This is a genomic window from Dokdonia sp. Asnod3-C12, assembly GCF_045063975.1.
Taxonomy (GTDB): domain Bacteria; phylum Bacteroidota; class Bacteroidia; order Flavobacteriales; family Flavobacteriaceae; genus Dokdonia.
On the sequence record NZ_JBEFNY010000003.1, the window covers coordinates 1,746,914 to 1,977,599 of the forward strand.

Annotated in this window: 188 protein-coding genes and 2 tRNA genes (2 of these 190 cut by a window edge); 112 read left to right on the plus strand and 78 right to left on the minus strand. The window is 37.7% G+C overall.

All coding sequences use genetic code 11. The features are described 5' to 3' along the window. The 3 genes from ACJJVW_RS08060 to ACJJVW_RS08070 form a co-directional block, all read right to left on the minus strand. Window positions 1–979 carry the 5' portion of a lysophospholipid acyltransferase family protein gene (locus tag ACJJVW_RS08060; RefSeq protein ID WP_339845736.1) on the minus strand. 836 nt of this gene lie to the left of the window's left edge, so the window shows 979 of its 1,815 coding nt (coding positions 1–979); its start codon is at window positions 977–979; its stop codon lies beyond the left edge, outside the window. Window positions 980–1,064: 85 nt separating this feature from the next. Continuing rightward, window positions 1,065–2,315: an aspartate kinase gene (locus tag ACJJVW_RS08065; protein ID WP_405251281.1), complete on the minus strand. Its 1,251-nt coding sequence runs from the start codon at window positions 2,313–2,315 to the stop codon at window positions 1,065–1,067. A 137-nt stretch (window positions 2,316–2,452) separates the two neighbouring features. After that, complete coding sequence (locus ACJJVW_RS08070) at window positions 2,453–2,938, minus strand: GNAT family N-acetyltransferase (protein ID WP_405251283.1); 486 nt, start codon at window positions 2,936–2,938, stop codon at window positions 2,453–2,455. A gap of 123 nt (window positions 2,939–3,061) precedes the next feature. Here ACJJVW_RS08070 and fbp point away from each other — a divergent pair, with 123 nt between their 5' ends. The 5 genes from fbp to ACJJVW_RS08095 all read left to right on the plus strand — a co-directional run bounded on the left by fbp (window position 3,062) and on the right by ACJJVW_RS08095 (window position 7,368). After that, a complete protein-coding gene (gene fbp, locus ACJJVW_RS08075) occupies window positions 3,062–4,066 on the plus strand; it encodes a class 1 fructose-bisphosphatase (RefSeq protein WP_298322898.1) in 1,005 nt (334 codons plus the stop codon). 84 nt (window positions 4,067–4,150) lie between these two features. Then, complete coding sequence (locus ACJJVW_RS08080; RefSeq protein WP_405251284.1) at window positions 4,151–4,501, plus strand: fructose 1,6-bisphosphatase; 351 nt, start codon at window positions 4,151–4,153, stop codon at window positions 4,499–4,501. 21 nt (window positions 4,502–4,522) lie between these two features. Beyond that, the gene (locus ACJJVW_RS08085; RefSeq protein WP_298322895.1) at window positions 4,523–5,323 is read left to right on the plus strand and encodes a cell envelope biogenesis protein OmpA; all 801 of its coding nucleotides are present in this window, start codon (window positions 4,523–4,525) and stop codon (window positions 5,321–5,323) included. Next, window positions 5,310–5,804 carry a Rab family GTPase gene (locus ACJJVW_RS08090; protein ID WP_298322892.1) on the plus strand — a complete coding sequence of 165 codons (495 nt, stop codon included), beginning with the start codon at window positions 5,310–5,312 and terminating at the stop codon, window positions 5,802–5,804. Before ACJJVW_RS08085 ends, ACJJVW_RS08090 begins: the two co-directional genes overlap by 14 nt. Continuing rightward, window positions 5,797–7,368 carry an ATP-binding protein gene (locus tag ACJJVW_RS08095; protein ID WP_405251285.1) on the plus strand — a complete coding sequence of 524 codons (1,572 nt, stop codon included), beginning with the start codon at window positions 5,797–5,799 and terminating at the stop codon, window positions 7,366–7,368. Before ACJJVW_RS08090 ends, ACJJVW_RS08095 begins: the two co-directional genes overlap by 8 nt. A gap of 79 nt (window positions 7,369–7,447) precedes the next feature. On the opposite strand, the gene ACJJVW_RS08100 is transcribed toward ACJJVW_RS08095, so the two are convergent. After that, on the minus strand, window positions 7,448–7,876 hold the full coding sequence (locus ACJJVW_RS08100) for a fructose 1,6-bisphosphatase (protein WP_041295807.1): 429 nt from the start codon (window positions 7,874–7,876) through the stop codon (window positions 7,448–7,450). An 87-nt stretch (window positions 7,877–7,963) separates the two neighbouring features. Here ACJJVW_RS08100 and ACJJVW_RS08105 point away from each other — a divergent pair, with 87 nt between their 5' ends. The 4 genes from ACJJVW_RS08105 (at window position 7,964) to ACJJVW_RS08120 (ending at window position 10,975) form a co-directional block, all read left to right on the plus strand. Beyond that, complete coding sequence (locus ACJJVW_RS08105; RefSeq protein ID WP_298322882.1) at window positions 7,964–8,557, plus strand: HupE/UreJ family protein; 594 nt, start codon at window positions 7,964–7,966, stop codon at window positions 8,555–8,557. A 102-nt stretch (window positions 8,558–8,659) separates the two neighbouring features. Next, complete coding sequence (locus ACJJVW_RS08110; RefSeq protein ID WP_035334863.1) at window positions 8,660–9,088, plus strand: dCMP deaminase family protein; 429 nt, start codon at window positions 8,660–8,662, stop codon at window positions 9,086–9,088. After that, a complete protein-coding gene (locus ACJJVW_RS08115) occupies window positions 9,089–10,678 on the plus strand; it encodes a S41 family peptidase (protein WP_405251286.1) in 1,590 nt (529 codons plus the stop codon). Between the two features lie 9 nt (window positions 10,679–10,687). Continuing rightward, window positions 10,688–10,975: a hypothetical protein gene (locus ACJJVW_RS08120; RefSeq protein WP_405251287.1), complete on the plus strand. Its 288-nt coding sequence runs from the start codon at window positions 10,688–10,690 to the stop codon at window positions 10,973–10,975. A 7-nt stretch (window positions 10,976–10,982) separates the two neighbouring features. Here ACJJVW_RS08120 and ACJJVW_RS08125 read toward each other — a convergent pair whose 3' ends face one another. Together ACJJVW_RS08125 and ACJJVW_RS08130 are read right to left on the minus strand one after the other, a co-directional pair. Further along, window positions 10,983–11,177: a hypothetical protein gene (locus ACJJVW_RS08125; RefSeq protein ID WP_108877650.1), complete on the minus strand. Its 195-nt coding sequence runs from the start codon at window positions 11,175–11,177 to the stop codon at window positions 10,983–10,985. A 4-nt stretch (window positions 11,178–11,181) separates the two neighbouring features. Further along, window positions 11,182–11,766: a MarC family protein gene (locus ACJJVW_RS08130; RefSeq protein ID WP_108877651.1), complete on the minus strand. Its 585-nt coding sequence runs from the start codon at window positions 11,764–11,766 to the stop codon at window positions 11,182–11,184. Window positions 11,767–12,031: 265 nt separating this feature from the next. On the opposite strand from ACJJVW_RS08130, the gene katG reads away from it, so the two are divergent. Beyond that, window positions 12,032–14,248, plus strand: coding sequence for a catalase/peroxidase HPI (gene katG / locus ACJJVW_RS08135; RefSeq protein ID WP_339845708.1), 2,217 nt, complete (start codon window positions 12,032–12,034; stop codon window positions 14,246–14,248). A gap of 143 nt (window positions 14,249–14,391) precedes the next feature. On the opposite strand, the gene ACJJVW_RS08140 is transcribed toward katG, so the two are convergent. Continuing rightward, entirely contained in the window at window positions 14,392–15,891 is a 1,500-nt protein-coding gene (locus tag ACJJVW_RS08140; protein WP_405251288.1) for a M20/M25/M40 family metallo-hydrolase, read from the minus strand. A gap of 210 nt (window positions 15,892–16,101) precedes the next feature. Between ACJJVW_RS08140 and ACJJVW_RS08145 the strand changes: the two genes are divergently transcribed. From ACJJVW_RS08145 to ACJJVW_RS08155, 3 genes are all read left to right on the plus strand, one after another. Continuing rightward, window positions 16,102–17,898: an AMP-dependent synthetase/ligase gene (locus tag ACJJVW_RS08145; protein ID WP_405251289.1), complete on the plus strand. Its 1,797-nt coding sequence runs from the start codon at window positions 16,102–16,104 to the stop codon at window positions 17,896–17,898. A gap of 107 nt (window positions 17,899–18,005) precedes the next feature. Beyond that, the gene (locus ACJJVW_RS08150; protein WP_013750447.1) at window positions 18,006–18,572 is read left to right on the plus strand and encodes a DUF3109 family protein; all 567 of its coding nucleotides are present in this window, start codon (window positions 18,006–18,008) and stop codon (window positions 18,570–18,572) included. Window positions 18,573–18,663: 91 nt separating this feature from the next. Beyond that, the gene (locus ACJJVW_RS08155; protein ID WP_405251291.1) at window positions 18,664–19,806 is read left to right on the plus strand and encodes a methionine aminotransferase; all 1,143 of its coding nucleotides are present in this window, start codon (window positions 18,664–18,666) and stop codon (window positions 19,804–19,806) included. On the opposite strand, the gene ACJJVW_RS08160 is transcribed toward ACJJVW_RS08155, so the two are convergent. Continuing rightward, window positions 19,803–20,315 carry a DUF1440 domain-containing protein gene (locus ACJJVW_RS08160; RefSeq protein WP_035334846.1) on the minus strand — a complete coding sequence of 171 codons (513 nt, stop codon included), beginning with the start codon at window positions 20,313–20,315 and terminating at the stop codon, window positions 19,803–19,805. The genes ACJJVW_RS08155 and ACJJVW_RS08160 overlap by 4 nt on opposite strands. Before the next feature lie 218 nt (window positions 20,316–20,533). Between ACJJVW_RS08160 and ACJJVW_RS08165 the strand changes: the two genes are divergently transcribed. Next, complete coding sequence (locus ACJJVW_RS08165) at window positions 20,534–21,004, plus strand: ankyrin repeat domain-containing protein (RefSeq protein WP_298322851.1); 471 nt, start codon at window positions 20,534–20,536, stop codon at window positions 21,002–21,004. A gap of 76 nt (window positions 21,005–21,080) precedes the next feature. On the opposite strand, the gene ACJJVW_RS08170 is transcribed toward ACJJVW_RS08165, so the two are convergent. The 3 genes from ACJJVW_RS08170 to ACJJVW_RS08180 are packed head-to-tail and all read right to left on the minus strand — an operon-like array spanning window position 21,081 to window position 24,353. Next, window positions 21,081–21,743, minus strand: a complete 663-nt coding sequence (locus ACJJVW_RS08170) for an HAD family hydrolase (protein ID WP_339845693.1) — start codon at window positions 21,741–21,743, stop codon at window positions 21,081–21,083. Further along, the gene (locus ACJJVW_RS08175) at window positions 21,744–22,442 is read right to left on the minus strand and encodes a PolC-type DNA polymerase III (protein WP_298322846.1); all 699 of its coding nucleotides are present in this window, start codon (window positions 22,440–22,442) and stop codon (window positions 21,744–21,746) included. Further along, on the minus strand, window positions 22,443–24,353 hold the full coding sequence (locus tag ACJJVW_RS08180; protein WP_405251292.1) for a DUF294 nucleotidyltransferase-like domain-containing protein: 1,911 nt from the start codon (window positions 24,351–24,353) through the stop codon (window positions 22,443–22,445). A gap of 67 nt (window positions 24,354–24,420) precedes the next feature. Here ACJJVW_RS08180 and ACJJVW_RS08185 point away from each other — a divergent pair, with 67 nt between their 5' ends. Continuing rightward, entirely contained in the window at window positions 24,421–25,200 is a 780-nt protein-coding gene (locus ACJJVW_RS08185; protein WP_405251293.1) for an amidohydrolase, read from the plus strand. Here ACJJVW_RS08185 and ACJJVW_RS08190 read toward each other — a convergent pair. Together ACJJVW_RS08190 and ACJJVW_RS08195 are read right to left on the minus strand one after the other, a co-directional pair. Beyond that, window positions 25,187–26,851 carry an Ig-like domain-containing protein gene (locus tag ACJJVW_RS08190; protein ID WP_405251294.1) on the minus strand — a complete coding sequence of 555 codons (1,665 nt, stop codon included), beginning with the start codon at window positions 26,849–26,851 and terminating at the stop codon, window positions 25,187–25,189. The two genes, ACJJVW_RS08185 and ACJJVW_RS08190, sit on opposite strands and share 14 nt — an antisense overlap. Before the next feature lie 41 nt (window positions 26,852–26,892). Further along, window positions 26,893–27,573 (minus strand): ComF family protein, encoded by a 681-nt coding sequence (locus ACJJVW_RS08195; RefSeq protein ID WP_405251295.1) that lies wholly within the window; start codon window positions 27,571–27,573, stop codon window positions 26,893–26,895. A 37-nt stretch (window positions 27,574–27,610) separates the two neighbouring features. On the opposite strand from ACJJVW_RS08195, the gene ACJJVW_RS08200 reads away from it, so the two are divergent. The 3 genes from ACJJVW_RS08200 to ACJJVW_RS08210 all read left to right on the plus strand — a co-directional run bounded on the left by ACJJVW_RS08200 (window position 27,611) and on the right by ACJJVW_RS08210 (window position 33,263). Continuing rightward, window positions 27,611–28,510 carry a hypothetical protein gene (locus ACJJVW_RS08200; RefSeq protein ID WP_405221224.1) on the plus strand — a complete coding sequence of 300 codons (900 nt, stop codon included), beginning with the start codon at window positions 27,611–27,613 and terminating at the stop codon, window positions 28,508–28,510. Between the two features lie 166 nt (window positions 28,511–28,676). Then, window positions 28,677–30,212: a glycine--tRNA ligase gene (locus ACJJVW_RS08205; protein ID WP_405221221.1), complete on the plus strand. Its 1,536-nt coding sequence runs from the start codon at window positions 28,677–28,679 to the stop codon at window positions 30,210–30,212. A 117-nt stretch (window positions 30,213–30,329) separates the two neighbouring features. Next, window positions 30,330–33,263 carry a proprotein convertase P-domain-containing protein gene (locus tag ACJJVW_RS08210; RefSeq protein WP_405251296.1) on the plus strand — a complete coding sequence of 978 codons (2,934 nt, stop codon included), beginning with the start codon at window positions 30,330–30,332 and terminating at the stop codon, window positions 33,261–33,263. 77 nt (window positions 33,264–33,340) lie between these two features. Here ACJJVW_RS08210 and ACJJVW_RS08215 read toward each other — a convergent pair whose 3' ends face one another. Both ACJJVW_RS08215 and ACJJVW_RS08220 read right to left on the minus strand, forming a co-directional pair. Continuing rightward, window positions 33,341–33,682, minus strand: coding sequence for a hypothetical protein (locus ACJJVW_RS08215; protein ID WP_405251297.1), 342 nt, complete (start codon window positions 33,680–33,682; stop codon window positions 33,341–33,343). A 38-nt stretch (window positions 33,683–33,720) separates the two neighbouring features. After that, window positions 33,721–37,146, minus strand: a complete 3,426-nt coding sequence (locus ACJJVW_RS08220; RefSeq protein WP_405251298.1) for a hypothetical protein — start codon at window positions 37,144–37,146, stop codon at window positions 33,721–33,723. 118 nt (window positions 37,147–37,264) lie between these two features. On the opposite strand from ACJJVW_RS08220, the gene ACJJVW_RS08225 reads away from it, so the two are divergent. The 3 genes from ACJJVW_RS08225 to ACJJVW_RS08235 are packed head-to-tail and all read left to right on the plus strand — an operon-like array spanning window position 37,265 to window position 40,122. Beyond that, complete coding sequence (locus ACJJVW_RS08225) at window positions 37,265–38,029, plus strand: exodeoxyribonuclease III (protein WP_405251299.1); 765 nt, start codon at window positions 37,265–37,267, stop codon at window positions 38,027–38,029. 14 nt (window positions 38,030–38,043) lie between these two features. Continuing rightward, on the plus strand, window positions 38,044–39,027 hold the full coding sequence (locus ACJJVW_RS08230; protein WP_405251300.1) for an OmpA family protein: 984 nt from the start codon (window positions 38,044–38,046) through the stop codon (window positions 39,025–39,027). A 60-nt stretch (window positions 39,028–39,087) separates the two neighbouring features. Beyond that, window positions 39,088–40,122 (plus strand): aldo/keto reductase, encoded by a 1,035-nt coding sequence (locus ACJJVW_RS08235; RefSeq protein WP_405251301.1) that lies wholly within the window; start codon window positions 39,088–39,090, stop codon window positions 40,120–40,122. Between the two features lie 92 nt (window positions 40,123–40,214). Here ACJJVW_RS08235 and ACJJVW_RS08240 read toward each other — a convergent pair whose 3' ends face one another. From ACJJVW_RS08240 to panC, 6 genes are all read right to left on the minus strand, one after another. Then, window positions 40,215–41,354: a peptidoglycan DD-metalloendopeptidase family protein gene (locus tag ACJJVW_RS08240; protein WP_405251302.1), complete on the minus strand. Its 1,140-nt coding sequence runs from the start codon at window positions 41,352–41,354 to the stop codon at window positions 40,215–40,217. 121 nt (window positions 41,355–41,475) lie between these two features. After that, window positions 41,476–42,846, minus strand: a complete 1,371-nt coding sequence (gene radA / locus ACJJVW_RS08245) for a DNA repair protein RadA (protein ID WP_108877672.1) — start codon at window positions 42,844–42,846, stop codon at window positions 41,476–41,478. 120 nt (window positions 42,847–42,966) lie between these two features. Beyond that, window positions 42,967–44,112 carry an alpha/beta hydrolase gene (locus ACJJVW_RS08250; protein WP_405251303.1) on the minus strand — a complete coding sequence of 382 codons (1,146 nt, stop codon included), beginning with the start codon at window positions 44,110–44,112 and terminating at the stop codon, window positions 42,967–42,969. Between the two features lie 47 nt (window positions 44,113–44,159). Further along, complete coding sequence (locus ACJJVW_RS08255; protein ID WP_405251304.1) at window positions 44,160–45,065, minus strand: lysylphosphatidylglycerol synthase transmembrane domain-containing protein; 906 nt, start codon at window positions 45,063–45,065, stop codon at window positions 44,160–44,162. Between the two features lie 53 nt (window positions 45,066–45,118). Next, complete coding sequence (gene panD / locus ACJJVW_RS08260; protein WP_013750424.1) at window positions 45,119–45,469, minus strand: aspartate 1-decarboxylase; 351 nt, start codon at window positions 45,467–45,469, stop codon at window positions 45,119–45,121. Between the two features lie 21 nt (window positions 45,470–45,490). After that, window positions 45,491–46,339, minus strand: coding sequence for a pantoate--beta-alanine ligase (panC, locus tag ACJJVW_RS08265; protein ID WP_405251305.1), 849 nt, complete (start codon window positions 46,337–46,339; stop codon window positions 45,491–45,493). Between the two features lie 110 nt (window positions 46,340–46,449). Between panC and ACJJVW_RS08270 the strand changes: the two genes are divergently transcribed. The 6 genes from ACJJVW_RS08270 (at window position 46,450) to ACJJVW_RS08295 (ending at window position 53,577) form a co-directional block, all read left to right on the plus strand. Further along, entirely contained in the window at window positions 46,450–47,262 is an 813-nt protein-coding gene (locus tag ACJJVW_RS08270) for a glycogen/starch synthase (RefSeq protein ID WP_298322777.1), read from the plus strand. A 7-nt stretch (window positions 47,263–47,269) separates the two neighbouring features. After that, the gene (locus tag ACJJVW_RS08275) at window positions 47,270–49,027 is read left to right on the plus strand and encodes a DUF4270 domain-containing protein (RefSeq protein WP_298322774.1); all 1,758 of its coding nucleotides are present in this window, start codon (window positions 47,270–47,272) and stop codon (window positions 49,025–49,027) included. A gap of 12 nt (window positions 49,028–49,039) precedes the next feature. After that, window positions 49,040–50,887: a glutamine--fructose-6-phosphate transaminase (isomerizing) gene (gene glmS / locus ACJJVW_RS08280; RefSeq protein WP_298322771.1), complete on the plus strand. Its 1,848-nt coding sequence runs from the start codon at window positions 49,040–49,042 to the stop codon at window positions 50,885–50,887. Between the two features lie 307 nt (window positions 50,888–51,194). Further along, the gene (atpD, locus tag ACJJVW_RS08285) at window positions 51,195–52,703 is read left to right on the plus strand and encodes a F0F1 ATP synthase subunit beta (RefSeq protein WP_108877678.1); all 1,509 of its coding nucleotides are present in this window, start codon (window positions 51,195–51,197) and stop codon (window positions 52,701–52,703) included. Window positions 52,704–52,751: 48 nt separating this feature from the next. Continuing rightward, window positions 52,752–53,030, plus strand: coding sequence for a F0F1 ATP synthase subunit epsilon (locus ACJJVW_RS08290; protein WP_405251306.1), 279 nt, complete (start codon window positions 52,752–52,754; stop codon window positions 53,028–53,030). A 70-nt stretch (window positions 53,031–53,100) separates the two neighbouring features. After that, a complete protein-coding gene (locus tag ACJJVW_RS08295; RefSeq protein WP_405251307.1) occupies window positions 53,101–53,577 on the plus strand; it encodes a hypothetical protein in 477 nt (158 codons plus the stop codon). Window positions 53,578–53,587: 10 nt separating this feature from the next. Here ACJJVW_RS08295 and ACJJVW_RS08300 read toward each other — a convergent pair whose 3' ends face one another. From ACJJVW_RS08300 to ACJJVW_RS08315, 4 genes are all read right to left on the minus strand, one after another. Then, a complete protein-coding gene (locus ACJJVW_RS08300) occupies window positions 53,588–53,797 on the minus strand; it encodes a helix-turn-helix domain-containing protein (RefSeq protein WP_405251308.1) in 210 nt (69 codons plus the stop codon). Between the two features lie 3 nt (window positions 53,798–53,800). Further along, entirely contained in the window at window positions 53,801–54,277 is a 477-nt protein-coding gene (locus tag ACJJVW_RS08305) for a hypothetical protein (protein WP_405251310.1), read from the minus strand. 9 nt (window positions 54,278–54,286) lie between these two features. Beyond that, entirely contained in the window at window positions 54,287–54,760 is a 474-nt protein-coding gene (locus tag ACJJVW_RS08310; protein WP_405251312.1) for a hypothetical protein, read from the minus strand. A gap of 152 nt (window positions 54,761–54,912) precedes the next feature. Further along, window positions 54,913–56,685 carry a M61 family metallopeptidase gene (locus ACJJVW_RS08315; RefSeq protein WP_405251313.1) on the minus strand — a complete coding sequence of 591 codons (1,773 nt, stop codon included), beginning with the start codon at window positions 56,683–56,685 and terminating at the stop codon, window positions 54,913–54,915. A gap of 85 nt (window positions 56,686–56,770) precedes the next feature. Between ACJJVW_RS08315 and ACJJVW_RS08320 the strand changes: the two genes are divergently transcribed. The 4 genes from ACJJVW_RS08320 (at window position 56,771) to bioA (ending at window position 60,355) form a co-directional block, all read left to right on the plus strand. Beyond that, window positions 56,771–57,955, plus strand: coding sequence for an aminotransferase class I/II-fold pyridoxal phosphate-dependent enzyme (locus ACJJVW_RS08320; protein WP_405253081.1), 1,185 nt, complete (start codon window positions 56,771–56,773; stop codon window positions 57,953–57,955). Window positions 57,956–57,991: 36 nt separating this feature from the next. Then, entirely contained in the window at window positions 57,992–58,408 is a 417-nt protein-coding gene (locus ACJJVW_RS08325; RefSeq protein WP_298322749.1) for a DUF2007 domain-containing protein, read from the plus strand. Next, on the plus strand, window positions 58,395–59,024 hold the full coding sequence (gene bioD / locus ACJJVW_RS08330) for a dethiobiotin synthase (RefSeq protein ID WP_405251314.1): 630 nt from the start codon (window positions 58,395–58,397) through the stop codon (window positions 59,022–59,024). Before ACJJVW_RS08325 ends, bioD begins: the two co-directional genes overlap by 14 nt. 65 nt (window positions 59,025–59,089) lie before the next feature. Next, the gene (gene bioA, locus ACJJVW_RS08335) at window positions 59,090–60,355 is read left to right on the plus strand and encodes an adenosylmethionine--8-amino-7-oxononanoate transaminase (protein WP_405251315.1); all 1,266 of its coding nucleotides are present in this window, start codon (window positions 59,090–59,092) and stop codon (window positions 60,353–60,355) included. A 3-nt stretch (window positions 60,356–60,358) separates the two neighbouring features. On the opposite strand, the gene ACJJVW_RS08340 is transcribed toward bioA, so the two are convergent. Further along, a complete protein-coding gene (locus tag ACJJVW_RS08340; RefSeq protein ID WP_405251317.1) occupies window positions 60,359–60,796 on the minus strand; it encodes a cytochrome c oxidase assembly factor Coa1 family protein in 438 nt (145 codons plus the stop codon). 133 nt (window positions 60,797–60,929) lie between these two features. Between ACJJVW_RS08340 and ACJJVW_RS08345 the strand changes: the two genes are divergently transcribed. The 9 genes from ACJJVW_RS08345 (at window position 60,930) to ACJJVW_RS08385 (ending at window position 71,067) form a co-directional block, all read left to right on the plus strand. Next, window positions 60,930–62,084: a beta-ketoacyl synthase N-terminal-like domain-containing protein gene (locus tag ACJJVW_RS08345; RefSeq protein ID WP_298322738.1), complete on the plus strand. Its 1,155-nt coding sequence runs from the start codon at window positions 60,930–60,932 to the stop codon at window positions 62,082–62,084. A 139-nt stretch (window positions 62,085–62,223) separates the two neighbouring features. After that, complete coding sequence (gene bioB, locus ACJJVW_RS08350) at window positions 62,224–63,318, plus strand: biotin synthase BioB (RefSeq protein ID WP_298322735.1); 1,095 nt, start codon at window positions 62,224–62,226, stop codon at window positions 63,316–63,318. Between the two features lie 123 nt (window positions 63,319–63,441). Further along, window positions 63,442–64,278: a cupin-like domain-containing protein gene (locus ACJJVW_RS08355; protein ID WP_405251318.1), complete on the plus strand. Its 837-nt coding sequence runs from the start codon at window positions 63,442–63,444 to the stop codon at window positions 64,276–64,278. Window positions 64,279–64,472: 194 nt separating this feature from the next. Beyond that, window positions 64,473–64,904, plus strand: a complete 432-nt coding sequence (locus ACJJVW_RS08360) for a response regulator (RefSeq protein ID WP_298322729.1) — start codon at window positions 64,473–64,475, stop codon at window positions 64,902–64,904. Further along, complete coding sequence (locus tag ACJJVW_RS08365; RefSeq protein WP_405251319.1) at window positions 64,901–65,293, plus strand: response regulator; 393 nt, start codon at window positions 64,901–64,903, stop codon at window positions 65,291–65,293. The genes ACJJVW_RS08360 and ACJJVW_RS08365 overlap by 4 nt, the downstream gene beginning before the upstream one ends. A 14-nt stretch (window positions 65,294–65,307) precedes the next feature. Further along, window positions 65,308–68,010 (plus strand): TonB-dependent receptor domain-containing protein, encoded by a 2,703-nt coding sequence (locus ACJJVW_RS08370; RefSeq protein WP_405251320.1) that lies wholly within the window; start codon window positions 65,308–65,310, stop codon window positions 68,008–68,010. A gap of 16 nt (window positions 68,011–68,026) precedes the next feature. Beyond that, the gene (locus tag ACJJVW_RS08375) at window positions 68,027–69,826 is read left to right on the plus strand and encodes a YfiR/HmsC family protein (protein ID WP_405251321.1); all 1,800 of its coding nucleotides are present in this window, start codon (window positions 68,027–68,029) and stop codon (window positions 69,824–69,826) included. 122 nt (window positions 69,827–69,948) lie between these two features. After that, window positions 69,949–70,533, plus strand: a complete 585-nt coding sequence (locus tag ACJJVW_RS08380) for a methyltransferase domain-containing protein (RefSeq protein ID WP_379952896.1) — start codon at window positions 69,949–69,951, stop codon at window positions 70,531–70,533. 21 nt (window positions 70,534–70,554) lie between these two features. Then, the gene (locus ACJJVW_RS08385; protein WP_405251322.1) at window positions 70,555–71,067 is read left to right on the plus strand and encodes a GTP cyclohydrolase; all 513 of its coding nucleotides are present in this window, start codon (window positions 70,555–70,557) and stop codon (window positions 71,065–71,067) included. An 87-nt stretch (window positions 71,068–71,154) separates the two neighbouring features. Here ACJJVW_RS08385 and ACJJVW_RS08390 read toward each other — a convergent pair whose 3' ends face one another. The 8 genes from ACJJVW_RS08390 to ACJJVW_RS08425 all read right to left on the minus strand — a co-directional run bounded on the left by ACJJVW_RS08390 (window position 71,155) and on the right by ACJJVW_RS08425 (window position 82,684). Next, entirely contained in the window at window positions 71,155–72,264 is a 1,110-nt protein-coding gene (locus ACJJVW_RS08390) for a T9SS type A sorting domain-containing protein (RefSeq protein ID WP_298322714.1), read from the minus strand. Window positions 72,265–72,305: 41 nt separating this feature from the next. Then, window positions 72,306–73,748: an SLC13 family permease gene (locus ACJJVW_RS08395; protein WP_405251323.1), complete on the minus strand. Its 1,443-nt coding sequence runs from the start codon at window positions 73,746–73,748 to the stop codon at window positions 72,306–72,308. A gap of 27 nt (window positions 73,749–73,775) precedes the next feature. Next, complete coding sequence (gene recQ / locus ACJJVW_RS08400) at window positions 73,776–75,866, minus strand: DNA helicase RecQ (RefSeq protein ID WP_405251324.1); 2,091 nt, start codon at window positions 75,864–75,866, stop codon at window positions 73,776–73,778. A 91-nt stretch (window positions 75,867–75,957) separates the two neighbouring features. Continuing rightward, complete coding sequence (locus ACJJVW_RS08405) at window positions 75,958–77,499, minus strand: acyl-CoA carboxylase subunit beta (RefSeq protein WP_298322705.1); 1,542 nt, start codon at window positions 77,497–77,499, stop codon at window positions 75,958–75,960. A gap of 3 nt (window positions 77,500–77,502) precedes the next feature. Further along, window positions 77,503–78,954 carry an acetyl-CoA carboxylase biotin carboxylase subunit gene (gene accC / locus ACJJVW_RS08410; RefSeq protein ID WP_405251326.1) on the minus strand — a complete coding sequence of 484 codons (1,452 nt, stop codon included), beginning with the start codon at window positions 78,952–78,954 and terminating at the stop codon, window positions 77,503–77,505. Beyond that, window positions 78,955–79,449, minus strand: a complete 495-nt coding sequence (locus ACJJVW_RS08415; RefSeq protein WP_379952900.1) for a biotin/lipoyl-containing protein — start codon at window positions 79,447–79,449, stop codon at window positions 78,955–78,957. Window positions 79,450–79,558: 109 nt separating this feature from the next. After that, a complete protein-coding gene (locus ACJJVW_RS08420; RefSeq protein WP_298322701.1) occupies window positions 79,559–79,897 on the minus strand; it encodes a single-stranded DNA-binding protein in 339 nt (112 codons plus the stop codon). A gap of 555 nt (window positions 79,898–80,452) precedes the next feature. Beyond that, on the minus strand, window positions 80,453–82,684 hold the full coding sequence (locus ACJJVW_RS08425) for an ATP-binding protein (protein WP_405251327.1): 2,232 nt from the start codon (window positions 82,682–82,684) through the stop codon (window positions 80,453–80,455). Window positions 82,685–83,058: 374 nt separating this feature from the next. Between ACJJVW_RS08425 and acs the strand changes: the two genes are divergently transcribed. Continuing rightward, window positions 83,059–84,972: an acetate--CoA ligase gene (gene acs, locus ACJJVW_RS08430; RefSeq protein ID WP_405253082.1), complete on the plus strand. Its 1,914-nt coding sequence runs from the start codon at window positions 83,059–83,061 to the stop codon at window positions 84,970–84,972. A 53-nt stretch (window positions 84,973–85,025) separates the two neighbouring features. Here acs and ACJJVW_RS08435 read toward each other — a convergent pair whose 3' ends face one another. Next, window positions 85,026–85,169 (minus strand): hypothetical protein, encoded by a 144-nt coding sequence (locus tag ACJJVW_RS08435; protein WP_013750391.1) that lies wholly within the window; start codon window positions 85,167–85,169, stop codon window positions 85,026–85,028. Between the two features lie 284 nt (window positions 85,170–85,453). Here ACJJVW_RS08435 and trxA point away from each other — a divergent pair, with 284 nt between their 5' ends. From trxA to ACJJVW_RS08480, 9 genes are all read left to right on the plus strand, one after another. Then, window positions 85,454–85,750: a thioredoxin gene (gene trxA, locus ACJJVW_RS08440; RefSeq protein ID WP_405251329.1), complete on the plus strand. Its 297-nt coding sequence runs from the start codon at window positions 85,454–85,456 to the stop codon at window positions 85,748–85,750. Beyond that, window positions 85,751–86,353 (plus strand): thiamine phosphate synthase, encoded by a 603-nt coding sequence (locus ACJJVW_RS08445; protein WP_405251330.1) that lies wholly within the window; start codon window positions 85,751–85,753, stop codon window positions 86,351–86,353. It begins immediately after the preceding gene. 19 nt (window positions 86,354–86,372) lie between these two features. After that, on the plus strand, window positions 86,373–86,537 hold the full coding sequence (locus ACJJVW_RS08450; RefSeq protein ID WP_013750388.1) for a hypothetical protein: 165 nt from the start codon (window positions 86,373–86,375) through the stop codon (window positions 86,535–86,537). 125 nt (window positions 86,538–86,662) lie between these two features. Further along, window positions 86,663–88,174, plus strand: a complete 1,512-nt coding sequence (locus tag ACJJVW_RS08455; RefSeq protein ID WP_405251331.1) for a carboxypeptidase-like regulatory domain-containing protein — start codon at window positions 86,663–86,665, stop codon at window positions 88,172–88,174. Window positions 88,175–88,282: 108 nt separating this feature from the next. Beyond that, on the plus strand, window positions 88,283–88,900 hold the full coding sequence (locus ACJJVW_RS08460; RefSeq protein ID WP_013750386.1) for a DUF4230 domain-containing protein: 618 nt from the start codon (window positions 88,283–88,285) through the stop codon (window positions 88,898–88,900). After that, window positions 88,900–89,388 carry an AAA family ATPase gene (locus ACJJVW_RS08465; protein WP_405251332.1) on the plus strand — a complete coding sequence of 163 codons (489 nt, stop codon included), beginning with the start codon at window positions 88,900–88,902 and terminating at the stop codon, window positions 89,386–89,388. The genes ACJJVW_RS08460 and ACJJVW_RS08465 overlap by 1 nt, the downstream gene beginning before the upstream one ends. After that, complete coding sequence (locus tag ACJJVW_RS08470; protein ID WP_405251333.1) at window positions 89,385–89,741, plus strand: MmcQ/YjbR family DNA-binding protein; 357 nt, start codon at window positions 89,385–89,387, stop codon at window positions 89,739–89,741. Before ACJJVW_RS08465 ends, ACJJVW_RS08470 begins: the two co-directional genes overlap by 4 nt. 1 nt (window position 89,742) lies before the next feature. Continuing rightward, window positions 89,743–91,515: a MutS-related protein gene (locus tag ACJJVW_RS08475; protein ID WP_405251334.1), complete on the plus strand. Its 1,773-nt coding sequence runs from the start codon at window positions 89,743–89,745 to the stop codon at window positions 91,513–91,515. Window positions 91,516–91,534: 19 nt separating this feature from the next. Continuing rightward, the gene (locus ACJJVW_RS08480) at window positions 91,535–92,536 is read left to right on the plus strand and encodes a metal-dependent hydrolase (protein ID WP_405251335.1); all 1,002 of its coding nucleotides are present in this window, start codon (window positions 91,535–91,537) and stop codon (window positions 92,534–92,536) included. Here the strand turns inward: ACJJVW_RS08480 and ACJJVW_RS08485 are convergent. From ACJJVW_RS08485 to ACJJVW_RS08500, 4 genes are all read right to left on the minus strand, one after another. Beyond that, a complete protein-coding gene (locus ACJJVW_RS08485) occupies window positions 92,533–92,952 on the minus strand; it encodes a response regulator (protein WP_298322666.1) in 420 nt (139 codons plus the stop codon). The genes ACJJVW_RS08480 and ACJJVW_RS08485 overlap by 4 nt on opposite strands. A gap of 4 nt (window positions 92,953–92,956) precedes the next feature. Then, entirely contained in the window at window positions 92,957–94,369 is a 1,413-nt protein-coding gene (locus ACJJVW_RS08490; RefSeq protein ID WP_405251336.1) for an ATP-binding protein, read from the minus strand. Between the two features lie 3 nt (window positions 94,370–94,372). Continuing rightward, a complete protein-coding gene (locus ACJJVW_RS08495; RefSeq protein ID WP_013750379.1) occupies window positions 94,373–94,921 on the minus strand; it encodes a response regulator in 549 nt (182 codons plus the stop codon). Between the two features lie 99 nt (window positions 94,922–95,020). After that, a complete protein-coding gene (locus ACJJVW_RS08500; protein WP_405251337.1) occupies window positions 95,021–95,854 on the minus strand; it encodes an AraC family transcriptional regulator in 834 nt (277 codons plus the stop codon). 133 nt (window positions 95,855–95,987) lie between these two features. On the opposite strand from ACJJVW_RS08500, the gene ACJJVW_RS08505 reads away from it, so the two are divergent. The 15 genes from ACJJVW_RS08505 to ACJJVW_RS08575 all read left to right on the plus strand — a co-directional run bounded on the left by ACJJVW_RS08505 (window position 95,988) and on the right by ACJJVW_RS08575 (window position 114,737). Next, window positions 95,988–96,902, plus strand: a complete 915-nt coding sequence (locus ACJJVW_RS08505) for a dihydrodipicolinate synthase family protein (protein WP_298322657.1) — start codon at window positions 95,988–95,990, stop codon at window positions 96,900–96,902. Continuing rightward, the gene (locus ACJJVW_RS08510; protein ID WP_298322654.1) at window positions 96,902–97,168 is read left to right on the plus strand and encodes a DUF1272 domain-containing protein; all 267 of its coding nucleotides are present in this window, start codon (window positions 96,902–96,904) and stop codon (window positions 97,166–97,168) included. The genes ACJJVW_RS08505 and ACJJVW_RS08510 overlap by 1 nt, the downstream gene beginning before the upstream one ends. Next, window positions 97,165–98,661: an aldehyde dehydrogenase (NADP(+)) gene (locus ACJJVW_RS08515; protein WP_298322651.1), complete on the plus strand. Its 1,497-nt coding sequence runs from the start codon at window positions 97,165–97,167 to the stop codon at window positions 98,659–98,661. The genes ACJJVW_RS08510 and ACJJVW_RS08515 overlap by 4 nt, the downstream gene beginning before the upstream one ends. Window positions 98,662–98,667: 6 nt before the next feature. After that, on the plus strand, window positions 98,668–100,380 hold the full coding sequence (locus ACJJVW_RS08520) for a DUF885 family protein (protein ID WP_298322648.1): 1,713 nt from the start codon (window positions 98,668–98,670) through the stop codon (window positions 100,378–100,380). Between the two features lie 12 nt (window positions 100,381–100,392). Then, on the plus strand, window positions 100,393–101,397 hold the full coding sequence (locus tag ACJJVW_RS08525; RefSeq protein WP_298322645.1) for a 4-hydroxyproline epimerase: 1,005 nt from the start codon (window positions 100,393–100,395) through the stop codon (window positions 101,395–101,397). A gap of 21 nt (window positions 101,398–101,418) precedes the next feature. Then, window positions 101,419–102,666, plus strand: coding sequence for an FAD-binding oxidoreductase (locus ACJJVW_RS08530; protein WP_298322642.1), 1,248 nt, complete (start codon window positions 101,419–101,421; stop codon window positions 102,664–102,666). A 163-nt stretch (window positions 102,667–102,829) separates the two neighbouring features. Then, a complete protein-coding gene (locus ACJJVW_RS08535; protein ID WP_298322639.1) occupies window positions 102,830–103,990 on the plus strand; it encodes a homogentisate 1,2-dioxygenase in 1,161 nt (386 codons plus the stop codon). A gap of 8 nt (window positions 103,991–103,998) precedes the next feature. Then, window positions 103,999–104,472, plus strand: coding sequence for a CCC motif membrane protein (locus ACJJVW_RS08540; protein ID WP_405251338.1), 474 nt, complete (start codon window positions 103,999–104,001; stop codon window positions 104,470–104,472). A 119-nt stretch (window positions 104,473–104,591) separates the two neighbouring features. Beyond that, complete coding sequence (hppD, locus tag ACJJVW_RS08545; RefSeq protein WP_298322633.1) at window positions 104,592–105,752, plus strand: 4-hydroxyphenylpyruvate dioxygenase; 1,161 nt, start codon at window positions 104,592–104,594, stop codon at window positions 105,750–105,752. Window positions 105,753–105,912: 160 nt separating this feature from the next. Next, the gene (locus ACJJVW_RS08550) at window positions 105,913–106,731 is read left to right on the plus strand and encodes a DUF3108 domain-containing protein (protein ID WP_298322630.1); all 819 of its coding nucleotides are present in this window, start codon (window positions 105,913–105,915) and stop codon (window positions 106,729–106,731) included. A gap of 103 nt (window positions 106,732–106,834) precedes the next feature. Next, window positions 106,835–107,773 carry a tryptophan 2,3-dioxygenase family protein gene (locus ACJJVW_RS08555; protein WP_298322627.1) on the plus strand — a complete coding sequence of 313 codons (939 nt, stop codon included), beginning with the start codon at window positions 106,835–106,837 and terminating at the stop codon, window positions 107,771–107,773. Beyond that, complete coding sequence (locus ACJJVW_RS08560; RefSeq protein ID WP_405221046.1) at window positions 107,773–109,080, plus strand: peptidoglycan DD-metalloendopeptidase family protein; 1,308 nt, start codon at window positions 107,773–107,775, stop codon at window positions 109,078–109,080. The genes ACJJVW_RS08555 and ACJJVW_RS08560 overlap by 1 nt, the downstream gene beginning before the upstream one ends. Before the next feature lie 18 nt (window positions 109,081–109,098). Next, on the plus strand, window positions 109,099–110,712 hold the full coding sequence (gene pgi / locus ACJJVW_RS08565; protein WP_405251339.1) for a glucose-6-phosphate isomerase: 1,614 nt from the start codon (window positions 109,099–109,101) through the stop codon (window positions 110,710–110,712). 169 nt (window positions 110,713–110,881) lie between these two features. Continuing rightward, a complete protein-coding gene (locus ACJJVW_RS08570; RefSeq protein WP_298322619.1) occupies window positions 110,882–114,190 on the plus strand; it encodes a carboxypeptidase regulatory-like domain-containing protein in 3,309 nt (1,102 codons plus the stop codon). A gap of 112 nt (window positions 114,191–114,302) precedes the next feature. Continuing rightward, window positions 114,303–114,737, plus strand: a complete 435-nt coding sequence (locus tag ACJJVW_RS08575) for a hypothetical protein (protein ID WP_298322615.1) — start codon at window positions 114,303–114,305, stop codon at window positions 114,735–114,737. 113 nt (window positions 114,738–114,850) lie between these two features. On the opposite strand, the gene ACJJVW_RS08580 is transcribed toward ACJJVW_RS08575, so the two are convergent. Beyond that, the gene (locus ACJJVW_RS08580) at window positions 114,851–115,927 is read right to left on the minus strand and encodes an endonuclease/exonuclease/phosphatase family protein (RefSeq protein WP_405251340.1); all 1,077 of its coding nucleotides are present in this window, start codon (window positions 115,925–115,927) and stop codon (window positions 114,851–114,853) included. 122 nt (window positions 115,928–116,049) lie between these two features. Here ACJJVW_RS08580 and ACJJVW_RS08585 point away from each other — a divergent pair, with 122 nt between their 5' ends. After that, window positions 116,050–118,824: a carboxypeptidase-like regulatory domain-containing protein gene (locus ACJJVW_RS08585; protein ID WP_405251341.1), complete on the plus strand. Its 2,775-nt coding sequence runs from the start codon at window positions 116,050–116,052 to the stop codon at window positions 118,822–118,824. A gap of 14 nt (window positions 118,825–118,838) precedes the next feature. Then, window positions 118,839–120,338, plus strand: a complete 1,500-nt coding sequence (locus ACJJVW_RS08590; protein ID WP_405251342.1) for a DUF5689 domain-containing protein — start codon at window positions 118,839–118,841, stop codon at window positions 120,336–120,338. A gap of 8 nt (window positions 120,339–120,346) precedes the next feature. Here the strand turns inward: ACJJVW_RS08590 and ACJJVW_RS08595 are convergent, their stop codons facing one another. Continuing rightward, complete coding sequence (locus ACJJVW_RS08595; protein ID WP_405251343.1) at window positions 120,347–121,330, minus strand: endonuclease; 984 nt, start codon at window positions 121,328–121,330, stop codon at window positions 120,347–120,349. A 69-nt stretch (window positions 121,331–121,399) separates the two neighbouring features. Here ACJJVW_RS08595 and hflX point away from each other — a divergent pair, with 69 nt between their 5' ends. The 7 genes from hflX (at window position 121,400) to ACJJVW_RS08630 (ending at window position 128,107) form a co-directional block, all read left to right on the plus strand. Beyond that, window positions 121,400–122,629, plus strand: a complete 1,230-nt coding sequence (hflX, locus tag ACJJVW_RS08600; protein ID WP_144782857.1) for a GTPase HflX — start codon at window positions 121,400–121,402, stop codon at window positions 122,627–122,629. 169 nt (window positions 122,630–122,798) lie between these two features. Next, on the plus strand, window positions 122,799–123,407 hold the full coding sequence (udk, locus tag ACJJVW_RS08605) for a uridine kinase (RefSeq protein WP_013750357.1): 609 nt from the start codon (window positions 122,799–122,801) through the stop codon (window positions 123,405–123,407). A gap of 21 nt (window positions 123,408–123,428) precedes the next feature. Beyond that, complete coding sequence (locus tag ACJJVW_RS08610) at window positions 123,429–123,761, plus strand: septum formation initiator family protein (RefSeq protein WP_108877738.1); 333 nt, start codon at window positions 123,429–123,431, stop codon at window positions 123,759–123,761. Then, entirely contained in the window at window positions 123,751–125,109 is a 1,359-nt protein-coding gene (locus ACJJVW_RS08615) for a methylmalonyl-CoA mutase subunit beta (protein ID WP_405251344.1), read from the plus strand. The genes ACJJVW_RS08610 and ACJJVW_RS08615 overlap by 11 nt, the downstream gene beginning before the upstream one ends. A gap of 4 nt (window positions 125,110–125,113) precedes the next feature. Beyond that, entirely contained in the window at window positions 125,114–125,698 is a 585-nt protein-coding gene (locus ACJJVW_RS08620; protein WP_405251345.1) for a hypothetical protein, read from the plus strand. Continuing rightward, entirely contained in the window at window positions 125,691–127,817 is a 2,127-nt protein-coding gene (scpA, locus tag ACJJVW_RS08625) for a methylmalonyl-CoA mutase (protein ID WP_405251346.1), read from the plus strand. Before ACJJVW_RS08620 ends, scpA begins: the two co-directional genes overlap by 8 nt. Beyond that, window positions 127,817–128,107 (plus strand): YciI-like protein, encoded by a 291-nt coding sequence (locus ACJJVW_RS08630; protein WP_405251347.1) that lies wholly within the window; start codon window positions 127,817–127,819, stop codon window positions 128,105–128,107. The genes scpA and ACJJVW_RS08630 overlap by 1 nt, the downstream gene beginning before the upstream one ends. Before the next feature lie 7 nt (window positions 128,108–128,114). Here the strand turns inward: ACJJVW_RS08630 and ACJJVW_RS08635 are convergent, their stop codons facing one another. Both ACJJVW_RS08635 and ACJJVW_RS08640 read right to left on the minus strand, forming a co-directional pair. Further along, window positions 128,115–128,966: a hypothetical protein gene (locus tag ACJJVW_RS08635; RefSeq protein ID WP_405251348.1), complete on the minus strand. Its 852-nt coding sequence runs from the start codon at window positions 128,964–128,966 to the stop codon at window positions 128,115–128,117. Window positions 128,967–129,027: 61 nt separating this feature from the next. Then, on the minus strand, window positions 129,028–129,582 hold the full coding sequence (locus ACJJVW_RS08640) for an alpha-ketoglutarate decarboxylase (protein ID WP_298322583.1): 555 nt from the start codon (window positions 129,580–129,582) through the stop codon (window positions 129,028–129,030). A 97-nt stretch (window positions 129,583–129,679) separates the two neighbouring features. On the opposite strand from ACJJVW_RS08640, the gene ACJJVW_RS08645 reads away from it, so the two are divergent. Further along, a complete protein-coding gene (locus tag ACJJVW_RS08645; protein ID WP_405251349.1) occupies window positions 129,680–132,427 on the plus strand; it encodes a 2-oxoglutarate dehydrogenase E1 component in 2,748 nt (915 codons plus the stop codon). A gap of 120 nt (window positions 132,428–132,547) precedes the next feature. Further along, window positions 132,548–133,798: a 2-oxoglutarate dehydrogenase complex dihydrolipoyllysine-residue succinyltransferase gene (odhB, locus tag ACJJVW_RS08650; RefSeq protein WP_339845474.1), complete on the plus strand. Its 1,251-nt coding sequence runs from the start codon at window positions 132,548–132,550 to the stop codon at window positions 133,796–133,798. Between the two features lie 308 nt (window positions 133,799–134,106). Here the strand turns inward: odhB and ACJJVW_RS08655 are convergent, their stop codons facing one another. The 3 genes from ACJJVW_RS08655 to ACJJVW_RS08665 are packed head-to-tail and all read right to left on the minus strand — an operon-like array spanning window position 134,107 to window position 136,898. Further along, window positions 134,107–134,772 carry a DNA-binding response regulator gene (locus tag ACJJVW_RS08655; RefSeq protein WP_298322574.1) on the minus strand — a complete coding sequence of 222 codons (666 nt, stop codon included), beginning with the start codon at window positions 134,770–134,772 and terminating at the stop codon, window positions 134,107–134,109. An 11-nt stretch (window positions 134,773–134,783) separates the two neighbouring features. Next, complete coding sequence (locus ACJJVW_RS08660; protein ID WP_405251350.1) at window positions 134,784–136,694, minus strand: tetratricopeptide repeat protein; 1,911 nt, start codon at window positions 136,692–136,694, stop codon at window positions 134,784–134,786. Window positions 136,695–136,739: 45 nt separating this feature from the next. Continuing rightward, window positions 136,740–136,898, minus strand: a complete 159-nt coding sequence (locus ACJJVW_RS08665) for a hypothetical protein (RefSeq protein WP_298322567.1) — start codon at window positions 136,896–136,898, stop codon at window positions 136,740–136,742. 245 nt (window positions 136,899–137,143) lie between these two features. Between ACJJVW_RS08665 and ACJJVW_RS08670 the strand changes: the two genes are divergently transcribed. Then, on the plus strand, window positions 137,144–137,542 hold the full coding sequence (locus ACJJVW_RS08670) for a hypothetical protein (protein WP_405251351.1): 399 nt from the start codon (window positions 137,144–137,146) through the stop codon (window positions 137,540–137,542). On the opposite strand, the gene dnaE is transcribed toward ACJJVW_RS08670, so the two are convergent. From dnaE to ACJJVW_RS08685, 3 genes are all read right to left on the minus strand, one after another. Beyond that, window positions 137,543–141,934, minus strand: coding sequence for a DNA polymerase III subunit alpha (dnaE, locus tag ACJJVW_RS08675; RefSeq protein ID WP_405251353.1), 4,392 nt, complete (start codon window positions 141,932–141,934; stop codon window positions 137,543–137,545). Between the two features lie 145 nt (window positions 141,935–142,079). Then, window positions 142,080–142,526 (minus strand): PA2169 family four-helix-bundle protein, encoded by a 447-nt coding sequence (locus ACJJVW_RS08680; RefSeq protein ID WP_298322558.1) that lies wholly within the window; start codon window positions 142,524–142,526, stop codon window positions 142,080–142,082. A 337-nt stretch (window positions 142,527–142,863) separates the two neighbouring features. Continuing rightward, window positions 142,864–143,676: a DUF6252 family protein gene (locus tag ACJJVW_RS08685; RefSeq protein ID WP_405251354.1), complete on the minus strand. Its 813-nt coding sequence runs from the start codon at window positions 143,674–143,676 to the stop codon at window positions 142,864–142,866. Between the two features lie 130 nt (window positions 143,677–143,806). Between ACJJVW_RS08685 and ACJJVW_RS08690 the strand changes: the two genes are divergently transcribed. From ACJJVW_RS08690 to ACJJVW_RS08705, 4 genes are all read left to right on the plus strand, one after another. Then, entirely contained in the window at window positions 143,807–144,322 is a 516-nt protein-coding gene (locus ACJJVW_RS08690) for a 30S ribosomal protein S16 (RefSeq protein ID WP_108877753.1), read from the plus strand. Window positions 144,323–144,518: 196 nt separating this feature from the next. Next, window positions 144,519–145,043 carry a ribosome maturation factor RimM gene (rimM, locus tag ACJJVW_RS08695; RefSeq protein WP_013750339.1) on the plus strand — a complete coding sequence of 175 codons (525 nt, stop codon included), beginning with the start codon at window positions 144,519–144,521 and terminating at the stop codon, window positions 145,041–145,043. Next, complete coding sequence (locus ACJJVW_RS08700) at window positions 145,044–145,805, plus strand: tRNA1(Val) (adenine(37)-N6)-methyltransferase (RefSeq protein WP_405251355.1); 762 nt, start codon at window positions 145,044–145,046, stop codon at window positions 145,803–145,805. It abuts the gene before it with no gap. Between the two features lie 58 nt (window positions 145,806–145,863). Then, on the plus strand, window positions 145,864–147,042 hold the full coding sequence (locus ACJJVW_RS08705) for an acyl-CoA dehydrogenase family protein (protein WP_339845453.1): 1,179 nt from the start codon (window positions 145,864–145,866) through the stop codon (window positions 147,040–147,042). A gap of 103 nt (window positions 147,043–147,145) precedes the next feature. Here ACJJVW_RS08705 and ACJJVW_RS08710 read toward each other — a convergent pair whose 3' ends face one another. Further along, window positions 147,146–149,980 carry a M16 family metallopeptidase gene (locus ACJJVW_RS08710; protein ID WP_405251356.1) on the minus strand — a complete coding sequence of 945 codons (2,835 nt, stop codon included), beginning with the start codon at window positions 149,978–149,980 and terminating at the stop codon, window positions 147,146–147,148. Window positions 149,981–150,129: 149 nt separating this feature from the next. Continuing rightward, window positions 150,130–151,032, minus strand: a complete 903-nt coding sequence (locus tag ACJJVW_RS08715) for a NifU family protein (protein ID WP_013750336.1) — start codon at window positions 151,030–151,032, stop codon at window positions 150,130–150,132. A gap of 305 nt (window positions 151,033–151,337) precedes the next feature. Between ACJJVW_RS08715 and ACJJVW_RS08720 the strand changes: the two genes are divergently transcribed. Further along, window positions 151,338–152,339, plus strand: a complete 1,002-nt coding sequence (locus ACJJVW_RS08720) for a type IX secretion system membrane protein PorP/SprF (RefSeq protein ID WP_339845448.1) — start codon at window positions 151,338–151,340, stop codon at window positions 152,337–152,339. A 94-nt stretch (window positions 152,340–152,433) separates the two neighbouring features. Here ACJJVW_RS08720 and ACJJVW_RS08725 read toward each other — a convergent pair whose 3' ends face one another. Together ACJJVW_RS08725 and ACJJVW_RS08730 are read right to left on the minus strand one after the other, a co-directional pair. Further along, window positions 152,434–153,315, minus strand: a complete 882-nt coding sequence (locus ACJJVW_RS08725; protein ID WP_298322531.1) for an OmpA family protein — start codon at window positions 153,313–153,315, stop codon at window positions 152,434–152,436. Window positions 153,316–153,449: 134 nt separating this feature from the next. Next, on the minus strand, window positions 153,450–154,619 hold the full coding sequence (locus ACJJVW_RS08730) for a VWA domain-containing protein (RefSeq protein WP_405251357.1): 1,170 nt from the start codon (window positions 154,617–154,619) through the stop codon (window positions 153,450–153,452). Between the two features lie 208 nt (window positions 154,620–154,827). Here ACJJVW_RS08730 and ACJJVW_RS08735 point away from each other — a divergent pair, with 208 nt between their 5' ends. Then, window positions 154,828–157,026 (plus strand): histidine kinase, encoded by a 2,199-nt coding sequence (locus ACJJVW_RS08735; RefSeq protein WP_405251358.1) that lies wholly within the window; start codon window positions 154,828–154,830, stop codon window positions 157,024–157,026. Between the two features lie 3 nt (window positions 157,027–157,029). Further along, window positions 157,030–157,764 carry a LytTR family DNA-binding domain-containing protein gene (locus ACJJVW_RS08740; protein WP_298322522.1) on the plus strand — a complete coding sequence of 245 codons (735 nt, stop codon included), beginning with the start codon at window positions 157,030–157,032 and terminating at the stop codon, window positions 157,762–157,764. A 9-nt stretch (window positions 157,765–157,773) separates the two neighbouring features. Here ACJJVW_RS08740 and murI read toward each other — a convergent pair whose 3' ends face one another. The 8 genes from murI to ACJJVW_RS08780 all read right to left on the minus strand — a co-directional run bounded on the left by murI (window position 157,774) and on the right by ACJJVW_RS08780 (window position 165,997). Continuing rightward, window positions 157,774–158,580, minus strand: coding sequence for a glutamate racemase (gene murI / locus ACJJVW_RS08745; protein ID WP_298322519.1), 807 nt, complete (start codon window positions 158,578–158,580; stop codon window positions 157,774–157,776). Between the two features lie 80 nt (window positions 158,581–158,660). Then, window positions 158,661–159,173, minus strand: a complete 513-nt coding sequence (locus ACJJVW_RS08750; RefSeq protein WP_298322516.1) for an OmpH family outer membrane protein — start codon at window positions 159,171–159,173, stop codon at window positions 158,661–158,663. A gap of 39 nt (window positions 159,174–159,212) precedes the next feature. Beyond that, window positions 159,213–160,220 carry an OmpH family outer membrane protein gene (locus ACJJVW_RS08755; protein ID WP_298322513.1) on the minus strand — a complete coding sequence of 336 codons (1,008 nt, stop codon included), beginning with the start codon at window positions 160,218–160,220 and terminating at the stop codon, window positions 159,213–159,215. A 37-nt stretch (window positions 160,221–160,257) separates the two neighbouring features. Then, window positions 160,258–162,939, minus strand: a complete 2,682-nt coding sequence (locus ACJJVW_RS08760; RefSeq protein ID WP_298322510.1) for an outer membrane protein assembly factor — start codon at window positions 162,937–162,939, stop codon at window positions 160,258–160,260. After that, a complete protein-coding gene (locus ACJJVW_RS08765; RefSeq protein WP_108877766.1) occupies window positions 162,872–163,612 on the minus strand; it encodes an isoprenyl transferase in 741 nt (246 codons plus the stop codon). Before ACJJVW_RS08765 ends, ACJJVW_RS08760 begins: the two co-directional genes overlap by 68 nt. A 7-nt stretch (window positions 163,613–163,619) precedes the next feature. Next, window positions 163,620–164,294: a DUF6089 family protein gene (locus tag ACJJVW_RS08770; protein WP_405251359.1), complete on the minus strand. Its 675-nt coding sequence runs from the start codon at window positions 164,292–164,294 to the stop codon at window positions 163,620–163,622. Window positions 164,295–164,449: 155 nt separating this feature from the next. Then, window positions 164,450–165,334, minus strand: coding sequence for an NAD kinase (locus ACJJVW_RS08775; RefSeq protein WP_405251360.1), 885 nt, complete (start codon window positions 165,332–165,334; stop codon window positions 164,450–164,452). Window positions 165,335–165,340: 6 nt separating this feature from the next. After that, the gene (locus ACJJVW_RS08780) at window positions 165,341–165,997 is read right to left on the minus strand and encodes a CBS domain-containing protein (protein ID WP_405251361.1); all 657 of its coding nucleotides are present in this window, start codon (window positions 165,995–165,997) and stop codon (window positions 165,341–165,343) included. A 78-nt stretch (window positions 165,998–166,075) separates the two neighbouring features. On the opposite strand from ACJJVW_RS08780, the gene ACJJVW_RS08785 reads away from it, so the two are divergent. From ACJJVW_RS08785 to clpX, 8 genes are all read left to right on the plus strand, one after another. Next, complete coding sequence (locus ACJJVW_RS08785) at window positions 166,076–166,789, plus strand: pyridoxine 5'-phosphate synthase (RefSeq protein WP_298322497.1); 714 nt, start codon at window positions 166,076–166,078, stop codon at window positions 166,787–166,789. Window positions 166,790–166,792: 3 nt separating this feature from the next. Further along, window positions 166,793–167,557, plus strand: a complete 765-nt coding sequence (locus ACJJVW_RS08790) for an alpha/beta fold hydrolase (RefSeq protein WP_405251362.1) — start codon at window positions 166,793–166,795, stop codon at window positions 167,555–167,557. 129 nt (window positions 167,558–167,686) lie between these two features. Then, window positions 167,687–168,958 carry an OmpP1/FadL family transporter gene (locus tag ACJJVW_RS08795; RefSeq protein WP_405251363.1) on the plus strand — a complete coding sequence of 424 codons (1,272 nt, stop codon included), beginning with the start codon at window positions 167,687–167,689 and terminating at the stop codon, window positions 168,956–168,958. Window positions 168,959–168,969: 11 nt separating this feature from the next. Next, window positions 168,970–170,556: a G-D-S-L family lipolytic protein gene (locus ACJJVW_RS08800; RefSeq protein ID WP_405251365.1), complete on the plus strand. Its 1,587-nt coding sequence runs from the start codon at window positions 168,970–168,972 to the stop codon at window positions 170,554–170,556. A gap of 103 nt (window positions 170,557–170,659) precedes the next feature. Next, window positions 170,660–171,010 carry a phage holin family protein gene (locus tag ACJJVW_RS08805; protein ID WP_108877774.1) on the plus strand — a complete coding sequence of 117 codons (351 nt, stop codon included), beginning with the start codon at window positions 170,660–170,662 and terminating at the stop codon, window positions 171,008–171,010. Between the two features lie 71 nt (window positions 171,011–171,081). Further along, entirely contained in the window at window positions 171,082–172,404 is a 1,323-nt protein-coding gene (tig, locus tag ACJJVW_RS08810) for a trigger factor (protein ID WP_298322484.1), read from the plus strand. An 87-nt stretch (window positions 172,405–172,491) separates the two neighbouring features. Further along, entirely contained in the window at window positions 172,492–173,166 is a 675-nt protein-coding gene (clpP, locus tag ACJJVW_RS08815; protein WP_013750316.1) for an ATP-dependent Clp endopeptidase proteolytic subunit ClpP, read from the plus strand. A gap of 51 nt (window positions 173,167–173,217) precedes the next feature. Next, window positions 173,218–174,450: an ATP-dependent Clp protease ATP-binding subunit ClpX gene (gene clpX, locus ACJJVW_RS08820; RefSeq protein WP_013750315.1), complete on the plus strand. Its 1,233-nt coding sequence runs from the start codon at window positions 173,218–173,220 to the stop codon at window positions 174,448–174,450. Window positions 174,451–174,647: 197 nt separating this feature from the next. On the opposite strand, the gene ACJJVW_RS08825 is transcribed toward clpX, so the two are convergent. Then, on the minus strand, window positions 174,648–176,159 hold the full coding sequence (locus ACJJVW_RS08825) for a GH3 auxin-responsive promoter family protein (RefSeq protein ID WP_405251368.1): 1,512 nt from the start codon (window positions 176,157–176,159) through the stop codon (window positions 174,648–174,650). 101 nt (window positions 176,160–176,260) lie between these two features. Between ACJJVW_RS08825 and ACJJVW_RS08830 the strand changes: the two genes are divergently transcribed. After that, window positions 176,261–177,058 carry a DUF2797 domain-containing protein gene (locus ACJJVW_RS08830; RefSeq protein ID WP_405251369.1) on the plus strand — a complete coding sequence of 266 codons (798 nt, stop codon included), beginning with the start codon at window positions 176,261–176,263 and terminating at the stop codon, window positions 177,056–177,058. Here ACJJVW_RS08830 and ACJJVW_RS08835 read toward each other — a convergent pair. Then, a complete protein-coding gene (locus tag ACJJVW_RS08835) occupies window positions 177,055–177,669 on the minus strand; it encodes a LysE family translocator (RefSeq protein WP_405251370.1) in 615 nt (204 codons plus the stop codon). The genes ACJJVW_RS08830 and ACJJVW_RS08835 overlap by 4 nt on opposite strands. A gap of 51 nt (window positions 177,670–177,720) precedes the next feature. Continuing rightward, window positions 177,721–178,350: a LysE family transporter gene (locus ACJJVW_RS08840; RefSeq protein ID WP_405251372.1), complete on the minus strand. Its 630-nt coding sequence runs from the start codon at window positions 178,348–178,350 to the stop codon at window positions 177,721–177,723. A gap of 164 nt (window positions 178,351–178,514) precedes the next feature. On the opposite strand from ACJJVW_RS08840, the gene der reads away from it, so the two are divergent. The 4 genes from der (at window position 178,515) to ACJJVW_RS08860 (ending at window position 186,794) form a co-directional block, all read left to right on the plus strand. Next, a complete protein-coding gene (gene der / locus ACJJVW_RS08845) occupies window positions 178,515–179,822 on the plus strand; it encodes a ribosome biogenesis GTPase Der (RefSeq protein ID WP_298322457.1) in 1,308 nt (435 codons plus the stop codon). A 431-nt stretch (window positions 179,823–180,253) separates the two neighbouring features. Then, window positions 180,254–183,034, plus strand: coding sequence for an outer membrane beta-barrel protein (locus ACJJVW_RS08850; RefSeq protein ID WP_405251373.1), 2,781 nt, complete (start codon window positions 180,254–180,256; stop codon window positions 183,032–183,034). Window positions 183,035–183,116: 82 nt separating this feature from the next. Then, window positions 183,117–184,034 carry a patatin family protein gene (locus ACJJVW_RS08855; protein ID WP_298322451.1) on the plus strand — a complete coding sequence of 306 codons (918 nt, stop codon included), beginning with the start codon at window positions 183,117–183,119 and terminating at the stop codon, window positions 184,032–184,034. A gap of 108 nt (window positions 184,035–184,142) precedes the next feature. Next, entirely contained in the window at window positions 184,143–186,794 is a 2,652-nt protein-coding gene (locus ACJJVW_RS08860) for a DUF3857 domain-containing protein (protein WP_298322448.1), read from the plus strand. Between the two features lie 6 nt (window positions 186,795–186,800). Here the strand turns inward: ACJJVW_RS08860 and ACJJVW_RS08865 are convergent, their stop codons facing one another. Both ACJJVW_RS08865 and ACJJVW_RS08870 read right to left on the minus strand, forming a co-directional pair. Next, window positions 186,801–189,482: an AsmA-like C-terminal region-containing protein gene (locus ACJJVW_RS08865; RefSeq protein WP_298322445.1), complete on the minus strand. Its 2,682-nt coding sequence runs from the start codon at window positions 189,480–189,482 to the stop codon at window positions 186,801–186,803. Window positions 189,483–189,590: 108 nt separating this feature from the next. Further along, a complete protein-coding gene (locus tag ACJJVW_RS08870) occupies window positions 189,591–190,304 on the minus strand; it encodes a queuosine precursor transporter (protein WP_298322442.1) in 714 nt (237 codons plus the stop codon). A gap of 96 nt (window positions 190,305–190,400) precedes the next feature. Between ACJJVW_RS08870 and folK the strand changes: the two genes are divergently transcribed. Beyond that, window positions 190,401–191,537: a 2-amino-4-hydroxy-6-hydroxymethyldihydropteridine diphosphokinase gene (gene folK / locus ACJJVW_RS08875; RefSeq protein WP_405251374.1), complete on the plus strand. Its 1,137-nt coding sequence runs from the start codon at window positions 190,401–190,403 to the stop codon at window positions 191,535–191,537. 1 nt (window position 191,538) lies between these two features. Here the strand turns inward: folK and ACJJVW_RS08880 are convergent, their stop codons facing one another. Further along, on the minus strand, window positions 191,539–192,951 hold the full coding sequence (locus ACJJVW_RS08880; RefSeq protein ID WP_405251375.1) for a CotH kinase family protein: 1,413 nt from the start codon (window positions 192,949–192,951) through the stop codon (window positions 191,539–191,541). A gap of 143 nt (window positions 192,952–193,094) precedes the next feature. Between ACJJVW_RS08880 and ACJJVW_RS08885 the strand changes: the two genes are divergently transcribed. After that, a complete protein-coding gene (locus tag ACJJVW_RS08885) occupies window positions 193,095–193,532 on the plus strand; it encodes a hypothetical protein (protein ID WP_405251376.1) in 438 nt (145 codons plus the stop codon). 12 nt (window positions 193,533–193,544) lie between these two features. On the opposite strand, the gene ACJJVW_RS08890 is transcribed toward ACJJVW_RS08885, so the two are convergent. After that, complete coding sequence (locus ACJJVW_RS08890; protein ID WP_013750301.1) at window positions 193,545–194,519, minus strand: polyprenyl synthetase family protein; 975 nt, start codon at window positions 194,517–194,519, stop codon at window positions 193,545–193,547. 163 nt (window positions 194,520–194,682) lie between these two features. On the opposite strand from ACJJVW_RS08890, the gene ACJJVW_RS08895 reads away from it, so the two are divergent. Genes ACJJVW_RS08895 through ACJJVW_RS08910 form a run of 4 tightly spaced genes read left to right on the plus strand, consistent with a single transcriptional unit; the run spans window position 194,683 to window position 201,394 of the window. Then, entirely contained in the window at window positions 194,683–195,288 is a 606-nt protein-coding gene (locus ACJJVW_RS08895; protein WP_298322424.1) for a TetR/AcrR family transcriptional regulator, read from the plus strand. After that, window positions 195,288–196,628 carry a TolC family protein gene (locus tag ACJJVW_RS08900; protein WP_405251377.1) on the plus strand — a complete coding sequence of 447 codons (1,341 nt, stop codon included), beginning with the start codon at window positions 195,288–195,290 and terminating at the stop codon, window positions 196,626–196,628. Before ACJJVW_RS08895 ends, ACJJVW_RS08900 begins: the two co-directional genes overlap by 1 nt. 50 nt (window positions 196,629–196,678) lie before the next feature. Beyond that, window positions 196,679–197,845 carry an efflux RND transporter periplasmic adaptor subunit gene (locus tag ACJJVW_RS08905; protein WP_405253084.1) on the plus strand — a complete coding sequence of 389 codons (1,167 nt, stop codon included), beginning with the start codon at window positions 196,679–196,681 and terminating at the stop codon, window positions 197,843–197,845. A gap of 3 nt (window positions 197,846–197,848) precedes the next feature. Next, on the plus strand, window positions 197,849–201,394 hold the full coding sequence (locus ACJJVW_RS08910) for an efflux RND transporter permease subunit (RefSeq protein ID WP_405251378.1): 3,546 nt from the start codon (window positions 197,849–197,851) through the stop codon (window positions 201,392–201,394). 259 nt (window positions 201,395–201,653) lie between these two features. Here ACJJVW_RS08910 and ACJJVW_RS08915 read toward each other — a convergent pair whose 3' ends face one another. Further along, complete coding sequence (locus ACJJVW_RS08915; protein ID WP_405251379.1) at window positions 201,654–203,009, minus strand: RagB/SusD family nutrient uptake outer membrane protein; 1,356 nt, start codon at window positions 203,007–203,009, stop codon at window positions 201,654–201,656. A gap of 9 nt (window positions 203,010–203,018) precedes the next feature. Then, a complete protein-coding gene (locus ACJJVW_RS08920) occupies window positions 203,019–205,997 on the minus strand; it encodes a SusC/RagA family TonB-linked outer membrane protein (protein ID WP_405251380.1) in 2,979 nt (992 codons plus the stop codon). Between the two features lie 560 nt (window positions 205,998–206,557). On the opposite strand from ACJJVW_RS08920, the gene mutS reads away from it, so the two are divergent. Continuing rightward, a complete protein-coding gene (gene mutS / locus ACJJVW_RS08925) occupies window positions 206,558–209,149 on the plus strand; it encodes a DNA mismatch repair protein MutS (protein ID WP_405253086.1) in 2,592 nt (863 codons plus the stop codon). Window positions 209,150–209,379: 230 nt separating this feature from the next. On the opposite strand, the gene ACJJVW_RS08930 is transcribed toward mutS, so the two are convergent. The 3 genes from ACJJVW_RS08930 to ACJJVW_RS08940 form a co-directional block, all read right to left on the minus strand. Then, window positions 209,380–209,499, minus strand: a complete 120-nt coding sequence (locus ACJJVW_RS08930) for a GIY-YIG nuclease family protein (RefSeq protein WP_366519227.1) — start codon at window positions 209,497–209,499, stop codon at window positions 209,380–209,382. Between the two features lie 48 nt (window positions 209,500–209,547). Continuing rightward, window positions 209,548–209,631, minus strand: a tRNA-Leu gene (locus ACJJVW_RS08935). 73 nt (window positions 209,632–209,704) lie between these two features. Beyond that, window positions 209,705–209,776 (minus strand) — tRNA-Gly (locus tag ACJJVW_RS08940). A gap of 524 nt (window positions 209,777–210,300) precedes the next feature. On the opposite strand from ACJJVW_RS08940, the gene ACJJVW_RS08945 reads away from it, so the two are divergent. The 3 genes from ACJJVW_RS08945 (at window position 210,301) to ACJJVW_RS08955 (ending at window position 223,152) form a co-directional block, all read left to right on the plus strand. After that, window positions 210,301–220,131, plus strand: a complete 9,831-nt coding sequence (locus tag ACJJVW_RS08945; RefSeq protein WP_405251381.1) for a gliding motility-associated C-terminal domain-containing protein — start codon at window positions 210,301–210,303, stop codon at window positions 220,129–220,131. A gap of 71 nt (window positions 220,132–220,202) precedes the next feature. After that, entirely contained in the window at window positions 220,203–221,165 is a 963-nt protein-coding gene (locus tag ACJJVW_RS08950) for a type IX secretion system membrane protein PorP/SprF (protein WP_405251383.1), read from the plus strand. A gap of 37 nt (window positions 221,166–221,202) precedes the next feature. Next, window positions 221,203–223,152 carry an OmpA family protein gene (locus ACJJVW_RS08955; RefSeq protein ID WP_405251384.1) on the plus strand — a complete coding sequence of 650 codons (1,950 nt, stop codon included), beginning with the start codon at window positions 221,203–221,205 and terminating at the stop codon, window positions 223,150–223,152. A gap of 122 nt (window positions 223,153–223,274) precedes the next feature. Here ACJJVW_RS08955 and ACJJVW_RS08960 read toward each other — a convergent pair whose 3' ends face one another. Beyond that, complete coding sequence (locus ACJJVW_RS08960) at window positions 223,275–224,552, minus strand: amidohydrolase family protein (RefSeq protein WP_405251385.1); 1,278 nt, start codon at window positions 224,550–224,552, stop codon at window positions 223,275–223,277. A 3-nt stretch (window positions 224,553–224,555) separates the two neighbouring features. Then, window positions 224,556–225,689 carry a DegT/DnrJ/EryC1/StrS family aminotransferase gene (locus ACJJVW_RS08965; protein ID WP_379952918.1) on the minus strand — a complete coding sequence of 378 codons (1,134 nt, stop codon included), beginning with the start codon at window positions 225,687–225,689 and terminating at the stop codon, window positions 224,556–224,558. 137 nt (window positions 225,690–225,826) lie between these two features. Between ACJJVW_RS08965 and ACJJVW_RS08970 the strand changes: the two genes are divergently transcribed. Then, the gene (locus ACJJVW_RS08970; RefSeq protein WP_298330342.1) at window positions 225,827–227,074 is read left to right on the plus strand and encodes a 3-deoxy-D-manno-octulosonic acid transferase; all 1,248 of its coding nucleotides are present in this window, start codon (window positions 225,827–225,829) and stop codon (window positions 227,072–227,074) included. 10 nt (window positions 227,075–227,084) lie between these two features. Here ACJJVW_RS08970 and ACJJVW_RS08975 read toward each other — a convergent pair whose 3' ends face one another. Then, complete coding sequence (locus tag ACJJVW_RS08975) at window positions 227,085–227,744, minus strand: DUF2461 domain-containing protein (RefSeq protein ID WP_405251386.1); 660 nt, start codon at window positions 227,742–227,744, stop codon at window positions 227,085–227,087. A gap of 140 nt (window positions 227,745–227,884) precedes the next feature. On the opposite strand from ACJJVW_RS08975, the gene ACJJVW_RS08980 reads away from it, so the two are divergent. From ACJJVW_RS08980 to ACJJVW_RS08990, 3 genes are read left to right on the plus strand one after another with little or no spacing between them, the layout of a single operon-like run. After that, a complete protein-coding gene (locus ACJJVW_RS08980) occupies window positions 227,885–228,106 on the plus strand; it encodes a hypothetical protein (RefSeq protein ID WP_108877803.1) in 222 nt (73 codons plus the stop codon). 50 nt (window positions 228,107–228,156) lie between these two features. Next, window positions 228,157–228,387, plus strand: coding sequence for a hypothetical protein (locus ACJJVW_RS08985; RefSeq protein WP_405251388.1), 231 nt, complete (start codon window positions 228,157–228,159; stop codon window positions 228,385–228,387). Window positions 228,388–228,428: 41 nt separating this feature from the next. Next, window positions 228,429–228,668 (plus strand): hypothetical protein, encoded by a 240-nt coding sequence (locus ACJJVW_RS08990; protein WP_298330332.1) that lies wholly within the window; start codon window positions 228,429–228,431, stop codon window positions 228,666–228,668. A 55-nt stretch (window positions 228,669–228,723) separates the two neighbouring features. Here ACJJVW_RS08990 and ACJJVW_RS08995 read toward each other — a convergent pair whose 3' ends face one another. After that, complete coding sequence (locus ACJJVW_RS08995; protein WP_298330327.1) at window positions 228,724–229,494, minus strand: LexA family transcriptional regulator; 771 nt, start codon at window positions 229,492–229,494, stop codon at window positions 228,724–228,726. Between the two features lie 239 nt (window positions 229,495–229,733). On the opposite strand from ACJJVW_RS08995, the gene ACJJVW_RS09000 reads away from it, so the two are divergent. Beyond that, window positions 229,734–230,126, plus strand: coding sequence for a hypothetical protein (locus ACJJVW_RS09000; RefSeq protein WP_298330325.1), 393 nt, complete (start codon window positions 229,734–229,736; stop codon window positions 230,124–230,126). Between the two features lie 104 nt (window positions 230,127–230,230). On the opposite strand, the gene fabD is transcribed toward ACJJVW_RS09000, so the two are convergent. Then, window positions 230,231–230,686: the 3' portion of an ACP S-malonyltransferase gene (gene fabD / locus ACJJVW_RS09005; protein ID WP_405251390.1), read on the minus strand. Its footprint extends 429 nt past the window's final position; 456 of the gene's 885 nt are visible here — the last part of the coding sequence; its start codon lies off the right edge, out of view; it ends in the stop codon at window positions 230,231–230,233.

Consider the following 230,686-nt stretch of genomic DNA (forward strand, 5'->3'; position numbering starts at 1 on the left):
GATATACTTCATAGTTTTTACTAGTGAGAAGGCGACGATCATTTTCGCGCAAGCGTAAAATTTCGTCTTCTATAAGATCGCTACTCATTTCTGTAACAATCTTTTTAGGTTCCTTTGGAGTTTTTAATTTTTGAGGAATCTCTTTTAAAATACTCTTCTTCTCAAAGGAATTTGCCAGCATGTACGTTTTCTTGCGTAAAAACTCTGTAAAGTCTTCAAGAGACTCGTGTTCCTTTTGAGCTGTGACCTTTATAGGGTTTCCTATGCGTACTTTTATTACTCGATTTTTTTGCGTGAGGAGTTCGCTAGGTAGCTTAGCCGTTCTAAGTGTATCACTTAAGCGTGATAATTGATAAAAGAGCCTACTATTTTTTGCGTGAAAATATATGGGCACAATAGGGACTTCTGCCTTTTTAACCAGCTTCATAGCTGCTTCTTCCCATGGTTTGTCTATAATAAGTTTATCATCTTTATAAGTAGAGACTTCTCCTGCAGGAAAAATACCTAGAGGATGACCGTCTCTAAGGTGAGATATCGCACTTTTAAAACCTGCGATACTTGACTTTACATCCTTCTTGTTTTCAAAAGGGTTTACTGGCATTACATAAGGCTTAAGCGGCTCAATGCGGTGTAGTAAAAAGTTTGCGATGATTTTAAAATCTGGACGTTGCTCAAGCATTAATTTGAGTAGTAATATGCCATCTATACCACCCAGTGGGTGATTTGATATCGTTACATAAGCACCATCCTTAGGTAACCTTTTTAAATCTTCTTCTGGGATTTCAAACTTGATATTAAATTCATCAAGCAATGCATTAAGGAATTCAAGGTCTCCTAAATGTTTATTGCGGTCGTAGACTTTATTGAGAGAAGAGATTTTAAGAATCTTCATTAATGACCACCCAGCAAAGGTGCCTATAAAGCCAAATTTATCGACATTTATAGCTCGTGCAACTTCTTTGGCGGTGACTAGACCCATTATTTTTGTGGTTATTTTAAGTAGGCAAATATAACAAATAGGGTTTGCTATAGTTACATTTTATTAACCTAGAGACCGCATACTTCTAGTTTTGTGTCACAAGTTGCACTGTGTTTTGAGCAACTTGCTTGAGAAGCACGGTTTTATCCTCTTGAAATTTATCAAGAGCTTCTTGTGCAAAATGCCTTATTGTATAAAGAGAAACCCCTGTGGTAACTCTTACTTTAAATTTCCCTTTGAGCTGTTTTGTAAGCTTTTCTAGGCCATTAAATTTGTTATCTACGCATACAGAAAAGCTTATCGCAGAGTTCTGTATAAGGTCAACTTTGAGCTTGTAAGTAGAAAGCAACTGGAAAACCTCGGCAATATTATCTTCTACCATAAAGGAGAAATCTAGTGAAGATAGTGATATGAGTACTTGGTTTTTCTTGACAATATAACACGGAACCATAGGTGCTAGCGTAGATACACTACTTACCATCGTGCCAGCTGCCGTAGGGTTGAGGAAGGATTTTACATAAAGCGGTATTTCTTTACGTTGCAACGGTTGTAACGTTTTAGGATGAATAACAGAAGCTCCATAAAATGCAAGCTCGATTGCTTCTTCGTATGGGATTTCATGTAATAAAACGGTGTTGTTAAAAACTCGAGGATCACCATTTAATACCCCAGGAACATCCTTCCAGATGGTCAGATTTTCTGCATCGAGGCAGTATGCAAATATGCCTCCCGTATAATCAGATCCTTCTCTGCCTAATGTGGTTGTAAAGTTATTACTGTCTGATGCTATAAATCCTTGAGTGATAGTAAGCACTTTTGGGTTTACATGCTCTTTTATCGCTGCTTGCGTTGCCTTCCAGTCTACGCGTCCGTCGCGATAACTGCTATCTGTTTTTATAAGACGTCTCGCATCTAGCCAGGTATTTGCAAGCCCTTGCTTGTTAAGGTATGCACTTATGATGGTTGTAGATATAAGCTCGCCATAACAGACGATTTGATCATAAACAAAATCATATTTTGGCGATTTGTTCCAGGCAAGAAAGCCTTTGAGTTCGGCAAAGAGTTCTTTTATTTTTTCAAGAACTTCATCACCTTTTTCAAAAAGATGATTAGTAATCTCTCTGTGATAAGCTACGGTGTGCTCTATATGTTCTGGAAGACTGCTTTTATCATCAAAGTAAGCTGTAACAATAGCCTCCATGGCATTAGTCATTTTTCCCATTGCAGAGACTATAACGAGCTTTTCTCCACCCCCCATAGTTTGCAGCACAGTTGCTACATTCTTTACGCCATCTGCATCTTTTACAGATGCTCCTCCAAATTTAAATACCTGCATATTGGTAATCTTACTTTTCTAAGTGAGTCGCTCGTTTTAAATGAGCGCTTATTAATAAACAAATGGTGATGTGTTGTTGTTTAGGTTTTAGTTACGCTTTCGCGAAAGCGTATACCTCACAACCGTACCAAGAATTGTTAAGCATTAATTTTTTTAATGTAATCTTGAAGACGTTGCTCATCCATCTGTACAAGATGCCAATCTTTTAAAAACTTTGCATTGCTTTTTTTGTAAAACTCGATAGCGCTAGTGTTCCAGTCTAGCACAACCCATTCTACACGTTTTACACCGCTCTCTGCTCCAAAAATCATAACCTGATCATAGAGCTGTTGCCCTACTCCTTTGCCACGTAAAGATTCCTTTACCACCAGATCTTCTAGGTGTAATGATTTTCCATCCCAAGTAGAAAAGCGGAAGTAGCATAATGCCATACCTACAACTTCGGTTGCTGTTTTGGCTACAAAACAAGTAAAAAGAGGATGCTCACCAAAACCGTTTTCTAGGAGCGTTCTTTCTGTAATCTTTACTGCTTCTGGCTCTTTTTCATAAACTGCTAGCTCGTTTATGAGACCCAGTACAGCGGGCATATCTTCTGGTGTTGCTTTTTGAATAGAGATGTTCATGTATAGGGTTGTTTTTGTCTAAGCGACGCTAAGGTAAATAATTACATTAACTATTCTTAAACGAAAACGTTGTAGTAATTTAAGATTAAAGTTACTTTTGCACTAAATCAAAAAACACGTATCGTGTCAAGAAAAAACCAAACATTAGGAGAGTTTATTATTGAAAATCAAGCTGAGTTCCAGTATTCTTCTGGAGAGCTTTCTCGCTTGATCAACTCTATCCGCCTTGCGGCCAAAGTAGTAAACCACGAAGTGAACAAGGCTGGCCTTGTAGATATCGTGGGCGCAGCTGGCGAGACAAACATCCAAGGTGAAGATCAGCAAAAGCTGGACGTAATGGCAAATGACACCTTTATACGTACACTTACTAACAGAAACATATTATGTGGAATAGCTAGTGAAGAGAATGATGATTTTATCTCTTTAGAAGGTCAAAATGGGGATAATAATAATAAGTACATATTACTTATGGATCCTCTAGACGGCTCTTCTAATATTGATGTAAATGTCTCAGTAGGAACCATCTTTTCTATATATAGACGTGTTACTCCAGCTGGAACTCCAGTAACTATGGAGGACTTTTTACAAAAAGGGCGAGAGCAAGTAGCAGCAGGTTATATCGTTTATGGGACTTCTACTATGCTTGTTTATACTACAGGTCACGGTGTTAATGGTTTTACACTTAATCCAGCGATTGGTACTTTTTACCTTTCTCATCCTAACATGCAGTTTCCAGAAATGGGCAGTATTTATTCTGTAAATGAGGGTAATTATGTTCACTTCCCAGATGGAGTGAAGAGATATATAAAATATTGTCAAGAAGAAAAGGATGACCGTCCTTATACGTCTAGATACATAGGTTCGTTAGTTTCTGATATTCATAGAAATATGATAAAAGGAGGAATCTATATGTATCCAAAAAGCTCAAAAGCAGCCAATGGTAAACTACGCTTACTGTATGAATGCAACCCTATGGCTTTTATAGCAGAGCAAGCAGGAGGTAAAGCAAGTGATGGTTTTGAAGCTATTTTAGACCTACAACCTACAGAGCTGCATGAACGAGTTCCTTTCTTTTGTGGAAGCAAATTAATGGTCGAAAAAGCCGAAAGTTTCATGAAGGAGTCTTAATTGTTGAGTTAAGAGGGATTAAAACTCATAAGGCGGGGGATTTTTTTTATATTTGATTAAACAAATATCAAGGCTACTACTATTATGGCTAAAAAAGACCCTACACAGAATGAGCAACTACCTGATGTTGCAAATTCTAAAATTGAGGCTATCAAGAACCTCATTTTCGGTGAAAATATTCAAGAATATAATCACGAATTTGACACTCTAAAGGCAGATATCACAAAAAAGCGTGAAGAAATGCTCTCTTATGTAGATGATGCTCGTAAAGAGATCATGACGGCTATAGATAATCTAAGTACAGATGTAAATATTCGTATTTCTGATCTTGAACAGGCACTTGATGATAAAACTCAAGACCTTGATAATAGAAAGGTAAGCCGTGATAGCTTAGGTGATATGCTCATACGTCTTGGTGAGAATATAAAAGCTTAGATCAATCTCTGAAAATTTTTAATGACAACTGATGAACGTCTTGAAATTTTAAAAGAGCTTTTACTCACAGATGAGAAAAAGCCTGAGAATGATATATACAGAAAACTCAAAGACCTAGAAGAGAGACAGCAACACTTATCAGATAGAGTGGGTCCCATTCTAGATGAACGTTTGTTGAACTTTGTAAAAGAGATGCCCGAAACTCTAGGGCCAACAATAACCCAAACATTAAAATCTGAAATTAAAAATTCTCAGGATGCTGTGGTAGAAGCATTATACCCTATTATGGGTAAAATGATAAAAAGGTATGTCCAAGCAGAAATAAAAAAGCTTAACGACTCCATAAGTGAGAAAATAGATAATGCATTTTCATTTAGAAGTATGTTTAAGTCTAAGGGTAAGGAAAGACCTACTGCAGCGGCACTGCTTAAAGAAGAATATAAAGCGTATATTGAACAAATACTTGTAATCGAAAAAGGTTCTGGATTGCTTAAAGCAAGCTATTCAAAAACCAAAACGATGGACAAGGATATGATGGCGGGTATGCTCACGGCGATTAAAAGCTTTGCAGAGGACGCTTTTGAGAGAGGGGATATGGAATTAGAGAGGATAGATTATCAACTCTATACTATTCATTTACAAAATTTCTCAGAATATTATATTGCCGTAATTTTGAGCGGTATTTATGATGATGAATATAAAAATAAACTTGATGATGTGTTACTTGACTTTGCTCAGTTTGTGATAAACAAAGATGATTTAAGTGACAATCAAAAATTTACCAAAAAATTAAAAGAGTATTTTACAGATGAGCGTATCTAAAAAAATAGTATTACTAGGACATTTTGGTGTTGGTAAGTCTTCACTGCTTCGCAGGTTTGTTGAGAATAACTTCTCAGATAACTATGTAGTGACTATTGGTGTGCATATAATGAAGAAGGAGGTAACTATTAACTCCGATAAAGTAACGTTAATCATATGGGACGTAGAAGGAACAGATGATTTTACAAAATATAGACCATCATACTTAATGGGAGCTTCTAGCTTTATTTATGTGTTTGATGCATCTAGAGCAGTAACATATGGTGATTTAAAATATAACTTAAGTCACTTAAAAGATAAGTATCCCCAAGTGCCTGTGCACATTATCGGAAATAAAGTAGACTTAGTCGACAAGGATGAAATCATGGCAGCTCTCAAGGCTCAAGATGTTCAACATAGCTATCTTTCCAGTGCAAAGACCGGAGAAAATGTTGAACAGCTGTTTAATGATGTAGCAGCGCAATTGCTTAAAAATGCTTGATAACCTTAGACAGGATTTTTTTAATAAAACCACACAATTACTTATTGTTAATAGAGGACTGAATGTTGTAGACTCAGATCAAAACCTATTTTCTATTAGCAAAAACTCTGATATAACAGAGTTTCACCCATTTTTCTACTCACTGATGAATGTCTTTGAGGAGACAAAAAAAGAACATACTTTCTTTTGTGTTCAAGTAGAGGTGCTAGGAAAACTTTATTTCTTAGATATAAAGACCATATTAAGAGATGACGATACGTTAGTCGTAATTTTAAACGATCTCACAGATCACTACAAAACCGTACATCAGATTAAACAGGTGCGTAATGAGTCTATCATAGGTTTTAATATCACACAAGAACTTAATCAAGAGTTAGAAATACAGCGTAGTTTTAAGAATAAGTTTCTTGCAAACGTAAGCCACGAAATTCGTACTCCGCTCAATAGTATTGTGGGCTTTCTTTCTGTGCTAGAAAATACAGATATCACAAGAGAGCAACTAGACATTCTTAATATTGTAAAAGATTCATCTAAGAACCTAGTGACTATTTTAGATGACTTGATGGATATATCTAAGATTGAAGCAGGCAAGTTAGAAATTAAAAAGAGGCGCTTTGACTTTAAAGAATTCATAGAAGTTTTAGGGAAAACCTATCAACTCAGAGCAGATGAGAAGAGACTTTCTTTTGAGTTTGAGATGGGCTCAAAGATTCCGCGTTTCTTAGTGGGCGATCATCTTAGAATCAATCAGATCCTTGTAAACTTATTAGAGAATGCATTAAAATACACGCATCAAGGAAATATAAAATTCTGTGTAAAAACAGATTCTCAAAATGCGAGAAGAATCCCTGTTACTTTTGAAGTAACAGATACTGGAATAGGAATACCTAAGGAGAAGATAGATAGTATTTTTGATAGCTTTACACAGTTAGAAAAAAGAGGTCTTTTTGGAGGATCTGGATTAGGACTTAGTATCGTAAAACAACTCACACACTTGTTAGAGAGTGATCTTGAGGTAAGCAGTGTAGAGGGCAAAGGATCTACATTTAGTTTTACGGTGTATATGGGGGTTTCTCATAACCAGAAACGAGAGAAGAAAGAAAAGACTAAGAAGACAAAGAATAAAAAAGCTACTGGAAAAAAGCCACGTATTTTATTAGGAGAAGATGTTGAGGTGAATCAGTTGTTAATGCTTCGTCTATTTGTAGACCATGGTGCTTATAGTATAGATATTGCAAAAGATGGTGAGCGTGTTCTAGAATTTTTAGACAGAAACACTTATGATTTAGTGATACTTGATCTTACGATGCCTATAATGGATGGGCTTGATACTGCAGTGCAGATACGAAGTCATTCTAATAGTAAAATAAGTAAACTTCCTATTATAGCGCTTACTGCTAGAACGGCCCAAGAAGAGCAAGATGCTGCAAAGGAAGCAGGTATGAATGCGTACTTAACAAAGCCTATAGATGCAGAGCTTCTTTTTGAAACTATAGAGAGACTCTTAACGCGTTATAAAAGAAAAAGTAAAGAAGTACTTTCTTTAGAAGAGGAGGAAGAGTAAAATCTTCTTAAAAAATAATCAAAAAGGGGAAGATCTCATGAAGATCTTCCCCTTTTTAATTTATGATAAAAGCTACAATCTAGCGGCTCATATTTTTGATTTCATCTTGAAATGTATCAAGATCAGTACCTTCTCTTACAAGAGTAAGTGCTTTATGTGCAACATAAGGTGCATTACTTGTAGCAAAACCTAAACCTATAGAAAGTCTAATCAAAAGAGGTTCTTCTTCCTCAAAATCATGATCAATGTGAATCATACGTGTAAGATCGTATAAACGCTCTAACCTTCTGTCATAAGTAGTAGGAGGGTTAATAGGGTGAGACATGTAGTCTCCTAGAATAATTTCATAATCCTCTGCAGATATAGAAAGGTTACGAGCAAGCCTGTCTAAAAAAGCTTTTTCCTTGTCTGAAATTACACCATCATCCATTGCCACTCTCACAATAGATGCAAAGTGATCTTCGTTTCTCTTGCGGAACCCGCTATCATATAAATCTGAAAAAGACATATTTCTTAATTTAAAGTAAGCATCAAAGATAGCTATTTAATCAAGATTTTTAATTTGTACATTTGATAAAACCCCTAATTTTTTTAGATGGATTCATTCTTATTTTATTTTAAAGAAGGCCTCTTCCACGTACTAGATTGGAACGCCTATGATCACATACTTTTTTTAGTAGTACTCACAGTGCCGTACTTGTTTTCTAACTGGAAAAAACTATTGACATTAGTAACCATTTTCACACTGGGTCATACCTTATCGCTGGCACTATCGGCTTACGGAGTTGTTAGAGTTAATTCATCATTAGTAGAGGTTCTTATACCTATAACAATTTTAATTACTGCTCTATATAATATTTTTACAGCTGGTAAAAAGAATCGCAATCAGAAGATAGGTATTCACCTTTTTGCAGCGCTATTTTTCGGATTAATTCACGGGCTAGGTTTTTCTACATATTTTAAAATGATGACAGCAAGCTCAGAAAGTAAGCTGTTACCATTAATAGAATATACTTTAGGTATTGAAGCAGCACAATTAATCATTGTATTTGTAGTGCTTATTATAAGTTTTGTGGGTCAGGCAATTTTTAGATTTTCACTTAGGGATTGGGTAATGGTTATTTCATCCATAGTGATTGGAGTCGCCATTCCAGTGTTTAAAACAGCACTTTCTAGCATTAATTTTTAATAATTGTTTTGCATGCTTTTAGTAGTGTGTAAATAAGTTATATATTATATTTTTTTTACGCTTTCGCGAAAGCGTACATACATACATACATCACAATAGCTAATGGCTTCAAAACAACATAAATATGACATCGCTTACTTGAGAATGGCTCGAGAGTGGGGAAAACTGTCGTACTGCAACCGTAAGCAAGTGGGAGCAATCATTGTAAAAGACAAGATGATTATCTCTGATGGATATAATGGTACACCTACTGGTTTTGAAAATATTTGTGAAGACGATGAAAATAATACCAAGTGGTATGTATTGCATGCAGAGGCAAACGCAATTTTAAAGGTTGCTAGCTCTACACAATCGTGCCATGGAGCTACGTTATACATCACACTGAGTCCTTGTAAGGACTGCAGTAAATTAGTACATCAAGCAGGTATTAAGCGTGTTGTATATCATAATGCTTATAAAGATCTAACGGGTGTGAAATTTTTAGAAAAAGCAGGCGTTGAGATAGTACATCTTCAAGATATCGATTCATAAATGAAAATACAACGCAAATATATTCCCCTACTCTTTGGCTTGGGCATTGCTTTAGGCATTTTGCTAGGAAGCTTACTAGATTTTGGATATAATGATACCGCGTTGTTTACTTCAAATGCAAAAAAGGATAAACTTAATAAGCTTATCGATTATATAGATTATGAGTATGTAGATGTCATTAATACAGATAGCATTGTAGATGTTACTGTAAATGGTATTTTAGACAATCTAGACCCACATTCTACTTACATACCACCAGACGAGTATAGTGCTATGGAGGAGAATATGAAAGGTGATTTTGTAGGTATAGGGGTGAGTTTTTATCCTTATAATGATTCGCTTGCGGTAATACAGGCTATTAAAGGAGGGCCTAGTGCTCGTGCCGGAATCAAAGGTGGAGACCGCATTGTTTATGCAGATGGCATCAATTTATCTACTAAAGAAATTACAGATGACTCTCTATCTAGTATTTTAAAGGGTAAAGCAAGAACACCTATTGAAATCAAAATAAAAAGACCTGGAGTTAAAGACCTTTTGACGTTTAATTTTAAACGTGATCATGTGCCTATTTTTAGTGTGGTAGGCAGTTATATGCTTACTAATAATCTTGGGTACATCAAGATTAACCGTTTTGCAGAGTCTACTCATGAAGAGTTCAAGAAAGCGCTCATAGATCTTAAAAATAATGGAGCGACTAAAATTGCACTAGATTTAAGGGATAATCCAGGAGGTTATATCTCTAGTGCAGAGGGAGTGGTAGATGAATTTTTAGAAGAAGACAAGCTCATACTTTTTACAAAAAATAAAACAGGAAACATTTCAAATAGCTACACCGATGACGGTGGTATTTTTGAAGAAGGAGAAGTGTTTATACTTATTAATGAGAACTCTGCAAGTGCTAGTGAGATTGTTGCGGGAGCATTACAAGATAACGACAAGGGAGTAATAGTGGGTAGAAGATCCTTTGGTAAAGGACTTGTGCAGCGAGAAATGGATTTAGGTGATGGTAGTGCTGTAAGATTAACTATAGCTCGTTATTACACTCCTACTGGACGTTCTATACAGAAGCCTTATGAGCTAGGAGATAAAGATTATTTTGAAGATTATCTCAATAGATATGAAAATGGCGAGCTACGCAGTGTAGATAGTATCAAAGTGGCAGACTCTCTTAAATTTAGAACTCCTAAAGGTAAAATTGTATACGGCGGAGGCGGAATCATACCAGACATTTTTGTTCCTAAAAATACAGACTATGAGGTTGAGCATCTCAATTACGTGCTACGTTCTGGATATATGCGCTTATTTATATTTGAGCAATTAGAAAAAGACAGAACGTACTTCAACAGCTTGAGTATGGAGCAATTTCAAGAAGAGGTTGTTATATCAGATCAAGTAGTAGAAGATTTTATATCTTTCGCACAGTTTAGACAGATTAATTTGAAAGCAAGTAAGTATAAAGACTTGTATAAGAAATACCTCAAAGCTACAATGGCTAGACAGCTTTTTGATAACAATGCTTTTGAGATGATGGTAAATAAAGAAGACGCCGTAATTCAAAAAGTAATAGAACTTACCCTTGAAAAAGAATAACCTATGTTAATGGTAGTAGCTATATATGTTTATATTATCGCAATCATCTTTAGATTGCTAGATAATAGTGCTGCACTACTTATACGTCACGGTATATCTGTAAGTCCTTTTTATCTAAAGCCGCCTATTATTCTGGCTCAAATAGAAGATCTAGATGATGAGAAACTCATCTGGAAGTTGCGACGTAATCTGTGGTATCAAAAATTGCACATTGGTTTTACAGCACTAGCAATACTCACTTTAATTGTTGGAATTGTTTACGAGATATATAACCCATACATTATATACCTAATGTAGCTGTATGCTATTTATGTTTCTCTGCAATCTTCCGAGAGGTACGTAAAATAAGTAATAACAATATCGCACACGCACACGCAATAACTCCTATTAAAGCAATGCTGCTTTCACCTTCAAGGAGATTAGAAAAGTCTAGTAACGTTACATTATAAATAAGAAGGCCTAGCGCCAGTAAGATTCCAATAGGGATTATAAACTTCATAGTATTACTTAAAGAGTTCTTGAATGTTTGCGGTAAAAAGCTTTACAGCGATTGCTAACAAAATTACACCAAAAACTTTATGTATTACAGCAATACCGTTCTTTCCTAAGAAGCGTTCTATGTGTTTAGAAGTTTTTAACACGATATAGACTAGCAAGATGTTGAGTATGATAGCAATTATAATATTGCTAAGGTCATATTCTGCGCGTAATGCAAGAAGCGAGGTAAGAGTACCTGGTCCTGCTACTAATGGAAAGGCGAGTGGGAACACAGATACGGTCTTTGCACTAATACCATCATCATCTTTAAAAATACTAACTCCTAGAATCATTTCTAGGGCTATAAAGAATAGAATAAAAGAACCTGCTACTGCAAATTCATATACATTAACACCTATGAGTCCTAGTATGCTCTCCCCTACAAATACAAATAGAATCATTACAATAAGTGCTACTAAGGCAGCCTTCTCACTCTGTATATGTCCTGCCTTTTTTCGCAGTTTTAATATAATAGGAATACTCCCTATTATATCAATTACAGCAAATAGCACCATTGCGGCAGTAAGTATTTCTTTAAGATCTATTTTCATTGCATATTCATTTTAAAATGCGCGCAAAGGTAGCCTTAATTAAAGGATACATAATGCATTAGTGAGGAGAATTATAAATACAATACGTAACTTAATGCACTATTAATAAGTTGGTAACATTTTATTTAAAACACATGTAATGTTTAATATAAATTACCGTCATAGTTTTTGGCTATTAAACTTTAATTTATTCTAATGATAAACTATAGTTAGCTAGATGGATAATAAATATTTTTACCATATCAACCTTGTAAAACCTATTGGAATGAAAAATACAGAAACATTTGATCTTAACGACGAATCTCAAGCGGCAAAGTGTCCTTTCATGGGAGGCGCACATAAACAAACATCTGGTGGCGGTACAACTAATCGTGACTGGTGGCCTAATGAACTTCGTTTAAATATACTTAGACAGAATGCTACAAAATCAGATCCACTAGGAGGTGACTTTGATTATGCTGCGGCATTTAATAGTCTTGATTTTAGTGCTCTTAAACAAGACGTACTTGATTTAATGACAGATTCACAAGACTGGTGGCCTGCAGATTATGGTCACTATGGAGGATTTATGATCCGTCTTGCTTGGCACAGTGCGGGAACTTACCGTATAGGTGATGGACGTGGAGGAGCAAGCTCTGGAACACAACGTTTTGCACCACTTAATAGTTGGCCAGATAACGGAAACCTTGATAAGGCTCGTTTATTATTATGGCCTATCAAGAAAAAATATGGAAATAAAATTTCTTGGGCAGATTTAATGGTGCTTGCAGGTAACTGCGCATTAGAATCTATGGGGTTCCCAACTTTTGGTTATGCCGGAGGACGTGAAGATGTATGGGAACCAGAACAAGATATCTACTGGGGAAGCGAGACAGAGTGGGGAGCAAATGATGAGCGTTATGCAGAGGGCGAGTTAGAGGCGCCATTAGGAGCAGTAATGATGGGTTGGATATATGTAAATCCAGAAGGACCTAACGGAGTTCCAGACCCTATGGGTTCTGCAGCAAATGTAAGAGAGACTTTTGGTCGTATGGCAATGAATGATGAGGAGACGGTAGCGCTAGTAGCTGGAGGTCACACCTTCGGTAAAGCGCATGGTGCAGCAGATCCAGACAAGTATGTAGGAACAGAGCCTCATGGAGCTAATATTGAAGAAATGAGTACTGGGTGGAAAAATAGCTTTGGTACAGGAGTACTTGATGATACCATTACTTCTGGTATAGAAGGAGCTTGGACACCTAACCCTACGCAATGGGATGCAGATTATTTTGATGTACTATTAAATTACGACTGGGAGCTTACCAAGAGCCCAGCAGGTGCACACCAGTGGACACCTACAGAAGCATCAAATGCTAAGATGGCACCTATGGCGGGAGATGCATCAAAGAGACAGCGTCTTATGATGACTACAGCAGATATTGCGCTAAAAGTAGATCCAGCATATTTAAAAATCTCACAAAAATTTCACGAAAATCACAAAGCTTTTGAAGATGCATTTGCAAGAGCATGGTATAAGTTAACACATCGTGATATGGGACCTGTAGAGAGATACTTAGGGCCAGAAGTACCTAGTGAAGAGTTATTATGGCAAGATCCAGTACCAAGTAATGCTGGATATTCATTAAGTGATGATCAGATTGCTACTTTAAAAGTAAAAATAGCAGCATCAGGACTTACGGTTTCAGAAATGGTTTCTACAGCGTGGGCATCTGCCTCTACGTTCAGAAATTCTGATAAGCGTGGTGGGGCAAATGGAGGACGCATCCGTCTTGCACCGCAAAACAGATGGGAAGTAAACAACCCAGAGCAGTTATATAAAGTGCTTAATGTTTACGGTACTATCCAGAGTGATTTTGATGGAGATGTATCTATGGCAGACCTTATTGTTCTTGCAGGGTCAGTAGGAGTAGAAAAGGCAGCAAAAGACGCTGGTCATGAAGTTACAGTACCATTTATACCTGGACGCACAGACGCTACACAAGAGCAAACAGATGTAGATAGCTTTGGTTATCTTGAGCCTAAAGCAGATGGTTTTAGAAACTATGTGAGTCATACACAAAAAGCAACAGCTGCCGAAGCAATGCTTATAGATCGCGCACAATTACTAGGACTTTCTATTCCAGAAATGACAGTGCTTGTAGGAGGTTTACGTGTATTAGGTACAAACTATAACGGTACTAAAGTAGGTGTATTTACAGATAGACCTGGACAGTTATCAAACGACTTCTTTACAAACATACTAGACTTTACATATACTTGGAAGGAGCTTTCTTCTGATGAGACATTATTCTCAGGAAGTGACCGTCGCACCGGTGAGATGAAGTTTACAGGATCTCGTGCAGATTTGATTTTTGGATCAAACACAGAGCTTAGAGCAATTGCCGAGGTTTATGGAGCAAATGATGGAGAGCAACGTTTTGTTGCAGATTTTATCAAGGCGTTTACTAAAGTAATGAACGCAGATCGTTTTGATATTAAGTAAATAAATCACGCTTTCGCGAAAGCGTAAGTACACAATAAAAACGTCCAACTTTTTGTAAGTTGGACGTTTTGCTTTTTATGCAATGCTTCTCACCAGTGCGTGTTAGTTCGCTTTCGCGAAAGCGTGACAACACAAAAACCTCCTTAAAAAGCTGTCTCAAGTAAAGCTAGACATACCTTGATGCCTTGTCTAATATTCCCTATGCGTATATTCTCATTAGGGTTGTGCTGATTGTTATCCATGTTAACCAGTGGAAGTATAACCGTAGGGACATCTAGCGCCTTAATCACGGGAACAATAGGCACAGTGCCGCCCATCATTCTAATAGTAATTGGGTCTTCACCAAAAGATTGTGATAGTGCTTCCCTCATTTTTTTGCCAAAAGCATCATCCGGATTTGTTCTAAATGCATTTACAGAAGTCTTCCCTGTAAAAGTTGCTAATTTAGGGTAGATAAGCCTTTCCTCATCTGTGGGTGCTCGGTCTATAAGATAATAACCTTGTTTAATGATATGATTTTTAATCTTTGCTAGTTGTGCGTCACCATCTGTCTCTGGAACAAGGCGTATATCTAGATGTGCAATCGCATACTCTGGAACTACCGTTTTTAAACCTTCGCCAGTCCAAGAGGTGCCTATCTGTCTAATATTTAGAGAAGGATATTGCAGCGCTTCTTGGTATGAACTTCCTACTTTTTCGGCGGTGTGAACACCAAGTTTTTTATTGAATTCAGTTGCCTCAAAAGGTACAGAAGAGAGTACTTGAGCCGTCTCTGGAGTGATGGTAATTCCGTTATAATAATTTTCAATGAGCACCTTGCCATCATCATCTTTCATCGTTGTAAGTAAGTTTGCAAGTCTAAAAACAGGGTTAGGCGCATAGTTGCCATAATGACCGCTATGTTGAGGTAGGCGGGCACCGTAAGTGGTAATTGCTGCAGTAGCAATTCCTCTACATCCAAAAGTGAGTGTAGGCTTATTAGAATCATGAGCAGGACCATCCATTACCACAAAATAATCTGCTGCATATCTATTTTTATAAGTGTCTAGGGTAGAAAGCAAAGCCGTCGAGTTGTATTCTTCTTCTGGGTCAAAAATCACCTTGATATTAAAAGCAGGCTCTTTTTGTTGTTCTTGTAAAAGTTGTAGCGCAGTAATAAACATCATAATAGGTGCCTTATCATCTGCAGCGGCACGGCCATAAATGCGCCAGTCATCATCTATTTTACTATCTAGTTGATCCCAAGAAATAGCTTTGTAGTCATCAGAGCTATTTTTCTCCTTGAGTACAGGTGTAAAAGGATCTTCTTGATCCCAGGTTGCGGGATTTACTGCCTGTCCATCTATATGAACATAAAAGAGCACCGTTTTATAATTTGGGTCATAGACCTTCTCTACAAGAAGAATAGGGAGCGTGCTAGTTTCTAATAAGCTGGTTGTAAAATCTAGCGCCTTGTAGCGCTTTTCTACAAAAGCAATATTTTCTAGCATCAAAGCTGGGTTTGAAGGCAAGTTAGGAATACTCACAAAGGCTTTATGTTCAATTAGAGTTTTCTTGAGATTTTGGTCTATGAGTACATCTGTAGGAGTTTGAGCAGTGCCTATAAGAGCAGTAAAAAAGAGACAGAGAGGCCAGGGTTTCATAGAAGAGAATTTTAAGAATAGTTGCTGTGTTAAGTACAACTGTATGTTAGATAAATATAAGGTTTTCTGCAGGGATGCTTCATTTCTATTAACAGAGGTTAATAAAAGCGTGTTAATACACGCTACTGCGGTTAATAAAAGAAGAAACGGGCTATTAATGTTTAATTTTGGAAAACCTCAATGATTAAATATCGTAATTAATTACAGTTTATGGATTACAAACACCTAGTAGTAAATGTCAAGGAAAATGCGCTACGCTTTGAAAACAAGAATGCGCTTTACGTAAAGAATGAGACACTTAATACTTGGGAAGGTATAAGCTGGAAGAAAATGTATGAGCAAGTAGAAAACCTTGCTAAAGGTTTGCTGCAATTTGGGATTGGAACACAGCATAACGTAGCCATCTTTGCCGAAAATATGCCTAACTGGATTATTGCAGATTTTGCGATAATGAGCATAAGAGCAGTAACAGTACCTATCTATGCAACATGCTCTACAAAGGAAGTAGACTATGTAATTAATGATGCTGAGGTAAGTTTGCTTTTTGTGGGTAATCAGCATGAATACGATCAGGCTTATGGGCTTCTAGAAAGCTCATCCTATTTAAAGCTTATAGTAGCTCTCACAGATACCATAAAGTTAAAGTCATCTGTTTCTTCTATGTATTTAGAAGATTTTGTTGCCGCTAGCCCTACTCAAGAAATTGAAGAGATCTATTTAAAAAGACAGCAAAATCTTGATGTAAAGGATCTAGCGAGTATCATCTATACCTCTGGAACTACAGGAGAACCTAAAGGTGTGATGATAGACCATACTAATATAGGAGCTTCCCTCGCAGCACATAAATATGAATTAGATATATCTGACCAAGATGTGTCGTTAAGCTTTTTACCACTCAGTCATATATTTGAACGTAGTTGGGTGTTTTTCTGTTTGCACATGGGGATTGAAGTTTATTTTAACCAAGATCCAAAGAAAATTGCAGAGGTGCTCAAGGAAGTACGACCAACAGTTATGTGTACGGTGCCTCGTATTTTTGAAAAAATTTATGCTGCGATACAAGCAAAAACAAAAGAAGCTTCCCCTACAAAGCAGAAACTCGCGAGCTGGGCGCTAGGTGTGGGTAATGACTACTACAATAAGCACAAAAGACTAGAGAAAAATGTGCCACTAGCACTAAGTCTCAAATATAAGCTTGCAGATAAGCTTGTGTTAAGCAAACTGCGTGCACTCTTTGGAGGGCGTATTAAATTTATGCCTTGTGGTGGAGCACCTCTTGCGGCAGAGATGGTTTCATTTTTTCACTCCTTTGGTCTTGACGTAAAATGTGGCTATGGTCTTACAGAAACTACCGCAACAGTTTCTTTATTTGGATACACAAATTTTGAATTCAACTCTGCTGGAAAAAGCATAGAAGGTACTGAGATTAAAATAGGAGATAATGATGAAATCCTCGTTAAAGGCCCTGGAGTCATGCAAGGTTATTATAAAAAGCCAGAAGCTACAGCTCAGGTTTTTAAGGACGGATGGTTTTGTACAGGTGATGCAGGAAGACTAGATGAGCATGGGAACCTCTACATCACAGATAGAATCAAGGATTTAATGAAAACATCTGGAGGTAAATACATAGCTCCTCAAAAATTAGAAACAGCACTTATCAGTGATGCTCTCATTGAGCAACTTGCAGTAATAGGAGATCAGCAGAAATATGTGACGGCACTTGCCGTTCCTAATTTTGAGAACTTAAAAAAGTATGCCCTCGAGCACAATATCTCTTTTGATAGTATGGAAGAGCTCATTGAGAATAAGGAGGTTGTAACACTTTTTGAGAAACGTTTTGACGAGCTTCAGCAGGAATTTTCAGCGTTTGAGAAGATAAAGAAGTTTACACTGCTTCCTCGTGAGTTTAGCATAGAAGCAGGAGAAATAACGCCTACACTAAAAATTAAACGCAAAGTAGTTCAAAAAAAATACAAAGCACTTATTGATAAAATGTATGCAGCCTAGGTAGTTTGAAGTGGTACGCTTTCGCGAAAGCGTAAAAATCATAACCATAAATAATCTCGCTACTCACACATTTTTACTTGATACTTTCCCAGTATCTTTGCGCAACTATGTTCCAACTCAAAAAAACCATCGTTTCTGAAGACATTATCGAAAAAGATTTTGTCTGTAATCTCAATGCTTGTAAAGGGGAGTGCTGCATCGCAGGTGAAGCTGGCGCACCACTTGAAGAAGATGAGGTTACCATCATGGCAGATATTTATGATAAGGTAAAACCTTTTTTGCGTCCAGAAGGAATTGCGGCAATTGAGGAGCAGGGAACCAGTATCGTGCGTGACGGTGAACTTGAGACACCGCTAGTAAATGGAGCTGAGTGTGCTTACGTTACTTTTAATGATAAAGGATGGGCAAGCTGTGGTATTGAGGATGCTTACAATGCAGGTGAAGTGTCGTGGCGCAAGCCTATTTCTTGCCATTTGTACCCTATTCGTGTACAAAAATACAGCTCATTTTCGGCAGTAAATTATCATCGCTGGCCTATCTGTAGCGATGCTTGCTCTCTAGGGAAAGAACTATCTGTGCCTGTTTATAAATTTACTAAGGATGCGTTGATACGTAAGTTTGGTGAAGAGTGGTATACAGAACTAGAGAAGACCGCTCAAGAAATGGGTAAATAATGTAGTACTTTATATGGACCTAAAAGTCCTATGCAACAAAGTTTGTATGTAATCTTAAGAGATGCCTTATCTTTAATCACAAAGACGATACATGCATTTTCATTCAAAACTTCCTGACGTTAGTACTACTATTTTTACGGTGATGAGTAAGATGGCACATGAACATCAAGCCATTAATCTCGCGCAAGGATTTCCAGGCTTTGATAGTGATCCAAAACTGCAACAGCTTGTTACAAAGGCAATGAGTGATGGGTACAATCAGTACGCTCCTATGCAAGGTATTTACAGCTTGCGTGAAGAAATTACTCAAAAACTCAACACCCTATATGGAAGTGATTATCATCCAGAAACTGAGGTTACAGTAACTGCTGGAGCAACCCAAGCTATTTACACAATCGTATCTGCATTTATACGTCCAGATGATGAGGTGATTATATTAAAACCTGCTTATGACTGCTATGAGCCTGCTGTGACTGTAAATGGCGGTAAAGTAGTCCCTATTCAACTCAAAGCGCCAGATTATAAAGTGAACTGGAACGCGGTAGAAGATGCGATAACGTCTAAGACTAAAATGCTGTTCATTAATACTCCGCACAATCCTACGGGTACGATTCTGGAGAGAGAGGATATGCTTGAATTAGAGCGTATTCTTGAAGGTACAGATATAATATTACTAAGTGATGAGGTGTATGAGCATATAGTTTTTGATAGTAAGCGTCATGAAAGTGTGGCTCGCTACCCAGCATTAAGAGCACGCAGTTTTATTACGGCATCCTTTGGGAAGACTTTTCATAATACAGGGTGGAAAATGGGATATACAGTTGCTCCAAAAGAGTTGATGGTAGAGTTTCAAAAAGTACATCAATTTAATGTGTTTTCAGTGCATCATCCTTCCCAAAAAGCCTTTGCCCAGTACCTCAAGGAACCTAGTCATTATTTAGAACTGAACGATTTTTATCAGCAGAAAAGAGATTTATTTTTAAACCTAATTGAAGGTTCGCGATTTACAGCAAAACCTGCCGCAGGCACTTACTTTCAGATGCTGGATTATTCTGCAATTACTAGTGAGAGTGACACCGCTTTCGCGAAAGCGTTAACCACAACCCATAAACTAGCGTCTATACCAACGTCGGTATTTAATGTGAATCAAGAAGATTATAAAATGCTGAGATTTTGTGTCGCCAAAGATGACGAGACACTCAAAAAAGCTGCCGAAATCTTAACAAGCATCTAGTCGTCTAGTTTACGTGCCACCCAACCTCGTATGAGCTCTGCTGTTACTCCAAAGGCAACATGAGCTAGAAATTCGTTTGCTTGTAATTTTACAGGGATATCTTTAGGCTCATCTTCTAGGCCCATTAATGGAAGCGAGGTTTCATGCGTTGCGAGATATGCTGTCGTACCAAAGAGCGCTCCCTCTACAAGGTTAGTCTCTGGTCTATCACGTTTTGCATAGCCTAAACTAGCTCCTAATGTTACTCCAATGGGAATATTCACTAATTGCTCTGCGAGATCTCGATTTGATGTGCTCACCGGTTCGCCAGTAAGTTTCTCAGAGATATTATCTACAAGCTTAAGTTGTGCACTGTCGGTGTTTGGCTGTCTTACGGGTAATACTCGTTCTATGGCGCTTTTAACAATGGTACCTGCTAGACCTCCTAATACTCCAGAAATCACTCCTCGTGTAGCGGTAGATGCTAGATTATCTTTTTCAAGCCAGTTAGAAAGCGCAGTATTACTCATAGTTAGTGTGCGTTTTATAACTCTAAAGTACTTTTTAAGATGTTGTAGAGCTCTTAAGGTAATTATAATTAACAATTAATTAAATAACTGCAGTAAAATAATAAGCATCAATTCTCGCAAGAGACGTTAATTTAAATGGAGTATATCATTTTTGTTTTTATCTTTATGTTTTCGGAGTAATCACAAAAAGCAACTCCATGTAGTATAGACTGTAAGTTATGAATGACAAATTATTTGATGCAATACGCAACGGAGATCTAGAGATGGTACATGCAATTATTACTGCGCATCCAGAACTTGTAAATATTAAAGATCAACGTGGTTCTACACCTTTATTACTTGCCACTTACTACGGAAACCAAGACATAAGCGAGGCTATTTTAAAGCATAACCCAGATCTAAACGCTAAAGATAGCTCTGGAAATACAGCGCTTATGGGTGTTTGTTTTAAAGGATATCCAGTAATTGCAAAACTTCTTATCGAGAGCGGGGCAGATGTAAATGCTGTAAATCTTAACCAGGCGACAGCGCTTATTTATGCAGCCACTTTTGCCCAGTCAGAAATTGCGCAAATGCTTATCGAAAATGGAGCCAACTTGTCTCATAAAGATGAGAAAGGTAACACCGCTTTTGATCACGCAAAAATGCAAGGATCTACAAACCTTATGGAAATTTTAGAAGAGAAATAAGTTAGTATGAGTGATTTCGCTTTCGCGAAAATGTGACTCATTAAAAATAGTTCGTAGCTTGACCCATATGCGCTTCTTACTTTAGTGAGTTCAAGTCAAATTTTCTATAATCTTCTATCCAGTTTTTACAGCCATTATCCAGCATTGCTTCACGATTTTTTGTTCCTATTCCTAAAAACGAAATTTCAAGTTCTTGCGCGGCTTTTAAATCCCAAAGTCCGTCACCTACAGCTATGATATTATCAAAGGACGTTCTATTGTAATATTCTTTAGACTTCTCGATGGCTTCTTTTACAAATCCCACTCGAGAAATATTATGTAACGAAGTTGCAAGTACCTCTGGAATAAAAGGAACTTGAGAACCCTCCATTTTTATAGCAGTAGCTTTTGGAAAAGCACCCGTTCCATAAGCAAATGGAATTTGCATTTCTTGTAACTTTAATAACAATGAGCGCGCGCCTGGAATTTCGGTAACGGGACTACATTTAGATAATTCTTCACCCAGTAAGTGGTCTAGCTCATATCTTAAGTTGGCTGGAGCTTTCTTGTTAAAAGTACGCTCGTAATTATACTCTAGCGCATACAGATCTGTGTGGTGTAGATAGTTGTCATAATCGGTGTCTATATCTTGAAGCCCTATATCTGCTAGAACTTTGGTAATAACAGGTAGATACGTTGGAATACTATCTGTAAGTGTCCCATCTATGTCAAAAACGAAAAGTGTGTCTTTTGTAATCATCTAGTTTTTTCTGAATAATTGTTTTACTGTAAGTGAGCCATCGCTGTTCAACCGCTTCACAATTTTTATAAAAGCTATGGCTGTAATAAGCGCATCTCCTGCAGAAGTATGTCTATCGTGTAAAGGAATTTTGAGCGCTTCGGCAAGTTCATCTAGCGTGTACCTTTTTTCTTGTAAAGGTCTGTTTATAGGATGCACAAGTCTTTTGTACAACGTTTCTGTATCGAGTACTCTGTTTTTTAATTTTCCCAGCTGAGCACGTTTGAGGGCTGCATTAATTACTGCAACGTCAAAACCTATGTGGTGCCCTATGAGAATATCTGTTCCTATAAACTCTAAGCATCTTTCTATAGCCTCTTGTTCATTTACTTGCTCATAACTTCCATTGCGGAGGATGCCATGTATTTTTGCACTTTCAGGCTTATATATATCTTGCTTGAGATATAGTTCTAGACTCTGTGCTATAGAAATCTCATTATTAATAACGGTGACCGCTCCTATAGATAGAATACGATCTTCTTTATAATGTAAACCCGTAGTTTCGGTGTCAAATACTACAAAACGAGTGGTGTGAAGCTTTTTTCCATCTAGAGTACTACCTAAAAAGCCTGCCTGACTTTTTTCCTGAGCAAAAGCAGCAAGATACTGTGTCCAGAAGGAAGGATAATCTCTTTGAGGTGATGTAGTAAATAATCCCATCTAGCTCAAATTTTGAGTTTGAAAACGTACACGTAACACTTCTTGTAAATCGCGTAGTGGTTTAAAGCATCGTTTTAGTTTGAGGCGTTCCTCCTTTGATAAATCGGCTAGTTTAATGAAGCGGCCGCTATCATCGTTGCGCAACCCTTGTTTGACTCTAAATTTAAGAAGTGCTTTAAAAGCGTAAGCGCAGCTCTCAAAAAGCTCCTTATTTTGTGGCTCTAGCTCGGCAAGTTTTTCAAAACGTTCTGAGGTGTGATTTATGTTACGTAAATTATGGTAAAGTGAAAGCACTCTGGCGCCACTTATAAGAGGAGCCATAGCTCGATTTTTTATATCAAATTCATCTTTATGTGCTCCATCTGACTCCACTAAGAAGTTGCGAAAGAAACTCACCGGCGGAGGATTTTTAAGTGCATCCTTTGCCATAAATCTAAAAAAGACAGAAGATGTAGATAGTTGGTCATAAATAGAAGCAGTAAGTTCTCCTACTAATTCTTGAGTTCCATAGACCATTCTATAGTCAAAGAATATTCCCGATAGCAACATGCTTTCTGGAGACGGATCTTTAATCCATGTAGAAAACTGCGCTTTCCACTCAGAAAGTGATAAACAGTATAGCGGATTACTTCCCATCATATCTGCAGGGCAGTAATCATAACCTATTTTATGTAGGCGCTTATTCATCCTATTTGCTAGATGCAGAAAGTAATTTTTTGTCGCCTCATTGTTTTCTGGAGACACATCCTCATAAATAAGAGCGTTATCTTGATCTGTATAAAGTAATTGCTCCTCTCGCCCTTGACTACCTAATGCAAGCCATGTAAATGGTACTGGAGGATTATGTGCCATCTTGCTTAATGAGAGCTCCATGGTACGTTGCATGAGAGTGTCTTTAAGCTCAGAAAAAATATTAAGTATATGTGATATAGGTAAGTTTTGGTCTAGGTAGCGCTCAAGAAGAAGCGTTGCTTTTTCCCAAGTAAACCGCAGCATTTTGGTCTTTTTTGCTCGTTTTATTTCCTTTATGAGTTCGGCGGGGCTGTTGCCGTAAGCGACCACAATGTCATGTTTACTTAACACACCTACTACCTTTGTGCTGGCTGTTCCGTCTTCGGTAATTATGAGATGACTTATTCCATTTTTGAGCAGTATAAGTTGTGCTTGAGCTACGGTTACTTTTGGAACGGCACAGACAACCTGAGTAATCATTGCATCGCGTACTACGTGATCACTAGAGATGATATTATTTGCAATAGCATTACGCAATTCTCGATTTGTGAGAACACCTACTGGAATTGCATTGACTGTAATTACTAAACATCCTATGCGATGTTGTTGCATCAATCTCGCTGCTTCTTGTATGGAAGTTTCTGGAGAGCAAGTGATGATAGATGTGCTATATCGTGCTTGTTCTAACCCTAATAAATGTGCGCTACGTTCGGGTTCATAGGTGTTCAGTAAAGAGCCACTTTGCTGTAAGGTATATGGATCTTTTATGTTTGATGCAAAGCTAGCGATGAGGTAGTTTGAAATGGCTTTGTTCGCTTTCGCGAAAGCAGAAAACTCCTCCATTGGTAACGTATAGATTATCGTCTCCTCGTTTGCCGTAGCAGTCGTTCTATAAGTATCTGTAGAGGTCACTTTGAGGCCAAAAAGGTCTCCTTCATCACAAATATCTACTACCTTAATGACATCCTTGGATGGTCTCGTAAGCTTTATAGCCCCTTGCTGAACGATATAAAAACGGTCACTGTAGGCCTGATCACGTTTAAAAATAACTTCATCCTTATCAAGGTAAAGCACAGAAGCTTGGCTACAAATATCCAGCAAATCACTCTCTGCCATAAATTGAAATGGCGGAAACTGTTTTAAAAAATCATAGATTCTTTGAGCAATTGTGTTTTGCATAGCGTGTACGTATTCATTGTAAAGATAGTACAGATGGAAAGTTCTACCGTAAATGTATCTTTATACTATGAAATCAGAAACATTACAAGTAAGCCTCATACAAACTTCGCTTTTTTGGGAAGACGCAAATCGCAATAGAGCGCATCAAGAAACATTGATAGCAAAAGTTCCCAGAGATAGTGATCTTATCGTTCTGCCAGAGATGTTTACCACTGGATTTTCTATGAGTCCGCAATCGCTGGCCGAAACTATGGATGGAGAAACTGTAAAGTGGATGAAGCAACAGGCTCTTAAGTCACAAGCAGCCATCTGCGGAAGTTTAATAATAAGTGAAGAAGGTCTCTATTACAATCGGTTTTTATTTGTCACTCCAGAAGGTGAAATAACGAGCTATAATAAACGCCATACATTTAATATGGCTGGTGAGGGAGAGCAGTATAAAGCGGGTGATAAACAGGTGCTTATTAACTATAAAGGTTGGAAGATTTTTCCGCAGATTTGTTATGACTTGCGTTTTCCGGTGTATGCGCGTAATACATCTGATTATGATCTCATTATCTACGTTGCAAACTGGCCAAAAACTAGAATAGCGGCTTGGGATACGCTCCTTAAAGCTAGAGCTATAGAAAACATGTCTTATTGTGTAGGAGTAAACCGCGTGGGAGTAGATGGTAATAACCTTGAATACATAGGTCACTCTGCTGTGTATGATGTGCTAGGAGATGAGATGGTGACAGCACACACTCAAGAAGGCGTAGTGACCACTATGTTAACCAAAGCGCATGTAAATGAAACCAGATGTAAGTTGCCTTTTCTAGAAGACAAAGACAGATTTACTCTTGAATAGTGTCCTTAACCTTTGTTTTCTTAGGAAGTAGTTCAAAAGTTTCCTTGGCAAACCAACTAGGTCGTACATCAATTTCTCCAGGGAAATTGATAATCACCTCTGGTTGTTTTTTCTGTAAATAATTTCCAGAGTCAAAAAGACGGTTATTATTGGAATCCTCTATAAGGCGTATTTTATACGAGCCTGGTTTGAGGAGCTTAAAGTTAAAAACAGTCTCTTGAAGGGAGTATTGTGTTTGTATGATCTCATCACTTTTATCCATTAACTGGATGATGTACGGGAAGTTCTTTGCGTTTTTGAGGGTGAGTTCTATATCTCCATAATCTGAGAACTCCTTAGTATTTGCTTTGTAGAAAAGAGTATCATTCTGTTGGCCAAAAAAGTCTGTAATCGCATTAGGTAGCGCTTTGATACTATAACTAGCTTTTTCCTCTTTCTCAAAATCGATATCTAAAGAAGTCCTGTTATCTTGTAAAGAATAGGTAAAAGGAATCTCGACAGAGTCTTTTACAACGGTTATTAAAGACTGATTAATGGTGTCTATTGGAATATTGCTGAGTATGCGATACGGTTTATCTAACAACACAGCATTGCGATATTTTGAAGAAAAGGCTAGAGAGTCTAGTTTTGGCTTACGTATTCTAGCTTGCAGGGTGTCACTATAACCCGGTGCAGTAACATTAAAGACGAGCGAGTCAAGTGATACTCGTGGCTTGTACCAGTAATATAAAGTATCCTCTCCTTTTTTTGTGATGGTGGTTTCGTGATTATTTCCCACATCCGTTAAGAGGTTTATAGCGATGCTATCTGTATAACCACTAATACCAAAGGCTATTTTACCCTCGGCAGCATGTTTAGGGCGAGAGGCTTTATAAGCGGGTGTTTCTGAAAATAACTTTAGTGTATAAGACGAGTCAGTTGGGATAGTTACAAAATCTTCTATAAAAGCAACCTTATCTTTTTTAGGTTGAAAAGTATAATTTGCGTCTTCATCTTTTAAAGCTACAAGCGCATACGTTCCAGGTTTTAGATAGTCTAGTTCAAACGTGTTGAGGCTATCTAAAGTGTTTGTAACATATAATGGAGGCTTATTATAAATAGTAGAATCTGTATACGTACTATCTGCTTCATAAAGCATCACGGTTACAAAATTATCAGGCTTGTCTAAGATCGCATCTACAATTGTTCCAGATACAGTAAGGCTATCTATATAGTCTCCTGTAGACATCACATACTTAAACGAAGGAAAAGGATTTCCTTCATTATTATCCACAATACTGAGCCCAAAATTGAAAACATAGGTCGTATTAGGAGCAAGTGTATCTTGGATTTTAATCTCTATGTATTTTGATGCAGACCCCTGTGGAGAGATTACTCTATTGATAATAGGAGGCGAGATAATAAGTTGTTTTCTAAGATCTTTAAGTTTTACATACTCATCAAAATAAATTCGAATTTCGTCTCCTTCAAAGTTTGTAGTAAAGTTAGGAGGTGTAGACTTCACAAAAACTGGAGGTAAACTATCCATAGGTCCTCCGGTAGGAGATCCGCGTTTTGCACAGTTTACGAGAGTAAGTGCCATACTCACCATAACTACTATAAATGTAGCTACGCGTCTTCTATTAAAATGATACCAAGGATTATCTGTCATGCGACTACAAAGAAACAATTATTTTAACCAAAACGAAATACCTATTGTGCTATTGCCATCACGGCAATACTTAATTTAAGATTAGGTATTTTAAGAAGCTGTAACGCACATGATTCTAATGTTGCTCCAGTCGTTAGGATATCATCACATAGTAAGATGTGTCTAGCTTCAAGATTGCTATTCATTACAATTGAAAAAGCATCAAGTACTTCATCACTGCGTGTAAAACGTCCTTTAAATACTTGCGTTTTTGTGTTTTTTGATTTGACAAGCACATCATCTACATAATGAGCATCTAATGCTTTGGCTAGTGATTTACCAAAGCCTTCCACTTGATTGTACCCTCTTTTTCTTTTCTTCTTTGGGTGTATAGGTACTGGAACTACTGCATCTATACGACTATATTCTTCAAGAATTTTAAGATCTTCACCTAGCCATGCTCCTAGAAAGCCGCTTATCTCATGCTGTCCTCGGTATTTGAGATTATGCATGAGTTCTTGCACAGGACCTTTCTTTTCAAAATAAAATAATGCTGTCGCATTTTCTATATTGAGGCGTCCATAAAATACTTTTTTAATTGCAGGGTCGTTGTACCTATGAAAATCTGTGAGAGGTAATGTATGCCTACAATGTGTACATATCATATTTTCGGCAGCGATGAGTTCGCTGTCACAAGATTTACAGGTTTCTGGAAAAAATAGAGAACGGAGCGATTGTAGCAATGGCTTATACTTTTTTTTTCTAAATTAACCCCTTTATGTGAATAATAGAACATCTATGCGTACTAAAAGTACCAATAATACCTTATTACTCCTTGTAATCTTACTCTGCTTAGTTGTTGCGGGCCTAGGGTTTCATACCTATAATTTTCAAAATGAAGTGCAGCAACGTGAGGCACAGCTAGTGAATGATAAAGAAAGAGTTACAGCACAGCTGGATGAAGAGTTGTCAAAATACAGCACACTTATAAAAGAGAGAGATGCATTAAAAGGAGCGCTTAAACAAGCGCAATCAAGACTCCTACAACTCAAGGAAACACTAAGAGACGACGACCTGAGTAGATCAAAAATGCAGCAGTTTCAAATGGAAATACAAAGACTGCGTCGAGAGCGAGAATTTTTTATAAGTGCAAATGATAGTCTACAATTAGAAACAAAACGTCTTGTCGCATTGCAACAAGAAACACAAAAAGCACTTGACCTAGCGACAAAATCTCAAGACAGCATACAGAAATCTAATAGAGATCTAGCAGAGAGACTTACACAAGGAGCACGTCTTACAGTAAGTAATCTCGCAGCAAGAGGAGTGATTCAGCGCAATAGCGGTAAGTTTTTTATGACTTCTAGAGCGAGTCGCGTTGAGATGATGCAGGTGTGTTTTACCGTAAACGATAATCAACTTGCAGAGGCAGAAAATAAATCTTTTTACGTACAGGTACTTAATGGGCGAGGTCGCATGATAGGCGTAGAACGTAATGAAAAGTTTGAAGACGGGTCTGTGGTACGCTATAATACAAAAACTACGATTGCATTTAATAAAACCGCATATACCATCTGCGAGCTTGTTCTGCCTGTGCAACAGATGGAAGGTGGTGATTACACTATAAATGTCTATCACGAAGGCTCCATGCTACTCTCTACCATACTTTCTTTAAAATAGGGCAATCGCAATTTCCGTTATTTCGGAGGGATTGCTATTTTTACAGCTTGTTACAAACGGAAACAAATAACTTTATTTTATTGGTTTGAGAGGTTTTTACGCTTTCGCGAAAGCGTAACCTTATACCTCATCAATATTAATAGATTGCATAATTAATCTACAGACTATGGCTCAACAAGACGATCATTTTAAAAAAGTAATATCTCACGCAAAAGAATACGGCTACATCTTTGGTAGTAGTGAGATTTATGATGGCCTAAGTGCTGTGTATGACTACGGTCAAAACGGTGTTGAGCTTAAGAAAAACATACGCGAGTACTGGTGGAAGAGTATGGTGCAAATGAACCAAAATATTGTAGGTCTAGATGCCGCAATATTTATGCACCCTACAACATGGAAAGCTTCTGGTCACGTAGACGCATTTTCTGATCCACTTATTGATAATAAGGATTCAAAGAAGCGCTACCGTGCAGATGTACTCGTTGAAGATTATGCAGAAAAGCTCAATCAGAAAGCAGAGAAAGAAATTGCTAAGGCTGCAAAGCGTTTTGGAGAAAGCTTTGATAGAGTGCAATATGAAGCGACAAATCCTAGAGTTATGGGGTATCGCGAGAAGCAAAAAAGTGCAACCGCAAGACTTGCACAATATCTAGATGCGGAAGATCTACCAGCAGTAAAAGCACTTATAGAAGAACTGGAAATAGGATGTCCAGAGTCTGGATCAAAAAACTGGACAGATGTACGCCAGTTCAATTTGATGTTTGGAACAAAACTAGGAGCATCTGCAGAGACAGCGACAGATTTATACTTACGTCCAGAAACGGCTCAAGGTATATTTGTAAATTTCTTAAACGTCCAAAAAACAGGGCGTATGAAGATTCCATTCGGAATTGCTCAAACAGGAAAAGCATTTAGAAACGAGATTGTTGCGCGTCAGTTTATCTTTCGTATGCGAGAATTTGAACAAATGGAAATGCAATTTTTTGTACGCCCAGGAGAAGAAATGAAGTGGTACGAGCACTGGAAAGAGACACGCTTAAAATGGCATAAATCATTAGGCCTTGGAGAAGAGAATTATCGTTTTCACGATCATGAGAAACTTGCGCATTATGCAAATGCAGCAACAGACATAGAATTCAACTTTCCATTTGGGTTTAAAGAGCTTGAAGGAATACACTCTAGAACAGACTTTGATCTTAAAGCACATGAAGAGCATTCTGGAAAGAAATTACAATTTTTTGATCCAGAGCTCAATGAGAGTTATGTGCCTTATGTGGTAGAAACATCAATAGGGCTTGATAGAATGTTTCTAGCAGTATTTTCTGCATCACTTCAAGATGAAGAATTAGAAAATGGAACTTCAAGAGTTGTATTAAAACTACCAGCAATCTTAGCTCCTGTAAAAGCGGCTATTTTACCACTAGTAAAGAAGGATGGATTACCAGAAGTAGCACAAAAAATCATCGATGATTTGAAATACGATTATCGTGTAGCATATGATGAGAAGGATGCAGTAGGCCGTCGTTACAGACGTCAAGATGCAGCTGGAACTCCACTTTGTATCACCGTTGATCATGATACACTAGAAGACAATATGGTGACAGTAAGAGATAGAGATACAATGGAACAACAACGTGTTTTAATCACAGATTTACCAGATATTCTCAATAAGAAAGTGAATTTTAGACATTGGATAGCTTAAATCCAATTACTTATAATTTTAAAAAACACTCATTTCATGGGTGTTTTTTTATGCTTTAGATTCAGATTTTTGTATTTTTAATAACTTTTTAACAAACAAACCACTAAAAACTACATTATGAAACAAATCTACTCACTGCTGGTCGCAGCTCTCTTAGCCTTTAGTTTCGGGGTGTCTGCTCAGCAAACAAAGCCTGTTGGTCCATTTTCTGTAACAACAGCAGCTACTGTAACTCAGATGCCATCAATACAATCCCGCACTACTCTGATACCATCTGTAGATAAAAAAATAAAGATGCAAGATGGTCGTGCTACTAAGAATCAAATACTTATCGGTAAAGGAAGCAAAGGAGTAGACGCGTTATCACAAAGTCAACATAGATCTCAAGGAACTGTTCCAGGTAGAATGCCGAGCCTTGTTGTAGAAACGGCACTATCTAACTCACAACCTACTGATCCTTCTGGCGCTGTAGGGCCTAATCATTATTTTGCAGTATTCAATACTGGATTTAGAATTTTTGACAAAGAAGGTAATCCATTAACTACGCAACTAGGGACTGAAAATATCTTTCCAGCTTCGGGATGTTGTGACCTTACCGTTTCATATGATAATCTTGCAGATCGGTGGGTAGTATCATTTCTTGGAGGAGGAGTGCAGATTGCTATTTCTAATGGCCCAGATCCAGTAACTTCAACTTGGACTGTGTATAACTTCCCAAGTATATCAGACTATAATAAGCTGTCTGTATGGAGAGATGGTTATTATGTAACTGAAAATACTGGCGGATCAACAAAATTATGGGTTCTAGAAAGAGCATTTCAAGATGATGGGACTCCAGATCCTGCCGCGCAAATGGCGGGATTTGAGTTGCCAGGTATCGTTACTAATGGTTTTCACAGTCCACAAGCGTTAAATATTACTAATGACAATCACCCAACTACTGGTGGATGTCCAATAGTATACCTACAAGATGATGCTTGGGCTGGTGTAGCTACAGATCATATAAAGTTATGGGAAGCAACTATGGATTGGGATGACACTTCAAATTCAGTGGTTTCTGCACCTTTAGAAATTGCTGTAACAGAATTTACTTCTGTATTTGACGGTGGTTCTTTTGTGAATTTAGAACAACCTAATGGGGGAACTTCTATCGATGCTTTACAAGCAACGATAATGAATCAAGCTCAATTTAGAAAATTTGGAAGTCATAATAGTGGAGTGTTTAATTTTGTTGTCGACGTTGATGATTCAGGACAAGAACTTGCAGGAATCCGCTGGATGGAGTTACGTCAATCTGAAGATGGTGGAGCATGGTCACTTTTTCAAGAAGGTACCTACACTGCCCCAGATGGTAAACATGCATGGCATGCTTCAATGGCCATGGACCAAAATGGTAATATAGGGATGGGATATTCTGGTATGGCAGGTTCAACTACTCCAACAGATGGGAGTGTAGATGTTGTCTTGAGTTCTTATTATACGGGTCGTTATGCTGCAGACCCACCAGGCACAATGTCTGTAGAAGAAACGTTATTAGCTAAAGGATCTGGAAATATACCAGGAACACGTTATGGAGATTATGGTAAAATGGATGTTGATCCTAGTAATGATAAAGGCTTTTGGTTCTTAAACGAATATGTTGGAACAAGTGGTCGTGCAAATGTGTTAGGAGTATTCCAACTTGCTCCAAACCTTCCTAACGATGTAGGTGTTACTAGTATAGATACTCCACTAGATGGAAATCTTACTGCTACAGAGCAAGTAACAGTTACAATTTTCAATTTTGGTGAGAATGAAGCTTCAGATATTGAAGTTAATTATCAAATTGATGGAGGTACTTTAGTCACAGAAACTTTTGCTGGCCCAATAGCATCATCTACATCTGCACAATATACTTTTACAGGAACAGGTGATTTTTCAGTAGAAGGTCAAACATACAGTATTACTGCATCAACAAATTATAGTATAGATGAAGATAATATCAATGATTCGACTACGAGAGAAGTAACAAATATTTCTCCAACAGATTTAGGTGTTATTGCTGTGACAGCTCCTACAACTGGAGAAAACTTAACAGTAGAAACAGTTACAATTACGATAGAAAATTTTGGATCGGTAGCTCAAAGTGGATTTGATGTTACTTATTCAGTAGATGGAGGTGGATTAGTTACAGAAAACGTTGGAACTGCAAGTGTAGCACCTGGGGAAACTCTTTCTTATACTTTTGCGACAGGTGCAGATCTAAGCACTATAGCAACATATATTATTGAAGGGGCTACGGCATTAACAGGTGATTTTGATAGCACTAATGATGCTGCGTCTACAATGGTTACAAATTTATCTTGTCTCTCAACAGATAATACAGAATCTCAAGCAGTAGGTCCGGATGCTAATACTGTTACTGAGTCTATCATAGTTATAGGAAATGATTTTATCATTACAGATGTAAACCTTACCATAGATGTATCCCATACTTGGGATGCTGATTTATTAATAGAGCTTGTTGCGCCAGACAATACTATCGTGGAACTTGCTCCTAGAGTAGGATCTAGTGGTGATAATTTCACTAATACAACTTTTGATAGTCAGGCAACAGTGAGCATAGTAGATGGAACTGCACCATTTACAGGAGTATTTGCACCTAGTGGATCTCTTGATGTTTTAAATGGATTAACTTCTGCGGGAGATTGGACACTTAGAATTACGGATAACGCAGGAGGCGACGGCGGAACTTTAAATAACTGGAGTTTGCAATTATGTGCTGCAGAAGCTCTTTCTGTGCCTGAGCCTTTCTTAGTAGGGACTGATTTAAATGTTATAAACAGAGGAAATAATCAATTTGATATTTCGCTGAATACAACTGAGATTAATGATCGCCTAGACCTTAATGTTTACAATATGCTTGGTCAACGCTTACTTAATCATAGATTGTTTAATGGTGGTAATGGATATCAGTTTGACTTAGATATGTCTTATGCAGCAAAGGGTGTATACATAGTAAAAGTTGGAACAGGTGACGTTGGAAAAGTACAGCGCATCATTGTTCAATAAGAATAAATTACGTTTAGAAAAAAACCCATTGCATTAGCAATGGGTTTTTTTATTCATAAAAATTAAGAAGTCTCTTTTTACTTCTCCATCTTCATTTCCGTAATACCTACAGGACTTGCCTTATCGCACCTATTCATGCGTCGTTGTGGAGTATACTTAAACCAAACGCTTGCTCCATCCTGCATGAAATCCTTATCTATGGTCATAGGGTCAAGATGACGTCCATCTTCAAGCTTAATTGTCCACTCACAATCGCCTTCTGCTTTAGAATGTACAATAGTTCCAGATGTATATCCAGTTGTGTCAAAATCCATAAGTGCTGTTTTAGTATCCTCTGTAGCAACCGCTTTTTGCCCACAGCAAGAAAAAGCCATGATTGCAGCAAGTGACATACCTGTAATGTATAATCTTGTTCTCATAATTAGGTAGTTTTCGTTTCCTTAAAGGTCGTCAAAATTTAGAAGAAAGCCTTAATCTGAATATTACCTGTATGGATAGTTCGTGTTTCTTCACTTTTACGCCCAAAATAAGATACATTCAAATCTAAAAATTTGGTAATTCTTTTTTGTGCGATAGCATTCCAAGTAAAATTTGTTCCTGGTTGTAATCCTTCTAAAATTTGATACGCTACTGGACTAAATGCGCTTCCGCGAAAATCGTTATTGATATACGTAAACTCCCCAATTAATGATACCTTTTCTAAATCTGCTAATGCAAAGGAAATACCAAGATTTTGTTGATCAAGTTGTTCTTGGTCACCCGTCGTGTTATTCTTATTTTGGTATTCGTAAAAGAGTGAGACCCTCGATTGTTTGCCAAAAAGATATGAGAGCTTAGGGTTAACACCGTAGTTGTCTATACTGAAATTACGAGTTGTAAAATTCTCTGCACTACTTTCTGTCGAACCTAAATCTCCTTTGGTATTAAAGAGCCAGCTCTCCTTTACTTTGTGTAGGAAGTTGAGTTGATGACTTTGTACTACACTTTCTTGTAATCCCGTAGAGAGAAGAATTTTTGATGTATTTGATAGAAATGAATAGGAGGTTGTGTAGCGTTGCTTTCCTCTATTAAAAAACAATGTATTTCTAAAGTTAAGCGTAGCGCCTATTTCATTTTCATCCTCATTAAATGGGTTCAAGCTAAAATCATTATCAGTGCGCAATACTCGTTTATCTAAGATATAGCTAGACTGATTGTAGAAGTGGGAAAGAAACTTTTTTATTCCTTTAAGTCCAGACCACTGTCCAGGCTGTAATGTGAGTTGCTGGCTTAGTTTGTTTTGATGTGTTCTTACAAATACTTGATTTGGGAGTAGTATTCTCACATAATCTGCTTGATCTTGAAACTGCGCTATCTCAAACTCTTCTAGCTCTTGGATACCGTCTCCATTATAATCATTCCATGTGTGGGTTCCTTGACCTTCATCTACTTGAATAAAAGTAAATTCTTGTTGAGGTTGAGTTCCGCTATTGGTTTCAAAAACCGTGTTAAGTCGGATGATGTCATTTGCAAATCGCTGATTATAAAGTAGTCTTGAGTTGAGCGAATTTTCATCTTCTCGTTGATCTTCATAACTAAGATTACGGTAATTTAGAAAGAGTGAGACGTTCGTTTTCTCATTTTTTATCAATTGGGATTTTAAGTAATACGTATTGGAAGTATTTACACGTGCGATGCGATTAAGTCGTACACTATCATTTACACGATATTTATATCCAGCTTCCATATAGACGTTTGTGCTGTCTCCCACGCCAGAAAAAGCTTTGTAAGCACTAAATCGCTGACTGTTTGGAGTTATAGAATCATTCCTCTTTGTGACTCTAACGTTGTCCTCCATATTAAATGAAGCGCCTATCCATGATTTTTTAAATCCGTAAATGGCATTTACGTCTGCTCGTGTAAAGTCTGTATTGAGTTGTACATCATCTGTACTAAGCGTACTTGCATTAATCGCAGTTCTCAAATTACCAAGGTGCCAGTTGGCATTTAGACTGTGTCTGTAACCATTGTAAGCATCTTGAAAATTTAGATGTTGAAATTGATAGGTAATTGCTCCTTGCTCTGTACGAGCATAATTGAGTCCTACGGTAGTAAAGTGTTGAGTTCCTAGTAGGGTTCCTCCAGCTTGAGCTAGTGAGTTCTCGACATTCCAGTCTCGGTTAAATTCTATATTGTAAAGCCCTTCAATACTTCTAAAATCTTCTTGTATAAAATCCCAACTCCCAAAAGCGCGAAAGCTGGATAAACTATCATTTTTATATAGCAGCTGATTTACGTCTACATGTGCAGCATAACCATTATTGTCATCATCATCTAGCGTAGAGAATGTATTTGTGTCATTATTACTTCCTGCAGCTTCAAAGTTTATTGTAGTTTTTTCTGAAGGTGTGTAGCTTCCATTTACTACGCCTAATTGTAATACGGTAGGAGCAAAAAGTTGTACTTGAGGAGCAAAAGAACCTTGTGAAATATCATTAATAGGGGCAACATATTGAAATGTACGCTGTAAAGTATTTGTCGTGCTTAAAATGTAATCTCCTTGGTTTTCTCCTACATTAGTAAAACGTACTTGAAATAGTTCTTCCTCAGGATCGGCGCTAAATTCAAAAGCTTCGACGCCATTTACAACAATCTGTCTGTAGAGAATCTTATTTTCGTCAAAGGTGTCTGAGATTGCGCTAGGGGCAATCATTTCTTGCATATCATCACCAGCTTCTTTTAAAATAGCAACCTGTTCGGAGGTGAGATTTTGTTGTAGTGGTTGATTCTTAGCATCACTTTCTGAGTATACGTGAGCAGATATTTTGAGTTTATCGCTTTCGCGAAAGCTTCCTCCTCCATACGCCAGAAAGCGAGTGTAACGACGTTCAGAAAATTGATAGGCAACATTAATGCGCATTTCACTAGTGATGGGATAAGTCGCATTAAATCGAATCTCTCCAGCATTATAATCGATAATATAGTCTTCGCTTTCTCCACGTGTGAGCGGTATGCCATTTACATAAACAGTCTCACTACCCGAAACAACTAGAACAAACAACTCACCATTAGGTCCAGTGAGTTTATAAGGACCTTGATTGCCTTCTTGTCCGGTAAAAGTACTTTGTGTAAAAACACCTCGCACTAAAGCCCCAGAAGCATGTAAGTCTGTTTGTTTATCATCTGAATGATTCAAGGTGCCACCTAGGGATAAGCCTTGGATTTTTTTTGTAAATCTGCCAAAGTAGGTGTCCTTGTTTTCTAGATTGATATCACCAGCTCTTATATTCCAATTGTCAGAAAATAGCTCGATAAACACTTGGTCAAACTCATCTAGATTTTGAGAGTATCCACCTTGCTGGCTAGGTATATTTGCATCTTGTATAGAAGCGCGTAAGGTAACGCGCTCACTTAGCTTTCCACTTATTTGTAAGTCAAGCTCTGAGTTTAAGGTGCTGTTTTGACTATTGCCTACAGCGACTCCTCTCAGTATACTTCCGCTCACGTTAAGGCCAGAAAATGGAGTGACAGTATTTGTTCTCCTGTCCTCACCTAGGCTTATTACCTTATTAAGGCTCCCAGTACTCGTCACGATCTGGCTAGGGTCATACTGAGAGTAAGCACGCGTGAGAAAATCAGGATAAACTTTATATGTTACAATGAGAGAATCTGGAAGTGCTCCATTTTTCGCGCTAAGCGTAATGATACTTTTTCCATAATCAACACTATAAGCTGTACTGTCTATTGTTGTGCCTTGTAGCGTGGTAATTTTAAATAAGGATGGATTTATACTTACAGAGTCTAAAAGTACAGAGTCTCTTGCTGCAATTCTTTTGGTACGCGTTTGTTGTGCTAGAACAGCACTGGTGCATAATAGTAAAAGAACTGTGTAAAATACGCGCATCAATAGTAAAACTCTAGGCTGAGGTAAATATTACAATGATTCAAAGGTAAACTTTATAAGTTTTTTACGAGGTGTGGAAAAACCTAATTTATAACTTAGCAGTCCAATACAGCATACTATGAAAATTATCTCTTATAATGTAAACGGTATCCGTGCAGCTTTGCGCAAAGATTTTGCCACCTGGTTGCAACATACAGACCCAAATGTGGTGCTGTTGCAAGAGACAAAAGCAACGCCAGACCAAGTGGATACAGCAGTTTTTGAAAGTCTAGGATATGAGCATTACTGGTTTAGCGCACAAAAAAAAGGATACAGTGGTGTGGCTATTCTCACAAAGAAAACACCTAAAAATGTAGTTTATGGAACGGGAATCGAATCCATGGATTTTGAAGGTAGAAATATAAGAGTTGACTTTGACGATGTTTCTGTGATGAGCATGTACTTGCCATCAGGAACAAATATTGCCCGTTTAGAGCATAAACTGGAATACATGTCGTTATTACAAGATTATGTAAACGAGATTAAGCAGGATGTTCCAAATCTTGTGATAGGTGGAGATTACAATATTTGTCACGAAGCTATAGATATTCATGATCCCGTACGTAATAAAAACGTGAGCGGATTTTTACCTGTAGAGCGTGAGTGGATAAGTAATTTTATGGACAGTGGTTTTATAGACTCTTTCCGTCATCTTAACAAAGAGCCAGATAACTACACATGGTGGAGTTATCGTGCAAATGCGCGAGCAAATAACAAAGGATGGCGCATTGATTATAACATGGTAAGCGAGCCTCTTAAAAATAATATTGAACGTGCTGTGATTCTATCTGATGCTGTGCACAGTGACCACTGTCCGCACATGGTAGAATTAAAATTATCTTAAAAAAAATGAATACAATGTTTAAAAAATCCCTTCTTATAATACTTGCGATAAGCGCACTTACTTCTTGCGTTCCTGCAAAAAAGTTTAAAGATCTTGAAGCAAGCTATAGCAGGTTGCGCAAGGATAATCGTAGCCTTGAGGATAATGTAAAGGACTTAAAAGCTGAGCTTAAAAAGACGAACGCAGTGTATGATAAAGTCTCAAAAGATTTAGGCTCAAGTATAATTAGAGTAGAGGAGTTAGAAGGGGAGTACGCTTCCGCGAAAGCTAATCTGGAACAACTACAAGCAAGTTATGACGCTCTAGAATCTAATAGTAGTGCGACTATAGCCGAAAATTCTCAGAAAAACAGACAACTTCTAGCCGAACTAGAGACTAAACAAAATGATCTTGCCGAAAAAACTGCTGCTCTAGAAGCAGAACGTACTCGTCTTGAAAAGTTACAAAAGGATCTAGCAGAACGCTCTGCGAGAGTAGATGAGCTAGAAGGTGTAATCGCAGCAAAAGATGCTACAATGAGAGCGCTTAAAGAATCTATCTCAAAAGCACTTACAGACTTTGAAGGAAAAGGTCTTACCGTAGAGCAACGTGATGGTAAAGTATATGTATCACTAGAGAATAAGCTTTTATTTGATTCTGGTAGCTGGACCGTAGGCGCAAACGGAACAAAGGCTGTAAAGCAATTAGGTAGCGTGCTAGCAGATAATCCAGACATCGCTGTGCTTATCGAGGGACACACAGATAATGTGCCTTACGGAGGTAGCGGAAATCTAGCAGGAAACTGGGATCTCTCTGCAAAAAGAGCAACAGCTATTGTTGAAATTTTACGCACAAACAGAGATATAGATCCTAAGAATCTAACAGCAGCGGGCCGTGGAGAATATGCACCCGTAGCCGAAAATGATAATGCAGAGAACAAAGCAAAAAATAGGCGTATAGAAGTAATCTTGACACCTAAACTTGATGAGGTGACAGCTTTGCTTAATGATATTGATTAGATAAAACGAGAGCTGTATAGTTGCACAAAGACGCAATGATTTGTGTCAAATCCAATACTTATGAAATACACAACAATACCAAATACAGATATAAAAGTTTCAAAAATTTGTTTGGGATCAATGACTTGGGGCCGCCAGAATACGGAAGCCGAAGGCCATGAGCAAATGAATTATGCACTTACTCAGGGTGTAAACTTTATTGACACGGCAGAGATGTATAGCGTGCCTTTTCAAGAGAAAACGTATGGTGCAACAGAAAAGGTAATAGGTACTTGGCTTGCTAAAAATAAGAACCGAGATCAGATTGTTCTTGCTTCAAAGATTACTGGCCCTAGCCCAACATTTGCTTCTGTAAGAGATAATCTTGGTTTTTCTAAAGAAGCTATTGATGATGCATTGCACAAGAGTTTAAAACGTCTCCAGACGGATTATCTTGATTTATACCAATTACACTGGCCAGAGCGTAACACAAATTTCTTTGGAAAACGAGGGTACACTCACAATCCAGATGAGCAGTGGGAAGATAATATTGCAGAGATTCTTGAGTCTCTAGACACCTATGTAAAACAAGGAAAAATTAGAAATATAGGACTGTCTAATGAGTCTCCTTTTGGCCTGATGCGTTTTGTAGAAGAAGCTAGAAGAGGTGCGCCAAAGGTTGTAACCGTCCAAAATCCTTATAATCTTCTTAATAGAAAAGATGAGATAGGTCTTACAGAAGGCTTACATCGCGAGAATGTAGGTTTGCTACCATATTCTCCTCTTGGATTTGGGCAACTTACAGGAAAATATCTAGACGGTTATCCAGAAGATGCACGTGTGACTTTGTTCCCTAACTACAATCGTTACCATAACGACAACGCATTTGAAGCAACACGTCGTTATAAAAAGATTGCAGATGAGCATGGATTGAGTCTTACACAAATGGCACTTGCATTTGTGACAGATAGACCTTTTGTAACTGGTAATATTATAGGGGCTACAAGTATGGAGCAACTTAAAGAAAACATTGGTAGTGCAGATATTACACTATCTGAAGAGATTTTAAAAGCGATAGACGAGGTGCACGCAGCAATACCAAACCCTGCTCCATAGCAAAAGTACATCGCTGTATGTAAAAAAGGTGCGCTGTAAAGCGTGCCTTTTTCTTTTCATGCTTTCGCGAAAGCGTAATTATCTACATTAAATCATGTAGATGGAATGGACTTTATAGCCGTTTTATATAGATATCCTTGTAAACTATCATAAGCACGTACATGAAACCAATTGCCTGTTTTTTCTAGCAACAAGACAGTATCCTTTCTCTTTAATGTGCCAATTTTTTCTGAAGTCGAAGTAGGTGATACGCGCATCGTACTATTATTCTTAAGTAAACCTAGACAGCTAGATAGCGAATCGGAAATAAGAGGTAACTCCGTTTGTTTAATGTATGGATATGGGTTGATGGCGCCTGTACGATTATATATGCCAAAATGTAAATGTGGAGGTGTCGTTCTGGCATTCCCAGTATTGCCTACTAAGCCAAGTGTATCTCCTATTTTTACACGCTGTCCAGTGGTAGCGATTATGCTATCTAGGTGCGCATAATATAGCGACTGACCAAAAATACCGTCACGTAACCACACTTGTTTACCTCCTAGACCACGATTACCTGTGGAGGATATCATACCATCAGTAATCGCTACGACGGGGGTTCCTCTTGCTGCAAAAATATCTACACCCTCATGGCTACGCTTGCCGCGGCTTCTAGAAGCTCCCCAGAAGCTTTGAGCCGCCTTATTATCTTTTCCGCTTACTGGAAAGCTGTATTGTGGTTTTGTATATATTTTTAATGCAAAGGAAGAGCTTGCGCCTATTTGAGGTTGTACGAGGAGTGTGTATAATCCGGATGCAGTAATCTCGGTAGTGATTTTTCTCTCATTAGGAGCATTGGATAACCTAGGCGTTGGATTCATTATAGAATCACTCTCCCACGTAAAAAGATCAAGGAATATGGCGGTTGAGTCTACATTGTTTTCAACTTCCGCATGAAAAATCTCACCTGCAGCGAGTGTAAATGTATAGCGGTAGGGAATCAAATAGGTAGAAGAATAAGTGCCTACAGTGGTATGCGGAATATCCGAGAGTGCGTTATTGCTTAGTGCTTTTTTTTGATACGCTTTCGCGAAAGCGGAATTCCATGATTTATAAATACTATCATCTTTCTCAAAACCACGAGCGTAAACTTCGCGAGCCGAGGGTTGCGTGATGGCGTCTGTGGCTTTTTGAATTTGGTTACAGCTTATTATGGCAAGAAGTAATAAAGTGTATAGAATCTTTTTAAACATAGCAGCAACTATGCAGAAAAGGTGCCATGTGCATACAAGAATCATTCAGATATTGACGCAATTGATTATATGTGAACGTTTTTAAAAGCTTCTGTATAATGAGGCTCCATTATCTAGTAGCTTACCCAAAAAGGTGCCTCACGACATCATGAACTTTGGCTACTTTAATCACATTGATGTGATAATTAGTATCAGGTATTTTGCAATATTTTGAAATCACGATGCTTGTAAAACCTAGTTTTTCTGCCTCTACGATGCGTTGTTCAATACGGTTTACAGGGCGCACTTCTCCTGCGAGACCTATCTCTGCTGCAAAACACATAGATTTATCTACGGGGATATCTACGTTGCTTGATAATACTGCTGCTACCACTGCAAGATCTATAGCAGGATCATCTACAGTGATTCCTCCAGTCACGTTGAGAAAAACATCTTTTGCCCCTAGTTTAAAACCTGCTCGTTTTTCTAATACAGCGAGAAGCATATTGAGTCGCTTTACATTGTATCCTGTAGAGCTACGTTGTGGTGTTCCATACACTGCAGTACTCACAAGCGCTTGAATCTCAATCATAAGCGGTCGCATACCTTCCATTGTGGTTGCGATTGCTGTACCGCTCAAGTCTTCGTCATTTTTTGAAATGAGAATCTCACTTGGATTACTTACTTCTCTCAATCCTGAGCCTTGCATCTCATAAATACCCAGTTCGCTAGTACTTCCAAAACGGTTTTTGTGTGCTCTTAAAATTCTATAAACGTGGTTACGATCTCCTTCAAATTGAAGGACGGTGTCGACCATGTGTTCAAGAATTTTTGGTCCAGCAATATTTCCATCTTTTGTGATGTGACCTATAAGAATTACAGGTGTTGCTGTTTCCTTAGCAAATCGTATCAGCTCTGAAGTGGTTTCACGGATTTGTGAGATACTTCCAGCGGTGCTTTCTATATGATCAGAATGTAGCGTTTGTATAGAGTCTATAATCACAATATCTGGCTGCATCTCTTCTATATGCCTAAAGATATTTTGAGTTTTTGTCTCTGTAAGAATATAACACTGGTCGCTTTCTGGATTAATGCGCTCAGCACGCATTTTTATTTGCTGCTGACTTTCCTCTCCAGAGACGTAGAGTGTTTTGTAAGGTAGTGCTAGTGATATTTGTAATAGTAAAGTACTTTTTCCTATTCCAGGTTCTCCACCTAGAAGAGTAAGCGACCCAGGAACTAAGCCACCACCTAGAACACGGTTAAGTTCGCCGTTTTTAGTGTTCATTCTAGCCTCAGAAGCGGTAGAAATATCGGCGATTTTTAGGGGTTTACTTGTACGAGTAAGTCCAGAAACCTTTGCGGTTTCAGACTTCCAATCCTTTTTATCTACTTTTTGTACAACCTCCTCAACAATGGTATTCCACTGCTTACAAGCATTACACTGGCCTTGCCATTTGGCATGCTGTGTGCCACAGTTCTGACAGAAAAAGGTAGTTTTTGTTTTGGCCATAAAATGAGTAATCTGCTTGCAAAATTAGAGAATCACACCTCCTTTTAAAATTATTTTGATTTAAATAATATGTGATTTACAGCGCAAGAATGCGCTATAAAAAGTGGGTGTTATAAGTAATTAATAACCAAAGTCTTGTTTGATTTGGTCTGCTCTATCTAGCATTAAATCTTTAGTAAGAAATGAAACTTCTTCTAGTAAAAAAGCATTTTGATATGCACGCATCGCCTTTTTAGGTTCTCCAGATTTCTCTAGTGATAGTGCAAGGTAGTAGTTTCCTAACATCGTTTCTGGGTATTGCTTGCGAGCAACTTTTCCAAGTTCTTCAAGGCCTTCCCAGTCTCCTTTTTTCTCAAGCGCTGTAGATGTTGCTATAAAGTCATTAATGCGTATAGGGTCATCTAGGCCAAAAAGCGTTTTAACCGTTGCATACTTATCTATTAGATAGTTATAAGGAGACTCGCTAGGTAATATTTTCTCTTTATACTCTTTTTTGCTAATAGGGCGATAGATAGAAAACATGTTTTCTAGTGCCTTTGGTATAGCGCGACCTACGAGTGAGTAGTGCGTAGCACCGTCAAAATTGTCAAAATTATATTGAACATTCTCATTTTGCACCTGTTTCATCTGAGCGTCTAGTTGAATAATAGGATCGCGTAGTACACTTATATCGTCACTTGCTGTTGCGAGGTAATAGAATATTTTTTGCTTTGCTTGTCCCAATCTAGCGACAAGGCGCTCTTCCATTTGTGGTGCGAGATCTGGACTTAAGGAAATGTATCCTTGAAATAGCGCAGGATCTTTCATTAAGTAGTAATTCATAAAATTTGCGGTCATATCATGGCCTACTGCAATTCTAAACGTACTAGTTCTGTAATTTTCATCTAGATAAGGCATTACTTCTAAGCCTAAAAATTCAAAGAATGAAGCTCCAGTGTCAGATGGAAGGTTACTTACATCATCATAAAATGTATCATCATCTCTACTGTCTACTTGATTAATACCTACTACAATAACTTGTGGCATTTCTTCCCAGTAGCTATAATAATCTACATTACCAGCTACGGGTTCAAATAGGTAGTCGCCATCCATAACTACAATTACAGGATACGATTTTTCTATATTCTCATCATAATTGCGAGGTAACTGTATTTTAAGCTGTCTGGATGTGCCTAGAATTTCTGATTGAATCTCTTTGTAGTCAATTTGAGAAGAAACTAGTACACTGTAAATACAGAGTATTAGGGTAAGTAGATTTGTTTTCATGTGGGAATAACTTTTTAGTTATTAGGATAGTCCTAAAATATGAAAAATTACCGTCTTTTAATGAGTAGCAAGATAAGTGCGCAAATGCCGCCTATGATTACATTAAAAATAGTTTGGGTTCCCCAGAGGAGCCAGCCAAAGGTTGCGCCATCTTCGTATCCAAAAAAGGTAAATATTGCTGCCATAGCTATGGGATACAAACCCATTCCTGCATTTGTGGCGCTCATTGCAAATGCGCCTATTACAAAGGAAGCAAGGATAACCCCTAATGGAGCCTCTGCAGTGCCAGGTACCGTATATTTCATGATCCAAAACATACCTATATACATACCCCATATAAATAAGGTGTGTAGTATAAATGCAGTGTTATGCTGCATATTTAGAATGCTTTTTACCCCATCAAGAAGTCCGAGTCCAAACTTTCTAATCTTCTGAATAAAAGGGTGTGATGATTTTTTAAGTAATCGTAAACCAAAAATTCCAGTAGTAAGACCTACAGCAAGTAGTACGATAAAACCTGTGGGATTTGCATTCTCTTTAAAGTAAGCTATGAGCGCTGTAGATTGTAGGACTACAGCTGTAGTCATGATGAGGAGCAGTACGATAAGGTCTGCAATGCGCTCTGCTACTATAGTTCCAAAGGCTTTCTCAAAAGGAATGTTATCTGTTTTTGAAAGGCTTACACCTCTTAAAACCTCGCCAGATCTAATGATAAAGGTATTTGCAAAATAGCCAATCATAATAGCCATAAAGCTTGTGATGAACTTAGGCTTGTACCCTAAAGGCTCTAGTAAATATTTCCAGCGGTATGCTCGAGAAAAATGACTAAATAAACCAAATAGCAGCGAGATAACAATCCATAAAGGATTCACCATTTTTATCGCTTCCCACATATCGCTGCGCTCTACCGCAGTCATTTTACTAAGTTGATACCAAACCAAAAAAACTCCCACGAGTGGGAGTAAGATTTTAAGCGCGAGACTTTTATGTTTATTACTTATCAACGTTAGTTGAGCAAGTTTGTTTCTTCATTAGGGAAGCATAAAGTAGGTTTAAACTTTTTTGCTTCTTCTACTTCCATAAAGGCGTATACAATTAAGATAAGCGTATCTCCTTTTGCAACTTTACGAGCAGCAGCACCGTTTAAGGTGATTTCTCCACTCTTTCTTGGTCCAGGGATTGCATACGTCTCAAGACGCTCTCCGTTTGTTACGTTTACAATTTGTACACGTTCTCCTTCAATTATATTTGAAGCGTCCATCAAGTCTTCATCGATGGTAATACTTCCAATATAATGTAACTCGGCACCCGTTACTTTAACGCGGTGTATTTTTGATTTTACAACATTTACTAGCATAGTGCAAAGGTAATAATAAGTTTAATTTAGGGCTATATTATCTATAAGTCTAATCTCACCAGCATAAACGGCAAGAAAAGCTCGGTATTGTTGATTTTTACGCTTTCGCGAAAGCGTACTTAAATTTTTAATATTTGCAATCTCAAAGTATTCAAGGTCAAGACCTTCTTTTTTCTCAAAAGCCGCTGAAACATAATTCCTCAATTGTAGTGCAGAGTGCGTGTCAAAATTATTCTTCACATACTGCAGCACTTCATAAATAAAAGGCGCAATAGCAAGTTGAGTCTCAGTAAGTCGTGCATTGCGACTACTCATGGCAAGGCCGTCTTCTTGCCTGTGAATAGGGCAGCCTATAATTTCTAGAGGTAGTTTTTCTTTTTCTACAAGCTTGCGCACAATAGCAAGTTGTTGATAATCTTTCTCTCCAAAATATGCTTTGTCTGGATTTACTTGTCTAAAAAGGAGATTTAAAACAGTGCCTACACCATCAAAATGTCCTGGCCTGTGCTCTCCCTCCATAACCTTCTCTATGGCTCCAAAATTATAAGGGGTAGAGGAGACCTCATTGCCGTAAACTTCTGTAGCCGTAGGTGCGTAGACTACCACTTTATCTCCATAATACGCTAGAAATTCTAGATCTTTATCTAGAGTGCGAGGATACTTGTCTAAGTCTGAGGCGTTATTGAATTGTGTAGGATTAACAAAAATGCTTACTATAATTAGGGCACAATCTTTGAGTGCATAATCAATAAGTGATGCATGTCCATGATGTAGGGCGCCCATTGTAGGGACAAAACCAACGGATTTGCCATTGCTTTTTGCTTGATGGACGGTCTTAGAAATCTGTTTATGAGCTGTTATTGCTTGCACTTTATTAAAATTTTAACGGGATGCAAACTTACTAATATTAAGACTAAGTGCGTAAAAATTTGTACTTTTGCGTGTTTTTTGAATAGATTAACAACCTAATTTTTACATATATGAAAGATAAGAGGATATTATACGTGTCATCTGAAGTGATTCCATACCTACCAGAGACCGAGATTGCCTCTATGTCGTTTGAAGCTCCTCAAATGGTTAATTCCAAGGGTGGGCAAATACGCATTTTTATGCCGCGTTACGGTAATATCAATGAGCGTAGACATCAACTACACGAAGTAATTAGATTATCTGGGATGAATTTGGTTATCAATGATTTTGATATGCCACTTATTATAAAGGTTGCTTCTATACCTAAGGAGCGTATTCAGGTATATTTTATAGATAACGAAGAGTATTTTAAGCGTAAAGCGACTTTTACAGACGAAGAAGGAAATCTTTTTCCTGATAACGACGAGCGTGCCATTTTCTTTGCAAAAGGAGTTGTGGAGACGGTTAAAAAACTAAACTGGGCGCCAGATATTATTCACGTTCAGGGATGGCTAGCATCTTTATTGCCATTATACCTTAAGCATTACTATGCAAGTGAGCCATTATTTTCAAAGAGCAAAATAGTGACGTCTATATACAATCAAGGATTTGAAGGGGCTCTTAATGAGGAGCTTATTAATAAAATCGCTTTTGATGGTATAGATCCAGAAACTATTAAAGAACTAGAAGATCCTACTTACGAAAACCTTATGAAGGTTACTATTAAAAATAGTGATGCTGCAATTGTAGGTTCTCAGGAGTTAAATGAAGACTTAATGAAAATCCTTAATACGACTAAAATTCCTGTTTTGTCGTATAAGAAGAAAGAGGAGTTTCCTCAGGCTTACGAAGATTTTTACACTACTCAAGTTTTAGAAGAATAGACTATTTATGAGATTGAATAAAATGCTTAAGCAAGCAGCCATGGTTTTGGGGCTTGCGCTGTTGATTATTTCCTGCGAGGACGAGTTTGGTTCTATAGGGACTAGTATTGTAGGAGAAGTTAACTTTGATACAGACCTTGCTCAAGATTTAAAAATCGCAGCTTACAGTCGCAACTATGCAGACGCCTCAGGTTTTAATGGGGTTCAAACTAGTGGTACATCCGTTGGAGTTGTTGGTTTCTATAAAGACCCAACTTATGGTTCTACAACTAGTTCGTTGTTGACTCAGGTAGCTTTGTCTAGTACTGATCCTGATTTTGGTGATGAAACTGAAATTGATTCTGTTGTTTTCTCACTTCCGTATTATTCTACATTAGAAGAAACGGATACGGATGGAAATTCTACTTATTCACTAGACTCTATTTTTGGGAATACTCCAGGTCAAATGAAATTATCTGTTTACAGATCAAATTTCTTTTTAAATAGTTTAGACCCTGCAGAAGACTTTGAGAGCTCAGCAATTTATTATTCTAATGAGATTTCTGAATTTCAAGGAGTAGAAGGGGATTTGTTATTTGAGGTGCGTGATGAGTCAGCTGATGGAATGCAAACAGAAGGTTTTGTTCCTGATGCTAGCGAAATCGTATTAACTACGCCAAATCTTGACGATGCTGGCGATCCAGATGGAACTAATGAGGTAGATAGATTGAGTCCAAGAATTAGACTTTCATATATAAACGGAAATGCTGGCGATGCCGCTGTCCTAGATTATTGGAAACAAGCAATCATTGACCAAGAAGGTCAAGGTACATTGTTAAATCAAAATACAGTAAACGATTATTTTAGAGGATTATATCTAAAAGCAGAAGCTATTGACGATAAGGGAAGTGCTATTCTATTTGATGTTGCAAACCTAAATGTTACTATATACTATTCTTTTACTAATGAGGATTCGACAGTAGATGATTCAGGTGAAGAGGTTTCAACAGGAACTGGAAACATATCTTTAAGGTCTTCAGGTGTACGTGCAATAGCATATGAAAATGATTTTAGTCAGAGTCCTATAGGATCTACTAGTTTTAATGAGTCTCAAAATCTAATTGATGGCGAAGAAAACTTGTATCTAAAAGGTGGTGATGGAAGTATTGCGTTAATTGATCTATTTGGGGCAGATGAGGATGACAACGGTGTTGCAGATCAGTTGGAAGCTTTAAGATCATGTAATATTATTGTGAACGAAGCAAACTTGCAATTTTATGTTCAACAAGACGAACTGAGTACTGGTGGTAGTGGAGAGCTAGAGCCGGAGAGAATATTCATTTATGATTATGAAAATAATGCTACACTGCTAGATGCTCTTATCGATAATACGACAGGAGATGATGGAGTAGTTGATACAAGAACTAACCACTTAGGTCGACTTTCTAGAGAAATAGATGGTGATCTTTCAAGTAATGGTGTTAGTTATAGAATACGTCTTACACAGCACATAAATAATATCATTAAAAATGACTCTACAAATGTGAGATTGGCTTTGTCTGTCTCTCAAAATGTGACTATTGATAACACTGCGTTAATTGGTGGTACTGGCGGTGTTCAAGATGGGCAGCGCGTTCCATTTTCTGGAGTGATTTCTCCAGAGGGAACTATTTTGCATGGAACTGCAAGTTCTGATGAAGAGAAGAAATTAAGATTAAGATTGTATTATACAATAACAGAAGAAATTGATCCTAACAGCCCTTGTGGTTTAGCCTTAGGACTATAATAATTTATAAGTATGTGTGGAATAGTTGGTTATATAGGGCATAGGGATGCTTACCCAGTTGTCGTTCAAGGTTTAGAGAGACTCGAATATAGGGGTTACGATAGTGCAGGGATTGCATTGTATGATGGTACTGATTTAAAGTTCTCTAAGACAAAAGGTAAAGTTGCAGATTTGCGTACAAAGCTAGAATCTGAAATTTCTACGACAGGTAGTATAGGTATTGGGCACACAAGATGGGCAACTCATGGTGTTCCTAACGATGTCAATAGTCATCCACATTTATCAAATTCTGGTGATTTAGTAATCATTCACAATGGAATTATAGAAAACTATGACGCTTTGCGTCAAGAGCTTATAAAACGTGGTTACACTTTTCAATCAGATACTGATACAGAAGTATTGGTAAACTTAATTGAAGATGTAAAGAAAAATGAAGGAGTTAAGCTAGGTAAGGCAGTGCAAATTGCACTTAACCAAACCATAGGTGCTTATGCAATTGCGGTTTTTGATAAAACAAAACCTGACGAAATTGTGGTTGCCCGTTTAGGAAGTCCTCTTGCTATTGGAGTAGGCGAAGATGAATTCTTCATTGCTTCAGATGCCACGCCATTTATTGAGTACACAAATAAGACCATCTATCTTAAGGATGGTGAGATGGCCGTAATACGCAATCATAAGAAATTAAAAGTACGTAAAATTAAAGATGATTCTTTAGTTGATCCGTATATAGAGGAGTTAAAGCTTAATCTAGAGCAAATAGAAAAAGGTGGTTATGATCACTTTATGCTTAAAGAAATTTATGAGCAGCCTCAAGCAATTAAAGATACTTTCCGTGGGCGTATGCTCGTTAAAGAAGGTATCATTAAAATGGCAGGTATTGATGATAACATAGAGAAGTTTAAAAACGCTCGACGTATTATTATAATAGCTTGTGGTACATCATGGCACGCAGGACTTGTAGCTGAGTATATATTTGAAGAGTTTGCTCGTGTGCCGGTAGAGGTTGAGTATGCTTCAGAATTTAGATATCGTAACCCAGTAGTCTTTAAGGATGATGTTATTATAGCAATTTCTCAAAGTGGAGAAACTGCAGATACAATGGCGGCAATTAAACTTGCTAAAGAGCAAGGAGCGTTTGTTTTTGGTGTTTGTAATGTTGTAGGTTCTTCTATTTCTAGAATAACAGATGCAGGAGCATATACACATGCAGGTCCAGAGATTGGTGTTGCATCTACAAAGGCTTTTACTACTCAGATAACAATACTTACTTTAATCGCCTTAAGACTTGCTCAAGCAACAGGTAAAATGGCCGACTCTGAGTTTAGAAAATATCTACAAGAATTAGAACGTATTCCGGCAAAAGTTGAAAAAGCATTATTATGTAATGATCAAGCAGAGCTTGTTGCTGCACAATATAAAGATGCGCCTAACGCTCTTTATCTAGGACGTGGTTATAATTTTCCAGTAGCACTTGAAGGAGCGCTTAAGCTTAAGGAGATATCTTATATTCATGCTGAAGGTTATCCTGCGGCAGAAATGAAGCACGGACCTATCGCTCTCATAGATGAAATGATGCCAGTTTTTGTTATTGCAATGAAAAAGGGTCATTATGAGAAGGTGGTGAGCAACATTGAAGAAATCAAAGCACGTAGCGGTAAGATTATCGGTATTGTTACAGAGGGTGATACGGAGGTTAAAAGACTTGCAGATCACGTGATAGAGATTCCAGAAACGCTAGAGCCTCTTACTCCAATTTTGGCTACTATTCCGTTACAGTTATTATCTTACCACATAGCATTGATGCTTGGTAAAAATGTAGACCAACCACGTAACTTGGCAAAGTCGGTTACGGTTGAGTAATATTTTAATAATCTACTGTTTTGCTTAGGGTATTTTAGAATGCTCGCTAACTAGATTATTTAATTTTTTATAAAAGGACTTATTCGCTAGAAGTTGGATAAGTCCTTTTCTTTTGCATCTATTTTGAAGAAAATCAAATTATTACAGCCGCCGTATATATTCTTTAATCGCTGAATCATGGGAATCATGAAAAGGCTTATAAAAACTTACATTTTGCATTTTTGTATAAAATATTAAACAGTATCTTTGCACCACGAAAAACGATAATTTTTTCGCTTTTATTTCGCTAAACATTAAATAGATACTAATGTCAAAAGTTACAGGTAAAGTTGCACAGATTATAGGCCCGGTAGTAGACGTCGCTTTCGAGAGCGGATCTGAGTTACCAAAAATCTACGATTCACTAGAAGTTACAAATTCAAACGGAGCACTACTTGTTCTTGAAGTACAGTCACACATTGGAGAAAATACGGTACGTACAATCTCTATGGACTCTACAGATGGATTAAGCCGTGGGGTAGATGCAGTTGCGACTGGAGCGCCTATTCAAATGCCTGTGGGTCCAGATATTTATGGACGCCTTTTTAATGTTATAGGTGATGCTATTGATGGAATGGATAACTTGCCTAAGGCAGGTGATGCTGGTTTATCAATACACCGTAGCGCACCAAAATTTGAAGATTTATCAACATCTACAGAAGTACTTTTTACAGGTATTAAAGTAATTGACCTTATTGAGCCTTATGCAAAAGGAGGTAAGATTGGTTTATTCGGTGGAGCAGGAGTAGGTAAAACTGTACTTATTCAAGAGTTGATTAACAATATTGCAAAAGGTCACGGTGGTCTTTCTGTATTCGCAGGAGTAGGAGAGCGCACACGTGAAGGAAATGACCTTTTGAGAGAGATGCTTGAGTCTGGTATTATCAAATACGGAGATGACTTTATGCACTCTATGGAAGAAGGAGGATGGGATCTTTCTAAAGTAGATAAAATGGGAATGAGAGATTCTAAAGCTACTTTCGTTTTCGGTCAAATGAATGAGCCACCTGGAGCACGTGCACGTGTTGCACTTTCAGGACTTACTATAGCTGAGTACTTCCGTGATGGAGCAGGAGAAGGACAAGGAAAAGACGTACTTTTCTTCGTAGATAACATCTTCCGTTTTACGCAAGCAGGATCTGAGGTTTCTGCACTACTTGGACGTATGCCATCTGCCGTAGGTTACCAGCCTACTCTAGCAACAGAGATGGGAGCGATGCAAGAGCGTATTACTTCAACAAAAAGAGGATCAATTACATCTGTACAGGCGGTTTACGTACCTGCAGATGATTTAACAGATCCAGCACCAGCAACAACGTTTGCTCACCTTGATGCAACAACAGTACTTTCACGTAAGATTGCAGAACTTGGTATTTACCCAGCGGTAGATCCTCTAGACTCTACATCACGTATCCTTACTGCAGAGATATTAGGAAGCGAGCACTACAACACTGCGCAGCGTGTAAAAGAGTTGTTACAGCGTTATAAGGAGCTTCAAGATATTATCGCCATCTTAGGTATGGAGGAATTATCTGAAGAAGATAAAATGGCAGTAGGACGTGCACGTCGTGTACAACGTTTCCTTTCTCAGCCATTCCACGTAGCAGAGCAGTTTACAGGTATCCCAGGATGTCTAGTAGATATTAAAGAAACTATCAAAGGATTTAATATGATTATGGACGGAGAGTTAGATCACCTTCCAGAAGCAGCATTTAACCTTAAAGGAACTATCGAAGAGGCAATCGAAGCAGGAGAAAAAATGCTTCAAGAGGCTTAAGAGATTTTTAATTACGCTTTCGCGAAAGCGTACTATAAATTATAAACTATGCATTTAGAAATTGTAACTCCAGAGGCATCTCTAGTAAGCGGTGAAGTATCATCGGTTACCGTACCAGGTGTTAATGGTGAATACCAAATGTTAGATAATCACGCAGCAACTGTTTCTTTACTAGTAGCAGGTACTGTAAAATTTGAAGGAAATCCTACTATAGCAGATGGTCAAGAAGGTAAATTTACCAAAACACCAGACGGTAAGTGGTCACTTGCAATTGCTAGTGGTACTGTAGAGATGAACAACAATAAAGTGATTGTGCTAGCAGATTAAAGCGCATTAACATACACTATTAAAAGCCCAAATTCTTATTAGAATTTGGGCTTTTTTGTATTATTAACGTATGATAAAAGAAGATGTAGTTATATCTCAAGGCTCAAGGTCGTTACTTGAAAATATTATTGCGGCTACTTGTTATACAGCTACAATATTTTGTTTGTATCAATCTTTTGTAGATTTAAAACACGTAGGAGGGTATGCTTATTTTGGTACTACTTGCTTTATGTTTGGTTTACGATATTCTATCTCAAAATATTATCGTTTTAACTTTAAGAATCATCGCTTTAGAGATATGTCTACTATAGGCATTATTGAGTGGGGCAATTGGGTGCAATATGAAGAGTTAAGTTATGTTGCCGTTTTTCTTAACCCTAAAGATTTCTACGAGATTAATTTATGGTACGATGAAAAACGACATTTTAACCTTTCTAATTATCAAGATTTAGATGATGCACTTGATGTAGCTCGTGGTATAGCTCTACAGTTGGAACTAGATGTTTATGATGCGGGTACAGACCCATATAATACGAAATGGCTTTAGGCCTTTATAGCTATTTTTCTGTAGAATACTCCAGTATATTGCCAGGTTGGCAATCTAAGGCCTTACAGATAGCCTCAAGCGTAGAGAAACGCACTGCCTTTGCCTTACCCGATTTGAGTATAGAAAGGTTTGCTGTGGTGATGCCTATGATTTCTGCGAGTTCTTTGCTCTTCATCTCACGATCTGCAAGCACCTTGTCTAAGTTTATCGTTATAGGCATAGATTATATGGTTAGATCGTTTTCAGATTTGAGGATGTGTGCATCCTTTAATACCGTAGTGATTGTTATGATGGCTAGCCCTAATATGATAGTGTAGCTATTCTCAAAGGCATTAATGACCATTTGAGGAGCTTCGTTAGTTTCAGCTTGATTAAAATAGCTCATTAGGTATAGTCTCCAGCAAAGCGAAATAATACCGTATGCGATAAAGGCTACAGCTCCAAAATTGAGCACCTTTATACTTCTCAAATTAAAGTATCCGTATTGTATCATAAACCACAGTCCCTTAGCGACAAGTAAGTGAGCTGCACATAGCACAATGATAGTTGCTACATAAGTTATGATGAGTAAATGACCTTCACCATCTGCATTGAGAAGATCATCTAAGGAGTTATAAAAAGTGATATTGAAGATGACCTTAGCAAGATTTAAAATAAGTAAACCTACAATTACGCCCAGAAGTAATTTTATGTTTTTCATAATAGAAAATTATATTGTTAAATCATTTTCAGACTTGAGTTGGTAGCCCGTTCGAGCCATATCTGCTATGATAAGGACTATGAAGCCAAGTAGTCCTACTAGCAATCCTATTAAAATATTGTTTAGTAGTACTCCTCTCAGGTTGCCAGCAAAGAACCGTATGCTGTCAAGAATGGCAGAAATAGTTCCAACTATTAAAAAGATATAACCTGCATATTTCATATGCTTTTTAGAAATAATTGTAAAAAATCCCTTCTTCAAAATTTCATAAATACACTTAAGGCAAATGATGAGGCCGGCACAAATTGATATAATCAATAACTTATCTATGAAGTAATCAAATTCACCAAAGATCATTTCACTTTTTCTAGCATCTACTATTAATTGATAATTATCTAATAGAATAATACTCTGTATAATTCCTAAGGTGTAACCAAAAAGTAGTAGTGCAATTATGCCAAATAATATTTTAAGTTTATTCATCAGATTTATTTAAATAGTTTTCATTTAATTATCGTTTTACAATAACAAATAGATAAAAATTATTGAAAAACAATAATTTTGTTTAAAATCACACATAAAAAAACCCCAGCACTATTTTTAATGCTGGGGATATAACCTTGAAGGATGGGCCTTTACTTTTCTTGTAGCCAGTATTTTTTGAGCTTACGAGCTTTTTTACCTGCGTTTTCATCGGTAGCGATGGTGTAGGTAGGATCTGCACTTACTGTTAGGTTTGTGGTTGCCTCGCTACCAAAACGTTTATAAGTCACTGCAATCGTTTGACCTACAGTGAGCTTTTTAACTAGCGCATTGTAGGCAGCTACAGTCGTTATCGCTGCGCCATCTATTGCAGTTATAAGATCCCCTTTATTGAGCTTTGCAACATATGCAGGCGAGCCTTTTGAAGTTGGGCTAGCAATACGTAATCCGCTGTCAGAGGCGTTTACACGTAGTCCTAGATAAGGCTTGTTTTTGTCTCGTGTGATTGTAAGTCCCGCATTTGATAGTAGGTTTTGATAATCTGGCATTTGACTATCATAAATATATTGAGAGAAGAACGTTTTCGCGAAAGCGTCACCCGCATACGCAGCTAGTACGTTCTCAAGATCTTGTATAGAATAAGAGATTTCCTTCTTTCCAAACTGATTCCACACTGCTTTAAAATAATCATCAAGATTAAGTTCTTGTTGGCGTAGTGAGAGATCAAGCGCAAGACCGAGTACACTACCATACGAGTAATAGGAGATAAAGGTGTTGTTTCTATTTACAGGATCTACAGAGGTCGCGGCATCTACAAAGGGCGCCTGGTAGCTCATCTCAATCGGGTTAAAATAGTCACGAGCAGGCGATTTCCATACGTAGTTAAACGTCCCGTTTAGACTTTTTACATAGTCTTCACTAGTGATAACACCAGCGCGCGCAAGTATAAGATTTGTGTAATAGCTTGTAAAACCTTCGGCAAACCAAAGTGAGCCACTCATATTGGCCGCTGTAAAGTCAAAAGGCTCTAAATCTGCTGGGCGTATGCGCTCTACATTCCATGAGTGGAAAAACTCGTGAGAGACAGTGCCTATATTTCCTTCCATTCCTCCTGCTGCTAGTGATTCTCTGTCTGTAAGTATCGTGCTGTTGCGGTGCTCCATCCCATCTCCAGAAACGTGCGGAGCATAGCAAGCAAGAAAAGTGTACTCGCCAAAATCATAGGTAGGTAATGTTCCAAAAACCTCTTTTTGCGCCAGTACAATGGCTTTTACCTTATCCCAATAGGTGTCAAAATCTTCTGAGGTGTCATCACTATGCAACGCAAAACGTATGTTCTGACCATCTACAGTAAATTCTCTAAGCTGGTAATCGCTTACCTCTGTAGGGCTGTCTAAAAAGTACTGCAAGTTTGGTGCGCTGTAATTTGCGTCATCTATTTTTTTAAGTTGGCTCGCTACTTTCCAATTCAAATCTTTCCTTAGTTTAAAATCTATTTCAATAGGACGGTGGTCTTCTCCCTCCATAAACATGAACGTTGCTGGCATATTAAGGTGAGCATGCGACTCATCTACTTGTGAGTATGTGCCGTCTGCTCTATTTGCAAATAGTGTGTATGATACGTTTACCTCTCCATCATGATCTTTAATCTCCCAAGAGTATGGATCTGGGCGTGTTGCTTCTAGCGCCTTTCCCTTGCTGTTTGTAGCCTTAAAGTTAAAAACGTTTTTTGCAAACTCATGTATTGCATAGCGTCCTGGTGAGGATCTGCTCATGCGCACCACTATGGTCTTTTTCTTGAGTTCAGGAAAAGTGATAGCTATCTGCGCTTCATGGTGGTGTGCGTTATCAAAAGATATCTCGTACGCATTAGTTTGTCCATAACAAAGGCTAGTGAGTAAAAGGGCGATACATAAAAATCTCATAGTAGAATATTTAGAATTTAAAAGTAAGAAACTAAGATCACTTCCATGGGTTATATATGTCAAACACGTGAAGTATCTTTACCGTATGTTACCAGAAAAACTACAGAAAAAACTTAGCATACGCAGAGACAGTGATTCTTTGCGAACACTTAATACTTCGTCAGGTTTGGTGGATTTTTCATCCAACGATTATTTGGGTTTTTCTAGTAGCCTTCCTATTGCCAAAAATATTGCGCAGCGAGCACAAGAAATCTTAGACAAACATCAAATTATTGCAAATGGCGCCACCGGCAGCCGACTGTTATCTGGTAATCATACACTTTATAGTCAGGCAGAGACCTTAATTGCTGGTATTCATAATAGTGAGACTGCTCTTATGTTTAATAGCGGTTATGATGCAAACATTGGTTTTTTCCAAAGCGTGCCACAGCGAGGTGATCTCATTCTTTACGATGAGTATATCCATGCTAGCATACGTGATGGCATCCAGATGAGTCTTGCTAGAGGTTATAAGTTTAAACATAATGATATTGCAGATATAGAAACCGTAGTCACTCGTCTTAAAGCGATGCATCATCTAGATGATCAAGAAACTACAACGGCGATATATCTTGTTACGGAATCCGTTTTTTCGATGGATGGTGATACACCAGATCTAACTGCTATTTCTCAAATTTGTAAAAAGCATAATATCTACCTCATAATTGATGAAGCTCATGCAACAGGTGTTATGGGTAAAAGGGGACTTGGTTTAGTGCAAGAGTTGGCGCTAGAAAATGAAGTTTTTGCACGTATTATCACTTTTGGAAAAGGTATGGGAGCACATGGAGCAGCAATTTTATGTAGTGAACCATTACGCACGTACTTAATTAATTTTGCGAGATCATTTATTTACACAACTGGATTGCCGCCACATGCTGTCGCTACGATAATGGCGGCTTACGAGCAATTAGATGTACGGAGCGATACGCAGTTGCCAGCAGTGGGAAATCTACAGCAACTTATAAGTCACTTCAATAGTCTTGTCAAAAAGATAGGGCTTGACAGCTTATTTATAGAGAGTGACTCTGCCATACATTGTGCTGTGGTGGTGGGTAATGAAAAGGTTAGAACGCTTTCGCGAAAGCTTGAAAAGGAAAATTTTGAGGTGAAGCCTATTTTATCACCCACAGTTCCAGAAGGTCAAGAGCGCTTACGGATATGCCTACACGCATATAATACGAAAGATGAAATAACAGCATTGCTGGCTATTTTAAAAGCGCAGTTATAGCTTACTAATATGTAATGTGAAGATTATATTTGTGCTATGTCAAACACATTTGTAACCATTGCTCAGTTTCAATATTCAAGTGAAGCTCAGATTTTTAAAGGTCGTCTACTTGCAGAAGGTATTGAGGCTTTTCTAGCAGATAATTATACAATCGATACAGATCCATTAGTGAGTAATGCCATTGGAGGTGTAAAACTACGAGTGCCTTCAGATCAAGAGTCAAGAGCTAAAGAAATCTTAAGTGAAATCTCAGCGTATTCTGTTGCCGAAGATGGTTCGCCTGTGCATTGTCCCAATTGTAATAGTGAGGAAGTTGCACTTTTTACAACCGTTTCAGATATTAGATCTCTAGGAGCTTTTCTCCTAGGTTTTGTTTTTGGCGCGCTTCCATTTTATACAAAATACGAGTATCGCTGTGATAACTGTAAAACAAAATTTAATGAAATCAAATAAGACATATTTTATAACAGGCATATCTACAGATGTTGGAAAGACGGTAGCTGCAGCAATCGTGACACAGTCACTAGAAGCAGACTACTGGAAGCCAATACAGGCTGGAGATCTTGATAATAGTGATACTCATAAAGTAAAGCGCCTAGTTGATAATGAAATATCGCAATATCACGATAATAGTTATTCGCTAAAGACACCTATGAGTCCGCACGCTGCTGCAGCGATTGATGGCATTACAGTTACTGCCGCCTCTATAAAGCGTCCTGAAACGACTAAACCTCTCGTAGTAGAAGGAGCTGGTGGTATACTCGTACCTATAAATAATACAGAAACCATAGCCGATTTAATAGTGCCTTCAGATAAAGTGATCGTAGTATCTCGTCATTATTTAGGAAGTATAAATCACACGTTATTGACTATCGAGCTACTCAAAGCAAGAGGGCTTTCTGTGGCTGGAATAATTTTTTCTGGAGAAGAACATCCTACAACGGAGGCAATCATTGAGAATATGACTGGTGTTACCATTATAGGACGCATTGATGAAGAGCCTTATTTTGATGAAAATGTAATAGCAGAGTATGCAGAACGTTTTCGCGAAAGCTTACAAGCCCTATAGATCTTTACTAACTAGAGATTTAAGATAATCAACTCCTTAGCTAACTTTACTCAAAAATTACTACTGTGACTACTCAAGAAAAAGATAGAAAACATCTCTGGCACCCGCTCACGCAGCATCAGACTGCGCAGGATCCTGTTGTAATTACGAGAGCAAAAGGAGCGGTAATGTATGATGAAGATGGTAAAGAATATATAGACGGTATTGCTTCATGGTATACCGCCATGTATGGTCACGGCAATGAGCATATTACAACGGCAATGCATAAGCAGATGCAGGCGCTGGATTTTGTAATGTTTAGTGGCTTCACGCATCCTCCAGCAATCACACTTGCTGAAAAGTTAATGGAGATACTACCAGAAAATCAAGAGAAGGTTTTCTTTAATGATAATGGATCTACAGCGGTTGAGGCAGCTATAAAAATGGCAATCCAGTTGTATCACAATAAAGGTGATAAGAGAGATACACTTATCGCTTTTGAAGACGGTTTTCATGGAGACACTTTTGGAGCGATGAGTGCCTCTGGATTGAGCTCGTATAATGGACCTTTTGAAGATTTTTTACTTAAAGTTGTAAGAATACCTACCCCTCAAGAAGATAATCTAGAGGAAGTGATGGCTAAGCTAGATGCGATACTCGCAACAAATAAATGCGCTGCTTTTATTTTTGAGCCACTAGTGCAAGGAGCTGCCGGAATGAAATTTCACTCTGTAAATGGTCTTGATGCACTAGTTGAAAAATGCCGAGAGGCAAATGTACTCACCATTGCAGATGAGATAATGACTGGTTTTGGAAAAACGGGAACCATTTTTGCCTGTGACCAATTGGAAAACAAGCCAGATATAATGTGCTTGAGCAAGGCACTTACTGCAGGAATGTTTCCGCTTAGTATTACAAGTTGTACGCAAGCAGTTTTTGATAGCTTTTTGAGCGTCGAGGTGCACAAAGGTTTTTTTCATGCACATACATTTAGCGCTCACCCAGTAGGCTGCGCCGCTGCGATTGCAGGTATGGAAGTATTGCAAAGCTCAGAAATTACAGACAGTCGAAAGCGTATAGAAAAGGCACATCAAGTATTTGCACAACAAGTAGCAGCGCATCCTAAAGTGCGAGATGTACGCACAAAAGGTGTAATTATAGCCATAGATCTCAATATAGAAATGGAGCGCTATGGGAATTTACGTGATGAGTTGTACCAGTTTTTTATGAAACGTGGCGTGGCACTTAGACCGCTAGGTAATACTGTTTATGTGCTTCCTCCGTATGTGATTACAGATAATGAGCTCACTCAGGTTTATACAGCAATACAAGAGGCTTTAGATCATTTTTAAAGACTACTCTATCGCTTTTGGCTCCAGCTCAATGACTTGGTCGCTGCCGTCTATAGTTACATTATAAACCTCATACACTTTCTCATCATCCTCACCGCTGGTGATGATATGTATGACGCCAGTTCCGTTAGGGCCTTTTATGGGAGTAGTGGCGTTACTTCTTTTTACTCCATTATTAATAGAGATATTAAAACTCCCAAAACCGTCACTTTCTATAGGTGTGCCTAGCACAGCAATCACTTCTTGATTGGATTGAACTTGAATGAGCGCTTCGTCACTTCCAGAGGCTGTTTTAATTTTATTTGCAAATGCAAAGGCACCACCCACTATCAAAACGACTGCGATAATGATTATGGTAAGGCATCCTCCTGCGGGCACTGCCCACTTCCAATTGCGTTTCCACCAGCTAGGGCGTTCTATAAGTTCGTTTTGATTATCCATTGTGATTGATTTTTAGATAGGTACCGTTTTGGCTGTAAAAGTTACAGAACTTTTCAAGAAAACTTGCAAATTGATGGGGTACGCTTACGCGAAATTGTACTTTTGTGTACGCAAACTAAAATTAAATTATACTTTGAAAACTCCCATAGCCATTACCGGTCTAGGTTCTATCTCTCCATTAGGTTCAAATGCTGAAGAGCAGTGGAACGCATACCAAGAAACAACTACAAAAATTGCTTGGGAAGAAGATCTAGAAGCATTTACGGCAAGGTTAACACCAGAAGGCCAAAAAGCCATTCAGGCTATACGTCGAGAAGATAAAAACTATTTACGCATAGATCCATCTGTTCTTTATGCTATATATGCAGGAAGAATAGCTGTAACACAAGCAGGATGGAAAGACGGCGATTTTGGAATTAATGTAGGGTCATCAAGAGGAGCAACGCAGCTTTTTGAAAAGTTTTTTGAGACTTATAAGGAACGTAATATTGTACCTACACAAGCATCTCCATCTACTACATTAGGTAATATATCTTCATGGCTAGCAAATGATCTAAAATCTAACGGTCCAGATATTTCTCACTCTATTACATGTAGTACTGCATTACACGCATTACTTAATGGTGTAGCTTGGTTACAATCTGGAATGGCCAAAAAGTTTTTAGTAGGAGGTTCTGAGGCAGCGCTTACGCCATTTACAATTGCTCAAATAAGAGCAATGAAACTTACACCTACAGAAGAGGGAACAAGTGCATATCCAAGTATGGCACTCAATCTTTTTAAGAAAAATAATACAATGGTTTTAGGCGAAGGTGCAGCAATGGCTTGTCTAGAACTGGGCAAGAAGAAAAATGCACTGGCATACGTGACTAGCGTAGGTTATGCTACAGAAAAGCTAGAACATGCAGTTTCTATTTCTAGTGAAGGTGAGTGTTTCCAGAAATCAATTGCAATGGCACTTGATGGGACTGATCTTTCAGAAATAGATGCAATTGTAATGCACGCTCCAGGTACTCTTAAGGGAGATACCTCTGAGATGGCAGCAATAAAGAAAGTTTTTGGAGAAGAGGTGCCTATGCTTACTACCAATAAATGGAAAATAGGACACACCTTTGGAGCTAGTGGACTATTAAGCCTTGAGCTTGCTGTAAAAATGTTACAAGAACAACGTTTTATAGGAGTTCCATATCTTAAAGATAAATCTAAGGATAGCGAACTGAAAAAGATACTTGTGAATGCTGTTGGTTTCGGAGGAAATGCGGTAAGTATTATTGTGGAGAGAGCTTAGGTGAATGGTGCGTACTTTTTCGCGAAAGCGTAATTAGAACCACCATATCTTATATTACACAAGCAAGGGTTATTAAAATCTCAAAAAAAATCAAGCGATAGCCGTTTACTTGCTTAAGACTATTTCATATTTTTACGTTATGACAGAAATAAGACACAACTGGACCAAAGAGGAAATACTCGCTATTTATAATAAACCGATGATGGAGCTTTTATATGAAGCTGCAACTACACATCGCGAGCATCACGATCCTAATACAGTACAAGTTTCTACGTTACTTTCTATTAAAACTGGTGGATGTCCAGAAGATTGTGGGTATTGCCCGCAAGCTGCGAGATATCACACAGATATAGAAGGAAATGATTTAATGTCTGTACAGCAAGTTAAAGCTCAGGCATTAAGAGCAAAGTCGTCTGGAAGTTCTCGTGTATGCATGGGAGCGGCATGGCGTAATGTAAAAGATGGACCAGAATTTGACAACGTGCTAGAAATGGTGCGCACGATTAATAAGCTTGATATGGAAGTATGCTGTACGCTAGGTATGGTAACCGAGAATCAAGCAGAACGTCTTGCAGAAGCAGGATTATACGCATACAACCACAACTTAGATACCTCAGAAGATTACTACAAAGATGTAATTTCTACAAGAGCTTTTGAGGATCGTCTTGATACCATCTCAAACGTACGTAAAACAAATGTTACGGTATGTTCTGGTGGAATTATAGGAATGGGTGAGGCAATAGAAGATAGAGCAGGAATGCTCGTGGCGCTTGCAAAACTTGATCCGCAGCCAGAATCTACACCTATAAATGCACTTGTAGCAGTACCTGGAACTCCAATGGAGGATTTAGATCCTATCTCTATCTGGGAGATGATACGTATGGTAGCAACTACGAGAATTGTACTGCCACAAACACAAGTGAGACTATCTGCAGGTAGAACAGATATGAGTAGAGAAGGGCAAGCAATGTGCTTTTTTGCTGGTGCAAATTCTATTTTTGCTGGAGATAAACTTCTTACTACACCTAATCCAGATGTAAATGAGGATATGAAGATGTTTGACTTACTAGGTCTTACTCCACAAAAACCATTTGTAAAAAAGGCGCAGCCAGCATCTGTCGAAGCCGTGGATTCAAAGTTTGAGTCATTAGGTGAAAAGCCAAAATGGTCAAGACCTGGACACAAAATCGATAGAAACGAAGAAGCAAAGCTTGCAGGAAAATCTTTAAAATAAGGAGAACTGCTGGTTTGTAAATATCGTAGGTATATAAAATAGTTTTATACTAAGCACTAACTCCCATCAGGGAGTTAGTGCTTTTAGGTATTTAATTATTTAGGTTAATTAATTCTATTTATTATGCAGTTACAATCCATTCCCAGAGTACATTCTATAACTAAGAAGGAGTTTGTAAGGGATTACGTGAAGCCCCAAAAACCTGTAGTGATCGAGCATCTAGTAGATGACTGGGATGCTTATGATAAATGGCGTCTTTCTTACATCAAGGAGGTAGCTGGTGATAAAGAAGTACCTCTTTATGATGATAGACCTGTAAAGCATGATGAAGGCTTTAACCAAGCTCATGCTACAATGAGTATGAGCGATTATATAGATTTACTTAAAAAAGGACCTACTAATTATCGCATCTTCTTGTATAACCTCATGAAGGAGGTCCCTTCTCTTAAAAACGATTTTAAATTTCCTAAAATAGGTTTGAGATTACTCAAGCAGATACCTATGCTCTTTTTTGGGGGCGAGGGAAGTAAGGTGTTTATGCACCATGATATAGACTGGGCAAATATTTTACATTTTCATTTTGAAGGTAGAAAGCAATGTGTGTTATTCCCTCCTAGTGAAACGCCTAACCTTTACAAAGTACCTTATTCTCTAATTACAAGAGAGGATATCAATTTTGATAATCCAGATTATGATAAGTTCCCTAAGCTTAAGGAAGCTAAAGGATTTATTTGCCATCTCAACCATGGTGAGACCTTGTATATGCCAGAAGGATACTGGCATTATATGAAGTATGAAACGCCTGGTTTTAGTATGAGTTTAAGATCGCTTCCGCGAAATTTTTCTAACCTTAGGAAAGCCTTGTACAATGTCTTTTACATGAGACATTATGACAACTTCATGAGACGTCGAAAAGGACAAGATTGGATAGATGAAAAAAATGAGAAGGCTCTACATTAAGAGTAAATAAGTGTGGAAATGGCTCATTTTATTAACTTTTATTAATAGTTGGTGCAAACAATGCTATTTGATTAGGTATTTAGCCGTTTAAATATGATATTTGGTCGAATAAATAAAAATTTTTCTTGATTGGCTAAAATGAATGCTCAACTTTTTGTTATTTGTGAGCAATTCAAATACTCCCTAGCAATAACATGATGAAAGTCCTCCTTATAGACGACGATAAAGCCGTAAATTTTTTTAATCAGCACGTCGTTATTAAGCACAACTCCTTTGAACACATTAAGACTGTTCAAAGCGGACACGAAGGTCTTGCATTTTTATCTCAGGTAAAATCAGGAGAAGCGCCTAAACCAGATCTTATTTTTTTAGACATAAATATGCCAGCTATGAATGGCTGGGAATTCTTAGATGAATACGAGAAGATGTGCTCAGATTTCAGAAAAGATATTAAAGTAATTATTCTCTCTAGTTCCTCAAACCCAGAGCACGTAAATAAAACAATTCAAAATTATAAGGTTATTGACTTTATTAATAAACCACTATCCTTCGACATACTAGATAATGTATTGAAAGTATATAACAATGTATTGTCTAATTGTACTCAGAATAATTCACTAGCTTGACTTATAAAGCCTTAATAATAGACGATAGCAAACCAATAACTTTCTTTAATAAAATAATTTTAGAGAGGTCTTCGCTTTTTTCTGAAATTCTGGTAGCTGTTAATGGAGAAGAGGCAATTAAGGTATTAGATGCAGGATTTAATCCTGATATTATCTTCTTAGATCTTAATATGCCTGTGATGAATGGATGGGACTTTCTTGATAAATATCACCTCAGAAAGCTTAGAAATAGTCAAATTGTAATGCTTTTAGGGACTCTGCCTTCACCAGAAAATCAAGATAGATTGAATACATATGATTGCGTTAAAGGAATAAGAGAAAAGATGCTTTCTAACACTGTACTAACAGAAATAATCAATAATACATTAGCCGTTGAGCTAAGACCATAAATTACCCCCAGTTAATGTCTTTTTTATCAAAGATTACGTTATTTATTGCGTGCATAATATCTTCTCTTAGTTTTGCTCAATCTAGAGCTACGATAGAAGGAGTGGTTACAGATAATTTTGGAATATTACCAGGTACTACCATAAGTATAGAAGGTTACAATAAGACTACACAAACAGATATTAATGGAGCTTTTTCTTTTCAAGTAGATGAAGGAGAGTATGTATTATCTGCAAGTTTTGTAATGTATAATGTACTTTATAAAACAGTTGTAGTAAAAGCTGGTGAAACACAAAAAGTAAATTTCAAATTAGAGACAGGTTTCTCTGTAGATGAGCCTATATCATTGGGTACAAGATCTGATCCTGTTTCCTCATTTCAGAACACGGCTTCTGTGGATATCATATCACCACAACAAATTACAAACTCTTCTCAAATAGAGTTAAGCCAAATATTACATTACCTCTCACCCTCATTTTATTCGACTAGACAAACAATTTCTGATGGTACGGATCATATAGATCCAGCAACACTACGAGGATTAGGTACAGATCAAGTTCTTGTGCTTATCAATGGAAAAAGAAGGCACAATAGCTCCTTACTCAATGTGAATGGTACGATAGGTAGGGGTGCCGTAGGTACAGATTTTAATGCTATCCCCATAAGTGCTATAGAACGTATTGAGATACTAAGAGATGGCGCAACTTCTCAATATGGATCTGATGCGATTGCAGGGGTTATCAACATCATTCTAAAAAAACAAACTAACGCTGTTACCTTAAATAATTTATTAAAAATTAATGAAGAGGGTGATGGTCTAACACAATTTGCAGGAGCAAATTTTGGTATGAAGTTAGGCAAGGAAGGATTTTTAAATATTACAGGTGAATATAGAAAACGAGAAGCCACTAATAGAGCTGGTAATTACACGGGACGTGTATATGTAGATAATGAAGAAGAGGATAATGCGCTCATAGATCAAAATAATTTTTTTGATCAAACTGGTTATTCAGATAGGCAAGTAATGCAGGTAGGTAATGCCGAAACACAGAATCTAGCCATTCACTTTAATGGAGAAATTAAAGTTTCAGACAGTGCCCAAGTGTACCTGCACGGTGGACGAAATTATAGAGAAGGAAAATCTGCTGGTTTTTATAGATTTCCCAAAGATGAAGACCGTGTAATTACAGATTTGTTTCCTAATGGATTTTCTCCAGAGATCCTAACAGACATTCAAGATGACGCTGTGACACTTGGTTTGAGAGGAAGTAAGCATAATTGGGGAATAGATTTTAGTCATACTATCGGGATGAATGCTCTTGATTATACTATTAATAACTCTAATAATGCGTCTTTAGGTATTGCGTCTCCTACTACTTTTTATGCAGGAGGATTTTTATATAGTCAGAATACATCAAACTTAGATCTTTCAAAATCTTTTGATTGGAGGTCAGGTCTTAATTTCTCTTTCGGAGCAGAGCTAAGAGTAGAGAACTATCAGATAGGTGCTGGAGAAGAGGCTTCGTATATTAATGGCGGCAGCGTCTTCACTAATAGTGAGGGGCTTGAGGCACCAAGAATTGCAGGGGCGCAAGTATTTCCTGGAATTCAACCAGAAAATGAACTTAATAAGTTTAGAACAAACAGCTCGTTTTACCTAGATATCGAAGCAAACGTTAATGATAAGTGGCTCATACAACTTGCAGCCAGAAATGAGCTTTATAATGACTTTGGGAGTCAAGTGATTTGGAAAGTGGCCTCTCGTTATAAGGTAACTAATAATACAAGTTTGAGAGGTGGTATTGCTACAGGATTTAGAGCGCCATCACTACATCAAGTGTTTTTTCAAAATATAAGCACGCAGTTTATTGATGGTAATATCTTACAGGTAGGTACTTTTAATAATGAAAGCGCTCTTGCTGCTCAAGCTTTTAATGTAGATAGACTAAGTCCAGAACTATCTAATCACTATAGCTTAGGTTTAAGTAGTAAGATTAATGCAAACTTTTCTCTTGCGCTTGACTATTACTACATAGCAATCAAGGATAGGATTGTACTTTCAGGACTCATATCTGATGGTTATGAAGAAATCCTAGAGCCATTTGGGGTTGGAGCAGCTCAGTTCTTTACAAATGCAATAGATACAGATACCCAAGGTGTAGATCTAGCGTTAGTTTATAAAAACAAAGTAGGTAATGGTAATCTAGAAAGTTCTTTAGGTTTTAATGTCAATACCACGACTGTAGGTAAAGATATAAGAGTGCCTATTGCTTTTGAGGGAGCAGAAGAAGTCATTTTTAGTAGAGAAGAAATTGGAAGGCTGGAGAAAGGACAGCCTAAATATAAATTGAGCTGGAGAAGCTTTTATGATATTGAAAAGTTTAAAATTCACTTCAATAACACCTTATTTGGACCTGTAGAATATTTCCACCCAGATGATGGAAATAGCGACAACTGGGTTGTAAATGACTTTACAGGAAATGTAGAGTCCCGAGATCAAAAGTTTTCGGCAAAGGTTCTCACAGATTTCTCTATTCATTATCAGTTCCACTCACGAGTAAGTGCTGCTATAGGAGGGAATAATATTTTTAACGTGTATCCAGATAAGCACACGCATTCATCAAATACTAGCAATGGTAATTTTACATATAGCAGGCGAGTAGGCCAGTTTGGTGTACAAGGTAGAAACTACTTTGTAAGTTTATCTCTAAGCTTATAATAAGGATGTATTATTCATGAAAGACTTCAAACTATTAACGGCACTTAAGATTATGGTCGCCTTAATAATCTTTGGGTCTTCTACTCAAATTCAAGCGCAGACTAGCATTGAACAAGTTTCTAGAGTTCAACGGGCTATCTACGTCTTTAATATTGCACAGCAAGTAAACTGGTCACCTCAATCTGGTGACACCTTTAAGATAGGAGTACTAGGCCCAGATAGAACTATTATTGACTTCAAGTCAATAGCTCAAAAACGACAAATACAGTCTAAACCGGTTGAAATCATCAATTTTCTTACTGTAAAAGATATAGCAGATGTAGATATATTGTACGTCAATAAAAAGTACAATTTCCAGATGCCTTATATTCTTCAGTCTTCGGAAGGAAAAGGCATATTAGTAATGTCTGAGGGTTATGCTTTTAATGCCTCGATGATAAATATTGTTAGAGTTGGAAATACATTTAGACATCAAATCAATGAGGAACTACTGCGCAGTAATGATTTTGTTATTGCTCCTTCCTTAAAATTTTACGCCATTAAAACTTCACAAAAGTGGCAATCACTTTTTATAGAAGCACAAGACTCACTTAATCTAGCTAAGCAAAACGCAAAGAGAAAGGACTCTTTAATTATAGCTCACCAAAGAGAGATTAATAACAAAAACGAGATTATAGATACGATTCAAGAGATTGTAAAACTAAAAAATAACTCCATTCAAGATTTGCTCGATGAGGATGAGATTCAAAAACAAACCATAGAAGAAAAGCAAGAAATTGCAAAAGAGCTTGAAGTAGAAAATGAATCTCAACTGGAAGAACTTGAAAGAAGACAGCGCATTTTAGTTCAAAATGCAGAAGAAATAGAGCGCAATCAAGATAGTATTGATAATCAAAACTTAAACCTCAGTGTCCAGAAAAAAGTGCTTGATGAGCAGTCTGTGGAGCTATCTCTTAGAGAGAATATCAACTGGCTTTTAGGTATTATCGCTCTCTTATTTCTGGTGGCAGGATTTGTAATTTATAAGAATTATCAAAGTAAAAGTAATCTTGCAAAGCAGCTTGCATTACAAAATGCAAAAATACAAGCCCAAGCAGAAGAGCTCAGTCAGAAAAATGAAGACCTCGAGCAGTTTGCCTACATAGCAAGCCATGATTTACAAGAACCTCTCAATACCATATCTAGCTTCATTGGGCTCATAAGGAATGATTATAGTGCACAGTTTGACGATTTAGGTAATCAGAGTCTTGAATTTATAGAAGAGGCAAGTGAGAGGATGGCTAAGCTTATTAACGTGTTGCTAGAATACTCACGCATAGGTAAGACTAGAAGTTTTAAGCAGGTAGATTGTAACAAGTTGGTAGAAGACTTAGAGAAGGATATCTATGCACTTATAAAAAGGAAAAAAGCATCTATCACATATGCTAAGCTTCCCATACTTATGGGCTCAGAAGTTGAACTACGCTTATTATTTCAAAACTTAATTACAAATGCTTTAAAGTTTTGTGCAGAAGGTACATCGCCCACATTACATATAGAAGTGAGTAAGACTGCGAGCCTAGAAAATCCTAATGAGAAGATGTGGCAATTCTCTTTTAAAGACAACGGAATAGGTATTCGTAAAGATCATCAGGAACGTATTTTTTCTATCTTTCAGCGATTACATACAACAGATCAATATAAAGGCACCGGAATAGGACTTGCGCATTGTAAAAAGATTGTCGGGATACATAAAGGAAATATTTGGGTGACTTCAAAAATTAATGAAGGGAGCACTTTTTATTTTACTATCCCTATGAATCCTGAAGCTGAGTAATGTGATTTTTTACGCTTTCGCGAAAGCGTAACTACAAGTAACACATGCTACATTTATCACTCGCTACACGTAATTTACTTAAATTGCTATGCACTAGATGTTGTTTTAAAACTAAAGCCTAAATGATGGAACTCACGTCAACATATTGGAATAATCGCTATGCAGAGGGAAGCACAGGTTGGGACCTAAAAGAGGTCTCTCCACCTATCAAAGCCTACCTCAATCAATTAGAAAATAGGGACCTTAAAATTTTAATCCCTGGTGGCGGTTATAGCTATGAAGCACAATACTTCTGGGAGCAGGGATTTAAGAATGTTTATGTAGTAGACTTTTCTCAACTTGCATTAGAAAATTTGAAACAGCGAGTGCCAGATTTTCCTAGTTCGCAACTTATACAAGAAGATTTTTTTACATATGAAGGGCAGTTTGATGTTATCATGGAGCAAACATTTTTCTGCGCATTACAGCCAGAATTAAGACCTGCTTACGCCTCACATATGCATACATTGCTTAAACCTAAAGGAAAGCTTGTAGGCTTACTTTTTAACTTTCCTCTCACCGAAAAAGGACCGCCATACGGAGGAAGCACTACCGAATATAAAAACTTGTTTTCAAAACACTTTGATATTCAAAAAATAGAGACTTCCTATAACTCAGTAGCTGCTCGTGCAGGTAAGGAGTTGTTTATCTCAATGGTAAAAAAGTAAATCTACTAATATCGCAACACAATGATCGTACAACTCGCCGAAGGAACTATTAAAACCAAATATGGTGTCTATAAAGAGATTCTTTTTTATGACGGTATCAAGGAGTGTCACGCGCTAGTGATGGGAGATGTGAGCGGAGCGGAAGATGTGCTTTGTAGAGTACATTCCTCGTGTATTTTTGCCCATCATTTTAATAGTATAGAGTGCGACTGTCGTGAGCAAATGGAAATTTCTCAGCAACTTATAGAACGTGCAGGAAAGGGTATTCTAATCTGGCTAGAGCAAGAAGGCAAGGGCAACGGTCATTATGCTTTGCTCAATACACTACCTCTCAAAAAGCAAGGAATGGCGCAAGCAGATGCATACGAGGCTGTAGGCTTTCATAAGGATAATCGTGATTTTAGTGCAGCTGCAAAAATCTTAAAACATCTAGAAGTAAATTCCATTACGATGATTACGGGTAATGAAAAGAAAACCAAAACACTCACAGACCTCGGCATACGTGTAAGTGGTATTCAACCTACAGAGTTATAATATGAGTACGCTTTCGCGAAAGCGTGATTTTAAAACAACACCCTTAAATTAGAAAATGGTTTTGCAAAAATCTATAGTACCCAGTGGCTAGTTTTTTATCACTTTTTGAGTTTCTAGAACCTCACCATCTCTATTGAATAGTTTCAAAAAGTACACTCCAGAGTTTATATTGTGCAAAGTAATTGCCTCGCGATTGTGAGTTCCTTGCAAAACTATTTTCCCATTGATATCTATTAACTGAAACCTATGACTTGATTCAGAACTTATATACAATCTATCGTTAACTACAGGATTAGGATAAACAATTGAATTTTCTCTCTTGAAATCTTTTGTGTTTAATAATTCTGGATCTTCTATTAAGAAAATATTCTGTGATCCAGTGATATAATATAGATTGGATTCATAGCTAGTGATGCCTAAAGGAGCATTGTCCGGAGTTAAAAGAAATTCGGGACTAATTGGTAGCGCGTTCTCTAGATCAAACTTAATGATACTATGGTTTGCCGAGAGTTCAATTGTAGCGTATAGTAAACTATTTTTTAAGTAGACATCTTGCACAAATCCAAGATAACCATCCATATTTGAAACTAGTATAGGATCTGGAGAGCTGTCATCAATATTGATTTTATACAAGGCTAAGTTGTTTGTGGTCCCTGTGTGCTCAAAGAAATAAAGCTCATTATTAAAAACCTCTCCAATAATTATGGAGTTATTATTCTCAAAAACTATGGTCTCTGTGTAGTTAGTGTCATTTATAGAATATTTTAAAATTGTATTACCTCGTACAAAGTACAGTACACTGTTAGATAATACTACACCCATTTGGGTATTTATAGCAGAGTTGTTAATCGCCTCTCCTTGTACAGGTAATGCATCATTTAAATTCAGCTTGTACAAAGTACTAGCTGTTCCACCTATAAGAGTGTTAGAATCTTCGTCATAAGCTAGTTTTATAAAACCAACTGCAGGCGGGGCTTCAGCTACTGTAGTTTTATTAGTAGGGTCGTTAAACGGCACCTTTTGAATGTAAGCCATATTGTTAGCGTTTAGGTCGAAAAGGCCTACATATAATTCATCATCTATGGTGTGTAGTGAAAATGGAGCTCCCTGCCCCGCAAATGAATCAGTAAAAATTTCTTGAGCTTGAGCTACGACACTCTGAAACATTAATAAACCAAAGAGTAATTTTAACTTCATAGAATGATTTTTCTTACAAATATACCTTTAATGATTAAAAATCAAAATAATACTGGAACCACATAGTAAGCCAGCGCAAATAATAATCCCACCGAAATTAAATTTAAAACCACACCCACACGCGCCATCTGGTCTACGCGTACGTGACCACTTGCAAAAACAATGGCGTTAGGTGGTGTTGCCATAGGTAGCATAAATGCACAACTAGAAGCAAGGGTCACTGGAATCACCATTTGTAAAATGGGCACATCCATCCCTATCGCAATACCTACCACTAGCGGAATCAAAATAGTAACTAGTGCTACATTACTCATCAACTCGGTCATAAAGAGCATTAAGAAAATAAGCACGGCAGTCACCACCCACATACTCCAGTCTTCCTGCTGTGATATGTATGAACCTATCATATCTATAAAACCAGATTGTGCTAGTCCAGAGGCAAGTGCGAGACCGCCGCCAAAGAGGATTAAAATTCCCCAAGGTAATCGAGAAGTATCTTCCCAATTGAGCGGAAAAGAACCTTTTTTATAATCAATAGGTACTATAAACATCAACAGCGCCGCAATCACAGAGATGGTTGTGTCTGTAAGTGTGATTTCTGGTAGTAGCTGGTTGAGATAGGAGCGTAGCATCCACGAGATTGCTGTAATGAGGAATATGGCTAAGACTACTTTCTCACCTTTTGAAATAGGACCAAGTTTATCTAACTCGGTCTGTATGATATTTCCAGACTTTCCAATGGTGCCTAGGTTATTCTTGTAGAAGACTCTTGTAATCATAAAATATGTGATGATCATAAGTATGATGGAGAATGGAACTCCCATTTTCATCCACTGGAAAAAGCCTATGTCTATATTATAACTCTCATTAAGGAATGCAAGCATTACAGAATTAGGCGGTGTGCCTATTAAGGTTGCCATTCCTCCTATGTTTGCGCCAAAGGCGATACCTAGCATAATGCTTAGAGCAAAGTTGCGGTCGTTTTTTGTAAAACCATCTTCGTCATCTATTAGAAGTTGAATGACAGAAACGGCGATTGGGAGCATCACCACAGTACTTGCTGTGTTTGAAATCCACATGCTCATTAAACCAGTGGCAATCATAAAGCCTAGTATGATTCCGTTTGCCTTTGTGCCTGTAATTTTAAGAATAGAGAGGGCTATCCGTTTGTGCAGGTTAACTTTTTCTAGCGCTAGCGCGATTACAAATCCTCCAAAAAATAGATACACAATAGGATTTGCATAGTTACTGGCGACTTCCTTTATGTCTCCAATACCGAGTAAGGGAAATAGAGCAAGCGGAATAAGTGCCGTAACAGAGATGGAAACAGCTTCTGTAACCCACCAGATAATCATCCACAAAGCGACAGCAATCACCTTGTCTATCGCTGGATTTATGAGCTCAACGGGTGCTGCGAGTAATAAAATACATAGCAAAGGGCCGGTGATAAAGCCTATTTTTCGCGAAAGCGTAAATTCTTTCATAGCCTTAAAAATAGGCAAAAAAGAAAACTACTTACCTTTTAAATATAAGGCAAGTCTTATTTTCCAATATGGCATCTCTTCCTTAAAGTATTCGTAGAAAGATTTGAGCTTATCTGCATCTTCCACTTTTAAAATGGCGTCGTGTACTTGTTTTACTTCTACGGGCTGTATAAACTGGTAAAAATCTACCTCCATACCTTCATCATGCAACTTCATCAAGTGATTGTACACAGAGCCTATAGTGAGTTTTCGGGTCTCTGCAATTTCTTCTAGAGATAGGCCTTGCTGTATGAGTTTTTTAGTCTCTAGATACGTTTTACTACCGCTTTTAGGCTTTGGTTTTTGGACATGCTCTTTAATGACCTTAATAAAATCTGCGCCATATTTTTCCATTTTGGCTTGTCCTACACCCTGAATGTCTAAAAACTGCTTTTGAGTTACAGGTTCTTGATCCTCCATATCCTTAAGGGAAGCATCTGAGAATACAATATATGCAGCCACATTTGCATCTCTAGCAAGCTCTGAGCGTAGTTCGCGTAATTTTTCAAAGAGCGTTCCTTTTGGTTTTTTAGGTTTGCGTTCTTTGGTAACAGGTTCGGTTTTAACCTTGGTGAGTTTAGCAAGTTGTATATTTTTTCCGTCGTATAAAACTTCTTTAGCAAGTGGGGTGAGTAGTAATCTTCCGCTTTCGCGAAAGCGTATTTCTAACAATCCCTGATTGATAAGCTGCACAATATATTGCTGAAGATCTCTCCATGGAACATCTTTTGCAGCTCCGTATGTTTTTATTTCTTGATAGCCTTTGTCATATACTTGAGCGTTTTGCGAACCTCTTAAAACGTCAATCACGGTACCCATCGCTTCTTTTTGTTGCATACGAGCAACGCCTGAAAGTACTTTTTGAGCAAGTACAGTACCGTCAAAATAAGCCGGCGGACTATTACAAATGTCACAGTTTCCGCAATCCTCAGAGAGAAACTCGCCAAAGTAGTTGATGAGCACTTTACGTCTACAACTCAGCGCTTCTGCATACTGTTGCATACGATCGAGCTTTGCCATTTGGTAGTCGGCATTTTTTGCTCCGTCTATAAACTGTCTTAGCTGCAAGGTATCTGCATAACTATAAAAAAGCAAGGTGTGAGCAGGTAAACCATCACGTCCAGCACGACCTATTTCTTGATAATAACCTTCAAGATTTTTAGGCATGTTATAGTGAATCACCCATCGTACGTTACTCTTGTCTATTCCCATTCCAAAGGCGATGGTAGCACAGATGATAGGCGTTGTGTCATTTATAAAATCTTCTTGCACTTTTGAACGTTGCTCTGCGTGCATCCCTGCGTGGTATGCAGCTGCTTTATAACCGTTAGCTTGTAGTTTGGCAGCCAGGGACTCTGTGCTTTTTCTTGAAAGACAGTAAATGATACCACTTTCTCCAGGGTGCTCTTCAAGGAAATCAAGAATCTGATCATTACGTTTTTGACCAGGTCTCACATCGAGATAGAGGTTAGGTCTATCAAAAGAAGAGACGTACTTTTTTGCATTGCTTATTCCTAATTGATCTGCAATATCATCTTGTGTTGATCTGTCTGCAGTTGCGGTAAGGGCAATAAGTGGCGCTTTCGGGAAACGTCTTTTTAAATAGCCTAGTTGTGTGTAAGCAGGTCTAAAATCGTGACCCCATGATGAGATACAGTGTGCTTCATCTATGGCGATTAATGAAATGGTTGCGGCATTAAGTGCTCCGTCTAACATTTGTAAGCTCTCAGGAGCAACATAAATGAGGTCTATCGCGCCGCTTTGTAAATCGGCTAATACTTGCTGAGTTTCTTCAAGTGGTTGTGTGCTATTGTAGTAGGCTGCTTTTATACCATTTGCACGTAGCGCATCAACCTGATCTTTCATTAGGGCAATGAGTGGAGAGATTACAAGAGCAACCCCATCTAGTGCGAGTGCTGGCAATTGAAAACACATGGATTTACCACCACCCGTGGGCATTATGACAAGTGCGTCATCTCCACGGCACACAGATTCTATAATTTCTTGCTGGTTAGGGCGGAAATTATCGTAGCCAAAATGAGTTTTTAAAAGGGAGTGTAATTCTTGTGTTGCAACCATCTTACAAAGTTATTAATACCAATTAAAAGAGGCGCTCTTATGAGCGCCTCTTTATACAGCAATGGTGTATTTATTTTTCTTAGATATGACGCTATAAAGGAATGTTACCGTGTTTCTTTTTAGGGAGCTCGACCTTCTTGTTTTCTAGCATGCTAAATGCTTTTATAAGCTTGCGTCTAGTATCTTGTGGCATAATCACTTCATCTATAAATCCACGTTGTGCGGCGCGATAAGGATTTGCAAACTTCTCTGCATACTCACTTTCTTTTTCAAGTAGTTTTTCTTCAGGATTATCTGCTGCGCTTATTTCTTTTCTAAATATAATCTCGCTGGCTCCTTTTGCTCCCATTACTGCAATCTCAGCACTAGGCCATGCATAGTTAAGATCTGCTCCTATGTGCTTAGAGTTCATCACATCATAAGCGCCACCATATGCTTTTCTGGTGATTACGGTCACTCTTGGTACGGTTGCCTCACTAAGGGCATATAATAACTTTGCTCCGTTTGTGATAATACCATTCCACTCTTGATCTGTACCTGGAAGAAAACCTGGAACATCTACAAGAACGAGCAACGGAATATTGAAACAGTCACAGAATCTTGTAAAACGAGCAGCTTTCTTTGAGCTATCTACATCTAGCACTCCTGCAAGAAACATAGGCTGATTTGCAACTATACCCACACTACGACCTCCTAAACGAGCAAAACCTACAATGATATTCTCAGCATAATCTTTATGAATTTCATAAAAAGAATCTTCATCTATGATACCCGTAATGACCTCGTGCATATCATAAGGCTTGTTTGCACTATCTGGGATAATGGTTGCAAGTTGGTCACGCACTTCATCCTTAAGTGTAAACGGTAAATTTTTAGGTGTCTCCGTATTATTTTGCGGCAAGTAGCTCAATAAAGATTTAAGATCTTCAAGACATTGTGCGTCGTTTGAAGAGGTGATATGTGCCACACCAGATTTTGAGCTGTGCGTACTTGCGCCACCTAGTTCTTCTGAGGTTACTTCTTCATTAGTGACCGTTTTTACAACATTTGGTCCCGTTACAAACATGTAGCTGGTGTTCTCTACCATCATAGTAAAGTCTGTCATTGCTGGAGAGTATACTGCTCCACCCGCACAAGGTCCCATAATAGCCGAGATTTGCGGGATTACACCAGATGCCTGTACATTGCGGTAAAAGATATCTGCATAACCTCCTAGTGAGCGTACACCTTCTTGTATACGTGCCCCACCAGAATCATTAAGCCCTATTAATGGAGCTCCGGTTTTCATAGCGAGATCCATTACTTTACAAATCTTCTCGGCGTGTGTCTCAGAGAGTGCTCCTCCAAAAACCGTAAAATCTTGTGCAAATAAATAAATCAAACGACCGTTTACAGTACCATAACCAGTAACTACACCATCTCCATAATAGATTTCTTTTTCCATACCAAAATCTGTAGTACGGTGTGTAACAAGAATACCTATTTCTTCAAAAGAGCCATCGTCTAGTAAGTAGTGTATGCGTTCTCTAGCAGTAAGTTTCTTTTTTTCATGCTGCTTGTCTATACGTTTCTGACCGCCACCTAAGTGAGCGAGTTCAATTTTTTCGTTAAGCGTTTTTATATTAGCATCCATAGGTTATACAGTTGGTAGGCGTAAGATATTTTGTTCTTTAATATGTTGTTTGAGAGCAATAAGAGCAGCAATACGTGCTTCTTCCTTAAAGCCTTCTTTTAAAGCTTCTGGAGAATAATAATTTTTTACAAAATGCGTATCAAAATTTCCAGAGCGGAAGGCATCATGCTCGCAAACAAATTTTCCAAAAGGAAGTGTAGTTTGCACACCTTCTATTTTATAATCATCTATGGCTTTAGATAATAATTCTATTGCCTCTTCACGCGTAGGTGCATAAACAATAAGCTTAGAAAGCATCGGGTCGTAATAGATAGGAATATCCATTCCTTGTTCAAATCCATTATCTACACGTATACCTTCTCCTTCTGGTAGTATGTAAGTAGATAGATTTCCTACACTAGGTAAGAAGTCATTGAGAGGATCTTCTGCATACACGCGTAATTCTAGCGCATGTCCTTTTATGCTGAGGTCTTCTTGAGCGATAGATAATTGCTCACCACGAGCAACGCGTATCTGTAATTCTACAAGATCTGTACCTGAGATAAGTTCAGTTACTGGGTGTTCTACTTGTAATCGAGTATTCATTTCTAAGAAATAGAAATTATGTTGATCGTCTAGCAAGAACTCTACGGTACCTGCGCCGCGATAGTTACATGCTTTTGCCACCTTTATTGCAGCTTGCCCCATTTCTTCTCGAAGTTGCGGAGTAAGGACTACAGACGGAGCTTCCTCTACTACTTTCTGGTGACGACGCTGGATGCTACATTCACGTTCAAACAAGTGAATCACATTACCGTGATTATCTGCCATCACTTGTATCTCAATGTGTCTAGGTGATGCAACATATTTTTCTATGAAAACAGATCCATCGCCAAAGGCTGCAGTCGCTTCACTAATAGCAGTACTCATTTGTGATGCTAGTTCGCTGTCTTTTTCTACCACGCGCATCCCTTTTCCGCCACCTCCGGCAGAAGCTTTTATGAGAATGGGGTATCCTATTTCGGCGGCGATTGCTTTTGCTTTCTCTACATCTGTGATAGCTTCATCAATACCTGGTACCATAGGGATATCATATGCTTTTACAGCTTCTTTGGCTGCGAGCTTACTTCCCATAATTTCTATTGCGTGTGCCTCTGGGCCTATGAAGATCATTTGTGCTTCTGTTACCGCTTTCGCGAAAGCGGAATTCTCACTTAAAAATCCGTAGCCAGGGTGGATTGCATCTACGTTAAGTTCTTGAGCAACTTTAATAATTTTATCACCTAGTAAATACGACTCCGATGAAGGTGCATTACCCACGCAAACGGCCTCGTCTGCATAGCGCACGTGTGGTGCATTACGGTCTACAGTAGAGTAAATGGCTACTGTTTTAATACCCATTTTCTTAGCCGTGCGAATTACCCTGATAGCTATCTCACCACGGTTTGCAATCAATATTTTCTTTATAGTTTTCATCTATTTTTCTTCTTCAAATTCTACAAGTAATTGCCCTTTATCTACCGCGTCATCTTTTACAACGTGCACGGCCTTGATAACTCCGTCTGTATGGGATACAAAGCTGTTTTCCATTTTCATGGCACTTAGAATCACCAGCGTGTCACCTTCTTTTACTTCTTGACCAGCAGAGACCTGCACATCAATAATAAGACCTGGCATAGGAGAAATAAGATTATTAAGTTGCTTTGAAGCTCCTACTGTGAAGCCCATTTCCTTAATAAGAATGTCAACCTCATCCTTAATTACAACTTCATAGTTGTTGCTATTTACCTGAATGTTGTACGTCTTTTTGCTAAAATCTGAGGAGACTACTGTTGCTTTAAAAGAAGAATTATCCTCTAGAATATGGTAAGAATTCTGAGAGGTATGTACCGCGTCTAACTGAGATAGCTGATCACGAGAAATCTCGAATTCATGCTCCTCGTTTACGGTGGTTTTATAGGTGTTGCTCATCGCTTGTATTTTAAGATATAAATATACGTAATTGCGATATTGTTATCCTAGAGCAAATAAAATAAGAAAAGGCGCTTGTGAGGGCGCCTTTATTATTAAAAATGTAATATTAATTGTTTTTACTAAGCATTAATAACTCGTTACAAACAATCTCTGTCATATATCTTTTTACACCATCTTTATCTTCCCAAGAACGATTAGTAAGTTTTCCTTCTATTGCGATTTCTTGTCCCTTCTGGATGTAGCTTTCTACCACTTTGACAAGGCCGCCGCGTACTACGATGTTGTGCCAGTATGCACGTTCTATTTTCTGACCATTTTTGTCTTTGTAAGAATCATCTGTCGCCATGGAGAATTTGGCAATTTTATTTCCATCTGGAAATGTTGTGATTTCTGGTTCTTGACCTAATCTTCCAATTAACTGTACTTTGTTGCGTAATGCGTTCATAATAATGTGTTTTTCTTGAGTAGGTTAAGCCTACCAAATTGAGTTATATTTCTTTCTCGAGCCCTTCTCGAAAAAATCATTTGTTCTTAGTAAGTGAATTATAATAACCACTTGTAAATAAGAACACTGCAAATATGCGACAGCTCACAATCCCTAGCCGACTTTTAAACGTTTACTTACGTTTATAGTCGTTTGTAAGTATTTGTAAACGTTTAAAAATGTTTTAATTTATTGATTTAAAGTGTGTTGTGATTTTTGGTGTCTATTGAGTTAGAACTCCTTGTTTTAGAGAATTTTTAGAAGAGTAGAGGTTAATTACTTGGTGTGGAGTGAAGAAGAGACTTGGATATTCTTAAAAACTTGAAGATTTTTAAAATCTTTCAGAGGATTAGATATTAAAAAACACCCTATTTTCACAACATTCAGGCTAGAAGAAAACTTAACTGAAAGAGCTATTTTCGCGAAAGCGTAAAGAATAAGATAACCCTCATCACAAATAGGTCAGTTTCGATAAGAAGTAAATAAGAAAGTCAAGTAAAATGTATATGTGACCATTTAGGTCGAGCTATACATTAAGAGCATGTCTAAAAGAATCTCTGTCTTATAGGGTTTGAGTATGCTATTGTTAATGCCGTGTTTTGTTAGTTCTTTATCTCCCTCTTTATAGCTTGTGGCTGTAAGAGCAATGATAGGAGTTATACTGTCAAACTTTCTTATAACAATACTTGCGTCAATACCATTCATAATAGGCATGTTAATATCCATCAATATGAAATCATAAGCATTATTCTTTACTGCGCTCACAGCTTGTTGTCCATTACTGGCACTTTCGTTTTTTATACCGTATTGTTCAAGTACCTTTTTAGTTACTAGTTGGTTAATGCTATTGTCGTCTACTATAAGTACTTTTTTACCTTTGAGACGTTCATAGCTTGAGATATCTGATTGGACTTCTAGGTAGGAGTCGGATCCAGTTTCTAGATCAATTGTAAATGAAAACGTAGATCCTTTATTTGGCCTGCTTACTAGGGATAATTTACTACCAAGAATGTGCAAAATCTTCTTGACAATGGGAAGACCTAAGCCTGTACCTTGATGGTTTGACATAGCTCCTACTTGAGCAAATTCAGTAAAGATTTTTGCCTGTTCTTCTTTGGCAATGCCTTGTCCTGTGTCTGCTATACTAAAGAGTATGGTGTTTACATCTTTATTCTTTTCTTGGAGTGTGGCCTTTATGGTGATTGTGCCATCCTCGGTAAACTTACTTGCGTTACTCGATAAGTTCATGAGGACTTGAGAGATTTTAGTCTTATCGCCTAGTAAGGTGTCTGGTATATTAGGATCAATAATCACCTTTGTAGTGTTATTATTTTTCTTGTTTATGAACTCAAGGGTTTGTACAATGTGAGGTATTAATTTATGTAGTCTAAAGTTAGTCTTCTGGATACGCTCGCCTTCTTTTGAGTCAAACTTATTTAAGCTTAATATATCATTTACAAGTGCCAGTAGATAGTCGGCAGAGAATTTTAAAGATTTTAAATCTTCTGTATGGTTTTTGAGCGCTGGATCTTCAAGAAACACAGAAGAAAGTCCTATAATTCCATAAAGCGGAGTTCTTAACTCATGGCTTACTGTAGAAAGAAATTTAGTATTACTTCTAGCTAGTTTTTGAGATTTCTTTTTGGCTTGAAGATATTGTTTGTTTTTTGATTTTAAATTATCAAGGAGCCTTTTTCGCTTCTTTCTACCATGTAATAAAGTCCCAATAAATAAGAGCAGGATGGCTGCTAGTGCGAGTGAAGTTCTTAAAAGTAATTTGTTTTCACCAGCCTTTTGAAGCGTGAGCTCATTTTCTAATTTTGAGGCTCGTAGTTCTTGTTTAAATTTATTGAGGTTAAAGCGAGAGGTGGCATTTTTTTGCTGCTTTATTTTGTTTGCTTCGTATCTCTTTTCGACGAGTACATCATAGGTTTTACGTATGCTATTTACTTGCTCGTAGTTGCCTATGCTTTCATAGGCCTTCATTAGGTTTTTATAATTATCAATCTTGTAGTTGTCATCTTGTTCATCACCAGCTACCTCCATGGAGTAATTAATTGCTTCAATCGCCTCTTTAGGTCTGTTTTGTAATAGATAGATAGAACTTTGAACGTGATAGACGGTTCCTTCAAAGTTGTTTTTCCTTCCATTAAAATCATCTTTCGTTAGTAATTCCTTTGCTTGATTTAGATAGTGTTGCGCCTCATTTGGCTGCTTCTTTATTACATATAACTCAGCTAGGTTGTTATTCGATATAAAATCAACTAGGATACTATTTTCAATTTCTGGGCTTATGGCGAGTGCTTCTTCAAAATAAGTGATGGCCTTGTCTGGATCTTCTTCAAAAAAAGTATTTCCCAGATTAGTAAGATTTCTAGCAAGATTAAAGGTGTCATTAGACTTTTTATTTTCTTTAATGGCGTTATTAAAAAGATCTTCTGCACCCTGAAAATTGTCTACTTGTATAAATGCATTTCCTAGAATACTTCTTAAACGAGATGTAGTAATAGGTGATTTGACTCTCTTAGCGTTATCTAGAAGGTGTGGTACAACCTCAATAACTTTTTCATAACTAGACTCATTAAATAAGGCAAGTATGGCGGGCATCAGAGAGTCTATCTCTGCGACAGTGAATTGCTTTTCTTTTATTAATAAGATTTCTTCTTGAGAGATTGTCTCTTGACTGTAGGATTTAAAAGAGTATACAGTACTTAAAACAACTAGCAGTAGTATGGTTAGTCTAGTCATAAATATTGATTTGGGAATTAAAATTTAAGCAATTGTCCCTAGAGCAGTTGTTACATCAGAAAATGTGTTTAATTAACTAATAATATTCTTTTAATCTAAAAAATACTGCTTTTCGTCGATTATTTGAGGTGTTTGATGAGTTTTTTTATTTTTCAAGATTGATTTTAAATTTTTTGTAAGCCGCTAATTATCAGTAATGAATAATTTTAATGTTATAAGAAGGCTCTCTGTTGCACATTTATAGCTTAACTAGTTAAAATTTTATATTTAAAGCAGATTGTGGTGGGTGTTGTCTTTGGTGCGCTTTCGCGAAAGCGTTAAATGTTTTCATTATTAGCGTCATACTCTATATCTTTTATCAATCAAATAGATACATAATGAGTAATTACCACATAAAAGGTCTACAAGAGTATTTTCAAGTCTACCAAAAGTCTGTAGATAAGCCTGAGCAGTTCTGGGAAGAAATTGCCGAAGAAAATTTTGTCTGGCGAAAGCGCTGGGATACCGTATTAGAATGGGATTTTAAAAAGCCAGAAGTAAAGTGGTTTGATGGAGCCCAATTAAATATTACAGAAAATTGTCTCGATAGACATCTTTACACTCGTGGTAATAAAACTGCATTGCTCTTTGAGCCCAATAACCCTGAAGATCCTGCCGAACATATTACTTATAAAGACCTGCATGAGCGCGTGTGCAAGTTTGCAAATGTCCTTAAGGCTAAGGGGGTGACGCGCGGTGATCGTGTGTGTATTTATGTACCCATGATACCAGAACTTGCGGTATCTATGCTTGCATGTGCGCGTATAGGAGCGGTACATTCGGTAGTATTTGCGGGTTTTTCTAGTACAGCATTGAGTACTCGTATTAATGATGCAAGCTGTAAGATGGTTATTACGAGCGATGGCTCCTATCGTGGTAATAAAACAATTGACCTTAAAAGTATTGTAGATGATGCATTAGAAAATACTCCATCTGTTGAGAGCGTACTTGTTGTAAAGCGCACTGGTGGTGATGTAGTAATGAAAGAGGGGCGTGATGAGTGGGTAGCACCACTGTTAAAGGAGGCATCAACAGAATGCCCTGCCGAAACTATGGAAGCAGAGGATTATCTTTTTATATTATACACTTCTGGCTCTACAGGGCAACCTAAGGGAATGTTGCACACTACCGCTGGATATATGGTGTATAGTGCATATACATTTAAAAATGTATTCCAATATAGAGAGGATGATGTGTACTGGTGTAGTGCAGATATAGGATGGATTACTGGGCACAGTTATATTGTTTACGGACCGCTTGCAAATGGTGCTACCTCTGTACTTTATGAGGGAGTTCCAAGTTTTCCAGACTGGGGACGCTTTTGGGAAATAATAGATAAACATCAAGTAAACCAATTTTATACAGCACCCACGGCGATAAGAGCACTTGCAAAGGAGAACTTGAGTTATGTGGAGAAGTATGATTTATCATCCCTCAAGGTTTTAGGAACCGTAGGCGAGCCCATAAATGAGGAAGCCTGGCACTGGTATAATGATAATATAGGAAAGAAAAAATGTCCAATTGTTGATAGCTGGTTTCAAACGGAAAACGGTGGGATTATGATAAGTCCTATCCCATTTGCTACTCCTACAATTCCCACATTTGCAACTTTGCCTTTACCAGGGATACAACCCTGCTTAATGGATGAACAAGGCAAAGAAATAAAAGGAAACCAAGTAGAAGGAAGATTGTGCATTAAATTTCCATGGCCTAGTATAGCTAGAACGATATGGGGAGATCACAAAAGATATAAAGACACGTATTTTTCGGCATTTGATAATATGTATTTTACTGGAGATGGCGCTTTGAGAGATGCTACAGGTTATTATAGAATCACGGGACGTGTAGATGATGTCATTATCGTTTCTGGGCACAACCTAGGTACAGCGCCTATAGAAGACGCTATTAATGAACATCCAGCTGTTGCCGAAAGTGCAATTGTAGGTTTTCCTCATACTATTAAAGGAAATGCTTTGTATGGTTATGTAACGTTAAAGGAGACTGGAGAAGGACGTGATCATGATAATTTACGCAAAGAAATTAATCAACTTATTACAGAAAAAATAGGCCCGATTGCTAAGTTAGATAAAATCCAATTTACAAATGGATTACCTAAAACACGATCTGGTAAAATCATGCGACGTATACTACGCAAGATTGCCTCTGGAGAAGGAGACAATCTAGGCGATATAAGTACACTTCTTAATCCTGAAGTTGTACAGAGCGTAAAGGACAACGCACTATTATAACATAAAAAACCCCGAAGATTATTTCTTCGGGGTTTTTTATATATAGTGAGTGATTAACTTTTTAAATTATCTCGTGGCTGGGTAAACTCTTTTTTATCTTTTACCTGATTATTAATCTCTTTGCCGTGAGTGGCTTCAAGATTAATCGCTTGTTCTTTCTTACTAGTTTTCTCTGGATTAGGTGTTGTATTACTCATGACTATATTTTTTAAATGTTTACTTAAAGATAATTTGAAACTACCTTTTTGTAAAGGCAATTAATAAACCTTAACCGTCCATTGTTAAAAAATGTGAATAGAGGTATTTGAAAATTAGACCTGTAGAATAGAGTAATTCTGAGGATGTTTGCTGGTTCAAAAATGTGATAGTTTAGATATTAAGGAACACACATCAAAAACGACTAAGGTTATAAATCTCTTAAAGCCATTAGTGGTACAGAGGTATTTTATTATATTTCAATAAATCTAAAATATACACAACGATGAAATCATCCTTTTTTGATATAATCCAATCTGAAACTCCTGTCTTAGTAGACTTTTATGCAACATGGTGCGGACCTTGTAAAACACTGGAGCCTATTCTAGAACAAGTAAAAGACGAGCTAGGTGATCAAGTAAAAATTGTAAAAATAGACGTAGATAAAAATCAGCCGCTTGCTGCTCAATATAATGTGCGAGGAGTACCTACCATGATCCTTTATAAAGCAGGAAAGCAGGTGTGGAGACAATCTGGAGTGCTAGAGAAAAGTGCAATTGTTGAGGTGGTAAAAACTGCATAGATGATTATACTAATTTCTCCAGAGGAAACGAGTGAAAACGAGATTGCCATGTTGCATCAACTATTTGAAGCTGGGCTATCTCATTTTCATCTTAGAAAACCAAATGCGAGTCTTGATGATCACATAGCATACCTGAATATGGTTAATGCTACGTATCATAATCGTATAATGACGCATAACTTTCATAAAGAGCTGTGTAGTCAGTTTAACATTATGGGTGTGCATCTAGAAGAAGCGATGTGGAGAGCCCAAGGAAACCAATTAGAACAATACGTGCAGTCATTTACTGCTATAGGCAATAGCGTATCTTCCTCTTACCACGAACCAGAAGATCTAGCATCGCAAGCAGTACGTTTTGAGTATACCTTATTAAGTCCTGTGTTTTCGGCAATTTCTAAGAGTGATATGCAAGGAAGAGGTTTTGATGTGCGTCACATCAATAAAGATATTGTAGGTATGGGAGGAATAAATGCAACTACGACTCCAGAAGCACTAAAACTTGGCTTTAAAGGAGTAGGAGCGCTAGGCGGCATATGGAATACAGATGATCCCGTAGCAGCATTTATTGAGATGAAAAACGCTTTCGCGAAAGCGAATACCTAACCTTTACTATATTTGCACCATGGCAAAACGAGGAACTCCTAAAAACACGAAAAATAAAGCTAAGCATTCTAAGCTTATGGATCGTAAGAAAAAGAAAGAGCGCGAGAAGAGAGACGCTAGTGAAGCGCGATTACTCGAAGCAAAAGAAAAGATGAAAGCTCTTAAAGAGAAAGAAGAAGAATAACAAAAGCGTCCCGATGGACGCTTTTTTAGTTTTAGAGCGTAACATATTGACAATTAAGACGTCATTTTAATAGTTTAGGCAACCATTTTAATTTTTCTAGCGTCTATATATTAAATAACCATCTTATGACGACACTTATAAAATTCATTCTCACATTACTTACGATAACCTGCGCTACTACAGCGGTAGCACAATCTTATAGTGTAACCGTAATTGATGAAAGTACTAAAGAGCCCATACCTTTTGCGACTGTAAAATTATCTAAAAATACAGGCACAATCACAAATGAAGAAGGCATCTTTACTCTTGGAGAGTATAAACTATCTGCACTTAGGGACTCTGTGTATATCTCATCTATGGGATATGAAGAGGTGGCTATTTTTCCTAAGAAAGTGATGGATACCATTATATCGCTGCGTGTGAAAACAAACGAACTAGATAATGTGTTTCTCACAAATAATCCACTGGATGCAGAGCAAATTATAGAGCGTGTTAAAGAGAATATAGTTGTCAATTATCCTAATGCGCTCACTGAGAAAAAAATATTCTTCAGACAGTCTGAGTCAGATCGTATTGATAAAATGGATATCGAAGTAGAAAAAACGACTATTCCAGAATTTAACCAAGTCTTTATGGATAGTCTAGTGGGGTCTGTCGCAAAGAAGAGTGATTACTACAGTGAGTCTGTAGGAACACTTTCTGGAAATTATGACAATCAAAAGCTCGTTATAGATAAAGCCGCAAAGCTCTACGACAAAACTAAAGAAAATGTAGGGGTGGAGAGTTTTGGAAAAAGGCTTGAAGAAATTATTGAGAAAAATGTAAAAGCAGATTCTTACTTTAAAATAAAATCTGGAATCATAGGTACCACTATTGAAGTAGATGACTCTACAAAAATGGGCAGTTCAAATGGCGGACTTAAAATAGAGGTAGATACAGAGCAAGAAGAAAATGACAAGGAGCAAGCCATTACAGAAAGTATAAAATCTGACCTTTCTGATTTGTTTGAGGCTATGTTTTATAAGGAGGATACAAAGCTTGACTTCTTAACAAAATCCAATCGTTATCAGTTTACTAAAAGAGAATTTACGGCAATAGGTGATGATATTGTTTATGTAATAGACTTTGAACCTAAGGGAAGAAAAGATTTTAAGGGAACCCTTTATGTAAATACTGATGACTTTGCAGTAATGCGACTAGAATATGAAAATGTGCGTAAGCTGTCAAGTTTTGGGATGTTTGGCATAAGCTACAAGAAGTACTTGTATAAGGGTAAAAGCATCTATGCAAAAGATGATAATGGTGGTTACTCATTGCGATTTATGGAGCTAGAAAACGGAGAACGCGTTGGTATAGATAGGCCATTAAAAATCATTGAAAAAAACAAAAATGTAGGAGGTCGCCGAAAGCAAAATGAAGTAGCGATGGAGATTGAAATAGCAAACACTAGCTATTCAAAAAAGGAGCTAGTTGTTTTTAGCACTACAAGTATTGATCAAGGTACTTATGATGCTGTAGAAGAAATTAAAGAGATGGAGGCAACATACTTGTCTAATTATGATCCTAATTTCTGGAAAGGGTATACCATTATGGAGCCTAATGCGGCAATACAAAGCTTTAAGTCTGAGAGTAAATAATAGACTAGCATAAAGATTCTTAATATTAAATTATGATGCCAGTATCCCATTGTGGTTACTGGCATTTTATATGGTGAAGTCTTTGAGGGCTTTTAGTATCTTTACTTTATGGAATTAGTATTTATAGGGCTCGCCGTAGGAGCGATACTCTCTTATTTTGTATTTAACTTTATCTCTGGAAAATCTAAAACGCCAGATGCTCAAGCACAATCTGTTGTGCTTATGGAGCGCATAAGAACGGTGTGTAAATTTATTACCGTAGAAGGCGACTTTGCAGAGATATATCACTACGAAAGTTTAAAAAATAAATGGATGAACCTGCTCTTAGGTTCAAAAAAGGCTATTGTCCTCATAGATGCAAAAGCACACATAGGTTTTGACCTTACTAAGATTAAAATGGAGGCAGATGATAAGAATAGAACCATAAAACTATTTGATTTCCCAGAGCCAGAACTACTATCTGTAGAGACAGATTTTAAGTATTATGATAAGAAAGAAGGGTGGGCAAACCCTTTTACAAGCACAGATCTTACAGAGATAAATAGAGAGGCAAAGCAACACATACGCGATAAAATCCCACAGAGCGGACTCTTTGAAGAAGCAAAAACACAGGCGCTAGAAACAGTACAGTTAATGCAAAAACTTGTAGAAACCATAGGCTGGAAACTAGACTACTCATCACTAGAAATACCTGCGAGTAAAGAGCCTAAGAAAATTGAATCTTAGTGGTATATCTCATTACTGGAAATACAGGAGCTGGAAAAACTACGTATTCATTAGATCTTAAGAAAAGCATTAATGGTGTCTTATTTTCCATTGATAACTGGAATAAAACATTATTTCTAGATGATAAACAAGAGACAGACGGAGTTGACTGGTTTTTAGAACGCATCGCACGTAGCGACCAGATGATTCAATCACTAGTGTTGCAGCTTGAAGAGGCGGATACTCCCGCAATTTTAGATTTGGGTTTTGCAAAGCGAGATAGAAGAGAGCGTTTTTACGCTTTCGCGAAAGCGCACCAAATACCTTACGAGCTACACTTTTTAGATATTGATAAAGAATTGAGGAAAGAAAGAGTACAACAGCGCAATAAAGAGCAAGGAGCCACCTACGAATTTGACGTTTCGGCGGAAGATTTTGAATTTATGGAAACATGGTTTGAGCCGCCTGTAGAAGATGAACTCATAGAGGCAACAATAATTAACAAGTGAATATAGAAGCGTTTAGAACATATTGCCTTGATAAAAAAGGAGTGACGGAGGAGTTTCCTTTTGATGCAGACACCCTAGTTTTTAAAGTGATGGGTAAAATGTTTGCACTTTGCTCTTTGAAACGAATTCCACTTTCGGCAAATTTAAAATGTGATCCAGATCGAGCTGTCGTTTTAAGAGAAGAACATGATGGAGCGATTATTTCTGGATGGCATATGAATAAAACTCACTGGAATACCTGTGTTCTGGAAGAGTTGCCACCACAATTACTAGCAGAGCTTATTGACCATTCTTACAATCTGGTCGTATCAAAAATGACAAAAAAACAACAAGCCGAACTTGCGGCTCTATAATATGACAGCACCTACAGCCTTCTACGAAGGACAAATCAAAACATATCAGAAAGAATTATCTGAGATTAAAAGGAAACTCAATATCTCAAGTACCATAAGACTTGTAGTGTTCTTAGCTACAGGAGCGAGTGTGTACTTCACTTTAGGTAACACGCAATTACTTATGGGATGTATAATCGCAGGTATTATTGTTTTTTTATTACTCGTGAGTCGCCACAGCCAGTTGCAGCACAAGCGTGATCTTACTAAAGCGCTTCTAGAGCGCAATGAGACAGAATTAAAAGTACTTAGTAGGGATTTTTATGACCTGCCAGATGGGAGTGAATTTCATAATCCAGAGCATGTATTTAGCCAAGATATAGACCTTTTTGGGCGTGGCTCTTTCTTTCAGTACTTTAATAGAACAGCCCTTGATAGTGGTTCTTCAAAACTGGCTTCCATGCTTCTTTCAAACGATATTGAGGGAATATCACAAAAGCAAGAAGCAGTAAAAGAGTTAGGTAATTTACCCGAGTGGAGACAATTGTTTAGTGCGATAGCATCATTAGTCACCACAGACATTTCTGCAGATAGTGTGCTAGTGTGGTTAAAAGAGTACACCTCTTTTGTGCCTAAACAAATGAAACTTATCTCGCGTATATTTTCTGCAATCTCATTACTTACGCTTGGAGCTTATTTTATAGGATTTATTGCTGGATGGTGGGTGTTTGTAGTGTTTGGGATAGGTTTATTAATAAGTGGTAGATTCTTTGGTAGAATCAATATGCTCTCTGCACATACGGGGAAAATTCAAACCACATTTACACAATATGCGAGCTTATTATCTAGAATAGAAGAGCAAGAATTTGCGAGTGATCTGCTAGTAAATAAGCGTAAAATGGTCATTACGTCAGAGCAATCAAGTTCGTCCATTTTGAGAGCTTTTTCAAAACATCTGGACGCACTTGATCAGCGTAACAATTTTATAATTGGACTCATATCTAATGGATTTTTTCTTAGAGATTTAAGTATTGTACACAACATTGAAGGATGGATTGCAACACATCGCGATGCGGTAGAAGATTGGTTTGAAGTAATAGCATTTTTTGATGCTTATAACAGTTTGGGTAATTATGCTTTTAACCATCAAGCTCATGTATTTCCTGAGATTACAAAAACTGGAACTACACTAGTTACTACAGGAGCAGCGCATCCTCTTCTTGATCCTACAACTGCTGTGCGTAATGATATCACTATAAAAAACGATGAGTTCTTTATCATCACAGGAGCAAATATGGCTGGTAAAAGTACCTTCTTAAGAACGGTAGCTCTGCAAATTGTGATGGGCAATGTTGGCTTGCCCATATTTGCAACGAGCGCTTCATATACGCCTATAAAGTTAATTACTAGTATGCGCACCACAGATAGCCTTACAGATGATGAGAGTTACTTTTTCAGCGAACTCAAACGTCTTAAGTTTATTGTAGATCAGATAGAAACAGATCGCTACTTCATTATCCTAGATGAAATTTTAAAAGGAACTAACAGTACGGATAAGGCAGAGGGTTCTCGTAAGTTTATAGATAAGCTTGTAGGTGCAGGAGCGACTGGTATTATCGCTACACACGATTTAAGTTTATGTGAGGCTGCAAATGATCTCAAGGAGGTGAAGAACTATTATTTTGACGCACAAATAATAAACGACGAACTCTTTTTTGATTACACTTTTAAAGAAGGTATTTGTCAGAATATGAATGCTAGTTTCTTACTAAAGAAAATGGGGATTGTATCATAGCATTATTTAATAAAATAGTATGGATAGTTTAACTCAGATAGTTCTTGGCGCTGCAGTAGGCGAGGCAGTACTTGGCAAAAAGATAGGTAATAGAGCAATGATCTGGGGAGCGGTAGCGGGTACCATACCAGATCTTGATATTGTGTGGAGATATCTCACAGATACTATTACAGCAACCGAGATGCACCGTGGTTTTAGCCACAGTATTGTGTTTTCTATACTCGCAGCTCCATTGCTTGGATGGCTGGTCCATCAGCTTAAAAAACGACCAGATGTAGGGTGGCAAGGATGGTCAAAGCTATTTTTCTGGGGTCTTTTTACACACCCATTGCTAGATGCATTTACTACATGGGGAACGCAAATATTTTGGCCATTTAATTGGAGAGTTGCTTTTAATAGCATCTTTGTTATAGATCCATTATACACTGTTCCTTTCTTAATATGTGTCCTTATAGCAGCTACTAAAAAACGTGGTTCGCTTTCGCGAAAGCGTACTAACAACCTTGGCATTTACATGAGTACTGCATATTTATTACTCACAGTTGTGATAAAATATGTAGCCCATCAAAAGGTGGTTGAAAATCTTGAGCAGCAGCGCATAACTTATTCCCAAATTTCAACACGCCCTGCCCCAATGAACACCGTATTGTGGAATATAAATGTAGATGCAGGTGAAGATTATCTTATAGGGGATTACTCTTTCTTTGATTCCAAGCCAATTAGTTTTAAGGCATATCCCAAAAAGCGCTCAGAAAGTGAAGCGCTTATTAATAGGTCAGAAGTACAACGGCTCATTACCATTTCTGAAGGTTGGTATATTCTTGAGAAAATTCAAGATGAGTGGATCTATAATGATCTCCGTTTTGGACTTATCGCTATAGATCCAGATAATCCTCAGTTTGTTTTTAGGTACAAGCTAGAGGAAAATAACGGGACAATCACAGCCACAGAAGACCGCCCAGATACGTCAAATATGGATGCTGTATTAGGTAATCTATGGACAAGAATTAAAGGGAATTAATCGTCAAAACGTCCAGGGAATTGCTCTTTTAGAATTTTGAAAAGATTTTCTTGAGTAAGCGGTTTGTTGTCAAAATGCTGCAATAGGTCATACTTTTCGGCCTTCTTTTTATCTACTGGAGATGTAGAGGTCGTAAGCATCGCAATCACCACTCCTGCTTTTTGCACATCTTCTAATTCTTCATAATGCTCTAAAAACTCAAATCCATCCATGCCTGGCATGTTGATGTCTAAGAAAATTAGGTCAGGGCGTGGATAATCTTCATCAATAAGAGTTTTAAGGTAGGTAAGTCCTTCTTCTCCAGAATACTTGATGGTTACTCTAGCGGTAACCTTAGCCTTTTTGATTACTCGTGAGTGTACAAAATTATCAGACTCAGAATCATCTATAAGTAATATCTCTCTTAGTGGTTGCATGCTATTATTTTTTTAAAGTGAATGTGAACGTGCTGCCTTCACCTACGGTAGATGCAACACTTATTTTTCCCTTGTGTAATTCTACAATTTTTTGACAGAAGGCAAGACCTATGCCTGTCCCTTCATATTCCTTTGCACTGTGAAGGCGTGTAAACATATTAAAGACTTTGTCTAGGTGTTCTTTTTTAATTCCTAATCCATTATCAGAAACTTTAAACGTGTAATAAAGTCTCGAGTCGCTTACACTTATATGGATCTTTGGAGCTCGTTCCGGTGGAGTAAACTTGATGGCATTTGTAATTAAGTTTACAAAAAGCTGTCGTAATTCTACTGGATAACCAGATACAGTAGGGAGTGTATCGTTAGTAATAACCGCTTCACTCTCTTCTATGCGTGTGCTTAGATCTACATTAATCTCGTTTAAAAGTTTATTGAGGTCAATTTTTGAGCGAGTGCCAGACCTGCCAAGTCTACTGTAATTAAGTAAGCCGGTAATGAGGCTCTTCATACGTGCCGTAGCGCCTTTTATAAAGTCAAAATAAGTTGCAGCCTCGCCGTCTAATTTGTCTCCATAATCTTCTTCAAAAAGTGCAATAAAGTTATCTACGGTGCGCAGAGGTTCTTGCAAATCGTGAGAGGCTATGTAGGCAAATTGGTTAAGCTGCTTGTTTTTGTCCTCCATCTGGTGAATGAGATCTTCATTCATTTCCATTTGCGCTTCCTTGAGAGCAATTTCCTCATCTCGTGAGTGAACTAACTCGGTAAGGGCATCATTATTTTCGGCAAGCTTTGTAAATAGTGGAATAAGCCTTTTTCTAACAGCATAGACATTAAATAGCATTAATAGCAGCGCTATAGATAGTGCTATAAGACTTAAAATATAAATGGTATCATATGTAGATTTACGCTCAAGAAGCAATGCATTTTCCTCAATAAGCATGATGTCTCTCATGTTATCAATAGCGTCTATAAGGCGCAAGGTTTCTGTTCTTCCGGTGCGTTTTCTATTTTCTTCTGGAGTACGGAGCACATAATTCTCCATATTATTATCCATGCCCAGTATGCGCTCATTTACTAGCGCCTCAAATTTTCTTAAGTTTTCTTGTTGAGAAGGATTTTCAAGCGTTTTTATTTCGAGTTGATCTATCTCACCTCTCAATTTTGCTATTTGAACTTTATAGTCAATGCGATACTCAGGGTCTTTACTTATTAAATACCCGCGTAGCATACTTTCAGCTTTTAATAATGTCTCAGATACATTGTGTATTTGAGTGGTCGTTTCATTTGCATGAACAATCCATTTTTGAGAATACTGTGACGCGAGATATAAGAGCGTAACTAATACAATTACAGCAAGCGTCGAAAAAAAACTTAAGTAAAGTGACCTGACTATATTTTTAGATTCGGTAGTATCCATAGATTATTTTATGGATAAAAATTTGAGAACTTTGTCTTTAAGTGATTCTATTGCTTCCTTGTGCTCGTAAGCTTCAAAGTCATGATGACGCAAGTAATCTGTAAGCTCGCGCTCTCTAGCATCTTTTTCACGTTGTCTTTCTAAACGTGTGATAAGCTCTTGCTTTTCTGAAATAAATTTCTCAAAAAGCGGTTGTAGTTTTTGTTGTAAATTTTGAAGGTTTTCTTTCAAGAAAAATCCAGAAGCCCCTTGTAAGATAAGCTCTGCTGCTTTCTCTTCATTGTTGAGGTTTCCTGTAATAATAATTACTGGGATCTCACTATTAAATTCCTTGACTTGTTTAATTACGTCAAACCCAGTAAATCCTTCAAGGTTGAAGTCACTTACCACGATATCTGGTAAAAACTGTTTGAGAGCCACAGCGAGTGAAAGCTCTTTGTCTGAAATGCTGATCTCAACATTGTTACAAAAGCGTTTAATCTGTTTTTGTACGAGAAAAGCATCAGATACTAGGTCTTCTACAATAAGTATGCGTAGTGGAGTATCAATCATTTTTGGTTAGTCTAGGTTGTTTATGTAAAGATATGAGATATTATATCGTAGCTTTCTTAACATTTTTATAAAAATCTAAGAAAAGAAAAACTTAAATAATTACGTCCTATCCTTGTCTCTATAGGCGCTTGGAGTGATTTTCATCAATTTCTTAAAGTTTTTATTAAAATGTGATAAGGTCTTATAACCGCAGCGATCTGCAACATCTGCTATAGAAATTTCTTGTTGAACTTCTAGTAAGGAGCAGGCATGTGCAATGCGAACTTCAGTAAGAAAACTAAAATATGACTTGTTTGTGCGCTGTTTAAAGTACTTGCAAAAGCTATGAGGCGTCATAGATGTGAGTGATGCGAGATCATTTAAATGCACCTCTTGCTTGTAGTTTGCTAGTGTAAAGTCAAAGATTGCACTCATGCGTTTTCCATCTTTTTCAGAAATATGACGTTCATAGATAAACGTCGAGAGCGAGATGCTTTTCTTGATTTTCAAGACAGTAATTAGGTCTATAAAATGCCCTAGTCTATGCATTCCTTGAGCCGTGTTTATATGTTGGAACAAAGAGTCAATTTCAGGAGTTACGGATGTTTTAAATCCCGCTTTCGCGAAAGCGTTAAAATCTGCAATACCTTTTCCTTCTTCTAGTTGTAAAAACGTATCGCCAAAAGATGCTGCACTAAAGAACACAGAATACATCAAGCAATCTGCGGTGTCACTATTAAATACATGGGGCTGAAAGCTACCCAAAACAATTACCTCTCCAGCCGAAAATGAATGAACAGTATCTCCTGCCACTAGAGTTCCCGTTCCTTTCTTAATGTAGCTTATTTGGATTTCCTCATGATGATGGAGTGCATTGTATAATACACCTTGATCTACTTGAAATAGAATAGCAGCATTGCTAGGCTTCGGAATTTTAAAAGGAAGTACACGCATGCATAAAGGTACTTTTTTGTTTTAATTAATTAGCAAGTCACGTTAATTTGGATAATATACTATTATTGATGGATAAAACAGTATTTAATCTTAAGCTTATGGCGCCATTATCTTTGACCAAAATAACATCATTATGAGCATAGAATGGAAAGGTGTCATGCCTGCGGTAACGACAAAATTCACAAAAAAAGACGAGCTAGATCTTGACATGTTTGCTGTAAACATCAAAGCCCAACTTGATGCGGGAGTTCATGGTATTGTACTAGGTGGAACGCTAGGGGAGGCGAGCACTCTGGAAGATCATGAAAAGCGCACACTTACTACGGAGACGGTAAAACTTGTAAAAGGTAGCGTACCGGTTATGATAAACATCGCCGAGCAGTCTACAAAAGGCGCCATCGCTGCTGCACACAAAGCTGAGGAAGACGGAGCAAGTGGCCTTATGATGCTTCCTCCTATGCGATATAATGCAGGAGACGCAGAGGTGGTTACTTATTTTCAAGACGTAGCCAGTAGTACTAGCTTACCTATTATGATTTATAATAACCCTATAGATTATAAAATAGAGGTCACGCTCAACATGTTTGAGACCTTGTTAAAACAGGATAATATTGAAGCTGTAAAAGAAAGTACTCGTGACATTTCTAATGTGACACGCATTAAAAATAACTTTGGAGATAGACTTAAAATAATGACTGGTGTTGATACTCTAGCGCTAGAGTCATTGTTGATGGGAGCAGATGGCTGGGTCGCAGGTTTAGTATGTGCTTTTCCAGCAGAGACTGTAGCAATATACGAGCTACAAAAGGCTGGTAGAATTAAAGAAGCAATTGAGATTTATCGCTGGTTCTTACCACTACTAGAATTAGATATAAATCCTAAACTGGTACAAAACATAAAACTTGCTGAAGTCCATACTGGTATAGGGACAGAAGATGTGCGTAAACCTAGACTGCCACTTTCTGGAGATGAGAGAGAACATGTCTTACAAGTAATTAAAAGTGGATTGGCTAGCAGACCTAGTTTACCTGCCTATAAAAACTTATAATGTTACAGATAAGACCATCATGTGAACATTGCAATAAGCAATTGCCGTATAATGCTAGTGATGCAATGATATGCACTTTTGAATGTACCTTTTGCAAAGAATGTGTAGATGATATATTATTACAAGTATGTCCTAACTGCGGAGGTGGTTTTGAGAAGAGACCAATACGACCAGAGCATCTATTACAAAAGTATCCGGCATCTACAATTACAGTGCATAAACCAGTAAACGTAGCATTGCATCAGCAAAAAATTAAAGCATTATGATTACAGGAAAAAATCAAATAGGTTTTACACAGAGTGCCACGGGTAGCGTGACTTATAAAACTATAAATCCTCAACTAAATAAGGAAAATCCAACCGCATTTTACGAGGCTACTCAACAAGAAATAAATACTGCTTGCGCGCTTGCTCAAAAAGCCTTTCACTCCTACAGTCAAATAAAGGGAAGTAAACGCGCAAACTTTTTAAATACTATTGCAAACGAGATAGAGGCTCTTGGCTCAGATCTTACGGATATGTACACGCAAGAGAGTGGTTTGCCAGAAGGTAGGGCACAAGGAGAGCTAGGCAGAACCTTAGGGCAGCTTAGAATGTTTGCAGAGTTAGTGTCACAAGACAAGTGGCGTAATCCTATAGGAGTTGGTAACACCAGCGGACTTAAAAAAGCATTGATTGCTATAGGGCCTGTAGTTGTTTTTGGGGCAAGTAATTTTCCGCTGGCTTTTTCTACGGCTGGTGGTGATACCGCTAGTGCGCTTGCAGCCGGTTGTCCTGTTATTGTAAAGTCACACCCTATGCATTCAGGTACGGGAGAGATGGTGGCAACAGCAATTATAAAAGCTGCACAAAAAACAGGAATGCCAGAGGGTGTTTTTTCTAATCTTAATAGTGCAGGTATTGATGTAGGAGAGCAACTCGTAAAACACACGGTAATAAAAGCCGTTGGATTTACGGGTAGTCATACCGGTGGTCGTGCACTGTATAATCTCGCTGCACAAAGAGATACTCCTATTCCAGTTTTTGCAGAGATGGGAAGTATAAATCCTGTGATTATAACGCAGGAGGCTTTAAGTAATAGAGGCTCTCAAATAGCCGAAACATATGCAGGTTCTATCACTCAAGGTGTAGGGCAGTTTTGTACAAATCCTGGACTTATTATTACAATCGCGAGTGATGAATCTCAGGCTTTTGTAAATGATCTAGCAAATAACCTGAGTAAGGTAGATGAAGGGTGTATGTTACATCCACGTATACAATCTGGATTTACTAGCGGAGAGAAAGAAATGGCAAAAGTACCTGAAGTTACTTTTGTGATGAGTACTGATAGCAGTAAAGAAAACCATGCAGCTCCCACATTGGCGGTAGTAAGCGGAGGAGATTTTATAAAGAATTCTCAGTTGCACAAAGAAGTTTTTGGCCCCTTTTCTATGGTTGTGCTTGCAAAAGATGAAGCAGAGCAATTAGCGATTATAAAAAATCTAGAAGGGCAGCTTACGGCAACTCTTATCGCTCAAGATGAAGAGGTTGCCACATTACAAGATATTACACTAGCTTTACAAGACAAGGTAGGTCGCATCATTTATAACGGAGTTCCCACAGGAGTTGCGGTAGAAGATGGTATGACACACGGAGGACCATATCCAGCAAGTACAGATAGTCGCTTTACGGCGGTAGGAAATCATAGTATTTTGCGTTGGGTAAGGCCTTTTAGTTTCCAAGACTTTCCTTCGGCGTTGTTGCCAGATTATCTAAAATAATATCTTATGAAGCATATAATTATACTGCTCGTTTTCTGTATTTCTATAAATGTTTGCGCTCAGAATTCTTCGGCGCAGCTTGCGAAAATTATAGAAGATAGTCAGGAGTTCAAGTGGCAAGATGATTTGGCAGATGAGCATCCTATGGGTGTTTTTTCAAAAGAACGGTTTGAAAAGGAGTCCGCTTTCGCGAAAGCGCAACTTAAAAAACTACAGGCTATATCATCAGAAACATTGTCTGAGACAGAGCGTATATCTCTAGAGTTACTCAAGTTCAAGCATCAAGAAACGGTAGATTACTATGCATACGAAAGTTATCTAAACCCGCTGTTATCAGACTCGGGTTTCCACAGTAGTTGGAATTATATGGTGCGTCCCATAAGTACGTATAAGCAAGCGGTTTCATACCTCAATAAGCTGAAAGCGTTACCAGACGTAGTAGATCAATATTTGCCATTGTTGAGAGAAGGAGTAGAAAAAGGTGTCTCGCAGCCGCGTGTGATTTTTAATGGATATGAGAGTACGTATGATTCACAAATTGTAGCCGATTATAAAGACAGCTTCTATTATGAGCCATTTTTAAACTTACCAAGTTCAATAGCGGGCGTGCAAAGAGATTCGCTATTGGTAGCTGCTAGAAGTGCAATAGAACAGCAGGTTGTTCCATCTTTTGAGAGGGTCAAAACATTTTTTGAAACAGAATATCTCCCTAAAACGCGCACTACACTTGGAGTTTCAGAAACACCAAATGGAAAAGCATATTACCAAAACAGAATAAACTATTACACCACCCTAGATATCACTGCAGATGAGGTGCATAATAAAGGACTCGCTGAAGTTGCGCGCATTAAAGCCGAAATGCAGAAAATTATTGAGGAAGTAAACTTCGATGGGTCTTTTGCAGACTTTTTACAATTTTTGCGCACAGATAAACAGTTTTACGCCACTTCTCCAGAGCAACTGCTTATGATTGCTCGTGACATGGCAAAAAGAGCAGATGCACAGTTACCTCGATTTTTTAAGACCTTGCCTCGTAAGCCTTACGGAGTGGCGCCAGTACCAGATGCTATTGCTCCTAAATACACGACAGGGCGATATGTAGGTAGTGCAAAGGGAAGTACAAATCCTGGATACTACTGGGTAAACACCTACGATTTGCCTAGTCGCCCGGTGTATGTGCTGCCATCACTTACGGTGCATGAAGCGGTGCCTGGGCATCACTTACAAGGATCGCTTAATCAAGAGCTGGGAGATAGTATTCCTCAGTTTAGAAGAAACATGTATGTAAATGCTTACGGTGAGGGCTGGGGATTATACTGTGAATACCTCGCTGCCGAAATGGGGATGTATACAACACCGTACGAACGTTTTGGACAATTGACTTATGAAATGTGGCGTGCTTGCAGACTTGTAGTAGATACTGGATTACACGCAAAAGGCTGGACAAGGGAGCAAGTGGTAGATTATATGTCTGAAAACACAGCGCTTTCCATACATGAAATTAATACGGAGACCGATAGATATATTTCTTGGCCGGGACAAGCGCTTGCTTATAAAATGGGCGAACTCAAAATAAGAGAATTGAGAACGCTAGCAGAAAAAGAGCTAGGTGCTAAGTTTGATATTAGAGAATTCCATGAGATCATCTTAGAGCAAGGAACGGTGACACTCGCTATTCTTGATAGACGAGTGAAACACTGGATTGAGAAAAATAGTTAGTACCTATTTAATATGAAACACACTTTTACTTGTATAGACGCACACACCTGCGGAAATCCCGTAAGACTCGTCGCTCATGGTGGGCCAGATCTAAAGGGAGCAACTATGAGCGAGAAGCGACAGCATTTTCTTAAAGAGTATGACTGGATACGCAAAGGATTGATGTTTGAACCACGCGGTCATGATATGATGAGCGGGAGCATCTTGTTTCCTCCGCATGATCCTGAAAATGATTTTTCTATTCTTTTTATAGAGACTTCAGGATGTCTGCCTATGTGTGGTCACGGAACTATCGGGACGATAACAATTGCAATAGAAGAAGGGATCATCACACCCAAAGTGCCTGGAATTATCAGAATGGAAGCCCCAGCAGGATTAGTTGAAATTGAATATCAGCAAACGGGAACTAAAGTTGACTGGGTACGTCTCACAAACGTAGCCTCTTTTCTAGCTGCCGAAAATTTAACTGTTGATTGCCCAGGTCTAGGCGAGATCTCGTTTGATGTAGCTTATGGTGGCAATTATTACGCAATTGTAGATCCGCAAGAGAATTTTACTGGCGTGCATGATTTTACGGCTGGTCAGATTATACAAATGAGCCAAGTAGTGCGTGAGCGTATTAATGAGCAATATCCTAATCAGTTTATCCATCCAGAAAATGATACCATAAGAGATGTCACTCATATGTTATGGACGGGTAACCCTATAAATGCAACATCAGATGGGCGCAATGCAGTTTTCTATGGAGATAAAGCAATTGACCGCAGCCCTTGTGGTACAGGAACTTCGGCTCGTCTCGCACAATTATATGCAAAAGGGAAATTACAAGTAGGAGAGCCCTTTGTTCACGAGAGTTTTATAGGTTCAAAATTTATAGGTCGTGTAACAAAAGAAACAATGATTGGTAATCAAAATGCCATTGTACCCAGTATCCAAGGATGGGCAAGAATATATGGACATAATACCATTACCATAGATGAGGAAGATCCTTATGCATTCGGGTTTTCTGTAATATAGCATTGGGTAAAAGAAGTATTTATGTCAAAAGAAATTATCATCATAGGTGGAGGGATTATAGGATTAAGTTGTGCATACTTTCTACAAAAGTCTGGACATCAAGTCACGGTAATAGATCAATCTAAAATGGATGGCGGCGCGAGTTATGTAAATGCTGGGTATATGTCTCCTAGTCATCTCGTACCACTGGCAGCTCCTGGAGTCATGAGGCAAGGAATAAAGTGGATATTTAATAAAAAGAGTCCGCTGTATATTAAGCCACGTCTTGAAGCAGATTTCTTAAAATGGTCGCTAGCTTTTAATAAGTCGTGTACTCAGAAACACGTAAATAGAGCTGTTCCCGTAATGAAAGAAATTGCGGTGCTGGGCCGTGATTTATATCATCAGATCAAGCAAGAAGAAGGATTTTCTTTTCACTTAGAAAAAAAGGGTTTGCTTATGCTTTGCCAGACAGAAGAAACACTTCATCACGAGGACGAACTTGTACAAATCGCAATAAAAGAAGGACTAAGTGCAAGAACCATTTCTGCGCAAGATGTTAAGAGGATGATGCCAGATGCTACGCTTGATATAGTTGGCGCCTCGTATTTTGAGTGTGATCATCACAGTACTCCTGGCGAATTTATGAAAGAAATGAAAGCGCATCTTTTATCTAAAGGCGTTGTCATTAGGGGAGAGGAGAAAGTGATTGATTTAGAGATTAATAATGGTAAAATCACCAGTGTAAAGACAGACAAAGAAGTTCTTAAAGCAGATGAGTTTGTGATGGCAGCTGGAAGTTGGACAAGTACGCTTTCGCGAAAGCTAAACATCAACCTACTCCTTCAGGCTGGAAAAGGATATCGTGTCCAAACCACCAAAGAAACAGGAATTACCTATCCATCTATACTTGCAGAAGCAAAAGTGGCAATAACTCCAATGAATGGATTTACCCGTTTTGCGGGAACGATGGAGATCGCTGGAATCAATCATACAATAAATAAGGCTCGAGTAGACTCTATTGCAGATGGTGTCAATAAGTATTTTCCAGAAGTGCATATTACAGCAGAAGAAAAAGCTGGTGCTGCCTGTGGCTTGCGACCAGTATCTGCAGATGGAATTCCATATATAGGTAAAAGCTCAAAATGTAAAAACCTCACTATTGCAACAGGTCATGCGATGATGGGGTGGACGTTAGGTCCTAGTACAGGTAAACTAGTGCAAGAAATTGTAGATGAGGTAACACCTAGTATGGATATGGCTATGTTTCATCCAGATAGAACTTTCTAAATTCCATTTTTACAACACGGTAAAAATCCCCTATATTTACGCTCATGAACGCACAAGGCTGGATAAACTTACCTATACTTCTTAATTTCCTCATAAAGAGGAACCCAGAATAGATTGCTTTACTTGATTTTGAGTAACTTTAAGACAATCTAAAAACACAACAATGCCTTTTTATCATAAGTTGGGGGATATCCCTCATAAGCGTCACACTCAGTTTCGTAAGCCAGATGGTTCCTTATATTCCGAACAATTGTTTGGTACCATAGGTTTTGACGGGATGAGCACAAATAGCTATCACGTACATAGACCTACGCAAGTAAAGGAAATACGCAAACAATACTCGGTAAAACCAGAAATTGCAAAGGAAAATAACATGCAATCGTATCGTTTTCGTGGTTTTCAAATCAAGCCGGAAAAAGATTATTTAGAAAGTAGGAAAGCCGTACTTACTAACAGTGATTGTACCATTATACTTGCAGCTCCTCAAGAACGCACACAAGATTATTTTTATAAAAACACAGATGCAGATGAACTTATATTTGTTCATAAAGGCACTGGAAAACTGCGCACACATTTAGGGAATCTTGACTTTAAATATGGAGATTACTTACTCATTCCTAGAGGAGTTATCTACAAGATGGATTTTGATACGGATGATAATAGACTCTTTATAGTAGAGTCGCGCAGACCTATTTATACTCCTAAGCGTTACCGTAATTATTTTGGTCAACTGCTGGAGCACTCTCCATTTTGTGAACGTGACTTAAGACAGCCATACGAGCTAGAAACTAACGATGAGAAAGGAGAGTTTCTAATCAAGGTAAAAAAGCAAGACGATATTTTTGAGATGGTATATGCTTCTCATCCATTTGATGTGGTAGGATATGACGGGTATAACTATCCATATGCTTTTTCAATTCACGATTTTGAGCCTATTACTGGTCGCATCCACCAGCCGCCTCCAGTGCACCAAACATTTGAAACAGATGCCTTTGTAATCTGTAGTTTTGTGCCTAGAAAGTATGATTATCACCCGCTTAGTATTCCAGCGCCATACAATCATAGTAACATAGATAGTGATGAGGTGTTGTATTATGTAGATGGTGATTTTATGAGCCGCACAGATGTAGAGGCTGGACATATTTCTTTACACCCAGCTGGTATACCTCACGGTCCGCACCCAGGAACTGCAGAGAAAAGTATAGGAAAAGAGGGAACAGAAGAGCTTGCAGTTATGGTAGATACTTTTAAACCACTTATGGTTTGTAAAGATGCCATGGCAATTGCAGACGAGAGTTATTATCAAAGCTGGCTAGACCACTAAACATCAATATGCACAATAAATTACCTGCAGATCCGTCTGCATTAATATTAGGAATCGTTGGTCTAGTGATAGGTATTGCCGGCTGCTGCTGTTATGGATTTACAGCAATCATTCCATTAGGCTTAAGTATCGCAGGACTTGTGATGGCAAATAAGAGCATGAAACTCTATCGTTTAAATCCAGAAGAGTTTTCTGAGTCAAGCAGGAGCAACGTTTCTATAGCACGCGTTCTTAATATTATTTCCATCATTTTAAATGGATTATTCTTACTTATCGTGATAGGAGCGCTTGCGTTTTTAGGGGTTGCTGGTATGACAGGCGCATTTGATGATCTTACAAATGATGCATATAGTACAGATAACAACTGGGAGTACGAAGATGACTTTAATGACGACGTGTTTATGGAGGAGGAAGTAGACTCTATAAGTACAGATTCTATCTTCTTAAACGAGGTATTTCCAGAAAGAGATAGTATTGATTAATACCGCTTTCGCGAAAGCGTAACAAAAACAACATAACAATCTGCTTAGGCAGAAGACTTATCAATTAGTATTAATAGTGAAGTAATAGCTTAAACTAACTTCACCGAAAAGTAACAACTATGAGCAAAGACTTAAAATCTGTAGACTACGGATTAGAAAAAATATTTGAAGGAGCGCAGGATTTTCTTCCGCTTCTAGGGACAGACTATGTGGAGTTTTATGTGGGTAATGCAAAACAAGCAGCACACTTTTATAAAACGGCATTTGGTTTTCAATCATATGCTTACAAAGGTCTTGAAACTGGATCTCGTGATGAGGTAAGTTATGTGCTTAAGCAAGATAAAATACGCATTGTACTTACTACACCGCTTAACAGTAAGTCACCTATAAACGATCACATTGTAAAGCATGGTGACGGTGTAAAGGTGGTTGCTTTATGGGTAGAAGATGCAAGAAGTGCCTATGAAGAAACCACAAAACGTGGTGCAAAATCATATTGCGAACCATTTGTAGAGAGTGATGAACATGGAGAGACTGTACGCGCTGGTATTTATACCTACGGGGAAACGGTACACATGTTTGTAGAACGTAAAAACTACAAAGGAGCGTTTTTGCCAGGTTTTAGAAAATGGGAATCAGATTATAATCCAGAGCCTACAGGTTTAAAATATGTAGATCATATGGTAGGTAATGTGGGCTGGAACCAGATGAATACTTGGGTGAAATTTTATGAAGAGGTGATGGGGTTTGTAAATTTCTTGTCTTTTGATGATAAGCAAATTCACACAGAATACTCGGCACTTATGAGTAAGGTGATGAGTAATGGGAACGGTCGTATTAAATTCCCGATAAACGAACCAGCAGAGGCAGCAAAGAAATCCCAAATAGAAGAATATCTAGATTTTTATGAAGGATCTGGTGTACAGCACCTCGCTCTTGCAACAGATGATATTATTAAAACAGTAGCGCAGCTTAAGGCTCGTGGTATCGAGTTTTTACCACCACCACCACAAACATATTATGATGATATCCCACAAAGACTGGGTGAGCATATGAAAGTGATGAAGGAGGATATAGAACGTTTACAAGAGCTTTCTATCCTTGTAGATGCAGATGAGGATGGATATTTACTTCAGATATTCACAAAACCATTAGAAGACAGACCAACCCTATTTTTTGAAATCATACAACGTATGGGAGCAAAAGGATTTGGTGCAGGAAACTTTAAGGCACTCTTTGAGTCTATAGAAAGAGAGCAGGCACAGAGAGGAACTTTATAAATTCTTAAGTACGCTTTCGCGAAAGCGTAACGCTGTTATTTACACAATTACAATTATTTAACTAAAACTTCGTCTTAGAAATAGGACGGAGTTTTTTGTTATTCTATTTTTGGAATAACAATTGTATTACATGCTTTGTACAACCAAATAACGACCTAAGATGAAGTCACATAACAAATACATACCTGCCTTATTAATAATGATAGTATTTCTTGTGAGTACTGCCTTTATGCAGGCGCCAGTAAGTAATGGTGTGATGAAACATAAGGATACATATCAAGCGGGAGAATGGCTTAAATTTAGAGTGCATTACGGGTTGCTTACTGGTGGTTATGCTACTATAGATATTAAAGATGCTACCTATAAAGGAAAGCCAGTACATCATATAAAAGGTTTTGGAGAGACTACGGGGATTGTGGGTCTGGCCTTCGGAGTAGAAGATTACTATGAAAGCTGGGTAGATAAAAAGACAGATTTGCCATATAAGTTTCTTCGTAAAATAGATGAGGGTGGTCACACTAAGAATAAAGTCATAGAGTTTGATCAAGTGGCACATAAAGCGCATATAAACGATATAAAGCGTGATAAGAAAACCACTATTGATACAGAACCAGGCATTCAGGACATGGTCTCTGCAATGTATTACTTGCGTAATAATCTTACTACAGACGGGCTAAAGGCAGGTGATGAAGTCAATCTCACCATGTTTTTTGATGGAGAAAATTATCCATTTAAAATGCGTTTTTTGGAAAGAGAGACGATTCGCACGAAGTTTGGGAAGGTAAAGACATTAGTTTTTAGACCACTTGTACAGTCTGGTCGTGTTTTCCAAGAAAAAGAAAGTCTTACCATATGGGTAAGTGATGATGATAATAAAATACCGCTTCGTATTAAGGCAGAATTATCTGTAGGCTCACTTAAAGCAGATCTAGACGCTTATAAAGGACTTAAGCATCCTTTTGAGATCGTGTTTGATTAAGGATTTTGTAAATTGCCACTTAATAAATCAGGCAACACAGCGTTGATGTTTATCAAATATGAAGTATTTGATAAACTCAATATTTACGGTCCAATAACTACTCATGAAAAAGCCCATTCAACCAGACATAGAAAAAATCATCAATCAGCTTGATGATAAGTATGAGAAGATAGATCAAGATCTTGATGACCATCTTGAAGGATTACTGCAAAGTAAGCCTATCACTTACTGGGACTACATCCATACAGACGCATTATTAAGTTTGCAGTTGCCACGCACGAGCATGCCAGATGAAAATGTGTTTATCATGTACCATCAAGTTAATGAGCTGCTATTTAAAATGGTACTTTGGGAGATTGAGCAAGTAGCTCACCATCCTAATCTTACAGTAGATTTTTTTAGTTCTCGTTTAGGGCGCATAAGTAGGTATTTTGATATGCTTACAAGTTCTTTCTCGATTATGCAAGAAGGAATGGATGTCGAGCAGTACATGAAATTTAGAAAAACCCTTACTCCAGCTAGTGGTTTTCAAAGTGCGCAGTATAGAAAAATTGAGTTTGCAAGTACAGATTTAATAAATCTTATAGATAATCGCTTTCGCGAAAGCATAGACCGCAATACTCCTTACGAACATGCGTTAGAACATCTATATTGGCAAGCCGCCGGCAAGAATTATCATACTGGTAAAAAATCTTATTTGCTCACAGCCTTTGAAGAGAAGTATAAAAACGACTTTGTAGCGTTTACAAAAGAATATAATACTATAAATTTGTATGCTCGCTTTAAAAGTTTACCTCAAGAAGTCCGTGAGAATCAAAAGTTACGTGATGCTATGCGTCACTACGATTACACAGTAAATGTTACTTGGGTAATGTCTCATTATCATGCTGCAAATCACTACTTAAATAATGGTGAGAAAGTGGTAGAGGCAACAGGCGGAAGCGAATGGACAAAATATATGCACCCTAAATACCAGCGACGTATTTTCTTTCCAGAAGTCTGGACTGCAGAAGAGCTTGCAAACTGGGGGCATGATGTATAATGAATGACAACTTACTTTTTGTGAAATATAACCACCTATATCTTTTAGTTTTTTTTAGTTTTTTAGTTTTTGCTTGCGGTGACGCTACCTCAGATACGGTAGATGATGAAGAAATTTATACGGCGCCACCAGAAGTAGTCAAAGAGTACGGTTACGTGCTTGATGATTATATTGTAGAGCGAGATACTGTGCAGTCTGGAGATAGTTTTGGAAAAATTCTTTTTGATGCAAATGTAGATTATGCAACTATAGAAGAGATTTCTGACTCTGTTGTGTCGGTATTTGATACTCGGAAAATTAGAAAAGGAAAGCCATACGTCTTACTTAAATCTAAAGACTCTCTTGAGGCAGCTCAAGTGTTTATTTATGAGCAAAATAGAGAAGACTACGTGGTAGTTGATTTTAAAGAAAATGTAAAAGCTGCGGCAAGAAAGCATCCTACAACAACTTATGAGCGTGAAATCTCTGGAGTAATAAACAGCAATCTATCTTCTACTTTTGATGATCTTGGCGTAAGTGTGAATGTTGCTTATAAAATGGCAGATATTTATGCGTGGACCATTGATTTCTTTAAACTTCAAAAAGGTGACCGCTTCAAGGCAATTTATGAGGAACGCTTTGTAAATGATACAATTCCTGCGGGAGTAGGTAAAATTAAAGCTGTTCTTTTTGAACATGCAGGACGTGAGATTTATGCATTTAGATTTGCAAATGACTCACTAGCTGGAGGTTTTGACTACTTTGACGAAAATGGTGACAACCTACGTCGTGCATTCTTAAAAGGTCCACTTAAGTTCAATAGAATCTCATCTAGATATAATCTTAAGCGACGTATAAAGTACTATGGTTATAAGTTGCGTCCACATAAGGGAACAGACTTTGCTGGAGCTATAGGTACTCCTATTCTTGCTACTGCAGATGGAGTGGTGACTAAATCTGAACGTCGTGGAGGTAACGGTAATTATGTAAAAATACGCCACAATGCTACTTATGATACGCAATACCTACACATGCAAAAAAGAGCTGTAAAAGTAGGTCAGTCTGTGCGTCAAGGAGATGTAATAGGAACTATAGGGATGACAGGAAATTCTGGTGGACCTCACGTGTGTTATCGTTTTTGGAAAAATGGAAAACAAGTGGATCCTTTTAGAGAAGATCTTCCAGCATCAAAACCGCTAGATGAGCTACTCAAGCCTATTTACGATAGTATACGCAAGCCTCTCAGATTGCAATTAGATAATATTCCATTTATGAGTGAAGCAGAAATGGAATTTGCACAACAGCAAACAGAAGAAAAACAACAATAATCTTATAGAACCTACCTAATGAAAAGTATAAACCCAACTACAACGGCAGCTTGGAAAGCATTAGAAACGCATTACAAGGAAACAAAAGATACGCTATTAGTTGATCTTTTTAAGGATAGCGCTCGTGCAGAAGAGCTCACAATCATTTGGGATTCTTTATATGTAGATTATAGTAAAAATAGAATCACAACAAAAACTCGTGAGTTACTCGTGCAACTGGCAGAAGAGGTTGGCTTAAAAGAGGCAATTGATAGCTATTTTGGTGGGGATGCAATAAATGCTACCGAAGATAGAGCAGTGATGCATACCGCGCTGCGTGATGAAAAGAGTGACGCTTTTGCTAAGGAAGAGGTGAATGAAGTAAAAAAGTCAATCGAAATTTTTACTGAAAAAGTTATTTCTGGTAAGCATAAAGGAGCTACCGGTAAAGAGATTACAGACGTTGTAAACATAGGCATAGGTGGATCAGATCTTGGGCCAGTGATGGTTGTTGAGGCATTGCAGTATTACAAAAACCACTTGACTACGCATTTTATATCAAATGTAGATGGTGATCATGTAATGGAGACCATTAAAAATCTCAATCCAGAAACAACGCTTTTTGTAATAGTATCAAAAACATTTACAACTCAAGAGACGTTGAGTAACGCCACAACAGTAAGAAAGTGGTTTGTAAATCAACTAGGAGAAGAAGCGGTGAGTAACCATTTTGTTGCAGTGTCAACAAATGAGGAAGCTATTGCTAGCTTTGGTATTTCTTCAGATAACGTATTCCCTATGTGGAACTGGGTAGGAGGACGCTTTTCTCTTTGGAGCTCAGTAGGTTTATCTATAGCGCTTGCTGTGGGTTATAAAAACTTTGAAGGCTTACTCCATGGTGCATTTAAAATGGATGAGCATTTTAAAAACACGTCATTTGATCAAAATATTCCAGTGATTACGGCACTCTTAAGTGTGTGGTATAATAATTTTTATGGAGCAGAGACAGAAGCTGTTATTCCTTATTCCCAATATTTACATAGACTTCCAGCATACTTGCAGCAAGCAATTATGGAAAGTAACGGGAAAAGCGTAGATCGCAACGGTGACCGCGTTACTTATGAAACTGGAAATATTATTTGGGGTGAACCTGGAACAAACTCACAACACGCATTTTTCCAATTGATACATCAAGGGACGAAATTAATTCCTGCAGATTTTATTGGTTTCAAAAAGTCACTTCACGGTAATCAAGATCACCATGATAAGCTTATGGCAAATTTCTTTGCACAAACAGAAGCACTCATGAATGGTAAGACTGTATCTCAAGTGGAGCAAGATTTTGAGGGAAGTACGCTTTCGCGAAAGCGTATAGAAGAACTCATACCTTTTAAAGTTTTTGAAGGAAATAAGCCTACAACCACTATTTTAGGGGAGAAGCTCACTCCAGAGAGCTTAGGGTCACTGGTAGCAATGTATGAGCATAAAATCTTTGTACAAGGAGTGATATGGAATATATACTCTTATGATCAATGGGGAGTTGAGCTAGGAAAACAACTTGCAAAAAAAGTGCTTAATGAGTTTAGTACTGGAACAAGTGAAAATCATGATGGTTCTACTAAGAATTTAATGAAATACTATAAAGAAGCGTAGTAAATAATTGACTACTAGTATTTTATTAAGAAACCTTTCAAGCTAATGTTTGAAGGGTTTTTTTGGTTTTACGAAATGAAAAAACCTTCTCGTATAAGTTAACGTTAAGTTAATATTGGCACTCCACAAATTTAGAGTAATTTTGCAGCGCTAATTATTAACAAATATCATGAAGAAAATTACATTTTTATCATTGATCGCCATGTTTCTAGTGACGGTATCGTCATTAGCACAAGGGGTAACGACAAGTTCTATCTCTGGACGTGTGTTAGACAACACAGAAGGTCCATTGCCTGGAGCAAACATTATTGCAACGCACGTGCCTACAGGTTCTGTGTATGGAGCAGTAACAGATTTTGATGGTTTTTACCGTCTACCTAACCTTAAGTCAGGAGGTCCTTACAACGTTACAATTACTTATGTAGGATTTGAGGATTATGCACTTAATGGATTTAGTTTATCTCTTGGTGAGACTAAGAGAATTAGTGTAACAATGCAAGAAAATGCAAATGCTCTTGATGAGATTGTAATTACTGGCTCAAACAACAGTATTTTCAACACTAATAAAACGGGTTCAGAAACTTCTATTTCTGAACGTGACATTGCTACTATTCCTTCTGTTTCTAGAGGAATTGCAGATTTTGCTCGTGTTACTCCTCAAGCTCAACTTTCTGAAGGAGATGATGGTTTTTCTATCTCTTTAGGTGGTCAAAACAACCGTTACAACGCAATCTATATTGATGGTGCTGTTAACAATGATGTTTTTGGACTTGCAGGATCAGGTACTAACGGAGGTCAAACGGGTGTAAGTCCTTTCTCTGTAGATGCTATTGAGTCTTTCCAAATTAACCTAGCTCCTTTTGATGTACGCCAGTCAGGATTCTCTGGTGGTTCTGTAAACGCTGTAACACGTTCTGGTTCTAATAACTGGGAAGGTAGTGTATACGGTTTCTTAAGAAACGAAAGTCTTGCTGGAAAAACTCCAGTAGATTTAACAAACGAAGGTGACGAGCGTGAGAAGCTTGCAGAATTTTCTGCTAAGACTTACGGTATCCGTATAGGTGGACCAATTGTAAAGGATAAATTATTTTTCTTTGCAAATTATGAACGTCAAGATGACGAGACCCCACAACCATTCAACTTCTCAAACTATCAAGGAAGATCTTCTGAAGCAGAAATTGCGAACCTTGCTAGCTTCTTGCAATCTGAGTATGGTTATAACCCTGGTACATTTGATAACAATACTAGAACTTTAGAAAGCGACAAGATAAACTTACGTTTAGATTGGAACATCAACGATAATCACAAAGTTTCTATCCGTCAAGGTGTAGTTGAGGCAACAAACTTAGAAGCTCGTAACTCAGGAGAAAGAGGAATTGGATTCATCAATGGATCTGAGTTTTTTGAAACTAAAACATATTCTACTGCATTCGAATTGAACTCTACGTTTGGTTCTAAATTTGCAAACAACTTGAAGATTGGATATACTTCAGTAAAGGATGATAGAGATCCTTCTGGAAATCCATTCCCTACAGTAGACATTCAAGATGGTGGAGGTACAATCTCTTTTGGATCTGAACCATTCTCAACTGCAAACTTACTTGAGCAGGATATCTTTACTATTAATAACAACTTCCAGATTTTTTCTGGACGTCACGCTGTAACTCTGGGTGCGAATCTTGAGATAGCATCTGCTAAGAACTTATTCTTTGCTTATAACTATGGAGATTATACTTTTGAAGATCAGTTTGATGCTGATGATAACTTAGTTTCTTCTGGACTTGATCAGTTCTTAGCTGGGCAAGATGCAGATGTATTCCAACATGGTTATTCTCTAGTAGGTAATGGTGCTGTAGGTGATGAGTCTGCTGGATCTGCAGATTTTGGAACTTCACAATTAGGTTTCTACGTTCAAGATGAAGTTCAAGTAACTGAAAACTTCAAAATAACAGGAGGTATCCGTGTGGATGTTCCTTATTGGGAAGATGGTACTGTAAATGATGACTTCAATACAAGAACTGTTGGTCTATTAACTGCTGCAGGTAAAGATTTACAAGGAGCACGCGTAGGACAAGGAGTAGATGCTTCTGCTCACATTGCACCACGTTTAGGATTTAACTGGGATGTATTTGGAAACAACACTACACAAGTACGTGGAGGATTAGGAGTATTTACTTCAAGACTTCCATTAGTATGGCCAGGAGGAACTTACAACAACAATGGTGTTACTGGAGGATTTAGCTTTATCTTCGGAGAGGAATTCCAACCTGATGTAAACCAGCAAACACAGGTTGTAGCAGCTGGTTCTGGAGGAGTAGGTGGAAACATCGACCTTTTTGCTAAGAACTTTAAGCTTCCACAAGTAGGAAAGTATAACATTGCTATAGATCAAAAATTACCAATTTGGGGATTAATTGCATCTGCAGATTTCTTATATAATGATGTACTTACAGATGTTTACTATGAGAACTTAAACTTAGGTGAGCCAGTAGGAACTTATGAAGGAGCAGATAACCGTCCATTCTATAATCGTAGTGACGAAATCGATGATACTTACGGAAGAATCATTTTAGCATCAAACACAAACGAAGGATCTTCTTATAATGCAACTTTTACACTTAGAAAACCATTCCAGAATGGATTCCAAGGGCAAGTTTCTTATTCTTACGGAGAGTCTGAAAAAATATTTGATGGAACTTCTTCTCAAAACAGCTCACAGTGGAGAGGGATTCAAACTGTAAACGGTAAGAACTCAGATATTCCTTTATCTAGATCTGACTTTTCATTAGGAAGCCGTATCTCAGGAAACGCATCTTATGAGATTGAATATGGAGGAGATTTCGGAGGAAAAACTACAATAGGTCTTTTCTATGAAGGATCACAATCTTCGCCTTATAGCTTTACATATAGAGAAGGACGTGATTTATTAAATGACGATTCAAGAGATAATGCTCTTATCTATGTACCTACAAATGCTTTAGATGCAAATCAGATTAATATTGCAGATATTGTAGATAGAGAAACTGGTGTAGTTCTTGTTCCAGAACAAGCACAACGTGAGATTCTTGAAGCATTTATCGAGAATGATGATTATCTAAGCACTCGAAGAGGAAAGTATGCAGAGCGTAACGGTTCAAGAGGACCTTGGAATCACATTGTTGACTTTAAGTTGTTACAAGATATATATGTAAAAACTGGAGATAAGAAGAGTACATTCCAAATCTCTTTAGACATCTTCAACTTCACAAACTTTATCAATAAAGATTGGGGAGTACGTAAATTTGTAGGATCTAATGTATCTCCACTTCAAACCGTATCTACTTCTAATAGTGAGCCAGTATTCAGTATAGTTGAAAGCTTATTCAATGTTGATGAAAATGGTAATCTATTGAGTGACAATATTGATCGAGTTGATGATCAAGGACTTCAATCTTCAAGATGGCAAATGCAAGTAGGTCTTCGTTATATCTTTAACTAAGAACTATTATCACATAATTGCAATCGCAATAATAAAGCCGCTACTGGAAACAGTAGCGGCTTTTGTTTTTATGGATTATCTTTGAGCTTTAAACTTATTAAACCATTTATTTATGTACTCAGTTGTTCAATTTGTCCATTCGTATTGGGCTTACCTTGTAGTTATCGTTCTTGTGGTTGCCACATTTAATGCACTCACAAAATTCTTTGGAAAAAAAGAGTATGGCGGGAAAGATATGAGCTTAGCTTTATTTACCCTTATAACGATGCACATACAACTGCTTATAGGTCTTGTGCTGTGGTTCGTGTCTCCTAATGGATTACAAGCTATAAAAGCAAATGGTATGGGAGGACTCTCTAGTCAAGCAAGACAACTTGCGGTAGAGCATCCATTTTTAATGATTATTGCAGTGGTGCTTGTAACCATTGGTTATTCTAAGCATAAAAAACAACGCCTATCTACGCCTAAATTTAAGAAGATAGCCATCTTTTATACACTTGCACTTATCGCAGTGCTAGCAATTATACCATGGAATCAGTGGTTTTAATAGCCATTGATTAACTATTTCCAAAGGTTGTTAATACGCTTTCGCGAAAGCGTAATAGAAAATAGAAAGCCCAAAATCATATTGATTTTGGGCTTTTAATTTAAATAATAAGATTAATCAGAGAGTTCTTTCTTAATCAAATAAATATATACTGGGAAGTGGTCACTATAGCCGCCTGTATATCCTCCATTTGCAAAACTTCTGTAAGGATATCCTTTATAACGACCCTTGGGGTTGCTCAAGTAGTTTTTATTGAAAATACCAGCCTTATAATACCTGAAAGAGCTGTAATCCTCATCAAGCAACGGTGCACTTATAATTATCTGGTCAAAAAGGTTCCACCCATCGCGATATGCAAGGGTTCCTATTCCTTTTTTAAACATGGATTCCATTGGGTTATAAAGTTCTTTATCTCTTACTTTTTTAATCTTGTGTTGTGTTTGTAACACTTTTTTCACACTAGCATTTGTAGGGTCATCATTGAGGTCTCCCATGATAATAATCTTTGCATAAGGGTCATTGCTTTGTAAACTGTCTGTGATTTTCTTAGTTAGTGAAGCTGCGTCCATTCGTTTTTTCCTGCTCTTTGCTTCTCCGCCAGATCTAGACGGCCAGTGGTTTACAATGATATGTATCATATCACCATCTAGTAAGCCAGATACAAGAAGCTGATCCCTTGTAAACTTTCGTTTTGATGGATTATCAATCTCGTAAATGAGTAATTTATGCTTGCTAGTAGATAATGGCTTAAATAGCCTCTTTTGATACAACAGCGCTACGTCTATACCTCTCCTGTCTGGAGAATTGTAATGCACGATACCGTAATCTTTCGGTAGTAATTGTGGGTCATTTGCTAGTGCTTCTACAGTTTTTCTGTTTTCGATTTCTGCTAGTCCTATAATCGCTGGGCTGTTTTTTGTGAAGTCTGCGCCTATATCGGCAATTACTCGGGCAATGTTGCTCACCTTGTCTTGATATATCGTTTCGGTCCAATGGTCCTTACCCTCAGGAGTGCGATCATCATCATAAGTGATAGGATCATTGATGGTGTCAAACAGGTTTTCTACGTTATAAAATGCTATAGTGTGAGCTCTATATTTATTGGTTTGTTGCGCTTTCGCGAAAGCGTAAAAACATAACAATATCACAAGTAATGATAATCTCTTGGATTTTAATTTTTCAGAAAGCATTTTTGTTTTATGTAAGATTTTTCGTAATATGCAAATCAAATGTAATGAATTTCAGCGCTTTACGATTTTAAAACTTTCGTCTAGTAATATTTAAAACTGAGATATCACATGAACTGGGAGCTATGAACAAAAATTTATTACGTTACGCTTTCTTATTATTTAGCGGTGTATTGTGGTCTCAAGCACAACTTAAAGGAACGATAATAGACGCCATCAGTTCACAGCCAGTTCCAGAGGTGAGTATAAAAATCCAAGGGGCTAATAGCAATGCAAAAACGGATGCACTTGGTGTATTTATATTGAACAATATTGAGTTGTACGGAGATCAAATTTTAATTGTAGAAAAAAACGGCTTCGTTACAAAGAGGCTACCTGTCATTATAAATGATAAAGAACTATTAGAACTTCAAATTGTAACCCTAGACGTCGATATTACTGAAGAACAACGGCAGATAGGATTAATCTCATTATCAGAAAATGATTTGATTAGTGACGATACGCAAGAGAGTTTTAATACCTCAGGATTATTATCTGCTGGACGAGATGCTTTTTTGAGTGCGGCTGCATTTGATTGGAGTGCTACCTTTTTCCGGCCAAGAGGGCTAGATAATGCAAACGGAAAACTTCTCATTAATGGGATAGAAATGAATAAACAGTTTAACGGGCGCCCGCAGTGGGGAAGTTGGGGCGGACTTAATGATGCACAGCGCAATCGTGAGTTTACACAAGGATTAAAAGCGAGTGAGTATAGTTTTGGAGGGCTAGCTGGTGTAACAAATATAATCATGCGAGCATCTCAGGAGCGAAAAGGAGGTAGGGTTTCATATGCCGCAGCTAGTGCTTCTTATCAAGGTAGAATAATGGGAAGTTATAATTCTGGCTTATCTCAGAAAGGATGGGCTTATGGCGTATTGTTGTCTCGTCGTTTTGGTAAAGAAGGTTTTCAAGACGGTACTTTATACGATGCCAACTCTATATATCTATCTGTAGAAAAGAAAATAAATAATAACCACAGTCTTAATTTTTCTTCCTTTTACACACCTAATCGCCGTGGTCGTGCTTCTTCACTTACACAAGAACAAGTTAATCTTAAAGGACGCACTTACAACCCATATTGGGGTTTTCAAAATGGAGAGCAGCGAAATGCTAGAATGCGCAAAATTGAAGAGCCAGTATTCATGATTAACCACTACTGGGGTATAAGTGATAAGACAAGTATTAATACAAATTTAGGGTATCAAGTAGGCACTATAAAAAGTGGTAGAATAGATAACGGAAGCCTTAGGAATCCAGCGCCAAATTATTATCAGCTCCTGCCTAGTTTTGCACTTCAAGATTCAAGTCCTACTGCGGGAGATTTTCAAACAGCATATTTACTGCAACAAGACTTCATAAATGATGGTCAGCTAGACTGGGAGTCAATATATCAAGCTAATATAGGAGGAGGTAACTCAAAAATAATTCTTCAAGATGATGTGGTGGGAGATAAACAAATATCTGCAACTATTATTTTGAACTCTCAGCTCACTGACGCAATTACCATAAATGGAAATCTTTCTTATAGAGATTTGAAGAGTGAAAACTATGCGCAGGTAAGTGATTTACTTGGAGGCGAGGGATTTCTTGATATAGATAATTTCTCTGTAAGCGAGAGTCAGGATGGTCAAGAAGGCGATCTTGCACAAAGTGATGTGCGTAACCCTAACCGCATTGTTCAAGTAGGAGATCGATATAAGTACAACTATAATATCAATTCAAGTACAATAAGCGGATTTGCTCAAGCACAGTTTACTTTTAAGAATACAGATTTTTTTATTTCTGGCACGGCAAGTACTACAAGTTATCAGCGAGAGGGATTATTTGAGAACGGAAATTTTATGGGTGAGAATTCCTTTGGGCCAAGTGAGAAACTTTCATTTACAGATGGAGGATTAAAAGCTGGTGCGACTTATAAATTTACAGGTAGACATATAGTAACAGTAAACGGAGCTTACTATACCACTGCTCCTTCCATTAGAAATAGTTTTAGTAATGCTAGACAAAATAATGATGTAGTAAATAACCTAACATCAGAACAAATACAAAGTGTGGATGCTAGCTACATTTATAGATCGCCTATAGTAAAAGCACGTCTCACAGGATTTTATACAGGCTTTCAAAACGGGACTGATTTAGGATTCTTTTTTACTCAAAATTCGATAGCGCAAACGGAGGCATCTTTTGTACAAGAAGTGCTTACTAATGTTGCGCGGCAAAATATAGGTGTAGAAGTAGGAATAGAGGCGCAGGTATTACCTACGCTCAAGTTAAAGGCAGCTGCATCTGTAGGTCAATATACGTATGCAAATAATCCAGATATCTACTACACTTCTGATGATTTTGATGGACCTCAGACTTTTGGAGATGGGAAAGTTATACTCAATAATTTGCACGTTGCTGGCGGGCCAGAAAGAGCCTATCAACTAGGTCTTGAGTATAGAGATCCAGATTTTTGGAATTTTGGGATCACCGTAAATCATTTTTCTAATGCTTACATAGACATTAGTAATCTAGCACGTACAGCAAATTTTAACCAAGACATAGACGGTCAACCATTCAATGACTTTGATACGGATGTGGCCAAGGGTTTGCTTAGACAATCACAAATAGATAGCTATAATCTCGTAAATATTATAGGTGGGAAATCTTGGAGGATAGGAAGTTACTTTGTTGGCTTTTTTGCAACAGTAAATAACGTACTCAATGAAAATTATATTACGGGAGGCTTTGAGGATTCTCGTAGGGTAAATTATAGGTCAAAACTTGAAGAATCTGAGCGATCGACTCCCATTTTTGGTGATCGACTATTCTTTGGGAGAGGAACTACATACTACGCAAATGCTTACGTTAGATTTTAAACTTTAAAATTAAGATGATGAAATTATTCCAGAAACTGTCATTTGTCTCACTACTCTTCTTAATTATAGGCTGCGTAAATGATGATGAGTTCACAACACCGCTGCTTGAAATCACTGAGCCAGCTCTAGACGGAGAAATAATCACCATCGCACAACTAGTAAATCTCTATGAGCAAGCTGTTTTGAGTGAAGCAGATAATCTTGGTATCAATGCTACTAGCGAGGCAGATATTACAGCCTTACGTAGCATATTTAGACTTGATCTTTCTGAAATCAATCGTTATGTAGAAGGTTTTGTGATAAGTAGTGATGTTTCTGGAAACTGGTTTGAAGAGCTCATCATACAAGATGCAGCAAGTAATCCTACGGCTGGCGTCCGTGTACTTATAGATGAAAGTCCGCTGTTTACATATTACGAAGTGGGTCGCAAGGTATTTGTAAAACTAGGTGATGCAACACTAGACAATCAAGCTATAGGAGGTTTGTGGATAGGAGATAGCAACGGGGTATTAACGCTAGGCATGACAGACAATCTAGATAAAATCCCAGCGCCAGCACAATTTAGCTTTATGCAGAGGTCATCCATTATTGAAGAGATAATTCCGTTGGAGGTTACAATAGAAGATTTTAGTAATGAGTTAGAAAATATATTCGTCAAGCTCACAGATGTTCAGTTTATAAAGGAGGATGTCATTGATGGGAGTGTTACCTATGCGGGAGAACCTCTTGATGAGTTTGATGGAGAGCGAGAACTGGTACATTGTGCGACTGGGCAATCCACCCTTGTAAGTACAAGTACCTTTGCAAATTTTAAATCCATATTGCTACCAGATGGAGTTGGCAGTATATCTGGAGTGCTCACACGTAACTTTTTTGGAGACACGTATAACCTTGCGATTAATGATCCAGAAGCCGTCATTTTTGATGGGACAGACCGCTGTGATCCCGTAGAAATAGATTGCGGCTCAGCTAGTGGAATGGGAGAAAATATACTATTTGAAGAGTTTTTTGAGACGCAAACTAATAACAACCCTATAATAGGCAATGGCTGGACTAATTATCAAGAAGACGGTACACAAGCATGGGAGGCATATACCAGCACAGGTCAAAATGCCTCATTAGGTAGGTCTGCGAGAATTGCATCTGCTTTTTCCGGAGATGCGAGAACGGTGTCTTGGTTAATCACTCCGCCATTAGATTTTACATCAAATACGGGAGAAACCTTACGTTTTAGAACCTCAAATAGCTTTGCAGACGGCAGTAGGTTGACACTGCTTTTTTCTAACGACTGGGATGGCGATGTCACAACAATCGCTGCTTCTACTTGGGATGTGCTAGCAGCAGCAGATATTGTGGCAGATAATGATTTCTTTGGAAACTGGATTGACTCTGGTATTGTAGATCTCTCTTGTGTCACAGGTACTGGCTATGTTGCATTTAGATATAACGGATCTGGAAATGCAAGTTTTGACGGTACTTATGAACTTGACGAGATTCAAATTAAAGCAAATTAGAAATCTTTTTATTCAGTTCTTTTAGATAAAATACTATACACAGGAAAATGATCACTATAGCCGCCTAAATATCTTTTTCCTGCATAGGTGCGGAAGGGTGTTCCTTTAAATTTACCATCATACTCTGTGAGGAAAAAGTCATTGTAAATATCTGACTTCTCGTAAAGAAGTGTGTTTTCGTGTAGCTGTACAAAATTGTTTGAAAAGATAATCTGATCAAAAATGAACCACTCAAATCTGTAATTTAAACTTCCCTCATATCTTGTTCCTAAGTACAGCATAGGGTTATAAAACTCAGTTTTAACGAGATTGTTTTTTACGCTTTCACTGTGTGGCCCGTCGTTAAAATCGCCCATGATGATAATCTTCACTTTAGGGTCTTCATTCATGAGTTTATCAATAACTTCCCTATTGCGCTGTGCTGCTGTAATGCGCTTTTGTGAGGTTTCATTCTCACCAGATCTTCGGGAAGGCCAGTGATTTACTAGTATGTGAACAGGATTTCCTAAAAGTTCTCCTTGTACATAAAGAATATCACGAGTATAATCTCTGCCACCTTCTTCGGCTTCTAGGTAGAGTGTGATGGGTTCACTTGCCGTGACTTTAAAGTCTGCTTTTTTGTACAATAAAGCAACATCAATACCGCGCTCATCTGGGGAGTCATAATGAACAATGTCATAACCTTCATCTTTGAGGTTGTCTGTCGCAATAAGAGACTCTAGTACGGATCTATTTTCAACTTCGGCAACGCCAAGGAGAGAAGGTGAGGTCTTAGTGTCATCCTTTCCTATGTTTGAGATGACTTTAGATAGTTTAGCTATTTTCTTATTAAACTTATAGCTATTCCACTCCTTAAAACCGTTCGGTGTGAAGTCGTCATCTAGCGTTTTTGGGTTGTTTGTCGTGTCAAAAAGATTTTCTAGGTTGTAAAAGCCTACTGCACATTGTATTTTTTCTTGTTGCGCTTTCGCGAAAGCGGAATCATCCTCCATAATGAATAGTGTCTATGAGTGTTACAATTTAGTCAAAAAGACTGCAATCCATTTGCTACCTTTGTTAATATGATCGAAACAGAAAAAATAGATTATGAAAAGTGTGTGCTGGTGGGGCTAGTTACCCAAAAGCAATCGCACGATAAAATGACGGAATACCTTGATGAACTTGAGTTTCTTGCTTATACAGCAGGAGGTGAAGTTTTAAAGCGTTTCTCTCAGAAATTAGAAAAACCTAATCCTAAAACTTTTATAGGGACAGGGAAGATGGAAGACGTTGCTGCATATGTAGAGCAGCACGATGTGGGTACTGTGATCTTTGATGACGAACTTACTCCTGGACAACAACGTAACATAGAAGCAATCTTAAAATGTAAGATTGTAGATCGCACCTATTTGATACTTGACATTTTTGCTCAGAGAGCTCAAACGAGTTATGCACGCACACAAGTGGAGCTTGCTCAGTATGAATATTTGTTGCCTAGACTTACAGGTTTATGGACACACCTTGAACGCCAGCGTGGAGGTATAGGTATGCGTGGACCTGGAGAAACAGAGATTGAAACGGATAGACGTATCGTGCGTGACCGTATTACCTTGCTTAAAAAGAAGATGCTTACTATAGATAAGCAAATGGCTACGCAGCGTGGTAATCGTGGTGCACTTGTGAGAGTTGCTCTTGTGGGTTATACAAATGTGGGTAAGAGTACCCTCATGAATGTGATAAGTAAAAGTAAAGTATTTGCCGAAAATAAACTTTTTGCAACCTTAGATACTACCGTACGTAAAGTGGTGGTAGGGAATCTACCTTTCCTACTTTCAGACACGGTAGGATTTATACGTAAGTTGCCTACACAGCTAGTAGATTCTTTTAAAAGTACGCTTGATGAAGTGCGTGAGGCAGATTTACTACTGCATGTGGTAGATATTTCTCACCCGCAATTTGAAGATCACATTAATGCTGTAAACCAAATTCTTGATGAGATTGAGAGTATGGATAAGCCTACGCTTATGGTTTTTAATAAGATTGATGCTTATACGGCAGAGGCTTATGATGATGAGGATCTTATGGTAGAGCGCACTGGTGCACATTACACGCTTGATGAGTGGAAAGAAACATGGATGTCACGTACTAATGGTGATGCTATCTTTATATCTGCACTTAACAAAAACAACTTTGAGGAGTTCAGAAAGAAAATCTACGAACGAGTAAGAGAGATTCACGTAACAAGATTTCCTTACAATGCTTTTTTGTATCCAGAATATGAGGAGCAAGTAGGGAATAGCGAGGAAGAATAGGATTATTTATTCTTAATAGCGTAAAAGAAAAAATCGAAGGCTTTCTTAAAGCCTTCGATTTTTTTTGCTCAAAAACGATGGTTGAGCTTTTACTATTATTCTTGATTTTTTGAAACCTCTCATAAAAGACTAATCCGTAAATAGTACCTTTACCTCAAAATAATATTATATGCTTATTATAGGAATAGGCGGTGGTACCGGAAGTGGTAAGACTACCGTTGTAGATCAGATTGTGTCAGATCTACCAGAAGGACAAGTAACAGTAATTTCTCAAGATTCATACTACAAAGATCTCTCTGCATTATCGATGGAAGATCGTAAGAAGGTGAACTTTGATCACCCTAACGCAATAGATTTTCCTTTGCTTTGCCAGCATCTTGTTGAGCTTAAAGAGGGAAGAAATATTTTGCAGCCTATGTATTCATTTGTTGCACATAACCGTATTGATGAGACCGTCCTTACAAGCCCTACAAACGTGCTTGTGGTAGAGGGGATTCTTATTTTGACAGATCCTAATATTCGTAATCTTTTTGATATTAAAGTATTTGTGCATGCAGATAGTGATGAGCGTTTAATACGCCGTCTTAAGAGAGATATTGCAGAGCGTGGTCGTGATTTAGATGAGGTGTTAAATAGATATCAAACTACACTAAAGCCCATGCACCAGCAGTTTATTGAGCCTACAAAGGAGTTTGCAGATATCATTATACCTAATAATAGGTACAATACAGTGGCTGTAGATATCGTTCGTAGTATCATAAACGAACGATTACATTAAGGTTTTGTTATATTTACAACAATGAACATCAAGGAACTAAAACAGAAAAAATGGTTTAGAATAATGAGCAATAAATACTTGCTCATTTTTTTCATTTTTATAGTGTGGATGCTGTTTTTTGATGGAAGTTCTTACTTGTTACACAGAGAGCTCAATCAAGAATACGATAAGCTGGAAGGTAATAGGGCATACTTTAAAAAGGAAATAGCAGAGGATAATGCACAAATCTTACAACTTAAAGATAGTGCAGGTTTAGAAAGATTTGCTCGTGAAGAATACCTTATGAAAAAGGATAATGAGGAGATTTATATAATTGAATATCAAGATAGTTTATCTACAGAGAATGAGGACTAATTTATTTTCAGAATTTGACGCAGTTTCGGCAAAGGCTTTCAAGCAAAAAATACAGTTTGACCTCAAAGGGGCAGACTACAATGAGACGCTTGTCTGGCAAAGTCTAGAAGGAATACATGTAAAGCCTTTTTATCACAGTGATGAAATAAAAGAAACCGTCGCTGTTCAAGCTCCACAACAATGGTTTATAGGAGAGAAAATATTTATAGTAGATGCGGCTAAGTCGGCGCAAACGGCAAATAAAGCTATAGAGAACGGAGCAGAGGCTATCTACTTTCAGGCAGATAATTTGTTTGATCTTGAGCTGTTATTTGAAAGTTTAAAGCATAAAGGAATCCCTCTTTATTTTGAGCTCAGTTTTCTTGATGAAGATTTTTATAAACGTTTTCACGCTTTCGCGAAAGCGTATCATATAACCACAAAGCTCGATATCATTAATCATCTTGCACTTGATGGTAATTGGTATCACAACTTGCAAAAGGATCACGATATAGTGAGCAGTTTGCTACAGGGAGAAGAAAGTAAACTTACTGTAGATACCACCTTATATCAGAATGCTGGTGCCACTATGGTACAGCAACTAGCTTACGGCATAGCTCATCTTACCGAATATTTAAACCATTGTGAGAAAGAGAAGCTTAGTATAAATCTTGTCACTTTTGAAGTTGCAGTAGGAACTAACTACTTTTTTGAAATTGCAAAGCTAAGAGCACTCAGAAAGCTTGCTGCGGTAGTGCTGTCTGCATTTAACTACACGGATGCAGCTATTAGCATAATTGCGCACCCATCAAGACGCAATAAAACGATTTACGATTATAATATAAACATGCTGCGCACCACTACGGAGTGTATGAGTGCTGTGCTAGGTGGCGCAGACTGGGTGGTAAATATGCCTTATGATGCACTATATCACAAGACTAATAATTTTGGACAGCGCATTTCTCGCAATCAGCTCATTGTACTTAAAGAAGAAAGCTATTTTGATGTAGTTCAAAACCCTGCAGATGGTTCTTATTACGTAGAAGAGCTTACTTCGCAATTGGCTGAAAAAGCGCTTACGCTTTATAAAGATATAGAAGCGCAAGGAGGATTTTTGAGACAACTTAAAGAAGGGACTATCCAGCGTAAAATAAAAGAAAGTGCTGCAAAGGAACAGGCTAAGTTTGATGAAGGAGAGTTGATTCTTTTGGGGACAAATAAACATCCTAATCCAAAAGACGTAATGAAAGGTGAGTTAGAAATTTACCCTTTTGTAAAAATTAATCCTCGTAAAACATTACTGGAGCCTATAATTGCAAAACGCCTAGCTGAGGCATTAGAACAAGAACGTATTAAAGCAGAAAAGTAGTCTTATGAAAAAAGTGTATAACCTTATTGTTGCAATAATTATAGCAGTTGGAGTGGTGTCATGTGAAAATCAAGCTTCACTTGAGTATAAACACGCAGATAAGGAACAAGTAATTAATTGTGAAAATGAAAATAATGCACTGCTTAATGAAGCACTGTACCAATTTGAACAAGATATTACAAATGCCTATGATCCAGAATCACAATTGATTAATAAGGCCTATGCAAATTTTTTATATGCTGGTTTTTCGGGAGTAGCAGAATATGAGCGATTAGCTACATCACATACTTTAGCAATAAGAAAGGAACTTGTAAAAGAAGGATTTATAAAAGACGGCGGATTTAAAAGTAATCTAGTGTATGATAATATTTTATGTGTTCTTAAAAATATAGAGGATCCGCAGCTTGCTCTTATGATAGAAGCGCTTGTTGATTCAAACACAATGGATCCAAAATTATTTAATTCTCGAATGAGAAATTTTGCATACAAATCTCAATCAGATAGATATACGGCTTTATATGTGGCTTTGGATACTTATTATCAACAGCTTACAATGACTGAGCTTCCTATAAAAGAAAGTAATGAGTAGAAGAAATATTCAACATATCACACTTTCTTCCCAAGAAGAAAATTCTCCTTCATTAGCAGAAGTTAAGATCACTACTACTGCAGAGAAGATTGATGTAAAGTCTCGTTATACAAAGGATGATGTGCAAGGGTTGGAGCATCTTGATTTTATTGCAGGTGTTGCTCCTCACTTAAGAGGTCCCTATAGTACGATGTACGTGCGTCGTCCATGGACGATACGACAGTATGCAGGTTTCTCAACTGCCGAAGATAGTAATGCGTTTTATAGAAGAAATCTCGCTGCAGGTCAAAAAGGGCTTTCGGTAGCTTTTGATCTTGCCACGCACCGTGGTTATGATAGTGATCATGAGCGCGTAGTAGGTGATGTAGGTAAGGCTGGTGTTGCGATAGATTCTGTAGAGGATATGAAAATTCTCTTTGATCAGATACCGCTAGATAAGATGTCTGTTTCAATGACTATGAACGGTGCCGTATTGCCTATTATGGCATTTTACATTGTAGCAGCTCAAGAACAAGGAGTGGATCCAGCACTGCTTTCTGGAACGATACAAAATGACATTTTGAAGGAGTTTATGGTGCGCAACACGTACATATATCCACCTACTCCTTCAATGAGAATTATCTCAGATATATTTGAATATACGGCTGCAAACATGCCTAAATTTAATAGTATATCTATCTCAGGATACCATATGCAAGAAGCCGGCGCTACTTGTGATATAGAACTTGCTTACACACTCGCAGATGGTCTGGAATACATAAAAACCGGACTCGCTGCAGGAATGGATATTGATAGCTTTGCTCCAAGATTATCTTTTTTCTGGGCAATAGGGATGAACCACTTTATGGAAATTGCCAAAATGCGTGCAGCACGTATGCTATGGGCAAAAATTGTAAAGCAATTTAACCCCAAAAACCCTAAATCTCTAGCTCTTAGAACGCACTGCCAGACAAGTGGGTGGAGCCTTACGGAGCAAGATCCTTTTAATAATGTGGCTCGTACTACCATTGAAGCAGCTGCGGCTGCCTTTGGAGGCACACAGAGTTTACATACAAATGCACTGGATGAGGCTATTGCCTTACCTACAGATTTTTCTGCGCGTATTGCAAGAAACACACAGATATTCTTACAACAAGAAACGCATATTACAAAAACAGTAGATCCTTGGGCTGGTAGTTATTATGTAGAATCGCTTACAGATGATATTGCACACCGAGCTTGGGAACTTATTGAAGAAGTAGAAGAGCTAGGCGGAATGACTAAAGCGATTGAGGCTGGGATTCCTAAACTGCGTATTGAAGAGGCCGCTGCTAGAAAGCAAGCACGCATAGATAGTGCGCAAGATATTATTGTAGGAGTAAATAAATACCGACCTACAGAAGATGAGCACCTTGATATTCTTGATGTAGATAATACAAAAGTAAGAGAAGGGCAGCTTAAGCGTTTAGCAGATATTAGGGCAGCTCGTAATACCGAAAATGTAAAAAAAGCCCTCGATGCACTTACAGAAGCGGCTCGTACGGGTAATGGTAATTTACTTGCACTGGCGGTTACAGCTGCACAGGAGCGAGCAACTTTAGGAGAGATTTCAGATGCGCTGGAAGATGTTTATGGAAGACACAAAGCGCAAATCCAATCCTTTAGTGGTGTATATAGTAAAGAGATGAAACAAGATCCCGCTTTCGCGAAAGCGCAACAACTCGCAAATCAGTTTGCAGAACAAGATGGGCGTCGCCCAAGAATTATGGTTGCCAAAATGGGCCAAGATGGTCACGACCGTGGTGCCAAAGTAGTAGCAACAGGATATGCAGATATAGGGTTTGATGTAGATATAGGGCCGTTATTTCAAACACCTAAGGAAGCAGCAAAACAAGCAGTAGAAAATGATGTTCATATTCTGGGAGTGTCATCACTTGCGGCTGGCCACAAAACGTTAGTGCCTCAAGTAATCGAAGAGTTGAAGGCGTTAGGAAGGCCAGATATTATGGTGATTGTAGGTGGGGTGATTCCACAGCAAGATTATCAATTTCTATTTGATGCTGGTGCTGCAGCAGTTTTTGGGCCTGGAACAAAAATTAGCGAGGCTGCAATAGGTCTTCTAGAAATCATGATGAACTAATGAAACATTACCTTCTTATATATCAATATGTAGAAGATTACCTCGAGAAGCGTACGCCGTATCGCCCAGATCATTTTACGCTTGCAAAAGAAGCAGTTGCTGCTGGTTATTTATTATTAGGTGGCGCCACAGAAAACCCTGCAGACCAGGGAATCTTAATTTTTAAAGTGTCTGATAAAAGTATTATAGAAGACTTTATCTCTCGAGACCCTTATGTGCAAAACGGCATCGTTTCTTCTTGGGAAGTTAAAGAGTGGAATGTGGTTGTGGGGAGCATGCTAGAGGTTTGATTTTCTATTAATCATCACCCCAAGAGCTTCCGCTATTATGGGAGTTGAAAAAATATTCTGGACGCGTTTCAATAAAATCTGTATCGTTAAACTCAAATAAGGAAGGATCTACTTCGCCACGCTGTATACTTTTTACTTTGTTTTCTTTGGTGTTTAGTTCATTAAAGACTTGGGTTATCTTGTCTTTCCATCCCTTTTCTGAGAGATTAGTTTTATTGTCAATCCCATTATCTCCAGTGTTTTTTGAGACCTTAAAAAGTAATGGGAAGTGCACATTTTCTGGCATGTTAGGAAAAACTAATGCTATCATTTCTCGTCTTACTTTAATCTCATCGGTATCAAAATTCTCTTGACGGATACTAAGATTGCTGTATAGCTTATAGTCAAGTTGGAGAGATTCAATCTCTAGTGCATTTTCTTTTGCGACAATAGCAGTATAATCGTTTAAGAAGCTATAGGTATAATCGTAAGATGCTACAATAGGTGCGTATGGGAAGGTGTCTCTAGCTAATGCATTTTTATACCCTTTAATAGTGTATGTTGTCCATTTTGCTCCTCCATATGTGTTATATAAGATAACTTGGTCCTTATCATAATTTACGATGATACCAGCTTTATCACCTAGGAAGCCATCACCGCCTTGGTGAGTTTGCTCTCTTCGTATACTATTTACATCTATGTGAAAGGTAACTTTGGTTTTTGTGTTGCCTTCAATATTTTCAAGAACAATTTTGCCCACGAAAGGCTCATTTGCGTTACTTAGTTCTATAATTGGAGTTTTAGTTTCTGATGAGAAACCACAAGAATTGAGAACACAGAGTGCTACTAGTAATAAGAGAAAGCGAAGTTTTTGTGTCATAATAAAGCTTGCATGTAATGTCAAGCAAACTTAGCAAAAACGACTTGTTGTAAAAGTCTCTTTAGAAATATACTCTCACAAAAGGTTGCCATGCATCTGCATAAACAGAATCATCATTATCAAAAAGCACATTGTAACGCACTCCGATAGCGCCTAGGCTATTGCCTCCTACGTTGAGACGGTATCCCGCACCAAGAAAAAGTGCAGTATTCCAAGAGTTTGGAATATCTGGTTGTCCAGAAACCGATTGAAAAACGCGCAGCTGCTCAAACTCTCCAGAAAGCTGTAAGAAATCAAGAGGATTGGAAATCACAATAGCACTTGCTCCCACAAGTGTAGTTTTAAAATCACCAAATTTTTGATAGGTATAGTTAAGCCCTGGTCCAAAGGCAACATATTGATTGGGCTGGTATAACGCACTAGGCGCAACCGTGATATTTGTATTGTTTCGGCCAAAATTTAATCCTAATCCACCACCAAAACGCACCTTACTCCAGAAATCACTTTTTGGGGTAGTAGTAGTCTGTTGTGCAAAAAGGGTGTTGTTTCCTAATAACAGGAAACTAAAAACTAATATGGCGCAGGAAATTCTCTCTCTCATTGTTAATCGTATCATAATTAAGTGTTATAAATATAAGGATTATATGGACGAAAATGTTAATTATTGTATTTTTGCATCTCTATTGTCTCAAGACGCAGAACAAAAATATCAAATGGATAGATTTTCATTTCTGAATGCCGCACATACCGCTCACTTTGCTGAGCTTTACGATCAATATTTACTAAATCCAGATAGTGTAGAAGCTAGTTGGCGCGCTTTTTTTCAAGGTTTTGACTTTGGAATGGAAAATGCTGAGCCAGTTTCTGACGATTCAGGAACAACTCCAGCTGCTATTCCAGAAGCAATACAGAAGGAGTTTCAAATTGTAAAATTGATTGACGCTTATCGTAATCGAGGTCACCTCTTTACGAAAACTAACCCTGTGCGTGAGCGTCGTAAGTACGCACCTACTCTTGAAATAGAAAACTTCGGGTTGTCACAAGCTGATATGACTTTACAGTTTGAGGCTGGATCTATTTTAGGTCTAGGTAGAACTAGCTTACGCGAAATTGTTAATCACCTTGAAGCTATCTACTGCGATCACATCGGGATAGAGTATATGTATATACGTAACCCAGAAGAGATTGCGTGGATACAAAACTGGCTTAACAAAAACGATAACCACCCAGAATTCTCTGCCGAAGAGAAAAAACATATTCTTAAAAAGCTTAATCAAACAGCTTCTTTTGAAGGATTTTTACATTCTAAATACGTAGGTCAAAAACGTTTTTCTGTTGAAGGACTTGACGCTATGATTCCTGGATTAGACACGCTTATCGAGCGTGGCTCAGATAATGGAATCGAACAGTTTGTAGTGGGGATGGCTCACCGTGGTCGCCTTAACGTACTTGCAAATATCTTCGGAAAATCGCCAGAGGCAATTTTCTCAGAATTTGACGGTAAGGAATATGCAGAAGATGAACTTTTTGATGGTGATGTAAAATATCACATGGGTTGGACGAGCTTTCGCGAAAGCAGTAAAGGAGAAAAAATCCGTATGGATCTAGCGCCTAACCCGTCTCACCTTGAGACTGTAGGAGCAGTTATAGAAGGAATGTCTCGTGCTAAGATTGATAATCAATTAGGTGGAGATGAGAAGAAAATACTACCTATAGCAATACACGGTGATGCCGCAGTTGCTGGGCAAGGTATTGTATATGAGATTGTGCAAATGGCACAACTAGAAGGTTACCGTACTGGAGGAACTATCCATATTGTAGCGAATAACCAAGTAGGTTTTACAACAAACTATCTAGATGCAAGGTCATCTACATATAGTACAGATGTTGGTAAAGTAACATTATCACCAGTACTACACGTAAATGGAGATGATGTGGAGTCTGTATGTCATGCATTTGCATTTGCATTAGATTTTAGAATGAAATTTGGTCGTGATGTATTTGTAGATATTTTAGGATATCGTAAGTATGGACACAATGAAGGTGATGAGCCACGTTTTACGCAGCCACTTTTATATAAGGCAATTGCAAAACACGCAAGCCCGAGAGACATCTATGCAGAGCGCCTTATTAAAGAAGGTGTGATACAAGATGGACATGTAAAACAACTAGAAAAAGAATACAAAGACGATCTAGAAGAAGACTTAGAGGAGTCCCGTAAAAAAGATAAAACAGTCATTACTGAGATTCTTGCAGATGACTGGGAAGGGTATGAGTTAGGTAGTAGAGAAGATATCCTTGCTCCTATTGATACTACTTATGATCAGAAAAAGCTAGACACCATTGCAAATGGTATTACAAAGCTTCCTGAGGATAAAAAATTTATACGCAAGATCCAGCGTATTGTAGCAGATCGTAATAAACAATATACAGAGACTAACAAGTTAGACTGGGGTATGGGTGAGTTACTTGCTTATGGTTCACTAATGGAAGAAGGTTTTAACGTGCGTATATCTGGTCAAGATGTAGAGCGTGGTACGTTCTCTCACCGTCACGCTATTATTAAGACAGAAGATGATGTTGAGGAGATTAATCTTCACAATCGTCTAGGCGTTGCTGGTAGAATGGATATTTACAACTCACTACTTTCTGAGTATGGTGTTGTAGGTTTTGATTATGGTTATGCGATGGCATCCCCAAAAACGCTTACAATCTGGGAAGCTCAGTTTGGAGATTTTTCAAACGGTGCTCAGATTATGTTAGATCAATACATAAGTGCAGCAGAGTCTAAATGGAAGACACAGAATGGTCTTGTAATGTTATTGCCTCATGGATATGAAGGACAAGGTTCTGAGCATTCAAGTGCTCGTATGGAACGTTACCTTCAGCTATGTGCTACAGATAACTTAATCATGGCAGATGTAACGACGCCAGCAAACTTTTTTCACCTGCTTCGTCGCCAGATGAAGTGGAATTTTAGAAAGCCACTTGTTGTTTTTACACCTAAATCATTGTTGAGACATCCTCTAGTAGTAAGTAGTAAAGAAGATCTTGCGACTGGAAGCTTCCAAGAAGTTTTTGATGATGTAACTGTAGATAAGAAGAAGGTTACTTCTCTAGTATTTTGTACAGGTAAGTTTTACTATGATTTATTAGAACGACGTACAGAAAATGGACGTGAAGATGTAGCATTGGTGCGTATCGAGCAATTATTCCCGTTGCCACAAAAGCAACTGGAAGAGATTATTGCTAGTTATCCTAATGTAGCAGATTACGTTTGGGCACAAGAAGAGCCTAAAAATATGGGAGCTTGGGGTTATATGCTTATGAATTTTGAGCAAGTAAAACTTAGAGTAGCTTCGCGCCGCGTGTATGCCTCACCAGCAGCAGGTAGTAGTACAAGATCAAAAGCACGTCATAAAAAAGTAATAGATAGCGTCTTTGACGCAACACTAGTCTAGTAGATATTCGGTTTTGAGAATATTGCTAATAAAAAAACACCATAATGACAGACAAAGTGCTGTTTATATGGATATTAATGAATTAAACTCCGCTTTCGCGAAAGCGTAATTATAACAACTATGGTTTTAGAAATGAAAGTCCCTTCACCGGGAGAATCCATCACAGAAGTTGAAATCGCACAATGGCTCGTTGCAGACGGCGATTATGTAGAAAAAGATCAGGCTATTGCCGAAGTAGATAGTGATAAAGCAACTTTAGAGCTACCTGCCGAAGCTAGTGGGGTAATTACTCTCAAAGCCGAAGAAGGTGATGCTGTTGAGGTGGGCGCTGTTGTGTGTCTTATCGATACATCTGCAGAGGCTCCAGCAACTACTACCTATGAAGGTGGTGACGAAGGTGGCGGTGATGCAAATGTCGAAAAGAACCTAAAGAAGGAACAAGCAAAAACTCCAGACACTGGAGCAAAAGCTCCTGCTGAAACTCAAAAAACATATGCATCTGGATCTGCTAGCCCTGCAGCAAAGAAAGTGCTTGCAGAAAAAGATATCGACCCTAAAACTGTTACAGGTACAGGTCGTGATGGACGTATCACTAAGGATGATGCAGTAAATGCTAGACCATCTATGGGAACTCCTGGACCAGGAGCTCGTGGAGAATCTCGTACTAAATTATCAATGTTACGTCGTAAAGTAGCAGAGCGTCTTGTAGAGGCAAAGAATACTACTGCAATGCTTACTACCTTTAATGAGGTAAACATGCAAGCTATTTTTGATCTTCGTAAGGAGTACAAAGAAGACTTTAAAGCTAAGCATGGTGTAGGACTTGGATTTATGTCTTTCTTTACACTAGCTGTAGTAAGAGCATTAGAAATGTATCCTTCTGTTAACAGTATGATAGATGGTAAGGAGATGATCACTTTTGATTATAAGGACATCTCTATCGCTGTATCTGGACCTAAAGGTTTAATGGTACCTGTGATGCGCAATGTGGAGAACCTTTCTTTTAGAGGCGTAGAGAGCGAAGTAAAGAGACTTGCAATAAGAGCTCGTGATGGACAAATCACAGTAGATGAAATGACAGGAGGAACGTTTACTATCTCTAACGGAGGTGTATTTGGTTCTATGTTATCTACTCCTATAATCAATCCACCACAATCTGGAATTTTAGGAATGCACAATATTGTTGAACGCCCTGTTGTAATAGATGGTGGTATTGTTGTAGCGCCTATTATGTTTGTGGCACTATCTTATGATCACCGTATAATCGATGGTAAAGAATCAGTAGGATTCTTAGTAGCAGTAAAAGAAGCGCTAGAAGATCCTATCAATATATTAATGAATGGAGATATCAAGAAAGCATTAGAAATGTAATATTGATATTATCTTAACTTTCAAAAAAGTCTGCTCTCGAGCAGGCTTTTTTTTGTTTGTGCAAAAAAAAACACCTATCGGTACATCGATAAGGTGCTTTTCGGTTGGGGGACCTTAGAATAGTCGTCAGAGCATTATTAAACTGTGTATAATATGCTATAAAGTTTCTTCCAAAAAAACAAATTACAAGTACTTAATAAAAACATATCCTCTTGGAAGAGAACTGTAGGGTGTTATAAAGATAGGAGTGGATGGAGGTAAAATTTTACGCATTTCCTTTATTTGCGTGTTTTTATTTAAAATTTATTTCAAATAAGGCGTAAATCAGCTAGTAGTCGTATGAGATGTATGGTTGTTTTTGCCCCAAACTCCGTGCGTAACTCGCGTAGTCGCTTCTCAATACTACTCCTGCTAAAGGGTTTCATATTTTTAGATTTAAAATAATGCTGTATTTCATCTTGTGTAGCACCATCTGCTAGAAGACTCAATAGTTCAATGTCATAGTTGTTAAGTTCTACCAAGTTTTTTTGCTTAACGTTATCAGCAAGATGTTGAGAGATGTATTTCTCACCCTTTGCGACTTGTTCTATGGCCTCTTTAAGGTTTTCTAGCCCTCGTCTATCCTTGCATACATAACCATCTAGTAAACCAGACTTCCAGAGGCTGTCAAAGCGTTGAGGATGATCTTCCATAGTGTATACGATTACTTTTATAGTAGGGTCTACATCTTTTAGTGCTTTAAAAAGATGCTCTCCAGAGGTAAGACGTTCTTTTCGATAAGATTCTTTAAAAGAAAGATCTGTTATTAAAAGATCAAAAGGAGCATTGTCTTGAATTGCCATTTTAAACTCTAAAAAAGCCTCATCACAATATTCAACGTGTACTACTTCTGGTATTTTGAGCTGTTTAAGAATAGAAGAGACACCCAGTTTAATGTTATCTATATCTTCTGCCGCTAGTATTTTTTTAAACATGGTACCGTAAATTAAATGGGAATTGATAATTCTGCTCTAAAACCTTCGTCTATGGCAGAGTCAAACTCTATTTGTCCTCCTAAAGATTTTAGACGGGTTTGTGTATTTAATAAGCCGCTGCCGCGATTATCTCGTGATAGTGACACCCCTTTGCCATTGTCACTGTAATTAATTTCTAAAAGTTTATCTACACTTTTAAATACAAGTGCTACAAGAGAAGCTTTACTGTGCTTCCTCATATTAGTCATTAATTCTTGAAGTACTCTGTATATTTCGATTTTCACTTCTGGTTTAATAACATTCCAGTTTATAGACTCAAGACCCCTCAATATAAGTTTACGTTCTGATGAGGTATACGTTTGCAAGTTCATTGCAAGTTCAGTTGGAAAGTTCTCATCAGTCTGTATAGGTTTTGTCTCTCTAGAGAGATCCCTACTTAATTTGTAGATATCCTCAAGTCTATCTGCCACAGCCGGAGAATGTATTTCATTTTCAACCTCGTTCATTACTAAGTATATCTCGTTTGCAAGCTCATCGTGAAGTTTTTTTGCGATACGCTTTTCTGTTTCATAACGGTCTAATAGTCGCTGTTTTTTTGATCGCTCACGCTGGTAAAGTATAAAAACAACACCAATGATTAAAAGACCTCCTATACCTGCGAGAGCCCAATTTATCTTTCTAATTGCTACATCCTCTCTCAGCTGTGAAGCTGTAATTTCTTTTAAGGCCATGTTCTCTCTTTCTTCGGCCTTTTCTACATCATAACGAAGTTTTGCAAACTCAAACTTAGCGTTGTTTTGTGCTTTAGTCAGAGAGTCTGATAAGGAGGTGTATTCTTCAAAAAGCACATTAGATTCTTTGGTTACAGGTATTAAATAGTCAAGTGCCTTTATAACAGCTTCTGTATTGTTAGCTTTGGAAGAAATATTATAAGCTTGTTGCGCGTGATATGCAGTTTCTTGGGTGTTTTTTAATGCCATATAAGCTTCGGCGAGGTGTATATGACTTGCATATGTTCCTGGTATGTCATCTATACCACTTCTCAACGCTAATGCTTCCTTTAATAGTGGTATAGCGTCATCGTGTCCAGCACGTGATTTTGCAAATCCATAATTATCTTTGAGACGGAATAACGTGTTAGGAGATATACTGTCTTTATATAAAAGACCTACTTCTAGCTGCTGTATAGCCCCATCATTATCGCCAGACTTTAGGAGTGTGATGGCATAATTGTTAATAAGGGAAGCCTTGCTACTTGTGTTATTTGCAATTTGTAATGCCTTTCGATGATATCGTATGGCTTCTTGCCACAAGCCACGCTCTCTATATACCCTACCTAGAATGTCATAAAACCAAGAAATTTCTGAGGGATCTTTTAGTGCATCGCTATAGTCAAGGGCATTAACAATAGTATATTCTGCTCCGTCTATATCACCAAGACTAGCTTGTATATAGCTAGCCTTTTTTGAAATTCTTATAACCTGCAGGCTGTCCTTTATCTCACTAAAGAGCTCTATCGCGTGCACATAGTTTGTAAAAGCGTCAGAGGTATTCTGTTTCTTTTTATAAAAGTCACCTAACAGAGAATAAGATTTAGCAATAAAACTTTTGTTTTTAAGTCTTGTGGCTTCATATAACAACCTTTTACTTTGGGTAATAGCTTGGTCGTATTGCTTATCGTAATTATACAAGCTACACCTATAGTCTAGTTGCTTAAGATATACAGAGTCTGATACTTGTTTTGACCAGTAAGTAGCCTTTTCATTTGCGGCGAGCCTATCTTTGTAAGATTCTTTTTTTGTGCGGCTCAACTTTTTGTAATACAGTAAGCTATCCTCAGCTTTATTTTTTTGAGGTGGTAAGGCGCTGTAAGCAGTAAAACTATACAGCAAAAAAAGGGATGACAGAACAAGCTGTTTCATCCCTCTAATATACGAATAAGGAAAAAATATTAAGATAGAAATAGTCTAATTACCATCTTTATCTTCCTCTGTTTCTTCATTGTTATCATCCTCTCCCCAAGTGCTTTCTATGTGGTCACTTTCTTCTGTTACGGTATCTGGAGTACATGCTGTAAATGTAACTCCCATAAATAAAAATGCTAAGATGTAAATTGTTGCTTTCATAATTTTAATGTTTCAGGGTTATATTTTTTTGTAAGAAAAATCTTAACAAACAAAGAAATATGATGCATTTTATGGATTTCCTTTATGAAACCTAATGCTATTTATCGTTCTTTGTGTGCTGATTATCTTTTAGATACGTAAATATCTAGCTTGTTAAGAGTGCTAGATGGAAAACCGATGGAAAATACTTTCCAATCCCTAATTGAAAAAAATATAAGAATGATTTAGAAACAAAAACTACCATTATGATGTTTAGAAAAATTGTTTTGTCCGCTTTCGCGAAAGCGCAAACAGAAACCCCCGGAAACACAAAAACACAATGGGCAGATCACCTAGCAAATAGTCTCTGGTGTGAGTGTAATTATCAAATCTCAAGAAGAACACTTCTTAATTACTACAACAGTTATCTAGAAGATGGAGGTGATGAAGAGCTATCGCCAAATGCAAAGATGATAGAGATGCTCTGTAAATACCTAGGCTACCCCAACTATGGAACATTTCTTTTGCATCAAGCAAGTATACAAAGTGTCGAAAGTAACGAGTACCCACAAGCGTTCACCTACACATTGCAGACAGAGAGCTACAAGGAGGAAGTGACTATACTTGTACGAAGGGAGCTAGTAGCTCCACGTAATGTAGCGTAACTAGTTGAGTTTATAATGGACGCTATTCTCTTCTAAAGTGTCAAGAAGTTCTTGGCAGATTTTTACTTTTATGCGCTTACTGGGCATTTTCACAAAGAGTTTTTCAAGTGGTTCAAAGACTTGAAAGTGAAGTTTAGCCTCACCCACATGTAGGTCAAGAATATTCTTTATTTCTTCTATGCGAGCCTCTGCAACCTCATTAATATCGATATTAATGGTTAGTTTTTTTGCATTTGTTTCCATCACATCCTGCAATTGCTGGATGCTATTAAACTGCGTTCTTGGATCACTCTTTCTACCAGTTTCTCTATTAGTAAATCCATCCTTTATAAACACTTTTGCGTGTATGAAACTGTTAGGAATCAAAAAGTGACGCATCTTGAGGTACTCCTCTCCAAACATTCTAAACTCAAAGGTGTCTGTAAAGTCTTCTACTATAAAGGAAGCCCATCCTTTTCCATTTTTTGATACACGATGTTGTACATCAGATATTACACCGCCAAAGGTGAGCTCTCTGTTAATATAAGCTTCCATCTGGTGGAAGTTTGACACCGTTGCATTACAAAACGTTTCCATTTCTGTTTTGAAGTCATCTAGCGGGTGGCCTGAGATATATACTCCTACTACCTCCTTCTCACGTTTTAGTTTTTCCATAGTTCCCCATTCCTCACATGGAGGAACTTCTGGTTCTGGTATTTGAACTTCGCTAGATTCTCCAAAGAGACTTACCTGAGAGCTATTTTCATTTTCTTGGTAACGCGCACCATATTTTACTGCTTTTTCTAAAAAGGTAATGTTATCTCCGTCGTGATTAAAGAATTGAGCTCGGTGTGTGTCTCCATCCATTTCATCAAAACCTCCAGCTAGCGCTAGACTTTCGAAAGCTTTTTTATTTGCGGCTCGTAAATCTACGCGTCGTGCAAAGTCAAAGACAGATTTATAATTTCCATCCTTTCTATTTTCAACAATGGTGGCAACAGCTCCAGTACCTACACCTTTTACAGCACCCATCCCGAAACGTACAGCACCATTATCGTTTACTGTGAATTTTCTAAAAGATTCATTCACATCAGGTCCTAATACTTCAAGACCCATGCGTTTTGCCTCTTCCATAAAGAACGTTACTTGCTTGATGTCATTCATGTTGTTAGAAAGTACAGCAGCAAGATATTCGGCAGGGTAGTGGGCTTTTAAGTAAGCAGTTTGATAAGCAATCCACGCATAACATGTAGAGTGTGACTTGTTAAATGCATAAGCGGCAAATGCTTCCCAGTCTTTCCAGATTTTTTCTAGTTTTTCTGGATCATGCCCCTTGGCAGAAGCCTGCTCTATAAATTTAGGCTTCATTTTATCAAGAACGGCAATTTGCTTTTTACCCATTGCCTTACGAAGTACATCGGCCTCACCCTTTGTAAAGTCGGCTAGCTTTTGAGAAAGTAGCATTACTTGCTCTTGATAGACAGTAATACCGTACGTTTCCTTTAGATACTCTTCCATGGCAGGAAGGTCATATTCTATCTCCTCTTCACCATGCTTTCTTCTTACGAAAGATGGAATATATTCCATAGGTCCAGGACGGTAAAGCGCATTCATTGCAATAAGATCTTCAAACACGGTAGGTTTGAGCGATTGCATGTGCTTTTGCATCCCTGGTGATTCATATTGAAATATCCCTACAGTATCACCACGCTGGAAAAGTTCATACGTTTTTTCATCGTCAAGAGGAAAATTCTCTGGATCGAGATCTACGTCATGTCTATACTTGACGAGTTTTACAGTGTCTTTTATTAAAGTAAGGGTCTTCAGACCCAAGAAATCCATCTTTAGTAGTCCAGCCTCCTCAACTACCGAGTTATCAAATTGTGTTACGTAGAGATCAGAATCTTTAGCAAGTGCTACAGGGACAAAGTTTGTAATGTCACTAGGCGTAATAATCACACCACAGGCATGAATTCCCGTGTTACGTACAGATCCTTCAAGCTGTCTTGCTTGACGTAGCATCTGGCCTTCAAGATTGTCGGCTTGTTCTAGGGTAATTAGTTCTTGTACTTTAGGTAAATCATCAGATCTAAAGGCACTGCGTAGCTCTGCATCTGTTTTGCCAAAAATCTTTCTAAGCTTACTCATCGTAGGGATAAGCTTTGCTATTCTATCTGCATCCCCTAATGATAAATCTAGTGCTCTAGAAGTATCTCGTATGGATGACTTTGCAGCCATGGTACCGTAGGTGATAATCTGCGCTACTTGATTTGCACCATATTTATCAATTACATATTGCATTACTCGCCCGCGACCTTCATCATCAAAGTCAATATCAATATCGGGCATACTTACACGATCCGGATTTAAGAATCTCTCAAAAAGTAAGTCATACTTAAGCGGATCAATATTTGTAATCCAAAGACAATATGCTGCCACAGATCCCGCTGCAGATCCACGTCCTGGTCCCACAGATACATCCATCTTGCGAGCCTCTCTAATGAAATCTTCTACAATCAAGAAGTAACCAGGGTAACCCGTCTTTTCAATAACGTCAAGCTCAAAGTCTAAGCGTTCTACCACTTCTTCAGAGAGCTCTTGGCCATATCGTTTTTTTGCCCCCTCGTAAACCAGATGTTTTAAGAAAGCGTTTTCACCGCGTTTTCCTCCATCTATGGCATCTTCTGGAGAAACAAACTCTGCTGGAATATCAAAAGCAGGAAGTAGGACATCACGAGCAAGCTCGTAAGATTCGATTTTATTTACTACTTCTTGTACATTAAGAATGGCTTCTGGTACATCTGCAAAGAGCGTTTTCATCTCATCTGCACTCTTAAAGTAGTATTCGTCATTGGGTAATCCAAAACGATATCCTCTACCACGACCTTTTGGTGTGGCTACTTTCTCACCATCTTTTACACATAATAAAACATCATGCGCATCTGCATCAGACTTATCAATGTAGAAGGTGTTGTTAGACGCGATAAGTTTTACATCATGCTTTCGCGAAAGCGTAATTAAAACAGGCATCACACGATCTTCATCTTCTTGCCCGTGACGCATGATCTCGACATAGAGGTCGTCGCCAAATTGTTCTTTCCACCAAATAAGAGCTTCCTCGGCTTGTTTTTCTCCTACATTAAGAATCTTACTTGGCACTTCACCATATAAATTTCCGGTAAGTACAATAAGATCTTCTTTGTATTGTTCAACAACTTGTTTGTCTATACGGGGAACGTAATAAAAACCATCTGTGTAGGCTATAGACGCCATTTTACAGAGATTTTGATATCCGTTTTTATTTTTGGCTAAAATGACAATTTGATATCCGTTGTCTTTTTGGCTCTTGTTTTTGTGATCAACACACACATTAAACTCGCAACCTATGATGGCTTTAAGCGGCACATGCTCTTCTGCTTCTCCAGCTTCTGTGAGTTTTGCGTTTTCCGCTTTCGCGAAAGCGTTATGACTTTTTACCGCTTTTGTAAAGTGAAAAGCACCCATCATATTTCCCATATCTGTCATAGCAACAGCGGGCATTTTGTGTAGTGCAGCAGCTTTTACAATATCTTGAACGCTTGCGGTAGATTGTAATATGGAGAATTGTGAGTGATTATGAAGGTGAGCAAACTTTACATCAGAAAGCTGTTCTTTATTTTCTTCTATCTCTGCCTTAGAAATCTCTGGAGTATCATCTTGAGCAGCGAGCGCTTGAGCAATTTTTGCAGAAGCTTTTTTAAGATTTATGTGCTTAAGCCCAATAAAAGTAATAGGCTGCGGATTAGATTGAGAGAATCTATCAAAATAATCTGGAGCAACATCTAGCTCTTCCTTTGTATAAACACGCTGGCGTATAAGTTCTAGAAAGCAACGCGTAGTTGCCTCTACATCTGCCGTGGCATTGTGAGCTTCTCCAAACCCTTCTCCAAACAAGTGCTTGTGTAGTTCTGTAAGTGTAGGTAGTTTAAACTTGCCTCCACGTCCACCGGGTAGCTGGCATAAGGTCGCTGTTTTTTCTGTACACGTGTCTAGTACTGGTAATTCTTGTAAGTCATTCCCTATATTGAGTCTGTGAAACTCGGCTCCCATGATATTTGTATCAAAGCCTACATTTTGACCTACTACGTACTTTGATTTTGAGAGTGCAATATTAAATTTTGAGAGTACTTCAGAAAGTTCAATCCCGTCTCTTTCGGCTAGTGCTGTGGAGATGCCGTGTATGCGCTCTGCATCATAAGGGATGTCAAATCCATCTGGTTTGATAAGATAATCTTGATGCTCTATGACGTTACCCATCTCATCATGCAACTGCCAAGCGATCTGTATCGCTCTAGGCCAGTTATCTGAGTCTGTAAGTGGAGCATTCCAATTTTTAGGAAGTCCTGTGGTTTCGGTGTCAAAAATAAGGTACATAGGCGTAGAAAAAGTGGATATGAAAAGTACTACATTTTAGTGCTTTTTACATGAGATTACGGCTATGAGTTATCAACTTTTATGCACAAAAAAAATCCAGCCATTATGGCTGGATTTTCAATTTTATCTGGGTTGCATAACATACTTATGCCCACTCTTCTAGAGTTTTTACTTCGTTCAATGCATTCTGGATGCTATTGCGCTGCTTCTCTAGTACGTTTCTTGTTGAGCTAGGAAGTGACGTCTCTGCGAGTACTTCGTTATATGCTTCTACTGATGCTTTTTCTCCACGAATTGCTTCTTCCAGTGTTGACTCATCGTCATCTGTAGAAAAGGCAGTTTTTACGTCCATCCATGCTCTGTGCATGTCTGCTTGGAAGCTTGTTCCCTTATCTACTTCTTGTCCAAAACTTCTTACTTCTTCTTTAATTTCATGTCCAAAGTTATATCTGTCTTGTGCACGATTTTGAAAAAAGTTTTTTAAGCCAGTATTTTTTACATTTTCTGCTGCTTTCTTGTAACCAGCTTCTGCATCATATGACTTAGTTAATAGGCTATTTAATTTATTTGCAACTTCTTCTGTATAGTTCATAATATATGTTTTTGTTGTTAGTGTTGATGTAAAGATATGAGTATAAAACACTATACATAAGTAGTTTAACTACCTTTAACCAGAAACATTTATAATTGGCTTCTTTTAACGTAAATCGATGTTAATTGTCTTAATAGTATGATAAGATAGGAAGTGATTGAAGCTGCTGTGAGTTGTTTGTTGCCATTGTAAAGACAATACATAAACTATACGCAGCGACAATCGATAGATAATTAAGAAGGTTATCTATAGCAGAGTGTTGTTTTTTGGTATTTAAAGTAATCAGTTGTTAGTTGGGCAAACTAAAATTAGGCGATATAATAGGATATCAGCTCTACTAATAATTAATGGTGAACGCACCATCAGTAATTGAAAAGCCTTGAGCAGTCATGAAGCTAAATGTTCCTACGGCAATGTTATTTTCTTGATCATTAGAAATAATCGTAATCTCGCCAGATATGGCATTTGAGATTCCAGAAGGAGTAGTATAGGCTGCGGAGAAGTCAGGATTTGTGCCTAGTGTATATGTTTCGGGGGTACTGTTTATAGGGAAACTTACAGCAATATTGGTAGAAGATGTACGGCCTAGAACCGTAAGAACATTGCCAGAGATAGCGTGATTAATAACTATAGAATTAAAAACCGTGGTATTAATGAGAGCTTCAAAATTATCGTTTATAACTTCAATTTCTGGCTCAATTACTACCGGAGTCAGGATAGGTACTTTGAAGAAAACACCTTTACTAAATACTACAGTATCTGCAAATGACGGAGTAAAAGCTATAAATTTAAAATCACCAGAAACTGCGTTGTTACCGTTAAACGAAAAGTCTAATAGACCGCTAGCTTGGGATGATGCAGTAGTAAATACCTTTCCATCTTTATTAATATAGGTAGCAACACTAGGGTTGTTCTGACCGCCGAAGGTAATTTGAGTTTGTGCTTGATTTTGTATTTGAAAGCTTATTACTTCTGCGCCAAGTTCTCCGCGTATCAATAAATCTCCGTCTTCACCAAAAATTGCTCGACTATCTGGAATACGAAGTAATACAGTATCACGAACACCTTGAAATGTAGCTGTATTATCTTCTATAGTACTACAAGAAATAAATGTAACAATAGAGATGAGAGCAAATAGTAAATTACGCATAATAAAAATTCAGAAATAGAGGGCAAAAGTACTTTATATTAAAGATATAACGTGATGAGTGCCAGAAAAATTATAGTATATTTGCAGACTTATTTAAAAACGGGGTCGGGTACCCCACAAATTAACTTTTATGTCAGTTAAAATTAGATTACAAAGACACGGTAAGAAAGGTAAACCTTTTTACTGGGTTGTAGCAGCAGATGCTCGCGCAAAGAGAGATGGTAAATACTTAGAAAAAATAGGTACTTACAATCCTAACAGTAACCCAGCAATCATTGACCTTGATGTTGATCTTGCTGTAACATGGTTACAAAACGGAGCGCAGCCTACTGAGACTGCAAAGCGTCTTCTTTCTTATAAAGGAGCAATGCTTAAAAATCACCTAGCTGGTGGTGTGCGTAAAGGTGCACTTACTGAAGAGCAAGCAGAAGAAAAATTCAATGCTTGGGTAGAGGAGAAAGCTGGTAAAGTAGAAGCTAAGAAAGGAAATCTTTCTCAAGCAGAAGAAAAAGCAAAAGCAGAAGCTCTTGCAGCTGAAAAAGCTGTAAACGAGGCTCGTATCGCAGCAGCTCAACCAGAAGTGGTTGCAGAGACTGAAGATGCACCTGCAGAAGGTGAAGCAGCAGCTTCAGATTCTGAAGAGTAAAAAATCTAGTGGAAGCGTTATGCTTTCGCAAAATTTTGAAAATGCCCTAATTTAATTATTGGGGCATTTTTTATGGTCTAAGTTTATTACTACGTAATATTAGGTAAAGCCTCCTATAAAATAAGCTTGCTGTGTGCGATTGCTTATCGATTAACTTTTACATCTTTTTATAAGATATCCCGTATTTTTACACCCTATGAAAAAAGAAGATTGTTTCTACCTCGGAAAAATAGTTAGAAAGTATAGCTTTAAAGGTGAACTCCTGGCTAAACTTGATACTGACGAACCAGAAATATATGTAGACATGGACTCTGTGTTTATTGATTTTGGTCCTAGTCTTGTGCCATATTTTATAGAGTCTTCTCAGTTACATAAATCAAGTTTGCTTCGGGTAAAATTTGAAGATATAGATACAGAAGAAGATGCAGATGATATGATAGGTGCAGGCTTATACTTGCCTCTAGATTTACTTCCTGAGTTAAAGGGAGATCAATTTTACTTCCATGAAGTGGTAGGATTTACTGCGGTTGATAAAGATTTTGGTGAGATAGGTACAATCACATATGTAAATGATAGTAACACTCAAGCCATATTTGAAATTGACAGAGATGGTAGTCAGGTGCTTATACCTATGGTAGACGAGTTTATCAAGAAAGTAGACCGCGAGAACAAGCAAATGCATTTTGAACTTCCTGATGGATTGATTGATCTATACCTGTAGATGTCTTTAAAACCTTTTCAATTTAAAGAATTTACGGTAGCTCAGGATCGCTGCGCTATGAAAATAGGCACAGATGGTGTATTGCTTGGCGCTTGGACCTCAGTGGCTCAGTATCCAGATAGCATATTAGATATAGGCACTGGTACTGGTGTTATCGCATTGATGCTTGCGCAACGCAGTGATGCTATGACCGTAGACGCTGTAGAGCTAGATGATAACGCTTATGAGCAGGCTACCGAAAACTTTGAAAATAGCATTTGGGGAGACAGACTCTTTTGTTACCATGCACATTTATACGAATTTGCCGCAGAGATAGATGATGAGTACGACCTCATTGTGTGCAATCCACCTTTTTATATGGAGACGCTCAATGATGAGTCCACAGCATTGCAGCGTTCACGATCTGCTAAGGATGGTGCGGCTATAGAAGCTAGAGAACAAGCACGCTTAGAAGAGTCAATGCCTTTTGAATTACTCGTAGGTGCCGTAGCAAAGTTACTTTCAGAAGATGGGGCGTTTAACGTTATCATACCATTTGAAAGAGAAGATGACTTTGTGTTGTTGTGTTCCCGAGCTGGTTTATTTCCATCTAGAATTACACGAGTAAAGGGTAACCCAACTTCGCCTATTAAAAGGAGTTTGATGGAATTCCGCTTTCGCGAAAGCGTACCTAAAACCACAGAGCTTACTATAGAGCATAAACGTCACGATTATACAGATGACTATATTTCTCTAGTTAAAGACTTCTATCTCAAAATGTAGTAGGAATTTTGGGCAGTGAAAACGTTTTCGTTACTTTTACTACGCTAAAATAAATGCTATGAGACCAGATCTTTTTGAAGCTCCTGATTATTACAATCTAGACGACCTTTTAACAGAAGAACATAAGTTAATACGAGATGCAGCGCGTGCTTGGGTTAAGCGAGACGTTTCTCCTATAATAGAACAAGCTGCACAAGATGCAAAATTCCCAAAATCAATCATCCCTGGACTTGCAGAGATAGGAGCTTTTGGTCCCTATATTCCTGAACAATATGGTGGTGCTGGCTTAGATCAAATTTCTTATGGTCTTATCATGCAAGAGATAGAGCGTGGTGATTCTGGAGTGCGATCTACTGCATCTGTACAATCATCCCTAGTAATGTATCCTATATGGAAATATGGATCTGAGGAGCAACGTAATAAATTTTTACCAAAACTAGCTTCTGGTGAATTTATGGGTTCCTTTGGACTTACAGAGCCAGATCACGGGTCTAATCCTAGTGGAATGGTGACAAACTTTAAAGATATGGGAGACCATTATCTTCTAAATGGAGCCAAATTATGGATTTCAAACAGTCCATTTTGTGATGTAGCTGTAGTATGGGCTAAGAATGAAGAAGGGCGTATACATGGACTTATTGTAGAAAGAGGAATGGAAGGATTTTCTACTCCAGAAACTCATAATAAGTGGTCGCTTAGAGCAAGTGCAACAGGAGAGTTGATCTTTCAAGATGTAAAAGTCCCTAAAGAAAATTTATTGCCTAATAAATCTGGATTAGGAGCGCCATTAGGTTGTCTTGATTCGGCACGTTATGGTATTGCTTGGGGAGCTATAGGTGCTGCAATGGATTGTTATGATACTGCATTGCGTTATGCAAAAGAGCGTATCCAGTTTGGGAAGCCTATTGCTGCATTCCAATTGCAACAAAAGAAGCTTGCAGAGATGATTACAGAGATTACAAAAGCACAGTTACTTGCACTAAGATTAGGTCAGCTTAAAAATGAGGATAGAGCAACCTCTGCTCAAATCTCAATGGCAAAACGTAACAATGTTGATATGGCAATAAAAATTGCTCGCGAAGCACGTCAGATCCTAGGTGGTATGGGGATTACTGGAGAATACAGCATCATGCGCCATATGATGAATCTTGAGAGTGTAATCACTTATGAAGGAACACATGATATTCACCTTCTTATAACCGGTTTAGATATCACAGGTGAAAATGCTTTTAAATAGAACGTTGCTCTGGAGTAACAATTGAAATATTTATACAGGAATAAACATAAAAAACCCGATTGTTACAAAACAATCGGGTTTTTGTATTCTATAAGTATTGAACTTAGTTTTCTTCAGGCATAAGGACAGATATAAAATACTTGTCATCTAGAAAACGTTGTGCTGCGTCTTGAATATCTTTTGCCGTTAGTTTTGCTACAGCTTTTTCAAAACCAAGAATGTAATTGTCATCACGATCTTCTTGATATTTACTTACAAGACTGGTGAGCCAGAAATTATTAGTTTTAATTTGCTCTTTATGCTGTACTAGGTAGGTTTCTTTAACCTTAGCAAGATCTTCTGGAGTCACGCCGTCTTTTTTAATTTTCTCTACTTCGGCGAGAGCGGCAGCTGTTAGTTTTTCTACATTTTCTGGACCACAAGGGAAAGAAATACTAAAATCCATATCAGAAAAAGTAATCTTACTTAACGATCCTCTAGCACCTACACCGTAGACACCACCTTCTTCCTCACGTAGTTTTTCAACTAGCTTAATTGTGAGAACCTCTCCTAGTGCTTTAACAGCCATCTCTGTATCTGGATCATAGTCTATTTCTTCTCTCCATGCTATAGATACAGAACTCTTTGGGTCTTTGCCACGGTTTACAACAAACTTATCGTATGCATCTTTTTCTCTAAATTTTGTTGGTATAAAATTCTCATTACTACCTAGGCCTGGGAGTGGTGCTAAATACGCACTCGCGAAAGCGGAAACCGCCTCCTCTTCTACATTGCCTACAAAGAAAAAGTGGAAATCTCCGGCATCAGCATAACGCTCTTGATATTTTTTATAGGCCAGGTCATAGTCTGCAGCTTCATATTTTGCAGCAGTTGGGAATCCCGTGTAACGTGGATTTCCTTCTTGACGTCTATCGCTTACTTGACTTTGGAAGTAGAAATTAGGATTTGCCATTAGGTTACCTAAAAAGCTTTTTTGTTTTGAAACAAAAGAGTTGAATGCTTCCTCATCTTTATTGAGGTCTGTGAAGTATAAATGTACCATCTGGAAAAGTACTTCCAGATCCTTTGGTGCGGCAGATCCTCTAAAGTTTTCGGCTCCTTTTGTTAAGAAAGGTGACACATTAACAATTTTGCCACTCATAAATTTACTCATATCGGTAAGTGATAGTCCACCTATTCCAGCTTGTGAAAGTCCTTGGTTTGCAAAGGCTGTAGCTATTATTTCTTCATCAGAATATAAGCTTGTTCCTCCAGGGCTAAAAGCTGAAAATAGAATTTCATCATTCTTAAAGTCTGTTTTTTTGATAGTTACTTTTGCACCGTTTGAGAGTGTCATAGTCTTAGTTCCTAGATCTTTATTTTCAGTAGTAGAAACTATAGTTCCAGGAGCTGGCATTTTTTCAATAAGTGAGTTGCGTATTTCCTCATCTTCATAAGCTGTAATTTCCGCATTTTCCACCTCTTTAATAAGAGCGAGTACTTGTTCTTCTGTTACTTGAGTTAGACCTTCTTTTTCTGGCCCAGTGAGGGTGATTACACGGTTATCCTCGTGTATAAAGTAAGTAATAAGCTCACTTACTTCTTTAATAGTGATTCCTTCTAATAAATCTTTAGTGGTTTTAAACTGCCACTCAATACCTGGAATAGGCTGTTTGTTTAGGTAATTGCTTACGTATTGTCCTACGATACGTCCACTTTCTAGTTTATCTCTGTCGTTATATGACTTTTCTAAACGTGCAATTATACTCATTTTGGCACGGTCAAGCTCGCTCGGCTGAAAGCCATAACGCTTTACCCGCTCATTTTCCATTAGTAACGCTTTAAGTCCTTCTAGTTGACCTTCTGCACTGGTCTGTGCTATAGATTGGTAGGCATTTTTTGTACGTGCAAAGGTGCCTCCATAAAATGAAAATCCAAAAACAAAAGGGGGTTGAGCGCTATTTCTTAGTTCGCTCAAACGATTATTAATCAATTGAGAAAAAAGATTGCGTACTAGCCCTTCTCTAAAATCTCCAATTGTTTCTGAAGGTTCTGAATTTTTACGATCTTTATACATTACATTCACCCGGCTGAATGCAGCTTCCTTATCTGATGCAATGGCTATTAAAGTTTCCTTGTGATTAGGGAGTTGGTAGCTTTTGCGCTCTTGAGCACTTTCTGAAGTTGGTATTTTACCAAAATGGTCTCTTATCTTTTGCTCCATTGTAGCGACATCTAAGTCTCCAACTGCAACGACGGCCATTAGCTCTGGACGGTACCACGTTTTGTAATAATTACGAACATCTTCGTAAGTAAAGTTTTCTAGATTTTCTTTGGTTCCTATAGGGAGGCGCTCTGCATATTTTGAGCCATACATAAGTTTTGGCAAAGTCTCGCGTTGCATGCGTTCATCCGCGCCAAGACGTAAGCGTAACTCTTCTAGTACAACTCCACGTTCTCCATCTATTGCTTCTTCAGATAAGGTAGTGTTGTGAGCCCAATCTTCGATAATCTGAAAGCCTTTTTCTAACTTTTCTGGATCATCACTAGGAATAGGCAAGATGTAGACGGTCTCATCAAAGCTTGTGTAAGCATTAAGATCTGCACCAAATTTTACTCCTATACTTTGTAGGTAATCTACAAGATCATTTTTTTTGAAATTCTCCGTTCCATTAAAGTTCATGTGCTCCATAAAGTGAGCAAGTCCCAATTGTCTTTCCGTTTCCATAATGGAACCAGCATTTACCGCGAGACGTAGCTCTACTTTATCTTCTGGTTTTCCATTATTACGAATGTAATAGGTAAGTCCATTTGAAAGTTTACCTACTTTAACATTAGGATCTACTGGAATCTTTGAAGTAGGGATGGATTGAGTTGTTGTTAAGTCTGCATTATTTTGGGCTAGTAACATGCCAGCGCTAAATAAAAGGCCTATTGATAAGGCTAATGTTTTTTTCATAATGATTGATGAATTTAATGTATAATTGATTGTCTCACAAAGTACTAGATATTTGCTTAGAGTCCAATAATTTTAAAAAAATTATAAGAAAAAACCCTAACACTTCTTAGTGAAGTATTAGGGTTATTCTACTTTAGAAGAAGTATTTTCTATCCGTTGATAGCTTCTACCATATTTATTTTTCCAGGTAACATTTGCTTAAGCATGTTTTCAATACCATTTTTAAGTGTGAATGTACTTGAAGGACATCCACTACAAGCTCCTTGAAGAATTACAGAAACGTTCTGTGTTTTTGGATCGTAGTTTTTGAACATAATGTTACCACCATCACTTGCAACTGCTGGTTTTACATACTCTTCAATAATGTTTACTATTTCCTTAGAAATATCGTCTAAAGTCTCAAACTTTTCTTCGGCAATCGCTTCTGCTTGCTGTGGCGTTTTAAGTTGAGCAGCTGTTACAATTTCTTTTCCATCTTGAATGTAATCACGTATAAACTCTCTAGTTTCAGTAACAACTTCATCCCACTCTGCAACATCATACTTCTGAACAGAAATATAGTTTTCATCAAAGAACACTTCTTTTACATAAGGAAGGTGAAACAAAGCCTTGGCCATAGGAGCATTTGCCGTGTCATCTATACTTTTAAACTCAAAAGCTGTAGTAACCAGCTTCTTGTTTGCAACAAACTTAAGTGTAGATGGATTAGGTGTAGACTCTGCATAAACTGTTACTGGTATTTTCTTTGCAGCAACATCTTCTATAATAACAAGACCATTATCATTTAAGTAGTCTTCTATTTGATTTGCAACTTCTTGTTGTACATCTATCCACTCTACAATGTTGTACTTTTCTATAGCAACAAAGTTTTGAGTAATATATACTGTCTTTACAAATGGAAGATAAAATAACTGTTGAGCAAGCGGCGAATTTGCAGCTTCATCTATATTTTTAAATTCGTAGCTGTTATGATTAACTAGAAACTGATCTGCCTGAAATTTTTTAATAGCAGGGTTAGAAGTTCCTTCTACAGATATACTATATGTTGACATTGATAATTTTTTTACAAAGGTATGGAAGATGGAGCGTACTTGGTATATAAAGTATGGGTAATGGCTTTATGAATATTTACTCTTTAAGTCTGTTATCATACGTGTCATATATTTGCGTGTACTAGTTAATATTGAGGGTATCTACATCGTAGTTGGGGAGTTATATAGCGTGATGTATTGTAAAAAGTCCTATATTTGAGAGCTATGGAAGTATTGTCTTTTATAGATTTTACTCAAGTTTAAAGTATACAGTCGTAAGGGTCATAATATCTTCGATTTGTAGCCGTATAGAAAAAGAAAAGTCCATGAGTTTAAAGAAATCCTACTTTCTAATAGCATTGTTTTTTGCACAGTTTGCGATGGCGCAAGAAGGTATTCCAGTATATCTTGATTATTTACAGGATAATTTATATTTACTTCATCCATCAATGGCTGGAGCTTCCCAAACTACTAAGTTAAGAGGGACAGCTAGATCACAATGGGCAGGTGTAGATGATGCTCCAGCACTTCAAACAGTAAGTTTAAATGGTAGAATAGGAGATAACATAGGGATAGGTGGTGTATTATTTAATGATAGCAATGGCTATTTTTCTCAACAAGGGGTGTATGCTACTTTTGCATATCACTTAATGTTAGGGCGTAACTATGTAGATTTAAATCAGCTTTCTTTTGGGATAAGTGCAGGAATTATTCAAGGTAAGCTTGATGAAACTAATTTTGACCTTACGGATTTTGATCCTATTATAGCTGGGATAGAGCAGAGTGATTCTTATTTAAATATAGACTTTGGAATGTCTTATAATTTTTTAAATTTCTCTACACATTTTACTGTTAAGAATGCAATCCCTGTGAAGCGTGATATTTTCAGTGAAGATTTTGAGCCTAACAACCAGCGTCGCTATTTAATATCTATGGCGTATACAATTTCTCCTAATTATTCTGAATGGAGTTTTGAGCCATCGGTAATGTTTCAAGCTACAGATAGTACAGGCGAAGCTACAATAGATGTAAACGGTAAGGCATATTATAAAACAGACTGGGGTAGATTATGGGGAGGTCTTTCTTATAGAAGAAGTTTTGACGGAGCAGAGTTTACTACTAATGGAGAATCTGTAGATACTCAAAAACTTCAGTACGTAACACCATTTGTAGGAGGTATGTATGATCGTTTTATGTTTGGATACACGTATTCATATCAAAGCAACTCAGTAGTGCTTACTAATGGTGGTTTTCACCAAATTACGTTGGGTATCAACCTTGGTAAAAATAAAGAACCTTATGATTGTAACTGTCCAGCTATCAACTAGCATTCGGTTAGCTATCTAGTATAGAATATAAAAAAATCCCTCGCCAGTCATGGCGAGGGATTTTTAGTTTTATAATTATAAGAGATTATAGCTCTTATTCATTTGAAGCCATTAGTGCTAGAAATTTATCAAGGTTAGGAAGAATTAAAATTCTCGTTCTTCTATTTCTTGACATATTTTCTTTACTATCATTTTCTACTAAAGGAACATAGCTACTACGCCCAGAAGCAATTAGTTTTGATGGATCTACATTGTGCTTAGTTTGCAGCTCACGTACGATTGCTGTAGCACGTTGTACACTTAGATCCCAGTTATCCTTGAGGTATGAGCCTTTCTTTACAGTACGACTATCTGTGTGACCTTCTACCATTACTTCTACAGCTGGTTCAGAATTTACAACGGCAGCAATACGTCTCAAAAGAGCATCTGCTTCCTTGCTTACTCTATAACTCCCAGAGCGAAATAGCATTTTATCTGAAATAGAAATCTGTACTACAGTATCATCTATATCTATATTAATGTCATCTTGTGCATTTGCTCCATAAACATCTTTATCAAGGTTACGTTTAAGTTTATGAGAAACTGCAAGATTCATAGAGTCCTCTAGTGTTTGTGCTTGCGCTAGCTCACTTGGATCTACATTTGCGAGTGCTGCTCTTAACTTCTGCTTTGTGTTTTCTGACATTACAGTACCATTAGTGGTAATCTCAAATTTAGCATCGTTAGAAGCTTGCAAATCAACGTTAGTGTCACGTAGAGAATTGATTTTAGTATTGTAATCATCCACACGTTGCTCTATAGCCGCATATTTTGCTTCTATTTCCTCTTTTTCAACTTTAGTTTTAGTCAAAGTAACTTTTGTAGTGTCATACTCAGATTGAAGCTGAGTGTATTTCTTCTTTGAGACGCAAGATGTAAGTGCTCCAGCAGTCATTGCAATAAGTAGGGTATTCTTTGTAACTCTTGAAATAATCATAAGTGTTTAGTTTAGTGTTTACTTCTTAGTTATACGGTGACAGGTTTTTGTATAGACGTTAAGGATATCATAAAGTAAAACATCTTGCATATGATAACATATGCAAGATGTTTGTAGTCAAATAGTTGAAGTGGTTATTCCCAGCTGTAATTTTTTAATCGACCTTGTTTTTTTATGGCATCCACTAGTGCGTTGCGAAGTTCATTGTCTTTAGCATTGGTTTTAGATTCAAGAAATTCTTTACGTTTTGTATTAAGATCAGCAATTTCTTGTTGTATTGCCATGCGTTGCTCTTTTTTCTTAGAAACGTACTTTTTTATTTCCTGTTCGGTTTTCCCTTTGAGTTCTTGAGGGAGGCTAGTTTCTTTAAGCTCTACTATGATTTCTTCATTTTCTTCCATGGCATCTACAAGGTCCCAGCTAGTATTTTTATATAATCTAGAGCTTTTGCTCACTGCTCTTTTTACGGCATTTGCATTCCCATAAGATTGAGCATTGCTGTCTTGACTATTTTGTAAGGCCATTTTAGAAGGGGCTAGGTTACCATAACCTACATAGGTTTTATTAAGCTCCTCATTCTTGCGTAAGATCTTATCATCATATGGAGATGGGATGTGCACTGTTGCTTTATCACTATTTATAGCAATATAATCTCCTTGTGTAAGGGATGCGCCATCTTTCCATTTAGTTTGCAAACCTTCATTATAATCACCGCAAAAAATTGTATTTATAGTGACATCCTTTCCGCAGGCATTGCTGGCAGCATCTTGGTAACGCACTGGTCCTTGGTCAAAAGGTTCATTACCAGCTATAAAAATAAGATTAAGGTCGTTTTTATTTTTACCCCACTCTAATTGATTGAGCGAATTTTGAATCACATTACCGCAATATTCGTTTCCTCCATTTGTTGTGAGAGAAAAGAGGTTTTTAGAGATTTCATCCAGATCTGTGCTAAAGGAGTTTACCATACGTATATACCCTTCTCTTGCATTGAGCCTGTCATTGCCATATTCATAAAGAGCAATTTTAAGATCTGGACGACTTTCATTTCCACACTTAGCTTCTGCTAGTTCGTTAACTAGCTCCCACAATTGTGCTCTAGCTTGATCAATCAACCCATCCATACTATTAGAAGTGTCTAAGAGTAGTGCTACTTTGATGGTATTTTGTACGGGATCTTTTTTTAATGATGAGGTGTGATTTTTTTCCGCTTTCGCGAAAGCGTGCCCATCCTCATAGAGGTTTGTGGCTAGGAGTCCGCTGTGCAGAGCAAGTGTAATTGCTAGGATAATAAGAGTTTTCATTTGCTGATTTTTATGATGAATAGAATTCAAAATTACTAGTATGAAAAGTCAAATTTTAGATAGAATGAGGGAATAGGACAGATGAATGAGTAAACGACCCTGTGCGATTAGTGAAAGGAATGTTTTTATGGGTAAAACCATGAAAATGGGCGTGTTTGCTTCTTTTATGGTTTTAAGATGCTATTTTTTTAGAGTAAGTTTGACTACAATGAAAACAAGAAATCACATATTATTTATACTTCTTCTTTTACTGGGGTCGTACACAGCTCTTGCGCAACAGGAACGCGAGGCGGTGAGTAGGAGCACTAATAGAGTTTTTACATTGAAGGGAAGTATACTTGATACGGAGTATATGAAGCCTGTTGCCAAAGCAAATGTAGAGGTCACTGGTGGAGCTTATACCACCTCGGGGAGTGATGGTGAATTTAGAATAGCTGCCAAAGTAGGTGATGAGCTTGTGATACGTAGTGAAGATTTTGAGACGGTCTTTTACACGATAAAGGATCAACAACGCATAAAATTAGAGGTGAGACCTATTGAAAAATTGGTTGAATTTGATGAGGTTTTAGATGTTCAAGCTCCTCCTATTACTTTTAACTCACTTATTAATCAAGCGACGTTAGTTTACAAATCAAATGCCGCAGCTGGTGTTGATAATGTTGCACAAGCACTTTCTGTCCCTACTATTACCACAAGTGAAAGAGCCAGAAGTTTCAAATTACTAGGAGATATTTATAGTCACTGGAAGCAGTACGATCTTGCGGTCACTAATTATAAGTTGAGTATTAAAAATGAGCCAAGTATTGCAGTAGAAATTGCGCTTGCTCAGGCATATTATGACAATAAGAACTACCAAGAGTCTATAAGACTATACACGAAGCTTGCAGAGAAGAAACTTACTGCAACACAACAAATAACTGTAAAAGAGGGGCTAGGTGATGCTTATGTTGCAACTGGAGACTACGTAACTTCTATTACAAATTATGAAGAGGTGGAGAAAAAAGTCACCCAACTTCAAAAGCCATCAGACGCAGCAAGACTAAATACCAAAATAGGTGATGCTTATGATCAACAAGGAGCACCGCAAGCGGCTGCTTTAAATTACTCTAAGGCTGCCGAGTTATCTAATATCGAAAAAACAGAGTCTGCTGTAAGAGCAAAGACAAAAGTAGCAGATTATTATAGTAGGAATAAATCTTATGATGCAGAGATTGAACTACGTAAATCCGCAATAGAAGATATGAATCTTGTTGCACCAGATTCTATAGCTAATGATGATGTGATAACAGTACAAAAGCAAAACTATAAAATAGGATTTGCGCTAGCGGCACAAAATAAATATGAAGAGTCTATTCCTTTTTTAGAGAAGAGTATAGAAGAAGCACGTGATAAGGAAGACCTCATAGTCGAGAAAAATGCAAGGCGTAGACTCTCTGAAGTATACCGCGATAAAGGTGATATCGATAAAGCCAAGGAAGCTTATGAGGCATATAAAAATATTGTAGACCTTAGTTATAGCCGCAAAGAGCAAGAAATCTCTCAAGCAACTCGCTTTGCAAAGGACATTACCGAAAAGCAGAATAGAATTATTAGTCTTGAAAAAGACAGACAACTTAATGAAAGTCGATATCAGCTTGCTTTCCAAGAACAAGAACTTGTAGAGGCTAGAGATACCAGACAAAAAGTAATTATTGGATCTCTCATACTGGTTACAGCATTATTGCTACTTACTGCATTCTCTATGTATAGAAGTAGTAAGAAGCAACAATACGCAAATAATCTCCTTGCTCTTAAAAGTTTGCGATCACAAATGAATCCGCATTTTATTTTTAATGCATTGAACTCGGTAAATAGCTTCATAGCCACAAATGATGAGCGTACTGCCAATAAATATCTTTCAGATTTTTCTATTCTCATGAGAGCCGTGTTAGAGAATAGTGAGGAAGATTTTATACCTCTGTCTAGTGAGATAGACCTTATCAAGAGGTACACGATGCTAGAGCATTTTAGATTCAAAGATCGTTTTGATTATGAGATTGAGGTAGATGAAGCGCTAGATGTAAGCTCCTTTATGATTCCACCTATGTTATTGCAGCCTTATGTAGAAAACGCTGTGTGGCATGGAATGCGCTACAAAGAAGAGAAAGGTATGCTGCGCATTAGTTTTGATCAGAAAGATGAGAATACAGCAATAATAACAGTATCAGATGATGGGGTAGGGCGTACACGTAGTAAAGCATTAAAGACTGAGAATCAAAAGAAACAAAAATCTAAGGGAATGGGAAACATTAAAAAGCGAATTGCTATTCTCAATGAGATGTACGGTGATCGTATTGCTGTCGCGGTTTCTGATGTTTTTGATACTGGAGAAGGAACAAAAGTGACGCTCACGCTTAAAAAAGTATAATACATGAAACTCAAAACCATTATAGTAGAAGACGAAGAGACTAGTAGAGAGATCTTACGTAACTATCTCACTAAGTACTGCCCTAAAGTTGACATTGTAGGTGAGGCAGAAAATGTTGATGAAGCGTTGGTATTGATAAGAAATCATGAACTTGATTTAGTTTTTCTAGATGTAGAAATGCCTAAGGGAAATGCTTTTGATTTACTAGAGCAAGTAGGCGACCGTAGTTTTGAGACGGTTTTTGTAACGGCATATAATCAGTATGCTATGGATGCGCTTAATACGCATGCTTCGTACTATCTATTAAAGCCTGTGTCTATAGATGAGCTCATAAAGGCGGTAGATTATGTGAGTGAGGTAAAGACAAAAGAAAATGCTTTAGATAATAAAGTGCTCACTGCACATACCATTGACAAGCAAGGTAAAATCACTATTCCAGTACAAGATGGTTTTGAAGTACTATCTGCACAAGATATTTTATATTGCAAAGCAGATGATAACTACACAGAGATTTTTCTGAAAAATGACGAGAAGAAATTGGTAAGTAAAACACTTAAATTTTTTCAAGATGCGCTTACAGATTTTGGATTTGCACGTGTTCATAAATCATATTTAGTGAACGTAAACGAAATCACCGCCTACAAAAAGGGTAAAGGAGGAAGCGTCGTGTTGAGTAGTGGGAAAGAGGTAATGGTTTCTGCTAGTCAAAAAGCAAACTTACTGACCTATTTTCAATAATTAGGTAAGCTAAAAATCAAGTTTCTTGATAGTGATATCAAGTGGAGGGGTTACGCTTTCGCGAAAGCGTACTAATACTTTTTCTAAAATACTGGGATCCCCATTTGTAAATAATTGATGATTTCCATTCGTAGCAGTATTGCAGGCGTTTATTTCTGTAAGAACAGATTTGGTCTGGCGGGCGACGGCTAATCCGGAATCTATGATAGTAACCTCTGCAGGTAATAACTCAATTAGAAGCGGGATGAGGTATGGATAGTGACTACATCCTAAAACGAGATAATCGATCTCTTGGGCAATCATAGGAGCAACATATGACTCAAGGAGTTTTCTTAAAACAGAACTCTCAAGATCTCCCTTCTCTATAAGCGGCACAAGGCCTTCTCCTATGACTTCTATAACTTTAGTTCCCTTTGTCCACTTCTCTGAAGTATCTTGAAACAGAGTGCTGTTTAGCGTTCCTTTGGTCGCTAGAATACCAATTGTCTTATTTTTAGAATTGAGTGCCGCAGGCTTTATGGCAGGTTCAATACCTATGAATGGGATGTCATAATTTTTCCTGAGGTAATCAATGGCGTTTGTGGTTGCGGTATTGCAAGCAACAACAATAATTTTTGCGCCTAGTTGTATAAGCTTTTCTGTGTTTTTTACAGATAGCGCAATTATTTCCTCTTTTGATTTTGCGCCATAAGGTGCATGCTTACTATCGGCAAGGTATATGGTGTTTTCATACGGTAGGTGTGTGACTACCTCTTTCCAGATGGAAGTGCCTCCTATACCACTATCAAAAAGTCCAATGTTACCTTTATCTTGCATGTATCTAAAATAAAAAACTGCCCTTTAAAAAGGGCAGTTTTTAATATTTGTTTTCGCTTAAGCGAAAGAATATTTTAAAATTATATTCCTAAAGAAGCTTTTGCGTCTGGCATTAAATCATAACCATCTGCCATGATAACTCCTGCAGCTCCAGGTGTAGAATCAAGTACGAATTCAAAACCTTTTGCTCTAGCAACTTTTTGAATAGCTAATCTTGCTTTTTCAATAATAGGCTTGATGAGTTCTTGCTCTTTAGTTTGAAGTGTTTGTAATGCCGTTTGTTGGTACTTTGCAATGTTAGTACGAGTTTCTTGAACTTCTTGCATGCGTCTTCCATTTTCCTCATCAGTTTGAGTTTCTGCCTCACGGTTATAACGCTCGTATGTTTTTTGAAGTTCTGCACCCATTGCAGAAATTTCTGTATCATATGATTTCTGTAGCTTTTCTAGCTCAGACATTGCATTCTTATATGTAGGCATAGCTTCTACAAGAGACTGTGAGTTAATGTGTGCAACTTTGCTTTGTGCTTGCATAGCGCTACTCATTCCTACGATAAGTGCAATCGCTGCTAATACTTTTGTAAACTGTTTCATTTTAATCTAATTTGAGTTAAGTGTAATAATTAATAAGGGTTATCTACCGTCTCCGTCATTTCCATTTTGTGCTGGAGGCGTAGTTTTCTTTTTCCTTGCTTCTAAAATTGAATCTCTTTTTGCCTTTCTTACAGCAATAATAGAATCTTTTTTTCTTTTTCTATCTGCAATTGCAGCTTCTTTGGCTGCTTTAGCATTTGCAGGATCCGTGCCTAATGTTGGCGTGCCTCTTCCGCTAGATGTTGTGGTTTTTGCTTCACGTACAGCTTGTATAGAATCTTTCTTGCGCTGGCGTTCTTCAAGTAATAACCTTCTTCTTTCTTGAAAGGCCGCTTGGCGTTCTGCTTTTTGCGTTTCTCTATCTTTATTACGGGCTTCAAGAGCTGCATCACGTTCGGCAGTCTTTGCGTCTATTGCTCGTTGTCTTTCTTGACTGGCTTTATCTTGCTCTACTGTTTTTGCCTCATCGATGTCAAAATCTCTCTCGTCTTTCTTACTATTGATTTGATTACGTTTTGCAGCTCTAGTAATACTTCTAAGGACTTGGTCACTTATATTAAGTCTGTCTGCCGTATACAGCATCATTAAGTCTGATGATTTATCAAAAACAAGGTCAAATTTCTTTGCTGCAGATATTTCTTGTACAGCGTTAAATACTTGATCCTGTACTGGCTCAACAAGTTGTCTTCTCTGGATTGCTAAATCTCCACCTGGACCAAAACGTTTTTGCTGGTATTCTAATATTTGATCTCTTTCAAAAGTGATTTCTTCATCACGTTCTTCTATAAGCTCTTTTGTGAGTAATGCTCTTTCATTATCCAGTTGCTTTTTCATTGCAGCAACCTCTTCAAGTTTAGTTTCAATCTCACCTTTCCATTTCCCTACCTTGTTATCTAGCTGTGCAGATGCTTCTTGGTATTCAGGAACATTTTCAAGAATATAATCCATATCAATGTATCCTATACGCACACCACTAGCTCTTTGAGCTTCTAGTGAAGTAGATAACAACATTGTTGCGATTAGTAAGAGAAAAACATGTGTCTTCATAAGTTCAGAATTGCATTAGAAATAATCGTGCCAAAAATTAGAACTGCTGACCAATAATGAAGTGTGTTTCCCATCCATTTGCTCCCACAGTACCAGGAATTGGGTCGAATCCATATCCAAAATCCAATCCTAATAAACCAAAGGCTGGCATAAATATACGAATTCCTGCTCCAGCAGATCTACTCAATTGAAACGGGTTATAGTCTCTAAAATTGTCATAAGACGATCCAGCTTCTGCAAAAGTTAATGCATAAATAGTTGCTTGAGGATTAAACGAGATAGGGTAGCGAAGTTCTAAGCTGAATTTATTGTAGATAGTAGCACCATCATTTGCTTGATTTGTGCTAGAAAGCGCTGCTCCTCTATCAATAGGAGTCACCGCTTGGTTAGGATAGCCTCTAAGTCGTACGATCTCTCTGCCATCTAGTGAGAAACCACCTAGACCATCACCTCCTAAGAAGAAACGCTCAAATGGAGGTACACCTCTGTCTTGATTATAAGCTCCAAGCCATCCAAATTCAATCCCAGTTTGTAAGACAAATTTGCCAACGAGCGGAGTATACCATTTACCATCAAATTTTACCTTGTAGTATTCTAGCCAGTTAAAGCGCTCTTGATCAATTTCTCCTACGGTTTTACCTGTACTGCTAACGCCATCTGCTAGTGCTTCATCACGCTCCACAGCTAGGCCTTTATAATCCACACCGTTCCAAGCTGAGTAAGGGAGTGTAAGTTTTGCTGTAATGCTTATGTCTGATCCGCCAGTAGGGAATATAAGTCCACCAAATACTTCTCTTCTACCTAAACCTATTGTATATGCTAAGTTTTCTGATGATCCATCACCAAAGGTGAATAGTCCTGTGTTGTAGTTTTGTAAATCAAAATGCTGGAAACTTATAGCGTGTGATAAGCTAAAGTTGCGATCTGGCCATGAAAGACGTTTTGAGAGCCCAACAGAACCACCTGTGATTAAAAACTTTCTATCCTTGTCTACACGATCGCTAGCATTACCACTGTTTACTCCGGTAAAGAGATATTGAATCGTATGTGAAAAAGATGTAGAAAATTGTACTGGTTGTTTTCCGCCAAACCATGGGTCTGTAAGTGAAGCACTATACGTTTGGAAAAACTGACTTGCTTGCGCTCTTAAAGAGAATTTTTGACCATCTCCCATAGGAAGAGGTTGATATGCATCCTTATTAAATATGTTCTGAATAGAGAAGTTATTGAAAGAAAGACCTAGCGTTCCTACAAAACCACCACCACCAAAACCTCCTTGAAGCTCTATCTGGCTGGCACCTTGCTCTACAACATTGTATTCTAAGTCTACAGTACCTCCTACGGCATCAAAGTTATCAAAATTAGGAGTAAGCTGTTGGGCATCAAAAAATCCTAATTGACCAAGCTCTCTAATAGTTCCAACAACTGCAGCTTTACTATAGCGCTGACCAGGCTTAGTAAGTAATTCTCTATAAATTACCTTATCCTTAGTTTTGTCATTACCTTTTACGGTTACTTTATTAAAATAAGCGAGTTTACCTTCAGAAATACGAACCTCGAAATCTATAGTGTCGTTTTGGACACTTGTCTCTACTGCATTAATATTTGAGAAGAGATAACCACTATTTTGGTAAAGGTTTGCAATGTTATCTGAATCTGGATCTGTATCGTCTTGAATACGTTCTTTTAAGAGAACTCCATTATATACATCTCCTTTGAAAAGCCCTAATTGACGGCTTAATTGCTCATCTGTGTAGACAGAATTTCCTATAAAATCAATGTCACCTATGTAGTACCTATTACCTTCTTCTACGTTCATTTCTATCGTAATACTCTTCTCGTTATTCTTGATGATAGTATCAGAAACAATTCGTGCATCACGGTATCCTTTTTCTTTATACTTATTAATAAGTGAAACTTTATCTTCTTCGTAATCTGCTTTTATAAATTTAGATCGCTTCCATACGCGCCAGATTTTCTTTTCTTTGGTACTTTTCATAGAGCCTAAGAGGGTTCCTTCTTTGAGCTTCTCACGTCCTATAATATTGATATCAGCTATTTTTACACGCTCTCCCTTATCAATATTTACAGTCATATTGACTTTGTTTGCACCTATACTATCTACAGTAGGAACAGTATTGATAAAAACTTTTGAGTTGAGATATCCTTTCTTTTTGTAATTGTTCTCGATATAATTCTTGGCTGTTGTCTCTAGGTTTTCTGTGACCTTTGCGCCTTTATTAAGACCATTGTCTTTGATAAAGTTGGCTCCTTTTTTCTGTTTGATCCCTTTAAATCGTACTTCATTAAGTTCTGGAACTTCTTTGATATCTAGTTGTAAGTCAACCTTGTCTCCATTAACGCCAGTAACATATAAGTTAATGTCTGAAAAGAGTTCTAGTCCCCATAGCTTTTTGATTACATCTGTAATCTTTTGCCCAGGTAGAAAGATACGTTCTCCCACTCGGAGTCCTGTAAATGCAATTACAGTGTTCTCATTATAAGTAGAAACCCCACTTACTTTGATGTCTGCAATTTCATATTTAACTTCGGGGTCTAACGGTAATTGTCTTTGCGCTTGAGCAAAAGTAAAGCTCAAAAGGGCTAAAAAAATCATCCATTTGCTTGTCACTTTTGAAAAAGTAGATGCACTATTTAATTTGTTCACTTGTCTTTCCAAATCTTCGTTCTCTTTTCTGATAATTGTAAATAGCGTCATGTAAATGTTCCTTTCTAAAATCTGGCCACAGTATTTCTGTAAAATAAAACTCAGCATAGGCTATCTGCCACAACAAAAAATTACTAATTCGTTGCTCTCCACTTGTGCGTATTAACAAATCTACATCCGGCATGTCATGGGTGTAAAGATGCTCATTTATACAAGATTCATCTATTTCAGCTGGCGAAATTAGGTTATTTTTAACTTTATCGCTTATTTCTTTGACAGTTTTTATTAGTTCTTCTCTGCTGCCATAACTCAATGCAAGTGTGAGTTTAAGCCTTTTATTGTTCTTTGTTTTTTCTATAACCTCATCAAGTTCTCTTTGCGCTTTTTTAGGTAAGGAGCTAGTGTTTCCAATGGTGTTAAGGGAAACATCATTGTCTTGTAAGGTTGAAATTTCCTTCTTTAAAGAAGATACAAGCAGGTTCATGAGAGTATCTACTTCTGCCTTAGGGCGATTCCAGTTTTCTGTAGAAAAAGCATAAAGGGTGAGGTAAGGCACGCCAAGTTCGGCTGCGGCTTCCACGGCTTCTCTTACTGCTTTTGATCCTTTCTTGTGACCTACAGCTCTAAGAAGGCCTTGTTTTTTTGCCCATCTACCATTACCATCCATAATAATGGCGATATGCTGGGGTAATTTTTCTTTATTAATCTGGGCAAGTACGTCCATTATATTCTTAAAATCCGCAATAACAAGGTCTGCGGCCAAAGGTAAAACTCACGGTCAGTCCCGTAAATACATACCAATCATTATTATTTTTATTTCCTAAACTTAAAGCCTCTTCTCCTGCTGGATCGCTGCCATCTATATTATCTGTAAATGTGTAACGAGCACCACCTTCTAAGGCTATGACCATTGCACTATTTACTGCTATTTTATATCCTAATACAATTGGAATCGCTACATCTAGTGCGTTTCCACTTGCTGTCACACCATCTATGTTTGATATGTTTTCTTGATTAAAAACAGTAAGACCAGTATATAAATACGGTGCGTTTGCATTACGATCTTTAAACATGTCAAATTCCCAAAACGTATACTCCAATCCTAATGAAATTTCCTGAAGACTATTAGTAAAGGATAATCCTCTACTTTGTCTTCTTGCCTCATGACTATCCTCGTCATTTCCTTCTAGCTCTGTAAATAGGGCTGTAAATCTAAAGGAATGTCTTGAACTTCTATTCCACTTCAAAATAGCTCCAAAAACAGGCTTGTTAGGAGAAAAGTATCTAGTAGAGCCTATGTCACTTACAACATTAGATCCGCCTATAAACCCTCCTATTTCATAAGTCTGAGCTTGCGTTTCAGTATTCCAAAAAATGGCGATCAATAAAATCGTCAGGTACTTCATATGGTGTTAAAAGTTTGCAAATATAACAATTCTGTGTTGGTACTAGCAATTAGGGATTGCTAAGATGCTGTGGGTTAGTTTACGCTTTCGCGAAAGCGTACTCAAATACATGCTGGTAACCCCTACAGAAAACACATTAAATGCATAAATATTGTCTAGTTTCTTTTGTCCTCTCCCCAAAGGAGCTTGCGACGAAGTGTTTTTAAAAAACTATCTCCTTCTAAACGTATGAGGCTTATTTGAAATGGTGCCTTTTGCAAAGTTATAATAGTCTCATTATCTAAGGTTGCTATGCGGGAATCCAGCGAAATCAAATGTTGCTCTTCTCTTCCAGAAACGCTAAGTTCTATCACTGTGTTATCAGGGATAACTAGTGGTCGTGCGTTTAAGTTATGCGGAGCTATAGGTGTGAGTATAAGGCTCGAGGTGTGCGGCGTTATTACCGGACCACCGCAGCTAAGCGAGTATCCAGTGGAGCCTGTAGGGGTGGCAACAATAAGTCCATCTGCCCAGTAGTTTGTTAAGTCTTCACCATCGAGCTTAGTCTTTACCGAAATCATGGAAGTAGTGTTTTTTCTACTCACAGCAATCTCGTTAAGAGCAAAGTTAAGCTCTCCTATTTCTTCTGAGGCTTTGCTAGTTGTAATCTGCAACAAACTCCTTTTAGAGATGCTGTATTTTCCAGTTAATATTTTATCAATAGAGGCTTTAATTTCATTTTTCTTGATGGTTGCTAGAAAACCTAGTCGCCCAGTATTTATTCCTACTATAGGGATGTTGAGATCTCTAACGTAGGTTACAGTCTTTAGTATGGTTCCATCACCTCCTATACTTACAAAAAGGTCGTAACTGTTGTCTAATTCTTTGAAGGTGGAGAAGTGATTATAGTCTTTTTCAATAGTGTCATTCTCATGTATGAGTTTGAGAAAATTCTTTTCTATAATGACTTCTATCTGTTTTTTGTCAAGAATATCAAGAAGCTGCTGAATGTATTGTCCCGCTTCTTTATGATAAAACTGACCGTAAATACCAATTTTCATAATTTATTAGATGTTAAGGTATTTTTCTAGGTATTGAGAGCGCTCTCTTAAGTCTGTAAGAAAAGTGTCTTCATGGTGGCTAGACACCACATTATAGCTATATCTTCTAAAGGCTGCGAGAATATCATTAAAATTTGATCTGCCTATTTTTACTGAAATTTCGGCAACGTCATTTTCTATTCTAGAGATAAACATACCCCAGATTTTCCCATCATTAGACTCTACAATCTGGCTTATCTCACTAAATGAGTAATCTTGGATTCCTTTTTCTATAATTACCACACTTCCTGGCTCACTTATAAAAGGAGTGCTGTTAAAGAAGCTCATTACGTCTTCTAGCTCGTAGTAGCCTAGATAAGTGTTTTTTTCATCTAGCACTGGCATCATATTGCAGCCGTGTCGTGCAAAAGTCTCGAGTACATCTAGCCAGTTTGTATCATAACGCACAAAAAACTGCTCATACCCATGGCTGTATTCGCTTATAGGAATACCTGCATCTAGGCAATGTGTGTCATTTTCAGGTAGTGACCCTACGTAAACACCGTCCCTTTCGATAGGGACATGAGAGTAGGTAGTTTGACTAAAAATAGACTGTACTTCTCCTATATTCTGCTTTTCAGAAACTGGAGAAATATCATTTATAATGAAATCTGTTAACGTCATACTGCAAAATAATGAAAAAATAACCGCCTAGCAGCGGTCTCTTTGTATTTTTGTGATATCAAATAATACCATATTGCTATGACAAAATTAAGTGTAAACATAAATAAGGTTGCCACATTGCGTAACGCAAGAGGAGGTAATGTTCCAGATCTATTAAAAGTAGCGAGTGACCTAGAGAAAATGGGTGCTCAAGGAATAACTATTCATCCTCGACCAGATGAGCGTCATATAAGGTATCAAGATGCGAGAGATCTTGTAGATGTAGTTACTACAGAGTTTAATATAGAAGGAAATCCTATCCAGAAGTTTATAGACCTAGTTCTCGAGACTAAGCCTACGCAAGTTACCCTAGTTCCAGATGCTGTAGATGCTATTACAAGTAATGCTGGCTGGGATACTATAAAGCACAAAAGTTTCTTGCAAGAAGTAATTCAAGAGTTTAAAGATGCGGGAATTCGTACCTCGATTTTTGTAGATCCAGTACTAGAAATGGTAGAAGGAGCTAAAGAAACTGGCGCAGACCGCATCGAGCTCTATACGGAGTCGTATGCAGATGGTTATGTTCTTAATAAGGAAGAAGCTATAAAGCCATTTATCGCTGCTGCTTTTCACGCAAGTGATTTAGGAATTGGGATTAATGCTGGGCACGATTTGTCACTAGATAATATTGAATATTTTCATAATAGCATTCCAGACTTACTAGAGGTGTCTATAGGTCATGCGTTGATGGCGGAGTCTTTATATCTAGGTTTTGAAACAGTGGTGGCTTCTTATCTCAAAAAACTTCAATAGTTTATGTTGCATTCTAATATCATAGGAGAAGGTGAACCGCTTATAATATTACACGGTTTTCTAGGAATGGGTGATAACTGGAAAACGCTTGCAAAGCAATTTGCAGGAGACGGTTTTCAAGTGCATCTTATAGATCAACGTAATCATGGTCGTAGTTTCCATAGTGATGCTTTTAGCTATGAGTTAATGGTAGAAGATCTCAAGTCTTATTGTGTAGAAAATGGACTAGAAGAATTCTATTTGCTTGGACACTCAATGGGAGGTAAGGTGGCTATGCTTTATGCTACCACCTATCCAGATATGGTAAAGAAATTGATCATAGCAGATATAGGTGTAAAAGAATATCCACAGCATCATCAGATCATTCTTGAAGGATTAACTGCCTTGTCAAACGACGCACAAGCAGTGACGAGTCGTTCAGGAGCAGATGATTTTCTTTCAAAATATATTACAGATGACGGGACTAGAATGTTCTTGCTTAAAAATCTTTATTGGAAAGAAAAGGGTGTGCTAGGTTTTAGAATGAATCTCAAGGCGCTTATTGAAAACATAGAACAAATAGGGAAGGCGCTTCCGGAGGGATCTTCATACGAAGGAGAGGTGCTTTTTTTAAGGGGAGACAAGTCAAATTATATTCTTGATGAGGATGAAAAAGGTCTTTATAACGCTTTCGCGAAAGCAAAATTAAGCACTATTTCAAATGCTGGACATTGGCTTCACGCAGAAAATCCTAAAGATTTTTATAAAGAAGTGATAAATTTTTTATAACATTGTTTCAGCAAATTTACTATGTATGCATAGTAAATTGGTAATAAAACTATCAATCCCTTATAAATACTGTATTTTTGAGGATAGATTTTTAAGAATAACACATTTCCCTTAACCTTAAATTAAATTATGAAAAAAGTATTAAGTGTCGTTGTGCTACTACTCGTATGTGCTGTAACGTATGCCGGTGGATACCGTGTAAGCTTACAAGGACAACGCGGTCTAGCGATGGGTCACACTGGTGTGGCAATGGTTAATAATGCAGAGATTGCATTTTTTAACCCAGGAGGTCTAGTTCATCTAGAAGGAAAATTAAATATAGCCGTAGGAGGTTTTGGTGTATTCTCTGATGTAAAGTTCCAGAACGCTGAGTTTGGACAAACTTCACAAACAGAGAGTCCTACAGGAACGCCTTTGTATCTATATGCAAGTTATAACGTGAGTGAAAAACTAGCAGTAGGTCTAGCTGTGTATACTCCTTATGGAAGTAGTGTAGAGTATCCTACAGACTGGTCTGGATCGCACCTTGTTAATAATATCGATCTGTCGGCCATTTTTGTACAACCTATGGTTTCTGTAAAATTACTTGAAGATTTAAGTATTGGAGGAGGGCCTATCCTAGCTATTGGAGGGGTTAACTTTAATCGTAACCTATCTCGTAACCTTACAGATATTGATGGTAATCGCTCTAATGTTACGATTGATTCACAAGGACTCACCGCTTTTGGTTTTTCTGTAGGAGCTTTGATTACTCCTAATGATCAGTGGTCTTTTGGTGTGAACTACAGATCTAGAATCGATATTGACGTAGAGCAAGGCGATGGAGATGCAGTATTCTCAAATGTGCCTAACTCTCCACTTGCTCCTATTGCAAATGGAACTTATGACTTCACTGCAACTTTACCATTACCAGCTGAGTGGACAGTAGGGGTTTCTTACAAGCCATCAGATAAGTGGACACTTAACTTTGACTGGAACTATGCAGAGTGGGATGCTTATGAAGCATTAGATATTATGTTCCTTAATACAGATGGTTCTCTTGCATTAGAGTCTATTAACCCTCGTAACTATAAAAATGCTTCAAGTTACCGTCTAGGTGCTCAGTTTGATGTAAGTTCTAAATTTGTTCTTCGTGGAGGTGCTTACTTTGATGAGTCTCCGGTACAAGATGGTTTCTTTGCTCCAGAAACTCCACGTAACGATTCTTACGGATTTACAGGAGGATTTACTTATAATGTAACAGATAAGTTAGCGATTGACGCTTCTTTCCTTTACTTGACATTTAAGGAAATTGATGCTTCTTACGATTCTTATGTAGAAGGTGGAGAGCGTGTTCCTTTTGGAGGGACTTACAAATCAAGTGCGTTTGCACCAGGTTTAGGTCTTAGTTATAAATTATAAAAATAGCATTGATGAAAAAATATTTCAATTATATAGCACTTCCGGCACTTGCACTTGGGCTCGTTGCATGTGAGCCAGAATTTGACAACGATATTACAGAGAATCAGGATTTTTACACTAGTGGTAGTGCTGATTTCTCAAGCTACGTTTCTGTAGGAAACTCTCTTACTGCAGGTTTTGCAGATGGAGCTTTGTACATCACAGGTCAAGAAAACTCTTATCCTAACATTATGGCGCAGCAGTTTGCGCTTGCAGGAGGAGGTAGTTTCTCTCAACCACTAGTAAGCGATAACCTTGGTGGGCTTACTTTAGGAGGTATGCAAATTGCTGAAAATCGTTTTGTACTTGCTACAGACGCAGAAGGTAATCCAGGACCTGCACGTCTTGCGGGAACTCCTACTACAGAGGTTTCAAATATTGTTGCGGGACCATTTAATAACGTAGGCGTGCCAGGAGCAAAAAGTTTTCACCTTGTAGCACCAGGTTATGGTAATGTTGCTGGTGTAGCTACAGGTCAAGCAAACCCTTATTTTGCTCGTTTTGCTAGTTCAGCAAATACAACAGTTATGGCAGAAGCAGTTGCTGCAAATCCTACATTTTTCTCTTTATGGATAGGTAATAACGACATCTTGGGTTTTGCAACATCAGGTGGAGCAGGAGCAGATCAAGCAGGAAATTTAGATCCATCTACTTATGGACCTAATGACATCACAGATCCTAATGTATTTGCAAGTGTATACTCTCAAGAGGTTGCGGCACTTACAAGCACGGGGGCACAAGGTGCATTGATAAACATTCCAGATGTAACTTCTATTCCTTTCTTTACAACGGTTCCTTCTCAAGCAATACCGCTAGATGAGGAAACAGCAGCAACACTTAACGCTAGTTTTGCAGCTTATAACACACAAGTATTGCCAGGACTTGCTTCTTTTGGTGTTATTACAGCAGAAGAAGCTGCTGCTCGCCAAATTAACTTTAGTGCAGGAGCAAACTTTATCACAATTCAAGATGAAGATTTAACTGATATTTCAACTATTGTTCAAGGAGCGCCTTTTAACTTAGATCCTATTACAGCTGCTTTATTATCTCAGTTACGTCAAACTACAAATGATGATTTGATTCCACTTACAACTGCTGGAGTTTTAGGAACTATAGATGAGGCTTATGTTGGATTCTTAGTCTCTCAAGGTCTTCCTGTAGAACAAGCTGGTTTACTAGCTATAAACGGTGTGTCTAGACCATTACAAGATCAGTTTGTACTTACTACGCAAGAGCAGGCATTAGTAACTGCAGCACAAACTCAATATAATGCAACTATCCAGGCACTAGCCAGTGCTAACGGACTTGCTTATGTAGATGCTAGAACTGCGCTGCAAAATGTAGCAAATGGTGGTGTGGCTTTTAGTGGGGGTATTCTGTCTTCACAATTTGTGACAGGAGGTGCATTCTCACTAGATGGAGTACATCCATCACCTAGAGGTTATGCTTTTACTGCAAATGCTGTTATCAGTGCCATTAATAATACATATGGATCAACGATTCCAGGTGTAGATATAGGTGACTATGCTACGGTAACAATAAGCAATGATGTAAACTAGAATACGTTTACTACTAATATGTAAAAAGCGCCTTTTTAAAGGGCGCTTTTTTTATGTGTAAATTTGCGCTTTCGCGAAAGCGTAACCCTTAAAACTCAATCTTATGAAATCTATAATCAAAATTTTATTAACAGCCGTTGCGGTAGTGGTGCTTTCGAAGCTGCTTCCAGGTGTTGCTGTAGATGGTTTTGTGACGGCGATTATTGTCGCTATAATACTAGCATTACTTAAATTTATCGTGAGACCTATACTAGTCATACTTACATTACCAGTGACGATTTTGACCTTTGGATTGTTCCTTTTTATCATCAATGCTTTCATAATCTTGATAGCAGATTACTTTATAGGAGGCTTTTCGGTGAGTGGTATTTGGGTGGCATTACTGTTTAGTATCCTGCTTAGTATTTTTCAAAGTATATTGTTTTCACTTATTAAAGACGACAGCAAGAGCTAGTTAAGCACATCTTAAAAGATTGTTGTACTCGTAAAAATATTGTATTTTTGCGCCCTCAAAATTACATCATAATGAATATTACAAAAGAGCAAATAGACGACCTGAACGCAGTAGTAAAGGTAGAAATCGTTAAAGAAGATTATAACGAGAAAGTAGAGTCTATCCTTAAAAACTACCGTAAAACGGCAAATATTCCTGGTTTTAGAAAAGGTCATGTCCCTATGGGAATGATTAAAAAGCAGTATGGAACAGCAGTGAGAGTTGATGAGGTAAATAAAATACTTCAAGAGGCTTTAGGTAAGTTTTTACAGGAAGAAAAGCTAGATGTGTTAGGTAATCCACTTCCTAAAAATCAAGAAGGTTTTGATTGGGATGCAGACGACTATAATTTTGAATTTGAATTAGGAATGGCTCCTAAGTTTGATGTAAATCTTACTCCTAAGAAAGCCGTTACAAGTTATAAAATCAAAGTAGATGACAAGATGGTAGATAGCCAGGTCACTACCATAAGAAAGCAATACGGTACGCTAGTTTCTCAAACTGAAGTAGCAAAGGATAGTGAAATCACTGGTACTTTTGTAAACGAAGAAGCGGGAATTGATAACCAAGCGACTTTTGAAATAGAGCAAGTAAAAGGAAAGAAGAATGTAGATGCATTAGTAGGAGCAAAGCCTGGTGATGTAATTACGTTAAAAACTAAAAGTTTATTTTCTGAGCCAGGAACTTACCAGGCGGCTTTAAAGATCTCTGAAGATCAAGCAAAAGAAATGAATGCAGAAGTTACCTTTACACTAGCCGAAACAAATAAGCGTGAGCAAGCAGACCTTGATCAAGAGCTTTTTGATAAGTTATTTGGTAAGGATGTTGTAAAAAGTACAACAGAGCTTAAAGAGAAGATTAAAGAAGATGGTGAGCGCCAGTTTGTACAACAGAGCGATCAACAACTTATGAATGACGTTACTGAGCGTCTTATAGATGAAACTAAGTTTGACCTTCCTTCAGACTTTCTTGCTAGATGGATAAAATCTAGTGGTGAGAAGCCTATGACAGATGAGGAGGCAAAAGAAGAGTTTACTCGTTCTGAAAAAGGTTTAAGATGGCAGCTTATAGAAGGGAAAGTAGTTACAGATAATAAACTTCAAGTAACTTTTGAAGAATTAAAAGACTACGCAAAAGATATGATCAAAGGGCAAATGATGCAGTATGGTCAAATGAACCCTGAAGATAAAGAACTTGAAGATATCGCAGCACGTATACTTGGTAATCAAGAAGAAGTAAAGCGCTTATCTGAGCAGTTTATGAATGTAAAAATGCTTGCATTCTTTAAAGAAAATGTAAAACTTAAGGAGAAGGAAGTAACCTTTGACGAATTTGTTAAGGAAGTTTACAATTAGAATACTTCCTATATAATAAGTATCTTTAAAGCGTTTTACTTGTATTAGTAAAACGCTTTTTTTTAAAATATATATTGCTATAAAAATATGGATTACGGAAAAGAATTTAAAGATTTTGCAATCAAAGATCAGGGTGTAAACTCTAATTATTACGATAAAATTATTACGAGTATGTTGCCACAAGGCCTTACTCCTAATATCATTGAAGAGCGCCAGATGAACATAGCTATCTTTGATGTATTCTCTCGTTTAATGATGGATCGCATCATTTTCTTGGGAACAGGAATTAATGATCAGGTTGCAAATATTGTACAGGCACAGTTACTATTTTTAGAAAGTACAGATGCAAATAAGGATATTCAGATTTACATCAACTCTCCAGGAGGAAGTGTGTATGCTGGTCTAGGTATTTATGATACAATGCAGTTTATTAAACCAGACGTTGCTACCATCTGTACAGGTATGGCAGCATCTATGGGAGCTGTATTACTTTGTGCAGGAGCAAAAGGTAAGCGTAGTGGTTTACCACATAGCCGTGTGATGATTCACCAGCCTATGGGTGGAGCACAAGGTCAAGCATCAGATATCGAGATTACTGCAAAGGAAATCTTGACACTTAAAAAGGAACTTTACGATATTATCGCAAAGCATTCTGGTCAAGACTACGATAAAGTATATAACGATAGTGATCGTGATTACTGGATGAAAGCAGATAAAGCGCTTGAGTATGGTATGATAGATGAAATATTGAAGAGAGACTAATGAGGTTTATGCTTTCGCGAAAGCGTATAATATCTCAAAACAGTAAATAAAATGGCAAAGGAAGATTTAGAATGTTCATTTTGTGGTAGAAAAAAACCAGAGACTAGCTTACTAATTGCTGGGCTTGACGCGCACATCTGTGATAGATGTATTGAGCAAGCACATGGTATTGTGATAGAAGAGTCTAAGGATGTTGCTACAAATGATCTTGAAGGAGAGCTTAAGTTAAGAAAGCCACAAGAGATTAAAGAGTTTCTTGATGGGTACGTTATAGGTCAAGAATTTACAAAAAGAGTAATGTCTGTAGCGGTATACAACCACTACAAGCGATTATTACAGCCTGCGACAGATGATGATATAGAGATCCAGAAGAGTAACATCGTGATGGTGGGACAAACAGGAACTGGTAAAACACTTATAGCAAAGACAATTGCTCGTATGCTTAATGTGCCTCTTGCTATTGTAGATGCTACAGTGCTTACAGAAGCAGGTTATGTAGGTGAGGATGTTGAAAGTATTTTGACACGTCTTCTACAAGCAGCCGACTATAATCTTGAAAAAGCACAGAGAGGAATCGTTTTTATAGATGAGATAGATAAGATCGCTCGTAAGAGTGATAATCCATCTATTACTCGTGATGTGAGTGGAGAAGGTGTGCAACAAGCGTTATTAAAACTATTAGAAGGTACCGTAGTAAACGTACCGCCTAAGGGAGGACGTAAGCATCCAGATCAAAAGTTTATCGAGGTAGATACAGAAAATATCTTATTTATCGCTGGAGGAGCTTTTGATGGTATTGAGCGTCACATTTCTAAGCGTTTAAATATGCAAGCAATGGGGTTTGTGGCTAGTAAAAGTGAAGATGTAGTAGAGAAAGATAATATGCTTAAATATATTATTCCTAAGGATCTTAAAGATTTCGGTCTTATCCCAGAAATCATAGGTCGTCTGCCAGTATTGACACACATGGACCCATTAGATGCTGGAACGCTAAGAGCTATCCTTACAGAGCCTAAAAATGCTATTATAAAGCAATATAAGAAGCTTTTTAGCATGGATGATATAGAGCTTACCATTACAGATGAAGCTTTGGATTATATGGTAGGTAAAGCTATTGAGTACAAACTTGGTGCAAGAGGATTGCGTAGTTTATGTGAGGCCATCCTTACAGATGCTATGTTCGACCTTCCTAGTTCTGACGAGAAATCGCTGAATGTGACTAAGACGTACGCAGAGGGTAAATTGAATAAATCTACGCTCAAAAAATTGAAAGCAGCTTCATAATAATGAGGTCACATAAATAGATTAAAAAGGCACCCTTATGAGTGCCTTTTTTTATGGTTTTGAGTTAGCATTTTAGGTTTTAAAAGGAGAATGTATTGTGGTGAGTACGCTTTCGCGAAAGCGTAAAAGACATTTAATTTTGCTTAGCGGTCGTATTTTCTAATATGAAAACCAACTTAAAAATGCCGATTGCAATGCTATGCAAGCTCAAGTAGTGCTTCTACAAAATCTCTTTTGTTTGATAATCTAGGTACTTTGTGCTGGCCACCAAGCTTGTTATTTTTTCTAAGCCAGTCATAAAATAGATTTTCTCTAGCACTATGAATCGTGGGCGCGTTTAAGGTAGTGTTATTAAAACGCTTTGCTTGATAATCACTGTTTACTTCTTGAAGTGCAAGATCCAGTTTGTGATTAAATAGTGCGATATCCTGAGGTGGATTCTTAAATTCTATAATCCACTCGTGAGCACCTTTTTCCTTTCCTTCCATGAATATAGGTGCGGCGGTATAGTCTTTTATTTCGGAGCCTGTCTCTCTAGTCGCTTTTTTAAGCGCTTCTTCTGCATTCTCAATGATAAGCTCTTCTCCAAAAACGTTGATGTGATGTTTTGTTCTACCTGTAACTTTAATTCTATAAGGGCTGGTGCTTGTAAATCTTACGGTGTCACCTATTTTATATCTCCATAAACCAGCATTTGTAGTGATAACAATCGCATAATTTACTCCTACTTCTACCTCTGTAAGCGGTATTACGTTTTGCCCAGGAGTTCCATAGGTCGTCATGGGTATAAATTCATAGAAAATACCATAATCGAGCATGAGTAGTAATTCCTTAGAGTCGTTCTGACCTTGTATGGCAAAAAAGCCTTCTGAGGCATTGTAGATCTCGTAATACTTAAAAGAATTAGACGGAATCAATTTTTGATATTGCTCCATGTAAGGATCAAAACTAACGCCTCCATGAAAGTAAACCTCAAGGTTAGGCCAGACTTCAAGTAAATTTGATGCGCCAGTAGTTTCAAGAACATTATTTAATAAAACTAGCATCCAAGAAGGAACTCCAGAGAGGCTAGTTACATCTTGGTGGATAGTCTCGTCTACAATGGCTTGCATCTTGGTTTCCCAATCACTTAGAAGTGAAACGCCATTAGTAGGCGTACTGCTGAATTCTGCCCAAAAAGGCATATTATCAATCAGTATAGCCGATAAGTCACCATAAACAGTTCCATTATCTTGATACAACTGCTTGCTGCCGCCTAGTCTTAGTCCTTTGCCAGAAAATAGCTGTGAGCCTTCGTTATTATTGAGATACATGCACAATAAATCCTTACTTGCTGCATAGTGGCATTTTTCAAGTGATTCTGGACTTACGGGAATGTACTTGCTACGAGCATTTGTTGTACCGCTACTTTGTGCAAACCATTTTATAGGAGTAGGCCACATTATGTTTGTCTCACCTTTACGGCTACGCTCTATATATTCTTGATTTTCCTCATAAGAAGTCACTGGAATGCGGTCTGCAAACTCACGATATGATTTTATAGATTTAAAGTCATAAGCTCTACCTATCTCGGTATCTTTTGCTTTCTCTATGAGTTTAGTGCGCAATTCTTCTTGAACCTCAGAGGGGTACTTCATAAAAAGCTCCATCTGGTGAATGCGTTTTTTTAAGAACCAAGAAGCAATGGAATGCACTAAGGGGATAGCCATAAAGTTGGTATATTTACACGTATATAACGGGATAGGTTATTGCTTTCGCGAAAGCTAATTTAACCTTATTTCCCCACATTTTGTAATCAAAGTTTTCTTAAATGCAATACCAAGGTGTCCTTAGAAAAATGCAAACGGAGCACACAGATCCTATAAATTACTATTTAGTAATGGATGGTGACTTCATACAAATGAATCAACTCTTAGGAAAAAGGTTGCATATAGAATTTGTAAGATACGAATGCCTCGCTTGTGGAGAAAATAAAAAGATTTTCCGTCAGGGGTATTGCTATGATGATTTTTATAAAGTTCCACAAGCTGCCGATTGGATTATGAAACCTGAGCTTTCTAAAGCGCATCTAGGTGAAGAAGAGAGGGATCTAGAGTATGAGAAGAAGGTACAATTACAGCCGCATATTGTTTACCTAGCAAACTCAAGCAATGTAAAAGTTGGAGTAACTCGTAAGACACAAGTGCCTACAAGGTGGATAGATCAAGGTGCTCATGAAGCAGTAGAAATTGTTGAAGTGCCTAATAGATACCTGGCTGGTATAACAGAACTAGCGCTTAAAGAGCATGTCTCAGATAAGACTAACTGGCGCAAGATGCTCAAAAATGATATAGAAGATGTAAGCCTAGCAGAATATCGCGATGAACTTAAAAAGTATATTCCAGAAGAAGCGCAACAGTATTTTATACCTAGCAATGAAGAAACTCATATTCATTTTCCAGTAGATAGGTATCCGGAAAAGTTAAAAACACTAAATCTTGATAAAACTCCTGCTTATGAAGGTGTATTAAAAGGAATTAAAGGGCAGTATCTCATTTTTGAAGATGACACTGTATTTAATGTGCGCAGTTGGGAAGGATATGTGGTACGTCTAGGAGTACTTTCTTAAATAACAGTCAGCTTGATAACTTGTATGCAGGCTAATATTATGAGGGTTATACCTATGTAACGATTAATGTTACTTCCTGAAGAAGATTTCTTTTTTTGAATATGAGTGCCAAATCTACTGTAGCTATAGAGTGTCACAACCTTTCCAATAAATACACCACTAAGGAATAAACCAAGCCATAATGCAGAGATAGATGCAGCGCTTGATAACCACTTGCCTATTAGAGAAAACACTAAAATCCAATAGATAAGTACAGGCGGGTTGATGACACTAAGTGTGAATCCTAGGAGGTACTTAGATGTTTTTTTTCGTTTGGACTCGGTATTTTGTTTTTTGTTAAGTGTAAAGTAAAGCCCAACAGTTGCAAGAACTGCAGCAACTAAATATTGTACCCAAAGATTCATTTCAAAAAAATCTTGCACAACCATACCAGAGGAAAATGCTATAAAGGCAAGTAATACCTCGCCTAGTCCAGCACCATAACTTATTTTTAGAGACTCACGGTGTGATTCATTTAGGGAAGTTTTAATTACAGCTAGATTTGATGCGCCAGGAGGAAGTGCTCCCAGAATGGTAGCGATAGTGCCAATGAGTAAAGCTATAAGAATCATAACCACTTAGTAGTGCGCTTTTATAAAAGCTTACTCATTATTACTCAAATATTATGTAATAAGGAGTTTGATAGCTTGTATACCACCAGCAACTATAAGAACTACTCCTATAATTTTATTAAGCGTTCCTTTAAACTTTGAAAAATTTGAAGTCATATACTCGCTAGCTCTTCCATACAAATAAAGCAGTCCAAATTTACCGGCAAAAACTCCAACTAAAAAGCATAGGATAAGTAGCCATGGAGAATTTTTATCTAAAACAACATATCTTGAGCTTATAGAAAATATAGCAGTCCAGTAAATAAACATCGGAATATTAAGTCCTCCTAGTAAGAGACCATTAATAAAACGCTTAGGTCTGCTTGATGATTCACTATCGTTTTCTGTTGTTTTTTTTATGAGAAAATAGATCCCTACAGCTATCATGATAACTATAAAAGTGATCTGTATCCACTCATGTTTTTCAAATATTCGCTTTGCAAGAACTCCAAAAGCAAGAGCAAGTCCAGCTATTATCACCTCTCCTAGCGCAGCTCCATAGGCTAGGTGAAGTCCTTTGGTGAGGCTTTTGTCACTTGTGTATTTTACAACAGCAAGATTCGTCGCGCTAGGTGGTAACGTGGCGATTATAGCTCCTATAAGTCCTATAGAAAGGGTAAGTATATATGCGATAATGATCATAGCAGTTGGCAAAGCTACGTTATAATCATATGTATAGACAAGAGTTTATCATATCCTTAGGATTCACGAAATTTACCTCCCAAAATGTTGGTTTAAAGAGAACAATCATTTAAATGCATAAGACTGTAGATTAACGCTATCTTTGCACACCTAAAAAATTTACAATGAGTACCATAGTAGCTATCGTAGGACGCCCTAATGTAGGGAAGTCTACTTTTTTTAACCGTCTAGTGCAACGTCGTGAGGCGATTGTAGATGCCGTAAGTGGAGTGACGCGTGATCGTCATTACGGAAAAACAGACTGGAACGGTCGCGAATTTACCGTTATTGACACAGGAGGATATGTAGTAGGAAGTGATGACGTTTTTGAAGCCGAAATTGATAAGCAAGTAGAACTTGCGATAGACGAGTCTGACGCTATTATCTTTATGGTAGATGTAGAGCATGGTGTGACAGGGATGGATGAAGAGGTTGCAAAACTACTTCGTAGATCAAAAAAACCTATTTTCCTTGCTGTAAATAAAGTAGATAATAATAAAAGAGCAGCAGATGCTGTTGAGTTTTATAACCTAGGATTAGGTGATTATTATACTATTGCCGCAACAAATGGTAGTGGAACAGGAGATTTACTTGATGCTGTAGTAGAAGCACTTCCGCCAAAAGTTGAGGAGGAAGAAAAAGATGAATTACCAAGATTTGCTGTAGTAGGTCGTCCTAATGCAGGAAAATCGTCTTTCATCAACGCGCTGATAGGTGAGGACAGATATATTGTAACAGATATCGCTGGTACTACTCGTGACTCAATGGATACAAAGTACAATCGCTTTGGGTTTGAGTTTAACCTTGTAGATACAGCAGGAATACGACGTAAGGCAAAAGTAAAAGAAGATCTTGAGTTTTACTCAGTAATGAGATCTGTAAGAGCTATTGAGCACGCAGATGTGATTTTACTAGTAGTAGACGCAACAAGAGGTTTTGATGGCCAAGTTCAAAATATATTTTGGCTAGCAGAGCGTAACAGAAAAGGAATCGTGATTCTTGTAAATAAGTGGGACCTTGTAGAAAAGGAGACTAACACGATGAAGAATTTTGAAAAGCACATTAGAGAACAGATAGAGCCTTTTACAGATGTGCCTATTGTATTTATCTCTGTGCTGGAGAAACAACGTATCTTCAAAGCAATTGAAACTGCTGTAAAAGTATATGAAAGCAAAACGAAGCGTATCAAAACAAGCGAACTCAATGAGTTCTTCTTGCCGCTAGTAGAAGCATTCCCGCCACCAGCAATTAAGGGTAAATATGTAAAGATTAAGTACTGTATGCAACTTCCTACACCACAACCACAATTTGCGTTGTTCTGTAACTTGCCGCAGTATCTTAAAGAAGGTTATAGAAGATTCTTAGAAAATAAACTTCGTGCAGCTTACGACTTCTCAGGAGTGCCTATTTCTATCTATTTTAGAAAAAAATAATTAAAAGTACACTTTCGTGAAAACGAAACATAATACAAAAAGCTATCAGACATCTGATAGCTTTTGTTGTTTATAATAGTTTCCTAATGGCTATTTGCAGCCTGTAATAAATCTCCCTAATATTAGCCTAGTAACCCTAGAAGCCAGAAAATAATAAAGAAGATGATGATGGTGCTTATGCAACCGCCACCTAATTTTTTTGCGCCATATGCGGCAATAAGTCCTTTGATGATTTTATTCATAATAATTGGTTTAAGGGTTAGTTACACAAACTTACACTTCTCTATTTCTAGTATGAGTTAATAATCTGTTATGAGTTGAGATTTTAAGAAGAATAACTTGTTAAATATTTACTAAATTTTAACTGTCAGCATATCATTTGGAAGTAAACATTGTTTATTTGATAGACATCAATCAATCAACCATTTATAATGCGAATTAATCAACTAGTACTACTTGCGATAGGGTTATGCTTATCTGTAGCTATGCAGGCGCAAAACTTTACAATTACTGGAACTCTTAAAGACAAAGATTCAAAGCAAACCTTAGAGGCTGCCACAGTTTTCTTAGAGACTGTTAAGGATAGCACACTCATTACTTATACCATTACAAATCAAGATGGGTTCTTTCAACTCGAAGGTCGCGCACAAGAGAAAGATGCACGTGTGAATATCTCCTTTTTGGGCTATGAGAACTTCACAAAAAATGTAGATTTAAGTACTGGTGATATAGCGCTTGGAGATATAGAGGTAGCACCTTCTACAAACAGCTTGGGCGAAGTCGTTGTAAAAAGTAGAGCTCCGGTAACCGTAAAAAAAGACACGCTAGAGTTTAATGTTTCTTCTTTTAAAACTAAGAAAGATGCAAATATAGAGGATTTGCTTAAAGAGTTGCCTGGCGTTGAGGTAGACGAGAGCGGTAAGATATTAGTAAATGGTAAAGAAGTAAATAAAATTCTAGTTAATGGTAAACCATTTTTTGGTGATGATCCTACCATTGCTACGCGCAACCTTACTAAAGAGATTGTAGAGAAAATACAAGTAGTAGATACTAAGACAGATGATGAAGCCTTTGCTGGCGAAGATGGTGATCAAGAAAGTAAGACTATCAACCTCACCATCTCCGAAGAAAAGAATAAAGGAGTCTTTGGTAGGGTGGCTGCTGGTGGCGGGACAGATAATCGTTTTGAATATGCAGGTATTGTAAATGCCTTTGATAACGAGCGACGCATCAGTGTGCTTGCTGGTGGTAACAATATCAACTCGGCTGGGTTTAGTTTTGGAGAGATAAGAAAAATGTTTGGAGGAGGAAGAAGCGTCTACTTTAACGGCAACGGAAGCTTTGGTATTGACGGCAGAAGCTTTGGTGGCGGACAAGGAATTGTAAATAGTCGTAGTGTAGGAGCAAATTACACAGATGAGTATGCAAAAGGATTTGATGCCAATATGGATTATTTCTACTCGGCTGCAAACTCTTTTGATGAGACACGTGTAGAGCGAGAGAATATTCTTCCAGATAGAAGATTCTTTACAAACAGCGATTCTCGTAATGACTCAAATTCAGATAACCATAGTATTAATACCACTATTAATATTAAAAAGGATTCTACACTACTCATTAATATAAAACCAAAGTTCTCTTTTGCAAATAGTGAGACACGCTTCCGCCGTACAGAGGAGTCACTTAATGAAGACGGTGAGAGAATCAATGAGTCGGCAACAAACAACTTAGTAACAGACGAGGGGAAGAATTTTGAAAACACCTTAAGTGTCACCAAGAAATGGGGAGACAAAGGAGCATATGTGAGGGCACGTGTACAAAACGAAATCAATAGACAAGAGAGTGAAGACTTTATAGTGTCAAACACAGAGATATTTGGCGATAACCCATCAGAAATTAATCGTAATCAGTTTACAGATGGAGAAACTAAACTTGACGGTTATAACCTCAACTTAACTTACAGAGTTCCTTTAGTTTCTAAAAAGTTATTTCTTGATGTAGATTTTGGTCACCGTAGCGACACTAGGAAGCGCAAGCGAAGCACCTTTGACTTTGATGAGGTAACACAGCAGTATAGCATCCTCAATCAAGAACTAAGTACAGACTTTGAAGGTCGCAATTCACGCACAACTCCCAAACTGGGACTTAATCTTGATGGAGAGAAACTCAATGTGAACGTGAGTGCAGGATACGTATTTCGCACCCTAGAGAATAACGACAACTTGCGCCCAGAATTAGACATCAAGCAAAATTTTGAAGCACTAGAACTTGATACGTATGTGAATTACAGGTTTAGCCCTAAAGCATCTATGTATGCAAGTTTAGGTAAGAGCAATAGACCTCCAGAAGTCACGCAACTTAATCCTTTTGTGGATGTGTCAGATCCACTTAATATTGTAGAGGGTAATCCTAACCTAGCTCCAGCAAATGATTATAATTTTTACGGAGGATTTAATAATTATGACTTTCAAAAAGGAGGCGGATGGTATGTTAATGGAAATGGAAGATTTACAAACGATGCTATTGTCCGTAAAACTAGCATAGATGACAATCTAGTAAGTCGCACTACCTATGTAAATGTAAATGGGAATTATAGCGTAGGAGCAGGAGGAGGTTATAATAAAAATGTAAAAATAGATTCCTTGCGTAGTATAAAATATGGAGGAGGTATTTATACAAACTTTGGGCGTAATGTAAATTTTAACAACGAAGTGCAATACGCTAGTAAAACGAGATCTCTAACGCCGCGTGTAAATTTCACATATACTTGGAAAAATCTGTTTGAAGTTAAACCTAGTTATAATATCTCTATCTCAAAAACTCAATTTGGTCTAGATGCTTTTGAAGATCAGGATTTTATTTCTCATAATGTTTCACTAAGCACAGCGCTGTTTGTGCCTAAAAATTGGGAGTGGCGTAACGATATTAACTATAATTATAACCCTAACATTGCATCAGATTTTCAGCGAAGTGCAGTTTTTTGGAACTCGACACTTGCTTATTCATTTGCAAAAGATCGCGCTACCGCAACCTTAAAAGTGTATGATGTACTAGATCAAAATACAAACGCAAGGCGTACTGCAAATGCAAACTTTATACAAGATGTACAGAGCACTGTACTAGAGCAATATTTTATGCTCAGTCTTAGTTGGAAATTCAACACGCTAGGTAAAAAGGGGGAAACAAATGATGGTGGGGTATTTTTCTTTTAACGCTTTCGCGAAAGCGTACCTCAACAAAACACTCATTTCTTAATTAAAAACCTTATTTTTCTAAGCTCAAAGAGAACCCACAATGCGAGCATTAGTCATTTCAGGAGGAGGAAGTAAAGGCGCTTTTGGCGGAGGCGTAGCCCAATACCTTATGCAAGAAATGGGTAAGGATTATGATATGCTGGTGGGAACCTCTACAGGCAGTTTGCTAGTGCCTCATCTTGCACTTCAAAATATTGAAAAGATAAAGGATGTGTATACTTCTGTTAATCAGAATGCAATTTTTAATGTGTGTCCATTTGTAATCAAAAAAGATAAATGGGGAGAGCAAACCATCGCTATTGATCACTGGAGTGTATTGCGTAATTTCTTAAAAGGATCTAAAACCTTTGGAGAGAGCAAAAAACTGCGCAAACTCATAGAGCGTACTTTTACTCGTGAGGATTATGCGCAGCTACAGGCTAGTGGTAAGGAAGTGCTAGTCACTGTTTCAAATCTATCTTTACATAAAACAGAGTATAAATCTAGTAACGTAGAAACCTATGAAGATTTTTGCGACTGGGTGTGGATGTCGTGTAATTATATCCCTTTTATGAGTCTTGCGACCAAAAATGGGTGCGAGTATGCAGATGGAGGTTTTGGCGCGCTAGTGCCCATTAAGGAGGCTGTAGAACGCGGCGCAACAGAGGTTGATGTAATCATTCTAGAAACAGAAGTTACTTATTACAATAACCTCCCTTCTACAAATGTATTTTCATTACTGAGTAATCTGCATGGTTTCATGATGGATCGTATAGAAAAGCAAAATATCACCATAGGTAAATATGCTGCCAATCAAAAAGAGGCAATAATTAACTTCTATTATACGCCTACAGTACTCACCACAAATTCATTGATTTTTAACAAAGAAAAGATGAAAATATGGTGGCAAAGTGGCTTTGACTATGCCAAGTATAAAAACGAAGAACTCAACGAGATTAAGGTGGATGATGAGGGGTAGGAGCATTATCCAGTATGATATAGGAAAAAAATGAACCTTAATATATTGTCATTTTGAATGGAACCGACTATATTGTAGTCTTTTACCCACAAATCAATCATCCATATCTTGCAGCATTTTCTACGATTATTACTTGTTTTATTTTCTACAATACTTTCTTCTCAAAATCCCAGCATTAAAAGTGTTCCCTCTTGGGTAATTGAAGTTTCTTATCAAGAATCTATAAAAAATGAAGAAGCAGAGAGCGGTTACTATTATCTTTTATATGATAAGCAAATCAACACTCAGCAAAAGTCAAGATATAGTAACTCTGTCGTTAAAATCATCAATGGAGAAGGTATTGGGGAGATGTCAAATTTAACTTTTGAATTCGATCCATCTTACGAGAAGCTTATTTTTCATAAAATAGATTTGATACGCGATGGTGAGCGTATTTCTAAGCTTAATTTGAGAGATATTGAGACTATACAGCGAGAATCAAACTTAGAAAAAAACTTATATGACGGCAGACTAACGAGTCTTATTAATCTTACAGATGTTCGTAAGGGAGATATTATTGATTATGCATACACGATTGTGGGGGCGAATCCAGTTTATGACGGCGGATATAGTAATAATTTCTATTTTCAATATGCGGTACCTGTAGGTAAGTTACATTATATAGTGAACGTACCTAATGATAATTCTTTTGAGTTTAAATATTTTAATGACGCTCCAGAGGCTACAATCAATATTGTCGAAAAAACGAAAGCCTATGAATGGAGTTTAGAAAATGTAACACCTAAATTTTATGACCCGAACACTCCAGTTTGGTATGATGATTATGGATTTGTACAGTTTGGGAATTACCCTTCTTGGGAAGCTGTTGTCAATCAATATAAAGAACTTTATACATTAAGTACACCTGACAAGAAAAAACTAAAACAACTCTCAGATCAACATATTAAATCTAAGACAAAAGATATTGTTCTATCAAAAGAAGATATAGCGAAGAGTCTTATAGATTTTGTGCAGGATGAGGTGAGATATTTTGGTTTTGAAGATGGTATGAATTCACATCGACCAGAATCACCTCTAAAAGTATTAGATCAACGCTATGGGGATTGTAAAGGGAAATCTTTTCTATTGAGCGAACTCTTACAGGCTAATGGCATTGAAGCATATCCCATGCTTGTGCATAGCTCTAATGGTAAAGGTCTTGATGATAAACTTCCTACTCCTAACCTGTTCAATCATTGTGTAGTTACTTACGAACTTGACGGGAAACAATTGTATATAGATCCTACTATTTCTAATCAAGGCTCTGGAATTAATGGTAAATATTTTCCAAACTATGAAAAGGGTTTAGTTTTAAAGTCAGGAGAACAAAAACTCACAACAATTGAATTTGTAGGAGAAAGTGCAATCTCAATAAGTGAATTTTACGATGTCAAAGCTATTAATGGAGGAGGTGAGTTATCTGTTGTGACAACATATAAGGGAAGTCAAGCAGATAGGGTTAGAGCAGACTTTGAGCAGCGTAGTAATGCCTCAATCCAAAAGGATTATTTACGTTTTTATAGTGCGCTCTACCCTAATATTAGAAAAGGAGATGATATAGAGACAGAGGATTTAAGAGAAACGCGTAATGAGTTTATCGTAAGAGAATCTTATGATATAGATTCTATATGGGCCACTTCTTCAGAAAATGAAAGTCTAATTTATATAGAGACTTATCCTCTACTTCTAGAAAGCTATGTTAATCCTACAACTTCCCCTGAGCGTGCAGCCCCTTATGCTATAAATTACCCCTTAGATATCGATTTTGACATTACTGTTAATTTACCTGAGGAGTGGGAGTTTGAAGATTATAAAAATACGATTGAAAGCTCGTATTTTACATATGAACAAGAGGCAAGTAACTTTGGAACTAAGTTATTGGTTTCACACAAGTATTCAAGAAAAAAAGACTTTGTAGATGCAGTTGATGTACGTAAATATATAGCTGACCATGATGAGGTTCAAGATGATCTTTCTTACTTCATTACATACGACTTTGAAGAAGCATCTGCTATTGAAAATTCTGGATTGAGTTGGATTTCTATTTTCTTGGTTTTACTCACTATTATTTTTGCGAGTTATGGTGCTTACAGACTTTATTATGAATATGATATTCCAGCTAAAGGGAATTATAAAGAAGGAAAGAGTATAGGAGGCTGGCTTATACTACTAGCAATAGGTCTAGTATTCACGCCTATTGGAATTATTGTACAGATACTGTCTGAAGAGGGCTATTATGATGCTTATACATGGTCTGCCTTATGGAATACGGAGGGACTTAGCGGAAAGCCCATGGTTTTAGTAATCGCTTTAGAGATGATTATTAATGTTGCACTTGTAATATATAGTATTGTCCTAATCATTTTGTTCTTTAAGAAAAGAACGGTAGTGCCCAAACTTATGATTATACTTTACGCTTCTATGCTTATTTTATTAATACTAGATACTGTTGCGGCAAATTTACTTGCTCCAGATCTATACTCTGCAGAAGAAAATCAAGAGTTTTTAAAGGACATCATGAAGGCTCTTTTTAGGTGCACTATTTGGATTCCATATTTTGTAATATCAAAACGTGTAAAAGAAACTTTTGTAAATAGAGGGCCCAATTATGTTGAGCCAGAGGAAATAAACAATGATATTTTAGGACAAGAGAAGGTTTATCTTTCAGAAAATGATAAGCCTTATAACAGTCTTGAAAGTAGATTTGGAAAGGATGCCTAACAATATTTAATTAACCGTATCCTTCACCGTTTCTTTTGTTGTTTTCTTTTTCCCAAAGAGACCACCTAATATTCCCGTTGCGACATCTTTAATGGCATCTTCGGCTTTTGGGGTTATGGTGGTGTTTTGAGGAGTCTGTGTGTCAGTAGTTGTACTATCTGTTGTAGTGGTATTTGGTGTTGTTTTGTTTCCACCTAATAGACCTCCTAACACATCTGTAAGTTTATCTTCTACTTTGTCTTTTGCGCGTTGCTTCTGGATCTCTATAATCTGGTTAGTAAGTGCAGTAGTAGCTGCTTTTAGATTAAGGTCTACTTTAGGCGCAGTAAAATTTCCCGAAAGGGAAACAGGTACGTCTATATGGATATTCTCTTTTTCGGCATCTGTAAGTTTTGAGAGTAATCCGCTCACGTCTCCGCCTAGGTATTTTGCAGGAAGATCGAGGTTGAGGGTGTAATTCATCTCGTTTGTAAAGCTATGTCCACCGCTTACCTGCACATTGATTCCTTTCACATTAAAATCAAATGGCTTTACAACCACCTGACCATCATTAAACGTAAGGCTCGTTTTGAGCTTGTCTAGTTTAAGGTCATCAAGGTTTATAAAATCAAGTTTTTGCGATAGGAGATTAAGAAGCGGCATTTTATCTGCATCTACATCTGCGGTCAAAATCTCTGCAAAGGCATCTCCAGTAATGGTACTAAGGATAGGGCTGAAGTTGTCATCTAGCTGTCCTTGCAATTGTATTTTTGTATTGAGAGCGCCTTGTAGAGCTTTTGCAATAGGAGCGAGTCCTTGCAGCATCTCGAGCTCCTTAAAAGAGCGGTCTATGTCTATACTACTCAAATCTACAATCATATTAAAAGTAGGAGTGCCATTACGTGTGGTGACAGATCCAGAGAGTCCTGCCGCACCACCAAAGATGCCAGAGTTAAGATTACTCAATGATGCCTGCTCATTTGCAATGGTCACACTACCCTTTGTGTTACTAAGTTCTAGCCCATCATAAATTACCTTTGCGGCATTAAAGTTTACAGAGGCATCTAGAAAATCTGGAATTTGTATAGCTGTATCGCTTGAGCTCGTGCTAGACTGATTAGTGCCAGATGTAGTTGCTGTGCTAGTTGCAAAATCATCAAGGTTGAACACCTTTGAGGTCACGTCAAAACGCCCTTTTAAATCTTCCTTAGACATTACAAACGGGATGAGGTTTTCTATAGATCCCGTTGCATTTATATCTGAAGTCCCACTTGTAGCAGCAAATGAGCTAAGCGTGATATTGCCTGTTTTAAAACTTACAGCTGCATTTTGTATAGCAATGGGATTAGGTAGTTCTGGAGTGCTGTAAGTGAAGTTACTAAGCGTAGCGTTACCAGAGCTTTTTATATTTTGATACAGCTGTTTCTCAACAGAGTTCATATCAAAACTCGTCACAATATCTGCAACAAGTCTACCTTGTAGCGGCTGGTCTAGATTAAGTGGGTAGACTTTGTCTATATTTCCTAAATCTAGCGCACCATCTAAGTCTAGATTTACAAGCATGTTACCCATCAAGTTTTTGAGCGTTCCCTTTGCGGTAAAGGTGTCTTGGTCAATCTTAAAACGTAAATCGTTTATCTCAATATAAGTAAGTTCTGTGATGCCTGTATCGTTTTTAATCTTTACATCTATATTGATGTTGTTCATTCTTTTAGGTAGGTCTGGATACTTAAAAGAAGCATTGTTAGACACAATCTCAATATCCAGATTTGGGATGTTAGTCTCCGTTGTTTTCCCTTTTATAATTCCGCTTACGCGAAAATCGCCACTCGTTTCCACCCCATCAAGATTTGCTCTGTATTCTTTAGGGATTAGGGCTAGAAAGTTTTTAAAATCTGATGAAGGCGTTTTGAACGATAAGTCCATAAGATTGCCATCTTCTAGAAGCTCTATAAAACCATTAAACTCTAGTGGGAGTTCGTTTATTTTGGCTAAGTTTTCCTTAAAAGTATACTTCTGTTTTTCAAGCTCCATTTGGATTACAGCCTCGAGGTCTAGGTCGTGCCCGTCCAAGTAATGTGTGCCACCATAATCAAAAGATACTACAGCGTGTGTCTTTGTATCTAGCACACTCTCAATAGCCGAAAAATCTCCAGAACCCGTATGGTTTACCTCTGTAAGTTCAAGGTGGGTTTGTGTAGAGCGGTCGTCATAAATTATTTTTGAGTCTACGAGGCTGTACTCTTGTAAGTTAAAAACAAAAGGTTCTGAGCTCTCTTCACTAGCGGTATCTGTAGTTGCTGTCTCTTTTACAATGTCATAATTTGCATTGCCTAAAGAATCTACTTGTACCTGTACGTTTGCTTCCAGAAGTGATAAAGCGTCTATTGCAATAGGCTCATCTGCTGTGTTTTTAAAGAGTTGGGTAACGCCCATCTCAATGCGTATTTCTTTACCACTCGCAAGTGTGTCACCAGCAAATGGTGCATTATTAATTACCGTAAAGTCGTTTACTATAACCGTAGCATCAGGAAAACTCCTAAAAAGGCTTAGATCTAGAGAAGACCATTCTACTTGAGCGTTTAGATTATTATTGATGGTTTTCTTGAGTAGGTCTTCTAGTTTTCCTCTAAAAAGGAATGGTGACGCTGCAAGCAGTATCACAACAACGAGAAGTATAATACCTGTAATTTTGAGTGCTTTTTTCATAATATTTGTTGGCTCTTTCGAGCAAGATTTTCATCCCTTTTTTATTGTACTACTTTCTTTTTAGTACGCTTTCGCGAAAGCATATCTGTAATTCTTATAAACAACCGCCTAAATAGGTAGCTTTAATTCTTCACCTTCCTCTAGTTTAAATTTCTTTCTAAATAGTCCTACACCTAGGTATAGCAATGGGGTGTCTAAAGCGGCAATAATCACTTTAAATAGAAAACCTCCTAAGAGAAGACCTCCAAACAATTGCCACTCAATGAGTCCAAAGATACAGAGTAAAGAAAGGACCGAGAATGTATCTATAAACTGAGATAAGAATGTCGAAAAATTATTTCTGAGCCAAAGGTGTTTGCCCTTAGTTATACGTTTCCAAAAGTGATAGATGTGAATATCTACGTATTGTGCTAGTAAATAGGCTATCATACTCGCAAAAACTGCCAGCGCAGTAACTCCAAAAACCTTAGTAAATAGTGTGTCATCTACAGGAGACCAGCTCGTAGCGGGTACAGCGTTACCTATATAAACGATGAGTAGTGAAAATAGAGAGGCAAAAATGCCAGCAGTGACCATCTGGTTTGCTTTTTTTCTGCCGTAAATCTCGCTTACAATATCTGTAATAAGAAAGGTGATAGGGTAGGGAAGTATCCCTACCGAAATCTCAAAAGTATAGATTCCAAAAAAGTCCCATGAAAAGAACTTTTGAAAAATTAGATTAGATACAACTAGTGCGCAGATAAAAAGAGCGCCTAAAATCACATAAATGCGATATGCAAGTTGTAAATCCTTTGTATTTAAATCCTTAGAGGGTAGTTGCATTTTCTTAATAACTTCGATTTCAAAATTAGCGCATTGTGATTTTGATTTCCTTAATTTGTTGTGAAATGTTATTCTCGTAATTCAACAGCTAGATCTTTGCATACCACATTCTTATCATTAGGCAGTAATCAAGGAAACACTTATGAAGCACTCGATAAAGCGATACAATTGCTTTTTGAGCGTGTAGGTAGGGTTGTGAAAATTTCTCCTGTGTATCAAAGTCCTGCTTGGGGTTTTGATGGGCCAGATTTTCACAACTGTGTGGTGAGGATGGAAACATCATTACCTATTAAAAAACTCTTAGACACGACACAGGCTATAGAGCAATTACTAGGTCGTAAGGAAAAGGAAGGAACAGCTTATCAATCAAGAATAATAGATATAGACATATTGCTTTATGACGATGTTGTAAAGCAGTCAGAGCAACTCACGGTTCCTCATAAGCATATGAAAGAGCGGTTGTTTGTACTACAGCCACTTGCAGATATCGCAGGTGATGAGGTTTGTGAGGCATTATCTACACCTGAAAATCCAGTCACTTACTTAGAGTTATTAGAAGCTTGTAACGATGATAGTATTCTTACAAAACAGGCTAAATGGCTTAAGAAACCACAAGACAGTATTGATTTAGGTGGTTACAACTATATCACCATAGAAGGAAATATAGGAGCAGGAAAAACAAGCCTCGCCACGATGATCTCAGATGAGTTTAATGCAAAGCTTATTCTTGAGCGTTTTAAAGACAATCCTTTCTTGCCTAAGTTTTACAAAGACCCAGATAGATTTGCCTTTCCGTTAGAAATGTCTTTTCTGGCAGATAGGTACCAGCAGCTATTAGATGATTTAGGACAATATGATCTTTTTAAGGATTTTATGTGCGCAGATTATGATCGTTACAAATCGCTCATATTTGCACAGGTAACCTTACAAGAGGAGGAGTTTTTGCTGTACAAGCGTCTCCACGAGATGATGTATAAAGATATGCCGCAGCCAGACTTATACGTTTACCTTTATCAAAATACAGAGCGTTTACTTAAGAATATAAAGAAGCGTGGTCGTAGTTATGAGAAGAGTATTGATCCTACATACTTAGAAAAAATAAACCAAGGGTACCTTGATTTTATAAAGACTCAGCATAATCTCAATGTTAAGATTATTGATATTTCAGAGTTAGATTTTGTAAAAAATAGAGCGGATTTCTTATCAATTATCAACCAATTTGCAAACGAGTAATTTAGAGTTTAGAAATATAATCGTCTAGAAACGCGAGTCTTTCCTTAGTCCATTTCTGCATATAGCCTAGTCCTTCCCGGTCAGATATAAAATCTTTCCATACCAGCTGTTCTCTTTCAAAAACTAGATTAGATGAGAGTTTTTCATATACATTTCGTTGTCTAGTGAGTAGTTCTTCCTCACTCAATACTTTAGTGCGCAGTGTTGCCCATCGTGCTTTAAAACGCGCGTTAAAATCATCTGCATTTGTTTTGATAAGTCTTCTCACGAGACCGTTTGTGAGAAAATCGTCGGTGGTTTTTATTCGTTTGCCACTAAAAATAGTCCCGAAGCTTCCATCTAGGTCCCATGGGGCATAGAAGTAAGGTTCTCCTGCGTCGTAACGTATGAGATATAAATTCTTACCTAAATTATCTGGCGCGCGCACAGCGTTGATGTATAGGAAATAATCAATGGCATTATTGATTACAAATTGTTCTGAAATTCCTTTCGCGAAAGCGTCATCATCACTATTTACGACAAAGTCTGTAAACGGGTACACATTATCCCAAGGAGCATTAGTGTCAGAAGGGTATTTAATATCATAACCGCCCCAGCTTGCTAAGAAATTCTTTTTAGGAGGTATGGAGTCAAAAGAGCTAGCGCCTAGGTAGCGCGCCCCTTGAAAAATCTCACCACGCACCGTGTCACCACGATTCTTTTTTACTTGTACGAGTTTGCGATCTACTTGTTCTTGCAGTAAGAAAATCCCTTGATACCTTCCGTTTACAAAAACCTCGGAATAGGCGGCTGTTGCGCCAGCTTTGGCTGTTGGTTCTTTATCTAGATAATGTGGTGTATAGATGTCATTCCATAAATTGAGAGATAGATAAGAACGCATTCTCAGTGGCTCATTATAAAGCCCATCTAGAATCCAGTCGTCATCACTGCGCATACCTGCAAGCTCATAATCTTGATTTTCAAAGCCTAGGCTATCTTTATAAAAGTTGAGGTCGTACGTCTTTTTTGGAAACACGAGAGAGCTACTTCCTCTCAGTTCTATCCCTGCGTGACTTGTAAACTGTGTGTCTTTATCTGCATAAGAGATTGTTGCCATACGTTTAGGCTCATTTACAATCCCCTGTGGAGCATCTATCTGTATGAGTGGATATGAAGTGAAATAAGTTTTATAAGTAGTTGCGCCATGCTTAAGTAAGTGAAAGGCAGTATAAACAGAGTCCTTACTTGAAAGATTAAGAGTGTATGATAGTCCGTTAATCTGGAAATCGCCGTCTTTTATTGTGGTCCCTTTAGGTATGTGAATAACAGCAATATTAAGAGAATCGTCTATTGCGACGCTTTGTGGAGTAAAGGTTACTTGAGCACAAGAGCTTATAGAACATGCTACTAATAATAGAAAAGTATAATATCTCACAATAGATTGATTTACAGTAAAGATAATGCAATTGAAATGCCACAAATGAATGTTAAGGAAATTTTGAGAGTCTTATAAAAGTGTACTTTTATGTTATGAGATTGATAATTAGTTTTTTACTCTGCTTTTGTACCACGCTTTTGATGGGGCAAGAAGGCGTAACATCAAGTGTAGCACTGGGTCCTCCTAACCCAAAACCAGGGGTTTGCTACCTTTCACGTGACAGTGGAGGTGAAGATAAATTATGGAAAGCGGTACTCTGCGAGTGGAAAGAGTATCAAACTTTAGATATTCTTAGTGATAGCATGGAGCCTAGATTATCTAACTATGATAAGCATTACATTAATAAACGAGTGCGTGTATTACTTGAGCGTAAGCTCTCACTAGAAGTTGAAAGTTATTATTCTTCAAGCGCCAGTGACACCACAGATGCTTGCCTTGCCAAGGCAAGAGCTAGTGAAGTAGGAGAGTATCTTATAAGTCAGGGACTAGAAAGAGATCAACTTAAGATTACCTTGCTCCCAGTTAAAGATAGCGTGGGTTTAAGTTTGAGAGTAAGGGCTATTAATGCATTGCAATAGCGCTACGTATTCTTAATAAGTACGCTTCATTAAACTCTCTCCAAAAAGGCGTAGCACCTCTTTTTTATCTTCAGAGATATCAACGTTATCTAGTGCGGTAAATGCTTTCTGCGTGTATTTGGCAATTTCTTGCTCGGTAGCTTTTGCTGCACCAGAGTCTAAAAACTGTTGCTTAACTGTTTCTATTTTCTCCGCAGGATCTGCTGGTGAGATAGAGAAGAAATGCTCTAGTTGTTGTGCATCATCTTTATCTGAGTTTATAAGCGCAGTAAGATATAAGAAAGTCTTTTTGTTTTCTATAATATCACCGCCTACTTGCTTCCCAAAACTCTCTGGATCACCAAAAGCGTCTAGATAATCATCTTGTAATTGGAATGCGAGACCTAAATCACGACCATAATTATAAATTGCTTCTTGACAAGTTTTTGAAGCGCCAGCAACTATAGCTCCCATTTTAAGAGCAGCGCCCACGAGTACAGCTGTTTTATACTCAATCATTTTCATATACTCAGGGATGGTAACATCGTCACGAGTTTCAAAATCTACATCATACTGCTGTCCTTCACAAACTTCAATTGCCGTTTTAGAAAAGAGCTTTGCTAGCTCCTTAAACGTATCTCCTTCATAATTTTCAAATAACTGGTAAGCTCTTATAAGCATTGCATCTCCAGAAAGTATACCTGTGTTTATATCCCATTTTTCATGTACAGTTTCCTTACCACGACGCAATGGAGCATCATCCATGATGTCATCATGCACTAAAGAAAAGTTATGAAAAATCTCTATAGCCAGTGCAGCATCAAGTGCGATAGCATGATCTTTTTCAAACAATTCACAAGCCATAAGTGTAAGTACAGGGCGCAGTCTCTTACCTCCTAAACCAAGTATATAATTTATAGGGTCGTATAAATTTTTCGGCTCTTTCTCTAGGGTGTGTTTATTTAAATAATCAATAAATACCTCTGTGTATTCTGGAATGCTGCGCATGAATTGCAATTTTTTTTGTAAAAATAAGTGATAAGAGATGATTATGCCCTATTACGCTTTCGCGAAAGCGTACCGTAAACCCCTACAACTGTTAAAATTTGTTTAAAATAGTTGGAAACTATAAAAACTTTAAAAGTTTCCTGCGTATTTTTGCACTCGAAATATGAAAGACCAATTATTACACACTGCCACCGAATTGTTTTTAAGTCAGGGATTTAAGAGCATCACAATGGATGATATAGCCAAAGAAATGGGTATGTCTAAGAAAACAGTGTACAGCTACTATTCAAATAAAGAAGCAATAGTCTCTGCAAGTGCGATGCAGATGTTTACAGATGTATGCGGAGGGATAGATACCATATTTGAGCGTGAGTTAAATCCTATTGAGGAATTATATGACATTAAGAAATATGTACTTGAGCACATTAATGGAGAGCGTACTTCTTCTATGTATCAGCTTCAAAAATATTATCCTAAGATACACCAGACGCTTAGAAAGAGTCAGTATGATTACATGCAAAGTTGTGTGACTAGAAACGTGCTCAAAGGGATAGAACAAGAACTTTTTATAAGTGATATAAGTGTAGAGTTTGTAGTAAATATTTACTTCACAGGGATGACAGGTATTAAGGATGAGACTATTTTTCCTAAATCTACATTTCCCGTGTCAGACCTATATGATATGTATCTAGAGTATCACATACGTGGTATTGTAACTCCTAAAGGAAGAAAAATTTTAAATAAACTCATCAAATCTAACCACAACTAATGATACAGAGATTATCTATAGCGATATTATTACTAGTAAGTGTTGCCACGGTAGCACAAACTAGAAGTTTTACCGTAGAAGAGGCTGTAACCTTTGCTCTAGATAGCAATTATACAGCTATCAATAGCCGCCGAGACATCGCAAAGGCAATTAAGAGAAAATGGGAAACCACTGCTAGCGGATTACCACAGGTAAGCGCTAGTCTAGATTATAATTACCAGATAAAACAGCCTACACAGCTTATCCCAGCCGAGTTTGTAGGAGGTGATGCAGGTACTTTTATCCCTGTAGTTTTTGGAACACAACAAAATGCGACTGCAACGGCAACGTTAAGTCAGCTTATTTTTGATGGGTCATACCTTGTAGGATTACAAGCAGCCAAGACTTTTCTAGACTATTCTAAAAATGCCAATGAAAAGACACAACTTGAAGTGCGCAAGGGTGTCATAAACGCATATGGAGGAGTGCTTCTTGCTCAAGAGAGCGTAGCAATTTTAGACAAGAATATCGCGACACTAGAAGACAACTTGAGAGAGACAAGAATCATTTTTGAAAATGGATTTGCAGAGGAGGAAGATGTAGAGCAACTACAGATTACCTTTTTGTCACTCAAGAACCAGCGAGCAAATGCACAGCGTATGGTAACCATTGCTAAGCAAATGTTCAATCTAGCAATAGGCATCGATGTAAATGAAGAAACGGTATTCACTCAAACGCTAGAAGGGCTCGCACTACCAGCATTAGGACTTCTTAATGATACCGTAAACTTAGAGCAAAACGTAGATTATAAGATTGTAAATAATCTTAATGAGCAACGCGAGCTTGAGCTTAAACTTGAGAAAAGTAAAGCGCTACCTACACTAGGAGCGTTTATAAATGTAGGAACATTTGCAGGGCGTAACGAGTTTAACTTTTTTGATAGTGATGAGAAGTGGTTCCCGCAATCTATTACTGGTTTCCAACTTAATATTCCAATTTTTAGTTCTGGCATGCGTAATGCGAGAACGGCACAAGCTGCAATAGCACTGGATCAAGCCAAAACTCAAAAAGAGGAGACAGCACAGCAAATTAAACTTGCATATGCATCGGCAAAAAGTGATCATGAGCTTGCCATAGATAACTACAATACATCTCTTAAGAATATCACGCTAGCAGAGCGTATTGAGAATAAGAATCAAATAAAATTTAGAGAAGGATTAAGTACAAGTTTTGATTTGAGACAAGCGCAAACGCAACTTTACCAAGTACAACAAGAGTTACTGCAAGCAATGTTACAAATAATTACAACTAAGGCAGATCTAGAGACCATACTTAATGTGCCTAATTATACCAATAACTAGTTCTCTCAACAAGAGATTTTAATAAGCTACCAATCAGAAATAAAATAATGATGAAAAAATATATCACACTTGCTATCTTAAGTATCGCACTCGTTTCTTGTGGAGGAGACTCTAGCGGAAAATCTGTAGAGACACTCATAGAATCTGGCACAGTAGAAGAGCTTCAGGCTAAGAAAGAAGCGCTTAAGGCAGAAATAACTACTAGTAATGAGCAACTGGCACAAATTGAAAAAGTGCTAGAAGAAAAAACACCTAGAGACAAGAAAGAGGTTCTTATTACTACAATGACCGTTAAGGATACTTTATTCAACCACTTTATAGAAGTACAAGGTAATGTGGAAACTAAGCAAAACGTACTTATATATCCAGAGTATCAAGGAACACTCTCAAGAGTGCTTGTAAAGGAAGGGCAGCGCGTAAGAAAAGGGCAGTTGCTAGCTCGTATAGATGATGGAGGTTTAGGGAGCCAAGTAGCACAAGTAGAGTCTCAGGCAGCACTTGCAAAGACTACTTTTGAGCGTCAACAACGTTTATGGGATCAAAAGATAGGGTCAGAGATTCAATACTTGCAAGCAAAGACACAATATGAGTCATCACAAAATATGGTGAATCAGATTAGAAGTCAGCTAGGTAAGACTACGGTAACTGCACCTTTTTCTGGTGTGATAGATGAGGTAATTACAGACCAGGGTACCGTAGTTGCTCCAGGAGTAGCTATTTTTAGAATCGTAAATCTTGATAATATGTATGTAGCTGCAGAGATTCCTGAGAGCTACTTACCTACAGTTACGGCTGGTAAAACGGTAAAAGTAGAGTTTCCAGTGCTAGGAGAGAGTATTGATGCTACTGTACGCCAGACGGGTAACTACATTAAACCATCAAATAGAAGTTTTGCTATAGAGGTAGATGTTCCTAATAAAGATGGTAAAGTAAAACCTAACCTTACTGCGCGACTTTCTATCAATGATTATACAGCAGAGAATGCAATCTTAATTCCTCTCAATGTGATTAATGAAAATGCAGATGGTGAGCAATATGTATATATCGCTTTCGCGAAAGCGGACGAAATGATAGCGCAGCAAAAAATCATAACTACAGGTAAATCTCAAGGGGATCGCATTGAAGTACTTTCTGGTATAGAAGTAGGCGATAAGATCATCGTAGAAGGAGCACGATCTGTAAAAGACAACCAAGCTGTAAAAATCTTAACATACTAAGCGATGACAGATAAGAAAAAGAAAAATGTAGATAAGGAATTTGCAATCTCCAGTTGGGCGATTGATAATCCTACCATTATTTACGTTCTTATGGCGCTGTTTCTGGCCTTAGGAATGGGTGCATATTTAGGTATGGCACGTGAGAATTTCCCAGAAATTAATGAGACTAAAATTTATATTTCGGCCCCATATCCTGGGAACACCGCAGAAGATATAGAGCGTCTTATTGTTGATCCGCTGGAGGATAAACTTCAGAATCTATCAGATGTGGTTGAGGTGCTTTCTACTTCGCAAGAAGATTATGCAATCATCACCATAGAGTTCAAGGAAGGAGTTGATGTACAGGTTGCAAAGCAACGTGTAAAAGATGAGGTAGACTCAGAAACAGCAAATGAAGACTGGCCTACGTTTAACAACGCAAAGGTAGAGCCTAACGTATTTGACTTAAGTATCTCTGAGGAAACGCCTATTCTTAATGTAAATGTATCTGGTAACTATCCTACTATAAAGCTTAAAGAGTATGCAGAGTATTTACAAGATGAGATAGAAAGTCTTAAAGAAATAAAGGAGGCAACCATACGTGGTGCTCAAGAGCGCGAGGTAGAAGTAGCAGTAGACGTGTATAAAATGATTGCTGCTCAAGTGAGCTTTAATGATATACTTGCTTCTATAGGAAATGAAAATATGACCCTATCTGCAGGTAACCTTGTGAGTAGTGGGCAACGTCGTAACATTCGTGTGATAGGAGAAATTCAGAGCCCAGAAGAGCTTGAAGATTTTGTAATCAAATCAGATAATGGTGCTGTGTATCTTAAAGATATTGCAGAGGTAACTTTTTCTGAAGAAGATAAAACTACCTATGCTAGAGACCTCACATTATATGAAGGAGATACGGTAAATGACGAGGAGATAAGTGAGACGGTGGTAATGCTAGATGTAAAAAAGCGATCTGGTGAAAACATGATTGAGGCCGTAGAGCAAATCAACGAGATAATAGCAAATGCTACAGCAGAGGTGTTTCCTCCGGATGTGGTTGTGCGTACAGCAAATGATCAGAGTGCAAAGACAGAAAACCAAGTAAACGACCTTGTAAACAATATCATCTTTGGGATTATACTTGTGGTAGGCGTACTTATGTTCTTCTTAGGATTTAAAAATGCACTTTTTGTAGGGTTTGCAATTCCTATGTCTATGTTTATGAGTTTTATGATCCTCAACTTGATGGGTTATACGATGAATACCATGATTCTCTTTGCCCTCATTATGGGACTAGGGATGCTAGTAGATAATGGTATTGTGGTAGTAGAAAATGTGTATCGTCTCATGGACGAAGAAGGAATGGGACGTATAGAAGCGGCCAAAAAAGGTATCGGAGAGATAGCTTTTCCTATCATTATTTCCACACTTACTACGGTAGCAGCTTTCGTGCCACTAGGATTGTGGCCAGGGATTATGGGTCAGTTTATGATTTACTTCCCTATCACACTATCTGTCGTACTTGGTTCATCATTATTTGTTGCAATTTTTATAAACTCGATGCTCGTATCACAGTTTATGAAAACAGATGAGAAGGCGCTTTCGCGAAAATTTCTTATCCGCACCTCACTCATCATGTTGCCTATTGGGTTAATGATATTATTTTTAGGTGGAAGCATACGCGGACTAGGAAGTCTCGTGATTGCAACCATCATCTTCATGTGGATATATAAGTATGTGCTTAAAGGTGCTGCCGATGTTTTTCAAAAGCGTTTTTTAACATGGTTAGAAGATATTTATAAGAGATTCTTAGGATGGGCGATTAGAGGCTATAAACCTATAGGCTTTGTAGTAGGGATTTTCCTGATGCTTATTTTAACCTTTATGGCGTTTGGAGGATCTGTAAGCGCAGGTCGTACAGCAATCGAATTTTTTCCAGATAACAAACCTAACCAGATTACGGTTTATATAGAATATCCAGAAGGTACCGCAATTACCAAAACAGATGCAATCACGAAGGAGATAGAACAACGTGTATTTAAGGTCTTTAATGATGAAGCATACTTAGAAGGTGAAGATTACAATGCACTTGTAGAAACTTCTGTGTCACAAGTAGGAGAAGGCGCAGGTAATCCACAAACAGACGGAGGAAGCGCTGCCGAAATGCCGCACAGAGCAAAAATTACGGCTACCATGCGTGAGTATAAGTACCGTAATGAAGCAGATAGTGAAGAGCTACGTTTTAAGGTGCAAGATGCCGTGAGAGGAGTATATCCAGGAGTTGTAATTACAGTAGAAAAAGATGCAGCAGGACCACCACAGGGATATCCTATCAATATTGAATTAGAAGGTAAGGATTATCAAGAACTCATCATCGCAGCAGAAAAGATGCGTAACTATATTAATAGCCGGAACGTTCCTGGAGTAGATGAGCTTAAGATTAATGTAAATAGAGGTAAGCCAGGAACAGAAGTTCTTGTAGATCGCCAGAAGGCAGGAGAACTAGGTGTAGCAACTGGTCAAGTAGGGCTGCAACTACGTCGCTCTATCTTTGGAGATAAAGCAGGAGTGTATAAAAAGGATGGAGAAGATTATGATATCTACGTACGCTTCAATGAAGAGCAGCGATATGATAAATCTGCTTTATTTAATCAGAACATCACTTTTAGAGATCCTGCTACGGGACAAGTAAAAGAAGTGCCTGTAAGTGCAGTAACCACTACAAGAAACACATCTTCATTTAGTGCAATAAAGCATAGAGATTCTAAACGTGTGGTGACAGTATACTCTAACCTTGCCGCCGGGTTTACAGATGCAGGAGTAGTAGTTGCCGCAGTGCAAGAAGAGATGCAAAACTTTGATGAAATTCCTAAAGATATTAAGGTGAATTATACAGGTCAAATTGAAGACCAAGCAAAGGAAATGAACTTTCTGGTAAGTGCCTTTTTTGGCGGACTGGCATTGATATTTTTCTTGTTGATATTTCAATTTAGCTCCATATCAAAGCCTATCATCATTATGATAGCCATCTTCTTAAGTTTTATAGGAGTGTTTGGTGGTATCATTATTAGTGGATCACCATTTGTTATCATTATGACCATGATGGGTATTATTTCCCTCGCCGGTATTGTGGTAAATAATGGAGTGGTACTTCTGGATTACACGCAGTTACTAGTAGATAGAAAAGAAGTAGCGCAGGATCTTGAAGGAAAGCAAATGCTTGATAAAAAGACCATGCAAGAACTCATTATAGAAGGTGGTCGTGCACGTTTGCGTCCAGTATTACTTACAGCGATAACAACGGTGCTTGGTTTGATACCACTTGCTATTGGTATTAACATTGACTTCTTTGGGTTATTTCAAGAGTTTGATGCTGGTATTTATGTAGGAGGTGATAACGTGATTTTCTGGGGCCCACTTGCGTGGACAGTTATTTACGGATTAATCATAGCAACCTTCCTTACTCTTATTATCGTACCATTGCTATATTACATAGTATATCGTATTAAGGTTAAAGTAAGAGGAAGTGCAGCAACAGACAGAAATAATGAAGCACATAGAGAAGCAGCATAAAACTAACTTCTGATACATGTAAAATGCCCTCAACATAATTGTTGAGGGCATTTTTTTTGTGCGTTAGTAAAGCCGTTCGTCTTAATTAGTTTCAACTGGTAAGCGTATTAAAAGCTAATAGGAAGGCATTTGCATTAGCGTTTTGCTCATCAAATAATGTAACTTATAGATGTTTGTTGTGGATTGTCTCGCTTTCGCGAAAGCATAAAAAAACCCTCTCAACATACATTGAGAGGGTTTGAATAAATTAGATGTTTGTTTATTGATTCTCAGTAAGTGGTACTGGGAATAGAGAAAACACATCATCATTTGCTCTATCAATAGGTAACTCGTCAAGACGATTGTAACGACGTACATCTATCCATCTGTGTCCTTCTGCAAATAGAGAATATCTACGTTGTGTTAACATCTCATCAGTAAGCTCTGTAGGATCAGTAGTTCCGGAATATGGATCTAGACCAGCACTTTGTCTAATTAGGTCAAGTGCAACTATTGCTTCGGCAGGATTTACGGTAATATTTGCTTCTGCATAAAGTAATAATAACTCTTCCTTACGAATAATTGGAATATCATCAACGTTAGAAGTATAACGAAAAACGTCATATTCACCAGTAAGACCGTCAAGTGTTAATGGGTTTGCGATTGGATTTCCATTCTCATCCACCGCACTACGTAAGACAACCTTACTAAGTCGAGCGTCATCTGCTTCTGCATCTGTGATAAAAGATGGTTGTGCGATACGTGCACCCGCAGTAGAAGAGTTTACAGCAAAAAACATAGGATTAAGAATATCTGTCTGGTTTTGTGTAAAGTTGTGATAAACACCAAGATCAAGATTATTATTATCCAATGTTAAGAAGGAGTCATCAAGTAATGATAATACTCCAGGAAAATCTCCTTGATATGCTGCTACTCTTGCTGCGAGGGCATTACTTACTGAAGCAAAATCAGTTGGCACGCTAAAACTATCAAATCCAGATGAAAGTAAGAACGGAAACTCTTCACCTCCAGCACTTAGATCTGCTGCGGCATCTACTAGAGTAGCTCTTATAAAAGTAAGTGCTTCGCTTTTTGATACAAATGGTCCTAAGTTAGTTTCATCTGCCACATCTACACGTATACCTCCTTCGTCTACAAGGTTGAGGTTGAGTAAAAGTTCATGAGCAATCATTGTTTTTAAGAACCCAGTTGTTGCACTCAATTCTTCCGCCGTAAATATTGCAGAAAGATCTTGTGCTTCAATAAATCCTAAGATAAGATTTGCGTTTTTTACGGTTCTATATCTTGCAGCCCATGGGGTTGTGATATAGAAGGTATTATTATCTAAAACGGCATTCTCTCCACCTAGTAAATCACTTGTAAATCTAGGGTCTGAGCTTGAGAATCTATAGTATTCTCTACCTATAACCCCACAATCATCAAAGTAAGTTCCCAGACCTACGCGAGAGCTATATAGCACTCCGCCCACTAGGTCTTGTAAGTCTCCGCGAGTTAGATTGTCCTCAAAGGCATCAACCTCGGGGTTGTTTAAGTCTGAATATTCTTGTACGTCACAAGAATAAAGCCCAGCACAAATACTCAGTGCAAGTAGGCTTTTAGTTATATATTTTTTCATCTTTTTATTTTAAAAGTTTACAGCGAGATTAAATAAGAAGCGCTTTGATGATGGGAAAGGCGTAACCTCTACACCTGTAAAGATACCTCCACCTCCAAAGTTTGAAACTTCTGGATCATAACTATTGTAATCAAATATGTTGATTAGGTTTGTTCCTGAAAATCCTACTTTAATGTTATCTATATTTCCTCCTAAGAAGTTAGTTAATGCTGTAGTTGGGATTGTATAGTATAATCCTACTTCACGTAATCTTAGGTAAGATGCATCTTCTACAAATACATCTGCAGATGAACCTAGCTGACTCACTCTATAAGGACCATTTGCAAGTGCTCCAGAAGGATCAAGTCCAGAATCATCATAATCTGCACTTGTACCGTTGAGGTCAGATAATAATGTAGTCAAGTTGATGTTATCACCACCTTTTTTCCATTGCCATAAAAATGATAATTGGAAATCCTTGTATTGAAGACTATTGTTAAAGGCCATTTGGAAATCTGGCTCTGAATCTCCAAATTTCTGGAATCCATTTGCACCTGGGTTAGGGCCTATTCCTACTATCTGTGTAGCACTAGAACCTTCTTCAATTCTAAATGTACCTAGTGTTGCTCCAAAAGCTCCTACATTGAAAGGATCAACATCTAAACGAGTAATTTTTGAAGTATTTTTAAACCAGTTTACACTAGCGTTCCACACAAAATTTTCTGACTCAATGATATTACTGTTAAGTGATAATTCAAGTCCTTTGTTTTGTAATTCACCTGCATTTACAAATTCGCTCGTAAATCCAGAAGATGGAGGTAGTGCTGAGTTAAGAATTAAATCATCAACAGTTTTAATATAATATGTTGCAGAAAAATCTACTTTACCATCAAGAATACTAAGGTCTGTACCAAATTCTAATTCCTTTTGACGTTCTGGGCTTAAACCAGCATCTCCACGCACCCCTACAAGGCTTATTCCTAATAGACCATCTGTAGAGAATGATGTGTATGATGTAAATAATGCACCAAAAGGAGCAAAGTTACCTGCCTCTCCATAAGCTACACGTAGTTTAAATTTATCAACAAAGCTATCTTCCTTCCAGAAATCAAACTCATTGAAGTTTGCTGCGAGTGATGCTTTTGGGTAATAGTTAAGTTCGTTTGCATCTCCGTTATTTGAAGATTTATCTCCTCTTAATCCTATCGCTCCTATAAGCTTATCTTGAAAATTGATTTCTTCTTGTACAAAGAATCCAGCATCTTCTTGAAGTAGTCTAAACTGGTTAGTTCCAGTATTTGCAGCTTGGTCAACATTAGTTTCTGAAGCTACAAGTCCGCTCGCAGTAATAAGCTGCGTATTTCTGTCAAAATACTCCCTTGTAACACCGGCTTGCGTTCTAAAAGATAAATCATTATCCGTTCTATAATTATGTACTAAGAAAGCCGCTAGATTGTAGTTTCTATTTTGAGTATCTCCTTGCACAGCAACTCCATTTTGACCTCCATTAGCAGGTTTTTGAAATTGTAAATCCTTTGGGAAAATAGCTCTAGATTTCTGTCCATAAGTATCTAAACCTCCACGTAAAATTAATTCAAGGCTTGATTTTTCCTTTTTGAAGATATCTAGATTTGCAGAAGCACCAATAATAAAGCGATCTACAATCTCTCTGTTAGTTACTCTGTCTCTAGTTTGTAATGGGTTTGATGCTCCTGAAGGATTATCCGGGTATACACCATTTTCATCTGGAAATAATTGTAACCATGGAGTTGTACCAGTTAAAGTCACACCAATAGTAGTTCCAGAGTTATCATTATTAAAGAAGCCACGATTAGATCTAGAATTAATATAGTTTGTATTAAGTGATACTTTTAAAAAGTCTGTAGCTCTATGATCTAAGTTAAGACGAAGTGAAGTCTTTTCGTAGCCAGTATTTTTAACAATACCATTTTCATTACTGTGCGTAACCCCAGCATAAAAGCGAGTTTTTACATCTCCACCACTCATGCTAAAGTTAGTTCTACTTATAAGACCTTTTTCTCCATAAATTTCTTCTTCATAATCTACAAGTCTTCCTTCATCTCTTGCAGCTACAAAAAGCGGCACTGCCTCTGCTCCAAAACTATCCTCTACGCGTTGCTCATTATAATCACGTAGTCCTAATAATCTAGTTACCTGAGTCCATCCAAAAGATTGTCCAAATTTAAACTGAGTTTCTCCAGCTTTACCTTTCTTAGTTGTAATGATAACAACTCCGGCAGCAGCTCTAGAACCATATATAGCTGCGGCAGATGCTCCTTTTAATATTTCGATATTTTCAATATCATCTGGATTTATATCTGCTATTCTGTTTGTAGGGTTATCTTGGTTTGAAGCACTTCCTCCAGCAGATGCTGCAGAAACTGCATTAAGACCTGCAGAGATAGAAGAGTTATCTACATAAACACCATCTACAATATAAAGTGGTTGTGTATTACCTTGGATAGAAGTAGCTCCACGAAGTTTAATAGAAAGTCCTCCTCCTGGTGCACCAGAATTCTGGCTCACTAGAGCTCCAGCAAATTTACCATACAGCGCTCCATCTAATGTAGGTGGTGGTGTGGTACCAGTAATTTGCTCTGCTGATACTGATGCTACAGCATTTGCAGCATTAGATCTCTTTACAGAAGATGCTAGTCCAGAAATTACTACTTCATCTAGTGACTCTGAGGATTCTTCAAGAGTTACATTTAATGTTTGTGAACTTGAAATTAATTTTTCTTGTGTAGCATACCCTAGGTATGAAAATTCTAAGGTTCCAGAATTACCGTTTAATGTAATGGAGTAATTACCGTCAAAATCTGAGGTGGTTCCGTTTGAACTTCCTTTTTCAATAACATTGACAAAGGGAATTGGGTTATTTCCAGCATCTTTAATAACTCCTGTAACAACAGACTGACCCATCATGGCACAAGGAATTAAAAATAACAAGAAATAGACCATTTTGAGTAATGGGTACTTTTGTTTCATTTGATATTTGATTTAGTTTATAATCCAAATTATAAATAATATTTAACTTATTTAGCTAATAGTTAACTATATGCTAATAATATTCTAAAAATTACACGAAATAAGCGAATTTGCCAATCGTTATCTTGATTCTTCAAATAAATCAGCTTTCTTTTGAGAACTTTTCATAAGATTATTGATTATATAGATGATTACAAGGGTGTTGTAAAATTGTCTTCGGCTTTTTACTCTCACGGTTATGAGGTATCACCTTAAAATATTAAAAATTGAATCGCTAAATTTTATCTATTAAATTTAATTTTTCGATAATTATAATCTATCTAATTTTAATCTCTAAGCTCTTTTTTAAGAGAAAGTATTCAATTTTATGAGCACTATAATCTTGGTGAACTCGAAGTGCTGTTAAAACGCCTTATTTTGTGCTTTCGCGAAAGCGTGTGTATAAAATGTGGAAAAACTAGGAAAGTCTGGTCATTTTTGAGAAAGCGAACCCAATAGAATAGTGTACTTTTATTTTTCTTAAAATAAATGATTTGGCTAAGAAAAAAGTGACCCCCTTAATGCAGCAGTACAATGGTATTAAAACAAAATACCCGGATGCTTTGTTGCTTTTTAGAGTAGGAGATTTTTATGAAACCTTTGGAGAAGATGCTGTAAAAGCAGCGGGAATTCTCAATATCACATTAACAAGTCGCAATAATGGTGGTGATCGCACGGAGCTTGCTGGCTTCCCACATCATTCTCTAAATACCTATTTGCCTAAGCTTGTAAAGGCAGGTTGTAGGGTGGCTATTTGTGACCAACTAGAAGATCCAAAGCAGACTAAAAAAATTGTAAAGCGCGGTGTGACAGAGCTTGTAACGCCTGGGGTTGCAATGATTGATGATATACTCTCTGCAAAAACAAATAACTTTCTTGGGGCTGTTTTTTTTAATAAAGAAAAGGTAGGAGTTGCTTTCTTAGATGTATCTACTGGTGAGTATCTCACTGCCCAAGGTGATATCGCTTATATAGATAAGCTATTACAAAATTTTGCTCCTAGCGAACTGCTAGTATGTAAAAAGCAAAAAAAGACTTTTTTAGAAGCATATGGCTCAGATTACCACACTTTTTATCAAGAGGATTGGGTGTTTCATATAGACTATGCTACAGAATCTTTGCATAAACACTTTAACGTAAATTCTTTAAAAGGATTTGGGGTGGAGCATCTATCAGAAGGAGTGGTTGCTGCTGGTGCAGCGCTTCATTATTTAGGAGAAACTCAGCATCACAAGCTACAGCATATCACAAGAATAAGCCGTATTGCGGCAGATGATTATGTGTGGATGGATCGCTTTACGATACGAAACCTTGAGTTGTATAACTCGGCTTCTGGAGTAAAGGCCATTACTTTAATAGATATTATAGACAAGACAACTTCTGCTATGGGAGGACGTCTACTTAAACGATGGCTAGCATTACCCCTCAAACGTCTTGATGAAATTGAAAGGCGTCATGAGGTAGTTTCTTTTCTCTCAGATAATGGAGGGATTTTTGATAAAATGCAGTCTAATATTAAGAAAATAGGAGACTTAGAGCGCCTCATAAGTAAGGTTGCTACGGGTAAAATTAGTCCGCGAGAGGTTATTCAGCTTAAAAATTCACTAGAAGCAATCGTTCCTATAAAGTGGTTAGCGCTTAGTACGGATAATGAATCACTTAAAATTATAGGCGAGCAACTTCAAGATTGTGTGGTGTTACTTGATAAAATAAAAGAAACGCTTAAAGAAGAAGCTCCAGTTTCTATAATAAAAGGCGGAGCAATTGCAGCTGGCTTTCATGAAGAGCTAGATGAGTTAAGAGCGTTGTCTCAAGGAGGTAAAGATTACTTAGAGCAAATGCTAGAGCGAGAGACTAAGCGTACAGGGATTACCTCGCTTAAGATAGCGTCAAATAATGTTTTTGGGTATTATATAGAGGTGCGTAACACACACCGTGACAAAGTACCAGAAGAGTGGATAAGAAAGCAAACGCTAGTGAATGCAGAGCGTTATATTACTGAGGAGCTTAAGGAATACGAAGGTAAAATTTTAGGAGCCGAAGAGCGTATTCAGGCGATAGAACAGCAGCTATTTTCTGCATTGGTAAACTGGATGAGTAGTTTTATTCCTCAAGTGCAGGCAAATGCCTCTCAGATAGCACAACTAGATTGTTTATTAGGCTTTACACAGTTAGCTAGGGAAAACAATTATGTGAGACCTACGCTAGATGAGTCACAAGCAATAGATATAAAAGAAGGACGACATCCGGTAATTGAAAAGCAACTCCCACTAGGCGAGTCTTATGTGACAAATGATGTGTATTTAGATAGTGGTGATCAACAAATGATTATGATTACTGGGCCTAACATGTCTGGTAAGAGTGCCATCTTAAGACAGACTGCTTTAATAGTCTTGCTAGCCCAGATGGGGAGTTTTGTACCAGCCCAAGCGGCACATATAGGCGTGGTAGACAAAATCTTTACAAGAGTAGGAGCGAGCGATAACATCTCTATGGGTGAAAGTACCTTTATGGTAGAGATGAATGAAACGGCTAGTATTCTTAATAACTTAAGTGACCGCAGTTTAGTCTTGCTAGATGAGATAGGACGTGGTACAAGTACTTATGATGGAATATCCATTGCCTGGGCGATAAGTGAGTTTTTACATGAACATCCGGGGAGGCCTAAAACGCTCTTTGCAACGCATTATCATGAACTTAATGAGATGTGTGAGACATTTGAACGCATAAAGAACTACAATGTCTCTGTAAAAGAGCTTAAGGATAATGTATTGTTCTTACGTAAACTAGTACCAGGAGGTAGTGCTCATAGTTTTGGAATACATGTCGCAAAGATGGCGGGAATGCCTCAACAGGTACTACGTAGAGCGACAAAAATGATGGAGAAGCTGGAGAAATCTCACGGAAGTGAGGAGCTTACAGGTAAACTTAAAGAAGCTGGCGAAGAAGAAATGCAGCTTAGTTTCTTTAATCTAGATGATCCATTACTAGAAGATATTAAAGAGGAAATTTTACATATAGATATTGACACGCTTACGCCGGTAGAGGCGCTTATGAAGCTCAATGAGATAAAGAGAATGCTTGTTAAAAAGAAGGGTGGCGCTACTTCTTAGAAGGTTAATTGAAGGCTATAAAATACAAAAGGCTTCCTAATGGAAGCCTTTTGTACTCGGGATGAACCCGTTACTTATATTTTTGAACTAGTTTTTGTGCTATTTCTCTATGTTTTTTGATATTCACTAAGTATGTTGTGCTTTTCATACTCTTAATGTGTTTTTCGATGCTCCGTGCTTGTTGATATTCTAAATTGCTTATTTCAAAAAATATCTCCCAATCTTGAGCTCTAGTAGTAAACCCTTTGTGTTTTGGATATATGTTCTTGTATTCTTAGCGCTAGGTCTAGGCAACTCCCTATGTAGTATTTATTGATGTTTTTAGAGTAAAGTATGTAGACGGTTACCATGGTTGAAATATATAAAAATAAAAAAGGCTTCCTGATGGAAGCCTTTTGTACTCGAGACGGGACTTGAACCCGTACGTCCTAATGGACATTGGATTTTAAGTCCAACGTGTCTACCAATTCCACCACTCGAGCATTTTCACTTACGTGAAAAAAATTGGTATTTATTTTTATGCGCTTTCACGAAAGCGTTATAATTTCAAACTAGAGCGAAAGACGAGATTTGAACTCGCGACCCCCACCTTGGCAAGGTGATGCTCTACCCCTGAGCTACTTTCGCATTGCATTCTATAAGAACGACGCTATTTCTCGTAGCGGATGCAAATTTAATCTTTTTCTTCTTTTGGCAAAGGGTTTTTCAAACTTTTTTCAAACTTTTTTTAAGCTATTCCACATACAATATTAATCAAAATAATCTCTAGTGTATTTTACTTAAAATGGCTTTTTTCGAGGCTTTTTGTGTAGGAATTATCGGATGAATAGTTTTTTTTTAAGTGTTAAAATATTCAAAATCCTGATTTTAAGTCGATTATATTTGTACTTGAAATTGCAATTCGTCGACATAAAGCTGCATTTCGTCGAAAAATACATGTAGAATATCTACTAATGGTTAAATTTAATCGATTAAGTGTCTATTTTTAGTGATATAGATGCTTTAAAATGCTAATTTTGATTATGCGATTAAAGTGAATCTACATTTAATTTTAATATCACATTAATTTAATGTGGGTACATGTCTAAAATCTGATGTTTGTTAAGGTTTCAGGTTGTGCTAAAAGTTCAATTAAGTTATAAATTAATTATATGGGAAAAATTACTATTCCTTCTGGACAGATTAAATTATCATCTTTCTTATCCAATAAGAGTGAGCTGGTAATGTCAATAAATAGCGCAAAAAGTGCTCTGGGTAAACTCGGAGTTTTTTCTGTGTTGTACGTGCTTTTAATAGGTTCTTCTCTGGCTGCACCAAGTGAAGTGGGTGAGCGCTGTAGCGATGAGCTAAAAGGAAGCTCTTTATTTGCGGATCCTGTTCTGGATCTTAATGGTTCGGTGCCAAGTTTTGATAAGAATGTCCAATTTAGGCCTACCCCAGCCTCTCTTAGTTCTTTAGTAACTGTGCCAACCTTAACAACAGACACAGGTACTATAATAGCTGCAACAATAAGCTTTGCAGGTACTGTTCAGGCGACAGAAAATTTATATAGTAACTATGGAGGTGTTAACAATTTTTTCCCTTTTAATGCAGCTGCAAATACTCAGAGTTTTGTTGTTAATGGAACGACAATTCAATTAACACAAAACTTTGTAGATTTTACTATTACAGAAATAGCGGGGAATCCAATACCAAATGCTGACTTTTTAGAATTTATTAATTCATTATTTTATTATAATAACACAAATACACCTACGCCAGGGGTACGTACAGCCACTTTTGAAGTTACAGATCCTAATTTAGCTACTGGCAGTGCACAGAGTGTAATTCGTGTTTTTGATACGGCTCCTGTAGCGGTTGATGAAGTTGATAGTGTAGATGCAGATGAGATTGCAACAATAAGTGGAAATGTATTAACTAATGACACAGGTATTAGTCTAACAGTTACTGAGGTTGATGTATATCCGGGGCAGGTGAATTCTCCTTACACAACGCTTTATGGCGAAATTACTATTCAATCAAACGGGACGTACATATATGATGTTGATGAGACAAATCCAGCTGTAGTTGGTCTTAAAAATGGTGAGTCTTTGGACGATATTATTTCATATACAATTAGTGATAATATCGATATAATAGATTATGGTATACTTACGATTACAATTGACGGTGTAGATGAAGCTCCAGATGCTCAAGATAACGCTGACAGTATTACAGTTGTCACAGAAACAGACGTAAGTGGCAACATTATTACAGATGAGGGTGTGAATGGCGTGGATGCCATTGATAGGGGGTTGAGTACGCTTGTTTGGGAAAATGAGTTTCCCACAGCTGGTCCCAACCCTATGTATTCGACTCCAGTAGATGGTCAGGCTAGAAATATTAATGCCGTTCAACTTGACTTTTTTTCAACAGATATAGATAATATTGGTATTCCTAATCAAAATCAAACAGTAGCGTTAACCGGGTCTAATGGTGGACACTTTGGGTATTTGAGATTTGGTATACAGGCTAGTACTAACCCTGTGAACGATACAGAGCTTCGTATCACTTTTGATGAGCCAGTGTTTAATTTAGGCTTCTTAATTGTTGATATCGATTTTTCGCAGGCACCAGTTTGGCAGGATCAAATGCAAATTAGTGGATCATTAGGTGGAGTGGCATCTGCATATAAGTTTGTTACGACAGGAGGTGTTGTGATTATTGGTGGTGATACTTTTTATGGAACAGGAAACGCAATAGAAAGTGATGCTACAGGAAATGTAAATGTTGTTTTTGAGGAGCCTATTGATGAGTTGGTTTTCAGTTATAATTATGGGCCTAATGTCACAAATAATCCTCCTGGAGGGCAAATTGCTGGAATATCAGATTTATATTGGCAAGGTAAGGCAGAAGATGTTGTGGTTATCGAGATAGATGGTGACCCTGTCGCGGTAGGTGGTTCAGTATTTGTAGGAACTTATGGAAGTATTCAAGTGTTTCCTGATGGAACATACACTTATACTCCAGATATAAATAATCCCGCAGTTGCTGGATTGTTAACAGGAGAGACATTAACAGAAGACTTTGCATACGTATTATCTGATGGCGTTAATTCTGATAATGCAAATTTGGTAATTACCTTAAATGGAGATAAAACTGCACCTACAATCACGATTGATACTCCTATTGAAGGAGATGGTATAGTTGATAGCAATGAAGATGATGATGTGACTATATCAGGAACTACCACAGATGTTGAAGATGGACAAATAGTTACAGTAACTTTTTCCGATGGAGTAAATATTGTAACAACAACAGCAACTGTAATAGGAGGAGTGTGGACTGCTACAGATGCTGATATATCTGGACTTAATAACGGATCAATCACTGTAACTGCAGATGTTACTGATTTTGGTGGTAATCCCGCTAATGATTTAGAGTCGATAGTGTTAGGAATCCCGCCAATAGCACAAAATGATGAAAGTTTAGCCAATACACCTGGGGCAACGGTAAGTATTGATCCAACTGCTGACAATGGTTTTGGAGTCGATGCAGATCCTGATGGCATCTTAGATGTAACTTCTGTAAGTTTAGTAGTTCCAGGAGGTTCAACAATGGTTCAGACGGATGGAGATGGAGACATTATTGGATATACAGTACCTGGTGAAGGAGTTTGGGAGGTTAATCCTGTGAATGGTGAGATTAGTTTTGCACCATTGGCTGGGTTTAATGATGATCCAACATCTCCAGCCATATATACAATTGATGATAATGCTGGTAATACTTCTAACCAAGCTACAGTAATAATTGATTATGTGCCTGTTGCAACTGCAGACGAGGTTTCTGGTATTATGCCAGGAGACCCTGCAGTGATTGATGTCTTAGCAAATGATGTAGATGGGGATCTTGTTGACCCAACGACGGTAATGATAATAGATCCTGCAAATCCAGGTGTTCCTGTGACAAGCTTAGTAGAGCCTGGAGTTGGTATTTGGAGTGTTGATCCAGTAAGTGGAGCAATTACCTTCACCCCTTGTAGTGCGGCAGGAGTTCCAGATGCTAGTTGTACAGGATTATTTGAAGGTAGTCCAATGGACATCTCTTATGTAGTATCTGATGATGAGGGTAACGCAACAACTCCTACAAAAGTAAGTGCAGCTTATGCTGTTCCACCAGTGGCTCAAAATGATGAGAGTTTAGCAAATACACCTGGTGCTACGGTGAGTATCGATCCAACCGCTGATAATGGTTTTGGAGTAGATGCAGATCCTGATGGAACTTTAGATGTAACGACTGTGAGCTTAGTAGTTCCAACTGGAGCTACGATGGTACAGACGGATGCAGATGGTGATATCATAGGATATACAGTACCTGGAGAAGGAGTTTGGGAAGTTAATCCTGTAAACGGTGAGATTAGTTTTGCACCAGAAGCTGGTTTTAATGATGATCCAACTTCTCCTGCTACATACACAATAGATGATAATGCTAGTAATACTTCTAACCAAGCTACAGTAACAATTGATTATGTACCTGTCGCAACTGCAGATGAGGTTTCGGGTGTTATGCCAGGAGACCCTGCAGTGATTGATGTATTGGCAAATGATATAGATGGTGATCTTGTAGATCCAACGACTGTTCAAATCGTGGGAACTGCCAACCCTGGTGATGATTTAGTAGAGCCTGGAGTTGGAGTTTGGAGTGTTGATCCAGTAAGTGGAGCCATTACATTTACTCCTTGTAGTGCAGCAGGAGTTCCAGATGCTAGTTGTATAGGATTGTTTGAAGGTAGCCCAATGGATATCTCTTATGTAGTATCTGATGATGAGGGTAACGCAACAACTCCTACTAAAGTAAGTGCAGCTTATGCTGTTCCACCAGTAGCTCAAAATGATGAGAGTTTAGCAAATACACCTGGTGCTACGGTGAGTATCGATCCAACCGCTGATAATGGTTTTGGAGTAGATGCCGATCCTGATGGAACTTTAGATGTAACGACTGTGAGCTTAGTAGTTCCGACTGGAGCTACGATGGTACAGACGGATGCAGATGGTGATATTATAGGATATACAGTACCTGGAGAAGGAGTTTGGGAAGTTAATCCTGTAACTGGTGAGATTAGTTTTGCACCATTGGCTGGTTTTAATGATGATCCAACAAGTCCTGCTAGTTATACGATAGATGATAATGATGGTAATCCATCAAATGTGGCTACGGTAACAATTGATTACGTTCCTGTTTCAACCTTAGATGAGAGTGCAGGTAATGACACTGGTCTTCCAGTAGTGGTAGATGTACTAGCAAACGATATTGATGGAGATGTAGTAGATCCAACCACGGTACAGATTGTAGGTACTACAAATCCTGGTGATGACTTAGTGGTTGTTGGTGAGGGTACTTGGAGTGTTGATCTAGTAAGTGGAGCCATTACGTTTACACCTTGTACGGTAGTTTTATTGCCTGATTGTCCTGAGATATTCACAGCAGACCCTACAGATATTGAGTATGTGGTTGCGGATGATGAAGGTAATGTTACAGACCCTGCTAGTGTAAGTGTGAGTTTTATTCCAGAGCCACCAGTTGCGATGGATGATGCGAGTAACAATAATATGACTGGAGATTCCGTGCTTATTGATGTTGCTGGAAATGATATGGATCCTGATGGTATTTTAGATTTGACGACTGTTCAAATCGTAGGTACTGCCAATCCTGGTGATGATTTAGTAGAGCCTGGCGTAGGAGTTTGGAGTGTTGATCCAGTAAGTGGAGCCATTACCTTCACCCCTTGTAGCGCAGCGGGAGTTCCTGATGCTAGTTGTGTTGGAGTATCTACACAAGATCCACAAGACATTAGCTATACAATAAACGATAATGATGGCAATGTATCTAATGCAGCTACGGTATCTGTGATGTATGATGCAGAGCCACCAGTGGCTCAAAATGATGAGAGTTTAGCAAATACACCTGGTGCTACGGTGAGTTTAGATCCAACCGCTGATAATGGTTTTGGAGTAGATGCCGATCCTGATGGAACTTTAGATGTAACGAGCGTGAGCTTAGTAGTTCCAGCAGGAGCAACGATGGAGGTGCTTGATGCAGATGGTGATATTATAGGATATACAGTACCTGGTGAAGGAGCTTGGGAAGTGAGTGAAACCACAGGTCAAATTAGCTTTATACCATTGGCTGGTTTTAATGATGATCCAACAAGTCCTGCTAGTTATACGATAGATGATAATGATGGTAATCCATCAAATGTGGCTACGGTAACAATTGATTACGTTCCTGTTTCAACCTTAGATGAGAGTGCAGGTAATGACACTGGTCTTCCAGTAGTGGTAGATGTACTAGCAAACGATGTTGATGGAGATGTAGTAGATCCAACCACGGTACAGATTGTAGGTACTGCAAATCCTGGTGATGACTTAGTGGTTGTTGGTGAGGGTACTTGGAGTGTTGATCCAGTAAGTGGAGCCATCACCTTTACTCCTTGTACGGTAGTTTTATTACCTGATTGTCCTGAGATATTCACAGCAGACCCTACAGATATTGAGTATGTGGTTGCGGATGATGAAGGTAATGTTACAGCTCCTGCAAGTGTAAGTGTGAGTTTCGTTCCAGAGCCACCAGTTGCAATGGATGATGCGAGTAACAATAATATGACTGGAGATTCCGTGCTTATTGATGTTGCTGGAAATGATATGGATCCTGATGGTACTTTAGATTTGACGACTGTTCAAATCGTAGGTACTGCCAATCCTGGTGATGATTTAGTAGAGCCTGGCGTAGGAGTTTGGAGTGTTGATCCAGTAAGTGGAGCGATTACCTTCACCCCTTGTAGTGCAGCGGGAGTTCCTGATGCTAGTTGTGTTGGAGTATCTACACAAGATCCACAAGACATTACTTATACAATAAACGATAATGATGGCAATGTATCTAATGCAGCTACGGTATCTGTGATGTATGATGCAGAGCCGCCAGTAGCTCAAAATGATGAGAGTTTAGCAAATACGCCTGGTGCAACGGTAAGTTTAGATCCAACGGCTGATAATGGTTTTGGAGTAGATGCCGATCCTGATGGCACTTTAGATGTAACGAGCGTGAGCTTAGTAGTTCCAGCAGGAGCAACGATGGAGGTGCTTGATGCAGATGGTGATATTATAGGATATACAGTACCTGGTGAAGGAGCTTGGGAAGTGAGTGAAACCACAGGTCAAATTAGCTTTATACCATTGGCTGGTTTTAATGATGATCCAACAAGTCCTGCTAGTTATACGATAGATGATAATGATGGTAATCCATCAAATGTGGCTACGGTAACAATTGATTACGTTCCTGTTTCAACCTTAGATGAGAGTGCAGGTAATGACACTGGTCTTCCAGTAGTGGTAGATGTACTAGCAAACGATATTGATGGAGATGTAGTAGATCCAACCACGGTACAGATTGTAGGTACTACAAATCCTGGTGATGACTTAGTGGTTGTTGGTGAGGGTACTTGGAGTGTTGATCTAGTAAGTGGAGCCATTACGTTTACACCTTGTACGGTAGTTTTATTGCCTGATTGTCCTGAGATATTCACAGCAGACCCTACAGATATTGAGTATGTGGTTGCGGATGATGAAGGTAATGTTACAGACCCTGCTAGTGTAAGTGTGAGTTTTATTCCAGAGCCACCAGTTGCGATGGATGATGCGAGTAACAATAATATGACTGGAGATTCCGTGCTTATTGATGTTGCTGGAAATGATATGGATCCTGATGGTATTTTAGATTTGACGACTGTTCAAATCGTAGGTACTGCCAATCCTGGTGATGATTTAGTAGAGCCTGGCGTAGGAGTTTGGAGTGTTGATCCAGTAAGTGGAGCCATTACCTTCACCCCTTGTAGCGCAGCGGGAGTTCCTGATGCTAGTTGTGTTGGAGTATCTACACAAGATCCACAAGACATTAGCTATACAATAAACGATAATGATGGCAATGTATCTAATGCAGCTACGGTATCTGTGATGTATGATGCAGAGCCACCAGTGGCTCAAAATGATGAGAGTTTAGCAAATACGCCTGGTGCAACGGTAAGTTTAGATCCAACGGCTGATAATGGTTTTGGAGTAGATGCCGATCCTGATGGCACTTTAGATGTAACGAGCGTGAGTTTAGTAGTTCCAGTTGGAGCCCTAGATGTTGCTATTGATGCTAATGGAGACGTAACTGGTTACACAGTACCAGGAGAAGGTTCTTGGCAGGTGAATCCAATTACTGGAACAATAAGCTTTATTCCATTAGCTGGATTTAATGAGGATCCAACTTCGCCTGCTAGTTATACGATAGACGATAATGATGGTAACCCATCAAATATAGCTACCGTAACGGTGGATTACGTTCCTGTTGCAACTGCCGATGTAAGTGCAGATAATACAACTGGTCTTCCAGTAGTGATAGATGTACTTGCAAATGATGTTAATGGGGATGTTGTAGATCCATCGACGGTACAGATTGTTGGTACAACAAATCCTGGTGATGACCTAGTTGAACCTGGAGTAGGAGTTTGGAGTGTAGATCCAGTAACGGGTGCAATTACTTTTACACCTTGTACTGCTGCGGGTATTCCAGATGCTACTTGTACAGGATTATCTGTAGAAGATCCAGCACCTATCGCTTATACAATAATGGATAATGATGGGAATATAAGTGATCCAACAGAGGTTTCTGTTTCTTTTGACGAATGTAATGGACAAGGACTTGGAGATTGTGATGGTGATGGTGTTTCAAATGATGATGAAGTAAATGGTGGTACTGATCCTAACGATCCTTGTTCTTATAATGCTATGGATCAAGATTTAACTATCGTTACTAGTGAATGGAATAGTATTGATTGTGATATGGATGGTCTTACTAATAATGAAGAGACTACGGGAATCGATGATCCTTCAACTCCAAATGATCCAAATGGTAATACAACAGATCCACAAAATCCTGATACGGATGGTGATGGTGTAACAGATGGTGATGAAGCTGGAGATATGACAGATCCTAATGATCCTTGTGCTCTTGAGATAGCTAGTCAGACAGTTACTCCTACCATGGCATGGAATGATCTTGATTGTGATATGGATGGGTTAAATAACGGTGAGGAACTTACTGGAATAGATGATCCAACAACTCCTGGAGATCCAAATGGTAATATTACAGATCCATTAGATATTGACAGTGATGGTGATGGAGTAACAGATGGTCAAGAAGCGCTTGATGGTACAGACCCTAATGATAACTGTAGTTTAGTAGTAGCAAATCAGACAGAAACGACTGATGCTGCTTATAACAGTGCAGATTGTGATATGGATGGTCTTACTAACAATGAGGAGACTACAGGAATCGATGATCCTTCAACTCCAAATGATCCAAATGGTAATACAACAGATCCACAAAATCCAGACACGGATGGTGATGGTGTAACAGATGGTGATGAAGCTGGAGATATGACAGATCCTAATGATCCTTGTGCTCTTGAGATAGCTAGTCAGACAGTTACTCCTACCATGGCATGGAATGATCTTGATTGTGATATGGATGGGTTAAATAACGGTGAGGAACTTACTGGAATAGATGATCCAACAACTCCTGGAGATCCAAATGGTAATATTACAGATCCATTAGATATTGACAGTGATGGTGATGGAGTAACAGATGGTCAAGAAGCGCTTGATGGTACAGACCCTAATGATAACTGTAGTTTAGTAGTAGCAAATCAGACAGAAACGACTGATGCTGCTTATAACAGTGCAGATTGTGATATGGATGGTCTTACTAACAATGAGGAGACTACAGGAATCGATGATCCTTCAACTCCAAATGATCCAAATGGTAACACAACAGATCCACAAAATCCAGACACGGATGGTGACGGTGTAACAGATGGTGATGAAGCTGGAGATATGACAGATCCTAATGATCCTTGTGATTTACAGGTAAGTAGTCAATCTGTAGATCCTTCTCAGATGTGGAATGATCTTGATTGTGACCTTGATGGATTAACTAATGCAGAAGAAATCACTGGAACAGATGATCCTGATACTCCTGCAGATCCTAATGGTAATACAACAGATCCTACTAACCCAGATACAGATGGTGACGGAGTATCTGATGGTGATGAAGCAGAAGATGGTACAGATCCTAACAGTCCATGTGATTTCTTAATAGATAGTGTTACACTACCTATGGATACTGATTTTGCTAGCCTTGATTGTGATGGCGATGGTGTAACTAACGCAGACGAAATAGCAGATGGTACAGATCCATTTGATGTTTGTGATTTAGTAGCAGATAGCCAGACTGTAACAACAACAGCAGAGTTTAACAATGCAGATTGTGATAATGATGGGTTAACTAATGAGGAGGAGATTACTGGAATAGATAATCCGCTTACTCCTTCAGATCCTAACGGTAACACTACAGATCCTACTAATCCTGATACAGATGGTGACGGAGTTTCTGATGGTAGAGAGGGATTAGATGGTACAAACCCTAATAACTCTTGTAGTTTAGAAGTAAGTAGCCAGACACTCGCTGCTAGTCAAGAATTCCTTGATGGAGATTGTGACGGTGATGGTATTCTAAACGGTGAAGAACTAGGTGATGAGAATGATAATGGTATTCCAGATTTCCTAGAAGTAAATAATGGAAATCCAGATGCAACAGACGGATTAGAAGTATTTGATATTATGACTCCTAATGGAGATGGTCTTAACGATGTCTTTGTAATAAGAGGTATCGAGCAGTATCCTAATAATAAGTTACGTATCTATAACAGATGGGGAGTGCTTGTTTGGGATGCAGACGGATATGGACAAGATAACGTCTTCTTCAGAGGAGAGTCTAATGGACGTGTAGTTGTAGATCAAGACAGGTTATTACCTGTAGGTACTTATTACTACGTACTTGACTATACAAACGATGCTGGTTCACTCAAGCAACTAGCAGGACCATTATATATTAATAGATAATAAAACAATAATATTTGGTACGCTTTCGCGAAAGCAAAAAAAGATAGTGTACCAAATTTAAATACACACCTATGAAAAGAACATACATCGCCATAGTAGCCCTGGCAGTAGTCGTTTTAGGTCTTACAACTGAAACTGCAGTAGCACAACAAGATGCTCAGTACACGCAGTACATGTATAATACATTAAGTATAAACCCAGCCTATGCCGGCGCAAGGGGAGGTCTAAGTGTATTAGGATTACATCGCAGTCAGTGGGTAGGTTTAGATGGAGCTCCTAGAACGCAAACGGTTTCCATACATTCTCCAGTAGGAGAGTCAAAACGTGTAGGACTAGGTTTAAATATTACTAATGATGAAATATTTATAAGTAATGAGACTTACATAGATGTAGATTTTAGCTATACGATACCTACCAGTGATGAGGGAAAGCTAGCTTTTGGGTTAAAAGGGGGTGTGCATTTACTTGATATTAATTACAGCGAGGCAAACCCATTTCAAAATGGGGACAATCTAGCTACGGCTCAAAATAATATTGACAACAAGTTTTCCCCACAAATAGGACTTGGTATGTTTTACTATACTGATAAATATTACTTAGGGTTAAGTGCTCCTAATTTATTGCGCACAGAGCATTTTGATGCTAGTGACAACTCAAATAGTACAAACTCTACATTTCTAGCTCGCGAAAGAATCAATTACTACTTAACTACTGGATATGTATTTGACATCACTCAAGACTTTAAGTTTAAACCAGCAGGACTTGTAAAAGCTGTTCAAGGAGCACCACTGCAAGTGGACGTAACGGCAAATGCATTGCTTTACGATAAACTTACTCTCGGACTAGCTTACAGATGGAGTGCAGCACTTAGTGGTCTCGTAGGTTTCCAGCTTACAGATAGCTTAATGATTGGATTTGCTTATGATAGAGAGACCACAGAGCTACAACAGTTTAATAATGGTAGTTATGAAGTTTTCTTAAGATTTGAGGTATTTAAACAGCCTAAAAAACTTATATCTCCACGTTTCTTTTAATTCTTAAATAGTAGAAGATTATTTAAAACACATATTTATGAAACAAATATTCCACTATATAATTCTTTTATCCTTCATTTTTGGTGGTGCCGCTGGGTATGCTCAAGAAGGTAAGGTTAAAGTTGCAGGAGAACAATTTGAAGATCTTGCATATGTAAATGCACGTGATTTATACTTAAGAGTTGCGAATAGAGGGTTTACCTCTCCAGAAGTTTTTTCAAAGCTAGGAGACTCTTATTACTTTACAGCAGACTATGCAGATGCAGTGCAATGGTATGAGAAGTTAGTTACTACAGGAGAAGAAGTATCTCCTGAATATTATTTTAGATATGCACAGTCGCTTAAGAGTATTAAGAAATACGATAAAGCAGATAAAATGATGGCTGTATTCGTACAAATGAGCGGGACAGATACTCGAGGGGAAATGTTTGAAAAAGAACGTGATTACCTTAAGGAAATAGAAGCACAGTCTGGACGTTATGCTATAGAGCAAGTTAATTTTAATACAGAGTTACAAGATTTTAGTCCAAGTTTCCTTGGTGAAAGAGTTGTGATTTCTTCAAACAGAAAGAGCAGTACTGGTGACTACATTCACGATTGGAATAATCAGCCATTCTTAGATCTATATGTAGTTGATAATGCAAAAAGTGATAATCCTACCATTGAAAAATTTTCAAAAAACATAAATACTCCTTATCATGAGAGTAGCTCTGTCTTTACAGAAAGTGGAGATGAGATGTATTTTACTCGTAATAATTATAGTAAAAAAACCAAACTCAAAAGAGATGAAGCAGGAACTACCAAGTTAAAGCTATATTATAGCTATAAGCGAGGTGGTGTCTGGAGTATTCCAGAAGAGCTTCCTTTTAATAGTGATGAGTACTCTACAGCGCATCCTGCATTGAGTCCTGACGGTACGATATTATATTTTGCGTCAGATATGCCAGGTACAAAAGGATTAAGTGATATATGGATGTCTACTATAAACGAAGATGGTACTTATGGAACACCTATAAATCTAGGAAGCGAGATTAACACAGAAGGAAGAGAAACCTTCCCTTTTGTGAGTAGCGACAACAAATTGTTTTATGCGACAGATGGCCACATAGGTCTTGGAGGATTAGATGTGTTTGTTACTCAACTAAGTGATGATGGTAAAGTAGGAGCTTCATATAATATAGGAAAGCCTGTAAATAGTAGTGCAGATGATTTTGGACTTATATTAAGTGAATCTAGAGGGACTGGATATTTTTCATCAAGCCGAGCATCTGGTTTGGGTAACGATGATATTTATAGCTTTACAAGAGATAGAAAGATCTTGACTAATTGCGCTCAGAATATCGTAGGTACTACTAGAGATGTAAAGACAGATGAAATACTTCCTCAAACTACGGTAACATTAAGAGATAAGGTGAACCAGGTTGTGGCAACGGTAATAAGTGATGACCTTGGAAAATTTACTTTTAGTGATGTACATTGTAGTGAAACTTATGTGGTACGAGGTGCAAAGGATAATTATGAGCCATACGAAGTTATTTTAACGACAAGTAGTGATGTAGGTGGTATTATAAATCGTGATGTTTATTTGAAGCCAGGAGCTCAACTTGTTATAGGAGGAGATCTTTCTGATATACTAGAACTTAATCCAATTTATTTTGATTTTGATAAATCGAATATACGTCCAGATGCTGCACTTGAACTAGAGAAGGTGATTGCGGTAATGCAACAGTATCCTACGTTGAAAATTGACGTTAGATCACATACAGATAGTCGTGCGCCAGATGCTTATAACATGAAGCTCTCTCAACGTAGAAATGTATCTACCATACGTTATATTGTGCAGCAAGGAGGTATTGAAGCTTCTAGGCTTACGGGTCGTGGCTATGGTGAAACGCAGCTTACAAATGCTTGTGCAAACGGCATAGAATGCACAGAAGAAGAGCATCAGCTAAATAGAAGATCAGAATTTATTATAATGGCAAAGTAACATCCATTTATAACTTATAAAAAAACCTCGCTCATATACTGAACGAGGTTTTTTTATGGGCAATGTCGAGCTTCTTAAACCCTTAAGAAAAATGTGCGTCAATTGATATAACTTAGGTTTATTTACTGCTTATATACAATACCGTTCTTCATGACAAATGAAACACGCTCTGTTGTTGTGATGTCTAGTGTAGGGTCATTATCTGTTGCAACAATGTCTGCAAGATACCCAGCAGCAATTACACCTAGTTGTCCTTCCATATCTAATAGCTTTCCGTTAGTAATGGTAGCAGATTGAATATCAAACATAGGTGACCACCCATATTCTGTCATGTAGCGAAACTCTTTTGCATTCTCTCCATGAGGAAATACTCCGGCATCTGTTCCAAAAGCTATGTTTACTCCAGATTGTGCAACCATGGTAAATGTCTTTTTAAGTGTAGCATCTACTTTTTCAATCTTAGGAATAATAATGTCTGGATAGTATCCTTTTACTTTTGCCTTAGCTGCAACATATTTTCCTGCAGATAGTGTAGGCACTAGATAGGTTCCATGTTGTTTCATGAGTTTTACGGTTTCTTCATCCATAAAGGAGCCGTGTTCTATAGTTTTTACACCAGCTTTGATAGCGCGTAGCATACCTTCTTTTCCGTGGGCATGCGCAGCGACGTGCATTCCGTATTCTTTGGCGGTGCGCACAATTTCATCTACCTCCTCTTGGCGAAACTGTGGATTATCTCCATTCTTACTCACACTAAGTACTCCACCAGTTGCAGTAATCTTTATTAAGTCGGCGCCATTTTTATAGCGTTGTCTTACTGCTTTTCTAGCATCATCTAAACTATTAATAACTCCTTCGGCTGGACCAGGATCACCCATATTAACCTTTTTAAAGCCATTTGTGGGATCTGCATGACCTCCAGTTGTTCCTATGGCCTTTTCGGCAGTAAAGATGCGTGGACCTCTCGTTGTGCCGTTATTTATAGCATTTCTTAAAGATACATTTACACCGCTTCCTCCTAAATCTCGTACAGTAGTAAATCCTGCCATGAGTGTTCTTTCTGCAATTTCGGCAGCAGTAAAAGCTACGTCTGCTTCATTTTTAGTAAAGGTTTCCAGATATTGTTTCGGATTGGTCTCACTCTCGACGTGCACGTGCATGTCTATAAAGCCAGGCATTACTGTCTTTGACTTAAGATCAATGATGGTCTGGCCACTTTTCGCGGAAGCGTAACCTTTCTCAACTTTTATAATGCTATTGCCTAAAATGGTTACTGTTTGTTCGGTTAAAACTTTTCCATTATTAGTGTCAATCAGTTTCCCGCAATGGAGAAGCGTTTCTTGACCTGATAGCACAAAACTTGTAAATATGACAAGTAGTAGAGAGAGGCAGTATTTCATAGCTTACTTGTTTACAAAATCAATGACAGTTTTAGTTATAAATGCAATCTGATCATCTTCTAGTTCTGTGTGCATAGGTAAGGAGATACAATCCTTCACAATGGCATTGGTTACTGGGAAGTCTGCCTCATTATAGCGAGTATCTTTATACGCTTTCTGGCTATGTAATGGTATTGGGTAGTACACTCCACAAGGGATGCCGTTTTCATTAAGGTGCTTTACTAGCGCATCACGATCAGTATCTTTTACTCTCAATGTGTATTGGTGAAATACATGGCAATCACAGCTGTCACAAATAAATGGAGTTATAATTTTAGGATCATTTGTAAAAGCGGCATTGTATTTACGTGCAGCATTTTGCCTAGCTTTATTATAGCTATCTAAGTGAGGCAGTTTTGCTCTAAGTACTGCAGCTTGGATGGAATCTAGTCTACTATTAACTCCTACAACATCATGATGATAGCGTTCGTACATTCCGTGATTTACAATTCCTCTAATCATATGAGCTAGATCATCATCATTTGTGAAAATAGCACCACCATCACCGTAACATCCTAGATTTTTAGATGGAAAGAAAGAAGTTGTACCTACGTGTCCTATACCACCAGTTTTAACTTTCTGTCCGTCACGACCAGTAAATGTAGATCCTATTCCTTGTGCATTATCCTCTATTACATAAAGATTATGCTCCTTAGCAAGATCCATAATGGCATCCATATTTGCTGCCATTCCAAAAAGATGCACAGGTACTATCGCCTTTGTTTTAGGGGTGATTGCTTTTTTTATGGCTTCAATGTCGATGTTAAAGTTTACAGGGTCAACATCTACTAGTACAGGTGTAAGTTTTAAAAGCGCAATAACTTCTACAGTAGCTGCAAATGTAAAATCTGCAGTAATAACCTCATCACCTTGCTCTAGTCCTAAGCCCATCATAGCAATTTGTAAGGCGTCTGTTCCGTTTGCACAAGGAATTACATGTTTCACACCCAGATATTCCTCTAATTCACTTTGAAAACTACGCACTTCTGGGCCGTTTATAAAAGCAGTTGTTGCTATAACTTCTGCAATTGAACTGTCTACGCGATCTTTTATCTGTGCATATTGGCCTTGAAGATCGACCATTTGTATATTTTTCATCTGATATGGCTTAAAGGCGAATGGCCTCTTATTAGAATTGTTGTTAATAAAATAGAGATAAATTTCCTTAAACGAAATTACAAAAACTACAACCGCTTAACAATTTATTTATAGAACAAAGCACTATTTTTGAAATCATGCATAAATTGTATTCTCTTTTAATCACGCTTATTCAAGCGCTAATTCCAGTAGCTGGTTTTTTTAATGCAAAGCTTAAGAAGTCGATAGTGGGGCGCAAGCATACCTTAAAAATTTTAAAAAAAGAACTCATCCCTAGTAAGCCTACTATCTGGGTGCATGCAGCCTCTTTAGGAGAATACGAGCAAGGAGTGCCCGTTCTTGTGGAGTTAAAAAAGAAGTATCCAGAGCACCAGATGGTAATTAGCTTTTTCTCCCCTTCTGGTTATGAGATTAAAAAGAATAACGCTTTCGCGAAAGCTACCGTTTACCTACCATTTGACACTCCAAAAAATGTTTCTAATTTTTTAGATATAGTATCTCCTGAGATGGTATTTTTTGTCAAATATGAATTTTGGCCGAACTATTTAAGCGAACTCCAACGTCGAAAGATTCGCACTTTTTTAATTTCAGGGGTGTTTAGGGAAAGTCAGCCATTTTTTAAACCTTATGGAAAGTGGATGACAGCATCTCTCAAAAGTTTTGAGCACTTTTTTCTGCAAAATAAAGATTCGGCAACTGCATTACAGAAGTTAGGATTTGGAAATTTTAGCGTAAGCGGAGATACGAGATATGATAGAGTGAGTCATCAAATCGAAATGGATAACACTTTAGATTTTGTTCATACTTTTAAGAATGACAAAACATGTATAGTATGCGGCAGTACTTGGACAGAAGATGATAATGTGATTGTAAATTATATCAATAGGAATGAAGGCGCAGCAAAATTTATCATTGCACCACATGAAATTAAGCCTGAAAAAATTGCATTACTAGCCTCAAGTATTAAGGGCAGAGTAATGCTATACTCTCAAATGAGTACAGCGTCACTGGCATCTTGCGATGTATTGATTATAGATACTATAGGTCTTCTTACTAAAATATATAGCTATGCAGATATTGCTTACGTAGGTGGAGCGATGGGAACTACAGGACTGCATAATATTCTCGAGCCAGCAACTTTTGGTGTGCCTATAATTACTGGAGGCAATTTTGATAAGTTTCCCGAAGCAAAAAAACTACAGCAACTCGCAGGACTTTATGCCGTAACTAATCAGGCCGAATTTGATGAGCGTCTATCTAAGTTCATCGTAGATGAAAAATTTAGAGCGCAAACAGGGATGATTGCGGGACACTTTATTAATAGTAATACGGGTGCTACAAAAGCGATTATTGACTACTTGAGTAATAAATTTACTCAAGACTAAATGATGGTTTCTAAGTTACTATAGATACAGCCTCTCTTAAGTATCTTCTAAAGGGTAGCATCTCTTTATAGACTGCAATAATTGTTTTCTCAAAATCGTCTGCTAGTACTTGTTTTTTCGACAGTGTTACCTCTACTGCAAATGTTTTGTTTCTTAATAAATCTATGTGCGGGTGCTCCTTAGAAAATCCTTTTGGAGCTGTTTTTAGTTTATCATCTTCCCACAAACCACCAAAGGTTTTTATAAAACTAGGTTTGTTGATAATAGCTTTTAATTCCTCACCATTATAATCTATAGCTTCACGGATACTTTGTAGTATCTCTTTTTTAGGCCTCCAGAAGCCTCCTGCTAGTAAATTCTGACTGAGACCTATTTCGATATAAAAATCTCCTTGTTTTGTTTTCTGGTCTAGTCCTGCGCCTATGTGGTCTTTATAAATAGGCTTGTTAGGATGAAACATCAAATTGTTATTGATGCGATTAATTGCCTTTTTACCTGGGGTGTCAAAATACTCAGGATCAAATTGGGCGAGTTTGTCATTTAAGTGATTAAGCCATTTAATGTGATTGTCTCGTACATGATGATACTCATTTCTATGAGCATCCATCCACTCTTTTGTATTGTTCTGTTGTAGTTGTTCTAAGAAATTGTAAGTGTCTCTAAAATTCATAAAAATAAAATTAACAGTTTTTACCTATAAATGAGCTAGATATTCAAAAGTTAACGAATGATTTGGAAAACATTGGTTATAAATTGTGCTTTACGGCATTATTACTAGGATACATTTGTACTCTAAACAACCACCAAATTATGAAAACAAGAAATATTACAATTATCGCACTATTAATTGCATCATTTACAATAGCAAGCTGCAGAGAGACTGAAGTAAAAGAAACTACAGTTGTAAAAGAAGTTCAGGTAGAAACTGAAAGAGAAAGTGAAGGTATCTTAGAAAGAGCAGCAAAAAAAGTTGATAATAAAGTAAACGAGGAAATTAATGAAGAGATAGAAAAAATAGGAGACGACAACTAAAACGTCGTGGCGTTCGTATATGGTTTAATTAACTATTTAATTTAATCAAAATGAAAAGAATTTTTTTAAGTCTAGCACTTGTAGCTCTTTTAGGAACGTCATTTACACTTACTTCTTGTAGAGAGAATAAAACTGTTGAAGTATCTACAGATAATGGAGATGATCTTGAAGATGCAATGGATGATGTAGAAGACGCTATGGATGATGCTGGAGATGCTATAGAAGAAGGTGTTGACGAGATCAAAGAAAATACAGGAACTGGCGGTACAGACGATAATTAAGTCTAACAACCATTTTTTTCAAACAACCAAAATTTAAAATTATGAAATCATTAAAAATAGGAGCTATAGCTCTTGGTATCCTTGCGGTATCATTTACATCTTGTAAAGAAAAGAAAACTGAAGCCGAAGTTATTATAGAAGAAGCAAAGGCTAACGGTGAGGTAACTAAGGAGAAAGATACTGACGATGGCTACAAATTAAAGGTAGAAGGCGTTGACGGTTCTGAAACTAAGGTGAAAGTAGATGAAGACGGAGAGGTAAAAGTTAAAACTGATAATTAATTATCAAGTTTATATTGTAAAAGGTCGATGACTCATAGAGTTATCGACCTTTTTTTTATGCTTTAAATTGTGTCATTTGTGCTTTGAGATCGAGCATGGATTGCTGTAGTTCTTTAAGTAAACTATTACTACTTCCTTCATCAAGATTAAAAGTGAGCTTGCTATTTACCTGCCATATTTCTTGAATGTCACTTACCGCTACTTCGTAAGGCACATACTCTTCATTTATAGATATTAGTAATACCTTCTTTGAATCTGGCATTTTCTGTAATTTCTTAACTACTACGGCATCCTGCAAGACGATAACATAAACTTTGTTATCACTAGCATAATCTAAGCTCTCTACTCCTTTTGCCAGAACCCAGTCTTCTGGTCTAAAACTAGGCATCATACTATCACCTTCTATTTGAAAACCTCTATAAGTCGCATTGCGATACTGTGGGATAGGAAAATCAAAGGCTGGGAGTTTTTGATACCACTCTACATCTGCAATGTTATTAGGATATCCTGCGGCTGCTTTTTGATTTACGAGCACCATGTTTTCATTGTCATCTTTATCGACAATAACAACCTTAGGACTTACATCACTTTTATCTGTATTGAGATGTTTTTGTTTACTATAGCCATAAATCCATAACGGATTGATATTAAATAGTCTTAATAGCTCAGTAATAACTTGTCCAGATAGTTTTGTTCTACCACGTTCTATATCTGCCGTGCTATTTTTTATCCCTAATTTATCTGCAAATTCTGCTTGAGTGAAGTCGTGATCTTCTCGCACTTCCTTAAATCTGCGTATTTCTGAAGGTAAATCGTTTATGCCCATAGGGTAAATGTATGAAAATTAGGAATAATTCCTACCATAAATTGTTTTATTAATTTTTTTGGAAAAATTCAAGAAATGCATTCCAAATCAAGATTTCTCTTAAATCGTTAATATTTTGACATAATATCTAAGAAATTTGCATTTTGTCGGTAAACACCTTATAAAGTAAACCTATTGTGTTAGGAGAATGTGAAATTATGTTAAATTCGCGCATCTAATTATCCAAACAAATTTCAATTATGAAAAGATTTATTTTAAATGTTGCTGCTTTAGCATTAATCGTAGGAGCTGTTTCTTGTAGAGAAATGGAAGAAAAAGCAAACGAGGCTGGAAATGCTGTTGAAAACGCTGCAAGCGCAACTGGTGATGCTTTAAATGACGCAGGAAACTCTGTGAAGGATGCTGCTGGAGAAGCTGCTGATGCTGCTGGAAATGCTGCTAACGAAGCTGGAAATGCTATCGAAAACGCTGCAGATGCAACTGTAGAAGGCGCAAAAGATGCTGCAAACGCAACTGGTGAGGCTATAAACGATGCTGCAAATGCAACTAAAGACGCTGCAAACGATGCTGCAAACGCAACTAAAGATGCTGCAACTAAAGCTGGTGATGCTGTAAAAAAAGCAGTAAACTAATTTATATATAGTTTACTAAAGCTAGAATGTTATTCAACATTGTAGCTTTTAGACAATAAAAAACCAGCCCTAGGGCTGGTTTTTTTATGAATAGTATTTATTATTTATTCAGGAAGTACTGCACTACTCGCAGTTACATCTCTATTTATTTTTCTTACAAGACCTTGTAATACTTTACCTGGTCCTACTTCTATAAATTCTGTAGCACCATCGGCTACCATTTGTTGTATAGTTTGTGTCCATCTTACAGGAGCAGTAAGCTGTGCGATAAGATTTTTTTGAATCTCGCTAGCACTTGTAACAGCACTAGCGGTTACGTTTTGATAGATAGGGCATACTGGGTTTTTAAAAACTGTATTCTCTATAGCTGCGGCTAGTTCTTCACGAGCTGGCTCCATCATAGGAGAGTGAAAAGCACCACCTACAGGTAGCACTAGAGCGCGGCGTGCACCTTTCTCTTTCATAGCCTCGCAAGCTTTGTTAATCGCCTCTACCTCACCAGAAATAACAAGCTGGCCAGGGCAATTATAGTTTGCTGCCACAACAACACCAGCAATTTC

Bases quoted from the DNA above. Each gene is read 5' to 3' on its own strand.
- ACJJVW_RS08065 (WP_405251281.1), bottom strand. From the start codon at position 2,315: ATGCAGGTATTTAAATTTGGAGGAGCATCTGTAAAAGATGCAGATGGC.
- ACJJVW_RS08070 (WP_405251283.1), bottom strand. From the start codon at position 2,938: ATGAACATCTCTATTCAAAAAGCAACACCAGAAGATATGCCCGCTGTA.
- ACJJVW_RS08080 (WP_405251284.1), top strand. From the start codon at position 4,151: ATGGCTAAAAAAGACCCTACACAGAATGAGCAACTACCTGATGTTGCA.
- ACJJVW_RS08085 (WP_298322895.1), top strand. From the start codon at position 4,523: ATGACAACTGATGAACGTCTTGAAATTTTAAAAGAGCTTTTACTCACA.
- ACJJVW_RS08090 (WP_298322892.1), top strand. From the start codon at position 5,310: ATGAGCGTATCTAAAAAAATAGTATTACTAGGACATTTTGGTGTTGGT.
- ACJJVW_RS08095 (WP_405251285.1), top strand. From the start codon at position 5,797: ATGCTTGATAACCTTAGACAGGATTTTTTTAATAAAACCACACAATTA.
- ACJJVW_RS08100 (WP_041295807.1), bottom strand. From the start codon at position 7,876: ATGTCTTTTTCAGATTTATATGATAGCGGGTTCCGCAAGAGAAACGAA.
- ACJJVW_RS08105 (WP_298322882.1), top strand. From the start codon at position 7,964: ATGGATTCATTCTTATTTTATTTTAAAGAAGGCCTCTTCCACGTACTA.
- ACJJVW_RS08110 (WP_035334863.1), top strand. From the start codon at position 8,660: ATGGCTTCAAAACAACATAAATATGACATCGCTTACTTGAGAATGGCT.
- ACJJVW_RS08115 (WP_405251286.1), top strand. From the start codon at position 9,089: ATGAAAATACAACGCAAATATATTCCCCTACTCTTTGGCTTGGGCATT.
- ACJJVW_RS08120 (WP_405251287.1), top strand. From the start codon at position 10,688: ATGGTAGTAGCTATATATGTTTATATTATCGCAATCATCTTTAGATTG.
- ACJJVW_RS08125 (WP_108877650.1), bottom strand. From the start codon at position 11,177: ATGAAGTTTATAATCCCTATTGGAATCTTACTGGCGCTAGGCCTTCTT.
- ACJJVW_RS08130 (WP_108877651.1), bottom strand. From the start codon at position 11,766: ATGAAAATAGATCTTAAAGAAATACTTACTGCCGCAATGGTGCTATTT.
- katG (WP_339845708.1), top strand. From the start codon at position 12,032: ATGAAAAATACAGAAACATTTGATCTTAACGACGAATCTCAAGCGGCA.
- ACJJVW_RS08140 (WP_405251288.1), bottom strand. From the start codon at position 15,891: ATGAAACCCTGGCCTCTCTGTCTCTTTTTTACTGCTCTTATAGGCACT.
- ACJJVW_RS08145 (WP_405251289.1), top strand. From the start codon at position 16,102: ATGGATTACAAACACCTAGTAGTAAATGTCAAGGAAAATGCGCTACGC.
- ACJJVW_RS08150 (WP_013750447.1), top strand. From the start codon at position 18,006: ATGTTCCAACTCAAAAAAACCATCGTTTCTGAAGACATTATCGAAAAA.
- ACJJVW_RS08155 (WP_405251291.1), top strand. From the start codon at position 18,664: ATGCATTTTCATTCAAAACTTCCTGACGTTAGTACTACTATTTTTACG.
- ACJJVW_RS08160 (WP_035334846.1), bottom strand. From the start codon at position 20,315: ATGAGTAATACTGCGCTTTCTAACTGGCTTGAAAAAGATAATCTAGCA.
- ACJJVW_RS08165 (WP_298322851.1), top strand. From the start codon at position 20,534: ATGAATGACAAATTATTTGATGCAATACGCAACGGAGATCTAGAGATG.
- ACJJVW_RS08170 (WP_339845693.1), bottom strand. From the start codon at position 21,743: ATGATTACAAAAGACACACTTTTCGTTTTTGACATAGATGGGACACTT.
- ACJJVW_RS08175 (WP_298322846.1), bottom strand. From the start codon at position 22,442: ATGGGATTATTTACTACATCACCTCAAAGAGATTATCCTTCCTTCTGG.
- ACJJVW_RS08180 (WP_405251292.1), bottom strand. From the start codon at position 24,353: ATGCAAAACACAATTGCTCAAAGAATCTATGATTTTTTAAAACAGTTT.
- ACJJVW_RS08185 (WP_405251293.1), top strand. From the start codon at position 24,421: ATGAAATCAGAAACATTACAAGTAAGCCTCATACAAACTTCGCTTTTT.
- ACJJVW_RS08190 (WP_405251294.1), bottom strand. From the start codon at position 26,851: ATGACAGATAATCCTTGGTATCATTTTAATAGAAGACGCGTAGCTACA.
- ACJJVW_RS08205 (WP_405221221.1), top strand. From the start codon at position 28,677: ATGGCTCAACAAGACGATCATTTTAAAAAAGTAATATCTCACGCAAAA.
- ACJJVW_RS08210 (WP_405251296.1), top strand. From the start codon at position 30,330: ATGAAACAAATCTACTCACTGCTGGTCGCAGCTCTCTTAGCCTTTAGT.
- ACJJVW_RS08215 (WP_405251297.1), bottom strand. From the start codon at position 33,682: ATGAGAACAAGATTATACATTACAGGTATGTCACTTGCTGCAATCATG.
- ACJJVW_RS08220 (WP_405251298.1), bottom strand. From the start codon at position 37,146: ATGCGCGTATTTTACACAGTTCTTTTACTATTATGCACCAGTGCTGTT.
- ACJJVW_RS08225 (WP_405251299.1), top strand. From the start codon at position 37,265: ATGAAAATTATCTCTTATAATGTAAACGGTATCCGTGCAGCTTTGCGC.
- ACJJVW_RS08230 (WP_405251300.1), top strand. From the start codon at position 38,044: ATGTTTAAAAAATCCCTTCTTATAATACTTGCGATAAGCGCACTTACT.
- ACJJVW_RS08235 (WP_405251301.1), top strand. From the start codon at position 39,088: ATGAAATACACAACAATACCAAATACAGATATAAAAGTTTCAAAAATT.
- ACJJVW_RS08240 (WP_405251302.1), bottom strand. From the start codon at position 41,354: ATGTTTAAAAAGATTCTATACACTTTATTACTTCTTGCCATAATAAGC.
- radA (WP_108877672.1), bottom strand. From the start codon at position 42,846: ATGGCCAAAACAAAAACTACCTTTTTCTGTCAGAACTGTGGCACACAG.
- ACJJVW_RS08250 (WP_405251303.1), bottom strand. From the start codon at position 44,112: ATGAAAACAAATCTACTTACCCTAATACTCTGTATTTACAGTGTACTA.
- panD (WP_013750424.1), bottom strand. From the start codon at position 45,469: ATGCTAGTAAATGTTGTAAAATCAAAAATACACCGCGTTAAAGTAACG.
- ACJJVW_RS08270 (WP_298322777.1), top strand. From the start codon at position 46,450: ATGAAAGATAAGAGGATATTATACGTGTCATCTGAAGTGATTCCATAC.
- ACJJVW_RS08275 (WP_298322774.1), top strand. From the start codon at position 47,270: ATGAGATTGAATAAAATGCTTAAGCAAGCAGCCATGGTTTTGGGGCTT.
- glmS (WP_298322771.1), top strand. From the start codon at position 49,040: ATGTGTGGAATAGTTGGTTATATAGGGCATAGGGATGCTTACCCAGTT.
- atpD (WP_108877678.1), top strand. From the start codon at position 51,195: ATGTCAAAAGTTACAGGTAAAGTTGCACAGATTATAGGCCCGGTAGTA.
- ACJJVW_RS08290 (WP_405251306.1), top strand. From the start codon at position 52,752: ATGCATTTAGAAATTGTAACTCCAGAGGCATCTCTAGTAAGCGGTGAA.
- ACJJVW_RS08295 (WP_405251307.1), top strand. From the start codon at position 53,101: ATGATAAAAGAAGATGTAGTTATATCTCAAGGCTCAAGGTCGTTACTT.
- ACJJVW_RS08300 (WP_405251308.1), bottom strand. From the start codon at position 53,797: ATGCCTATAACGATAAACTTAGACAAGGTGCTTGCAGATCGTGAGATG.
- ACJJVW_RS08305 (WP_405251310.1), bottom strand. From the start codon at position 54,277: ATGAAAAACATAAAATTACTTCTGGGCGTAATTGTAGGTTTACTTATT.
- ACJJVW_RS08310 (WP_405251312.1), bottom strand. From the start codon at position 54,760: ATGAATAAACTTAAAATATTATTTGGCATAATTGCACTACTACTTTTT.
- ACJJVW_RS08315 (WP_405251313.1), bottom strand. From the start codon at position 56,685: ATGAGATTTTTATGTATCGCCCTTTTACTCACTAGCCTTTGTTATGGA.
- ACJJVW_RS08320 (WP_405253081.1), top strand. From the start codon at position 56,771: ATGTTACCAGAAAAACTACAGAAAAAACTTAGCATACGCAGAGACAGT.
- ACJJVW_RS08325 (WP_298322749.1), top strand. From the start codon at position 57,992: ATGTCAAACACATTTGTAACCATTGCTCAGTTTCAATATTCAAGTGAA.
- bioD (WP_405251314.1), top strand. From the start codon at position 58,395: ATGAAATCAAATAAGACATATTTTATAACAGGCATATCTACAGATGTT.
- ACJJVW_RS08340 (WP_405251317.1), bottom strand. From the start codon at position 60,796: ATGGATAATCAAAACGAACTTATAGAACGCCCTAGCTGGTGGAAACGC.
- bioB (WP_298322735.1), top strand. From the start codon at position 62,224: ATGACAGAAATAAGACACAACTGGACCAAAGAGGAAATACTCGCTATT.
- ACJJVW_RS08355 (WP_405251318.1), top strand. From the start codon at position 63,442: ATGCAGTTACAATCCATTCCCAGAGTACATTCTATAACTAAGAAGGAG.
- ACJJVW_RS08360 (WP_298322729.1), top strand. From the start codon at position 64,473: ATGATGAAAGTCCTCCTTATAGACGACGATAAAGCCGTAAATTTTTTT.
- ACJJVW_RS08370 (WP_405251320.1), top strand. From the start codon at position 65,308: ATGTCTTTTTTATCAAAGATTACGTTATTTATTGCGTGCATAATATCT.
- ACJJVW_RS08375 (WP_405251321.1), top strand. From the start codon at position 68,027: ATGAAAGACTTCAAACTATTAACGGCACTTAAGATTATGGTCGCCTTA.
- ACJJVW_RS08380 (WP_379952896.1), top strand. From the start codon at position 69,949: ATGATGGAACTCACGTCAACATATTGGAATAATCGCTATGCAGAGGGA.
- ACJJVW_RS08385 (WP_405251322.1), top strand. From the start codon at position 70,555: ATGATCGTACAACTCGCCGAAGGAACTATTAAAACCAAATATGGTGTC.
- ACJJVW_RS08390 (WP_298322714.1), bottom strand. From the start codon at position 72,264: ATGAAGTTAAAATTACTCTTTGGTTTATTAATGTTTCAGAGTGTCGTA.
- ACJJVW_RS08395 (WP_405251323.1), bottom strand. From the start codon at position 73,748: ATGAAAGAATTTACGCTTTCGCGAAAAATAGGCTTTATCACCGGCCCT.
- recQ (WP_405251324.1), bottom strand. From the start codon at position 75,866: ATGGTTGCAACACAAGAATTACACTCCCTTTTAAAAACTCATTTTGGC.
- ACJJVW_RS08405 (WP_298322705.1), bottom strand. From the start codon at position 77,499: ATGGATGCTAATATAAAAACGCTTAACGAAAAAATTGAACTCGCTCAC.
- accC (WP_405251326.1), bottom strand. From the start codon at position 78,954: ATGAAAACTATAAAGAAAATATTGATTGCAAACCGTGGTGAGATAGCT.
- ACJJVW_RS08415 (WP_379952900.1), bottom strand. From the start codon at position 79,449: ATGAGCAACACCTATAAAACCACCGTAAACGAGGAGCATGAATTCGAG.
- ACJJVW_RS08420 (WP_298322701.1), bottom strand. From the start codon at position 79,897: ATGAACGCATTACGCAACAAAGTACAGTTAATTGGAAGATTAGGTCAA.
- ACJJVW_RS08425 (WP_405251327.1), bottom strand. From the start codon at position 82,684: ATGACTAGACTAACCATACTACTGCTAGTTGTTTTAAGTACTGTATAC.
- ACJJVW_RS08435 (WP_013750391.1), bottom strand. From the start codon at position 85,169: ATGAGTAATACAACACCTAATCCAGAGAAAACTAGTAAGAAAGAACAA.
- trxA (WP_405251329.1), top strand. From the start codon at position 85,454: ATGAAATCATCCTTTTTTGATATAATCCAATCTGAAACTCCTGTCTTA.
- ACJJVW_RS08445 (WP_405251330.1), top strand. From the start codon at position 85,751: ATGATTATACTAATTTCTCCAGAGGAAACGAGTGAAAACGAGATTGCC.
- ACJJVW_RS08450 (WP_013750388.1), top strand. From the start codon at position 86,373: ATGGCAAAACGAGGAACTCCTAAAAACACGAAAAATAAAGCTAAGCAT.
- ACJJVW_RS08455 (WP_405251331.1), top strand. From the start codon at position 86,663: ATGACGACACTTATAAAATTCATTCTCACATTACTTACGATAACCTGC.
- ACJJVW_RS08460 (WP_013750386.1), top strand. From the start codon at position 88,283: ATGGAATTAGTATTTATAGGGCTCGCCGTAGGAGCGATACTCTCTTAT.
- ACJJVW_RS08475 (WP_405251334.1), top strand. From the start codon at position 89,743: ATGACAGCACCTACAGCCTTCTACGAAGGACAAATCAAAACATATCAG.
- ACJJVW_RS08480 (WP_405251335.1), top strand. From the start codon at position 91,535: ATGGATAGTTTAACTCAGATAGTTCTTGGCGCTGCAGTAGGCGAGGCA.
- ACJJVW_RS08485 (WP_298322666.1), bottom strand. From the start codon at position 92,952: ATGCAACCACTAAGAGAGATATTACTTATAGATGATTCTGAGTCTGAT.
- ACJJVW_RS08490 (WP_405251336.1), bottom strand. From the start codon at position 94,369: ATGGATACTACCGAATCTAAAAATATAGTCAGGTCACTTTACTTAAGT.
- ACJJVW_RS08495 (WP_013750379.1), bottom strand. From the start codon at position 94,921: ATGATTGATACTCCACTACGCATACTTATTGTAGAAGACCTAGTATCT.
- ACJJVW_RS08500 (WP_405251337.1), bottom strand. From the start codon at position 95,854: ATGCGTGTACTTCCTTTTAAAATTCCGAAGCCTAGCAATGCTGCTATT.
- ACJJVW_RS08505 (WP_298322657.1), top strand. From the start codon at position 95,988: ATGAGCATAGAATGGAAAGGTGTCATGCCTGCGGTAACGACAAAATTC.
- ACJJVW_RS08510 (WP_298322654.1), top strand. From the start codon at position 96,902: ATGTTACAGATAAGACCATCATGTGAACATTGCAATAAGCAATTGCCG.
- ACJJVW_RS08515 (WP_298322651.1), top strand. From the start codon at position 97,165: ATGATTACAGGAAAAAATCAAATAGGTTTTACACAGAGTGCCACGGGT.
- ACJJVW_RS08520 (WP_298322648.1), top strand. From the start codon at position 98,668: ATGAAGCATATAATTATACTGCTCGTTTTCTGTATTTCTATAAATGTT.
- ACJJVW_RS08525 (WP_298322645.1), top strand. From the start codon at position 100,393: ATGAAACACACTTTTACTTGTATAGACGCACACACCTGCGGAAATCCC.
- ACJJVW_RS08530 (WP_298322642.1), top strand. From the start codon at position 101,419: ATGTCAAAAGAAATTATCATCATAGGTGGAGGGATTATAGGATTAAGT.
- ACJJVW_RS08535 (WP_298322639.1), top strand. From the start codon at position 102,830: ATGCCTTTTTATCATAAGTTGGGGGATATCCCTCATAAGCGTCACACT.
- ACJJVW_RS08540 (WP_405251338.1), top strand. From the start codon at position 103,999: ATGCACAATAAATTACCTGCAGATCCGTCTGCATTAATATTAGGAATC.
- hppD (WP_298322633.1), top strand. From the start codon at position 104,592: ATGAGCAAAGACTTAAAATCTGTAGACTACGGATTAGAAAAAATATTT.
- ACJJVW_RS08550 (WP_298322630.1), top strand. From the start codon at position 105,913: ATGAAGTCACATAACAAATACATACCTGCCTTATTAATAATGATAGTA.
- ACJJVW_RS08555 (WP_298322627.1), top strand. From the start codon at position 106,835: ATGAAAAAGCCCATTCAACCAGACATAGAAAAAATCATCAATCAGCTT.
- ACJJVW_RS08560 (WP_405221046.1), top strand. From the start codon at position 107,773: ATGAATGACAACTTACTTTTTGTGAAATATAACCACCTATATCTTTTA.
- pgi (WP_405251339.1), top strand. From the start codon at position 109,099: ATGAAAAGTATAAACCCAACTACAACGGCAGCTTGGAAAGCATTAGAA.
- ACJJVW_RS08570 (WP_298322619.1), top strand. From the start codon at position 110,882: ATGAAGAAAATTACATTTTTATCATTGATCGCCATGTTTCTAGTGACG.
- ACJJVW_RS08575 (WP_298322615.1), top strand. From the start codon at position 114,303: ATGTACTCAGTTGTTCAATTTGTCCATTCGTATTGGGCTTACCTTGTA.
- ACJJVW_RS08580 (WP_405251340.1), bottom strand. From the start codon at position 115,927: ATGCTTTCTGAAAAATTAAAATCCAAGAGATTATCATTACTTGTGATA.
- ACJJVW_RS08585 (WP_405251341.1), top strand. From the start codon at position 116,050: ATGAACAAAAATTTATTACGTTACGCTTTCTTATTATTTAGCGGTGTA.
- ACJJVW_RS08590 (WP_405251342.1), top strand. From the start codon at position 118,839: ATGATGAAATTATTCCAGAAACTGTCATTTGTCTCACTACTCTTCTTA.
- ACJJVW_RS08595 (WP_405251343.1), bottom strand. From the start codon at position 121,330: ATGGAGGATGATTCCGCTTTCGCGAAAGCGCAACAAGAAAAAATACAA.
- hflX (WP_144782857.1), top strand. From the start codon at position 121,400: ATGATCGAAACAGAAAAAATAGATTATGAAAAGTGTGTGCTGGTGGGG.
- udk (WP_013750357.1), top strand. From the start codon at position 122,799: ATGCTTATTATAGGAATAGGCGGTGGTACCGGAAGTGGTAAGACTACC.
- ACJJVW_RS08610 (WP_108877738.1), top strand. From the start codon at position 123,429: ATGAACATCAAGGAACTAAAACAGAAAAAATGGTTTAGAATAATGAGC.
- ACJJVW_RS08615 (WP_405251344.1), top strand. From the start codon at position 123,751: ATGAGGACTAATTTATTTTCAGAATTTGACGCAGTTTCGGCAAAGGCT.
- ACJJVW_RS08620 (WP_405251345.1), top strand. From the start codon at position 125,114: ATGAAAAAAGTGTATAACCTTATTGTTGCAATAATTATAGCAGTTGGA.
- scpA (WP_405251346.1), top strand. From the start codon at position 125,691: ATGAGTAGAAGAAATATTCAACATATCACACTTTCTTCCCAAGAAGAA.
- ACJJVW_RS08630 (WP_405251347.1), top strand. From the start codon at position 127,817: ATGAAACATTACCTTCTTATATATCAATATGTAGAAGATTACCTCGAG.
- ACJJVW_RS08635 (WP_405251348.1), bottom strand. From the start codon at position 128,966: ATGACACAAAAACTTCGCTTTCTCTTATTACTAGTAGCACTCTGTGTT.
- ACJJVW_RS08640 (WP_298322583.1), bottom strand. From the start codon at position 129,582: ATGATACGATTAACAATGAGAGAGAGAATTTCCTGCGCCATATTAGTT.
- ACJJVW_RS08645 (WP_405251349.1), top strand. From the start codon at position 129,680: ATGGATAGATTTTCATTTCTGAATGCCGCACATACCGCTCACTTTGCT.
- odhB (WP_339845474.1), top strand. From the start codon at position 132,548: ATGGTTTTAGAAATGAAAGTCCCTTCACCGGGAGAATCCATCACAGAA.
- ACJJVW_RS08655 (WP_298322574.1), bottom strand. From the start codon at position 134,772: ATGTTTAAAAAAATACTAGCGGCAGAAGATATAGATAACATTAAACTG.
- ACJJVW_RS08660 (WP_405251350.1), bottom strand. From the start codon at position 136,694: ATGAAACAGCTTGTTCTGTCATCCCTTTTTTTGCTGTATAGTTTTACT.
- ACJJVW_RS08665 (WP_298322567.1), bottom strand. From the start codon at position 136,898: ATGAAAGCAACAATTTACATCTTAGCATTTTTATTTATGGGAGTTACA.
- ACJJVW_RS08670 (WP_405251351.1), top strand. From the start codon at position 137,144: ATGATGTTTAGAAAAATTGTTTTGTCCGCTTTCGCGAAAGCGCAAACA.
- dnaE (WP_405251353.1), bottom strand. From the start codon at position 141,934: ATGTACCTTATTTTTGACACCGAAACCACAGGACTTCCTAAAAATTGG.
- ACJJVW_RS08680 (WP_298322558.1), bottom strand. From the start codon at position 142,526: ATGAACTATACAGAAGAAGTTGCAAATAAATTAAATAGCCTATTAACT.
- ACJJVW_RS08685 (WP_405251354.1), bottom strand. From the start codon at position 143,676: ATGCGTAATTTACTATTTGCTCTCATCTCTATTGTTACATTTATTTCT.
- ACJJVW_RS08690 (WP_108877753.1), top strand. From the start codon at position 143,807: ATGTCAGTTAAAATTAGATTACAAAGACACGGTAAGAAAGGTAAACCT.
- rimM (WP_013750339.1), top strand. From the start codon at position 144,519: ATGAAAAAAGAAGATTGTTTCTACCTCGGAAAAATAGTTAGAAAGTAT.
- ACJJVW_RS08700 (WP_405251355.1), top strand. From the start codon at position 145,044: ATGTCTTTAAAACCTTTTCAATTTAAAGAATTTACGGTAGCTCAGGAT.
- ACJJVW_RS08705 (WP_339845453.1), top strand. From the start codon at position 145,864: ATGAGACCAGATCTTTTTGAAGCTCCTGATTATTACAATCTAGACGAC.
- ACJJVW_RS08710 (WP_405251356.1), bottom strand. From the start codon at position 149,980: ATGAAAAAAACATTAGCCTTATCAATAGGCCTTTTATTTAGCGCTGGC.
- ACJJVW_RS08715 (WP_013750336.1), bottom strand. From the start codon at position 151,032: ATGTCAACATATAGTATATCTGTAGAAGGAACTTCTAACCCTGCTATT.
- ACJJVW_RS08720 (WP_339845448.1), top strand. From the start codon at position 151,338: ATGAGTTTAAAGAAATCCTACTTTCTAATAGCATTGTTTTTTGCACAG.
- ACJJVW_RS08725 (WP_298322531.1), bottom strand. From the start codon at position 153,315: ATGATTATTTCAAGAGTTACAAAGAATACCCTACTTATTGCAATGACT.
- ACJJVW_RS08730 (WP_405251357.1), bottom strand. From the start codon at position 154,619: ATGAAAACTCTTATTATCCTAGCAATTACACTTGCTCTGCACAGCGGA.
- ACJJVW_RS08735 (WP_405251358.1), top strand. From the start codon at position 154,828: ATGAAAACAAGAAATCACATATTATTTATACTTCTTCTTTTACTGGGG.
- ACJJVW_RS08740 (WP_298322522.1), top strand. From the start codon at position 157,030: ATGAAACTCAAAACCATTATAGTAGAAGACGAAGAGACTAGTAGAGAG.
- murI (WP_298322519.1), bottom strand. From the start codon at position 158,580: ATGCAAGATAAAGGTAACATTGGACTTTTTGATAGTGGTATAGGAGGC.
- ACJJVW_RS08750 (WP_298322516.1), bottom strand. From the start codon at position 159,173: ATGAAACAGTTTACAAAAGTATTAGCAGCGATTGCACTTATCGTAGGA.
- ACJJVW_RS08755 (WP_298322513.1), bottom strand. From the start codon at position 160,220: ATGAAGACACATGTTTTTCTCTTACTAATCGCAACAATGTTGTTATCT.
- ACJJVW_RS08760 (WP_298322510.1), bottom strand. From the start codon at position 162,939: ATGACGCTATTTACAATTATCAGAAAAGAGAACGAAGATTTGGAAAGA.
- ACJJVW_RS08765 (WP_108877766.1), bottom strand. From the start codon at position 163,612: ATGGACGTACTTGCCCAGATTAATAAAGAAAAATTACCCCAGCATATC.
- ACJJVW_RS08770 (WP_405251359.1), bottom strand. From the start codon at position 164,294: ATGAAGTACCTGACGATTTTATTGATCGCCATTTTTTGGAATACTGAA.
- ACJJVW_RS08775 (WP_405251360.1), bottom strand. From the start codon at position 165,334: ATGAAAATTGGTATTTACGGTCAGTTTTATCATAAAGAAGCGGGACAA.
- ACJJVW_RS08780 (WP_405251361.1), bottom strand. From the start codon at position 165,997: ATGACGTTAACAGATTTCATTATAAATGATATTTCTCCAGTTTCTGAA.
- ACJJVW_RS08785 (WP_298322497.1), top strand. From the start codon at position 166,076: ATGACAAAATTAAGTGTAAACATAAATAAGGTTGCCACATTGCGTAAC.
- ACJJVW_RS08790 (WP_405251362.1), top strand. From the start codon at position 166,793: ATGTTGCATTCTAATATCATAGGAGAAGGTGAACCGCTTATAATATTA.
- ACJJVW_RS08795 (WP_405251363.1), top strand. From the start codon at position 167,687: ATGAAAAAAGTATTAAGTGTCGTTGTGCTACTACTCGTATGTGCTGTA.
- ACJJVW_RS08800 (WP_405251365.1), top strand. From the start codon at position 168,970: ATGAAAAAATATTTCAATTATATAGCACTTCCGGCACTTGCACTTGGG.
- ACJJVW_RS08805 (WP_108877774.1), top strand. From the start codon at position 170,660: ATGAAATCTATAATCAAAATTTTATTAACAGCCGTTGCGGTAGTGGTG.
- tig (WP_298322484.1), top strand. From the start codon at position 171,082: ATGAATATTACAAAAGAGCAAATAGACGACCTGAACGCAGTAGTAAAG.
- clpP (WP_013750316.1), top strand. From the start codon at position 172,492: ATGGATTACGGAAAAGAATTTAAAGATTTTGCAATCAAAGATCAGGGT.
- clpX (WP_013750315.1), top strand. From the start codon at position 173,218: ATGGCAAAGGAAGATTTAGAATGTTCATTTTGTGGTAGAAAAAAACCA.
- ACJJVW_RS08825 (WP_405251368.1), bottom strand. From the start codon at position 176,159: ATGGCTATCCCCTTAGTGCATTCCATTGCTTCTTGGTTCTTAAAAAAA.
- ACJJVW_RS08830 (WP_405251369.1), top strand. From the start codon at position 176,261: ATGCAATACCAAGGTGTCCTTAGAAAAATGCAAACGGAGCACACAGAT.
- ACJJVW_RS08835 (WP_405251370.1), bottom strand. From the start codon at position 177,669: ATGATTCTTATAGCTTTACTCATTGGCACTATCGCTACCATTCTGGGA.
- ACJJVW_RS08840 (WP_405251372.1), bottom strand. From the start codon at position 178,350: ATGATCATTATCGCATATATACTTACCCTTTCTATAGGACTTATAGGA.
- der (WP_298322457.1), top strand. From the start codon at position 178,515: ATGAGTACCATAGTAGCTATCGTAGGACGCCCTAATGTAGGGAAGTCT.
- ACJJVW_RS08850 (WP_405251373.1), top strand. From the start codon at position 180,254: ATGCGAATTAATCAACTAGTACTACTTGCGATAGGGTTATGCTTATCT.
- ACJJVW_RS08855 (WP_298322451.1), top strand. From the start codon at position 183,117: ATGCGAGCATTAGTCATTTCAGGAGGAGGAAGTAAAGGCGCTTTTGGC.
- ACJJVW_RS08865 (WP_298322445.1), bottom strand. From the start codon at position 189,482: ATGAAAAAAGCACTCAAAATTACAGGTATTATACTTCTCGTTGTTGTG.
- ACJJVW_RS08870 (WP_298322442.1), bottom strand. From the start codon at position 190,304: ATGCAACTACCCTCTAAGGATTTAAATACAAAGGATTTACAACTTGCA.
- ACJJVW_RS08885 (WP_405251376.1), top strand. From the start codon at position 193,095: ATGGGGCAAGAAGGCGTAACATCAAGTGTAGCACTGGGTCCTCCTAAC.
- ACJJVW_RS08890 (WP_013750301.1), bottom strand. From the start codon at position 194,519: ATGCGCAGCATTCCAGAATACACAGAGGTATTTATTGATTATTTAAAT.
- ACJJVW_RS08895 (WP_298322424.1), top strand. From the start codon at position 194,683: ATGAAAGACCAATTATTACACACTGCCACCGAATTGTTTTTAAGTCAG.
- ACJJVW_RS08900 (WP_405251377.1), top strand. From the start codon at position 195,288: ATGATACAGAGATTATCTATAGCGATATTATTACTAGTAAGTGTTGCC.
- ACJJVW_RS08905 (WP_405253084.1), top strand. From the start codon at position 196,679: ATGAAAAAATATATCACACTTGCTATCTTAAGTATCGCACTCGTTTCT.
- ACJJVW_RS08910 (WP_405251378.1), top strand. From the start codon at position 197,849: ATGACAGATAAGAAAAAGAAAAATGTAGATAAGGAATTTGCAATCTCC.
- ACJJVW_RS08915 (WP_405251379.1), bottom strand. From the start codon at position 203,009: ATGAAAAAATATATAACTAAAAGCCTACTTGCACTGAGTATTTGTGCT.
- ACJJVW_RS08920 (WP_405251380.1), bottom strand. From the start codon at position 205,997: ATGAAACAAAAGTACCCATTACTCAAAATGGTCTATTTCTTGTTATTT.
- mutS (WP_405253086.1), top strand. From the start codon at position 206,558: ATGCAGCAGTACAATGGTATTAAAACAAAATACCCGGATGCTTTGTTG.
- ACJJVW_RS08930 (WP_366519227.1), bottom strand. From the start codon at position 209,499: ATGGTAACCGTCTACATACTTTACTCTAAAAACATCAATAAATACTAC.
- ACJJVW_RS08945 (WP_405251381.1), top strand. From the start codon at position 210,301: ATGGGAAAAATTACTATTCCTTCTGGACAGATTAAATTATCATCTTTC.
- ACJJVW_RS08950 (WP_405251383.1), top strand. From the start codon at position 220,203: ATGAAAAGAACATACATCGCCATAGTAGCCCTGGCAGTAGTCGTTTTA.
- ACJJVW_RS08955 (WP_405251384.1), top strand. From the start codon at position 221,203: ATGAAACAAATATTCCACTATATAATTCTTTTATCCTTCATTTTTGGT.
- ACJJVW_RS08960 (WP_405251385.1), bottom strand. From the start codon at position 224,552: ATGAAATACTGCCTCTCTCTACTACTTGTCATATTTACAAGTTTTGTG.
- ACJJVW_RS08965 (WP_379952918.1), bottom strand. From the start codon at position 225,689: ATGAAAAATATACAAATGGTCGATCTTCAAGGCCAATATGCACAGATA.
- ACJJVW_RS08970 (WP_298330342.1), top strand. From the start codon at position 225,827: ATGCATAAATTGTATTCTCTTTTAATCACGCTTATTCAAGCGCTAATT.
- ACJJVW_RS08975 (WP_405251386.1), bottom strand. From the start codon at position 227,744: ATGAATTTTAGAGACACTTACAATTTCTTAGAACAACTACAACAGAAC.
- ACJJVW_RS08980 (WP_108877803.1), top strand. From the start codon at position 227,885: ATGAAAACAAGAAATATTACAATTATCGCACTATTAATTGCATCATTT.
- ACJJVW_RS08985 (WP_405251388.1), top strand. From the start codon at position 228,157: ATGAAAAGAATTTTTTTAAGTCTAGCACTTGTAGCTCTTTTAGGAACG.
- ACJJVW_RS08990 (WP_298330332.1), top strand. From the start codon at position 228,429: ATGAAATCATTAAAAATAGGAGCTATAGCTCTTGGTATCCTTGCGGTA.
- ACJJVW_RS08995 (WP_298330327.1), bottom strand. From the start codon at position 229,494: ATGGGCATAAACGATTTACCTTCAGAAATACGCAGATTTAAGGAAGTG.
- ACJJVW_RS09000 (WP_298330325.1), top strand. From the start codon at position 229,734: ATGAAAAGATTTATTTTAAATGTTGCTGCTTTAGCATTAATCGTAGGA.